Origin of the sequence: Alicyclobacillus sp. TC (genome assembly GCF_016804365.1) — a bacterium.
Classification (GTDB): Bacteria; Bacillota; Bacilli; order Alicyclobacillales; family Alicyclobacillaceae; genus Alicyclobacillus_I; species Alicyclobacillus_I tolerans.
Window position 1 is genome coordinate 2,189,495 of sequence record NZ_CP044434.1, and the last position, 230,686, is coordinate 2,420,180.

At 44.8% G+C, this 230,686-nt stretch carries 209 protein-coding genes, 7 tRNA genes, 9 pseudogenes and 1 riboswitch (2 of these 226 cut by a window edge); of the genes and pseudogenes, 45 read left to right on the top strand and 180 right to left on the bottom strand.

Annotated features, from left to right (window positions below):
* The 13 genes and pseudogenes from hisF to FY534_RS10900 form a co-directional block, all read right to left on the bottom strand.
* Nucleotides 1-133, bottom strand: the 5' end (the start) of a protein-coding gene (gene hisF / locus FY534_RS10840; RefSeq protein ID WP_072872801.1) for an imidazole glycerol phosphate synthase subunit HisF. The gene continues 635 nt to the left of window position 1, outside the view; 133 of the gene's 768 nt are visible here — the first part of the coding sequence; its start codon is at nt 131-133; the stop codon falls past the left edge of the window.
* Nucleotides 127-897, bottom strand: a complete 771-nt coding sequence (locus tag FY534_RS10845; RefSeq protein WP_203114552.1) for a 1-(5-phosphoribosyl)-5-[(5-phosphoribosylamino)methylideneamino]imidazole-4-carboxamide isomerase — start codon at nt 895-897, stop codon at nt 127-129. Before FY534_RS10845 ends, hisF begins: the two co-directional genes overlap by 7 nt.
* Nucleotides 884-1,456 (bottom strand): imidazole glycerol phosphate synthase subunit HisH, encoded by a 573-nt coding sequence (hisH, locus tag FY534_RS10850; RefSeq protein ID WP_238413516.1) that lies wholly within the window; start codon nt 1,454-1,456, stop codon nt 884-886. The genes FY534_RS10845 and hisH overlap by 14 nt, the downstream gene beginning before the upstream one ends.
* A 79-nt stretch (nt 1,457-1,535) precedes the next feature.
* Complete coding sequence (gene hisB / locus FY534_RS10855; protein WP_238413517.1) at nt 1,536-2,168, bottom strand: imidazoleglycerol-phosphate dehydratase HisB; 633 nt, start codon at nt 2,166-2,168, stop codon at nt 1,536-1,538.
* Nucleotides 2,165-3,457: a histidinol dehydrogenase gene (gene hisD, locus FY534_RS10860; protein ID WP_083573993.1), complete on the bottom strand. Its 1,293-nt coding sequence runs from the start codon at nt 3,455-3,457 to the stop codon at nt 2,165-2,167. The genes hisB and hisD overlap by 4 nt, the downstream gene beginning before the upstream one ends.
* The gene (gene hisG, locus FY534_RS10865; protein ID WP_072872797.1) at nt 3,454-4,095 is read right to left on the bottom strand and encodes an ATP phosphoribosyltransferase; all 642 of its coding nucleotides are present in this window, start codon (nt 4,093-4,095) and stop codon (nt 3,454-3,456) included. Before hisG ends, hisD begins: the two co-directional genes overlap by 4 nt.
* Nucleotides 4,089-5,159 (bottom strand): ATP phosphoribosyltransferase regulatory subunit, encoded by a 1,071-nt coding sequence (locus FY534_RS10870; RefSeq protein WP_203114553.1) that lies wholly within the window; start codon nt 5,157-5,159, stop codon nt 4,089-4,091. The genes hisG and FY534_RS10870 overlap by 7 nt, the downstream gene beginning before the upstream one ends.
* A 218-nt stretch (nt 5,160-5,377) precedes the next feature.
* Nucleotides 5,378-8,368: a molybdopterin-dependent oxidoreductase gene (locus tag FY534_RS10875; RefSeq protein ID WP_203114554.1), complete on the bottom strand. Its 2,991-nt coding sequence runs from the start codon at nt 8,366-8,368 to the stop codon at nt 5,378-5,380.
* 67 nt (nt 8,369-8,435) lie between these two features.
* The gene (locus FY534_RS10880) at nt 8,436-9,995 is read right to left on the bottom strand and encodes a 4Fe-4S dicluster domain-containing protein (RefSeq protein WP_083573991.1); all 1,560 of its coding nucleotides are present in this window, start codon (nt 9,993-9,995) and stop codon (nt 8,436-8,438) included.
* A 423-nt stretch (nt 9,996-10,418) separates the two neighbouring features.
* Nucleotides 10,419-10,922 carry a hypothetical protein gene (locus tag FY534_RS10885; RefSeq protein ID WP_203114555.1) on the bottom strand — a complete coding sequence of 168 codons (504 nt, stop codon included), beginning with the start codon at nt 10,920-10,922 and terminating at the stop codon, nt 10,419-10,421.
* Nucleotides 10,919-11,386 (bottom strand): annotated as a pseudogene (locus FY534_RS14865) (LysR substrate-binding domain-containing protein); the annotation flags it as partial. The pseudogene FY534_RS14865 and the gene FY534_RS10885, both read right to left, overlap by 4 nt.
* Nucleotides 11,387-11,397: 11 nt before the next feature.
* Nucleotides 11,398-11,844: a LysR family transcriptional regulator gene (locus tag FY534_RS14870; RefSeq protein ID WP_203114557.1), complete on the bottom strand. Its 447-nt coding sequence runs from the start codon at nt 11,842-11,844 to the stop codon at nt 11,398-11,400.
* Between the two features lie 18 nt (nt 11,845-11,862).
* Nucleotides 11,863-12,360, bottom strand: coding sequence for a hypothetical protein (locus FY534_RS10900; protein WP_238413518.1), 498 nt, complete (start codon nt 12,358-12,360; stop codon nt 11,863-11,865).
* Between the two features lie 187 nt (nt 12,361-12,547).
* Between FY534_RS10900 and FY534_RS10905 the strand changes: the two genes are divergently transcribed.
* Nucleotides 12,548-14,098, top strand: coding sequence for an NHL repeat-containing protein (locus tag FY534_RS10905; protein WP_203114559.1), 1,551 nt, complete (start codon nt 12,548-12,550; stop codon nt 14,096-14,098).
* 121 nt (nt 14,099-14,219) lie between these two features.
* Here FY534_RS10905 and FY534_RS10910 read toward each other — a convergent pair whose 3' ends face one another.
* Both FY534_RS10910 and FY534_RS10915 read right to left on the bottom strand, forming a co-directional pair.
* A complete protein-coding gene (locus tag FY534_RS10910; RefSeq protein WP_203114560.1) occupies nt 14,220-14,993 on the bottom strand; it encodes an anti-sigma factor domain-containing protein in 774 nt (257 codons plus the stop codon).
* Complete coding sequence (locus FY534_RS10915; protein ID WP_238413519.1) at nt 14,974-15,561, bottom strand: RNA polymerase sigma factor; 588 nt, start codon at nt 15,559-15,561, stop codon at nt 14,974-14,976. The genes FY534_RS10910 and FY534_RS10915 overlap by 20 nt, the downstream gene beginning before the upstream one ends.
* A gap of 264 nt (nt 15,562-15,825) precedes the next feature.
* Between FY534_RS10915 and acs the strand changes: the two genes are divergently transcribed.
* Entirely contained in the window at nt 15,826-17,781 is a 1,956-nt protein-coding gene (acs, locus tag FY534_RS10920; protein WP_203114562.1) for an acetate--CoA ligase, read from the top strand.
* Between the two features lie 124 nt (nt 17,782-17,905).
* On the opposite strand, the gene FY534_RS10925 is transcribed toward acs, so the two are convergent.
* The 15 genes from FY534_RS10925 to hisC form a co-directional block, all read right to left on the bottom strand.
* On the bottom strand, nt 17,906-19,333 hold the full coding sequence (locus FY534_RS10925; RefSeq protein ID WP_203115606.1) for an NAD-dependent succinate-semialdehyde dehydrogenase: 1,428 nt from the start codon (nt 19,331-19,333) through the stop codon (nt 17,906-17,908).
* 77 nt (nt 19,334-19,410) lie between these two features.
* A complete protein-coding gene (locus tag FY534_RS10930; RefSeq protein WP_072872787.1) occupies nt 19,411-19,821 on the bottom strand; it encodes a thioesterase family protein in 411 nt (136 codons plus the stop codon).
* A gap of 32 nt (nt 19,822-19,853) precedes the next feature.
* Nucleotides 19,854-20,639, bottom strand: coding sequence for an enoyl-CoA hydratase-related protein (locus tag FY534_RS10935; protein ID WP_203114563.1), 786 nt, complete (start codon nt 20,637-20,639; stop codon nt 19,854-19,856).
* Nucleotides 20,640-20,693: 54 nt separating this feature from the next.
* Nucleotides 20,694-21,467, bottom strand: a complete 774-nt coding sequence (locus FY534_RS10940; protein WP_072872785.1) for an enoyl-CoA hydratase-related protein — start codon at nt 21,465-21,467, stop codon at nt 20,694-20,696.
* Between the two features lie 3 nt (nt 21,468-21,470).
* The gene (locus FY534_RS10945) at nt 21,471-21,779 is read right to left on the bottom strand and encodes an EthD family reductase (RefSeq protein WP_072872784.1); all 309 of its coding nucleotides are present in this window, start codon (nt 21,777-21,779) and stop codon (nt 21,471-21,473) included.
* A gap of 87 nt (nt 21,780-21,866) precedes the next feature.
* Nucleotides 21,867-23,183: a phenylacetate--CoA ligase family protein gene (locus FY534_RS10950; RefSeq protein WP_203114564.1), complete on the bottom strand. Its 1,317-nt coding sequence runs from the start codon at nt 23,181-23,183 to the stop codon at nt 21,867-21,869.
* Nucleotides 23,184-23,219: 36 nt separating this feature from the next.
* The gene (paaD, locus tag FY534_RS10955) at nt 23,220-23,690 is read right to left on the bottom strand and encodes a 1,2-phenylacetyl-CoA epoxidase subunit PaaD (protein ID WP_203114565.1); all 471 of its coding nucleotides are present in this window, start codon (nt 23,688-23,690) and stop codon (nt 23,220-23,222) included.
* 29 nt (nt 23,691-23,719) lie between these two features.
* The gene (gene paaC / locus FY534_RS10960; RefSeq protein WP_203114566.1) at nt 23,720-24,511 is read right to left on the bottom strand and encodes a 1,2-phenylacetyl-CoA epoxidase subunit PaaC; all 792 of its coding nucleotides are present in this window, start codon (nt 24,509-24,511) and stop codon (nt 23,720-23,722) included.
* Nucleotides 24,508-24,873 (bottom strand): phenylacetic acid degradation protein, encoded by a 366-nt coding sequence (locus FY534_RS10965; RefSeq protein ID WP_203114567.1) that lies wholly within the window; start codon nt 24,871-24,873, stop codon nt 24,508-24,510. Before FY534_RS10965 ends, paaC begins: the two co-directional genes overlap by 4 nt.
* A gap of 84 nt (nt 24,874-24,957) precedes the next feature.
* Nucleotides 24,958-25,902, bottom strand: coding sequence for a 1,2-phenylacetyl-CoA epoxidase subunit PaaA (gene paaA / locus FY534_RS10970; RefSeq protein ID WP_203114568.1), 945 nt, complete (start codon nt 25,900-25,902; stop codon nt 24,958-24,960).
* A 6-nt stretch (nt 25,903-25,908) separates the two neighbouring features.
* The gene (locus FY534_RS14705; protein WP_072872778.1) at nt 25,909-26,541 is read right to left on the bottom strand and encodes a TetR/AcrR family transcriptional regulator; all 633 of its coding nucleotides are present in this window, start codon (nt 26,539-26,541) and stop codon (nt 25,909-25,911) included.
* A gap of 77 nt (nt 26,542-26,618) precedes the next feature.
* Nucleotides 26,619-27,935, bottom strand: coding sequence for a dihydrolipoamide acetyltransferase family protein (locus FY534_RS10980; RefSeq protein ID WP_238413521.1), 1,317 nt, complete (start codon nt 27,933-27,935; stop codon nt 26,619-26,621).
* Nucleotides 27,932-28,918 (bottom strand): alpha-ketoacid dehydrogenase subunit beta, encoded by a 987-nt coding sequence (locus tag FY534_RS10985; RefSeq protein WP_304503215.1) that lies wholly within the window; start codon nt 28,916-28,918, stop codon nt 27,932-27,934. The genes FY534_RS10980 and FY534_RS10985 overlap by 4 nt, the downstream gene beginning before the upstream one ends.
* Nucleotides 28,915-29,955 carry a pyruvate dehydrogenase (acetyl-transferring) E1 component subunit alpha gene (gene pdhA / locus FY534_RS10990; RefSeq protein WP_370541573.1) on the bottom strand — a complete coding sequence of 347 codons (1,041 nt, stop codon included), beginning with the start codon at nt 29,953-29,955 and terminating at the stop codon, nt 28,915-28,917. Before pdhA ends, FY534_RS10985 begins: the two co-directional genes overlap by 4 nt.
* A 147-nt stretch (nt 29,956-30,102) precedes the next feature.
* On the bottom strand, nt 30,103-31,230 hold the full coding sequence (hisC, locus tag FY534_RS10995; RefSeq protein ID WP_203114569.1) for a histidinol-phosphate transaminase: 1,128 nt from the start codon (nt 31,228-31,230) through the stop codon (nt 30,103-30,105).
* A gap of 263 nt (nt 31,231-31,493) precedes the next feature.
* On the opposite strand from hisC, the gene FY534_RS11000 reads away from it, so the two are divergent.
* Both FY534_RS11000 and FY534_RS11005 read left to right on the top strand, forming a co-directional pair.
* Nucleotides 31,494-33,290, top strand: coding sequence for a peptide ABC transporter substrate-binding protein (locus FY534_RS11000; protein ID WP_203114570.1), 1,797 nt, complete (start codon nt 31,494-31,496; stop codon nt 33,288-33,290).
* Between the two features lie 239 nt (nt 33,291-33,529).
* Nucleotides 33,530-35,302: a peptide ABC transporter substrate-binding protein gene (locus tag FY534_RS11005; protein WP_203115610.1), complete on the top strand. Its 1,773-nt coding sequence runs from the start codon at nt 33,530-33,532 to the stop codon at nt 35,300-35,302.
* Between the two features lie 132 nt (nt 35,303-35,434).
* Here FY534_RS11005 and FY534_RS11010 read toward each other — a convergent pair whose 3' ends face one another.
* The 3 genes from FY534_RS11010 to ispG all read right to left on the bottom strand — a co-directional run bounded on the left by FY534_RS11010 (nt 35,435) and on the right by ispG (nt 39,309).
* Complete coding sequence (locus FY534_RS11010) at nt 35,435-36,187, bottom strand: gamma-glutamyl-gamma-aminobutyrate hydrolase family protein (RefSeq protein ID WP_203114571.1); 753 nt, start codon at nt 36,185-36,187, stop codon at nt 35,435-35,437.
* Between the two features lie 215 nt (nt 36,188-36,402).
* Nucleotides 36,403-37,992 carry an APC family permease gene (locus tag FY534_RS11015; protein ID WP_203114572.1) on the bottom strand — a complete coding sequence of 530 codons (1,590 nt, stop codon included), beginning with the start codon at nt 37,990-37,992 and terminating at the stop codon, nt 36,403-36,405.
* A gap of 216 nt (nt 37,993-38,208) precedes the next feature.
* On the bottom strand, nt 38,209-39,309 hold the full coding sequence (gene ispG, locus FY534_RS11020; RefSeq protein ID WP_203114573.1) for a flavodoxin-dependent (E)-4-hydroxy-3-methylbut-2-enyl-diphosphate synthase: 1,101 nt from the start codon (nt 39,307-39,309) through the stop codon (nt 38,209-38,211).
* A 221-nt stretch (nt 39,310-39,530) separates the two neighbouring features.
* Here ispG and FY534_RS11025 point away from each other — a divergent pair, with 221 nt between their 5' ends.
* From FY534_RS11025 to acnA, 6 genes are all read left to right on the top strand, one after another.
* Nucleotides 39,531-40,598 (top strand): class I fructose-bisphosphate aldolase, encoded by a 1,068-nt coding sequence (locus FY534_RS11025; protein WP_203114574.1) that lies wholly within the window; start codon nt 39,531-39,533, stop codon nt 40,596-40,598.
* A 106-nt stretch (nt 40,599-40,704) separates the two neighbouring features.
* Entirely contained in the window at nt 40,705-40,911 is a 207-nt protein-coding gene (locus FY534_RS11030; protein WP_072874813.1) for a YjzC family protein, read from the top strand.
* Nucleotides 40,912-41,077: 166 nt separating this feature from the next.
* Complete coding sequence (locus tag FY534_RS11035) at nt 41,078-42,283, top strand: ornithine--oxo-acid transaminase (RefSeq protein WP_203114575.1); 1,206 nt, start codon at nt 41,078-41,080, stop codon at nt 42,281-42,283.
* The gene (locus tag FY534_RS11040; RefSeq protein ID WP_072874815.1) at nt 42,280-43,245 is read left to right on the top strand and encodes an MraY family glycosyltransferase; all 966 of its coding nucleotides are present in this window, start codon (nt 42,280-42,282) and stop codon (nt 43,243-43,245) included. Before FY534_RS11035 ends, FY534_RS11040 begins: the two co-directional genes overlap by 4 nt.
* A gap of 103 nt (nt 43,246-43,348) precedes the next feature.
* Entirely contained in the window at nt 43,349-44,515 is a 1,167-nt protein-coding gene (locus FY534_RS11045; RefSeq protein ID WP_203114576.1) for a THUMP domain-containing class I SAM-dependent RNA methyltransferase, read from the top strand.
* A 105-nt stretch (nt 44,516-44,620) separates the two neighbouring features.
* Nucleotides 44,621-47,332, top strand: coding sequence for an aconitate hydratase AcnA (gene acnA / locus FY534_RS11050; protein ID WP_203114577.1), 2,712 nt, complete (start codon nt 44,621-44,623; stop codon nt 47,330-47,332).
* A 79-nt stretch (nt 47,333-47,411) separates the two neighbouring features.
* Here acnA and FY534_RS11055 read toward each other — a convergent pair whose 3' ends face one another.
* Nucleotides 47,412-47,918, bottom strand: a complete 507-nt coding sequence (locus tag FY534_RS11055) for a hypothetical protein (RefSeq protein WP_203114578.1) — start codon at nt 47,916-47,918, stop codon at nt 47,412-47,414.
* A 168-nt stretch (nt 47,919-48,086) separates the two neighbouring features.
* On the opposite strand from FY534_RS11055, the gene FY534_RS11060 reads away from it, so the two are divergent.
* A complete protein-coding gene (locus FY534_RS11060; protein WP_203114579.1) occupies nt 48,087-49,280 on the top strand; it encodes a G1 family glutamic endopeptidase in 1,194 nt (397 codons plus the stop codon).
* A gap of 454 nt (nt 49,281-49,734) precedes the next feature.
* Here the strand turns inward: FY534_RS11060 and FY534_RS11065 are convergent, their stop codons facing one another.
* On the bottom strand, nt 49,735-50,901 hold the full coding sequence (locus FY534_RS11065) for an iron-containing alcohol dehydrogenase (protein WP_203114580.1): 1,167 nt from the start codon (nt 50,899-50,901) through the stop codon (nt 49,735-49,737).
* A gap of 299 nt (nt 50,902-51,200) precedes the next feature.
* Here FY534_RS11065 and FY534_RS11070 point away from each other — a divergent pair, with 299 nt between their 5' ends.
* A complete protein-coding gene (locus FY534_RS11070; protein WP_203114581.1) occupies nt 51,201-52,130 on the top strand; it encodes a DMT family transporter in 930 nt (309 codons plus the stop codon).
* Nucleotides 52,131-52,171: 41 nt separating this feature from the next.
* Nucleotides 52,172-53,455 carry a BaiN/RdsA family NAD(P)/FAD-dependent oxidoreductase gene (locus FY534_RS11075; protein ID WP_255567367.1) on the top strand — a complete coding sequence of 428 codons (1,284 nt, stop codon included), beginning with the start codon at nt 52,172-52,174 and terminating at the stop codon, nt 53,453-53,455.
* Here FY534_RS11075 and FY534_RS11080 read toward each other — a convergent pair.
* Entirely contained in the window at nt 53,403-54,551 is a 1,149-nt protein-coding gene (locus tag FY534_RS11080; protein WP_203114582.1) for an MFS transporter, read from the bottom strand. The two genes, FY534_RS11075 and FY534_RS11080, sit on opposite strands and share 53 nt — an antisense overlap.
* A gap of 126 nt (nt 54,552-54,677) precedes the next feature.
* A complete protein-coding gene (locus FY534_RS11085; RefSeq protein WP_072874823.1) occupies nt 54,678-54,875 on the bottom strand; it encodes a hypothetical protein in 198 nt (65 codons plus the stop codon).
* 98 nt (nt 54,876-54,973) lie between these two features.
* Between FY534_RS11085 and FY534_RS11090 the strand changes: the two genes are divergently transcribed.
* Nucleotides 54,974-55,624 (top strand): Maf family protein, encoded by a 651-nt coding sequence (locus FY534_RS11090; protein ID WP_203114583.1) that lies wholly within the window; start codon nt 54,974-54,976, stop codon nt 55,622-55,624.
* A gap of 22 nt (nt 55,625-55,646) precedes the next feature.
* Here FY534_RS11090 and FY534_RS11095 read toward each other — a convergent pair whose 3' ends face one another.
* Nucleotides 55,647-56,804 carry a trans-sulfuration enzyme family protein gene (locus tag FY534_RS11095; protein WP_203114584.1) on the bottom strand — a complete coding sequence of 386 codons (1,158 nt, stop codon included), beginning with the start codon at nt 56,802-56,804 and terminating at the stop codon, nt 55,647-55,649.
* Between the two features lie 136 nt (nt 56,805-56,940).
* Here FY534_RS11095 and FY534_RS11100 point away from each other — a divergent pair, with 136 nt between their 5' ends.
* The gene (locus FY534_RS11100) at nt 56,941-57,903 is read left to right on the top strand and encodes a DMT family transporter (protein ID WP_203114585.1); all 963 of its coding nucleotides are present in this window, start codon (nt 56,941-56,943) and stop codon (nt 57,901-57,903) included.
* Here FY534_RS11100 and FY534_RS11105 read toward each other — a convergent pair.
* Nucleotides 57,847-58,938, bottom strand: coding sequence for an HD-GYP domain-containing protein (locus FY534_RS11105; RefSeq protein WP_203114586.1), 1,092 nt, complete (start codon nt 58,936-58,938; stop codon nt 57,847-57,849). The genes FY534_RS11100 and FY534_RS11105 overlap by 57 nt on opposite strands.
* A gap of 27 nt (nt 58,939-58,965) precedes the next feature.
* Nucleotides 58,966-59,310, bottom strand: a complete 345-nt coding sequence (locus FY534_RS11110; RefSeq protein ID WP_072874860.1) for a DUF423 domain-containing protein — start codon at nt 59,308-59,310, stop codon at nt 58,966-58,968.
* Between the two features lie 221 nt (nt 59,311-59,531).
* Between FY534_RS11110 and FY534_RS11115 the strand changes: the two genes are divergently transcribed.
* Nucleotides 59,532-60,698: a glycosyltransferase family 2 protein gene (locus FY534_RS11115; RefSeq protein WP_203114587.1), complete on the top strand. Its 1,167-nt coding sequence runs from the start codon at nt 59,532-59,534 to the stop codon at nt 60,696-60,698.
* A gap of 137 nt (nt 60,699-60,835) precedes the next feature.
* Here the strand turns inward: FY534_RS11115 and FY534_RS11120 are convergent, their stop codons facing one another.
* Both FY534_RS11120 and trxB read right to left on the bottom strand, forming a co-directional pair.
* Nucleotides 60,836-61,501 (bottom strand): polyadenylate binding domain-containing protein, encoded by a 666-nt coding sequence (locus FY534_RS11120; RefSeq protein ID WP_203114588.1) that lies wholly within the window; start codon nt 61,499-61,501, stop codon nt 60,836-60,838.
* A gap of 88 nt (nt 61,502-61,589) precedes the next feature.
* Nucleotides 61,590-62,564, bottom strand: a complete 975-nt coding sequence (trxB, locus tag FY534_RS11125) for a thioredoxin-disulfide reductase (protein ID WP_203114589.1) — start codon at nt 62,562-62,564, stop codon at nt 61,590-61,592.
* Nucleotides 62,565-62,811: 247 nt separating this feature from the next.
* Here trxB and FY534_RS11130 point away from each other — a divergent pair, with 247 nt between their 5' ends.
* Nucleotides 62,812-63,405, top strand: a complete 594-nt coding sequence (locus tag FY534_RS11130; protein ID WP_203114590.1) for a hypothetical protein — start codon at nt 62,812-62,814, stop codon at nt 63,403-63,405.
* A 152-nt stretch (nt 63,406-63,557) separates the two neighbouring features.
* On the opposite strand, the gene FY534_RS11135 is transcribed toward FY534_RS11130, so the two are convergent.
* From FY534_RS11135 to FY534_RS11230, 20 genes and pseudogenes are all read right to left on the bottom strand, one after another.
* Complete coding sequence (locus FY534_RS11135; protein WP_203114591.1) at nt 63,558-64,307, bottom strand: NAD-dependent protein deacylase; 750 nt, start codon at nt 64,305-64,307, stop codon at nt 63,558-63,560.
* A gap of 35 nt (nt 64,308-64,342) precedes the next feature.
* On the bottom strand, nt 64,343-66,787 hold the full coding sequence (locus tag FY534_RS11140) for a GNAT family N-acetyltransferase (RefSeq protein ID WP_129583635.1): 2,445 nt from the start codon (nt 66,785-66,787) through the stop codon (nt 64,343-64,345).
* 46 nt (nt 66,788-66,833) lie between these two features.
* Nucleotides 66,834-68,063 (bottom strand): aminopeptidase, encoded by a 1,230-nt coding sequence (locus FY534_RS11145; protein ID WP_203114592.1) that lies wholly within the window; start codon nt 68,061-68,063, stop codon nt 66,834-66,836.
* Nucleotides 68,064-68,094: 31 nt separating this feature from the next.
* Nucleotides 68,095-70,581 (bottom strand): GGDEF domain-containing phosphodiesterase, encoded by a 2,487-nt coding sequence (locus FY534_RS11150; protein WP_203114593.1) that lies wholly within the window; start codon nt 70,579-70,581, stop codon nt 68,095-68,097.
* A gap of 185 nt (nt 70,582-70,766) precedes the next feature.
* Nucleotides 70,767-71,456 (bottom strand): bacillithiol biosynthesis deacetylase BshB2, encoded by a 690-nt coding sequence (gene bshB2 / locus FY534_RS11155; protein ID WP_072874835.1) that lies wholly within the window; start codon nt 71,454-71,456, stop codon nt 70,767-70,769.
* A gap of 57 nt (nt 71,457-71,513) precedes the next feature.
* Nucleotides 71,514-71,864: a YojF family protein gene (locus FY534_RS11160; RefSeq protein WP_072874836.1), complete on the bottom strand. Its 351-nt coding sequence runs from the start codon at nt 71,862-71,864 to the stop codon at nt 71,514-71,516.
* A gap of 190 nt (nt 71,865-72,054) precedes the next feature.
* Nucleotides 72,055-72,950: pseudogene (gene gnd, locus FY534_RS11165) on the bottom strand (phosphogluconate dehydrogenase (NAD(+)-dependent, decarboxylating)).
* Between the two features lie 148 nt (nt 72,951-73,098).
* Nucleotides 73,099-73,359 carry a hypothetical protein gene (locus FY534_RS11170; protein WP_072874838.1) on the bottom strand — a complete coding sequence of 87 codons (261 nt, stop codon included), beginning with the start codon at nt 73,357-73,359 and terminating at the stop codon, nt 73,099-73,101.
* 210 nt (nt 73,360-73,569) lie between these two features.
* Nucleotides 73,570-73,707, bottom strand: coding sequence for a hypothetical protein (locus FY534_RS11175; RefSeq protein WP_165612011.1), 138 nt, complete (start codon nt 73,705-73,707; stop codon nt 73,570-73,572).
* 191 nt (nt 73,708-73,898) lie between these two features.
* Entirely contained in the window at nt 73,899-74,744 is an 846-nt protein-coding gene (locus FY534_RS11180) for a C40 family peptidase (RefSeq protein WP_238413523.1), read from the bottom strand.
* 2 nt (nt 74,745-74,746) lie between these two features.
* A riboswitch (cyclic di-AMP (ydaO/yuaA leader) is annotated at nt 74,747-74,915 on the bottom strand.
* A 161-nt stretch (nt 74,916-75,076) separates the two neighbouring features.
* Nucleotides 75,077-76,063 (bottom strand): 2-hydroxyacid dehydrogenase, encoded by a 987-nt coding sequence (locus FY534_RS11185; RefSeq protein WP_238413524.1) that lies wholly within the window; start codon nt 76,061-76,063, stop codon nt 75,077-75,079.
* A gap of 64 nt (nt 76,064-76,127) precedes the next feature.
* Entirely contained in the window at nt 76,128-77,390 is a 1,263-nt protein-coding gene (locus FY534_RS11190; RefSeq protein WP_203114595.1) for an FAD-dependent oxidoreductase, read from the bottom strand.
* A gap of 295 nt (nt 77,391-77,685) precedes the next feature.
* Nucleotides 77,686-77,760, bottom strand: a tRNA-Gly gene (locus FY534_RS11195).
* Between the two features lie 35 nt (nt 77,761-77,795).
* Nucleotides 77,796-77,871: transfer RNA gene (locus FY534_RS11200), tRNA-Phe, on the bottom strand.
* A gap of 147 nt (nt 77,872-78,018) precedes the next feature.
* Nucleotides 78,019-79,521, bottom strand: coding sequence for a glycerol kinase GlpK (glpK, locus tag FY534_RS11205; protein WP_203114596.1), 1,503 nt, complete (start codon nt 79,519-79,521; stop codon nt 78,019-78,021).
* A gap of 275 nt (nt 79,522-79,796) precedes the next feature.
* Nucleotides 79,797-80,204, bottom strand: a complete 408-nt coding sequence (locus FY534_RS11210; RefSeq protein WP_203114597.1) for a GNAT family N-acetyltransferase — start codon at nt 80,202-80,204, stop codon at nt 79,797-79,799.
* A gap of 235 nt (nt 80,205-80,439) precedes the next feature.
* Nucleotides 80,440-80,513 (bottom strand) — tRNA-Cys (locus FY534_RS11215).
* A gap of 87 nt (nt 80,514-80,600) precedes the next feature.
* Nucleotides 80,601-80,675: transfer RNA gene (locus FY534_RS11220), tRNA-Gly, on the bottom strand.
* 35 nt (nt 80,676-80,710) lie between these two features.
* A tRNA-Phe gene (locus FY534_RS11225) sits at nt 80,711-80,786 on the bottom strand.
* A gap of 42 nt (nt 80,787-80,828) precedes the next feature.
* A tRNA-Ala gene (locus FY534_RS11230) sits at nt 80,829-80,903 on the bottom strand.
* A 221-nt stretch (nt 80,904-81,124) separates the two neighbouring features.
* Here FY534_RS11230 and FY534_RS11235 point away from each other — a divergent pair.
* Nucleotides 81,125-81,628: a PepSY domain-containing protein gene (locus FY534_RS11235; protein WP_238413525.1), complete on the top strand. Its 504-nt coding sequence runs from the start codon at nt 81,125-81,127 to the stop codon at nt 81,626-81,628.
* Nucleotides 81,629-81,904: 276 nt separating this feature from the next.
* Here the strand turns inward: FY534_RS11235 and speD are convergent, their stop codons facing one another.
* The 8 genes and pseudogenes from speD to FY534_RS11275 all read right to left on the bottom strand — a co-directional run bounded on the left by speD (nt 81,905) and on the right by FY534_RS11275 (nt 87,910).
* The gene (gene speD / locus FY534_RS11240; protein WP_072874843.1) at nt 81,905-82,291 is read right to left on the bottom strand and encodes an adenosylmethionine decarboxylase; all 387 of its coding nucleotides are present in this window, start codon (nt 82,289-82,291) and stop codon (nt 81,905-81,907) included.
* Nucleotides 82,292-82,520: 229 nt separating this feature from the next.
* Nucleotides 82,521-83,219: a rhomboid family intramembrane serine protease gene (locus FY534_RS11245; protein ID WP_072874844.1), complete on the bottom strand. Its 699-nt coding sequence runs from the start codon at nt 83,217-83,219 to the stop codon at nt 82,521-82,523.
* Nucleotides 83,216-84,376 (bottom strand): glycosyltransferase family 4 protein, encoded by a 1,161-nt coding sequence (locus FY534_RS11250; RefSeq protein WP_083574321.1) that lies wholly within the window; start codon nt 84,374-84,376, stop codon nt 83,216-83,218. Before FY534_RS11250 ends, FY534_RS11245 begins: the two co-directional genes overlap by 4 nt.
* Nucleotides 84,373-84,678, bottom strand: coding sequence for a hypothetical protein (locus tag FY534_RS11255; RefSeq protein ID WP_072874845.1), 306 nt, complete (start codon nt 84,676-84,678; stop codon nt 84,373-84,375). The genes FY534_RS11250 and FY534_RS11255 overlap by 4 nt, the downstream gene beginning before the upstream one ends.
* Before the next feature lie 89 nt (nt 84,679-84,767).
* A complete protein-coding gene (locus tag FY534_RS11260; RefSeq protein ID WP_072874846.1) occupies nt 84,768-85,976 on the bottom strand; it encodes an ABC transporter permease in 1,209 nt (402 codons plus the stop codon).
* A pseudogene (locus FY534_RS11265) lies at nt 85,963-86,654 on the bottom strand (ABC transporter ATP-binding protein). Before FY534_RS11265 ends, FY534_RS11260 begins: the two are co-directional and overlap by 14 nt.
* Entirely contained in the window at nt 86,651-87,511 is an 861-nt protein-coding gene (locus FY534_RS11270; RefSeq protein ID WP_072874848.1) for an efflux RND transporter periplasmic adaptor subunit, read from the bottom strand. Before FY534_RS11270 ends, FY534_RS11265 begins: the two are co-directional and overlap by 4 nt.
* An 87-nt stretch (nt 87,512-87,598) precedes the next feature.
* Nucleotides 87,599-87,910 (bottom strand): hypothetical protein, encoded by a 312-nt coding sequence (locus FY534_RS11275; RefSeq protein WP_072874849.1) that lies wholly within the window; start codon nt 87,908-87,910, stop codon nt 87,599-87,601.
* A gap of 88 nt (nt 87,911-87,998) precedes the next feature.
* Between FY534_RS11275 and FY534_RS11280 the strand changes: the two genes are divergently transcribed.
* The 3 genes from FY534_RS11280 (at nt 87,999) to FY534_RS11290 (ending at nt 90,040) form a co-directional block, all read left to right on the top strand.
* Nucleotides 87,999-88,355 carry a hypothetical protein gene (locus tag FY534_RS11280; protein WP_072874850.1) on the top strand — a complete coding sequence of 119 codons (357 nt, stop codon included), beginning with the start codon at nt 87,999-88,001 and terminating at the stop codon, nt 88,353-88,355.
* A gap of 63 nt (nt 88,356-88,418) precedes the next feature.
* Nucleotides 88,419-88,850 carry a CBS domain-containing protein gene (locus FY534_RS11285; protein ID WP_072874851.1) on the top strand — a complete coding sequence of 144 codons (432 nt, stop codon included), beginning with the start codon at nt 88,419-88,421 and terminating at the stop codon, nt 88,848-88,850.
* Between the two features lie 194 nt (nt 88,851-89,044).
* Complete coding sequence (locus tag FY534_RS11290; protein WP_072874852.1) at nt 89,045-90,040, top strand: fatty acid desaturase; 996 nt, start codon at nt 89,045-89,047, stop codon at nt 90,038-90,040.
* 106 nt (nt 90,041-90,146) lie between these two features.
* Here the strand turns inward: FY534_RS11290 and FY534_RS11295 are convergent, their stop codons facing one another.
* From FY534_RS11295 to FY534_RS14725, 19 genes and pseudogenes are all read right to left on the bottom strand, one after another.
* Nucleotides 90,147-90,374 (bottom strand): alpha/beta-type small acid-soluble spore protein, encoded by a 228-nt coding sequence (locus tag FY534_RS11295; RefSeq protein ID WP_072874853.1) that lies wholly within the window; start codon nt 90,372-90,374, stop codon nt 90,147-90,149.
* Between the two features lie 89 nt (nt 90,375-90,463).
* Nucleotides 90,464-91,600 (bottom strand): citrate synthase, encoded by a 1,137-nt coding sequence (locus FY534_RS11300; protein WP_072874854.1) that lies wholly within the window; start codon nt 91,598-91,600, stop codon nt 90,464-90,466.
* A 131-nt stretch (nt 91,601-91,731) separates the two neighbouring features.
* Nucleotides 91,732-92,604, bottom strand: coding sequence for a phosphosulfolactate synthase (locus FY534_RS11305; protein WP_203114598.1), 873 nt, complete (start codon nt 92,602-92,604; stop codon nt 91,732-91,734).
* 78 nt (nt 92,605-92,682) lie between these two features.
* Nucleotides 92,683-93,213, bottom strand: a complete 531-nt coding sequence (locus FY534_RS11310; protein WP_072874856.1) for a manganese efflux pump MntP — start codon at nt 93,211-93,213, stop codon at nt 92,683-92,685.
* 11 nt (nt 93,214-93,224) lie between these two features.
* On the bottom strand, nt 93,225-94,637 hold the full coding sequence (locus FY534_RS11315) for a folylpolyglutamate synthase/dihydrofolate synthase family protein (RefSeq protein WP_203114599.1): 1,413 nt from the start codon (nt 94,635-94,637) through the stop codon (nt 93,225-93,227).
* A 110-nt stretch (nt 94,638-94,747) separates the two neighbouring features.
* Nucleotides 94,748-95,353: a 3-isopropylmalate dehydratase small subunit gene (gene leuD / locus FY534_RS11320; RefSeq protein ID WP_203115613.1), complete on the bottom strand. Its 606-nt coding sequence runs from the start codon at nt 95,351-95,353 to the stop codon at nt 94,748-94,750.
* Nucleotides 95,331-96,770, bottom strand: a complete 1,440-nt coding sequence (gene leuC / locus FY534_RS11325; protein WP_072875281.1) for a 3-isopropylmalate dehydratase large subunit — start codon at nt 96,768-96,770, stop codon at nt 95,331-95,333. The genes leuD and leuC overlap by 23 nt, the downstream gene beginning before the upstream one ends.
* Before the next feature lie 47 nt (nt 96,771-96,817).
* Complete coding sequence (gene leuB, locus FY534_RS11330) at nt 96,818-97,927, bottom strand: 3-isopropylmalate dehydrogenase (protein ID WP_203114600.1); 1,110 nt, start codon at nt 97,925-97,927, stop codon at nt 96,818-96,820.
* A gap of 14 nt (nt 97,928-97,941) precedes the next feature.
* Entirely contained in the window at nt 97,942-99,501 is a 1,560-nt protein-coding gene (locus FY534_RS11335) for a 2-isopropylmalate synthase (RefSeq protein WP_203114601.1), read from the bottom strand.
* A pseudogene (gene ilvC / locus FY534_RS11340) lies at nt 99,488-100,537 on the bottom strand (ketol-acid reductoisomerase); the annotation flags it as partial. The gene FY534_RS11335 and the pseudogene ilvC, both read right to left, overlap by 14 nt.
* Before the next feature lie 30 nt (nt 100,538-100,567).
* Nucleotides 100,568-101,098, bottom strand: a pseudogene (gene ilvN, locus FY534_RS11345) (acetolactate synthase small subunit).
* Nucleotides 101,095-102,805: pseudogene (gene ilvB / locus FY534_RS11350) on the bottom strand (biosynthetic-type acetolactate synthase large subunit). Before ilvB ends, ilvN begins: the two co-directional pseudogenes overlap by 4 nt.
* Nucleotides 102,806-102,861: 56 nt before the next feature.
* A pseudogene (locus FY534_RS11355) lies at nt 102,862-103,949 on the bottom strand (dihydroxy-acid dehydratase).
* Entirely contained in the window at nt 103,855-104,532 is a 678-nt protein-coding gene (locus FY534_RS15065; RefSeq protein WP_370541530.1) for a dihydroxy-acid dehydratase domain-containing protein, read from the bottom strand. The pseudogene FY534_RS11355 and the gene FY534_RS15065 overlap by 95 nt, the downstream one beginning before the upstream one ends.
* 76 nt (nt 104,533-104,608) lie before the next feature.
* A pseudogene (gene ilvE, locus FY534_RS11360) lies at nt 104,609-105,516 on the bottom strand (branched-chain-amino-acid transaminase).
* Nucleotides 105,517-105,921: 405 nt separating this feature from the next.
* Nucleotides 105,922-106,209: an ACT domain-containing protein gene (locus tag FY534_RS14715; protein ID WP_238413527.1), complete on the bottom strand. Its 288-nt coding sequence runs from the start codon at nt 106,207-106,209 to the stop codon at nt 105,922-105,924.
* Nucleotides 106,210-106,276: 67 nt separating this feature from the next.
* A complete protein-coding gene (locus FY534_RS14720; protein WP_255567368.1) occupies nt 106,277-106,594 on the bottom strand; it encodes a hypothetical protein in 318 nt (105 codons plus the stop codon).
* A complete protein-coding gene (locus FY534_RS14875; RefSeq protein ID WP_255567369.1) occupies nt 106,591-106,785 on the bottom strand; it encodes a hypothetical protein in 195 nt (64 codons plus the stop codon). Before FY534_RS14875 ends, FY534_RS14720 begins: the two co-directional genes overlap by 4 nt.
* A gap of 26 nt (nt 106,786-106,811) precedes the next feature.
* Entirely contained in the window at nt 106,812-107,204 is a 393-nt protein-coding gene (locus tag FY534_RS14725) for a hypothetical protein (RefSeq protein WP_238413528.1), read from the bottom strand.
* A 191-nt stretch (nt 107,205-107,395) separates the two neighbouring features.
* On the opposite strand from FY534_RS14725, the gene FY534_RS11370 reads away from it, so the two are divergent.
* The 3 genes from FY534_RS11370 to FY534_RS11375 all read left to right on the top strand — a co-directional run bounded on the left by FY534_RS11370 (nt 107,396) and on the right by FY534_RS11375 (nt 109,332).
* Nucleotides 107,396-108,643, top strand: a complete 1,248-nt coding sequence (locus tag FY534_RS11370; protein ID WP_203114602.1) for an NAD(P)/FAD-dependent oxidoreductase — start codon at nt 107,396-107,398, stop codon at nt 108,641-108,643.
* A 93-nt stretch (nt 108,644-108,736) separates the two neighbouring features.
* A complete protein-coding gene (locus tag FY534_RS14730) occupies nt 108,737-108,922 on the top strand; it encodes a hypothetical protein (RefSeq protein ID WP_238413769.1) in 186 nt (61 codons plus the stop codon).
* Between the two features lie 17 nt (nt 108,923-108,939).
* Nucleotides 108,940-109,332 carry a PaaI family thioesterase gene (locus FY534_RS11375; protein ID WP_238413760.1) on the top strand — a complete coding sequence of 131 codons (393 nt, stop codon included), beginning with the start codon at nt 108,940-108,942 and terminating at the stop codon, nt 109,330-109,332.
* On the opposite strand, the gene FY534_RS11380 is transcribed toward FY534_RS11375, so the two are convergent.
* From FY534_RS11380 to FY534_RS11440, 13 genes are all read right to left on the bottom strand, one after another.
* Complete coding sequence (locus FY534_RS11380) at nt 109,225-110,034, bottom strand: carbohydrate kinase family protein (RefSeq protein ID WP_203114603.1); 810 nt, start codon at nt 110,032-110,034, stop codon at nt 109,225-109,227. The genes FY534_RS11375 and FY534_RS11380 overlap by 108 nt on opposite strands.
* Nucleotides 110,031-110,177 (bottom strand): hypothetical protein, encoded by a 147-nt coding sequence (locus FY534_RS11385; protein ID WP_203114604.1) that lies wholly within the window; start codon nt 110,175-110,177, stop codon nt 110,031-110,033. Before FY534_RS11385 ends, FY534_RS11380 begins: the two co-directional genes overlap by 4 nt.
* A gap of 34 nt (nt 110,178-110,211) precedes the next feature.
* Nucleotides 110,212-111,909, bottom strand: a complete 1,698-nt coding sequence (locus FY534_RS11390) for a glycoside hydrolase family 13 protein (protein ID WP_203114605.1) — start codon at nt 111,907-111,909, stop codon at nt 110,212-110,214.
* 59 nt (nt 111,910-111,968) lie between these two features.
* A complete protein-coding gene (locus tag FY534_RS11395; protein WP_238413529.1) occupies nt 111,969-112,796 on the bottom strand; it encodes a carbohydrate ABC transporter permease in 828 nt (275 codons plus the stop codon).
* 2 nt (nt 112,797-112,798) lie between these two features.
* Nucleotides 112,799-113,746, bottom strand: coding sequence for a carbohydrate ABC transporter permease (locus FY534_RS11400; RefSeq protein ID WP_238413530.1), 948 nt, complete (start codon nt 113,744-113,746; stop codon nt 112,799-112,801).
* A 68-nt stretch (nt 113,747-113,814) separates the two neighbouring features.
* A complete protein-coding gene (locus FY534_RS11405; RefSeq protein WP_203114606.1) occupies nt 113,815-115,161 on the bottom strand; it encodes an ABC transporter substrate-binding protein in 1,347 nt (448 codons plus the stop codon).
* A 43-nt stretch (nt 115,162-115,204) separates the two neighbouring features.
* Nucleotides 115,205-116,263, bottom strand: coding sequence for a LacI family DNA-binding transcriptional regulator (locus FY534_RS11410; RefSeq protein ID WP_203114607.1), 1,059 nt, complete (start codon nt 116,261-116,263; stop codon nt 115,205-115,207).
* A gap of 258 nt (nt 116,264-116,521) precedes the next feature.
* Entirely contained in the window at nt 116,522-118,456 is a 1,935-nt protein-coding gene (locus FY534_RS11415) for an APC family permease (protein ID WP_238413531.1), read from the bottom strand.
* Between the two features lie 108 nt (nt 118,457-118,564).
* Nucleotides 118,565-119,158, bottom strand: a complete 594-nt coding sequence (locus FY534_RS11420) for a DedA family protein (protein ID WP_238413532.1) — start codon at nt 119,156-119,158, stop codon at nt 118,565-118,567.
* A 205-nt stretch (nt 119,159-119,363) separates the two neighbouring features.
* Nucleotides 119,364-120,884, bottom strand: a complete 1,521-nt coding sequence (mctP, locus tag FY534_RS11425; RefSeq protein ID WP_203114608.1) for a monocarboxylate uptake permease MctP — start codon at nt 120,882-120,884, stop codon at nt 119,364-119,366.
* A gap of 71 nt (nt 120,885-120,955) precedes the next feature.
* Nucleotides 120,956-121,165: a DUF3311 domain-containing protein gene (locus tag FY534_RS11430; protein WP_072875023.1), complete on the bottom strand. Its 210-nt coding sequence runs from the start codon at nt 121,163-121,165 to the stop codon at nt 120,956-120,958.
* A 147-nt stretch (nt 121,166-121,312) separates the two neighbouring features.
* A complete protein-coding gene (locus tag FY534_RS11435) occupies nt 121,313-122,071 on the bottom strand; it encodes a polysaccharide deacetylase family protein (RefSeq protein WP_238413533.1) in 759 nt (252 codons plus the stop codon).
* 422 nt (nt 122,072-122,493) lie between these two features.
* Entirely contained in the window at nt 122,494-122,904 is a 411-nt protein-coding gene (locus FY534_RS11440; protein WP_072875024.1) for a glycosyl hydrolase family 18 protein, read from the bottom strand.
* A 324-nt stretch (nt 122,905-123,228) separates the two neighbouring features.
* Here FY534_RS11440 and FY534_RS11445 point away from each other — a divergent pair, with 324 nt between their 5' ends.
* The gene (locus tag FY534_RS11445; RefSeq protein WP_203114610.1) at nt 123,229-124,314 is read left to right on the top strand and encodes an ATP-binding protein; all 1,086 of its coding nucleotides are present in this window, start codon (nt 123,229-123,231) and stop codon (nt 124,312-124,314) included.
* A 138-nt stretch (nt 124,315-124,452) separates the two neighbouring features.
* The gene (locus tag FY534_RS11450) at nt 124,453-124,956 is read left to right on the top strand and encodes a hypothetical protein (protein ID WP_238413534.1); all 504 of its coding nucleotides are present in this window, start codon (nt 124,453-124,455) and stop codon (nt 124,954-124,956) included.
* Between the two features lie 419 nt (nt 124,957-125,375).
* On the opposite strand, the gene FY534_RS11455 is transcribed toward FY534_RS11450, so the two are convergent.
* Nucleotides 125,376-126,092 (bottom strand): Na-translocating system protein MpsC family protein, encoded by a 717-nt coding sequence (locus FY534_RS11455; RefSeq protein ID WP_083574349.1) that lies wholly within the window; start codon nt 126,090-126,092, stop codon nt 125,376-125,378.
* 143 nt (nt 126,093-126,235) lie between these two features.
* On the opposite strand from FY534_RS11455, the gene FY534_RS11460 reads away from it, so the two are divergent.
* Nucleotides 126,236-127,036: a Na-translocating system protein MpsC family protein gene (locus tag FY534_RS11460; RefSeq protein WP_072875027.1), complete on the top strand. Its 801-nt coding sequence runs from the start codon at nt 126,236-126,238 to the stop codon at nt 127,034-127,036.
* 49 nt (nt 127,037-127,085) lie between these two features.
* Complete coding sequence (locus FY534_RS11465; RefSeq protein ID WP_203114612.1) at nt 127,086-129,329, top strand: ATP-binding protein; 2,244 nt, start codon at nt 127,086-127,088, stop codon at nt 129,327-129,329.
* A gap of 18 nt (nt 129,330-129,347) precedes the next feature.
* On the opposite strand, the gene FY534_RS11470 is transcribed toward FY534_RS11465, so the two are convergent.
* The 11 genes from FY534_RS11470 to FY534_RS11520 form a co-directional block, all read right to left on the bottom strand.
* The gene (locus FY534_RS11470; protein WP_203114613.1) at nt 129,348-131,060 is read right to left on the bottom strand and encodes a recombinase family protein; all 1,713 of its coding nucleotides are present in this window, start codon (nt 131,058-131,060) and stop codon (nt 129,348-129,350) included.
* Nucleotides 131,061-131,273: 213 nt separating this feature from the next.
* A complete protein-coding gene (locus FY534_RS11475) occupies nt 131,274-132,062 on the bottom strand; it encodes a DODA-type extradiol aromatic ring-opening family dioxygenase (RefSeq protein ID WP_203114614.1) in 789 nt (262 codons plus the stop codon).
* A 76-nt stretch (nt 132,063-132,138) separates the two neighbouring features.
* Nucleotides 132,139-133,263, bottom strand: a complete 1,125-nt coding sequence (locus FY534_RS11480; protein ID WP_203114615.1) for a GerAB/ArcD/ProY family transporter — start codon at nt 133,261-133,263, stop codon at nt 132,139-132,141.
* Between the two features lie 15 nt (nt 133,264-133,278).
* Entirely contained in the window at nt 133,279-134,436 is a 1,158-nt protein-coding gene (locus tag FY534_RS11485; RefSeq protein WP_203114616.1) for a Ger(x)C family spore germination protein, read from the bottom strand.
* Entirely contained in the window at nt 134,433-134,702 is a 270-nt protein-coding gene (locus tag FY534_RS15070; RefSeq protein WP_203114617.1) for a spore germination protein, read from the bottom strand. Before FY534_RS15070 ends, FY534_RS11485 begins: the two co-directional genes overlap by 4 nt.
* Nucleotides 134,703-136,052 carry a spore germination protein gene (locus FY534_RS11495; protein WP_370541531.1) on the bottom strand — a complete coding sequence of 450 codons (1,350 nt, stop codon included), beginning with the start codon at nt 136,050-136,052 and terminating at the stop codon, nt 134,703-134,705.
* Between the two features lie 133 nt (nt 136,053-136,185).
* Nucleotides 136,186-137,085: a LysM peptidoglycan-binding domain-containing protein gene (locus tag FY534_RS11500; RefSeq protein WP_072875035.1), complete on the bottom strand. Its 900-nt coding sequence runs from the start codon at nt 137,083-137,085 to the stop codon at nt 136,186-136,188.
* Between the two features lie 201 nt (nt 137,086-137,286).
* Nucleotides 137,287-138,750 (bottom strand): hypothetical protein, encoded by a 1,464-nt coding sequence (locus tag FY534_RS11505; RefSeq protein WP_203114619.1) that lies wholly within the window; start codon nt 138,748-138,750, stop codon nt 137,287-137,289.
* Nucleotides 138,751-138,816: 66 nt separating this feature from the next.
* Complete coding sequence (locus FY534_RS11510; RefSeq protein ID WP_203114620.1) at nt 138,817-139,707, bottom strand: hypothetical protein; 891 nt, start codon at nt 139,705-139,707, stop codon at nt 138,817-138,819.
* 59 nt (nt 139,708-139,766) lie between these two features.
* Nucleotides 139,767-141,575: an ABC transporter ATP-binding protein gene (locus FY534_RS11515; RefSeq protein WP_203114621.1), complete on the bottom strand. Its 1,809-nt coding sequence runs from the start codon at nt 141,573-141,575 to the stop codon at nt 139,767-139,769.
* Nucleotides 141,572-143,314, bottom strand: coding sequence for an ABC transporter ATP-binding protein (locus FY534_RS11520; RefSeq protein WP_203114622.1), 1,743 nt, complete (start codon nt 143,312-143,314; stop codon nt 141,572-141,574). Before FY534_RS11520 ends, FY534_RS11515 begins: the two co-directional genes overlap by 4 nt.
* 187 nt (nt 143,315-143,501) lie before the next feature.
* Here FY534_RS11520 and FY534_RS11525 point away from each other — a divergent pair, with 187 nt between their 5' ends.
* Together FY534_RS11525 and FY534_RS11530 are read left to right on the top strand one after the other, a co-directional pair.
* Nucleotides 143,502-144,089, top strand: a complete 588-nt coding sequence (locus FY534_RS11525) for a transcription repressor NadR (protein WP_203114623.1) — start codon at nt 143,502-143,504, stop codon at nt 144,087-144,089.
* A gap of 122 nt (nt 144,090-144,211) precedes the next feature.
* The gene (locus FY534_RS11530) at nt 144,212-145,531 is read left to right on the top strand and encodes a purine-cytosine permease family protein (RefSeq protein WP_203114624.1); all 1,320 of its coding nucleotides are present in this window, start codon (nt 144,212-144,214) and stop codon (nt 145,529-145,531) included.
* Here FY534_RS11530 and FY534_RS11535 read toward each other — a convergent pair.
* From FY534_RS11535 to FY534_RS11545, 3 genes are all read right to left on the bottom strand, one after another.
* Nucleotides 145,528-147,084, bottom strand: a complete 1,557-nt coding sequence (locus FY534_RS11535) for a Na+/H+ antiporter NhaC family protein (RefSeq protein ID WP_238413535.1) — start codon at nt 147,082-147,084, stop codon at nt 145,528-145,530. The two genes, FY534_RS11530 and FY534_RS11535, sit on opposite strands and share 4 nt — an antisense overlap.
* 86 nt (nt 147,085-147,170) lie before the next feature.
* A complete protein-coding gene (locus FY534_RS14735; RefSeq protein ID WP_072875041.1) occupies nt 147,171-147,383 on the bottom strand; it encodes a DUF378 domain-containing protein in 213 nt (70 codons plus the stop codon).
* A gap of 76 nt (nt 147,384-147,459) precedes the next feature.
* Nucleotides 147,460-148,197, bottom strand: coding sequence for an HAD family hydrolase (locus FY534_RS11545; protein ID WP_203114626.1), 738 nt, complete (start codon nt 148,195-148,197; stop codon nt 147,460-147,462).
* A gap of 72 nt (nt 148,198-148,269) precedes the next feature.
* On the opposite strand from FY534_RS11545, the gene FY534_RS11550 reads away from it, so the two are divergent.
* Together FY534_RS11550 and FY534_RS11555 are read left to right on the top strand one after the other, a co-directional pair.
* Nucleotides 148,270-149,586, top strand: coding sequence for a uracil/xanthine transporter (locus FY534_RS11550; RefSeq protein WP_203114627.1), 1,317 nt, complete (start codon nt 148,270-148,272; stop codon nt 149,584-149,586).
* A 96-nt stretch (nt 149,587-149,682) separates the two neighbouring features.
* Entirely contained in the window at nt 149,683-151,236 is a 1,554-nt protein-coding gene (locus FY534_RS11555; RefSeq protein ID WP_203115601.1) for an IS1182 family transposase, read from the top strand.
* A gap of 139 nt (nt 151,237-151,375) precedes the next feature.
* On the opposite strand, the gene FY534_RS11560 is transcribed toward FY534_RS11555, so the two are convergent.
* From FY534_RS11560 to FY534_RS11585, 6 genes are all read right to left on the bottom strand, one after another.
* Complete coding sequence (locus FY534_RS11560) at nt 151,376-152,329, bottom strand: ABC transporter permease (protein WP_203114628.1); 954 nt, start codon at nt 152,327-152,329, stop codon at nt 151,376-151,378.
* Nucleotides 152,330-152,381: 52 nt separating this feature from the next.
* Nucleotides 152,382-153,272, bottom strand: coding sequence for an ABC transporter permease (locus tag FY534_RS11565; RefSeq protein ID WP_072875045.1), 891 nt, complete (start codon nt 153,270-153,272; stop codon nt 152,382-152,384).
* A gap of 94 nt (nt 153,273-153,366) precedes the next feature.
* Complete coding sequence (locus tag FY534_RS11570) at nt 153,367-155,127, bottom strand: peptide ABC transporter substrate-binding protein (protein ID WP_238413536.1); 1,761 nt, start codon at nt 155,125-155,127, stop codon at nt 153,367-153,369.
* 185 nt (nt 155,128-155,312) lie between these two features.
* A complete protein-coding gene (locus tag FY534_RS11575; RefSeq protein WP_072875046.1) occupies nt 155,313-156,278 on the bottom strand; it encodes an ABC transporter ATP-binding protein in 966 nt (321 codons plus the stop codon).
* A gap of 3 nt (nt 156,279-156,281) precedes the next feature.
* Nucleotides 156,282-157,262 carry an ABC transporter ATP-binding protein gene (locus FY534_RS11580; RefSeq protein WP_370541532.1) on the bottom strand — a complete coding sequence of 327 codons (981 nt, stop codon included), beginning with the start codon at nt 157,260-157,262 and terminating at the stop codon, nt 156,282-156,284.
* Nucleotides 157,263-157,746: 484 nt separating this feature from the next.
* Nucleotides 157,747-158,988, bottom strand: coding sequence for an MDR family MFS transporter (locus FY534_RS11585; RefSeq protein WP_203114629.1), 1,242 nt, complete (start codon nt 158,986-158,988; stop codon nt 157,747-157,749).
* 289 nt (nt 158,989-159,277) lie between these two features.
* On the opposite strand from FY534_RS11585, the gene rppA reads away from it, so the two are divergent.
* Together rppA and FY534_RS11595 are read left to right on the top strand one after the other, a co-directional pair.
* Nucleotides 159,278-159,961 (top strand): two-component system response regulator RppA, encoded by a 684-nt coding sequence (gene rppA / locus FY534_RS11590; protein ID WP_203114630.1) that lies wholly within the window; start codon nt 159,278-159,280, stop codon nt 159,959-159,961.
* A 6-nt stretch (nt 159,962-159,967) separates the two neighbouring features.
* Nucleotides 159,968-161,248 (top strand): sensor histidine kinase, encoded by a 1,281-nt coding sequence (locus FY534_RS11595; protein WP_203114631.1) that lies wholly within the window; start codon nt 159,968-159,970, stop codon nt 161,246-161,248.
* Here the strand turns inward: FY534_RS11595 and FY534_RS11600 are convergent.
* From FY534_RS11600 to FY534_RS11615, 4 genes are read right to left on the bottom strand one after another with little or no spacing between them, the layout of a single operon-like run.
* Nucleotides 161,202-162,005 carry a lipoate--protein ligase family protein gene (locus FY534_RS11600; RefSeq protein WP_203115620.1) on the bottom strand — a complete coding sequence of 268 codons (804 nt, stop codon included), beginning with the start codon at nt 162,003-162,005 and terminating at the stop codon, nt 161,202-161,204. The two genes, FY534_RS11595 and FY534_RS11600, sit on opposite strands and share 47 nt — an antisense overlap.
* Before the next feature lie 8 nt (nt 162,006-162,013).
* Nucleotides 162,014-163,513, bottom strand: coding sequence for a sensor histidine kinase (locus FY534_RS11605; RefSeq protein ID WP_203114632.1), 1,500 nt, complete (start codon nt 163,511-163,513; stop codon nt 162,014-162,016).
* Nucleotides 163,510-164,193, bottom strand: a complete 684-nt coding sequence (locus tag FY534_RS11610; RefSeq protein ID WP_072874985.1) for a response regulator transcription factor — start codon at nt 164,191-164,193, stop codon at nt 163,510-163,512. Before FY534_RS11610 ends, FY534_RS11605 begins: the two co-directional genes overlap by 4 nt.
* Nucleotide 164,194: 1 nt before the next feature.
* On the bottom strand, nt 164,195-165,124 hold the full coding sequence (locus tag FY534_RS11615) for a LysR family transcriptional regulator (RefSeq protein WP_238413537.1): 930 nt from the start codon (nt 165,122-165,124) through the stop codon (nt 164,195-164,197).
* 126 nt (nt 165,125-165,250) lie between these two features.
* Here FY534_RS11615 and FY534_RS11620 point away from each other — a divergent pair, with 126 nt between their 5' ends.
* On the top strand, nt 165,251-166,531 hold the full coding sequence (locus tag FY534_RS11620; RefSeq protein ID WP_203114634.1) for an adenylosuccinate synthase: 1,281 nt from the start codon (nt 165,251-165,253) through the stop codon (nt 166,529-166,531).
* A gap of 95 nt (nt 166,532-166,626) precedes the next feature.
* Entirely contained in the window at nt 166,627-167,493 is an 867-nt protein-coding gene (locus FY534_RS11625; RefSeq protein ID WP_072874988.1) for an SDR family oxidoreductase, read from the top strand.
* Nucleotides 167,494-167,560: 67 nt separating this feature from the next.
* Here the strand turns inward: FY534_RS11625 and FY534_RS11630 are convergent, their stop codons facing one another.
* The 5 genes from FY534_RS11630 to FY534_RS11650 all read right to left on the bottom strand — a co-directional run bounded on the left by FY534_RS11630 (nt 167,561) and on the right by FY534_RS11650 (nt 172,063).
* Nucleotides 167,561-168,760: an acyl-CoA dehydrogenase family protein gene (locus tag FY534_RS11630; protein ID WP_203114635.1), complete on the bottom strand. Its 1,200-nt coding sequence runs from the start codon at nt 168,758-168,760 to the stop codon at nt 167,561-167,563.
* 162 nt (nt 168,761-168,922) lie between these two features.
* Nucleotides 168,923-169,945 carry a type I glyceraldehyde-3-phosphate dehydrogenase gene (gene gap / locus FY534_RS11635; protein WP_072874990.1) on the bottom strand — a complete coding sequence of 341 codons (1,023 nt, stop codon included), beginning with the start codon at nt 169,943-169,945 and terminating at the stop codon, nt 168,923-168,925.
* A 14-nt stretch (nt 169,946-169,959) separates the two neighbouring features.
* On the bottom strand, nt 169,960-171,015 hold the full coding sequence (locus FY534_RS11640; protein WP_238413538.1) for a sugar-binding transcriptional regulator: 1,056 nt from the start codon (nt 171,013-171,015) through the stop codon (nt 169,960-169,962).
* 138 nt (nt 171,016-171,153) lie between these two features.
* Nucleotides 171,154-171,561, bottom strand: a complete 408-nt coding sequence (locus tag FY534_RS11645; protein WP_072874992.1) for a hypothetical protein — start codon at nt 171,559-171,561, stop codon at nt 171,154-171,156.
* Nucleotides 171,551-172,063 carry an NUDIX hydrolase gene (locus tag FY534_RS11650; RefSeq protein WP_072874993.1) on the bottom strand — a complete coding sequence of 171 codons (513 nt, stop codon included), beginning with the start codon at nt 172,061-172,063 and terminating at the stop codon, nt 171,551-171,553. The genes FY534_RS11645 and FY534_RS11650 overlap by 11 nt, the downstream gene beginning before the upstream one ends.
* A gap of 154 nt (nt 172,064-172,217) precedes the next feature.
* On the opposite strand from FY534_RS11650, the gene tmk reads away from it, so the two are divergent.
* Together tmk and FY534_RS11660 are read left to right on the top strand one after the other, a co-directional pair.
* On the top strand, nt 172,218-173,597 hold the full coding sequence (gene tmk / locus FY534_RS11655) for a dTMP kinase (protein WP_203114637.1): 1,380 nt from the start codon (nt 172,218-172,220) through the stop codon (nt 173,595-173,597).
* On the top strand, nt 173,594-175,042 hold the full coding sequence (locus FY534_RS11660; RefSeq protein ID WP_203114638.1) for a Ppx/GppA family phosphatase: 1,449 nt from the start codon (nt 173,594-173,596) through the stop codon (nt 175,040-175,042). Before tmk ends, FY534_RS11660 begins: the two co-directional genes overlap by 4 nt.
* Nucleotides 175,043-175,068: 26 nt before the next feature.
* Here FY534_RS11660 and coaA read toward each other — a convergent pair whose 3' ends face one another.
* The 8 genes from coaA to FY534_RS11700 all read right to left on the bottom strand — a co-directional run bounded on the left by coaA (nt 175,069) and on the right by FY534_RS11700 (nt 183,251).
* Nucleotides 175,069-176,022, bottom strand: coding sequence for a type I pantothenate kinase (gene coaA, locus FY534_RS11665; RefSeq protein ID WP_203114639.1), 954 nt, complete (start codon nt 176,020-176,022; stop codon nt 175,069-175,071).
* Nucleotides 176,023-176,119: 97 nt separating this feature from the next.
* A complete protein-coding gene (locus FY534_RS11670) occupies nt 176,120-177,151 on the bottom strand; it encodes a L,D-transpeptidase (RefSeq protein WP_203114640.1) in 1,032 nt (343 codons plus the stop codon).
* 58 nt (nt 177,152-177,209) lie between these two features.
* On the bottom strand, nt 177,210-178,181 hold the full coding sequence (locus FY534_RS11675; RefSeq protein WP_203114641.1) for a COX15/CtaA family protein: 972 nt from the start codon (nt 178,179-178,181) through the stop codon (nt 177,210-177,212).
* A gap of 66 nt (nt 178,182-178,247) precedes the next feature.
* Complete coding sequence (locus tag FY534_RS11680; protein WP_238413539.1) at nt 178,248-179,177, bottom strand: heme o synthase; 930 nt, start codon at nt 179,175-179,177, stop codon at nt 178,248-178,250.
* Nucleotides 179,178-179,416: 239 nt separating this feature from the next.
* On the bottom strand, nt 179,417-179,743 hold the full coding sequence (qoxD, locus tag FY534_RS11685) for a cytochrome aa3 quinol oxidase subunit IV (protein WP_072874999.1): 327 nt from the start codon (nt 179,741-179,743) through the stop codon (nt 179,417-179,419).
* Between the two features lie 3 nt (nt 179,744-179,746).
* The gene (locus tag FY534_RS11690; RefSeq protein ID WP_072875018.1) at nt 179,747-180,376 is read right to left on the bottom strand and encodes a cytochrome (ubi)quinol oxidase subunit III; all 630 of its coding nucleotides are present in this window, start codon (nt 180,374-180,376) and stop codon (nt 179,747-179,749) included.
* Between the two features lie 14 nt (nt 180,377-180,390).
* The gene (gene qoxB / locus FY534_RS11695; protein WP_203115622.1) at nt 180,391-182,325 is read right to left on the bottom strand and encodes a cytochrome aa3 quinol oxidase subunit I; all 1,935 of its coding nucleotides are present in this window, start codon (nt 182,323-182,325) and stop codon (nt 180,391-180,393) included.
* Between the two features lie 83 nt (nt 182,326-182,408).
* On the bottom strand, nt 182,409-183,251 hold the full coding sequence (locus tag FY534_RS11700; protein WP_203114642.1) for a cytochrome c oxidase subunit II: 843 nt from the start codon (nt 183,249-183,251) through the stop codon (nt 182,409-182,411).
* A gap of 561 nt (nt 183,252-183,812) precedes the next feature.
* Here FY534_RS11700 and pruA point away from each other — a divergent pair.
* Nucleotides 183,813-185,360 carry an L-glutamate gamma-semialdehyde dehydrogenase gene (pruA, locus tag FY534_RS11710; protein ID WP_203114644.1) on the top strand — a complete coding sequence of 516 codons (1,548 nt, stop codon included), beginning with the start codon at nt 183,813-183,815 and terminating at the stop codon, nt 185,358-185,360.
* A 133-nt stretch (nt 185,361-185,493) separates the two neighbouring features.
* Here the strand turns inward: pruA and FY534_RS11715 are convergent, their stop codons facing one another.
* The 11 genes and pseudogenes from FY534_RS11715 to FY534_RS11765 form a co-directional block, all read right to left on the bottom strand.
* Nucleotides 185,494-187,119, bottom strand: a complete 1,626-nt coding sequence (locus FY534_RS11715; RefSeq protein WP_072875002.1) for an EAL domain-containing protein — start codon at nt 187,117-187,119, stop codon at nt 185,494-185,496.
* 57 nt (nt 187,120-187,176) lie between these two features.
* The gene (gene galE, locus FY534_RS11720; RefSeq protein WP_072875003.1) at nt 187,177-188,175 is read right to left on the bottom strand and encodes a UDP-glucose 4-epimerase GalE; all 999 of its coding nucleotides are present in this window, start codon (nt 188,173-188,175) and stop codon (nt 187,177-187,179) included.
* Complete coding sequence (locus FY534_RS11725) at nt 188,172-189,383, bottom strand: galactokinase (protein ID WP_238413540.1); 1,212 nt, start codon at nt 189,381-189,383, stop codon at nt 188,172-188,174. Before FY534_RS11725 ends, galE begins: the two co-directional genes overlap by 4 nt.
* 19 nt (nt 189,384-189,402) lie before the next feature.
* Nucleotides 189,403-190,386, bottom strand: a complete 984-nt coding sequence (gene galT, locus FY534_RS11730; protein ID WP_203114645.1) for a galactose-1-phosphate uridylyltransferase — start codon at nt 190,384-190,386, stop codon at nt 189,403-189,405.
* A 111-nt stretch (nt 190,387-190,497) separates the two neighbouring features.
* Nucleotides 190,498-191,232 carry a TrkA C-terminal domain-containing protein gene (locus tag FY534_RS15075; RefSeq protein ID WP_370541574.1) on the bottom strand — a complete coding sequence of 245 codons (735 nt, stop codon included), beginning with the start codon at nt 191,230-191,232 and terminating at the stop codon, nt 190,498-190,500.
* A gap of 24 nt (nt 191,233-191,256) precedes the next feature.
* Nucleotides 191,257-192,377: pseudogene (locus FY534_RS15080) on the bottom strand (cation:proton antiporter); the annotation flags it as partial.
* A gap of 59 nt (nt 192,378-192,436) precedes the next feature.
* Nucleotides 192,437-193,837, bottom strand: a complete 1,401-nt coding sequence (locus FY534_RS11745) for a sensor histidine kinase (RefSeq protein ID WP_203114648.1) — start codon at nt 193,835-193,837, stop codon at nt 192,437-192,439.
* Complete coding sequence (locus tag FY534_RS11750; protein WP_072875006.1) at nt 193,834-194,523, bottom strand: response regulator transcription factor; 690 nt, start codon at nt 194,521-194,523, stop codon at nt 193,834-193,836. The genes FY534_RS11745 and FY534_RS11750 overlap by 4 nt, the downstream gene beginning before the upstream one ends.
* A gap of 2 nt (nt 194,524-194,525) precedes the next feature.
* The gene (locus FY534_RS11755; RefSeq protein WP_083574342.1) at nt 194,526-195,419 is read right to left on the bottom strand and encodes a C39 family peptidase; all 894 of its coding nucleotides are present in this window, start codon (nt 195,417-195,419) and stop codon (nt 194,526-194,528) included.
* Nucleotides 195,420-195,518: 99 nt separating this feature from the next.
* Complete coding sequence (asnB, locus tag FY534_RS11760) at nt 195,519-197,426, bottom strand: asparagine synthase (glutamine-hydrolyzing) (protein WP_255567370.1); 1,908 nt, start codon at nt 197,424-197,426, stop codon at nt 195,519-195,521.
* 140 nt (nt 197,427-197,566) lie between these two features.
* A complete protein-coding gene (locus tag FY534_RS11765) occupies nt 197,567-197,947 on the bottom strand; it encodes a hypothetical protein (protein ID WP_072875008.1) in 381 nt (126 codons plus the stop codon).
* Between the two features lie 104 nt (nt 197,948-198,051).
* Here FY534_RS11765 and pstB point away from each other — a divergent pair, with 104 nt between their 5' ends.
* Entirely contained in the window at nt 198,052-198,804 is a 753-nt protein-coding gene (gene pstB, locus FY534_RS11770; protein WP_072875009.1) for a phosphate ABC transporter ATP-binding protein PstB, read from the top strand.
* A gap of 11 nt (nt 198,805-198,815) precedes the next feature.
* Here pstB and FY534_RS11775 read toward each other — a convergent pair whose 3' ends face one another.
* The 3 genes from FY534_RS11775 to FY534_RS11785 form a co-directional block, all read right to left on the bottom strand.
* Entirely contained in the window at nt 198,816-199,655 is an 840-nt protein-coding gene (locus tag FY534_RS11775; RefSeq protein ID WP_203114650.1) for an ABC transporter permease, read from the bottom strand.
* Entirely contained in the window at nt 199,652-200,353 is a 702-nt protein-coding gene (locus tag FY534_RS11780) for a hypothetical protein (RefSeq protein WP_203114651.1), read from the bottom strand. Before FY534_RS11780 ends, FY534_RS11775 begins: the two co-directional genes overlap by 4 nt.
* Nucleotides 200,354-200,656: 303 nt before the next feature.
* A complete protein-coding gene (locus tag FY534_RS11785; RefSeq protein WP_203114652.1) occupies nt 200,657-201,409 on the bottom strand; it encodes a metal-dependent hydrolase in 753 nt (250 codons plus the stop codon).
* A gap of 173 nt (nt 201,410-201,582) precedes the next feature.
* Between FY534_RS11785 and FY534_RS11790 the strand changes: the two genes are divergently transcribed.
* Nucleotides 201,583-201,846 carry a hypothetical protein gene (locus FY534_RS11790; RefSeq protein ID WP_203114653.1) on the top strand — a complete coding sequence of 88 codons (264 nt, stop codon included), beginning with the start codon at nt 201,583-201,585 and terminating at the stop codon, nt 201,844-201,846.
* 39 nt (nt 201,847-201,885) lie between these two features.
* Entirely contained in the window at nt 201,886-202,515 is a 630-nt protein-coding gene (locus FY534_RS11795) for a hypothetical protein (protein ID WP_203114654.1), read from the top strand.
* 58 nt (nt 202,516-202,573) lie between these two features.
* Here the strand turns inward: FY534_RS11795 and FY534_RS11800 are convergent, their stop codons facing one another.
* The 6 genes from FY534_RS11800 to FY534_RS11830 form a co-directional block, all read right to left on the bottom strand.
* Nucleotides 202,574-203,239, bottom strand: a complete 666-nt coding sequence (locus FY534_RS11800) for a glycoside hydrolase domain-containing protein (RefSeq protein WP_203114655.1) — start codon at nt 203,237-203,239, stop codon at nt 202,574-202,576.
* A gap of 83 nt (nt 203,240-203,322) precedes the next feature.
* Entirely contained in the window at nt 203,323-203,547 is a 225-nt protein-coding gene (locus FY534_RS11805; RefSeq protein ID WP_203114656.1) for a hypothetical protein, read from the bottom strand.
* Complete coding sequence (locus FY534_RS15085) at nt 203,537-203,812, bottom strand: sigma-70 family RNA polymerase sigma factor (RefSeq protein WP_370541533.1); 276 nt, start codon at nt 203,810-203,812, stop codon at nt 203,537-203,539. The genes FY534_RS11805 and FY534_RS15085 overlap by 11 nt, the downstream gene beginning before the upstream one ends.
* Nucleotides 203,734-204,126 carry a nuclease-related domain-containing protein gene (locus FY534_RS11815; RefSeq protein WP_203114658.1) on the bottom strand — a complete coding sequence of 131 codons (393 nt, stop codon included), beginning with the start codon at nt 204,124-204,126 and terminating at the stop codon, nt 203,734-203,736. The genes FY534_RS15085 and FY534_RS11815 overlap by 79 nt, the downstream gene beginning before the upstream one ends.
* A gap of 289 nt (nt 204,127-204,415) precedes the next feature.
* Complete coding sequence (locus FY534_RS11825) at nt 204,416-205,744, bottom strand: MFS transporter (protein ID WP_203114660.1); 1,329 nt, start codon at nt 205,742-205,744, stop codon at nt 204,416-204,418.
* A complete protein-coding gene (locus FY534_RS11830) occupies nt 205,741-206,298 on the bottom strand; it encodes a small multi-drug export protein (protein WP_238413541.1) in 558 nt (185 codons plus the stop codon). Before FY534_RS11830 ends, FY534_RS11825 begins: the two co-directional genes overlap by 4 nt.
* A 133-nt stretch (nt 206,299-206,431) precedes the next feature.
* On the opposite strand from FY534_RS11830, the gene FY534_RS11835 reads away from it, so the two are divergent.
* Complete coding sequence (locus FY534_RS11835) at nt 206,432-206,884, top strand: GNAT family N-acetyltransferase (RefSeq protein ID WP_238413542.1); 453 nt, start codon at nt 206,432-206,434, stop codon at nt 206,882-206,884.
* A gap of 49 nt (nt 206,885-206,933) precedes the next feature.
* On the opposite strand, the gene FY534_RS11840 is transcribed toward FY534_RS11835, so the two are convergent.
* Complete coding sequence (locus FY534_RS11840; protein WP_072874567.1) at nt 206,934-207,575, bottom strand: MBL fold metallo-hydrolase; 642 nt, start codon at nt 207,573-207,575, stop codon at nt 206,934-206,936.
* A gap of 131 nt (nt 207,576-207,706) precedes the next feature.
* Between FY534_RS11840 and FY534_RS11845 the strand changes: the two genes are divergently transcribed.
* Nucleotides 207,707-208,693: an aldo/keto reductase gene (locus FY534_RS11845; protein ID WP_072874568.1), complete on the top strand. Its 987-nt coding sequence runs from the start codon at nt 207,707-207,709 to the stop codon at nt 208,691-208,693.
* Nucleotides 208,694-208,704: 11 nt separating this feature from the next.
* Here FY534_RS11845 and FY534_RS11850 read toward each other — a convergent pair whose 3' ends face one another.
* The 11 genes from FY534_RS11850 to FY534_RS11900 all read right to left on the bottom strand — a co-directional run bounded on the left by FY534_RS11850 (nt 208,705) and on the right by FY534_RS11900 (nt 221,898).
* Complete coding sequence (locus FY534_RS11850) at nt 208,705-209,679, bottom strand: aldo/keto reductase (RefSeq protein ID WP_203114662.1); 975 nt, start codon at nt 209,677-209,679, stop codon at nt 208,705-208,707.
* 125 nt (nt 209,680-209,804) lie between these two features.
* The gene (locus tag FY534_RS11855; RefSeq protein ID WP_203114663.1) at nt 209,805-210,899 is read right to left on the bottom strand and encodes a HAMP domain-containing histidine kinase; all 1,095 of its coding nucleotides are present in this window, start codon (nt 210,897-210,899) and stop codon (nt 209,805-209,807) included.
* A 6-nt stretch (nt 210,900-210,905) separates the two neighbouring features.
* Nucleotides 210,906-211,583 (bottom strand): cobalamin B12-binding domain-containing protein, encoded by a 678-nt coding sequence (locus FY534_RS11860; protein ID WP_072874571.1) that lies wholly within the window; start codon nt 211,581-211,583, stop codon nt 210,906-210,908.
* A 210-nt stretch (nt 211,584-211,793) separates the two neighbouring features.
* Nucleotides 211,794-214,004, bottom strand: a complete 2,211-nt coding sequence (locus tag FY534_RS11865; protein ID WP_203114664.1) for an alpha-galactosidase — start codon at nt 214,002-214,004, stop codon at nt 211,794-211,796.
* Between the two features lie 33 nt (nt 214,005-214,037).
* On the bottom strand, nt 214,038-214,970 hold the full coding sequence (locus tag FY534_RS11870) for a carbohydrate ABC transporter permease (protein WP_238413543.1): 933 nt from the start codon (nt 214,968-214,970) through the stop codon (nt 214,038-214,040).
* A gap of 108 nt (nt 214,971-215,078) precedes the next feature.
* Nucleotides 215,079-216,449: an ABC transporter substrate-binding protein gene (locus tag FY534_RS11875; protein WP_203114665.1), complete on the bottom strand. Its 1,371-nt coding sequence runs from the start codon at nt 216,447-216,449 to the stop codon at nt 215,079-215,081.
* Between the two features lie 100 nt (nt 216,450-216,549).
* Complete coding sequence (locus FY534_RS11880; protein WP_072874574.1) at nt 216,550-217,377, bottom strand: carbohydrate ABC transporter permease; 828 nt, start codon at nt 217,375-217,377, stop codon at nt 216,550-216,552.
* An 82-nt stretch (nt 217,378-217,459) separates the two neighbouring features.
* Nucleotides 217,460-218,461, bottom strand: coding sequence for a LacI family DNA-binding transcriptional regulator (locus tag FY534_RS11885; protein ID WP_203114666.1), 1,002 nt, complete (start codon nt 218,459-218,461; stop codon nt 217,460-217,462).
* Nucleotides 218,462-218,698: 237 nt separating this feature from the next.
* Entirely contained in the window at nt 218,699-219,649 is a 951-nt protein-coding gene (locus tag FY534_RS11890) for a cation diffusion facilitator family transporter (RefSeq protein ID WP_203114667.1), read from the bottom strand.
* A 115-nt stretch (nt 219,650-219,764) separates the two neighbouring features.
* Nucleotides 219,765-221,081 carry an RNA polymerase factor sigma-54 gene (gene rpoN, locus FY534_RS11895; protein ID WP_203114668.1) on the bottom strand — a complete coding sequence of 439 codons (1,317 nt, stop codon included), beginning with the start codon at nt 221,079-221,081 and terminating at the stop codon, nt 219,765-219,767.
* Nucleotides 221,082-221,295: 214 nt separating this feature from the next.
* Nucleotides 221,296-221,898, bottom strand: coding sequence for a transglycosylase SLT domain-containing protein (locus FY534_RS11900; protein ID WP_072874578.1), 603 nt, complete (start codon nt 221,896-221,898; stop codon nt 221,296-221,298).
* 295 nt (nt 221,899-222,193) lie between these two features.
* Between FY534_RS11900 and FY534_RS14740 the strand changes: the two genes are divergently transcribed.
* Entirely contained in the window at nt 222,194-222,415 is a 222-nt protein-coding gene (locus FY534_RS14740; protein WP_238413544.1) for a pyridoxamine 5'-phosphate oxidase family protein, read from the top strand.
* A gap of 351 nt (nt 222,416-222,766) precedes the next feature.
* Here the strand turns inward: FY534_RS14740 and FY534_RS11910 are convergent.
* The 8 genes from FY534_RS11910 to trpS all read right to left on the bottom strand — a co-directional run.
* Nucleotides 222,767-222,851, bottom strand: a tRNA-Leu gene (locus FY534_RS11910).
* A 47-nt stretch (nt 222,852-222,898) separates the two neighbouring features.
* Nucleotides 222,899-223,534: a lytic transglycosylase domain-containing protein gene (locus FY534_RS11915; RefSeq protein WP_072874580.1), complete on the bottom strand. Its 636-nt coding sequence runs from the start codon at nt 223,532-223,534 to the stop codon at nt 222,899-222,901.
* Complete coding sequence (gene coaE, locus FY534_RS11920) at nt 223,498-224,106, bottom strand: dephospho-CoA kinase (protein ID WP_203114669.1); 609 nt, start codon at nt 224,104-224,106, stop codon at nt 223,498-223,500. Before coaE ends, FY534_RS11915 begins: the two co-directional genes overlap by 37 nt.
* Nucleotides 224,103-224,969: a DNA-formamidopyrimidine glycosylase gene (gene mutM, locus FY534_RS11925; protein WP_203114670.1), complete on the bottom strand. Its 867-nt coding sequence runs from the start codon at nt 224,967-224,969 to the stop codon at nt 224,103-224,105. The genes coaE and mutM overlap by 4 nt, the downstream gene beginning before the upstream one ends.
* 159 nt (nt 224,970-225,128) lie before the next feature.
* Nucleotides 225,129-227,789: a DNA polymerase I gene (gene polA, locus FY534_RS11930; protein ID WP_203114671.1), complete on the bottom strand. Its 2,661-nt coding sequence runs from the start codon at nt 227,787-227,789 to the stop codon at nt 225,129-225,131.
* A gap of 169 nt (nt 227,790-227,958) precedes the next feature.
* Nucleotides 227,959-228,900, bottom strand: coding sequence for a malate dehydrogenase (gene mdh, locus FY534_RS11935; RefSeq protein ID WP_203114672.1), 942 nt, complete (start codon nt 228,898-228,900; stop codon nt 227,959-227,961).
* Nucleotides 228,901-229,000: 100 nt separating this feature from the next.
* Nucleotides 229,001-230,296, bottom strand: coding sequence for an NADP-dependent isocitrate dehydrogenase (icd, locus tag FY534_RS11940; protein WP_072874583.1), 1,296 nt, complete (start codon nt 230,294-230,296; stop codon nt 229,001-229,003).
* Between the two features lie 83 nt (nt 230,297-230,379).
* A protein-coding gene (gene trpS, locus FY534_RS11945) for a tryptophan--tRNA ligase (protein ID WP_072874584.1) crosses the window boundary here: on the bottom strand, nt 230,380-230,686 show its end. It continues 683 nt past the right edge of the window; only the last 307 of its 990 coding nucleotides appear in the window; its start codon lies beyond the right edge, outside the window — the gene reads right to left on this strand; its stop codon occupies nt 230,380-230,382.

The window sequence follows — 230,686 nt, forward strand, 5'->3', positions numbered from 1 at the left end:
CTCCTTCTTCAGAATAACGCTCTGCTAACGCTACTGGGTCTCCTGCATCGCGACGATTTTCTAAAAAACCTACGTGTTTCACCACACGTCCCGCATCCACATCAAAACAGGGGACAATTCGTTTGGTCAGCACGACACATCCCCCTTTTCACTTTGCCACCAAGCTGCTACTTGAGAAAGTTCTATCTGACCACTATAAAGCGCCTTTCCTACTATGACCCCAGCTAATCCGGATTTTTGCACTGCTTGCACATGGTCAAGATGGGCTACACCGCCTGAAGCTATCACGGATAAACCGGTCGCTTCAGCAATTTCCCGAGCGATTTGTAAATTGGGTCCTTGGCCGGTTCCGTCCTTACGCACATCCGTCACCACAGCAGTCCTTACCCCAGCCTGTCGTGCCCAAACAGCGACTTCTATCAGCGGTTGATTGGTTTGCTCTTCCCAACCCTGAACGGCAAGTTTTCCATCTCGTCCATCCAGTCCCACAACTACAGCTTCTGCGCCAAAACGTTCGACCGCCGTTTGCAGAAAACCCTCTTCACGAGCAGCTGTGCCCACTACACAGCGACTTGCTCCCACTTCCAGCCAAGCGGCAAGATCAGCCAAGGAACGGACGCCGCCACCTACTTGGACTTTTGCATTGCAGGTAGACGCAAGCCGACAAATGTCCCGTATAATCTCAAGATTCACCGAAGTTTGCGCAATGTGCTTCGGAGAACGAGCCGCATCGAGATCGACCACATGCAAATAACGGCAGCCAGACTGCAGATAAGTTTCGGCTGTAGCCAACGGATGGGTACTGACTTCCGCTGCACTTCCATATTCTCCCTGATAGAGCCGAACACAGCGGCCACCCAGAAAGTCGAGCGCAGGGTAAATCCTAAACTCTGACATTCGGACGTACCCCCTGTTCGGACAGTTCCACAAAGTTTTCTAGTAACTTGGCCCCCACGCGACCACTCTTTTCCGGGTGAAACTGCATTCCAAAGAGTTGTCCGCGTCCAACAATTGCAGGCACTTGTACATCTGCATAATGGGTAGCAGCAAAGACAATTTCCTCTTCAAGAGGTACTGCATAGTAAGAATGAACAAAATAGACAAAATCACCAGGGTCGATCCCGTTTAAAAGCGGATGCTTGCGTAGGACGTCCAGTGTATTCCACCCCATATGCGGCACCCGATCGACAGAAGGAAATCGAACGATTTTGCCCGGCAATAGTCCCAATCCTATGGCACCTTGATGCTCTTCTGAAGTACTGAATAAGAGTTGCATGCCCAGACAAATACCGAGAATCGGAAATCCAGAGGCAGCTAGTTTTTTTAGCGGCGACAACAACTGACGGGACCGTAACTGGAACATGGCGTCACCAAAAGCACCAACACCTGGCAAAACTAAGGCTTTGACTTGTGAGGAGGGATCAAAGTTCATCTGCCAATCGTGGAGATTCGCCAAAACTACAGTCTCAGCCCCGCCCTGGCGAGACCAGCACGTACACTCGACAAATTCCCAATACCTAAATCCAATACCGCAATCATTCGAGCACCCCTTTAGAGCTAAGCAAGCGTTGATGATGTTCGAGTGTCACAGCTTCTCGCAAGGCCGCAGCAAATGATTTAAAGAGAGCTTCTACCATATGATGATGATTGGATCCATAGAGAACCGCCATATGCAGCGCCATACGCGCTTCATTGGCGACTGACTTAAAAAATTCTTCAACCAATTCGGTAGAAAATTGACCGATTTTATCTTGACGAAATTCTGCTTGCCAAACAAAGGCGCTACGCCCAGAAAAATCGAGTACCGTGCGAGCCAACGCTTCATCCATAGGTGTATAACGTTGACCGTAACGGCGAATGCCCACCTTATCTCCTAGAGATTCGTAAAGCGCTCGCCCTAGACAAATTCCGATATCTTCTACCAAATGATGATCATCGACTTCAATGTCACCGCTCGCCTGAATGGTCAAATCACATCCACTGTGAACGGCAAACAAATGGAGCATATGACTCAAAAAAGGCACCGGTATATCCAATTGCGCCTGTCCTTGACCGTCTAAACAAAGTTCCAGTTCGACTGACGTCTCACCCGTTTGACGAACAATCTTCGCTTTTCGCACAGATGGATAGCCTGTTTCATCCTCTTTCTCAAAACGATTTACATTCACGAACGCTCACCTTCCAAGCGAATTTGTACAGCTCGCGCATGGCCGTCAAGTCCTTCGGCTTCTGCCAATCGGATAATCGATTCCGCATCACGAGCTAAAGCGGTTGAATCATATGACACATAAGTAAAACGACGCAGAAAATCATGCACAGAGAGCCCAGATGCAAAACGGGCTGTACCATGTGTCGGCAATACATGGTTGGGTCCGGCCAAATAATCGCCTACAGGTTCTGGCGTATATTCACCAAGAAACACCGCGCCCACTGTTCTTAACTCAGGCAAAATTTCGTATGGATGAGCCACATGTAATTCCACATGCTCTGGTGCCATTTGATTGGTTAACTCAATCGCTTCAGTCATTGAAGCCACTTCAACCAGCGCACCCCATGTCTGTAGAGCCTGAGCAGCAATCGATCTCCTCGGCAAAATAGCCAATTGCCGTTCCAACTCGCTTGCTACTTCATCCAACAAACGGCGATCTGTACTGATACAGACAGCACCAGCAGCTTCATCATGTTCTGCTTGAGCTAACATGTCAGCAGCTACATAGGGGGCTTTAGCCGTATGATCAGCTATTACAAATACTTCACTTGGTCCAGCGATGGAATCAATCGCAACATGTGACTGAACCTGCTGTTTGGCTGTGGCAACCCATTGATTGCCTGGACCGACAATTTTCTCAACAGCGGGTACACTGGCAGTTCCATAGGCAAATGCGGCAATCGCCTGTGCTCCGCCTATGCGATACACCTCTTGCACACCAGCAATTTCAGCTGCCGCCAATATCAGAGGATGGGGCCAGCCTGTCTCAGCTTGTGGAGGAGAGGCCAAAACAATTTCTGTTACACCTGCTACTTGAGCGGGTATAGTATTCATGAAGACCGTGGATGGATAGGCAGCTTTACCACCCGGCGCATAAACACCCACTCGACGCAACGGACGCCAAACCATCCCAAGCGTCGCTCCTGCTTGTTCAAATTGACGATTATCCGGAAGCACGTCTTCGTGGAAACGGCGAATGCGCTGAGCCGCTTCTCGCAAAGCCGTCTGAAGAGACGCAGGTGTTGCCGCTAACGCTGCTTCGCGCACAGATCGCGGTACAGAAAGAGGCTCTTCAGCGTTCATAGCTCCTTGCCATCTATCGAATTCCTGTGTGTAACGACGCAAAGCAAAGTCTCCGTCTCTTCGAATAGTTTCCAATATCTCGGATACCTTGGATTGAACAGCTGTTTCTGATGTTAATGTTCGTTGCCAAATCCATTGGTCTGAACTGTAGCGACGGATGATCATATCCAACCCTCTCCATCCGTAGTAGCTTTTTGTAAAGCAACCAACAACGGTTCCAGTTTGTCTTGTTTGAGACGAAAACTGGAGCGATTCGCAATCAGGCGTGCAGAAATTTTATGACACTCATGGAGTACTTGAAGTCCATTAGCGGCAAGCGTTGCTCCAGTTTGCACCAAGTCAAAAATAGCATCTGCCAAACCGATCACAGCTGCCAGTTCAATACTCCCTCCTAGTTCTACCAATTCTACCGACAGCCCTTCGCTGCGAAAATACGCTTCCGCCAATCGCGGATATTTCGTTGCGACACGACGAATTTGGTTCATCTTTGTTTCAGGTTTGCCAGCCAGACAAAGCGTACAGCGCGCTGTCCCCAAATTGATTAATTCATAGACATCAGATTGCTGCTCAAGCAAAATATCTTTGCCAACAATACCGAGATCGGCCACACCATATTGAACGTATGTCGGCACATCCATAGGCTTGGCCAACAGATATTGAAGCTCCCCGAGGATTGGACTGTGGGCAGGGAAAACGAGAGCGCGACTGGTGAAAAAATTTTCTGCAAGCGGCCAGCCTGACTGCTCGAGTAAAGGCAACGTATCTTCTGCTGTGCGTCCTTTGGCAAGAGCAATCGTCAACAAAGTGATTCCCCTCCCCGATTTGTTGTCGACGCAACAACGTTCAAGAGACGTTCCAATTCCAGGACAAATCCGACCGCAGGAGCGTCAGCTCCATATTGCTTCAATAACTCGTCATATCTTCCTCCGAGAGCAATCGGAGCCCCAACGCCGGGAGCAAAAGTTTCAAAAAGAATACCTGTGTAATAAGCAATATTGCGCGTCAGCGTAAAATCGAAAGTATATTCTTGTTGACGGCCAAGTTCTGTAATTTGTTTTGCAATAGATACAACTGTATTCCACACTTGATACAATTCTGTGTTCTTCTGTACAGCCTGCCCACAACGCTCCAATTGTCTTTTCAGACTTTCCGAATCATATGGATTGAGTTGACGCAGACAAGTCAGTAAGGATACAGACGGATGGTAAGTCATCATAAGCTCTTGAAAACCTACATAGTCCCCTCTGACCAGTTGCTGTAAACTTTTCGCAATCACATCTTCAGAAATTCCTGCAGCATTCAAAAACAAAACTGCTAAGCGAGCATGTGAAACTACCGTCCGCGCTCCCTGGACCGATAACTGTTGTAACGCTTCATGGCAAAGCAAAAGCAAGTCAGCATCTGCCGCTTCGCTTACTCCCATCCATTCCACTCCCACTTGTGTAGATTCCACAGCGTCCACAGCAAGTTCAGACCAGGAAGAAACACTTCCAGGTTTGCGATAAACACGTTCAGCGTAACACCAGTAAAGCGGCTGAGGATGTTGTTGCAAAACAGGAGCTGCCATACGCGCAATGGAGGGTGTCATTTCCGGGCGCAATACCGCCAACTTTCCAGGAGCCATAAGTATTTGATAAGCATCATCGACGGAAAGTGACGTTTTGGCACGCCAAAATGTATCTAGTGACTCAATCGCGGAGGCACTGACTAAAGAACATCCACGTTGTTCGAAATAGTCAACCAGTTGTATTTCCAACGCTCGTCGCTTCGAGGCATAGGAAGGATAGGCATCTCTCAAGCCAGCAGGACGATCGCCATTGTTTGAACCGGAAAAAGTTGCTGGTTCTTCAAAGAAAACTCGATTCACACTCTCACTCTCCAGCAGACAAGTACCTGCGTCATTTGCTTTAGTTCGCTAATATGATAAAGCATTTGACCGTAGTCTACTGAAAATAGATTCGGTTGTCAATGAAGCGTCGTAAATCTTGCACTGAAAAGAACCCATCTAGACATCTGGATAACAGTTTCAGGAGCAAGGGACGGCTATTCCCCTGCTCCTGAAACAAAAACTCCGCGACCATACAATTATTGGTTCACTTCACGCATTCCTGGAACGCTCTCCGGAACAACATAAGCATCTGGATGTGGCTTTAAAACACGAAGCATCCAATAGGGACGGTAGAGTCCACCTGGTCCTGGCGCAGGCCGCGTCAACTCAAGCCAACGTTGAAAAACTTCGTAGGACTTTTTAGGATCGGCTACAATTTCTCCATAGTGACGTCCATTTTCTACTTTCTCTACATGAATTCTCTGATGCCAACACATCATGCCGCTAATCGGATCGGGCTGAGGAGGGAAAATAATATTTTGATGCACACCCCCATCGGTCCACCAAACTCGTCCGGAATCAGGATCTTTACTTTTCCAGGGAATCGGACCATGAATTTGTTTCATCGTCCATTGACCCGATTGATTTTTTTCAATTTTAACCAGTGACGAACTCCATCGATCACTACCTATCTCTTCATGTAATCGCCACCTGCCCAAATGATGGGAGCAAGCAATCACGCCTGGTTTGATACCTTCTGTAACCCAAACCTTATCTACAATTGAGCCAACTTCCGTAGAAATACGCACTTCATCTCCTGTTTTTACACCCAGTCGAGCAGCATCTACAGGATGAACCCACACGGGATTGGTATGGGCAATCTCATGCAGCCACTTGGCACCATTGGTTCGAGTGTGAATCAACATGGGCAACCGGAACGTTGGCAATAAAATGTAATCTCCTTTGGCTGGATCTATGGATTGATGATGCACTTGACTGACAATATGAATCATGGATTGACGTTCTCGCTCATTTCTTGGATAAATCGGAATGGCGTATTCTGGCCATCCCCAATCTCTGAGCGTTGTGGAGAAATACTCCAATTTCCCTGAAGGCGTTGGCCAGCCTTTCACAGCTTGCTGGTCTACCAAAATACCCGCTCTCACTTTGCCTTCCTTATTCTTGAACGGTCCAGGCAAGGGAGCATGATTTGCGGAATGTGGCAATTTATCCACCCATACACCAGGCTCTTGACCCTGTAGGTTCCGTCCTTCAGAAGGTTCTGGAACAATAACGGCATCCTGCAAAACAGATTCTTCTACTGGTCTTTTGTAAACTCCGTACACATCTTTTGTAATTTCAAAAACGCCATATCGTTTCATGTAGGCTAACGGTGTCATATTTTCAGCCGCCGCTGCCTCTGGTAAACCTGGAACAGCATTTTCAAAAATCCATTGATAATATTCATTCACCGTAATTTTTTGTCCCGGACGATATGGAGACTCATGATACTTGCGAATACCCAAACTTCCATCAGGGTCGATTCTCCACGACAGTTCAATCCAAAATTCATTTTCTTCCCAAACCTCACCTGGATTAGCGTCTCTCGTATCACCTGTAAAATTACCTTTTCGTTCTTTTGAAACTCTCAAGACAGGTTGACGAAAACCTATCCATTGTGCAGCGTGCGTCTCATAACTATGCAAATCGTGCCGCTCTGTGGCCAGACCAACAGGCAGAATATAATCAGAAAATTGGGCGGTTTCAGACCAAACCGGAGATAAGGTCACATGGCAACCAACGCGATCGGGCTCTTGAAACATTTCAATCCATTGGAAGCCATCTGGAAAAGTCCAAACCGGATTCATAACTTTAGTAATATATACTTCCAAACGTTTCTTTCGTTTTTTGAGGATATGTGGAAGACAAAAACTCATTTCAAAATAAGAGAGCGGAAATTCGCGTGGCCAATGATTTTCATTCCAAACTCTAATAGGCTCTGGCATCGTATGACGTGTAGGAACAAACTTGACCCATGTGTTAGGAATCATACTTCCAGGTTCTCCAACTGCGCCCATCAAGACATTCAAAAACATCAGACTGCGAGTAATCATCCAACCTCCACGATGTCCTGCAGCCGCATTGCGCCAAATATTACTTGAAAACGCTGTTCCTGCGCGGGCAATTTCTTCAGCCACACTTCGAATTAAATCGGCTGAAACACCACATTCCTCTTCTGCCCATTCGGGAGTATAACTCGCATAAATCGATTTCAAAACGTTCACAAAGTCCCGAAATGTTTGTCCTGTAGGGACAGTATCCAAAAAGCCCCTCTGTTTCAAATCTTGCAAATACTGTCGATCCGCTAAAAATTCCCTCCAGTTTACCCATTGACGTACAAACTCTTGATTAAATCGCTCACTTTGAATCAACACATTCGCAAGAGTCAAAAGCAAGCCAGCTTCCGTACCCGGCCACGGTGACAACCAGTAATCAGCTTTCGAGGCCGTATTGGAGAGCCTGGTATCAATAACCGCGATTTTCGTTCCTTTTTGTTGAGCTTCTATAATACGCTGCGCATTTGGATTAAAATAGTGGCCGGACTCTAAATGCGCACTCATCATTAAGATAAACTTGGCGTTTGTGTAATCTGGCGAAGGCCGATCCATTCCCATCCAAAAAGCATAACCTGCACGTCCTCCTGAAGAACACACATTGGTGTGAGAGGACAACCCATCAATACCCCATGTTTTCAAAACTCTTTCTGTATACTCGTCTTCACCCGGTCTACCTACATGATAGGTAATTTCATCCCGCTTTCCGGCTAAGATACTTTTACGAATGCGAGCGGCAATGTCGTCTAAGGCTTCATCCCAAGTGGTTCGTTCCCATCGGCCTTCTCCACGCTTGCCCACACGTTTGAGTGGATACAGAATGCGTTCCGGATTGGTCATTTGACTTACCGTTGCTGGGCCTTTAGCACAATTTCTGCCACGACTAGCCGGATGCAGAGGATTGCCTTCCAATTTCTTGACTTCTCCTGTTTCTTTGTCTATATAGGCCAACAAACCGCAAGCTGCTTCACAATTGAAGCAAACGGTTGGAATGAGTTCATAGTGATGCTCCACTCTTTTCGGCCACGCTTTGGCATCTAATTCTTTCCAGTCATCCCATTTAGCTGGTTCAGGATGGGAGCGCAGATGACCAAAGCCCTTGGTCATTTCCAAATGTTTCTCCTGAATACCCAAATTCCACACCTCCAAACAAAATATGAAATAGAGAAAATAGCATCGATATGGTGTCAACTTAATGGTGTCAACTTAACGGTATGGATTGACCTGCTTGAACGTAAGCGTGTTCATAAGGAAAAAGTCCCAGCAGAGCAAAAATTGAACCTACTATTTCTAAAGTATGGTTGTGCATAAAGAAACCAAGCACAAAAGGAACGAGTCCCCCAGCTAACAACCCGGTCCAGAAAAACCATTTGTACCGACCGTAGATCATCTGATGAGCAGCTCGTTTAGCATCCTCAATGGTATGCGGAATCATCATTTCACTGCAGACCAAAGCTAAATGTACGCCAGCTGAGACGATGAGTGTCGTTTGTATGATAAATTCCATTTTTCCAGACATGGGGATAAAGAGTCCGACAATAGCAAACGACGCGGCTCCTGCCAACACTGCCTGAGACAAAAGATGTAACGGCAGGGCGGGATTTTGCCACAAATCGCGTCCTTTAGCCTGAGCAAATAAAAATGCGGTGTACATGGCTGTAAAAGCACCCAAAAGAAGTCCGGCAACAGCGACAAACATTTCTGGTTGCTGTTGATGGAAAAGGCTCAGTAAGAATTGCAGCAGAAGAACAATGCCGTACCCAGCAATGATGAAGGAACCGCGAACCAGCCAAGATTTCCATTGAGGGCGTGTAAAAATGCGGATAAAACGCCAGGGGTGTTCCAAATCGTAAATCAACAGGATACCTGTAATACCCAAAAATACAAGTCCAATTGCAGCAGCAACCATCTCTATAGTCGAATCTAATGAAACACCGCTGAGCGCAAAAATTGCCAGCATAATAAGAGCTCCTGCTGAAATTGATTTCGTCCATGTATACAGAGAGACTTCCCAATGCCATGGTGAATGGTGCGGAACATCATAAGCCAAACGAGCAGCGGCGACGCTATGTTTACCTTTTTGACGGTGCTCATCATGGACAGGATAACCGGTCCTCTCTTCAGCGTACATATTCATTGTTTCGTAGCGAGCTTTGGAAGGATTCAATGTGTAATCGCTTGCACCAACATAAAAAACTTTAGGATTAGTTCCTTTTTCGGGTTTCCTGACATCTGCTTTATGGCGTGAGATAAGCTGTAAAACTTCACTGTCGGGTTGATTGAGATCTCCAACCACAATCGCTTCCACAGGACATACTATGACACAAGCCGGTTCAAGCCCTTGGTCGATCCGATGCGCACAAAAATTGCACTTTTCTGCGCTGTGAACGTTAGGATTGATATAAATCGCATCGTATGGACAAGCAGCCATACACGCTTTGCAGCCAATACACACATCGCGATCGAAATCAACAATACCGTCATCACGTTTAAACATCGCTGTGACTGGACAAATGGGTACACAGGGAGCATCGTCGCATTGATTACAGCGAGTAATTTGAAATTCCCGGGAGACTTGAGGATAAACGCCGACTTCAACCTGTTTGACATACGTACGGTTGACACTGAGAGGCACATCATGTTCCATTTTGCAGGCTACAGAACAGGCATGGCAGCCGATGCAGGTTTCCTGATTGATAACTTTGCCCCAACGTATAGGTTTTTCTTCTTGTAAAGGAGAAGAGACCATGATTTGGCTCAACCTAAAGACCTCCTTTTGACAATCTGCATACTCAAAGCGTATCACTGTCAGGAGCCTCTAGGTTATGCGAAAATTACAACCGGGTATCGAGTTCTGCATCTTTGTCCAGCACACGATTGCCATTCACCCTGCCCGTATGCAAATCTAGCACGCGGGCTGTGCATAAGGTTTTCTGGCTTTGGAATCTCCCCCTAACCTAACAACTCCGTGAAGAATTTTTAAGCTTCCACTTCTCAACCTTCATGGGCAGCTAATTGAACGTGATCGACACCTATAAATTCGAACGACATTGGGCATCCGTCTTCCTATACTTCGTAACCGATTGACGGGCATCAGAATATCTTTAGGGTGAGTATTTCACAAATAGTTTTGTAGTTCGGTAAGCTGTCTTCATGTCAACCACACGTACTATCAGTTGAATAGCTACTGTTGCAGACGAAAACGTTCAAAATGATAGATTCGCGAATCGGTTTGGATATGAACCTCATAAAAAAATGAATAAATGATTTGTTCTTCCATATCCTCCGAAAAACATGACCAGATGTCAATTGCTTGCAGTTGCTCTCTTTTCGGCTTATATCCTTCTAAGGAAAGCAAATTCTGTTCTTTAGGAAGATCAAAATAAACTTTTCCTATTTTTAACTCCCGAATAGGAATGTGAAAATAGTATTCTTCTGTAACAAAGGGTGGAGCAATATACAAACCGTGTTCAAAAAAATGCAGTTGGACAGCTGTGTCTGATATTTTTTTGCCACCATCTTTGTATTGAAGAGCGTATCCATTAAATAACGTGGATTCTACACCCAATTCAGTAAACATACCTCGCCATTCGCGATATCCCATTGGCATTTGCAAATTAAACTCCATAAAACCTGTATTCGGCGTAACCATTCCCTCCGTCATAGATAACATAGGAATCCAGTTCATGTTTTCAACTCCCGTCCGTCTCGGTGTTTGGAAGAGGAACTTTCTTTTAATAAGAGCGATAAAAAATGGGCAACCATGTATCGCGCATAACGTTCTTGTCTTTGCACAATGTATAGTTTTCGATGAATGCGAAACTCACTGACCGGGATTTCTACCAACGTACCGTTCAAACAATCCTCACGAATCACTAGTCTTGACAGAAAAGCAATACCCAGGCCAGCAGTAATCGCAGATTTAATCGCCTGTGTACTGCCAAGTTCCATCATAAAAGATACTCGATCTAAAACTCCTGCTTTATCAAGAGCTTGCTCTGTAATTTGCCGCGTACCGGAACCTTCTTCACGACACAAAAGAGGTTCTTGTAAAACTTCTTGCAAAGTAACTTCTGATTGATGAACAAACGGGTGAAAAGGTGGACAAACTAGAACGAGATCGTCCTCCATCCATTCAGTAATTTGAAAATCGGAAGCAGATTTTACCTGCCCTCGACAATACCAATATCAATACTGTGATGGATTAAAAGCCTCAACACTTCAGCTGTATTGGCTATATGCATGCGAATTTCGGTAAGAGGATACTGTTTTTTTAATTCACCAAGAAGTTCAGGAAGCACATATTCGCCAATCGACAAGGTTGCTCCTACGCACAATCCCCCGCCTTGACTGCGCAGACGAAATATTTCTTCTTTAGCGCGCATATGACAACTCAACATATCTCTGCTAAAGGGATACAAGGCATGTCCGAGCGATGTCAGTGTCAATCCAGAAGCACTTCGCTCAAACAACAAGCCTCCATATTCTTCTTCTAACACCTGTAAATGACGACTTGCTGTAGACTGCGTCATATGCAATAAATGCGCTGCACGGGATAAGCTCCCATGCTCAACCACAGCACAAAACACTTCATGACTTTCTATGTGCATCAATCGTCTCTCCCGACCTTAAACCGATTCCCTGCTTTGCTCTCTGTGTTCTTCAATCCTTTCTTTCAACGCTATTAGACAGTCTTGATAACTTTGAGGGAGTTCTTTTGTAGAAGACAATGTCAATGATTTTTGAACGAAGAGATATAATTGTGAAAGAAGAGCTTCCGATTCGGAGGCTGGCAAAAAAAGAGTGACTTCTTGCTCCGCATGCAGTGGACTTTCTCCATAACGTAATTTTACGCAGTCAGTCCTCCAAGATATGAGTAGCTCCCACACATCCACCTGCTCATGTGGAGACGTCGGCAATTCGCGGGGAAGCAACAATTCTAACGTATCTTCACCCACAAACAGATAGAGTATCAAACAAGGCTGCCTGTCTAATTCGCCAATTCCCCACTGAATTTCTGATACAACCTGTAGAGGACGCGGCAACAGAATCGCCATTTCCGGTAAATGATCCCAGAAGGTCAACAAATCATTGGATTGCCCTAAAGCTTTCGGTATAAACTGCATCATTTTCTCCCCCATCGGCAATCAGTTGAATCGATTCGATAACTTTGTCAACGATTGTACGCCTGAAAGAAATAGAATTCACCTGGTTTATTTTTAAATAGTTTTTTCAAAATAAAAACCGCTTGCCACATTTGCTCGTATTAGACTGTGATAGACATCATTACACAGAAAGGTGAGGAATTTCTTAATGAAAAAAAATTATTGGAAAGCTGCTGCGCTTGGGGGTTCTATATTTTCTCTAGCAGTATTAAACGTACCCACCGTCTTTGCAGCCAATTCTTCCATGATGGGTGTAGGAAATATCAATCAACTCAATCAAAATTTTGTGGTTTCCTCCACTGTTGACCCAACAAATGGAGACAACAATCCCTACGCAGTTGTCGTAGATAATCGACCAGGTTCAACAACTTATGGAGAAATTTTTGTTTCTAACTTCTCCAACAAAGCAGGTACCAATGGAGCCGGTACAACGATTGAACGGATTGTAGCAGGTAAACCTGTTCCTTTTGTCACAAACGCCAATGGACCTGCTGCTATGGCCTTTTCTCCCAAAGGCCCGCTCTGGATTGCTAACTTTGGACAAAATGGAACAGACGGAAATGTACAAGTGACAAAACCAAATGGTACATCCTTTGGTCAAGGAGGCTGGATAACCAACCCAGTATTGAAAGGCCCATGGGGACAGGCCTTTGCACCTGCTTATACAACATCGAATGGAAGTACTGTGCCAGCAGCCTTTTTTGCAACCGGGGCTCAAAATGGCACAGTGGTGGCCATGTTTGGATTTTCACCACCTGATTTTCAAACAACGACTCACTTTATCGTCCTCGGCAGTGGTTTGGCGAAAAGCGGTTGGGGTGCCAACAATATTGAAGGCCCTCAGGGAATGGCCTATGATACTATGACTCATACACTCTATGTCACAGATACAGCCGATAATTCTATACGCGCTTTTCAATGGGACGGTACAGCCAGTAAGAATCAAGGGATGGGTAAATTGGTTTATCAAAACGGACTTTTGAATAAACCAGCAGGTCTGACGATTGATCCTGTGAATGGAGATTTGTTAGTGGTGAATCAAGGAAACAACGATTTGATTCAACTGCGTATCCTGCCCAACGGTAAAGCACAGCCTGTGGCAAAAGTGGTACTTGATAAAACTCCAGTGAACCCTAAAACTGGTGCAGGATCAGCATTATTTGGCATTGCCGCGAGTAAAGATGCAAGCGGAAATTTGGTAGTCTATTATACGGACGACAACAGCAACACGGTAAACGAATTGGACTATCAACCTTCGATACAAATCACAGGTAAAATGCAAATGATGATGCAAGTGAATCAGCAAACGGTTGAAACTCCTTATGTTTATCAAACGCAAGCCATGGATATGGGAAAAAGTGAATGGTATGTACCTGTTTATTACTTGCAGCAAGCTCTTCATGCCATGAATTTTTCTTCCACTTGGAACGGATCGACATTGAACATTTCTACTTCAAGTCAGATGTCATCGATGATGTCCAAAGATATTCCCAGCTCATTGGGCGATCCACTGACAAGCGCTACTCTGATGGTGAATGGTACGTATGCAGGGATTGTTCGCAAAATGGTTGAGAGCGATCCGTATACTGGAAAACCTACGACATACGTTTGTCTGTCTGACTTAACATCCGTACTGGAGAATACGGGAATATCCCTGCAATTGTCCAATGACAGTTTAAACTTATCAATGAGTCATTAAAATGACAAATCGTTAAGGGGCTTTTCCAACAGTCATTCTAAGTGACTGGAAGGAAAGCCCCTTTATTTTGACTTCACGAGTCTAATCTCACACGCAACAGCTTCATGGACACGTCTCATCTTTAGACATGTGACACTCCTAAAACTTTAGGGCCAACAGGATGAGTTGTATTTGGATTAGGTTCCAAAGTAATCCCAATTCCATCGATTTCATGAAAGGAAATAGGAAACGTTTGAACAAACGTTCCTTTCCCTTCTGCATTGACTGTCATCACACCTGCACTGCTTCGTGTACCATGATGCCAAAACCAGATGTGGTAAACTTGACTGCCTACGGTTGGTTTTAAATGGTTAACAACGACAATGACGCGCAGAGAATTCCCTTTCGGTATGAGAATGACCTCACCTTGTCCCTCCTTATCATACGACGTTGCATGCATGGATAACATCGCAGGAGTATCTTGCATTTGCTGTTGCAACTGTGTAAGTAGTTTGTGTTCATGATTGAGTTGCAGGCCCAAACCTCCGCAAAGAAAGAACAAAATAGCATAACCAAGCCCTATCCAAAAGGGTCGACGCCTTTGATAACCCGGATGAAAGGATTCAAGTCGTGAAAAAGGTTGCCCTTTTGCTTCTCGTTCTTGCTTGTAGTTTTCAACCTCCTCTATACTCTCTGCTTGAATCGAAGACATCACTCGCTCTTTAAGACTAACGGGGGGGTCTATCAACTCTAGATGGATGGATAAATGGTCAAACAGTTGTTCTATATCTTTCAATTCAGCTTGACAAGCCGTACAAGAGTGAAGATGCTCCTGCATTCGACTGTGTTCTTCAGGAGACAATTGATTCGATAAATAAGCAAGCCAATCCATGGATTCACACGTTTGCCCGCTCATCATCTATGCCTCCTTCCCAACCGCGCATGTACAATCTCAAACGCCGTAAAGTTTTATGCAATCTGGTTTTTACCGTACCAATCGGTAAATGGAGTTGTTGTGAGATTTCATTCAGTGTATATCCTTGAAAGTAAGCTAATTGAATAATGGTTCGTTCTTCGGGACGCAATTCTGACAGCGCATCTTCCATATCTTTACGAAACCAGCTCTTTTCTAATTCATGAGTCGATCCGTTCCTTAACATCTCTCGATTCGTATCCGATTCCAATGAAACGGATTTTTTCTGAACCTGCTGTGACGGGCTTCTCAGTTTGTCATAACAGATATGGCGAGTCATCGTCAGTAACCAAGTAGAAAAGCGACTAAGTTCTGGTTGATAGACAGCCTTGGTTCTCCATAATCTGAGAAAAACATCCTGAGTTATCTCACTGGCTAAATCGGGGTTACCACAGCACCTGAGAGCAAACGTATATACCAATGAACTATATTGATGATATAGTCGTTCAAACGCAGTCTTATCTCCATGTTGAAGCGACTGAAATAATAAAGCATCTTCATTCAAATCCACAGTCCCGTTCACTCCCCGATGGATAGCCCAATGCGTCTATTATACGACACGATTCAGCATTCTTTTCTGCCATCCATCAGCCGGGACGGAAATCACTGTATCCCTTGAAAACATGCATGAAATGGTTCTATGAATTATACGTTAGAAATACTGTACTGGTTTTCTGCTGAAGATTTTTTCAGAATGATCTCACCTATCAAACAAGGATTTTCATATTAACTCTACGAATTTTTGAATATATCTGAATTAAGAGGAGGGAATGGAATGGAAATACCAGTTTTTTTAGCATCTGACGAACATTATCATCCATCTGACAAATATCGTAATTCGTCTTACATACAAAACATGCAGGAATATTTGCAACTCTACCAAGAATCGATTGAACACCCCGAACAATTTTGGAATCGCATTGCAGATGAATTGCGTTTTTTGGATCGAAAAAGTACGGTATGGAGCGGAAGTATGCCCGATTTTTCCTTTTTTCCTGAAAGTCTTCTCAATGTCTGCGACAACTGTGTCGATCGTCATGCCGAAAATCCTGCATTTCGAAATAAGGTTGCACTTTTTTGGGAAGGAGAACCGGGCGACAAAGATTTTTTGACCTACGCTATGCTGCAGCAACAAGTTTCAAAATTCGCCAATGTCCTTCGCTCTCTAGGACTTCAACCCGGCGATGTTGTAAGCGTATACATGCAAAATTTGTTAGAGACTTATGTTGTCCTTCTCGCCTGTCTGCGTATAGGCGTTGTCTACAATACAGTGTTTGCAGGATTTTCAGCCGAAGCACTGCGCGAACGAATTGTCGCATCGAAGGCAAAATTGGTAATCTGCTCTAATGCCAGTTATCGACGTGGAAAAGTTCTGCCTCTTAAGGACACTGTCGATCTTGCCTTACAAGGAGTGGACAGCGTCGAGCACGTGATTGTTTTTCGCCGTATACAAAACTTAGCTACTCCAATGACCACAGGTCGAGATCTTGATTATGAAGAGTTGATGAAAGGTTCCAGTCCTGACTGCCCTGTCACACCTATGGAAGCCAATGCTCCAGGATTATTAATCTTTACCAGTGGCACAAGCGGCAAACCGAAAGGTATTGTGCACGCAGGTGGCGGTTTCTTGTTGGGAACGTATGCTTACAGCAAATATCAGTTAGACTTGCAACCACAAGATATCTACTGGAATACGGCTGACATTGGCTGGTTAACATCTCACATCTTTGTACTCGTAGGCGGCTTGGCCATGGGCGCAACGACATTGCTTTATGAAGGCGCACTGGATTATCCGTATCCTGGTCGACTCTACGAAATGATAGAACGCTATCAGGTCAACAAACTTTTTTCCGCACCTACTGCTTACCGCATGCTGATGAAACACGGTGAAGATCTTGCCAAATCCTATCAGCTTGATCACGTCCAATTGCTTGCTTCCGTAGGCGAACCTCTCAATCCGGAGGCTTGGCATTTTCTGCGGCGCGTATTTGGCCAAGGTCAAACAGTCATCAACAACACGTGGGGACAGACAGAGACAGGTGGTACGCCTCTTGCTTCGCTACCGGGTGCGGTTGCCATGCGTCCTGGATCCTGCGGTGTACCTTTCTTTGGACACCATCTGGACATTGTTGACCAAAATGGATGCTCCTTGCCGGACAATACTCCTGGTTTTTTGGTCATTCGCAGCATTTTTCCAACATTGGCGCGCGATATTTTTGGCGATCGCCATAGATACTTGCAATCTTACTTTTCACAATTGCCGGGCGCTTATTTCACTGGAGACAGCGCTATCCGTGACTCATTCGGTCACTACTGGGTACTCGGCAGAGTAGATGACGTGATTAATGTGTCAGGCCATCGAATCAGCACCATGGAAATGGAGAGCGCCTTGATTCAACATCCCGCCGTGGTGGAGGCAGCTGTAGTAGGAGAACCTGATTCACTCAAGGGCATGGTGCCTGTTGCCTTTGTGACACTCGACAAAACCTATTCAGTATCGGAAAACATCGCAGATGAATTGAAAGAAAAGATTGTACAAGACATTGGTGCTTTTGCGCGTCCATCCCAAATATTGTTTGTAGATGTCATGCCAAAAACGAGATCGGGCAAAATTATCCGCCGCATGCTGCGTGAAATTCTCCAAACCGGTGATATGAAAGGCGATGTTACAGGATTAGAAGACGTCGACGTGCTTGAAACTTTGCTCGAACAGATGCAACGCCCATTGTAAAATTCATCAACATAACAACCGGCATGCCAGCGAAATCGTGCTCAGCATGCCGGTTGGATCAGGTATCTAAACCCAAGATGAAAAATGAGCGGCCACTCTATGCTCAGAGTTACAATATACAGGTTTAATCAAGCGCAATGGAGACCATTTTGACTTCCAAAAATTCATCCATAGCATGATGTCCGCCTTCTCTTCCCAAACCACTCTCTTTAAAACCGCCAAACGGTGCCTGCGTTTGTGTAAATTCTCCATCATTGACGCCCACCATGCCATACTCCAATTTCTCCGATACACGCAAAGCGCGACTGAGATTGTTAGTATAAACATAAGCCGCCAAACCGTAGTTGGTATGATTCGCACGCTCTATCGCTTCATCTTCTGTCTGAAAGCGAAGAACGGGCAAAACAGGTCCAAACGTCTCTTGCTGGCAGACGAGCATGGTCTCATCCACATCCGTCAAAAGTGTCGGTGCCATAAAATGTCCCTGGCTATAGGTTCCTTCGGTCAAACGGTGACCGCCAACAACGGCTTTGGCTCCTTTGCTCACTGCGTCGTCCACATGCTGCATCACTTTCTCTACCGCAGCAGCATTGACGAGCGGACCAATCTCTACTCCCTTTTCGCGGCCATCTCCAACTTTAGCGGCAAGAATTCGCTCTTTCAGTTTTTCTACAAAAGCATCATGTATACTGTCTTCTACGTACAGGCGATTGGCACAGATGCACTGCTGTCCAGAAGTGCGATACTTGCTTTCAAAAACCCCATGAACCGCTTGATCGAGATTCGCATCGGCGAAGACCAGCACAGGTGCATGCCCACCTAGTTCAAGACTGACCCGTTTAACAGTGCGCGCTGCGCCAGACATCAATAATTTGCCCACACGGGTCGATCCGGTAAAGGCAATCTTGCGCACATGCTCACTTGCCAAGAAAGCTTCTCCAATGGCTGCCGGATTGCCAATGACAAGATTAGCCACACCAGCTGGAAAACCGGCTTCTTCCATTAACTCAAACAAGCGAATCGCAGAAAGAGGCGTAGATTCAGCAGGTTTAAGGATTACTGTACAACCAGCAGCAAGCGCTGGAGCCAGTTTCCGCGCCACCATATTGACAGGAAAATTCCAAGGGGTGATAGCGGCGACAACCCCCACTGGTTGACGCAGGACAAAAAGACGTTTACCTGGGACGGAACTTGGTATGGTTTCTCCATAAACTCGTTTCGCTTCTTCGGCATACCAAAGAAAATTGTCCGCAGCCCCGAGTACTTCCCCTTTAGCCTCACGCAACGGTTTACCCATCTCCGCCGAGATGCGTTCAGCCAAATCATCCCGATTGGCACGCACTAAATCGTGCAATTTAAGCAGATATTTGGCACGTTCTCTAGGTGTCAGACCAGACCACGCAGGAAACGCTGCATGTGCAGCAGCAATGGCCTGATTCGCTTCAACACCGCCACCAAACGCTACCTCACCCACCAATTCTCCGGTTGCTGGATTATGAACTTTCCAAGTGCCAGCGTCTACAGCCGCTATCCATTCACCATTGATATACATTTTGCCAATTTCCAAAGCCAATCGCTCCTTTATTCCGATTCATCATTCACCTTACCCGTCGATTTGCAAAGCCTCAGTCAATGCGATTCCGAGCAAATTCGCATTGCATCAATTCGCTCCAAAATTTTTTCGCGAGGTAAAATAGCTTGTACAACCGAACCGTATCCTACCTGAGCCAATTTGTGCTCTGCGCTAACCTTGCAGATGACTTTACTCTGACTACATTCCGTTACTTCGGCAAGAAGCCGTACACGCGTACCTACCGGAGCTGGCGCCGCATGACGGACTTCCACAGCCGCACCTATTCCTTCTTCATGGGGTTCCAGAAAAGGTAAGATAACTCGTCTTGCCACCCATTCCATATAATAGACAAGAGAAACGGTGGAGAGTGTAGCATGGACACGTTGACCGCCAAACTCAGGACACATGTCCTCCGTCACATCAAATTCAAGCGTTTCTTGATAGCCTACGTAGAGTCCAGACTTCATTTCGCTCCTCCTCTCCCCATGCGTGCGGCGCTTTATTTTCCTTGAAAATGCGGTTTGCGTTTTTCCAGAAATGCCGCAACTCCTTCAGCGTGATCGGTCGTAAGACCTGCCTTTCCCTGCCACTTGGCCTCTGCATCAAGCGCCTCAGCAAGCGGTAAAGAGAGTGCCTGATGCATGGCAGCTTTGGTCATGGCCAGAGCTGCTGTTGGTAAAGTAGCTATCTGATGGGCAAATTGAAAAGATTCCGCAGCAAAATTCTCATGGGTAAAGATACGCGCTACCATTCCCCATTGCTTAGCTTCTGCTGCAGTCAGACGTTCACCGAGAAAGGCGAGTTCCTTGGCTTTATGCAGACCAAATATTCTTGGCAAAAACCAGGTGCCTCCGGAATCCGGCATCAACCCAATTGCAGTAAAGGCTTGAATAAAGACAGCCGACTCTGCAGCCACCAACAAGTCACAAGCGAGAGCTAGATTCGCACCTGCACCTGCTGCAACGCCATTGACAGCAGCAATGACTGGCTTGGGACAAGCAGCAATGCCTTGCACTACCGGGTTGTATCCCTCACGAACGACTTGTTCAAAATTCACGGGCTGATTTCCCTGTACCGCAGCTAAATCTTGACCAGCAGAGAATCCACGTCCAACTCCTGTCAGTATGACCGCGCGAACATCATCGTGTTCTGCACACTTAGCGATGAGAAGAGCGAGTTGATGCAGCATGTCCATGGTCAGAGCGTTCAATTTCTCAGGCCGGTTTAGCGTGATGGTAGCCACGCCCTGGGATATTTCAAAAAGAACATTCTGGTGTTCAGCCATCCTTCTTCCCCCATTCTCTGAATGAAGCGTGGCGAGACGGACAGACGTTAACGGTCAACGGCCAGTAAAGCGCGGCGCACGTTTCTCGCGAAAAGCTGACATTCCTTCGCGGCTATCTTCGCTGGAAAATAGTTGATAAAACAGGTTGCGTTCCATTTCCATGCCCGCCAGCAAAGGGATATCGAGACCATGCCATACAGCTTCCTTAATGGCTCGAATCGCAAGCGGCGCCCCCTGGGCCAGACGTTTAGCAAAATCTATCGTCTCGTTCAGGCATTCCCCTTCTTGTGCCACACGATCGACAAAACCGAGTTGAAAACCTTCTTCTGCTTTGACAGAATCTCCTGTCCAAAGCAGAGAAAGCGCTTTTCCAGCGCCGATTTTACGGGCTAAGCGTTGTGTTCCGCCTGCACCAGGCATAAGGCCAAGTTTGCATTCCGGAAATCCAAACGTCGCTTTAGGATCGGCAAAAATCATGTCACAGAGCAGCGCCAGCTCAAACCCGCCACCCAAAGCATAGCCACGCACGGCTGCTAAAAGTGGTTTAGGAAACCAAGCCATCCGATCCCAATCGCGAAATTGATTTTTCAATTTCATTTCCATCAAACTGAGGTTTTCCATTTCTGAAATATCAGCGCCTGCAGCCAGTGCACGTTCCCCGCCTGTCAGTACCACAACCCGGACTTCCGGCTGTTCCGACAAGCGATCTAAGCAATCCACAATTTCTTTAATACCCGCAATGGAAAGAGGATTCAGCCCATCTTCGGTGCCGATGGACAGCAGTGCTACACCATCATGCGGGAAGGATACCTTTGTAAACGATTGCATAGTTTACACCTCGACCGTCTCGCCAATCACCATTTGAACAATTTTCCCGGCAAATCCCATCAGATCTTTGGCTGCCGCTTTTCCCTCTGGAGAGCGCATAGCAGACTGCAACTCAGCTTGACTCTTAAAATACATTTCGGCTAAAAGATAGTATTCACTTGGTTGACCCATTGCGTCACTTTCAATCCGTGTCACCTCAATCTTTTCTAACCCAGGCATTTTCATGGCAAGCGGTGCATGTATGTTTTGATAGTGATCCTCAAAAGCTTTTACATCTTCAGGTTGACGATAAATGGCAATTAATTTGGCCATGGTTTTTCCTCGCTTTCGTGGGCTTGGCCCGGTTTTCAAAATTCATAGCTTGCTAACCTATCACTGCATCATCATTCATAGATAGGTTTATGAGTGACGTTCTTCCACCAATCGTACGGCTTTCCCCTCACTGCGCGGCAATGTACCCGGAGGGCAGATTTTCACTTCGACTTTAATCCCCAGCGTATTGTAAAGCTTCTCTGCCACCTGGCGAGAGAAAGCATCTGAATTGAAGGATGCAGCCGCGGCTAATTCAACAGTGGCAGCACTCGAATCAGCCACCTCTACATGAACTTCAAGTTGCTCCAAATGGCCTTGATACACACGACGGATCTGATAATGAGCGGAAAGCTCAGGGCACTGAAGAATCACTCGCTCAATTTCTGATGGATAGACGTTGACTCCGCGTACAACCAACATATCATCGCGCCGTCCAAGCAGCCTCTCCATTCGCCTGTGTGTTCGACCGCACGAACACGGCTCACTCTTCAAACGAGTGATGTCTCCTGTTCGATAGCGAATAATGGCCATCGCTTCCTTGCTCAGAGCGGTCAGTACCAGTTCCCCATATTCACCCTCAGGAACGGGATCGCCCGTATCTGGATGACAAATTTCCGCGTAAAAATGGTCTTCTGCCAAATGCAAACCGTTCTGCTCTTCAAAACATTCTATGGCTACTCCCGGTCCCATCAATTCAGACAAACCATACACATCGCAAGCTGTCAATCCATAGATATCCTCAATCTGCTTACGCATAGACTCGGACCAAGGCTCGGCGCCAAAAATACCATAGCGAATCCCAAGACTCTTGGGTTGTATGGAGTGTTGGAGCATCACATCCGCCAATGTCATGGCATACGACGGTGTACAACAAATTCCCTGTGGACGCAAATCTTGCATCAGCGTCACTTGCCTGACAGTTTGACCGCTCGAAGCAGGCACAACGGTAGCCCCAAGATGTTCTACACCAGCATGAAAACCAAGACCGCCTGTAAAAAGCCCATAGCCATAAGCCACATGAATGGTGTCCTGCGGCGTCGCTCCAGCTGTTACGAGCGAACGCGCCAAGAGATTGGCAAAAACCTGCAAATCATGAGCCGTGTATCCCACCAGCGTAGGTTTGCCTTTGGTTCCAGAAGAAGCGTGAAAACGAGCGATTTCTTCCCGTTCAGCAGAAAAAAGTCCAAATGGATATTGTTCGCGCATGTCTGATTTTTGCAAAGTGGGTAAGTAGCGAATATCAGCAATGGAACGAATATCTTGTGGGACTAAACCGCGACTCTCCATTTTCCGACGATAAAAGGGCACTTTTTCATAAGCGCGTTGCACTAGCTGACGCAGACGTCGACTTTGCAAATCCGCTAACTCGTCCCGACTCATGCTTTCCACTTGCGGCTCAAACATGGTGACCCACTCCCCAAATAGAAATTTCGTCTTCAGTCAGAGTGTTTTAAAAACTTCAAACGGCTGCTGACAATGGTGACAGTAAGCCACCATTCGGCAAGGAGCTGGTCCAAATCGACTCGTCAATTCTGTCTCCACAGAATCGCAGTAGGGACAAACGGGTTGCGCTAAACTTGGCGGGGCAATGCCATACCGCTTCAGTGCCAGCTTTCCGCGCTCAGTTAAGCGTTCTGACGTCCAAAGGGTGTCATATACAAATTGAACATCAACAGATTCTACGCCATCCAGAGAACGAAGCTCTCTAGCGACGACATCTGCTATCACAGAAAGAGCCGGACATCCGATAAAGGTAGGCAGCAATTCAACTTTCACGCGATTCTCTTCCGTCTCCACACGATGGACGATACCAAGATCGACCAGACTGACGGCTGGCAATTCCGGATCGGCAATATTTTCTAAATGTTTCCACACAGCTTGTGAATGATTGTTACCAAGCACTGCATCCACATCCGAAGCCTCCTTTCCGGTTGGACTGGTTACCAGGACACTTCTGGAAGCCAACGAGAAACTTCTGTCATGGTACTGAGCAGCTCTTGCATATCTTCTGTATGTCGCCCCATGCGACCGCCGGATTGAGGTTCGGGCCATGCTGGACAAACCAACCGCAACGCTTCCAGCCGTTCAGCAACCTCTTTTTTCCATTCATCCCGCAATGAATGAATATCCACACCCAGTAACTCTGGTAAAACGAAGTTTGCCGATCCAAAATCAGCGAGATCGGCTAAAGCAGGGAAACTATGAGCCAAAGCGGTAGTCAGTCGGACGCGCGCTTCACCACCACTGGCTAGACGCTTCATCCAGGCTCGCGCGTGCTCAAGATGGTACTCTTCCTCACGAAGCATCTTCTTTGCACCTACAGCCAACGGTGCAAACGAGCATGATGCGAGCGCTTTCAAACGGATGGCATCCCACTCGTCATAAAGCCATACACGCAACATCGCTTCTGCAAAATCCCCTCGCACTCGTTCCAAGAATACTGCATTGCGCCAGTCTGCTGAAGGGCGTCTAAAGACAAACGCATCCACATCCGTATTTTCGAGTCGAGCAAGCCATTGATAATAAAAGCGCGCATGCCCCAATTCGTCTTGAGCAATCGAAGCAAAGGCGATATCCTCTTCAACACTCGGCGCCAAACCAAGCCACTCCGATGCCCTATGTCCAGCCGCCAATTCATCATCGGCGAGTATCAACAAAACGGTTTGCCAAGCCTCTCTCTGCTCTTTGGGTAATCGTTCAAGAGAGATTTCTGCCGTTGCAGAATCCTTCATGGTGTACGCACATCCTCTATAACTTCTTCAAGTGTCAGCGCTTTCGCTTTAAACGCTTTCCAACGCGCAGCATTATCGGCATAACCGCGAACCTCCCGATAACTGCGGTCAAATTCGCGCTTTAAAAAAGCCCCATTCTCGGAGTCTTTTACGATAAAGGCCGATCGCGGTACAACCCAGAGACTGACTGCCTTGTCACGCCGCAGAAAATTTTCTCTTGCCAGGAGCATGGCCATAGTGTCATCTGGTGCAAGTAAGCTGCCTACGTGTTGATGCGCCTCTTGATGATTGGATTGCACAAACACTTCATAGATTTGTTCGCCAGTAACGGGTGCAGACTCATTGTATGAAGTGTTGCTCATACTGTATCACTCGCTTTCATAGGCCTAAGAAAAATCTCGTAAGAATAGGCCACTTGCTTTCGGACTGCGGAAAGCTGGGACGGCTTAGCCAATCACTCGTGCCCACGCTTGTTCTTCATGTGCTTGACGGCGCAAAGCCACTCGTTCCGCTGATTTGGGACCGTTGTTCTCGCGAACCATGCGACCAAAATATTCCCAATCGGGCGCCGTGTACGTCCACTCGCCTTTCTTCTCGTCATAGGCTAGTTGATGATCTGGAATGGTCAACCCGATGGCACGAATACGCGGTACGTAACGAGAAAGAAATTTCTGACGTAACTCTTCATTCGTGCGTTCACGAATTTTGTAACGAATCATTTTGCGAACCGGATCGGACACCTCAGTTGGGCCAAAAAAGAAAAGCAGGGACGGCCACCAACGATTGAGCGCCTCCTGGAGCATATTTCTCTGCTCCTTGGTTCCTTCTGCCAATGTGAGAATAATGGACTCTCCATGTTGCATATGAAAACTTTCTTCTGCGCAGATGCGGCGCAATACACGCGTGTACGGCGCATATGAACCGTCAAGAAGAGCCGTTTGTGTAATGATGGCCGCACCATCCACCAACCAGCCAATCACTCCTGCATCCGCCCAAGTGGGGGCTTCCATATGAAAGACATTGTGAAATTTCACTTTGCCCGTAAATACGTCAGTCATCAGTGACTCCCGCGTGCCTCCAATCGGCGCTGCCAAATCTTCAGCAACACGTAAGAGCAACTGACCATGGCCCATTTCATCCTGAACTTTTGCGAGCAATGAGAGTTTACGAGCTAAAGTAGGGGCTTTGGGAACCCACTCTTTTTCCGGATAAGCCCCCATAATTTCACTGATGCCATGCATGTGAATGAGACGCAGCAAAAGCAACCGATATTCCAGGGGCATCCAATCCGTCGACTCTATTTTCTCGCCCGCATCAATGCGAGCAAGAAAATGCTCCATTTTTTGTGCATCATCCGCAACTGATTGGGCTCTATCGAGCGATGTCGACATGCCGATTCACCTCCGTCCAAGTTTATCTTCATGGTTTGCAGCAATTCCATGCAAAATCAATGCAGAGAATTGATGGGCAATTTGCTCTGGACTATGACTGCCGTTGGGACTGTACCATTGATAGACCCAGTTGGCTACGGACAAAATCAATAAGCGGGCAAACCGCGCGCCATCTGCCGAAAATTCCCCTTGACTTATACCCTGTTGAAGAATTTCATCCCACATTGCTTCATAGCTCAGACGCTTTTCCAGTATTTCTTGACGCCGTTCCTTACCCAGTGCATGCCATTCATGGAAAAAAACGCGGGCTGCTTCCAAGCGATGAGCAATGACACCAATATGCGCCGCCAAGCCAAGACGAAGTTTTTCAGCAGCCGACACATCTTTTTCAAGTACTGGAGTCAATGCGTCTATGAAAGCGTTGGCACCTTCATCTGCAATAGCAAAAAGTAAATCTTCTTTTGAATCAATGTGGGCGTATAAACTGCCTGACAGTATCCCCCGCTCTTCTGCTATTTCGCGAATCGTCGTACCGTGATACCCTTTTTCGCTAAAGAGCTTACGGGCAGCAGCTAGAATAGATTCTCTTGCCTTCTCTTTTGTACCGCTTTCACGTAGACTGTCCTTTGCCGATGTTATCGCACCTCATCTCTTCCCAAACAAGCGCTTGCTTGTTTTTATAGTATGCTGAAGCCACCAGTCTGTAAAGTATTTTTTTATCTCAAGTTCAGCAGCCAATGCTCCGGTTCCTCCAGCAGTTGCTTGACACGATTGGTGAACCGAACTGCCGTAGCCCCATCCAAAAGTCGATGATCAAATGAGAGTGACACATTCATCATCTTGCGAATGACCATCTCTCCGTCTCTTACCACTACACGCGGTTCCATGCGGTGCAAAGCAAGAATCGCCGCCTCAGGATGACGAATAATAGGAGTTGCATGTTGGCTTCCAATCCCACCCATGTTACTGATGGTAAAAGTGCCACCAGCAGTATCCCCTAATCCCAACTTGCCTGTACGAGCTTTTTCTGTGAGAGACTGAATTTGCTGAGCAATCTCGAGCACACTCAAATTCTCTACACCCTTTACCACAGGTACCAAAAGTCCCGCATCTGTATCGGTTGCAATGCCCAAATTGACATAAGACTTAAGCACAATCTCGTTTTTTTCTTCATCAATGGAACTGTTGATATAGGGGTACTCACGAATAGCCAAAGCAACTGCTTTTGCCATAAAAGCAAGCAATGTTAAACGGATTTCTTGACTTGCAGCCGCTTTTTTCGCTTTTTGCCATATATCCGATATAGCGTCCATCTCAATTTCATCGGAATGCGTTACATGTGGAATGGTACGCACAGAGTGAACCATATGCTCAGCAATCTTTTTACGAATACCCGCAAATGGAATTCGTTCTTCTCTGGGCACAGAAGTGGCTTGCTGTTGCAAATTAAGTTTAGATTTCTCCTGACCGGTTTGTTCGGACAATTGGCTCGTGTGAAGCACATCTGCTTCCGTAATGCGTCCCTCTTTCCCGGTAGGCACAACGGTCAACAAATCAACTCCCAGTTTGCGCGCCAATTTCCGCACATATGGAGTAGCTCGCACCATCGCCGTTTGGCCTGACATGGGACTGTCATTTACTGTATCTTGTGCCTGAGGAACGTCCCCCAACATTCGGTCAGCTTTCATGGAAGATACAGTTGCCTGCGGGGGAGTTTCTGCCGTTGAAGCTTTGCTTAGAGCGTTATCATCTGCCTTGGAGTGTGTACGAATTTTAACGAGCACTTCGCCCACTGATAAACTGGCTCCTTCTGGCGCCGCTAATTCTACTATCTCTCCGGCTACTGGCGAAGGCAGTTCAGCTGTTACTTTGTCCGTTTCAACCAGTACCAAAGGTTCATCCAAAGCCACTTTTTGCCCCTTTTCAACCAGCCAACGCGCAATAGTAGCTGTATGAACGCCTTCACCAATATCGGCCAGTCGGAATTCATAAATACCCGTCGTCTCGCCATTTTGAATCATTGTAGTGCTCATTCAGCCATCACCACTTCCTTCAGTCCTGCCAAAACGCGTTCTGCTGTTGGTAAATACGCGTCTTCCACAGAAAAAGGAGGCACGGGTACATCAAAACCCGCTACCCGTTTGATAGGCGCCCTTAAACACCAGACCGCCTCATCTGCCAAAAGTGCAGCAATTTCTGCACCCAGTCCAGCTGTTTGATGCGCTTCATGCACAATCACAGCACGACCAGTTTTCTCTACAGAAGAAAGAATGGTCTCCTTGTCAAGCGGCATCAAAGAACGCAAATCAATCACTTCTGCGCTCAATCCTTGCTCCTTCTCCAATTGTTCCGCCGCTCGCAACGCTACAGGTACCATAGCTCCCCAAGCAAACAGCGATACATCTCTACCTTCCGTCAAACGTTCAGCCTTCTCAAGCGACACACGATAGCTGCCTTCTGGAACATCACGTGTCCCTGCTCGGTAAAGCCGAGTTGGCTCAAGGAAAATGACCGGATCGTCCACTTCCATTGCGGATATCAACATGCCTTTAGCATCATAAGGATTGCTTGGCGCAACCACACGCAGACCTGGCGTATGCGCAAATAAACTCTCTAAACTTTCTGAATGTAATTCAGGCCCGCGAATACCAGCGCCATAAGGAGCACGAATGACAAGAGGAGCTGTAAAGCGCCCTCGAGTGCGATAACGCATTCTGGCTGCATGAGCAAAAACTTGTTCTAAACCTGGAAAAATGAAAGCTAAAAACTGAATTTCTGCTACAGGCCGAAATCCGTTTAAGGCCAACCCAATAGAAGAACCAATGATACCCGATTCGGCCAGCGGCGTATCAATGACCCGTTCAGGACCATATTTATCCTGCAGTCCGTCCGTGGCCCGGAAAACTCCGCCGTTGACACCCACATCTTCACCAAGCACTAATACGCGGTTGTCTTCTGCCAATTTGACGTCCAGTGCATCACGAATAGCTTGAACCATATTCAACATCCGAGTCACGCCAGTCCACCTCCTGCTAACAACTTTTTCTGTTCCTCCAAGTGCGCAGGCATTTTACTATAGACATGGTCAAACATCTCTATGGGCTCAGAGAACGGCATTGCCACCGCTTCTTCCCAAGCATTCACCAGTTCATTTCCCACTTTGGCAATCCATTGTTCTTCGCGATTGTCATCCCATAGACCCTTGGCCGTCAAAAGCAAACGCAGACGTTGCACAGCATCGCGCTCGCGGCGCCATTCTTCGTTCATAGCTGCCTGATCGCGATAGCGAGTTGGATCATCTGCTGTCGTGTGCGCGCCAAACCGCTGCGTGACTGCCTCAATCAGAGTAGGTCCACCACCATTGCGCGCCTTGTGAATAGCTGTCTGACAAGCGAGATACACTGCAACTGCATCATTTCCATCCACACGAATGCCATCCATACCATACGCGGACGCCCGCTTGGCAATTGTAGGAGACGCAGATTGACGAGCAAAAGGTACACTGATGGCAAAACCGTTGTTCTGGCAAAAGAATACCACTGGCAGATGAAAGACTCCGGCGAAATTAAGCGCCTCGTGAAAATCGCCTTCTGAAGTAGCACCATCACCGAAATAGCAGAAAGAGACCGTATCTTCGTCACGCAATCGAGCTGCCCAAGCTGCTCCCACACCATGCAGTAAATGGGTAGCAATCGGAACGCACGGCGGGAGAATATTCAACTCGTCCGGTACACTAAAACCGTCCATCTGTCCCATCCAGTAGCGATACACCGTCTGCATAGGCAATCCCCGAGTCATGGCTGCAGCGTGATCGCGGTAAGTAGGAAACATCCAATCTTTATTTGCCAGGCATACGGCGCTCGCCACTTGTGCAGCTTCCTGCCCTTCAAAAGGAGCGTAAGTGCCCATCTTCCCTTGGCGTTGCAGAGCGATACACTTGCGATCGAACAGACGAACGCGCAGCATCTGCTGATACATAGCTATCAATTCTTCATCAGAAACCCGAGATAAAAGTTCCTCATTCGCTTGACCATCTGGTTGGACCACACGCAAAGCGGGTAAAGCGGTCAATTCAGCGGCACTCGTAAAACCAGGATGTTGTAAGAGTTCATTTTCTGCCAACACTCACGGACCACTCCTTTCATCATTGTAAAGATAAGTTCTCAAGGTGAACTGATAAACGCTTCATCTAATCATCTTTCAAGACAATTGGAAAGTTCCATCCTGATAGAGAGAATTTATAGATTCCAGAAGAAAATCGTTTTCTTCGGGTGTGCCGATAGTGATACGTAAAGTCTGAGGATCCGCTTCCAATTGTTGACCCGCTCGTATTACGATCCCTTTACTGAGCAACGCCTGGAACCATTTCATACCATCTTCCTGTACTTTGGCCATCACAAAATTCGCTTGCGATGGATATACATCCCAACCTTTGTCAAGCAAAATCCGACTCACCCGCGCTCTCTCTCGGGCGTTCTCCAGTCGACATGCTTGAACAAAAGCTTGATCGTCTAACGCGGCAAAAGCGGCTACCTGTGCGACTCGACTCGTATTGAATGCATCTTTGACTCGCACCAAGGCTCCCGCAATATCCGGGTGCATCAAACCGTAACCTATACGCAATCCAGCAAGACCATATATTTTGGAAAAGGTTCGGAGAATAACTAGATTGGGGTGATTCTGCAATAGACGCGCGCTTTCCAGAACTTCTTCTGTCACATACTCGATATACGCTTCATCGAGTACCAGCATGATGTTCTCAGGAACCGCTTGAATAAATTCCAGAAGCTGATGATGGTCGACCACAGTCCCTGTAGGATTGTTTGGATTGCAGACAAAAACCATTTTCGTTCGTGAGCCCATACACTCCAACATTGCTGCCAAGTCATGAACACCATTTTTGAGAGGCACAGTTCGTACTGTTCCACCTTCAATACGTACGTTGGTCGGATATCGCGGGAACGTAATATCCGCCATGACCACCTCATCTTCAGGCTCAATATAAGCGCGAGTAAGGAGTCGAATCAGTTCGTCTGATCCGTTTCCAATGAGTACCTGTTCTTCCGACAGTTGCTCACGTGCTGCTATTTTTGCGCGCAATTCCGGTCCAAGCGCTTCAGGATAGAGCGAGGCACGCTGCATTTCACGCACCACAGCTTCAGTAGCTCGCGTTGAACAACCCCGCGGATTTTCATTTGAGGCTAATTTGATGATACGTGAGATCCCATAACGTCTAGCCACTTCTTCAATGGGCATTCCCGGAGCATACACCCCTAAACCGTGCAGTTGTGGCCGCATGGATACAGGATGCTGAGTTGTCAAATTCATCCCCTCCATCAGGAAACAAGCGCTTGCTTGCTTTCTTTAATGTTAACGCTTTCAAAGCAAACTTCGCAAGTCTCTTCACAAAGATAAAAATATATAAAATATTGAGAATACCAGATGAATTCAGAGACAGAATATGATAGATTAAATAACACCATTCTTTCAGAAAGAATGGCCAGCTGTCCTATACAGCAAGAAAGCTAAACGCACGGTCATCCAAGTAGCGTCTAAGCTTATAAAATTTTAGAAACCATGGGGGTCAACAAATGTCAAAACGCAAGTCACACACAGCATCTTGGTACAAAAGAAAATCCACTTACACATTGGGCGCAGCTGCCATTGGTTTGATGATGACCGTGGCTGGTTGTGGTACGGCAAGTAACACCAATTCGTCAACCGGAAGCTCTTCCAACAGTCAGCCAACACCCGGAGGTACGATTACTTTTGCGGTGGCTCCACAAACCAATCTGGATTGGTTTTTCCCTATTTCTAACGCCGCTGCGGACAGCGTGGCCAACTACCAGCTTATCTATCAAATGTATAAACCGCTCATTTGGATTGACAACAACTATAACATCAACTGGAATTCATCGATTGCCAGTAAGATAACTTACAACAAAAAAGGTACGGTATATCATGTTTTCTTAAACCCCAAATGGCACTGGTCTAACGGCCAACCTATCACTTCTAAAGATGTTCTCTTCAGTTGGAATGTGATTAAGGCAGCTAGCGCCAATAACGCACCTAACCCATGGCCGTATGTTGGAGTTGGAACTGGCGATATTCCAAACGGAGTAGCCAGTGTTGTTGCCAACAGCCCATACGAGGTAACTTTCACTTTAGATAAGCCTGCCAACCAGCATTGGTTTATTTACAACGGTTTAATTCAAATCATTCCAATGCCAGCATCTGCATGGAATAAATATCCCAACAATATCACTGAAGAAATTAAGTATTTGGGCGCCAACGCCACCAATCCTATGTTTGATTCCGTGGTAGATGGACCATTTATGATGAAGAACGCTGTGCCAAACCAATCTTGGACACTCGTTCCTAACCCCAAATACGACGGGCACAAGAGTATTATTCATAAGCTGATTTTTGCTTATGAAGCTTCCAATGCTGCTGAGTTTTCGGCACTTGAATCTGGTACTGTCAATGTCGGATACCTAGACCTAAGCCAATACGGTTCGCGCCAAGCTCTTCTTTCAAAAGGCTATACCATTACACCTGAATACAGTTTCGGATACTACAACACACAATTAAATATGTTCCCAGGCGCAAAAACAGCCCCTATTTTTGATCAACTATACATTCGCCAGGCTATTGATATGGGTATTGATCGCAACGCTATTGATCAGTCAGTCTTCCATGGTTACGGGGCACCAGCATACGGTCCAATTCCAACCGTGCCTAAAACACAATTCCTCGACCCGACCCTGACGCACAATCCTTACCCCTACAACCCGGCAGCTGGAAAAAAACTTTTAGAAGAACATGGCTGGCATGAAGTAAACGGTGTAATGACGAAAGGTAATCAAAAGCTAAAATTCACCATGCTTTATGTGAGTGGTACCACATCAGGACAGGACGAAGCCGAACTCATGGTTCAGGGCTGGGCTCAAGAAGGCATTCAAGTCACCCTTAAACCCATGCCTTTCTCCACACTTATTTCGGTCACAAGCAATCCTAAAGATCCGAATTCTTGGCAGATGGCCACGGGTTCAGGCTGGTTCTACAATGGACCTGGTTTCTACCCAACAGGCGGTCAACTTTATGCAACCAATGCACCATCCGGGTTTGGTTACAGTAATCCAGAAGAAGATGCTTTAATCGCGGCTACCCATCAACCATATAGTACAGACGCTCAAAACATGAAAGCTTTCTTTGCTTATGAAGAGTTCACGGCCAAACAATTGCCTATTATTTGGAATAACAATGTGGCTACATTAGTAGTTTCTGCGTCCAATGTTCACAATGTGCAACAATATTACAATGGCGCAACTGATTTCCCACAAATGCAATATTGGTGGGTATCGGGTCAAAGCAACAGCAGCAATTAATGTGTCTCATTTCTATCTATTTGGTGAATTTGTCATACAAATTCAAAAAAATATTTTGCGAATCATGATGAAATATACGTGATTTTGTGATAGTTTCATATACGGCATGAAAATCAGTCTACGCCTCCAATTAGGAGGCGTGCTGTTTTGCCGGGCTGCTTGAGAATTACAGCGGCTATTCAAGGGAATCATGATTTACGACACCATAAAAAGGGGCGATATGTGTGAAGAGAAAGCTAATGGCTGTTCGCAAAAGCCGTCGAGCCATGCTCGCGGTTGGCGCACTTTCTACAGGTTTACTGCTGGCTGTCTCAGGTTGTGGAACATCCCCAACCAACAGCAGTCAGGGTGCAGGTTCGAGTTCCAACCTTACACCTCAAAAAGGTGGAACCATAACGTACGCATTGCCTGCTCAAACCAACTTAAACTGGTTTTTGCCTATCACCAATGCGGCAAACGACAGTGTTTACAACACTCAGCTGGTCGATCAATTATATAAACCGATGCTCTGGATCAACAACGACTATACAATCAATTGGAATTCTTCAATTGCACAAAAAATTGTAGCGAATAGTCAGGGTACCGTTTATCACGTGTATCTAAATCCTAAATGGAAATGGTCTGACGGCCAACCTGTCACTTCCAAAGACGTTTTGTTTACTTGGAATGTGATTAAAGCGGCAAGTGCAAGTAACGCACCAAGTCCTTGGCCTTTTGTAGGTGCAGGTACGGGTGATATTCCAAATGGTGTAAAGAGCGTTGTAGCGAATGGGCCTTACGAAGTCACGTTTACTTTGAAAAAACCGGCCAACCAGCAATGGTTTGAATATAATGGCATTATTCAAATTACACCTATGCCGGCGCATGCCTGGGATAAATATCCTAACAATATGACCCAAGAGATTAAATACTTGGGAAGCAACGCAACGAACTTAATGTTTGATACTGTTGTCGATGGGCCCTTTGAACCCGTCAGCGCTACTCCAAACCAAGAATGGGTCATTAAGCCCAACCCAAACTATCCTGGTCATAAGAGCTTGGTAGATAAGATTATCTTCCAGTACGAAGCTTCTAATACTGCCGAGTTTGCCGCTTTACAATCTGGCAACATCAATGTAGGCTATATTGACCCGACTCAATTGGGCGAAAAAGGCGCTTTAACTTCTAAAGGTTACACCATTACGCCAGAATATCCGTTTGGTATTTTCTGGACAGAAATGAACATGTATCCTGGCGCAAAAAATGCACCTATCTTTAACAAATTATACGTGCGTCAAGCTTTGCAGATGGCCATTGACAATGAAAGTGCGGCCAAGGATATCTATAAAGGATACGCTCAACCGCTCTTTGGTCCAATTCCGCCTGTTCCACAGACGAAATTCCTTGATCCTAACTTGCAAAATCCGTATCCATACAACCCAACGAAAGCTAAGCAATTGCTTGAGCAACACGGTTGGAAAGAAGTTAATGGTGTTATGACCAAAAATGGCCAACAGATGAAGTTTACCATGATTTACGCTAGTGGTAGTACTTCTACTGAAGACCAGGCTGAGTTGATGAAAGAAGACTGGGCTCAAATTGGTGTAGATGTCACATTGAAACCTATGCCATTCTCCACCTTCTTGACCGTTACTGCAAACAGCAAAAACCCAACAGGATGGGATTTGGCATTTGGTACGGGTTGGGACTATAACGGCCCTGGTTTCTATCCAACTGGCGGTCAGCTGTTCAAGACGGGTGCACCTTCTGGAACAGGATTTAGCGATCCGCAAGAAGACAAGTTAATTTCCGAAACTCATCAACCATATCCTACGGAACAACAGACCATGCAGAATTTCTTCCAATATGAAGACTACACAGCGCATGTGTTACCGTTCCTTTGGAACTTGAATATTGCTTCTTTAGTGGTAACTTCATCCAACGTCCATAACGTTCTGCAGTATTTGGACGCTGCAACAGCTTTCCCACAAATGCAATACTGGTGGGTTTCCAATAGCTCCAATCAGAGCTAAGGCTACCTAACCGAAAGATTTTCTCAGTATCGTCAAAACCTCCCGGTATTCTGCTCAATGACAGAAAATCGGGAGGTTTTCATTCATATTGAGCGTTTAGTTTTAAGAAACTGGACATATCCTGTTTGAAATTTAGAACTTGGTTTTTCTCTCAGCGGCAGCATCTACAAGTAATCGGAAGAGGCCTAAAAAGACAGGATAATCACGCCACAAGTTTTCTGGATGCCACTGTACAGCAAACATCAGCGTTTCCTGATTGTCTGATTCCATGGCTTCCACCAATCCTTCCGGATCATACGCAACAGCTTGAAATCTTGGGGCTAGTTTTCGAACTGCTTGATGGTGAAAAGAGTTGACACGCAATTCGGATACCTCACCGAGAGCTGAACGAATTTGAGACCCATCTTTCAAATTAACTTGATGAGATAGAAAGTTCCGTGGAGCTCGTTGTGCGTGCTGAATATTTCCTTCCCATTCAAGACGCAAATCTTGATATAGCGTTCCTCCAAATACAGCGTTTAACATTTGCATACCCCGACATATTCCAAAAATAGGCTTGCCTTTTTGATGCATCGCTTGAATCAAGGTCATTTCTAACCTATCGCGATCGGGGGACAAGTCACCTAGCTCATGTCTCGGTTCTTCTTGATAGACTTCAGGTGCTACATCCTCTCCGCCTGTCAGTAACAGTCCATCTGACAACTCGACCAATTCTTTTACATGATCCATATCTTCTAAATAAGGAACCAAAAGTGGTAATCCACCTGCTCGTTCTACACCTCGAGCATAATCATCTGTGACTGAGGCAGCCTGAAGTGGCATACCTGGAACGCGCGATGGCTTAGTCTCCCTCATACCTGTTAAAAGAATAAACGGCTTGGCCATTGATAGTCTCTCCTTCACAAATCATTCATCAACTGTTTTGTAAATCAAAATGCAAATGATAAATATGACTGCCCTTATCACACTACACCGAAAAGAGCCGCAATGTCGAGAGGCGCTGTAACGCTTCTTCTCCATTTGCGGCCCGATCGCGTAGACAGGATTTTATGGCTGGCTTCCCCGTGTTTATCTTTCTATGCATAGCTTATTTGATGTTGTCAGCCAGGAAGTCCAGTATTCTCATCTACTGAAGCCATATACTCTTCATAGTGACTCGCTTTTTCTTGACGCATATACCAATCGGCAGATTTCACGCCAATCCAGAAGATGATAAAGCTCATGATAGCAACAACAATCGAATCCCAAGGAGCAGGAATCCAATGTTTTCCGCCAAATGTGCCAAGATAAGAACAAATGAGCATTAAGAAAATATAGGCAAGCATCCATATTCCACCAACAATATCTTTACGTGGCTTTTTATAGTGAAAATAAGACCAGAAATATACAATAATTCCGATGATGAGCAAGATGATGGCTTTGCTCAGTTTGTCCCATCCAGCCCAATACGAAATCAGGCCAGAAACTACGAAAGCAATCGGAGCAATAAGGTTGATACCACGGATTTGTGTATCTTTGCCACTCAATCCTTTGCGACGAAAAGCAATCACAGCAACGGCACCTGTCGCATAGCTGAAGCCCGTTAATGAACCCATTACCGCAATTAACGAATGCCAACTGGGAAGCGGTAAAAGTAAAGTGAACCCGAGTAAAATATTAATAAAGAGCGCGACAAAAGGTACTCGATATTTGGGATGCAATCGTGTTACAAATTTGGGGAAGAAACGGTTAACTCCCATGGAATAAGTAACTCGAGCATTCGATGCCGCATAGACAATTGCACTGCCCGTTGGAGATATAGCTGAATCCGCATATAGAATCCACGAAAGCCACGTTAAATTAATAAGCAATGCAATATTGGCAAAAGGCGATTTGAAATTAATAGATCCAAATCCATGACTCAACAATGAATGTGGCAAAGCACCAATAAAGGCAATTTGCAAAAGCAGGTACACCACAATAGAGACGAGCACAACCGTGATCACAGCGCGCGGAACATCTCTTTTGGGATTAGCCGCTTCTCCGGAGAGATCGATGGCCTGACGAAATCCAGTATACGCAAATACGATTCCTGAAGTAGCGATGGCACCAAGCGCACCTGCCAGTCCATACGGCGCAAAACCACCTGCTGCTGGACTGTTAAGGTTTCCCGGATGAAACGAAGTAGCAAGAAGGGCTACAATCGTCAAAAGCGGAACGCCTACTTTAATGGCCGTAATGGTATTATTGACTCGCGCAAACAGGCGTACACCAAAGTAATTGATAACAACAAAAACAAGCATAAGTAATATGGCAAAAGTAATCCCCAAACCGGTTAACGATTTTCCGTTATATAAAGCAGGAAAAAAATGACTGAGATACTGCATAACCGCTGAAGCCTCTGTTGGCGCATTAGCAGAATAGCTAATCCAGGTACTCCATGAAACGATAGATGAGACCAATGTTCCATTTGAATACGTTGGATAGCGAACAATACCGCCAGCTTCAGGACGCGTCGCCCCAAGCTCTGAATAAACCAACCCCACGCAAAGCATGGCAAGTCCACCAATAATCCAGGCCAAAATAGCAGCTGGACCGGCAGCTTGAGCAGCATACATGGCGCTAAACAGCCAACCGGAACCAATCACTCCTCCAATGGAAGCCGCTGTTAGGGACCAAAAACCGAGTTGTTTGCGAAAACCTGCTTCCATGAAACCCCTCCTACTCCTCATTTTCATGGCCAAGCAATGAAGTAAAAAAGGCGGTCGACAGACAAAGTCTAAACCTTTTGTCGACCTGCCTTCTTTTTTTGAGAAACCCGTCTCGACATCATTTCCGATTGAGATGTCTATGAATGTGAATTGCTAAAACATAGCGTCTCCTGTTTCTCGAAAAACAGCGTGAAAAATTTTTCCGGATTACGCTTTTCAGATCTCCCCTTCTTCGTAGATACTGCCCGTTTCTTCATATCGCTTAGCCATGATAAGTATTTCTTTCTTTAATTCGTCCAGTAATTCCTGCTCCGGAACCTTGCGGACGACTTCGCCGCGCCGGAACAATAATCCTTCTCCACGAGCGCCAGCAACACCTATATCCGCTTCACGCGCCTCTCCAGGTCCGTTGACCGCACAACCAAGTACGGAGACTTTAATGGGAGCGCGAATATTTTCAGTGAAACGTTCAATCTCACTAGCAAGTGAAATAAGATCGATATCGATACGTCCACACGTCGGACAGGAGACAATGGTGACCGCATCAGAGACTATGTGAAAAGTTTTCAAAAGCTCACGGGCAACGCGGATTTCTTCAACCGGATCGGCCGACAAAGAAACGCGCATGGTATTGCCGATCCCCATTTGTAAAAGTGTTCCTAGCCCCGCTGAACTTTTGATAGTACCGCCAAACAAAGTACCCGACTCAGTGATTCCCAAATGCAACGGATAGGGAAATGATTCTGCAGCCAAACGATAGGATTCAATGGCAAGCGGTACATCAGACGCTTTCATGGATACAATAATGTCGTAAAAATCAAGCTCTTCTAAAATACGAATGTGATGGAGTGCACTTTCTAACATTCCTTCTGCAGTTGGATAGCCATATTTCTCTAATATATGGCGTTCAAGCGAACCGGCATTTACGCCAATACGTATCGGAATTTGTCGCTCCTTACAAGCCTTGACCACTTCCTCCACTCGTTCCCGCTTGCCGATGTTGCCTGGATTAATACGTACCTTATCTACTCCACCGCGAATGGCCTCTAAAGCAAGACGATAATCAAAGTGAATATCTGCAACCAAAGGGATGTGAATTTGCTTCTTAATTTCAGGAATGGCAGCAGCCGCTTCTCGTGTGTTGACCGTTACACGAACCACCTGACAACCTGCTTCTTCCAGACGAAGAATCTCAGCAACTGTAGCTTTGACATCCGCTGTCTTCGTTGTCGTCATACTCTGTATGACGACTTGATGATTTCCGCCAATGACCAAATCACCGACACGTACGGGTCGTGTTTTCTCACGTGTATACAAAATAAATGGACTCCTCTCCGTTTTAAACAGGTTCAATCATCAGATTCGACTTACTTGTCAATTCATTCTTTATCAAGAATCAGCGGGACACTGAATGGCCGTATTTGCCAAGTGCCTACTTTCTGCTACATTAATAATCGTACAAAACAAGATTCGGGCATTCAAGACGCAAACTGCTTAAAGCGGATGCAAATGAACCCGGGCGAAGGAGTGGCTCCCCTATGATTGAAAAAATTCGCGAATATTTAGGTCAAGAAGCTGATGATTTACTGGAACATGTCAGCCAGACCATCCCAGCCAGTGATTTATATGCTCCGTCAGCAACAGCGGTTGATGACGTTTTTGCTGCATCCAACCGAAACAACCGTGTGCTAGGCAACTTACAGAGATTGCTTGACACCGGTCGTTTAGCAGGTACAGGCTATGTTTCCATCTTGCCGGTGGATCAAGGGATTGAACATTCTGCAGGTGCTTCATTTGCTAAAAATCCAGCTTACTTCAATCCGGAAAACATTGTGAAATTGGCTTTGGAAGGCGGATGCAATGGCGTTGCATCCACTCTTGGTGTTTTAGCATTGACATCTCGCAAGTACGCACACAAGATTCCTTTTATTGTAAAGATTAATCACAATGAACTGCTCACATACCCAAACAAGTTCGATCAGGTCATGTTTGCCAATGTTCAGCAGGCTTACGATATGGGGGCAGCTGGAATTGGAGCTACCATCTACTTCGGTTCTGATGAATCCACTCGCCAATTGCAAGAAGTCAGTGAGGCATTTGCACGAGCCCACGAGCTTGGAATGTTTACGATTTTATGGTGTTACTTGCGTAATCCGCAGTTTAAGCAAGGCAAAACAGACTATCATTTGGCTGCAGACTTGACAGGTCAAGCCAATCATCTCGGTGTAACCATTGAAGCTGATATTATCAAACAAAAACTTCCCGAAACCAATGGAGGATTTAAAGCTCTTAATATGGAAGGAAGTTCTTACGGAAAAACCGACGAACGCATCTACACGGAATTGACCAGCCCCCATCCCATCGACTTGACGCGCTATCAAGTAGCCAATTGTTATATGGGAAGAATTGGTCTTATTAACTCTGGCGGCGCCAGCGGCGAGAATGATTTTGCTGAAGCCGTCCGTACTGCGGTTATCAACAAACGAGCTGGTGGTATGGGACTAATATCTGGTCGCAAAGCGTTCCAACGCCCCATGCAGGAAGGTGCTGCGCTTTTGCATGCGATTCAGGATGTCTACCTCTGCAAAGAGGTTACACTCGCCTAAAATGGTACAATGGGTCAATCCTGTTGTACATGCATAGATTCGCCCAACGCCAAAGCATACTGTGAAAAGGACAGTTGCAGTTCCAATGCATGAGGAGGCGTTCCAGATGGGCGGAGAGCATAACCAGTTTGAACCCGGATGGGAAGTACCCAATGACGGCGTATATCGAGAAATTGGCGAACACCCAGACAGTGAAGGAATCCTGCATGCGCGTGAACTCCACCTGCATAAAGGCGATCGGTTTCCACGCACAACCAATGGTAACCGAAAGTGGACACGCGTCAAAAATGGTGACGTGAAACATCGCAACTGAATTCAGTATCTTGGTGCATTGACGCACTCTGAAATCTTTATCTATCCGGCACTGACTGGCACTGGCGTTGGCTGATGGCCAGCGCCAAGCTGCCAAAAGATATTGAAATCAGCAAGGGTTCAAGCTGTGACCCAAAAGGTTGACAGTGTATGGAAGGGGTATGAATATGTCTCAAAACCTATCGAGATCGCAAATCATCATGGAACAGACAGAACGGCTTGGCGCACATAATTATCATCCATTGCCCATCGTCGTAAGCAAAGCGGAAAGAATTTGGGTGGAGGATCCCGAAGGCAATCGCTATATGGACATGCTAAGCGCTTATTCCGCGCTTAATCCAGGGCATAGACATCCTCGCATCATCGCTGCTCTCAAAGAGCAGGCCGATCGCGTTACACTCACGTCACGCGCGTTTCATAGTGATAATTTGGGACTCTTTTATGAAAAACTTTGCCGGCTGACGAAGATGGACAAAGTACTCCCTATGAATACAGGTGCTGAAGCAGTAGAAACAGCTATCAAAGCGGCTAGGCGCTGGGCTTATGAGGTAAAAGGGGTAGCTGACCATCAAGCGGAAATTATTGTCTGTCAAGGTAATTTTCACGGTCGCACGGTCACCGCAATCTCGATGTCTTCAGAAAAAGAATATCAGCGTCAGTTTGGACCCCTCACACCAGGATTTAAAGTGATTCCTTACGGTGACATTCAAGCTTTACAAAACGCGATTACAGAAAATACGGCCGCTTTCTTAATAGAGCCTATTCAAGGAGAAGCTGGTATTATCCTGCCACCGGAGGGATATCTGAAACAAGCTCTGGAACTTTGCCAAGCCAATCGTGTCCTGTTTATTGCTGATGAAATTCAAACAGGATTTGGACGAACAGGTAAAATGTTTGCTTGTGACTGGGAAAATGTAAAACCTGATATGTACATTCTTGGTAAAGCGTTGGGCGGTGGAGTTTTTCCTATCTCCGCTGTAGCTGCAAAGAAAGAAATTCTGGATGTCTTCAATCCGGGTTCACACGGTTCGACATTTGGCGGAAATCCGCTTGCTTGCGCTGTCGCCATTGCAGCCATAGATGTCACTTTAGAAGAGAATTTGGCTGAACGCTCACTGGAGCTGGGCAAATATTTTTTGCATAACCTGCAACAAATCCAAAATCGACACATTGTTCAAGTGAGAGGACGGGGTTTGTTTATTGGGCTTGAACTGGATACATCTGCCCGCCCCTACTGCGAAGCACTGATGCAACGTGGGCTTCTCTGCAAAGAGACACACGAAAATGTCATTCGCTTTGCGCCGCCATTGATTATTGAAAAACCGGAATTGGATGATGCACTTACACGTATTCGTGCGGTGTTGCAACAATGAACGTCTGGTTGCCTGGCTGTATCGCTTTCATTCTCTCGTTTATCTGCACTCCTGCTGCTCGCAAATTAGCAATGCGATGGAAATTTGTTGATTTGCCCAACGATCGAAAAATTCATCAGCAACCTCTCCCGTTACTTGGCGGTGCAGCTATTTTCATGGGTATCTTGGCAGCAGGTATTCTTTATTTTATAAAGTTAAAATCTTTGGCTTCCCCTTATTTCGGTGTTATGGTCGGCGCGTTTTTATTGTTTTTGATTGGCGTCATAGACGATTTTTATAAAACTCGCGGAAAAGATTTTTCCGTAGCTGTTCGATTTATGATTCAAATTATTGCCGCCTTGATGGTACCTGCATTCGGTGGAGTTATCCGTGTGGTCAGTTCACCTTTTGATTCACCCGGCTTTATTGTAATGCCGCATCTTCTGGCTCAAATCATTACTGTTGTCTGGATTGTAGGCGTGATTAATGTCTTTAATTTTCTGGACGGTGTAGATGGGCTGGCAGCTGGCATTGCTGCAATTTCAGGCATCACTTTATTTTTTGTAGCTCTGCTTAAAACTGATCACGCATCAGCTATATTCGCCTTAGCTGTCGTAGGTGCAGCGCTTGGATTTTTGCGCCACAACTTCCACCCTGCCAAGATTATTATGGGGGATGCTGGAAGTACTGTTTTAGGTTATACACTTGGTAGTATTGCTGCTATTGGTTCCTTCAAATCCGCTACAATCGTATCCATTGTCGTCCCTGTTTTAGCTTTGGGTGTACCCATTTTTGATGCCTTACGTGTAGTGCTGATTCGCGCATGGCGCGGTCAACCCGTGTACAAGCCTGATAAATCGCACGTCCATCACAGTCTATTGCGAGCTGGTTTTTCACAACGCCAAACGGTTGCCTTGATTTATCTCCTGAGTGCGTGTTTCTCGCTAGCCTCCATGATAGTTCTCTTGCTATCGGCCCGTTGAAACGGGCCATTCTTGCGCACGTTTGTCTTGATAAAACAATGAATCACTTAACTTGACGGTAACTGCTAACTTTACATGCAGTTGGCTAAAAAGGAGATTGACTATGTTTCAATTCATCGCGACAGCAGCTTTCGGATTGGAATCCGTGGTTGCTCGCGAACTTCACAATCTTGGCTTTGAAAACACACAAACGATGAATGGGTATGTGGAATTTACAGGACCAGTTGCTGCACTTGTCTACGCAAATCTTTGGTTAAGAACAGCGGACAGAGTTTATATTAAACTTGCTGAGTTTGAAGCACGCACTTTTGAACAACTTTTCACTGGAACAAAGGAAATTCGTCTCAAAGATTGGTTAACGTCTGATGCACGCTTTCCTGTTACAGGACGTTCAGTACAGTCTCAGTTACACAGCGTACCTGCTTGTCAGAGTATTGTTAAAAAAGCACTGGTAGAAACCATGCGTGAACAATTCGGAGTTTATGAATTACCTGAAAATGGCCCACTGTTTGCTTTCACTTTTATACTGCACAAAAATCAATGTCAAATTTGGCTAGACAGCAGCGGTATTGGTCTGCATAAACGCGGTTATCGTAAACTCACGGCCACGGCCCCTCTTCGCGAAACTTTAGCAGCGGGATTAGTTTTGCTGAGTCGATGGCAAGGACATCGCCCTTTGCTCGATCCGCTCTGTGGTTCTGGAACCATTGCCATTGAAGCAGCCATGATTGGGCGAAATCAAGCGCCAGGTTTGCGTCGTAGCTTTGCCAGTGAAGAATGGCCGGCTCTCACTCCACAAATTTGGCAAATGGCCCGAGAAGAGGCGCGCGAATCCCGTCGTCAAAATGTGGAATTGAATATCACAGCCAGTGATTACAATGCCGATGTCCTTTCTTATGCGGAATATCATGCGCGTCAAGCTGGAGTAGGAGAAGATGTAAAAATTTATAAAAAAAACATTACCGATGTTCATACAAATGGCGAGTTTGGCTGCATTATTACCAATCCTCCCTACGGCGAACGCATGGGAGAACGGACAGAACTCCCGAACATCTATCGAGAACTTTCGCGCATGAAGCAAGAAAATCCAAATTGGTCTGTTTTTGTCATTACCAGCGATCGCAGTTATGAACAATACTTTCAAGCACCTATCCATAAGCGTCGCAAACTCTATAATGGACGTTTAGAAACCCAGTTTTACCAGAACATTGGACCTCTACCGCCTCGTCCAGATGATATCTGGCTACAGACAGGACCGAATGTTCTGTGATTTTTTCCTGTGATATCCCTATCGAAAAAAAGGATATCGATTTTACAAGGAACCTTTCGTCTGCGAAAATATTCTAGAACTCATAGTAGCAAAGGAGTGCTCAACATGGCAGAAAACAATCTGTTCCAAGCCCGCCAAAACCTCCAGGTTGGCAATAAGAATTATATTTATTATTCCTTGCCGGCACTGGAACAGGCTGGAGTTGGCTCCGTCTCGCGTCTTCCTTTTTCCATTAAAATTCTACTGGAAGCTGTTTTGCGACAGGCGGACGGACGAGTAATTACTGAGCAACATGTTCGGGATTTAGCCAATTGGAATGCACCGAAACCACAAAGCGCTGATGTGCCTTTTAAGCCTGCACGTATCCTCCTGCAGGATTTTACAGGAGTGCCTGCGGTGGTCGATCTAGCTGCCCTGCGTGCTGCTATGCATACTCTGGGTGGTGATCCTAAACGCATTAATCCCCTCATTCCAGTGGATTTAGTTATTGACCACTCCGTACAAGTAGATGCTTTCGGCTCTGCTGAAGCATTGCAATTTAACATCAACAAAGAATTTGAACGCAATGAAGAACGCTACAAATTTTTGCGTTGGGCACAAACCGCCTTTGACAATTTCCGCGTAGTGCCGCCTGGAACCGGTATTGTTCACCAGGTCAACCTCGAATATTTAGCGAAAGTTGTCCAACAAAAGCAAGAGGGTAACGAAATAGTTGTCTTCCCTGACTCACTCGTAGGCACTGACTCCCATACAACCATGATTAACGGCATTGGTGTTTTGGGCTGGGGGGTTGGTGGAATTGAAGCCGAAGCTTGTATGCTAGGTCAACCTCTCTATCAACTGTTACCTGAAGTTATTGGATTCAAACTAACCGGCCAGTTACCAGAAGGCGCTACAGCTACAGATTTAGCCTTGACCGTCACCCACATGTTGCGTAAAAAAGGCGTAGTAGGAAAATTTGTAGAGTTTTATGGTTCTGGACTTTCCAATATTTCATTGGCCGATCGCGCTACTGTTGCCAACATGGCACCCGAATATGGAGCAACCATGGGCTTTTTCCCAGTAGACAGTGAGACGCTCAACTATCTGCGCAATACTGGTCGTGAAGAAGAACTTGTACAGCTTGTGGAAACTTACTGCAAAGCGCAAGGCTTGTTCCGGACTGACAGTATGACTGATCCAGTATTTACAGACACATTGGAACTCGACTTGGCTACGGTTCAACCCACCATGGCTGGTCCAAAACGTCCACAAGACAGTATCAAACTTAGCGATATGAAATCGACCTTTGAAAATGGCATGCAAACTCCGGTCGATAAAGGCGGATTTGGTCTTGATGAAGCTGGCCGCAAGAAAGAAGTGACTATTCATCATCCAGACGGATCGACCTCCACCATGAAACCAGGTGCTGTGGCCATTGCAGCCATTACCAGTTGTACCAACACTTCTAACCCATATGTCATGATGGGTGCTGGTCTGTTGGCTAAAAAAGCTGTAGAAAAAGGTCTCACCCCTCCGAAATATGTGAAAACCAGCCTGGCTCCCGGTTCCAGAGTAGTAACAGATTACCTGGAAAAAGCAGGCTTACTCAACTCGTTGGCTCAAATTGGATTCGATGTGGTTGGTTATGGATGTACCACTTGTATCGGAAATAGTGGACCTTTGCCGGAAGAGATTGCAGGGCCAATCCGTGAGAATGATTTACTCGTAGCGGCTGTACTTTCTGGCAACCGCAACTTTGAAGGCCGCATCCACTCTTTAGTGCGAGCTAACTATCTGGCTTCACCGCCGCTTGTAGTAGCTTATGCTCTCGCTGGCAGTGTCGATATTGATTTGACAAGCGAACCACTTGGCACAGGCAAAGACGGTCAACCGGTGTATTTGAAAGATATCTGGCCAAGCAGCAAAGAAGTGGCTGATGCGGTCAACTTGGCAATGGACGCCAAGCTATTCCAAAGCCGCTATTCGGAAGTTTTCCAAGGCAACGAGCGTTGGAACGCACTCGACATCCCACAGGGAGAGCTCTACGCTTGGGATGAACAATCAACTTATATCCAACATCCTCCCTTCTTTGTCGGTCTTAGTAAGGAACTGCCTCCTGCTGAAAACATTAAAGAGGCTCGTGTACTCGCTTACCTTGGCGACTCTGTCACTACCGACCATATTTCGCCAGCCGGCAATATTGCTGTCAATAGCCCAGCTGGAAAATATTTGGTAGATCACAAAGTAGAGCCTTATGATTTTAACTCTTACGGATCACGGCGCGGCAATCATGAGGTAATGATGAGAGGAACGTTTGCGAATATTCGTATTCGCAATAAGATTGCCCCAGGCACTGAAGGAGGCTATACCACCTATTTCCCGAATGGCGAAGTCATGCCCATTTACGATGCAGCTATGAAATATCAGGAAAACCATTTGCCGCTGATTATTCTTGCTGGTAAAGAATACGGTACTGGTTCTTCCCGTGACTGGGCTGCTAAAGGAACATACTTATTGGGTGTGAAAGCAGTCATTGCGGAGAGTTTTGAACGCATCCACCGCAGTAACCTGGTAGGTATGGGTGTATTACCATTACAGTTTAAAAATGGTGAGAGCGCTGAAACTCATGGCCTGACAGGCCGCGAAACCTTTACGATTGAAGGCTTGGATGGTGAGTTAACTCCTCGCCAAGAACTCAAAGTGGTTGCCCACAAAGAAGACGGTTCAAGCGTATCATTCCCTGTTACACTGCGCCTTGACAGTCATGTGGAAATTGAGTACTACCGCAATGGCGGTATTCTCCAGACTGTATTACGCAACTTTATGGAAGCGTAACGACCTACACCTCTATAAGTTTGAGCAGACATGAAATAAGCCTCCCTATCCACACCAACGTGGAGAAGGAGGCTTATTTTCAAGTATTTTTATGGTGGATTTTTGCTGGAGAATACTCTGCAAGTCCGAATTGACCTTCATTCGTACGAATGAGAAAAAACTCGTGTTGCTTATCAGCAACGTACACTGCTCCGCCTGGCCAGTATACCGACCATGTGCCATTCGGTTGAATGGTGCCACTAGCAATTTTCTGGACACTTCCCGTACTGGCAAGTGCAAAGTGTCCATCTTGTAATGAAATGTCACGGGCTGGTACGTGAAAGACTTCTACCTGATGACCATACCAAGCATCATCAGACCAGATATGCAACTCTTTCCCAACTATGGCCACATGAGTTGGCGGTGGATTCTGAATTCGCTTAGGCATGTTTAAGGTCATAGGTTTACCGGCTACACTAGTAGGAAGAATATCGGCAACTTCGTTATTGCTCAATTTGATGTTTTGTTCAGGATGGTATTCGCCACAGCCTGGCAGCAGAACGGTTGCCAAAAAAACGGCTGCTGCACTCCAAGCATGTCTTCTCATTTTCCATCACTTCCATACACATAGTTGTTGGGGGATTCATTTTACTTTGCCCCAATCGACACAAAATCATCAATTTGGGAAGAGGAATTATCTTTCAAGCACTTTTCGAAGTTTCCGTAGTACAGTAAAATAAAAATCAATCAACTAGAATGAGGGAGGTGCACCAGCATGCTTGGCAAAGCCATTTTAATGTCTGCAGTTGTAGCTGTACCTGCTACAATTGCACTCCAGATGCATGCGTCTTCCAATTCTCAAAGTATAAAACATGCTCCCCTATACGCAACGGATGAAATCGGCAGCAAAAACTGGGCTGGTTATGTCGATATCGCCAAGCCTGGTCAAACCTTTCATTCTGTGACCGGCACTTGGCAGGTCCCAGCCATTGAAGGTGAAGATCAGTCTGCAGCAGCTCAGTGGATTGGGCTCGGTGGCGTGCAATCAAAAGATTTATTGCAAATGGGTACTGTGGAAACCATGGATAATGGACAGGCGGAAAATGTACTTTTTTGGGAGAAATTACCGAATGCAGCGAATGATTGGTTGACTCTTCCGGCTGGAGCAACCGTTTCTGCTTCCATTGCGCCTGTATCGGCTAATTCAAACACGTTCCTGTTAAAAGCTGTGGTATCTGATAATGGACAAACCCAAACATATACAAAGGAAGTAGAAGTATCTCCCGCCTATCAGGAAGCGATGGGTACAAGCGCGGACTGGATAAGCGAAGATCCTTCCGATGTCTCGTTGAATCTCATTCCGTTAGCACAAATGGGTACGATTCGATATACAAATGCAACCGCCAATGGGTTACCTATTCTACAATCTGATGCATCCACTGAGCCTATGGCTTTAGTTGGCACTGACGGTCAAACGGTTTTGGTTCAGCCTTCACAGCTCTACCAAGGAGATACCAGTTTTTACACTTCAGATACAGGCAACTCTGGAGCCACTACAGTGCCACAAATTACAGTCGTTCAACAAGTTCCAACAGGTCCTTTCCCATCATCTGATAGTTCAGAAGCGTGGCAGCAATGGCAACAGATGCAAAACCAATTGCAACAACAGTTACAACAAGCTTTTGGAAATCCAAACGGAAGCTGGAATTCTTTGCTTCCCTCTAACGGATCAAGCTGGATACAACTACAACAGCAATGGGTCGCACAGTTGCAACAGGCAGAGCAACAGTTGCAATCATTACTGTCCAATAACAACTGGGGTGCCTTTGGTAATTTAACGAATGCTGGAACTCACTCCAACTACTCGAGTTGGAATCCTCTACAGCTGTTGAGTCAACATGTGCATACTCATGTTGTCCATAATCAACAAGGGAACTGGCAATGGACCATCCAGTGGACCGCTTGGTAATCTAAAATCTCATTTAATAAACAGGACAAATCGATTTCACATCGGATTTTGAAGGCTAGGGCAACCTAGCCTTTTCTATTGAGTCTCTTTTCACACTGGATGGAACAGAGATCTCTTAAAAAATTTCCAGCCATCAATAGATCCACGGCAGCAAACGCCATGTGCGCTGCCTGTATGGTCCATAAGCTTCACCGATATGAGCAAACAAGATGGATTCCTCCACTTTCATCCGGCGAAGTCATCCTATCAAGGGAATAACAGCCCAGACGAACATTACAAGACCAAGATATGCCGTCCATATGGGTAAATCAAAGACTTCTAGTTGTCTGCTTGTCCATACCGACCTTACATTATCTACTATGACCGTCGCAATCATGGTCACCCACAAGAAAAAACCTGCCTCCGATTTAACAATGAGGCAGGGGCAGGGGTTAATATATCAATTTATAGCGCGTTATAGCGCAGCTTGCATAATTCTCAATACATCATTTTTGTTCAATTTGCGATACTTCCCTATTTCTCCAAAACGCACACTCTGTTCGGCCATACGCTCCAGATTTTCTGAGCCGATTTGATAATCAGCCAATCTCTGTGGCGCTTCAATCGAACGGTAAAATTCTCGAACCTTTTCAATCCCTTCAGCAGCCAATTGAGATGTACTTTTGCCCGCTGGATTGATTCCGAAAACATGGACAGCGAGATCAGCAAAACGCTCTGGTTTTTCCTGAGAAACAAAGTCCATCCAGTGTGGAAATAATATAGCAAGACCGCCACCATGAGGAATATCGTAAATGGCACTGATTTCATGTTCCATTGCGTGATTAGCCCAATCTCCTTCAATCCCCATGCTAATCATGCCGTTTAGTGCCATGGTCGAGCAGTACATTATCGTCTCTCTGGCTTCATAGTTAGTTGGTTCGTCAATGACTTTACGAGCATTTTCAATAATGGTTTTTATTACAGACTCTATAAGGCGCCTTTGCAATGGCGCATTTTCCGTGGGATGAAAATAGTGTTCATAACAATGCGCAAGCATGTCACAGATACCATAAATTGTCTGATCACGAGGTACTGTAAATGTATTTTCTGCATCACAGAATGAAAATTTCGGGAATGTATAAGGAGAACCGCCGCCGAGTTTTTCTTTGGTTTCCCAATTTGTAATAACTCCACCAGAATTCATTTCCGATCCGGTGGCTGCTAAAGTAAGAATGGTTCCAATCGGTAAGGCATCTTTAGCAACTGCCTTGCGTTGATAGATGTCATACACTTCACCATCAAACTTGACTCCCATAGCAATCGCTTTAGCGCAGTCTAAAACTGAACCCCCACCTACTGCAAGAATGAGGTGTACGCCCTCCGATTTGCAGAGATCGATGCCTTTATGAACTGTTGTCAAACGGGGATTAGGTTCGACACCAGCGAGTTCAACCCACTCAATGCTACCTTCTCTAAGCAGGTGGATAACTTTGTCGTACAGTCCAAAACGCTTGATACTTCCACCGCCGTATAGCAACAACACTTTGTTTCCATATTTACGAATTTCCTCAACAAGGTGCTGTTCCAATTGACCTTTCCCATAGTAAAGTGCTGTTGGATTTTGAAAACGAAACGGGTTCATAAAATCTCCTCCTGATTTTGCAAATGGCAAAATGGTTACCTTTTGCAAGCTAATAATTAGTTTATCATGTTTTGGTCTCCAGACCAAAACATGATTAAAGGCGGCAAATAGCTGCTTTCTTCTGTCTGTCTAAAGTTGTCCTTCACTTCATATACATGAAGATAGTCGTCTGCAAGTTTTGCATCCACTGTGAACTGGTCTCAACTCGAACAAATTGAATGGAGTTCCAGATCCAATTAAGCGTGGCTTTCAGGCCCGTGAATCCGAGGCTTACAGGCCTGAGAAAGCGAGGATACCGCGTGTCAGGAGTGATGTTTGCAGTTTTGTCAACACTCTGCTATTCGTTATCCTATGTCGTTCTGCGCCGCGGTCAGTCAGAAGCTGCCATCACTGACGCCGGTCTATTACCTGTGCTCATCGTGAGTACTCTCCTTCTGGACGGTTTTTGGCTGATTAACTATTTGACGCATCAGCAAATGCTCTTATCCGTTTTACATGCGCCTCTATCTTCCTTTCTATATTCCTTGCTCTCTGGAATCTTGGGTACATTTTTAGGAAGATATTTTCTCTATCGAGCAATTGCTGCGGTCGGTGCAACGCGAGGAATAATTGTTAAATCACTCTCTCCCATCTTCACAATGGCGATTGCCTTTCTTTGGCTGAGAGAGCAACCTGATATCGGTCAACTTGTCGGGATCGGCCTTATCGGTTTAAGCATTGGACTGCTTTTCCACGAACAAAAAATAAAGCCTTTACGCGGAATGACCTGGTCTTTTTTTACATCCGGAATGAGCCTTGCTTTCTTTGCAGCAACATTTCAAGGAATTGGCCACAGTGCACGCAAACTAGCTGTACTCCATAACTTCCCCAGTCTAACCGCAGCCGCGATGGACTGTACAGTAGCCACAATCGTCTATTTTTTGGTCAGATTGATCTACCCACCCTTGCAAAACCATTGGTCGTCCTATCCTTGGCGACAAACAGGCGCTTACTTTGCGACGGCAGGTTTTCTTTCTGCTGTTGGCATCTTATTTTTCTTTGCTGCAAGCCAAAATATTCCGATTTCTACTGTGGCGGCTATCAGTGGAGCGGAACCCTTGTTGGTGACTTTATTCTCCATTCTTTTCTTATCAAAATTGGAATCCTTCTCCGCCTACTCAGTATTTGCAGCTTGTCTGGGTACATTAGGCATTTTAACCATTGCCATAGGACCGCACCTCTTCCCGTGATACAATAATGGCTGGATAAGAACAAGGTGGAGTGAAAATGTTTGCTAACAAAAAATGAACATGCTGATGTGATTATTATAGGCGGAGGTCCTGCAGGCTTAATGGCTGCCGTAGCGGCTGCTGAAAAAGGTGCGCGAACCCTATTGCTTGAGAAGGGAGAAAAATTAGGACGCAAACTAGCTATTTCAGGCGGCGGTCGATGCAATGTAACAAACGCCAAGCCCTTACCGGAGCTAATGGAGAATATCCCTGGAAATGCCAAATTTCTTTATTCCACTTTGCATCGTTTCAATAATCAACATATCATGCAATTTTTCCAAAATCTAGGAATTGAGTTGAAAGAAGAAGATCGAGGAAGAGTTTTTCCAGTGAGTAATAGTGCATTGACCGTTGTTGCCGCTCTGGTCAACGAAGTACGCAGGCTAGATGTGGACATTCGCTTACGTACACCCGTGAAACAACTCTATCTGAGAGAAGGCAAAATTTGCGGCGTAATACTGCAAAGCGGAGAAACTTTACGATCACCAGCCGTAGTCATTGCCACTGGAGGATGCAGTGTACCTGCCACAGGCAGTACAGGAGACGCGTATCCGTGGGCAATCGAGGCTGGACACACCATTGTTGCGCCTTTTCCTACCGAAGTACCGCTGGTCTCTAACGCTCCTTGTATTCAAAATCGCAGTTTACAAGGTCTCTCTTTACAAAATGTAGAATTGACTCTTCTCCATAAACGCGGAAAAATTTTGACGGTACAGAACGGAGACATGATTTTTACGCATTTCGGCGTCAGTGGTCCTGCCGCTTTACGATGCAGTCACTATGTATCCGTCACCAAACGAAAAGATCCTGCAGATTCATTGATCCTTGCTATTAATCTGGCTCCTGTGTTCAGCAAGGAAGAAGGTCTGGCTAACTGGGTGCAGCGTCGACAGCGTTCGCCTCGCAGGCATTTGCATCATGTATTGACGGAAATGATGCCTGAAAGACTGGCCACTGCTGTTTTAGAGCGTGCCAAAGTGCAAGGTAATCGGCCCATGGCCGAGATTTCCAATGGTGAATTGGAAAAAATCGAGGAAATCATTCATTGTTTTACTCTCCCCATTCAAGGTACGTTGTCTCTTAGCAAAGCCACAGTAACTGGAGGAGGGGTCTCTGTCAAAGAGATTGACCCCAAAACTATGGCTTCCAAACTCTGCAACGGTCTCTATTTTGCTGGAGAAGTGATGGACGTACACGCCCACACAGGCGGATACAATATTACAGTAGCCTTTTCTACTGGTTGGACAGCTGGAGAGAGTGCCGCATACTACGCAACAGCAACATAATGTAAACGTAAGCTACAAAGAAAAAGGCAGCTGACAGCCAAAGAAGCGGTTGCAGCATGCGCTGCGACAATAGGCTGCCTCCCCACCAACTTCCAACAGCACTGCCAAGATTAGCACCGGCCACACGAACTCCAAACATTTGCGCATACTCGGTTTCTGCTAAAAAACGGAGAAAGGACGCATCTACAATTGGTTGCGGAATGGAACTAGCCGCCGTACGAACAAGATAAAGTCCAGAAAAGGACCAAAATCCCGATACCCACGCAGAAGCTGCAGTGGTCCCCGCTGAAAGAGCAAAAGCCATGGATAGAGTAGGAAATTCACGAACTCGACGAATTAACGGCCCTACTGTTGCAGAACCTATAGATACCATAAACATAGCCAGTGCAGAAACAATCGATATGGCTTCTGGGGAGCCACCAAAATTCTGATGTAAAACAAGCGTCATAAATTGAGACAGTAAACCAGGTGCTAGGCCAAACAGAAAGGAGAATCCACTCATCCAAATGATTCTCCGCGAAGGTTTGCGAAAAGCGCGATGAGCCTTTGCATCAGGAGCTCTCACGAACAATCGAATGACTGGAGCTATGAGCGCAATCGCTGTACCGAGTAAAAGAACATGACGAAATCCTAAAATTGGCGAAAGAAAACCAGCAAGTACGTTACCTGCGCCCATGCAAAACATGTACATGGCAACAAACCGACTGAAGATATGTGCCTTCTCTGATGAAACCGTCAGAGAAGAGAGAACTACATTCTCTGTCGACACCAAAAGTGATCCACCAATTCCCGCCAAAGCTGTGCAGACAGCATACACCCATTGTAAATTACCAAGGCCAATGCCCAAATATCCGAGAACAATAATCAGTGTTGCTAATTTCCAAACTTTCGAAGCTCCAAGCCTGTCAGCAACACCACCCAAGAGTAAAGCAACAAAAGCTCCACAAAGCGCATTAATCGAAAACAACACGCCAATACGAGCGTCTGTCAAACCTTGATGTGCATAAAAAAAAGGTAGCGCATATTGTGCCATGCCAATACCTAGACTCAACAAAGTCTCACTGCCTAGATAGAGCATCAATGGACGGGAAATCATAGTTTCTTTCTGTCCTCCTGTCCATCTTCATTATGAAAGTAGTATTGCCAGAATGAGATGGGACGGCAAGATCCATCCGCGCTAAAGTGGCGCGAAAATGGATTGCCAAGCCGTCTGCTGTCTAACTTAGTCGTTTAGGTTATGCTGTACTGACGAACCGTAGGAACCACCCAATTTTCGACTGTACTTTCCGTATTTAGGATTCCCGTGTGGTCGATGTTCTCCGCGATGTTCACCGCGCGCCATAGCTGTGCTGGCTTCTGGAGAGAGAACAGGACCTACTGCTTCATCTCCACGTCCTATGGATTTGCGTCGAGTCGTCATTGTACAGGCCTCCTTGACTAAAAATCGACAAGCAGTCTCATTGTGTGCAAAACAATGGAGAATCATGATAATTTCTTTATAAAGGAGCACGATAACTGATGAAAAATGACAGCATCAGGATTCATTGGCTACTAGGTTCTAGTTCACAACGCCGCCAAGCCATATTGGATATGCTCGGACAAACATATCACATACGTCCTAGCCATTTAGACGAATCTTTCGCAAAAGATTACCCACCAGAAAAACAAGTCAAACTGCTTGCAGAAGCTAAAGCTCACGCCGTATATCAACAACTGCAGGAAGAACACTTTCTCATCCCAACACCCAATCATCAGCCCTGGTGGATAGTGACTGCAGACACTTTGGTCGATCTCGATGGAACGGCTATCGGCAAGCCCAGCGATGCCAACGAAGCTCTGGCGACACTGATGGCTCTCAGCGGACGAAGCCATCTAGTCTGGACATGTATTGCTATTTACGATCTGAAAAACCAACTACTCGTCAGTGAAACAGACTGCGCTAAAGTAACTTTCGCAAACATTCAGCGAGAAGATTTTGTCCGTTATATTGCTACAGGTGAACCTCTCGACAAAGCGGGCGCCTATGCTGCTCAAGGCATGGGTGCACAGTTTATTGAAAAAGTGGAAGGTGATTTTTTTACCGTAATGGGTCTATCACCAAGAGTTTTGTGGTCTTTGGCTAAACGTATAGGATATCAGGCACCTTTATTTTCAACTTTCAAATCGTAGCCAGCCAAACAGCACAAACGCGTCAAGATGAAGTTATTTGAGCAGCTTCCGTCAAGGCGTTTTCTAAGTCCATCTGCAAATCCACCGCATTTTCCAGGCCTACAGAGAGACGAAGTAAGCGCTGGGTAACCCCACAAGCTTCGCGTATCTTTTCAGGAATATCCGCGTGAGTTTGCACAGCAGGATAAGTGATAAGGGTTTCCGTACCGCCAAGACTCTCAGCAAACGTAATTAATCGCACCTGTTTTAAAATAACAGGCACCATCGATTCATGTATGACTTCAAAGGAGAGCATGCCGCCAAAATCGCTTGATTGCTTTTTCTGTACAGCGTATCCAGGATGAAGTTCTAAGCCTGGATAATGTACACGCGCTATCAACGGATGTCCCGACAGATACTGAGCAAGAACAGAGGCTGTTTTAGAATGACGCTCCATACGGAGAGCTAAAGTTTTCATACCGCGCAAAAGTAACCAAGAATCGTCAGGGCCGAGCGTGGATCCGATAGAATTTTGTATGAAATAAAGATCATTACCTAATTCTTCCGTTTTCGTCACAACAAGTCCTGCCAGTACATCGTTATGTCCTCCGAGAAATTTAGTGGCGGAGTGTACAATAATATCTGCACCATATTGCATTGGCCGTTGCAAATAGGGCGTCATAAAGGTGTTGTCCACAATATAAAGAAGCTGATGAGTTTTACAAAGGTCACCCAAGGCTTGTAAATCAGCGACTTTTAAAGTGGGATTGGTAGGCGTCTCAACAAAAAGACCGCGTGTCTGCGATTGTATAGCAGCTTGCACTTCTTCCAAGTTACTCGTATCTACGTAACTTGCCTCTATCCCTACTTTACGTAAAAACTTTTCTACCAGCCGATATGTGCCTCCATACAAATCATTCGAAAAAATCAAATGGTCACCTGGCGAAAACAACTGCATGACAGCATGAACAGCAGCCATCCCAGAACTAAACGCAAACCCTCTCGCTCCACCTTCCAAATCCGCAATAGCGCGTTCTAAAATAGTGCGTGTAGGGTTGCCTGTTCGTGTATAATCAAAGCCGGTACTTTGCCCGAGCGCTGGATGCGCATATGTAGTTGCTCGATAAACAGGTGCCGAAACACTTCCTGTAATAGGATCCTGACGGTTCCCTAATTGTGCTAAAAGGGTGTCCAAATTCATGCCCGCTACTCCTTCTTTACCGCAACAGCATACGATTTCATCTGTTGCTTTTAATGAATTTCATTGAAATTGCAGGAACTATTTTTCTGCAACGCCCTGTTTGGCATCAGTTCGCTTGCTGAGGAGCGTAGTACAAATGCTTAAAAAATTTTCAAACCAGCGATTTCAGTATGGCGCACTTCTGGTTGTTGCAGTGATTGCGGTATATTTCTCATCCATTTTTATAAAAATGTCAACCGCTCCTGCCAGTGTAATTGGATTTTATCGAATGCTTATAGCTTCACTTCTCATCATACCCTTCGCTTGGCGCGAAAGAACGCTATGGTCCAAATTATCTTGGGTCGATCTCGTTTCTATCGGATGTGCCGGTGTGTTTCTTGGCTTCCATTTTGTCTTTTGGATTCTTTCTTTAAAATATACTTCCGTTTCTTCATCCACGCTTATTGTAGCATTACAGCCCGTCCTCGTAGCATGTGGAGCCTTTTTTCTCTTCGGTGAACGATTAAATCGTTGGCAACAATGCGCTTGTTTTATTGCGCTATGCGGAACGTCACTTGTGGGTTACAATGATTTACAATTGAGCCAAAACGCCTTTTTGGGAGATATTTATGCATTTCTTGGCACAATATTTGCTGCTCTTTACATGCTCGCTGGCCAAAAGGCGCGAACAAATGTCAGCGTCTGGACCTATAATGTCAGCGTATTTTCTATAGCCGCCCTGTTACTATCCTTAGATACTTTGATTCACCGTTCTCCCTGGTTCCACTATTCATTCAATAATTGGATACTCTTTTTGTTACTCGCCCTTGTCCCCACTCTGCTCGGTCACGCTCTCTTTAATTTGGTTTTAAAGAAACTTCCGGCTTCTGCTGTTTCTATGACCATTTTGGGTGAACCCCTTGGGGCTATACTACTTGCTTGGCTGCTGTTAAATCAATGGATTCACTGGCAAGAAGCAATGGGCGGCATATTGTTGCTTACTGGAGTCTATCTATTCTTGCGGAAAACATCCTTATTGAAAGATACTCTCCCTTTAACCAACTCAGGAGACGGTGGATTGGATAACATTGCTAATCACCATATGGAGACAGACGGATAAATCTATATCATACGGCTCGACAACTCGACCTGATTCACGCAAAATTCGTACCACCGGCCGCAATAGATTTTGTGGATTGTTTCTTACCACCACTCCCTCAAAAATACCGTTTAAAACAACAGGTACACCAGGTGGATAGACATTGACATGTTTAACAAAAAGTCGAATAAATTCAGGATCAAAATCTACTCCAGAGCCCGCATAAAGCATCTCCACCGCTTCATGCGGCAAAAACGCCTTGCGATAAACACGATTTGAAGTCAGCGCGTCATAGACATCCGCCACTGCCATAATTCTTCCAAACTCGTGTATCTCCATTCCTTTCAAGCGGCGCGGATATCCTTTTCCGTTCATGCGTTCATGATGTTGAAGCGCACAATGAGCAGAAAGAGAGTGAATGGATGGCTGCTGAATCAGTAGATCATAGCCAATTTGACAATGTTGCTCTACCAGCGTGCGCTCTTCATCCGTCAATCTGCCAGGCTTGTCCAGAATACTTTTATCGATGGCTAATTTCCCAATGTCATGCAACATAGCACCCACGCCCAGTTCTTTGACTCGCGATTCACTGTATCCATTCCCTACTGCGATGGCTCCGGCATAGAGTGACACGTTCATGCAATGACTGTATAAAAAATTATCACTCGTATAAAGAGACGTCAGATGCGTCAAAACGACCTGATTTTTCAGAACGTGATCGAATAATAGTCCAAATAATTCTTGAAAAGTATCACCTAATCGAATATCACGTGTATAAGTTGGATCTTCAAATGATTTTTGAATTTTCTTGAAAGTACGCTCGATTTTGTTTAAAACTTCAGCTTGCAATTCTTGAGACAAAGCGTCTGACACTTCAATATCTTCGGTTCTTGGATCTTCTATAAATACATAAGTATGCCCATAGTTCTCCAGCTTTCTGATGTAGGATGAAGTTAATTCGACATGCTTTTGAAGTAATATTTGACCGCTTTTACCGAATACAGGTTGAGCGAGCAATTCTCCAGGTACAAGTGATGAGACAGCTTTCATGCGCATGGCCGATATTCACCTCGATAGGCGCGATTAGGTGTTGAGATGTTGAAGAGCTAGGACAAACAACAATGCCCAACCTAAGAGAAAAAAGATGCCACCAACAGGTGTTACAGCTCCCCAACGTTTAACTCTTGTCCATGTTAAAAGATAAAGACTTCCTGAAAATAAAATGATACCCACCAAAAAACACACTTCTACCCAAAGTGTAAGAAGTTGTGGTTGCCAAAAGTGCAAAGAAGCAACTCCAATTATGGCAAGCGCATGATACATTTGATAAGTGACCCCAGTTTGAAATACCTGCAATTCGGACACATCACGCTTTTGCCTCAAACCATGCGCCGCAAAAGCTCCCAATGCCACAGCCAAGAAAGCCATAATTGCACCTACGGCTAAAAAAAACAGTGGGAACACCTCTTTTCAATGATTCATGATGTCATTAGACTCTCTTACAACCAGCTGATCGATGGTTTTCTATGCAAAGTTGAAAACTCCTGCCAAGCTGGGATTGAAGAATGAAAAGACTGCTTTACAATATCATTCTTCTCCTGAATATGGTAGGATGCCCTCAAAGATATAAAAGAGATGGGGTAAGCGATTTGATTGTTCACCTGATTCTGCCTACTGTGAGCTTTCTGGCAGGCATATATTTGCTTTTTACCATGGTTCGTCCCATCCCGCGCCATCCCCAGCCGCTTCCTGCTGTCATTGGCGCAAATGTAGCACCTATGCTGCGCAAAAAGTATCCGATGCGTATCTCTGTCATTATTCCAGCACGCAACGAAGAAGAAAATCTTCGAACCAACTTGCCGTTGTGGATGAGTGCTTATGAACTCGATCCAGATTTAATTGCAGAAATTATTGTGGTGGATGATTCATCTACAGATCGAACTGCTTTTATTGCAATGGCTGCTGGGGCTAAAGTTCATTCCTTGCGCCACTCACCGCGAGCCTGGTACGGTAAAACTTGGGCGCTTATTTCTGGCGCAACACGAGCTAAAGGAGATTGGTTGCTGTTTGCTGATGCTGATGTATATATTGAGCCGGGCCATTTGCTTCAATGGCTGCGCAATCTTCCACCTACGGCAGCTTATTATACCGTACAACCCTCCCATAAACATCAGGAGAGTTTTGAGCAATTGACCCTTCTTGCCAACGCTTCAACCGTCTTAATGATGAGTAAAGGAGCGTTGCCTCCTCGCCAAAGCGGTGGGTTTGGACCGTTTTCTTTAACGCCCAAAGAAGTTTACTTTCATGTGGGCAGTCATCTGCTCGTACGTTCAGAAATTTTGGAACAGTATCGATTTGCCCAAAAAATGAGCTTTTATGTCCCAGTTATCAATTTACTTGGAGGAAACACGATTTTTCAAAATATCCATAAAAACCTAAACGAATTATGGACAAGCTGGGTTAAAACCCTGGCTGCTTCTGCCTTAGCGGAAGGTAATCGATGGCGATCGTTTCTAATTGTCCTGTGGATTATGGGTCTACTCAGTTTTTGGCCCATTTGGTTAAATTCACAGCAACCCACAAAATCCCATTTTATTGCTTTTAGTATTGCCTACTTTGCAGAAGCGGCCCTTCTGCTTGCCCTATTACGCCGATCCGGTTCTTTTTCCGTAATCAGCGCTTCACTCTTTCCAATTTCATCATTACTGTTAGTCATCATGTTTTTACATTCAGTTTGGAAGATAATGATTGTCAAACAGGTGGAATGGAAAGGAAAAGTATGGAATATAAAACGGCAAGAAAATATCAAAACATAAATCATACATTGACATAATGCTATCTCCATACACGGCCTTCACCCAAGTAGGATGAAGGCCGTGTCATTGTCAATTCTCAAAAAGCCATACAGTCAATCGAGTTTGTCTAAAAACAACCGATTTATGCGTAAAGAGGTTTAGGAATAGGGGCGATACGGTTGACCCATCATAGACATGCCCATTTGTACCGCTTGACCAACACGATGACCAGCTTGTTCAGAGGTCATGTTGCCGATACCATACTGTAAATCCTGCTGAATATGCTGTTGAACAACTTGGGGAGAGGTGCCATATTCAGATAGCATGGAATGTCCGTGATTCATTTGAGGATAAGGGTGTTGAGGAGAATAATGACCTTGCGTGTAGAGGTTGGAACTCATGATAGGTCCCTGTTGACTCGACATTTGGTCTTGATAACCTACTGGAGCGGCTTGCATAACCTGATGCAGTGCAGGTTGAGAGTAACCTTGCTGATAGCCGCCAGCCATCATCATGGAACCATGTGACCCAGATTGTGCCATGGGCATTCTCTGTTGACCTAAATCCTGTTGCATATGCTGTTGTACAACATGTGCAGGAGTACCATACTCAGAGAATGTGGAATGTTCATAATGTGCTCCACCTTGTTGGCCCATTCCATATCCCATGGAAGTTGGCATCGGCTGATGGTAACTTTGTGTTTGTTGACCATAATAGCCTAAATCTTGTTGAATATGGCGCTGCACAGTTTGAGACGGAGTAGCAAACTGACTGAGTGTTTGCCCCTGCATACCATATCCACCTTGTTGATACGATTGGTTCATAAAATCCTCTCCTTTGCGGGAATATGCGAACCAAACAAAGTATGTGTTGGCGCGCACATTCCTATGCAGAGGATTTTTTTATGCTATATTACATCTTTGGAGCTTCCTGTAACTCAATGGACCAATCATGAAAAGCGCTACCTTCAAGAAATTTTTCCGCATCCATAGCCGCTTTACAACCACTTCCTGCTGCAGTAATCGCTTGCCTGTAGTGAGGATCCATAACGTCTCCACAGGCAAAAACACCTTCCACACTGGTGAGACTGGTATTTCCCCGCGTCACGATATAGCCAATGTCATTGACTTCTAACTGATTTTGCAGAAAATCCGTATTCGGTTGATGCCCTATAGCTACAAATACTCCATCCGCTTCAATAAGACGCTCTTGGCCAGATTCGTTATCCTGAACTTTGAGACCCTTCATTTTACCGTTCTCGCTCACAACTTCAATAGGAGTAACATTTAACACCCAGGCGATTTTTGGATTGTTTCTTGCTCTCTCCTGCATAATTTTTGAAGCTCGCAATTCATTGCGCCGATGGACAATCGTGACTTTTGAGGCGTGCCTTGTCAGATAAGTAGCCTCTTCCATTGCCGAATCGCCGCCACCTACCACAATAATTTCTTTATTGGCAAAAAAGCGGCCATCACAGGTAGCGCACGTGGAAACACCTCGACCAATCATATCTTGCTCGCCAGGAATATTCAGCATTTTGGCAGAAGCACCCGTAGCGAGGATAAGAGCATCCGCTGTGTGTAAACTGCCATCATCTACTTTGACAGTAAATGGACGCTTTGATAAATCCACTTCTACTGCTTTACCAAACTGAAAAGTCGCACCCATGCGTTCTGCCTGTTTGCGCATATTTTCCATTAACACCGGGCCGTCAATACCATCAGCAAATCCTGGGAAATTTTCAACTTCCGTCGTCAACGTCAATTGACCACCGGGCTCATGACCTTCCAAAACAAACGGATGTAAATTTGCCCGTGCGGTATAAATAGCCGCTGTATACCCGGCTGGTCCAGTCCCCAAAATCATCACTTCGTGGTGAGTTGTCATAGTAACCATCCTTTCACATCCATTGACTACTTACAAATTGTAACGCAAGACTTACACTATCGCTAGAATTTCTTTATTTTTGACATTCGATCAAGATAAACATTAGTTAGTGTACTTCCCTATTTAAATTTCTTTTATTAATTGCCTTTTCTTTTTCTATTCCCATATGATATGTTAGCAGATGAAAGTGTTTTCTTTCATTATCCCTATTTATTTATCAAATATCACAATCAAAGGAGGTATTATCATGTCATTTCCATCCTCACCCTTCTGGCCCATCGCCATTGGTTTCCTTGGACTTTCCATTAACTACTTTGTCCAAGGTGGCTCTACTCTCTTCAATGGCCCAAACTGGAGCAAAGATAAGGAAAAGCATGAGAAAACGTTAGGTTTATGGGGTATCTTTCTTGGTGGTTTTGCCCAATTATTAACAGGCATTTACCTTATGGTGGGCATGTCTTGGTTTCCCGTATACGCCAATGCTGCTCCGCTGTATATGGCAGCCCTCGCATTTACTATTTATGGTATCCATTGGATTGTTCTCGGTTTACGCCGTTATAAGGGAACAGACTCTGGCCCTGAAGCGTGGATGGCTATTCCTTTACTGTTCTTAAGCGTACTTGGTATAATTTCCTTCGGCGGTAATGGTGATATTCCTGCTGCTATATTGTTTGTGGGTCTGACATTAATCTATATCAGTGAAGTGTTTGCACGTTTTATGAACAGCGGATTTTGGAATAAATCAGTTGGTTTGTTTCAATTTCTCACTGGCATTTGGTTACTTTATCTGACCTACGGCGTGACCTTGAATTTTGCTAACCATGCACACTGGTGGGTATAAGATTCTTGTGTCTGTTGCACTAAGGTTGCTTTTACATTCAATCTCAAATCATAGGCAAGCATTACCTTAACAAATATCAAGAAAGAAGTAACCTCCAATTTCGCTCATCACCATGAAATTGGAGGTTTTTTATTTATCCACATAACTTGCCCTTATACCATAGCCAACAATCCGGGTAATACTTCGCCAATTTTGGCATGCAGAACGATTTCTGCCTCAGCATCCAGAGGTGTAGACTCCTCATTGAGAATATAAAGTGGACACGACGCCTGTCTGGAGAAAGGCAGACTGGCAACCGGTTCGACAAGTAAAGAAGAGCCTAGGACGAGCAATAAATCAGCCTGCTCTATCAAAAGTGCGGCTTTCGTATAGTCAGGAACCGGATCGCCAAAAAGTACAACATCGGGCCGCAATGGATAGCCGCATTCACCCTTCAAGGTTAGCGAAGTGCAATAAGGAGTCTCATCTCTTGGCAAATCAGCCATATGGTAAGCAGTATGACAAAGCGGGCAATGAGCAGTGCGCAAATGGCCATGCAGCTCTATCACATGACGATTGCCTGCTAGTTGATGAAGTCCATCCACATTCTGCGTCAACAGAACAAGACCGTGCCTGCCTCCTTCCTCAAGTGAAGCTAACGCATAATGTCCCATATGTGGTTTAGCCTGCAGAAAGTAAGAGGAGAGAAAAGTTTCTCGAAAGACAGCCCAAAAATCATCTGGATTCTGCCTCCAATAAGAAACTGACATTTTCTCCATACGATGGTTTGCCGACCACAATCCAGAGGCAGAGCGAAAATCAGGAATACCCGATTCCGTACTCATACCAGCGCCTGTTAAAACCACAAGGCGTCTAGCGTGCGCTATTCCATTGGCCATCCTCTCTGCCGTCTGCCAATCCATGGACTGTTTCCGCCTTTCATTTTCAATGAGCACGGTTATTCAAGTACCGGACCTTCCGATTCACTTGGACGGCCTAGCTCAGCATGAACTTTTCCAACCCAACCTATTTGCCCCTCATAATTTCCGATGGTGACCTGTAATCCACTGACTTCGGGTACATCTTCTACAAGTTGAGATAACCGGGAAAAAAAGTCGGTTAAATCACTAACCCAACCGTCATAGTAAGCCAATGCTGATTTACCGCGCTGTCGAGTGTGAGCATCAGCAAACCACCCAGCAACCAAACGGGCTAGTGCATCTGCATCGAGATCTGTTAAAGGCAAAAGGCGAACAGCGTAAACCCCTTGAAATGCGCCAATCCCTTCTGGGTACGTGCGTAAAAGATTCCCAAAAAGAGGATCGGATTCAACACGAATGCTGCAACGAACTCTGCATTCTTCTGGAAGCTGCTCTAAAGTAAAGCCAGCCATTTCAACCAATTCTCGAAGTTCTCTTTCTTGCAAAGTGCGATGTACATTCGAACCCAGTTGTTGACGAACATGGTTGCGTACCGTCTCACCGTCAAAATCGGCTAAATCAACAATTCGTCCAACAGGAGATCGGCGATAATTTTGATATTCTACTACCCGCGCCAACGCTCGCACAGCGCTTTCTGGGAAAGGATAAATGGGAACGCGATAGGCGGTATCAACAGGAATGTAACGTACCAGATAGTCCCCTCGAAAAAGAAAATTGGCAACTACAGGTTTGGTAAATTTCTCACCTTGACCTAGTTTTTTAGCGCGCACTTCACGCAGTGCATCAGCAATCGCTTCTGCTACCTCATCCTCTTCCGATGGTCCCACGGGTGTATAGAGAACAAGCACTGCATCTACTGAGTTGTCTTCAAGAACTACAGGCAGGACTTCGCGATAACTGTCTGCCAACGCCTCAAAGCCCAGATTAATGACCGGGTGCATCAATCGCAGGCGCTCGCGAGTCAGCATATCCGCAGTCAACACTGCACCTCCGGAAGTATTGGTCACAATAGCGACTCTATCTCCGGATGCCCAAACTGGTGTGGAAAGAAGTGCAGTGATATCAAACATTTCCTGCAGCGAATCTGCACGAATAATTCCCGCTTGACGAAATAATGCTGAGATTGTTTCATCATCGTGTACCAATGCTGGACCAATACGATGGGAAGCAAAGAGGCTGGCTGGACTGCGTCCGCTTTTTACAGCCAAGACAGGCTTATTGCGTGTCAAACGACGTGTAATGCGCGAAAATTTCTTAGGATTGCCAAACGTCTCTAAATAGAGCAAAATGATATCCGTTTCACTGTCCGTCTCCCAATACTGCAGTAAATCATTACCCGATACATCCGCTCGATTGCCAAGGGATGCAAACGAAGAGACGCCAACTCCAACTTTACTGGCATAATCTAAAATGGCTATGCCCAACGCTCCGGAATGACTGGCTATAGCCACCCGTCCCGATTTGGGCATCTCTGGTGCAAATGAAGCATTTAAGCGCACTTGTTCAGACGTATTCAAAACTCCTAGCATATTGGGTCCCATCAAACGACAGCCTGCTGAACGCAACTTATCCAAAAGGGCTTGTTCCAACTCTGCTCCAGCGGCATTCACATCAGAAAATCCCGAGGATAGAATCATGACGGCTTTCACACCTGCTGACAAGCAATCATCCACAACATCCTCTACACCTGCGGCTGGCACAGCAATGACAGCGAGATCAACAGAGTCTGGAATATCTTTGACACTTGGATAAGCACGTACACCTGCAATCGCTTTGGCTGTTGGGTGAACAGGATAGAGCACACCTGTAAATTCGGCAGTCAGTAGATTGCGAAGTATTTGATGACTCATGGATTTAGGATTGCGCGACGCACCTATTAACGCTACGGTTTTCGGTTGAAAAAAAGGATGAAGAGAAGCTGCTGTGGCCAGTTTCTCACGTACTGCTTGCAAATTACGGCTTTGTTCGTGACGCCCAAGTCTCCAAATCAAATGGACGCTGTTCCCATCTGATTCAGATACCATTTCAAAGCCACTGGCGCGAAAAACTTGCAACATTCTATAATTGTCCCGCAGGATATGAGCTTCCAGATTGCGAAAACCAGAAAGCCAGGCGGCCTCTGCCAAGTGAGCCAGCAATAAACTGCCTATGCCTCGCCCTTGAAAACCATCTTTGACAAGAAAAGCTACTTCCGCCATTTCATCATGAGTTGCTTTGTAATTGCCTAACGCAACAACCTCATCTTCATGGAGACAAATCAGCGCCAGAGCCTGTTTCCCATCCCCCATCATGCTGATGATGGTTTTGTCGTCCACTTCCTTAATCATGTGGAAAAAACGAAAATAAAGACTTTCAGGAGATGTCTTCGCGAATAGCTCTCGAATGCGTGCAACTTCTTCTTTCGTATTGCGGGCCCGCCGCAACTCAGCCACTCTTCCGTCGCGCAGTATGACGCGAGCCAATGAGAACCCCCCCTGTATTCACGCTAAGAAATTTTTTTCAAAAACCTTAAATAACCCATTCACCGTTCTGAAACAACGGAACAATCTGATTGTCTTGAGTCACCCCATCAATATTCAATTGGTTAGAACCAATCATAAAATCGACGTGGTTTAAACTATCATTGACACCCATGTCAATGAGTTCTTGTTCTGATTTACCTTTACCATTTGTAAGGCAAGTTGGATACGCCTTGCCAATAGCCAAATGACAAGATGCATTCTCATCAAACAACGTGTTGTAGAACAATTGTTGTAATTGGTAAATAGGCGAGGATATGGGCACAAGCGCAACTTCCCCCAAATAGTGTGATCCGTCATCCAACTCTATGATTTCTTTTAATGTCTCTTCACCACGACTTGCGTGATATTCCACAATTCGGCCACCTTCAAAACGCAATTGAATATTTTCTATAATGACTCCATTATGAGAGAGAGGCATTGTACTTACCACTGTACCTTCCACACCATATTTATAAGGTAGCGTATAAACCTCTTCCGTAGGAAGATTAGCAGTAAAAGTTGTGCCTTGAACATTGACACTGTCAGCCGCCTGCCAACGGTGAGTTTCCGGCAATGTAATCCACAAATCCGTTCCAGGAGCCGTATAGTGAAGTTTGGCAAAATGTTTTTCATTTAAAAACGCCGCACGTTGTTTGAGCCCATTCAGATGAGTTTGCCAGGCTAGAATTGGATCTTCCGCATTCATGCGCATCACTGTAAAGATGGTGTCCCAGAGTTTTTCAATGGCTTCATCCGTTGGCAATTCGGAATACATTTTTTTAGCCCAATCAGCCGTCGGCATAGATGCAACAAGCCAAGTGATTTCATCTTCCATAAATTTCTGATTGATATGACGAAGTTTTTCTCCGATTGCCCGCTGACGAAGAGACAGGCGTTGGGGAGGCACATCTTTAAAAACATCTGGGTTATCTGCTGCAATATGTAACGAAGCAGAGTTTTCTTCCATTACTTCATCCGCACGAGCAATGAACCAACGAGGAACATGCTGTAAATTTTCTTCACTCTCCATTTGTAGCTGAACCCGTTCTGTCAACGCATCATGCCAGTGTATAGAGACTCTTGAAGCTCCAGCAACATAAGCACGCTCCGTCAAAATTCGAACAAAGGGGGCCGTTTCAATCGGCGCGTTAATCACCAATGGCTGCCCCGATTGAATGTTTAAACCTACTCTCAACAGGACGTCCGCATATTTTTTCAATTGTTCTTGACTTGGCATGTAAATCTCTCCTTTATGTTTAAGAAGACTCTCAATCGATGTAGCCCTCTTCTAAAAGCATTCTGTTCATTCGCTCAGAAGAGACAGGCGGTGAAAAGTAAAATCCTTGCAACACATCACATCCGAGCGTTTGTAAAATTTCAAGCTGTTCTTCCGTTTCCACACCTTCTGCCACCACATTCAGGTGCAAATTGTGTGCCATCTGCACCAATGTGCTGACAATGGCCTGCTCACGCCAATCATCTTTCATGCGATGGATAAAAGATTGATCAATTTTAATACTAGATGGCATAAATTCTCGTAAGTAGCCAAACGACGAGTAACCCGTACCAAAATCGTCAATCGAAATATCCACACCAAGTTTAAGAAGATGCTTGAGTATAGAAACGAGATCGCGCTGATTTTGCATTAACACACTCTCTGTAATTTCTATGTCAAGAAGACTGGGTGGCATGTCTACCGCTGACAGCGTTTGTTGCACTTGTTCAAGCATATTGGCATGCAAAAATTGTTTGATGGATACGTTGACAGATACCTTTACATCCTGCAAACCTCTCGCACGCCACTCCATCATTTGTCGGCATGCCTCCCGCATGGCGAATACCCCTAAATTCACAATAAAACCTGTTTGTTCTGCCAAAGTGATAAATCGACTGGGCGGAATACTTTTCCCATCCCCTCGAACCCATCGCAAAAGCGCTTCCATAGCCACAATGCGCCTTGTACGCATGTCAATTTTAGGCTGATAGTAGAGAACAAATTCTTGTTGTTCAAGCGCTTTACGCATCTCTGCATCCAGTTGAATGTTATCCAACCAACTGCTGTGCGTCAGCGACTGATAGCGACGCAGACAATTGCCCCCCGCCTCTTTAGCAGCGTAAAGAGCAACATCCGCATGTTTGAGCAGTCCTTCGCTCTCCTCACCATCTCGCGGATACGCTGCCAGTCCCATGGAAAGAGTTAGATATACCGCTTTTCCCTGAACAGTCAATGGAGTTTCAAATTGTTTTAAAATACGGTTTGCTGCGGAAAAGGCTTGGGATTCGCTTTCAAACAATATACCAAATTCATCACCGCCCATGCGCGCAACCACACCATTCGAAGCCACTATACGAGAAAGTCGATCGGCTACTTCACGAATCACCGAATCTCCAAAACTGTACCCGAAGGAGTCATTCACATACTTAAAACGGTCAATATTGAGCATAAGCACAGCAAATCCCATATTCTTCACAGTTGAACGCATGGTTTCTTCCACAATCGATAAAAATCGATTGCGATTGGGAAGCTGAGTCAAGGGGCAGACATAAGCGACCCGAGCCAGATAATCATACTGCTGTCGACGCTCTGTCACATCACGAATCAAGGTGACAATAGCAGGATGGTTGTTTTCATAAAACAGTTTGCAAGTAGTCTCTCCAATAAATTCTGTACCGTCAGAACGAAGTAAAACCAGTTCATGTTTCACAAAGGAATGCGTATTTCCACTACTCACCAATTGTTGCATCTCACTTGCAAGAAAATCTCTTGCGTCGGGACTACAGTAAGAAAAAACAGATTGCGTCCGCGCTTTTTCATTGACTACTCCAAACAACTGACAAGCTGCTGGATTTAAATAATCCAATTGACCCTCATGATGGATGACAATGGGGTCAGGAATTAACTCCAGAACGGTGTAAAATTTCTTTCGCTCATTTCCTAGTTCCTGTTCCTTTAATATGTATTCTGTCATATCATAGGAAAGCCCATCCATTCGAATCAGGTTGCCGCCTTCGTCAAAAACTGGCACACCATGGGTAGCCATAAATCGAACTGAACCATTCTTGTGAAAGACACGATGAATAATTTTGCTCTTGTTTCCCTGACGTACACTGTCCACAAGTTGTTCACGTAACCAATCATCTTCAGGATGAAAAATACTACGCCACAAATCTTTAGACAAAACCAGTTCCTCAGATGTGTAACCAACAAGCCGCTCTACTCCAGATGAACAGAAAAGAATCTCATCTTTGATTAAATTGACTGACCACATTACCATTTCCAGACTTTCCAGCATGGCCGACAACCGAGAACGAATACTCCTCAATTCACGCGAAATTTGATTTTCTTGACTGACATCACGAAAAATACCAAGCACTCCGATGACTTGTCCCAATTTCCAATGTGGAATCACCGACACAGCCATATCGATGATATGCCCATCCGCATGGCGAATGGATAGCTGAAATGATTTCTTCTTGCCCTGCATAACCGTGAGTATCTCTTTTTTAATATCTTCGCGGCTTCCCGTCCATTGCAAAAATTCACTCAAATCATGACCTACTACCCAATCTTTTTGATAGCCAAAGAGCGCCAATCCAGCGGGATTGATGTCCAAAATACAGCCTTCTTCATTGAGACAACACAGACCATCCGGATGATGGACAAAAAATTGTTCAAAGAGATTCTCTTCAGACTGATGACTGTAATTAGGAACCATTAACATTTGTTTTTTGTAAAATAGATTTGCGTCCGACATGGCGCATTGACCCCCACTACCCAACTTTTCCCCTGTATACACTCTTCAAGAAATTTCGACGATTTTTTATAACTTTCCTGCAGTTTTTGATTTAAAATATAAAATAAACAAAACAAAAATGGGAACTATTGTAAAATAGACTCCCATTTCTGACATCTTTGAATGATATTCAAATTATGCTGATGTCACCAGAGTGTTTCAGGCAAACGATCTGCATCATACAACCAAAAGACTTCTTTTTTCATCATTTGATCCATGCGCTTTTTCCAGGCTTCATCTGGTTCCGTATTTTCACTCCAGCGCTTCATCATGGCTTCTGATTGTGAACGATGCGCACGAATGGCCGCCACTTTGGTTTCCAACACATCGGCTATCTCAATCTCAACATCCGGTTTTCCTAAAGTTTGCATACGATTGTGCGTAATGGCATGAGCATAGATGAGGGGACGTTCATCTTTAGGAAGCATTTTGACAGCAAGAATCGCCGCATATCCAAGCGCATCGTGATCGGGATGAACACCGTATTTGGGATAATGCGTAATCAGCAACTGCGGTTTGAAACGAATCATCTCTTGACGGATACGGTTAGCCAATTCATGAGCATCTTCAAATTCAACCGTTTTATCGCGAAGACCCATTTTTTGGATTTCTTGAATTCCTAACACTGCACAAGCTTCTTCTAATTCTCTAGCACGCACATCGGGCAGTGTTTCACGAGTTGCAAAAAATGGTTTCCCCATATTGCGTCCCATTTCACCCAAAGTGCCACACATGTAAAGTATTTGCGCACCTTCTTTGGCAAACTTTGCAATTGTACCACCACATCCAAACGTTTCATCATCAGGATGAGGCAACACAACCATTACGCGTTCCATTTTACCAACTCCTCTCTTTTCTGGACGGTCTCAGAACAGTTTCACTTTTGGCCTATCTCAGACACGAAAGGGTGTTTTGCTGATCTCCAGAGAAACAGCCAACCTGCCCTCATTGTCGTAACCTGCAAAGAGCAATTTCCCGTCAGGCGTTTCTTCCCAATCCGTCAGTCCTTCTGCATATATCCAGCCACCGTCCATTTTCATACCCGCACGATAGGGGCCAAGACCGGTAATGGAGGCACGCGAAAATTTCACTTTTACATTGCGAATATAAGCACACACGGCCATGCCGCCGCTGGGATTGTTCCCGGCGTAAGCTCCGTTGGTAGTTTCCAGATGCAAATAGACTTCTTGGCCGACGAACGACTGCAACTTTTCATCAGCGAGCACCCGTTGGATTGGTCCCATCCCGTCTCCTCCTTATGCCTTTCCATGAACTCTATCTAACTATAAGTATGTTACCTAAGAAATTCAACCTGTTCGCTGGACATCATATTCTACAAAATATACAACTGCCAAGGAATGCACCCGTGGCAGTTGATATAGAAAGCCATCTTTTCATTTATTTATCTCGATCGCGCTAGAAAGATATGGATGGTTATGCTTTTTCCACAGCATGTCCACCAAACTGATTGCGTAAAGCTGCAACCACTTTGCCGGTAAACGTATCATTTTCACGTGATCGATAACGCATCATCAAGGCCATGGCTATCACAGGTGTAGGAACTTCCAAATTCAAGGCTTCGTCAACCGTCCATTTTCCTTCTCCTGAAGAATGCATAACACCGCGAATAGAATCGAGTTGCGGATCTTCTTCAAACGCCTTCTCTGTCAGCTCCATCAACCAACCGCGAATAACAGAGCCATGCGACCAGACGTGCGCCAAAGCTCTGTAATCATACTCAAAACCACTGCGGTGCAGCACCTCAAATCCTTCTCCAATAGCTGCCATCATGCCATATTCAATTCCGTTGTGCACCATTTTACTGTAGTGTCCACTTCCGACTTTGCCCGTGTACAAATAGCCTTCGTCCACTGCCGTATCGCGAAAAAGAGGTTCAATCTGTGCAAATTTCTCTTTATCGCCGCCTATCATATAACAGGCTCCATGGCGCGCACCCGAAGTGCCCCCGAAGTTCCCACATCAAAAAAGTATATGTCTTTAGAGAATAAATTTTTCGCTCGACGCAAGGTGTCTTGGTAATGTGAATTACCTCCATCGATAACGATATCCTCAGCATCTAAATGAACAACCACTTGCTCAAGCACTTCATCGACAATTTTTCCCGCCGGCACCATAACCCATATAACGCGTGGTTGGTTGAGAGAAAGTACCAAATCGGCAATGGTTTCTTTCGTTTGACCACCAGATTGTTCAAAAGTACGTCTTGCATCCTGGCTAATATCGTAGGCTATGACTTCATGACCGTGATCCATCAAATTTAATCCGAGATTATGTCCCATTTTGCCGAGACCAATTAGACCAACTTGCACAGTGACTTCATCCTCTCTGCACTCAATTTACGCACTGACCGATTATATCAATCCATGTCACTTTTTTCCTCACTGCAAAATCAGCACGATTTTCATTTAGATTGCCAAACCGCAGGTCATACCATGCACTGCTAACTTTAGCAAGTATTCAAAGCTTTAGCGCTCCAATGGGTCGAGTTATTTTTTTCCCTCTTAAAAAGCGCCCTAGTTCATCTCTTCTAGCCAAATAACGTTGTCCACATTTTTCACACTTTAAAATTTCATTCGTATAATGACGAAAAGACCCTTTAAATGGCTTGTCCGCTTTGCCACTCGGGCGTATTTGGCGCATATATTCATGAATATGGTGCTCAACGACTGTTAGCGGAGATTTACATTCACGACATTGAGGAACTTGATAAGAAACCAAGTTGGCAAACCTCCCTACATAAAATCAATATCAAAAGACAGATGCGATATTTTTTGGCTCTTTCTCCATTAAGTCCGCTATGTAATCAACATTTTACTGACGCATGTTATCGATTCGCTTTGTTTTGACATTTTCCTGTCACAACCAACGTTTCCAAACAAAAATCGGGAGAGACAACCCTGTCTTCTCCCGCCGGCGCTAGTTTTACACTTAATACAGTGCACCGCAGGCTCCACCGCAGCCACAGCCACAACCTGCTGCTTTGACAGTCGGGACAAGCAAGAAGAACAAAACAAAGATAATGAGAAATACGACTGCCCACTGTGTGTATCCACCAAATACACCCATGATTGACAACCTCCTTCTCGGCACATTTCACAGTATGGTATGACTTGTTGCCAAAAGCCTGAAACGGTTTATGCCTAGCATAAAAGGAGTTGTCCATGCATAAATAAGGAGTGCATTCACAAACGATGCACTCCGAACCCTTTTTTCAAATCAAATACAGCCAATTTCAATCACATTTCAAGACCATTAGATTAGTATATTCTTGTAGCACCAATATAATGGGGAGCCCAATAATACTCATTGTAAAGCGAAGCGATTTGAACACCTGAAGCTGGAGTTTGTGCGCTGATGAATTCACCGTCACCTAAATAAATGCCCACATGGGAAGCTCCATATCCGTCCGTGTCAAAAAACACCAAATCGCCCGGTTGCAAGTCAGATTCAGAAATATGTACACCCTCTGCAAATTGTCCATAGCTGGTTCTATCAACATAGATACCAAAATGCGCATAGACAAACTTGACAAAACCAGAGCAATCAAAGCCACTGGGACTCATTCCACCATACACATAAGGGTAGCCGACATACTGCCTGGCGTACTGGGCAATCTCTTCTCCTAATACGGCTTCTGACAAGTTGGTCGACATGGGTCCACCACTACGAGCACTGAGATTATCCGTAGCATAAGATGAAGATGGGCCGTTTAATTGAATTTTTTCTCCTACATGCAAGATGGAATTGTTGGTGAGGTGATTCCATTGCTCAAGCTGACTGAGGCTAACACCATGCGCTTGACTGATGGACCAAAGACTCTGTCCGGGTTGAACGGTTACCACTTGTGTAGAAACTGTTGCAGGTTGCAAGTCACCAGCAACATCACTGGTCTCTACTTCCAAATGCTGACCAGGAAAAATCAGGTCTCCACTGAGATGATTTAAAGTTTTCAAGCTGGCAACAGATGTGTGATAGCGTTGAGCAATAAGGTAGAGGGAATCTCCGGGTTGAACTGTGCAAGATGTGGTGGCGGCAAAAACGACAGACGTGTTCATGGCTGCAAACGCAGCAAAAGACAGCGCAAATTTAACTGTTTTTTTCACACTTAAGCTCCCTGTGCACCTACGAGGTTAGTTGACGGGCTCGGGCCGCAGCTTGTGAGCGCCCTACCAAAAAAAGCATAGAAAAAATAGAATATTCAGCTCTTTAGGATTCGCCCCAAAAAAGAATGTCCCCCGTCCCCCGACGCCAAGAGGGTTCGGCGTTTTATGTCGACGTCTGGCGGAAGTATACCGAAATATCGCTTGGTTGGTCAATCCTTTTTACCATAAATTAGCCACCTCATGAAAATTTTTTTCTATTTAAATAGACTTGCCTTGATTGGACAAGAAGAAAGAGCCATCAAGAAGTTGGATTGATCGCTGTTGGACAGTGACTATTTACCATCCCATACTTCAGGATTAACCATGTGCGGTGGCTTTTCGCCAAGCAAGGCGCAGCGTAAATTTTCTGCTGCCAATAATGCCATTGCTTTGCGTGTTTCCACTGTCGAACTCCCGATGTGAGGTAAAGTGACAACTTGGTTCATATGTAAAAATGGATGATTTGATGGCAAGGGTTCGTTCTCATAAACATCAAGACCTGCTCCGCGAATCCAACCATTTTGTAAAGCGAAAATCAAAGCCTGTTCATCTACTACTTTCCCTCGGGCTACATTAATCAAATATGCATCTGGTTTCATTTGCTCTAACTGTGATCGACCAATCAAATGAACCGTTTCTTCAGTCAGTGGGGTCAATACAACTACAAAATCACTCGTCTGCAAAAGATGGTCTAAATGAACATAGTGCACATGCATGGTGTTCTCAATATCCGACCGGCGTCTCCGATTGTAATACAGAACGCGCATACCAAAACCCAACGCTCGGCGTGCTACAGCGGTGCCGATTCGTCCCATGCCTACAATTCCTATTATCCTTCCATACACATCTGTACCCGCCAGCAAATTCGGAACGTTAGCATGCCATTGCCCAGATTTGACGAAAGCATTTGCCTCAGGTATGCGTCTTGCTGCGGCGAGAAGTAAGCCAAAGGCTAAATCTGCTGTAGTTTCAGTCAGAACATCAGGAGTATGGGTGCCAACCACTTTCTGTTTCGCCATTTCCGATAAGTCGAAATTGTCATACCCTACAGCTATGTTGCTTACTACTCTTAAATTTGGTGCTTGATCCAATAAATTCTTGTCAATCGGAACGCGTGGATATACAAGCAGGCCATCCACATCTTGCAATCGTTCCAGCAATTCAGACAAAGGCGTAACAGCATTTTCTTTGGGGGTATAGACAACTTCAAAATCTTGCCGCAGTATGTCAATCGCTTCTACTGCTACCGTATCAGGCACGTATACTTTAGCTTTGCGCACAGCGAATTCCCCCATTTCCCGACGTTCTGCAGATAGTCTTGCTAGCTTGCTAGCCTCAACGGGATTATATTGAAGCTCCCTGCTGAATCAGTTCCTGACGAATAGCAGTGACATCATACTTCTTTGTAGCCGCGTAATAGGCAGCTGCTACTCCGGCAGCATGGCCAGTGGCAAATGCGGTACCCATGACTCGAACAGATGCAAAAGCTAATGCATCACAAGAAATAATTCGGCCGGCACACCAAAGATTTTTGAAACCACGTACGGTGAGTGAACGCAAAGGTATGTCGTAGTATGCTTGATTCTTAATGGAAAGATATTCCGCCGGTTTTCCCGGTCGATGAATCTCAATGGGCCAGCCACCCCGTGCTACTGCATCATCATGTCGAATACCGTTCACAACATCTTCACCGGAAAGTATGTAATTGCCAAGTACGTGTCTGGTTTCACGCACTCCCATAGCTGGACCTGTTTGCACTAAATAAGCGTTCTCAAATCCTGGGATATACTTGCAGAAGACGTCCATATACTCCCACGCCTGTTTTCTTGCAGAAATTTCTGCTTTGGTCAATTGAGCAGATTGCAAGGCATCCACGTCCTCATCTGCAAACATCGCCAAAACATCCCCAGACTTAGGCAGACGCAAAAGCATACCACGCTCTTTACTTAAATGACGATAACCTTCTTGCTTGGCCTTCTGAATAGCTTGCTCGAATATGGACTTGTCCAGCGAAACTGATGGATGGACTCCACCAATACGCATCACCAATGTACTTGCTTGTACCATGCCTTCCGGACTACCCTGAACAACTTCTGCTCCAGACAAGGCTGACAAGTCAGCATCACCACTTGCGTCGACAAACGCCTGCGCTGATATCCTCAATTTGCCCGCATGATCGTAGCCAATGACCGTTGATACACAGTCTCCACTGCGCTCTACTTCAATCACCTGACAATGTAGTAAGGGCGTCACACGATGTTGAAGAACGAGATCGTCCAATGCCAATTTCGTTAATTCACTATCGAGTGGAACTATAACGTTTCCAGTGCGAGGATTGCGATAGGGCTCCCGATATACGCCATATCTACGCAGCCGTTCAAGCAATTCATTTCCTACTCCACCTACGACTTGCAATAGAGGATCTTGCTGAGCAAAGAAACCACAATAGGTTAACACGGAACTATGCGTCGCGGCACCGCCAAAGTAAGGATTTTTCTCCAGAAGCAAAGTGGATGCACCCATTCGCGCTGCGCCTACCGCTGCCGCTACTCCTGCCGAGCCACCGCCCACCACGACCACATCATACGTTACATTACGGTCGTGCACTCATACTTCCCCCAATCATTTGCACTACTTCATCCTATGAATCCTATTCTTTTTTATGACCTAGTCATAATTCTAACTCAATTGTCTGCAAAATGGAAAACAGACACTAGGCATATGTGGATCATTATGGGAGAGAAATAAAAAACAGCTTCCTGAGTCCAAGAAGCTGTAGGGAGTCATAACGAGCATTATTCTTTTGGAGCGGAAGACGGGATTCCGACGCGTGGGCGACAGTCCACGCTAGTCCCCGAAGGGGGAACCCTTGGGTGAGAATCCTGCTTGCCGCGACTGCTTTTGGAGCGGAAGACGGGATTCGAACCCGCGACCCTCGCCTTGGCAAGGCGATGCTCTACCCCTGAGCCACTTCCGCACATTTCATCTCTTACGCTCTGCCTTACACGACACTGGTGGCTCGGGACGGAATCGAACCGCCGACACGAGGATTTTCAGTCCTCTGCTCTACCGACTGAGCTACCGAGCCTTTTAGAGTGACTTTACAAACATATCACAAAGCCCTTTTTAATTCAACTGCAATTTGGCTTTCACAAAGAAAGCCGCAAGCCTGTACCTTGACAAAAGTCGGTTACCTGGTTGCGGCTGATTCGTCTCTCAACCAAAATTCATCACATTATTCTTCATCACTTTCCCAATGCATGGTTCTCTTCACTGCTTTCTGCCAGCCCTTATATAAGTTCGATCGCGTTGTTTCCGCCATTTCTGGCTTGAATACTCGATCGAGATCGACCGTTTTAGTCACTTCTTCCTTTGTCCAAAATCCTACAGCTATACCTGCTAAATAAGCTGCACCAAGCGCTGTCGATTCAGTGATGCGTGGACGTTCCACAGGTACACCAAGAATATCCGCTTGAAATTGCATGAGGAGATTATTGGCTACTGCACCTCCATCAACCCGTAATGATTTCAACAAAATGCCGGAATCCGACTGCATGGCATCAATGATATCCTTTGTCTGATAAGCTAATGAATCCAATGTGGCACGCGTGAGATGCTCTTTCGTAGTACCGCGTGTCAACCCGAAAATGGCTCCTCGCGCATACATATCCCAATAAGGTGCTCCTAACCCTGCAAAAGCCGGAACGACATAAACTCCGTCGGAACTTTCCACTTTGGAGGCAAAATACTCCGAGTCTACTGCACTATCGAAAAACTTGAGACCGTCCCTGAGCCATTGAATCGCCGCACCGGCGATGAATACGCTTCCTTCCAGCGCGTAGGTGACTTTACCGTCGATTCCCCAAGCGATAGTCGTCAGCAATCCAGATTTTGAATCTACCGGTTTTTCACCTGTATTCATTAACATGAAACAGCCAGTTCCATAGGTATTTTTAACCATACCAGGCTCAAAACACGTCTGACCAAATAGTGCCGCTTGTTGATCTCCCGCAATACCTGCAATAGGTATATTGGCTCCACCAAAAGTTCGTTCATCTGTATATCCATAAACTTCACTTGACGGACGCACTGTTGGTAACATAGCTTTGGGAATATCTAGTTCTTTGAGCAATTCCTCATCCCAATCTAAAGTATGAATATTAAACAACATCGTACGGGAAGCATTGGTATAGTCTGTCATATGCACTTTACCCCGCGTCAGATTCCAAACAAGCCAACTGTCTACCGTACCAAAGAGCAGTTCACCACGAGCAGCTCTTTCTCTTGCACCTTCAACGTGATCGAGAATCCATTTAATTTTGGTCCCTGAAAAATAGGCATCCACTACCAGACCCGTTTTTTGACGGATGATCTCGGTTAATCCACGTGCTTTTAGTTCGTCACAGATAGAGGCTGTTCTGCGATCTTGCCAAACAATGGAATTATATATCGGTTTTCCTGTCCCCGAATCCCAAACAATGGTTGTTTCTCGCTGATTTGTAATACCAATAGCAGCTACTTCTTCTGGAGAGACAGCAGCCTTTTCTAGCACCTCACGAGCGACTCCACTTTGACTGCCCCAGATTTCCATAGGATCGTGCTCAACCCAACCAGCATTGGGGTAGATTTGATGAAACTCCTTCTGAGCTACGCTGTATAGATTGCCGCTTTGATCAAACAAAATCGCTCTTGAACTTGTGGTTCCTTGGTCAAACGCCAGAACATAAGATTTTTCCACAATTATTCATCCTCTCTGAATGAGGTTAGTTTTTATCAAGGCTCACTGAAGCTATATTAGTTCCTATCTACCAAAAAATAAAAAAGACAGTGGTATGTAAGCCTTTTGGCTAACACTGCCGCCGTCTCCTAAACTCACTGGCAAAAGATTAACTTGATTGGAGTGTACATGAATAGAAGATAGTTGTAAACCGCTTTCATTAGTTTTTTCGTAAAATAATGATCGACCCTATTTTTCATTTCTGCCTATCGAAAAAACTATTGAGAATGACATGGTTAAGTCAAAATGTACTTCTTCATTATTACGGCAGACAAAGTTACCCCTGCCCAATTCAGTTTTATGTCCTCCAACTTTTCAAATCCGTTTGCAATCCAGAAATTGATTACTTTGTCGCTGTAACCATTGGCGACATCCAATCTGATACATTGGCTCTTTCTCGATTTGGCATAATCCTCGAATGCTCTATAGATTTGCTTACCATATCCCATATTTTGATAGTCTTGATGAACGATTAACAGCGACAAATAGGATTCTTGCTCGATTTTATAGTCAATGATTCCAACCATTTTCCCTGTACGCTTGTCAACCACCTTGCATGAACAAAATCCCGCATTCCTCATCGACTTCAGTTCTTCAGTAACCCATTCAAATGTAACTGGATAATTTTTCGTATGTTTTTCCAAAAAAAATCATATTGGAGTTATACACTTCAACAACATTATCTACGTCAGACATTTCAATCGGACATACGTAGAAATACTCCGAATCAAATATCATCATTTTAGTCATCCCTTCAGGTTGAAGCAGCTTACAAGAAAAAAATTGCGGTGCCAACACAGACAATTGATAAAAACCACCAAAAACAAAAAACGCAATCTCTCATGCTTCGAGAAACTGCGTCACAACTGATTTTACTTTTGGAGGCGCCACCCGGATTCGAACCGGGGATAAAGGTTTTGCAGACCTCTGCCTTACCACTTGGCTATGGCGCCATATTAAATGCATCGATGTTGAATGACAAATTATCAACCCAGAAGGGGGAACCCTTGAGTAAGAATCCAGCTTGCCGCGACTGCTTTTGGAGCGGAAGACGGGATTCGAACCCGCGACCCTCGCCTTGGCAAGGCGATGCTCTACCCCTGAGCCACTTCCGCACATTTCATCTCTTACGCTCTGCCTTACACGACACTGGTGGCTCGGGACGGAATCGAACCGCCGACACGAGGATTTTCAGTCCTCTGCTCTACCGACTGAGCTACCGAGCCATTTCAACAACCATTCAACTACCGATGTGTAACATACAAGAATGGTGGAACCGATGGGACTCGAACCCACAACCCCTGCGCTGCCAGCGCAGTGCTCTCCCATTGAGCTACGGTCCCTTGCCCTTTACAAACAGCGAACGTTTTGGATTATATCGCGTTTTATTCTCTATTGCAAGCAGTGGCTGTACCTCAACTTGATTGTTCTAAACTAGCAACGCGACAATTTCATCAGAAACAGTTATCCAAATTTCTCTATAGAATCCTTTTAAGATGTATAACTTGGAATTCGTTGGACATCTTACATATAAAATGTTGCACCTCACGAAAGGGAGTAAAACATGAAAAAATGGTTGATGGCAACAAGTATGACGGCAATGCTGACGTTCGCCCCGATGTCTACAGTATTGGCTCAAAGCGCATGCCAACACAATTCTTGTAAACAACATATCCATCAAACGCTTTATCCTATTAATGCTGCCATGCAGCCAGCCGACGCTCCAGAACCGGGACGCCGTTTTGAAATTCAATCTTCTGTCCAAGTACCGCGGGACGCACTTCGTCAAGCATTCGAAGCCAGTCAAAAAGCCTATACAGAGAAGCTGCAGAAATTTGCTAAAATCTCAGCCGCACAAGCACAAAAAGTAGTTATCAGTGAACATCCCGGTATGAAAGTTGCAGAACTGCAATTACGCAACATTCGCACAAGTCTTGTCTATATGGCTATTATTGAAGACGATGAAGACAAGTATTTGGTCGTAGTCGACGCAGGAAATGGAAAAATTCTTATGGACAAACCGCTGCCAACCCACCATACAAAAGTATTCGCGGGAAGTGGCGAGTAAGGCAAGTCAATGGATTGCAAATCATTAACAACTGCCAGACTTCAGAAAACGTATGAAAGCACGGAAAAGACACTGGGTATATTCGAAAGAACCCAGTGTCTTCTTTTTCATGCAAACAATAGACATCCCACTAATCCCTTTTACTTTATTGAAGCGTTCTTCACTTGCTGAGGTTGTCATGGGCTGTCCGAATCCCAATAAAGCTCATACAAACAAACCTATTGTCATTTTCATCTGAACAATATGAACCTATTCCTAGCCAATCGACTTACTGCTTTAAGAAATGGCTCGTGTTCTTACCTCACTTAATTGAATAGGTCCTACACCGCGCGGCACCTCAATAGACTCGAGGCGTTTAGCTCCCAAAAACCGGGTGATGTAATCACACGCTACATTTGGATCAATGCGATCTCCGCAGGTGTAAACATCAATACTCGCATAACCGTGTTCTGGAAAACTGTGAATGGTCAGGTGAGATTCTGAGATGATAACCACACCACTCACACCCTGCGGAGCAAATTTATGAAAAGCGACTTCTCGCACTTCTGCTCCTGCTTCCAGTGCTGCATTAACCATCAGTCGTTCAATTGCCTGCACATCGTTCAGCTTTTCTGCGCTACAACCCCACAGTTCTGCGATGACATGACGACCCATTGTATCCATTGCAAAATCCCCCTCCATCCAAAAGTTCCATGCCTTTCGGCATACGGAACCCACCTACACCACGGGGGAAAGTTAGTCCATAGAGGTCCTAACCCTTTAAGTGCAGGCCGCACTTGTTCCGTTTTCATCCAAAATGGTTCTGGTTAAGATTACGAGGGATAGTATAAGTCTCACCCCGACAATTTGCAACACTGAAATACCTGTCAATTGCGGAATTTAGCAGAGTGTGTCAAAGACGGGCACAAACTCCTATCCAAGCAAGGCCAATGAGCACGATACAAACATAGGAAGCACCTTTCCATACCATATGCCGATTTCCGAAGTTGCGAAACAGAAAGAGCAATCCCGCCCCACAGATAAGACCTCCTAAATGAGCCAAAATGTTTATCTGGGGTTGAACGAGATCAAACAAAAGATTGACAGCTAGCAAAAACCAAATCCAATAAGTTGTACGCTTTGTAAAAAGCCCTAAATAGGACATCACAAGAATAACACCAAAGATTCCAAAAATCGCACCCGACGCACCGAGCAAAATCGTTCCTGGAGAATAGAAAAAAACGGAAATCAAATTACCCACAATACCCGCAAGAACATAAACCACAAGAAAAAAACGCCAGCGAAAAATTTGTTCCACAATACGCAAAGACCAGAGAGAAATCATATTGACAAGCAAATGCAACCATGATGCGTGAACAAAAAGACTGGAGACGAATTCGTAAATATGGCCTCGCCAAACAGCCCCCACCACCAGCGCACCTGCCCGTACATCCCCAACTGGAGTATGTCCCGTAATAGACTGCATCAGTAAAAACCAGCCCACACAACATGCCACAAGAAGTACTGTTGCAGGCGAATTCCTCCAGGCAACTCCTAGATTCGTCCTCACTTCCTTGTAACTTGGCAAGCCTACGGACAGCGTGGTCTTCATAGGCCAGTCCTCCGCCTATGAATATAAGTCACTGGACTCCATCCTAAGAACCACTCATACCCTCGCGCATATGATTCCAGCATCTTCTCTGGCCGATATCTCGGCAAAACTTCAGCCTGAAAAGCATCAACCAAACGCCGGCGTAATTGAGGATGTTCCAGACAATAATCGAGCGCTACAGCCAGCGCTTTACTGTCTCCTTCTTTTACAATATAACCTGTTTTCTCGTGTTCAATCAGTTGAAGAATACCAGCTATGTCCGATCCGATGGTCGGTACGCCCGTAGCTCCAGCCTCTAAAATAGCCGACGGTAAGCCCTCACTTTTAGAAGGTAGCACGTGCCAATCCAAAGCAGCGTAAAAATCTTTCATTGACTCCCAAAATCCGAGAAAATGTACACGCTGCTGCAAACCTAAGCTTTCAACGATTTGCTCGTATTCCTTGCGTAAGGGACCATCCCCTGCAATCACCAAATGAGCAGAAACGTTATTCATTTGTGCAAAAGCACGCAAGAGCAAGGGTATATTTTTAACCGGATCAAACCGGGCAGCAATTCCAACCAGTGGAGTATCAAGCGGTATTTGAATTTTCTTGCGTAAGATCGATCTCAATTCCGTAGAGGCGCTTGGCATGATTTGCAAATCCAGAGCATTGGGTACAAAAGCCACATCTTTAACAGGCAATAAAGGTGCAAAAGCTTCGGAAACAACAAATAAACCCATAGCCCTGCGCAAACTGTATAAATGCAACTGTGGATAAATGATTGATTTCCATCGTGATGCAAGATAGTCGAGATAAGGGTTACTATGAATGGTACTCGTGAATGGAACGCCTGTTTGTTTTGCTATTTGTGCAGCAATCACATTTAATCTTGGACCATGAGAATGTAAAATGGCCGAACGATCCGATTGCAGCATCTGACAAATGCGTTGTTTAGCATGACGTAAAGAGGAAATCTCTAAACAGGTCTGCTCTACGGCAATCTCGCTCAATTGAGTACTGAGAGGACCATTGCCCCATAATAAAAAATGATACTCCATTCGCGCTTGTTGAGCGTAACGGGCAAGCGTCAAAAGATGAGTCGCAGCACCGCCTCGCTCGTTTCCAGCAGCTAAGACATAAACACGTAACTTTGTATTGGGTGCAATCCTATTCAAGAAGGTCGATTCCCCTGTTTGGTGTAATGTTCAATATATTCTTCAACGTCATGTTTGGTAAAACGAACGGTTTCTTGATTCATAAACAAATAATCCAAGGAGGTTCCTAAAATCTCGGCTGCAAACTGTAAAATATGATTTCTCCTCACAGTTGGATCGTGCCAATAGGGTTGAAACATTTTGTCCAGATGCTGAAATTGCTCAACAGTTAACCCAGGGATGAGCGAGGTGAATGCTTCAGATGGCAACTCTAAAATGTCATAGTTTTTTCCTTCATATTCAATGTTGACACCCAATTTCATGTCGCTCAATCACTTCCTTTTCCACTAGCCATAGTTTCAGTATACAAAAAGGAACTCTATGGAACAAACATCGCGTCGTGACCTGTGACTTATTCATAACGCAAAGCATCGACTGGCAACAGACGGGACGCTTTTAAAGCTGGATACAATCCACAAACAAGACCAATAAGCGCAGAAAACAAAAATGCTCCAATAGATACTTGCCAAGATACAGCAACCGGAAAATGAAAAGCCGCCCGAACTATAATAGTCACCAACACACCAAAAACAATGCCTAATAATCCACCTGTTGCGGTAAGCATCATAGATTCAAACAAAAACTGCCATACAATGGCGGATTTTGTGGCTCCAAGAGACATACGAATACCGATTTCTTGTGTTCTTTCTGTCACGGATACAAGCATAATATTCATGACTCCTACTCCACCAACCACTAAAGCAATACCTGCAACCGCCCCAATGACAAGCGTTAAAATATTAGTGATGGTCCCTATCAATTTCTCAATGCCTTGCAAAAATCCAGCCGACGTTTCAAACGCCTCTGCGCTATGTGCATGAATATTGAGTGCTGTAACAATTCGTTGCGACAATTCTGGCACGGATACTCCTGGTTGAACGGCAATATCCATTTCTGAAGCCGTCCAATTCGGGAATATGCCTTCTAAAGTAGTATAGGGTAAATAGACCGCACCGCCTCCCAGGATGCCGTTCAATAAAGAGGGTTCTGTGGATGCTGTCACACCAATGACCTGTAAAGTTTGCCCGCCCACTACAAGCGACTGTCCGACAACATTTTCTCGTCCAAACAACTGAAGCGCAGCTTGCTGACTTAGCAACGCCACATTCTGATGGGTAAGCACATCTCCGTTTGTAAACATTCTTCCTTGGATAACAGAAAAATTAGCCAAACCGTTTAAATAATCAGGTCCACCCTCCAACATCAAATTCGCTGACTGTCTGCCTGCACTGACAGCAGCCTGCCCGTAAAGTGTTTCTGCTACTTGCAAAACTCCCTGAAATTGACGAGCAATGTCAAAATCTTCATTTGAAAATGAAAGTATTTGTCCCGGCTGAGGAATGCCTGGAACCACCAATTCACGAGGTACAATCTCAATGGTTTGCCGCAACTGGTTGTTTTCAAGGGTCGATACAACAGCATTTTGTCCGCCTTTACCAATGGCAACGATAGCGATAATCGAAGCGACGCCAATGAAAATTCCAAGCATCGTCAGCAGCGATCGAAGTAAATGTGCTCGCATGGAAAGAAACGCAGAAGTAAGAAGTTCAGTTGCGTTCATGAATATCCTCCCAAGTTCGTTCGCTGACAAACCCATCTTCTACAAATAGGTGGCGTTTCGCATATTGGGCAACACGATAATCGTGGGTAATGATAAGCAAGGTCACTCCCGACTGGTGGAGTTCTTGAAAAATCTCTAAAATTTCATGGCTGGTTGTTGAATCCAGAGCGCCAGTAGGTTCATCTGCGAGCAATAGTTCTGGACGATTGGCAAGCGCGCGGGCAATCGCCACTCTCTGTTTCTGCCCCCTGACAATTCATTGGGAAGATGATGGAGGCGTTCAGAAAGTCCCAATGTTTCGAGTAAGTCTTCTGCCCGTTTGCGTCGTTCAGCGCGTTTCATTCCTGCATACATCATGGGGAGTTCGACATTTTGGCGTGCTGTCATTCTGGGGAGTAGATGAAAATTTTGAAACACAAAACCAATTTTTCGATTGCGCAATTGAGCCAATTCGTAGCCCGTAAGTTGTGACGTATCCTGATCATGAAACCAATACTCACCACTTGTCGGTCGATCCAAACAACCAAGAATATGCATCAAAGTAGATTTACCACTCCCAGAAGGACCCACCACTGCTACAAACTCTCCTTGGCGAATGGTAAACGTAGCCTGATGCAGTATGGTTAAACTTTCCTTCCCCATTTGATATGATTTTTGCAAATTTTTAACGCGAATCATGGCTGAACTACCACCTCACCGGATTGTAGAGAAGAAGGTGGATTGTTCACGATTTTTTGTCCGTCTGACAATCCGGAAAGGACCTGGACCAATGAATTGTCCGTCTGTCCTAATGAAACGATTTTTTCTTGAACACGATGATTTTGATATACAAACACAGCATACTGAGTTCCATCTTGAACGAGCGCAGAGTATGGAATTGTCAGGACATGCTGCGCAATAACCGTGTTCCATTCTGCATGTACAGTAAATCCATAAGGAACGGTAAAGGGAGTATGTGGTTTTATATCGACTTCTACTTGAGAAGAACCATTGACATTCTCAGCAGCGTATGGAGCTACACTGATGACTGTACCTCTCCACGTCTGACCTGGATAAGCGTCCGCAGTCAATAGGACTCGCTGGCCAGCATGGACATGAACCGCATTTTCTTCTGATACTTCAATGACAATTTGTTTTTGCAGACTGGCAACTTCGATGACGGGTTCGGGCTGACCTGAAGAATCGACTCCTTGTGGATGCACAAAAAGAACTTGCCCTGTTATGCTGGCTGGCCAAGACACACCACCAGACGTAAACAGTGCCTGTCCTTTTTTGACCACTTCACCTGGATGGACATACGTATTTTCAATAGGACCTGGCAGCTGATTGAGAAAAACCAACTGACGCTGCACAGGTTTAACGGTGCCACTTTCCATAATAGCATTGGAAAGATTATGCTTACTCACTTCAGTCCACTGCAATCGCACTGGTTTCTGACGTTGCCAGAGCAACCATCCGGCTACCGTCAACAGACAAACCAGACATAAAATGACTAGCCACCAACCATAATGCCGCCAAAATCTGCGCCTTTGCACACGTACACCTCATAAACCGTCAATGGAGATAGCATTATTTTACCATAGACAAACTTTATAGAAAGATGGCTTATTGGGAAGGTGTATTCAGACTCTCCCATAGATAGAATACTCAGATTGACGAGGTGACATCATGACGGAAGTCGTTTCTGTTGCTTGAAGCGAGAAAGACTCTTGAATGGGTGATAAAAGATGAGACTCCACTGCTGATGTAGGCGCATACGTGTAAGTGGCTGGATTGCGCTTGACATGAGAATCCGATTTATGAACTTGCGGCTCTCTGGCTTGAGGGCGTAAAGATTCTTGATGATGGTTCAGTTGCATTTGCAAATACTCACACATCCGTACTGCTTCGCGCAAGCGCTGTGACAATTGGGAAATTTGTTCAAGCAAGTCCAAATTCCTTCACTCCTTCAAGCTCAGTCTATTCATAAGCATGGGACAATCCATCATAAGGTAAACCATGAGAATTCGGGAGGTTGTCTGCATGTCCACACAGGTCGTCTATCGCGTCTTTGGATGGTGTTACATCATCCTTGGCGTTTGGGGATTTATATTTCACCAATTTGGAGATTATATGCAACTGTCCAGCCAAGACAATTTTATTTTGCTTGGATTAGGCATCCTCTTCATTGGACTTGCCAGATGTCGATCTCGATATCGTCTGTCAGGTGGTACTCTGTTAGGACTGATCCTTCTTTCTTGGTCCGGCCTTCCCTACCTTTCTACCATGCCTTATTTGCATTCTCCACATCCTCTTGAACTGCTTGTGCGAATCTTGACAGGAGCTTGGACAATTTATTTGGCAATTGCGGAACTACTTGCTTGGCGCAAAATTGCTTAAAATCAACTTTGCTGGAGACGATAAAGGAGAACCACACTTTATCTTGAGGAGGGCGAATGCGCAATGAAGGTCAAACACTTCATGACATCTGATGTGCAATGTTGCCAGGAAAATGATTCCATACAGCAAGCTGCGCAAATCATGGCTAGCGAGGATTGTGGCTCCGTACCAGTTTGCAAAGACAATAAAGTGGTGGGTATGATTACCGATCGCGATATTTGCTTGCGCGCTGTAGCCAAAGGCAATCTTCAGGCTACCGTCAAAGATTGTATGTCCAATCAAGTCATCACCTGCACACCAGATACTGACGCTCATGAAGCGGCTGACATCATGGCTCAACACCAAATACGCCGACTGCCTGTTGTAGATGCTCAAGGCCGAATTTGCGGCATTTGTTCGATTGGCGACCTAGCAACCGTGGATATTCATATTAACGAAGCTGGCGACGCATTGAGCAAAATCTCCGAGTGTCGTACAGCAGCAGGCGTACACTAAACATTTCAAACCCATACACATACGCCTTCACATCACACTTTAGTGTGAACGTGAAGGCGTTTTCTATTGGGTAAATACATGTTTGAGTCAATTTTCTGTGTCATTTGCAGTGTTTTGTGAATAGATTCAGCATTACAGCGTTTTATCAAGAATCACCGAATTCGAAGACAAAAGGCTGGAAAGGATGACGAGCAATTAGCACTCAAGAACACGCGCGAAAATGGAAAAAACGAATTGAACCTTTTGAAGAAGCCAATTGGAAAACTTCTACATGGCAATTGATAAACAGCAGTATTCCCTATTTAGCATTATGGTATCTGTCTGCTAAAAGTATGCTTGATCATTGGATCTGGCTAACTCCTCTGTTGGCATTGGCTGCTTCAGGTTTTTTTATGAGAATATTTATCATTTTTCATGACTGTGGTCACTACTCATTTTTCAAGCATCCCAAAACTAACGAATGGGTTGGATTATTCACAGGATTTTTGACAGGGTTTCCTTATTACAAATGGCGATACGAACATGCTTTACATCATGCAACGAGCGGAAATTTAAACCATAGAGGAATAGGTGATATTTGGATATTGACAGTTAACGAATATCGGCAACTCTCTCCTAAGAAAAAAATGATATATCGATTGTATCGTAATCCACTTATTTTATTTGGATTAGGACCTATATATCTTTTTTGCAAAGCACGCATGAACCGAAAAGGAGCAGAACGAAAAGAACGATGGAACACGTATGGAACAACAATTTTCATTTTAACTTCTCTTCTGGTACTGGGAAGCTATTGGGGATGGCAAGTGGTACTGGTGGTACAAGGAACCATTTTTTATGGTTCTGGTATCATCGGTATTTGGTTATTTTATATTCAGCATCAATTTGATGGCAGTTATTTTGAAGAACAAAATAAGTGGAATTATTTTGACGCCGCTCTACAGGGGAGTTCATTTTACAAGCTCCCACTCATTTTACAATGGTTTACGGGTAATATTGGATTCCATCATGTACACCATCTTGGTCCCCGTATTCCCAATTATCAGTTGCAAAAAGCACACGAAAATGTTGATGCTTTTCGACAGGTTCGACATATTGGGTTGAGGCAGAGTTTAGATTCCCTATTCTATCGTTTGTGGGATGAGGAACAGAAAAAATTTATCCATTTCAGCGAAATCAGGGACGATTAGAAAGCTTTTTCTTCCCACAATAAAATATAAAAAACTCATACTTAACGGGGCTATTCCTACCGTCATCAAAGGTGACCTATAGGATAGCCCCATTGTTCAAACCCAATTATTCAACCGAGGATTCAGTCGCAGCTAGTCTTTGCTGTGCATAGGCAACTAATTTTTTGGTAATACTTCCACCAATAGAACCATTTTCATAAGACGAAACAGCTCCCCAATAACCGTCAGCTGGTGGGGTAATGCCAAGTTCTGAGGCAACCTCATATTTCAGCGATTGTAGAGCCTGGGTAGCCTGCTGAATCAGCAATGGATTCGATGAGCTATTCTGCGTCATGTGTAACGCCTCCTCAGAGAGTCTTAGATGAACTTGCAATCTTAATGTGCCCTGAGGAGAAGGTGTTAGACAAACACATATTACCGTTGTTACCGTTGTTCGATAGGGACAAATTGGGCATGAGTGAGCCCAGTATATTCTGCTCGCGGACGAATCAAGCGATTGTTTTGATATTGTTCAAGCACATGAGCCGTCCAACCCGCGATGCGACTGCAGGCAAAAATCGGTGTATAAAGATGTGTGGGTAATCCAAGCGAATAATACATGGATGCTGAGTAAAAGTCGACGTTTGGGTTGAGACCTTTTTTCTCTTTGACAACGCGCTCGACAATTTGCGACATTTCAAACCATTTCGTCTCACCCTTTAGTTCTCCTGCTTGCTTGCTCAACTGGCGCAGATGAGTCGCACGCGGATCTTCCGTACGATAAACGCGATGTCCAAAGCCCATAATTTTTTTCTTTTGCTCCAAAGCATTTTCAATCCAAGCTTCCGCTTTATTTATGTCACCGATTTCCAACAACATCTTCATGACTTGCTCATTCGCTCCACCATGCAGTGGGCCTTTGAGCGTTCCAACAGCAGACGTAATTGCTGAGTACATATCAGACAGTGTTCCCGCCGTGACACGAGCTGAAAATGTAGAAGCATTCAATTCATGGTCAGCATGCAAAATCAAAGCGATATTAAACGCTTTTTCCTCAAATTCTGTAGGTTTTTTTCCATTTAGCTGATAAAAGAAATCAGCCGCTGCGCTGAGCGTTGTATCGGGCTGAACAGGTTCGAGACCTTGACGAATCCGTTCAAATCCAGTAACAAGAGCAGGAATTTTAGCCACTAAGCGAGTTGCCTTGCGGAGATTGGCTTCCAGAGTTTCATGACCTTCGTCTGGATCGTATAGCCCAAGAAAAGATACTGCTGTACGTAATACCTCCATAGCATTGGAGTTTTTCGGTAACGATTTTAACAGTTTCAGCGTAGGTTCATCCAACTTACGCTCATTCGCTATTTCTTGAGTCAATTGCTGCAATTCAGTTTTATTGGGCAATTTACCGTGCCAAAGAAGATAAATAACTTCCTCGAAAGTCGCATGGCCTGCAATCAAATCGTGGATATCATAACCCTGGTAGACAAGCCGTCCCTCTTTACCATCCACAAAGCAAATATTGGATGTATTAGCTACAACATCTTCTAACCCGGCAACAAATGCGGTTGAATCGTTTGCCATGGATAATCCCTCCACTCCCAGATATGTTTCCTGCTTTGATCAAACATTGGTTGCAAAAACCCGTGCAACGAGATCGTCCATCCTAATTTGAGTATACTACAAATGAGGCTGACAAAAAAATTGACATGCCATCATTTTTTCTCGGGAGGCATCCATAAGCCCTGATTCAATTTGGTCTTTAACCCTTCTTGTCGCTGGGAAGGAGCGTATACGTCTATCTCATTCCCAAGCATCCATTCCTTGGGTTTTGCAGAGCATTCTCCAAGCAATCTTCTTCGGGCAGACTCAACAATCATCAGTTGCTGCGGACGCACAAGATGCATATTTAGATTCCCCAAAGCAAGTTGCGGCAATCGAGAAAGTTCTTCCGCGTCAGGCACTGGCCAAACCAAATGATGTATTCGTTCTCCAAAAGCCTCTTCCAGAATAGGTTGCCACTCTTTGTAAAAGGTAAAAGCGGATGCACGATGATCTTCTGCTAATAACTGAATGTAATCAACTCCAGCCATCAAATGAGCAGCAATCAAAGCAAGATAAGAAGGAACAGAATCTGGCGAAGAAGGAAGTACCAACTCTGTAAAAACTGTAAAATTTTTATTTTTACTTTCTTCTATTCGTGTCACCCAATGGCTGTTTTTTGCGTCAGCTAGACGAAAACTGATTTCCACCGCATCGAAACCTGCTTCATGAAGCGCGTCCAAAAATTCTCCGGATTCATTACGCAGCGCCGCATACTCAAACAAAATACCAGAAGATAGAGGCCGAATATGATACTCGTGACAAAGGGAAATTTTATTTTGCAGAATAGTAGGTGTAGTGAATACAGGGCTGCCGTAAGCAAACTTCCAAAAGTCTATATATGGATGTACATTTTGTAAACTTGCCTGCATGAAACTAAAAGGGATCCCAGTATCCATAGCGACTGTGATGCCGCGAAATCTTGGTTTTTCCGCACGTTTGGGCAACTGGGCTGTATACCAGACGTTCCAAGGCAAAGATTCCATCTACCGATTCCCTCCCATCGCCAATAGCACAGTCTATGGCATGAGGCGGATTCCGGTGTCTCAGAGAAACGCCGATTCCTAAAGGGCAAAAACACAAGCTATAACAACCAAAAGCGCTCCAGCAAACTGATGAACAGGCATACGCAAAGAACGTCCTAGCCAGCGGCCCGTCTCAAGCGCCAAAATAGTCATCAAAAGCGAGATGGCTCCAAAAGTTAAACTGGCATCAATCCAAGGAACACGCATGACACCCAGCCCAAATCCCACCGTTAAATTATCGAGAGAAAGAATGATAGCTAAAAGCCAAGTTTTCCATGTCGATCCGTTTGTCGTTTTTTCCGTTTCTTCGTTTTCTTTCTGAAAGAAGGTATATACACCGACTAAAGCCAGCAAAATAGCTCCAAACCAATGGGCACTTTGATGCAACGAGACAGACAACTGATGCCCCAGCAACAGACCTATTGCTGGCATCACAGCCTCAAAAAGGGCAAACAGCAAAGCAGTCCGCCACTGTTGTCGTCGTTGTATGCCAGCAGCACCGATTCCTACGGCGGCGGCGGCATTATTGGCTGCCAAAACAACACCAGCCAGCACCAGTTTCAAAAACACAAGAATCCTCCTTACTCTTTAGCCGTCAGTGACTTACCATCACTTTTCTGTTTAGTCGGTTGATTCCATATCGAACCCGTATCGATTTTCAAATATTGAAAAACGTCCGTTAAAAACGACTGGGTTCCCAGCAGCCAAATTTCATCGACAGAAAGATGATCCAAAGCCATTTGCCAGGCGCTTGCAAAAGAATGAGTTTCCTTCCCTATTTTGCCCATCTGTTGCCATACACCTACCCAATGGCGGGAAAATTGCAGATGCGGATTTTGAGCTCTGCAAAATATAATCCAATCTAGATACTCATGCAATTCATTGAGCAATCCTTCGCCATCTTTATCATCCGGCAAACAGACAATAGCTCCCCTCCTCTTATTCCCCAATTGACCAATGGCATCCAAATAATTCAATACTCGTCGCGCATTTTCCCTGTGGATTGCTCCATCTAACAATGTTGGTACGGAAAGGTTAGGAAGATACTGCATGCGACCAGGAAGCGCAAGATCTTCAATATGCAACTCCAGAGATGCTTCGCTAAAGGGGCGCAACATTCGCCATATTTGCCATGCGGCCTCCATAACCACTACCAGATTACTGCGAAACGCCTCCAAAACGGTCGGTCCGTAAATGGTAAAAATGGGACCCGAAGTCGTCACACGATATTCATCGATGTTATCTTTACGGCAGACAAGCTGACATTGATTCATTTGTGCCCGGATAGGCTCGGGAAGATGCAACTCAGCACGGATGGTTTCAAGAATTTGTCCGGTTTCTTGAGGTTGAGGATGTAAAACCCACCAGCGTGTATCAGACGTTAAGATACCTATTTTTTCCCATATAACATCCCGTAACTCTGGTCCCAATTGCATTTTGTGCTCTAGGAAAACAGGCGTCATCAGTGCACCCTGATGCACAATCTGATTCACATCATCATGACGCGCTCCTCGCCCCAGTTCAAAAATATTGACATCCGTTTGATGATCGCGAAAAAATTCTGCCGCAATTGCCGCAACGTATCCCACTGGACCAAAATAGTGATGAGCAGGCAATTGCAAGGTTTCGGCAGCACTGCGAATACGTTGTGCATAACGCACAAAATCTTTTTCGGAAATTTTTTGTCCGTTCAGTCGTATACGTTCGAGAAAATCGACCAAATGAGGAGAAGTAAACAGACCCACTGATAATCCCATTCGCTCCAATACAGCCGCTAATAGGATAGCGTGCGTTCCTTTTCCCTTGCTCCCAGTCACAGCAATATTACAAGTCGTTCGATCTGGAGAACCAAGTTGATCTAAAAGTGCACGCGTCCACTCCGGGTGCCGCCGATCACGATCAAACCCTTCAGGTAAATATGGTTTTGCCTGGTTGTAAGATTGATAAATCCATTCGATATACGAAGTTACCTGTTCCGCGAGATGGTCAGCCACAAACGTCTCTCCCCGACAATAGTTTCCCTCGCCATCATAATACAAAAAACCGTGCAATCCCCAATCAAATTGAGGTTGCACGGCAATCCCATTTCAAACTATTGATTTTTTCAATAGACCCGTTGATAGGCAACTCGATGATACAGTTCATAACGATCAATTTTTTGCTGATGGCGCAAGGTCACGCCAACATCGTCCAACCCTTCCATGAGCATCATTTTCGCATGAGCCGCAAGTGTGAAGGAAAAGGATTTGCCATCTGGTAAACGAATGACTTCTCCCGGCAAATCGACTTCCAATTCTCTCAGTACACCTTGACGGACAGGCTCCAGACCGTCCCAAGCTTCTTCACTAAGAACGACCGGAAGAACGCCATTTTTAAAGCAGTTGTTGTAAAAAATATCTGCAAAAGAACGAGCCAATATAGCCCGAAAACCGTAATCACGCAATGCCCAAACAGCGTGTTCTCGTGAACTTCCACAACCAAAATTGTCACCAGCAAGCAAAATACTCGCTCCCTGGGATTCAGGATGATTGAGAACAAACTCGGGACGCGGCTGACCCTTTTCATCGTAACGCCAATCATAAAAGAGAACATCACCAAAACCGCTCTTCTCAATGCGTTTTAAAAACTGTTTTGGAATGATCTGATCGGTATCGACGTTTGCGTTTGGCAGTACAGCAACCTTACCTCTATGCTGGTTGAATGCTTCCAACACGATTCAACTCCTTTCCTTGCATCCATTCGCGAACATCTACAAATTCCCCGGCAATAGCGGCAGCGGCTGCCATCGCGGGAGAAACAAGATGCGTACGCGCCTGGCGACCTTGACGACCTTCAAAATTTCGATTGGACGTGGAGGCACAGCGTTCACCGGCAGGAACGAGATCGGGATTCATACCCAAGCACATACTGCAGCCTGGCTCCCGCCATTCAAAGCCTGCCGCTTGAAAGATTTTATCCAGGCCCTCCTCTTCCGCCTGCTGTTTGACTTGTTTCGAACCCGGTACTACTAAGGCACGCACATGGGACGCTACACGCCTGCCTTCAACCAATGCTGCAGCCAGACGCAAATCTTCAATTCTGCCATTAGTACAAGAACCGATAAATACATGCTGAACGGGTACACCGAGCATACTCATTCCCGGAGAAAGTCCCATGTAAGCGTAGGCATTCTGCAAATCTTGTTGAGAAAACGCAGAATTTGGCGCTGCTACTTCAGGTAATAGGCTGTGCACCGAGCCGCCCATAGATGGATTTGTTCCCCACGTGACTTGCGGCTCTAATAAACTGACATCCATTTGTACAACTTTGTTGTACACAGCACCTTCATCACTTGACAATTCACGCCACAGTCGCAAACATTCCTCCCATTCTGCACCACGCGGGGCGTGCGGACGATTTTGCAGATAAGCAAAAGTCACTTCATCTGGCGCAATCAATCCTGCACGTGCCCCAGCTTCAATACTCATATTGCAGAGTGTCATGCGTCCCTCCATGGACAAGCCACGTACAAAATCACCTGCAAACTCAATGGCGTAACCTGTGCCAAAACCAACCCCATACTTGGCAATCAAGGCGAGAATCACATCTTTTGCAAAAACTCCCGGTTGCAGTCGCCCTGTTAACTCTACCTTCAATGTTTTTGGCCGCGCTTGCCAAAGACATTGTGTTGCCAAAACATGTTCCACCTCACTGGTTCCGATGCCAAAAGCGATGGCACCAAATGCACCATGAGTAGAAGTATGACTATCACCGCAAACAATCGTCTTGCCTGGTAGAGTGAGCCCTAGCTCCGGACCAATAACGTGAACAATCCCCTGATGGGGAGAATCGAGATCGGCCAAGCGAATACCAAAATCCCGACAGTTCTCAGCCAGCGTCTCCAACTGTTTTTTGGCTATCAAATCTACAACATGATGCGGATTGTCCGTTGGAACATTGTGATCCATCGTGGCGTAGGTCAAATCTGGACGCCGCACACGCCGACCCGCTTCCCGCAAGCCAGCAAAGGCTTGTGGTGAAGTCACTTCATGAACGAGATGCAAGTCAATGTAGAGAAGAGTTTGTCCATTCTCTAATTCTGTAACCACGTGCTGATCCCAAACTTTATCAAACAGCGTTTTGGGCATATATTCCTTCCTCCTCACTCTGCAAAACATGTGAAGTTTTCTCCCATCTAGTGCGCGGATTTCATAGTCTGACATCCGACCTGATCTTCCAAAGCAGCCAATACTCGTTCAGTCATTTCCGTCGTCGACAACGCCTGATGATGGCGACCAGCAAGATCTGCCGTTCTATATCCTTGCGAAATCACTGATAATACAGACTTTTCTAAAACGCTTGCTGCTTCATGCTGAGAAAAACTATGTTCGAGCAGCATGGACAAAGAAAGTAATGTGGCCAATGGGTTTGCTCGATTCTGTCCAGCAATATCTGGAGCGCTTCCGTGAACAGGCTCGTATAACCCTGGACCCCTCGAGGAAAGCGACGCAGAGGGAAGCATGCCGAGCGAACCCGTGATAACCGCTGCTTCATCGCTGAGAATGTCGCCAAATAAATTTTCCGTAACCACCACATCAAAAAATGTTGGCTTTTGCACCATCATCATAGCGGCGGAGTCCACCAATTGATGATGAACCTGGACTTGCGGATAATCTAAAGCCACTCGCTGAACGACTTCCCGCCATACTCGACTGCTCTCCAAAACATTCGCTTTATCCACTGAGGTCAGATGACCGCGACGTTTCGTCGCCAAATCAAATGCCACTCGAACAATGCGTTCAATCTCATCCTCTGTGTAATGAAGTGTATCGACCACTTCCAAACCGTTGGCTGTCTGGCGACGCTCTTTGGGTTCTCCAAAGTAAAGTCCACCCGTCAACTCGCGCACGATGATAAAATGACTGCCTTCCACCACTTCACGTTTGAGCGGAGAAGCATCCATTAATTCTGGGAAGACACGGATAGGCCGCAAGTTAGCAAAAACCTGCAATATCTTGCGCAGCCCTAAAAGACCCGCTTCCGGGCGAAGATCTCCAGGTAAATTATCCCATTTTGGTCCACCAACAGCACCGAGCAGCACCGCATCACTTGCTTGGCAGATTTCCACTGTACGCTGTGGCAAGGGATGTCCGAACCGGTCAATAGCTGCACCACCAATATCCGCTTCTTCTACTTCTGTTGAAAAAGAAAAAAGAGATTCGATTTTTTTCAGAACTGTTAACGCGGCACTTGTCACCTCACGGCCAATGCCATCCCCTGGCAATACGGCAAGTCGATACTGCATGCTTGCGTCCCTCCTTATCTCTCCGCAGCTAGAGCTAATACATTTTGTTCAAGCTGTGATTTCAGATGAATACGATTGATAGCGTCAAGAAACGCCTTGGCTGAAGCAGCCAGCACATCATTGTCCAATCCCCTGCCTGCACCTGCCTGATTGCCTAACTGCACTTTTACATAAACTTCAGCCAACGCATCCTGACCACCCGTCGTCGATTGTATGCGATAGTCGAGCAAACACATGTTTTCTCGTGCCGATCCGGCTACAATTCTTTCAACAGTGTTGAAGATAGCTTCCACTGTTCCATTACCAGTGGCAACTTCTCTGACACTTTCTCCATTGGATAAACGCACACCCAGAGCAGTCGTGGTTTTATCTTCCATATACGTAACGTGCAGAAAATCCAAATGATATTGCTGAATCATTTCCTGCTGGCCACTCTCTAAAAGCAAAGCGAGGATATCGTCGTCCGTCACTTCTTTTTTATGATCAGTTAAAGATTTGAATGCGTTGAACAGTGCGTTAAACTGTTCCTCCTCAAGAAGAATGCCCAGTTCCATACATTTTTCTCGAAAAGCATGGCGACCCGAATGTTTTCCCAACACCATTTTGTTTGACCCATAGCCAACCATCTCTGGACGAATAATTTCGTAAGTCAACGTATTCTTCAGGACTCCATCTTGATGAATGCCTGATTCATGAGCGAATGCGTTGCCGCCAACTACTGCCTTGTTGGGAGGAACCGAGATACCTGTCAGTTTGCTGACCAGTTTAGAAGTCAGGGCTGTCTGTGCCAGTTCGATGTTTGTCTCTACTTCATACCAGTCCCGTCGAATGACCAAGGCTGTGAGAATTTCTTCTAAAGCAGCATTACCGGCGCGTTCACCAATTCCGTTGATGGTACCCTCAATCTGTTCGACTCCGGAAGCAATGGCCGCCAGGGAGTTAGCAACCGCTAAACCGAGATCGTCATGACAGTGTGCGGAAAATTTGACACAATGAGCATTGGGAACATTCTCTCTGAGGTACTGAAACATAGCTACATATTCGGCTGGTGTGCTGTAGCCCACTGTGTCTGGGAGATTGATAACTTTCGCACCAGCATCAATCACCGCTGTGATAATCCGGGCTAGAAAGGTCCATTCACTGCGTGTAGCGTCCTCGGCCGACCACTCTACCACAGGGAATTTGGCAGCAGCATAACGAACAGAGCTTACTGCCGCTTCAACCACTTGATCGGGTGTCATACGAAGCTTATGTTCCATATGAATAGGGGAAGTAGCAAGAAAAATGTGTAAACGCGGTTCAACAGCCTCTTTTAGTGCTTCCCAGGCAGCGTCAATGTCGCTGACATGGGCTCTGGCCAGTCCACAGACGGAAACATTGCGAACGCGCTTGGCAATTTCCTGCACAGCGAGAAAATCGCCTTGTGAAGAAGCCGGAAAACCGGCTTCCATCACATCTACTCCATAACGCTCCAACTGTAACGCGATTTCCAGTTTTTCATGACGATGCAGGTTCACACCAGCCGACTGTTCACCATCTCGCAATGTCGTATCAAACACTTCAAGCTTTCGCATGAACGGCCACCCCCTGCTGTTTAGCACGCTGTTCTGGTGACTGAATGAAAGGCATCATTTCTCGTAAACGGCGCCCAACCACTTCAATGGGTTGTTCACGCTCACGTCTGCGCAGCGCGTTGAAAACAGGGCGATTAGATTGGTTTTCCAAAATCCATCCTTTAGCAAAAACACCTTGCTGAATTTCACGGAGAATTTTTTTCATTTCCGCCTTAACAGCATCATTGACAAGTCGTGGTCCAGCGTTAAAGTCTCCCCATTCTGCTGTATCGGAAATGGAGTAACGCATGTAAGCTAAACCACCCTCATACATCAAGTCGACAATCAGTTTTAACTCGTGAAGACATTCGAAATAGGCAACTTCTGGTTGATAGCCGGCTTCTGTGAGCGTATCAAAACCTGCCTTGACCAGCGCAGAAAGTCCTCCACACAGCACAGCCTGTTCGCCAAACAAATCAGTTTCTGTTTCTTCCTGAAAACTGGTGGTGAGTACCGCCGCTCGCCCGGCTCCAATGGCTTTGGCATAAGCCAACGCCAAAGGCCAAGCCTGACCTGTCGCATCTTGTTCGACGGCAGCCAGAGCAGGTACGCCTCCACCCGCAGCAAAAACGCGTCGTACCAGATGGCCTGGACCTTTAGGAGCCACCATAAACACATCCACGCCTACTGGAGGAACGACTTGAGAAAAATGAATGTTAAAGCCGTGAGCAAAAGCGAGCGCCGCGCCAGGTCGCAAATGCGGCAAAATTTCCTGACGGTAGACTTCTGGCTGACGCTCATCAGGTAAAAGCAACATCACCACATCTGCCTGCTCCACTGCACTGGCTACATCAAATACAGCAAATCCATCCTCTTCAGCCTGTTGAAACGAAGCTCCCCGGCGAACCCCCACAATTGTATGCACCCCACTATCGCGCAAATTTTGTGCATGAGCGTGCCCTTGAGAACCATAACCAATCACTGCAACCGTCTTATCCTCCAACGCCTGCAGTGAGATATCATGATCGTAATAAATGGTAGCCATTATCCATTCCTCCCAAGAATTTAGGTTTGTTTCGCTATATTTCTAAAGGTTGAGAGCATTGGAGCGCATCAGACGAGCAATTTCTTGGGTCGTCTGACTATCGCGAGTCAAAGCCGTCACACCCGTACGTGCCAATTGCAAAATCCCATAAGGGCGAAGAAGCGCAATCAGGGCATCTACTTTCTCAGGTTACCAACCGCTTCAATCATCACCGTGTCCCTACCTACATCTAAAATTCGCGCACGGAATGGATCGATCAGCGTGATAAGCGTCGAGCGACTATTCAATGGACTATTGACTTGAAGAAGCACCAATTCTCTGGCCACTATAGGTTCTTCTGTCAAATCGCTTACTTTCAACACATCAATTTGTTTGTGTAGTTGCTTCATGACCTGCTCCACAGTTACTTCATCCGTTTCAGAAAGCACAATGGTCATGCGAGATTGATTTTCTAACTCAGTGGAACCAACTGTAATATTTCTGGATATTAAAACCTTTTCGTAAAAAAAGGGCTGTGACACGGTGTAAAACACCCGCCCGATTGTTGACAAGAACGGAAAGAATACGATTCACAGCGGCACCACCCCTACCATCTCGTGCAGTCCTTTGCCAGGAGCAATCATGGGATAGACGTTTTCCAACGCTGCTACACGACAATCCACAAGCACCGGGCCAGGTTCCTCAACTGCTGCAAGGAGTACCTGGATAACTCTGACGCTTTTTCTACACGATAAGCGGGTATACATACGCATCAGCAAGTTTGACGTAATCAGGCTGAGAGACCAGAAGCGATTCAGAATAGCGCTCATTGTAAAAAAGTTCTTGCCACTGACGAACCATGCCGAGTGAGCCGTTGTTGACAATCATCATTTTGATTTGGCAATTTTGCTTCTACACGACAGAGAGTTCCTGTAGTGTCATTTGAAATCCGCATCGCCCAGTACGGCTAGAACCGTTTTGTCTGGTTTGCCAAACTGCGCGCCAATCGGTGCAGGCAATCCAAAACCATGGTTTCCTAATCCACCGAGGCACCCAGCATCCGGATTTTGGAAGGTGTAAAATGAGCCGCCACATCTGATGTTGACCAACATCTGTTACAACAATAGCGTCCCATCCGTCAACTTGTTAAAGTTGCTGCAAGACAGCCTGAGTTGATTATATCCGCTCTGGCACATACAAAACGGGAATTCACGTTTATTCCCATAAACACGTTCTTTCCACTGAGCAAAGTCTTTCACTTCCTGTCCATACGCAATAATCCATCAAAGCTCGCTTGGCATCTGCCACCACCGGAATATGTGTACGAATGTTTTTTCCGATCTCGGCTGGATCAATGTCGATATGCACAATCGTGGCATTGGGTGCAAAATGCCGTACATTTCCGGTTAATCGATCGTCAAATCGAGAGCCAATATTGATAAGAAAATCAGTTTCATAGAGCGCTTGGTTGGCTGCGTAAGACCCATGCATACCTGCCATGCCAAGAAACTGTGGATGAGTGCCAGGAAACGCCCCAAGACCGAGCAATGTACTGACGACCGGCAATTGGTACACTTCAGCAATTGCAACAATTCGCGATGGCTTTGGCATGCAGAACACCTGCACCGACCAGCAATAAGGGACGCTCTGCTTCAGCCAAGCCTTCTATAATACGCTTGAGTTGCAATAGATTAGGTTCCAGATTCGGTTGATAGCCCGGTAAGCTGAGCGGTCCACCATCATCCAAACGTCCCAGCGAGACAGCAACATTTTGGGTATATCAATCAAAACGGGTCCAGGCCGGCCGGTGGAAGCAATATGAAACGATTCCCGAATGACTTGCGAGAGTTCATCGACATGTCGAACTTGATAATTGTGTTTCGTAATAGGAGTAGATATGCCAATAATCGATGTTTCCTGAAAAGCGTCTGTGCCAATGACTTCGGTAGAAACTTGACCGGTGATGGCTACGATGGGCAGGGAGTCCATCATGGCATCTGCCAGACCTGTCACTAGATTGGTTGCTCCCGGTCCTGACGTAGCAATGACCACGCCGGGCCGGCCAGTCACACGCGCGTAACCTTCAGCCATATGAATGGCTCCCTGTTCATGGCGTGTCAGCACATGACGAATGCCGCATTGATAGAGAGCATCGTAAAGTGGTAAAACGGCGCCACCTGGATAACCAAACATTAAATCGACGTTTTCCCTGCGCAGAGACTCGACGAGAATTTGTGCACCCGACATCATACAACTTGACGCCACTTTGGCTGAACTGCCGTCCACAGCGAATTTGTCCATGTTCTCCCCCTCCTATCTGGTCGATGATTTTGCTTGAGAGTTGACAAGATGACTGCTTAGCTGCTGCTTGATAAAACTGCACCTGTATTGGATGATGTAACCAATTGAGCATATCTTCGTAAATAGCCAGATAATTCACGCTGTGGAGAAGCAACTGGCTGTTGATATCTACGCTCTAATTCATCTTCTGTGACAAGCAGGGTAATGCTGCGATTGACAATGTCAATACGAATTCGATCTCCTTCCTGTACATAGGCAATCGGTCCTCCGAGTGCCGCTTCCGGTGAGATATGGCCAACACAAATACCTCTCGTAGCACCAGAAAATCTACCATCCGTCACCAAGGCTACCTCTCGGCCAAGACCACGTCCGACAATCGCGGATGTGGGTGAAAGCATCTCAGGCATCCCGGGTCCTCCTTTGGGTCCTTCATAGCGAATGACCACAACATGGCCTGGCTGCACCTCGCCTCGCTCAATACCAGAGCTTGCTTCTTCCTGAGAGTGATAAAATAGCCTCACCCTCAAACACCTGAATATCGGGATCGACCGCACCCACTTTTAGAACGCTGCCATCTGGAGCAAGATTGCCATAAAGTATAGAGAGACCGCTACCGGACTATAAGGATTCTCTATACTACCGAATCACTTCAGGACGCCGAATCGTTGCGTTCTTCACTTGTTCACCCAGCGTTTGACCGCTGACAGTAATCCGCTCTGGATGAATCGCTCCGGGAATTTGGCAAAGTTCGCGGATGATGGCTGACACTCCACCAGCTTCATGACATCTTGCATACTGAAATCGGAAGCTGGGGAAATTTTGGCAAGATAAGGAACTCGCTGGGCAATTTGATTAATCCGGGCTAGAGGGTAATTAATCCCAGCTTCATGAGCAATAGCCATTAAATGAAGTACGGTGTTGGTGAACCACCCATAGCCATATCGAGGGCAAAAGCATCATCAATCGCTTCTGGCGTAACGATGTCGCGTGGCCGGATATCTTCTCGAACCATCCGCAGCAAGTGTTCGGCAGCTTCACGAAACAAGTTTTTACGTTCTTCTGCCGTGGCTACCAACGTCCCATTTCCAGGAAGCGCCAAACCGAGCATTTCCATAATGCAGTTCATGGAATTGGCGGTAAACATTCCTGAGCAAGAACCACAGGTAGGGCAAGCATTTCTTCCAAATCTTGCAATTCGGCCAAACTGATACGCCTGCCTGATAGCCGCCAACTCCTTCAAAAACTGACGTTAATGAGAGCGGTTTTCCCGTCAACCTTGATTTTCCCGCCTCCATAGGACCGCCAGAAACAAACACACAGGGAACGTTTGTACGAACAGCAGCCATAAGCATTCCTGGTGTAATTTTGTCGCAGTTGGGCAAGAAAAAGACTCCATCAAACCAATGCGCCTGAATCATGGTTTCTGCCGAATCAGCAATCAATTCACGACTTGGCAAGGAATAGCGCATGCCAACATGTCCCATGGCAATCCCATCGTCAACACCAATCGTATTGAATTCGAAGGGCACTCCTCCCGCCTCGCGTATAGCTTCTTTCACCAGTTGTCCAATCTCAGCTAAATGCCTGTGGCCAGGAATGATATCAACATAGGAATTACAGACTCCAATAAACGGTTTAGGCAAGTCGGTTGGCCTAACTCCGGTAGCATAGAGCAAGCTGCGATGCGGGGCACGATCCGGTCCTTTTTTGATGTTGTCACTGCGCATCTTGTTCTTTGCACCTCCTATGGCATTGTTTCAAATAAATCGACAACTCCTGTCCATCTTTGGTCAACCATCTTACTCAAAAGTTAAGCTCCTCAGAAACAGCATGAGGAGCATAAACCGCATAGCCGTCTGTTTTCGTACGTTCTTGAAAAACTCGATGCAATTGACGAGTCACCTCACCCGGTAGACCACTCCAATGACTCTGCGTCCACTTTGATGACAGGGACCATCTCTGCCGCCGTTCCCGTCAGGAAAATTTCGTCCGCCACATACACATCATGGCGCGTAAATGGTTCTTCACGTGTTTCAATATGCAGTTCTTGCGCGATTTCCAAGACGGCTTGGCGTGTGATACCTTCCAAAGCTCCTAAGTACGTAGGCGGTGTGTAAACCACTCCGTCTCGAACCAGGAAGACATTCTCACCCGAACCTTCCACAACATAGCCCTCACTGTTCAAGACAAGCGCTTCATTTACGCCAGCAGCATGCGCTTCTAGCTTTACCAATATATTGTTCAGATAATTGAGACTTTTGACCTTTGGACTGAGCACGTCGGAACGATTGCGTCTCGTAGCAGCACAGATAACCTCAATTCCCCGTGTATAAAGTTCAGGGGCAAACATGTTCAATTGTTCAGCAATGACGATGACTTCTGCAGTTGGGCATTTTTTGGGATCCAGTCCCAAATCACCCATGCCTCTGGTGACTACCAGCCTGATGTAAGCGTCATTCAACAAATTCCGGCGCACAGTTTCGGCGACTATTTCCATCATTTCATCCAAAGAATAAGGAATTTCTAGGAGAATGGACTTGGCCGATGCATAGAGACGCAACAAATGCTCACGAAGGCGAAAAAGGTTACCCGAATATGCTCGAATACCTTCAAATATTCCATCGCCGTAGAGTAAAACCGTGATCGAACACTGATACAGTGGCCGAATCTCTGTCAACAAACTGTCCATTACGAAATATCCACTGCTCCATAAAATCTCTCCTCCCGAAATTCCCTTTGCCAATTTGTATAGAGTCCGTAGAAAGTGAGCATTCTCGAAACCTTAATTTTGAATTTTCAATCTTCTTTGCTTTGATGCGCTCAGAAGAGGTGTAGAAGGATTCGGAATTCTCGTTCAAATAAAGGCTTGTTGGTCATTTTAGTATGGGATTTTTACACTGTCAACGCGACGAATGTGCCATTTTAGCCATGTAAACGTTTTTCTCCGAAAATTTAGAAAGCGTTTACTTTCAGATGGTTATTGAAGTTTTCAGATTTTATAAATTATTTTGTCATCGAAAAACGGCCCCTTTTACAGGGAGCCGTCTTAAGCCTTAGTTGCTTATTTTTCATTCACGGATGAATACCATGCACTGCCGATATTCAATACAGCCATCTTACTCACTCAATGCTTCCAGCGGCATGACACAAGCCACTTTCTGTACTTGCTGAACTTGCGCTAGCGCATCGCAAAGTTCATCCATACGATGGGCGGGAATACTATGCGTAACGACCACAATCTCCGCCTGCCCTTGCTCCACTCGTTTTTGCAGAACGGTTTCCATACTGATGCCAGCGTCGCCAAAAAGCTGAGCAATGCGTGCAAAGACTCCAGGTTTGTCAGATACAGAAAAACGAACATAGTGCTGGTAGAGCATCTCATCAGGAACCACACGTTTTTGCAAATAGAGACGATTTTCGGGCGATCCGGCTACACCAAGGCGAATATTGCGCAGTAACGAGATAATATCCCTACGACCGCACTAGCAGTGGCATGGAACCAGCCCCCCGCCCAAAAAACATCAAATCTCCAGCTGCGTCCCCACGCACAAAAAGCGCATTGTAACTATTGCTGACATGAGCCAGCGGATGAGCAAGCGGAATAAGTGTCGGTCGCACACGCAAGGACAGCCGTCCGTTGCGATCGGTTCCACTCGCCAATAATTTGACTACACACCCCAATTCGCGCGCATACTGGACATCACGCGCGGTGATATGGCGTATCCCTTCGACTTGAACATCAGCCAGTTCCACACGGGCATGAAATGCAATGGAGGCCAAAATCGTCAATTTCCGAGCAGCATCCAAACATCAATGTCACTGGAGGGATCCGCCTCAGCATATCCGAGTGCTTGCGCCTCGGCTAAGGCATCTGCAAATTCTGCTCCTGTTTCGCTCATTTGAGTCAATATAAAATTTGTTGTGCCATTAATAATGCCTTTTAAATCCGTCACTTCATTGGCCGTCAAATTCTCTTGCAAAGGTCCTACGAGCGGTATGGCGCCACCTACTGCAGCTTCATACAGAACTTCAACGCCAACATCATTGCAACTTTAAGAATTTCGGCACCATATAGCGCAATTAAATCTTTATTGGCTGTCACCACATGTTTCCCACGACGCAAGGCCTCGAGGATATAGGTACGTGCTGGCTCAATTCCACCTATCGTCTCCACAATCACCTGAATTTCTGGGTCATCCAAAATATCATAAGCTTGATTAGTCAATTTACTACGGTCAATTTCGGGCGAGCGCGTTTTTTCTAAATCTCTTACCAAAATTCTTTTGACGTAAGGTCGGAAGCCTGTCAAATGTTGAATTTTCTCAGCACGGCGATGCGCCAGGAGCACAGTTCCTTGTCCTACGGTTCCACACCCTAATACTCCTAGAGCAATTGTCAATTTTCTCTTCTCCTTCTTTCTCTACCAGTGAGATTTAGCTAGTTATACAATGCGAACTTCAAGCTGTCAAGGAAAAATCTAAACACTTGAACAAGACCTTATTCCTGTGCAGACGAACTCGTATAAGCTGTCAGGCTTCGTGGAAATTTAAAACTGTATGTCGTGGCAACAGACTGGGAGGAAACTAAATCATGGACCTCACAACTGGCAAAACGTTATGGACAATGACTTATAGCAACCCGCCAACTTATCCTGAATTGTCTCAAGATGAGGAATGCGATGTTGCTGTTTTGGGCGCTGGTGAAGCAGGCGCTATCTGCTCGTGGTATTTAAGCAAAGCAGGATTTCATTGTATGGTTGTGGACAAACGACAAGTGGGACGGGGGTCCACCCAGGCCAATACCGGTCTCGTACAATTTATGAACGACATGCCACTCCATAAGCTAATAGAAATTCATGGCCGAGAAAAAGCTGTACGTTTTTATCGACTCTGCCAACAAGCTGTATCTGATTTAAGCGATCTTGTTTTGCAGATTCCATACCCAACAGAATATGCAGCTAAAGATAGTCTTTATTTTGCTTCTTCATCCAAAGATGTTAAATGTTTGGAAGAGGAATATCGTTGCTTGATCGCAGAAAAATTTCCTGTTGAATTTTTATCCCGGGTCGAAATTGAAACCCGTTTCCCTTTCAGTAAACCTGCTGCTCTTTGGACAGGTGGAGATGCACAAATCAATCCTTATCGATTGACGCACAGCATTTTTCAACATTTAGAAAGTCGAGGGACACGTATCTTTGAAAACACCGAAATCGTCAACCTGAAAATAGAACGCGGTTCCCCAGTTCTATATAGCTCACAAGGTCACCGCATTCGCTGTAAATATGTTATTTTCGCAAGTGGCTATGAGACCGAAGAGCGTTGGCAAACATCAGGTACCAAACTGCAAACCACATATACCATTGCAACAGAACCTGCAACGGATTTTTCTGGATGGTTGAATCGATGCTTGATTTGGGAAACGAAACGCCCTTATCTATACCTGCGCACCACTGCAGACAACCGTATCCTTGTTGGTGGGCTTGATGAAAATACCATTCGCAATCCAGAGCGGGACAAAGTTTTGTTAGAAAAAGTCACACAGTTAAAGAGCAATCTAGGACAACTCTTCCCTGAGTACACGCAAATAGGTGTTGCTTGTCAGTGGTCTGGTGTTTTTGCTACCAGTAAAGACGGCATGCCTTTTATTGGTCGCCACCCTCAACTCCAGAACTGTTTTTATGCGCTGGGATACGGTGGTAATGGCACAGTTTACTATACGATGGCAGGCAAAATCCTGACTCAATTGCTGATGGATGGATCTCACCCCGACGAAGATTTGTTTGATGCGCGACGGTTTCAGCTCCTCTACCAATTGGCTGAAAAAATAGGACTACATTGATAACGCTTTTTGAAATCGCGCGGAGATATAGTATGCTTTTCCCATCGGCATACAGTGGGCTATATCTAGCCTGAAGCAGGGAGAGGATGGAGATTGGGCAATCAATACTGTTTTGTCTGCGGCGCAGACAATCCGCGCGGACTCCATGTCCACTTTGAAAAACGTGATCGGGCGAACTCTTTTGCCACTTTTTACGTAGATAAAGAAATGGCTGGTTGGCCAAGCGTTCAACACGGGGGATTACGAGTACTTTACTCGATGAAGCCTGTGCATATGTAGCCACTTTTCTCGGCAAAGTGACGGTTACGGCTGAATTAAACATATCGTTCAAAGCCCCGGTTCGGGTGGGAGAAACACTTTACATAGAAGCCACGCCAACCAGGGAAAGCCGGAAACTGATTTTGGTGCATGCCACCATTCATAATGCAGAAGGTGAACTTAAAGCAACGGCTGATGCCAAAATGATGGTTCTTTCTAAAGACCAGTTAGAAGAATTAGGGTTATCAGAGAATATTTTGAATGAAGTGAGTACCCCGCGCAAAGCCAATAAATGCGCGGGAGACACGCTTCACCCTTTTCTTTTAGCCAAGCTCTTCAATTTGTTCTCTTGTCGGCATAATGGAGAGACTTCCGGAGCGAGCGGCAATATAAGCTCCAGCCCGATTGGCAAACCGCACGGCATGTTCTAACTGCTCATGATGTGCAGTCAGCAGTGATGCTTTCGCATCAATTACCGTCAATAATTCAGCCCAAAATGCGCCCAAAAATGTATCTCCCGCACCTGTGCTATCCTCTACTCGTACTGGAATTGTTGGAACATGGCGGCGCCATCCATCCCGATGTACAATCCACGCGCCCTTGGAACCGCCGGTGATGAGCAGCCACGTTGGTCCGCAATGAGCAAGCTCTTCCATAGCCTCGTCTATCTGAGATTTCCCTGTCAGTAAACATGCCTCTTCTTCCGCAACTTTTACAACATCCGCCCATTGTAATCCCAAGCGCATAGCTTCTATACCCATTTTTTTATCTTTCCATAGAGCAGGGCGCCAATTTGGATCGTAAGAGAGTACAGCTCCTTGATTTTTAGCCAAAGACAACAGTTCTAGAAGAGCCTCACGAGCTGGTGAAGCACACAGAGTCAGTGAGCCGTAATGAAGGACACGACAGGAAGAAGCGTATTGCTCCATGATGTGAGTTGTATGCCAGGCAGTATCCGAACCCGGATTGCGCAAAAAAGAAAATGAGCGTTCTCCCTGACTGTCTAGAGAGACAAAAGCCAGTGTTGTCCATACTTGAGGTAATATACTCATCGCTCGGGTATCAATGGAAAGCTTATTGATCAGTTGCAAAAGAGAGTGTCCAAACGGATCATCCCCTACCGCACCAATCAAAGCAGTAGAAACCCCAATTTGGAGGCCGCTGCAAGCACATTCGCGGGTGCCCCACCCGCATTGCCCACCCAAAGCGGCGACATATCATCCTTTTGCATGTGAAAGTCAATCAGAACCTCACCAATCGCAACGAGATCGAACAAAGCATATCCTCCTATTTGTGTTGCCTGCTTGCTATCACAAGTTTGGTTGCAATGCCAATACCAACGCCTCATAGGGGCGGAGTGATATGCGGTCAATCGATAGATGAGTGGACTGAATCGGATAGTTACCCAGTTTCAGTTCAGCAATTTGGTAGCTCGCTAGTTCTTTTGGCTTTTCCCAAACTGTGTCGCGACCATAGAAATTACACAATACAAGCCAGACATTTTCGTTCATCGTTCGCGTATACGCATAGATATCTGGATGTTCTTCAGAGATGAGTTGATACCTTCCATACACTACCAATGGGTTTTGTTTACGCAACTGAATGAGCTGCTGATAATAGTGGAAAATGGAATTTGGATTGGCCAGTTCAGCTTCCACATTAATTTCGCGATAATTGGGATTTACCTGAATCCAAGGCTTTGCGGTACTAAAACCTGCATTTTCACCAGCATTCCATTGCATAGGTGTTCGCGCATTATCTCGCCCCTTTTGGTGAATAGCCTGTAAAAGCCGCTCTGGATCTTCACCGCTTTCTATAACACGTTCTCTCCATAAATTATGGATTTCAACATCTCGATAATCTTCAATGGAAGAAAAAGCGACATTGGTCATGCCGATTTCCTCACCCTGGTAAATGTAGGGTGTTCCCTGCTGCAAATGAAGAAACGTTGCCAACATTTTAGCGGATTCCACACGGTATTTTTTGTCATCCCCAAAACGTGACACGGAACGGGGCTGATCGTGATTGTTCAGATACAGACTGTTCCACGCCTTGCCATAAAGCTCATACTGCCAACGGCTCATCACTTCTTTCAAATCCGAGAGCTTCCAAGGCACTACATCCCACTTACCGCCTTGCCCGGCATCCAAATCGGTATGTTCAAACTGAAAAACCATGTTTAGCTCATGGCGGTCTTCTCCTGCATAAAGAATAGCGTCATGAGGTGTGACAGCTCCCGTTTCACCAACTGTCATAATGTCATAATGACTTAGAACTTCACGGTTCATCTCCTGAATGAATTCATGAACACGGGGACCATTGGCAAAAAATTCTCCACCCCATGCATAACCTTGCGAATTGGGATTTGGAGCATCCGGCAAACCTGGCACTTTTGAAATATGGTTGATAACGTCCATACGGAAACCGTCAATACCTTTGTCCAGCCAGAAACGCATCATTTCATAAACAGCTTTGCGTAACTGATCATTTTCCCAGTTTAAATCGGGCTGCTTGCGACTGAATAAGTGGAGATAATACTCTCCCGTAGTTTCATCAAATTGCCATGCCGATCCCGAAAAATAAGAAAGCCAATTGTTAGGCTCTCGACCGTTCTTGCCAGGACGCCAAATGTAAAAATCTCTGTATGGGTTATCTTTGGATTTGCGTGATTCAACAAACCAAGCGTGTTCATCTGATGTATGATTGACAACTAAATCCATAACCAGTCGCATGCCTCGCTTGTGTATTTCAGCCAGCATCCGTTCAAAATCCTGTAGGGTCCCAAACTCCTTCATGATTTCATAGTAATTAGAAATATCATAACCATTATCGTCATTAGGTGATGCGTAAATGGGGCAAATCCAAATAACATCCACACCCAGTTCCTGAAGATAATCCAATTTCTCAGTAATACCGTTCAAATCACCGATTCCATCACCGTTAGAGTCTTTAAAACTACGTGGATAAATTTGATAAACAACAGCTTCTTTCCACCATTGATGTTGCAAAATGAGAACCTCCCAGCTTTAACATGACATTTTATTTTTCTAAACCTTGCCTAAACCTCTTATCCTTTAACAGCACCAGCAGTCAATCCAGATACAATCCACTTTCGGAAGATAATGACCAAGATTACAATAGGTAATATGGAGACGACCGATCCAGCAAAGATGGTTCCGTAAGGTTCGCTGTATTGACCGCTAAAAAGGGCGATTCCGACTGGAATCGTACGCATCGTATCGGATGAATTGAAAACGAGCGCCATAAAGAATTCGGTCCAGGAGGCAACGAAAGTGAAAACGGCGGCAGCAAATAGTCCTGGACGTGTGAGCGGCAAAAAGATTCGATAAAACGTTTGAAAAACACTTGCACCATCCATTTTGGCTGCTTCAAATAGTGCACCGGGGACTTCCAAGAAATAATTGCGCAAAATCCAGACAGCAAAAGGCATATTGAAAGCACTGTAAGGAATAATCAGCGCTTGATAGCTATTTAGCCAATTCACATCACGTAAAAGAACATAAAGAGGAGCAATGACAGCAATTTCAGGAAAAACAGAAATAATGAGCAAGGCGATTAATACGGTCTTTTTTCCAGGAATGGGCAAACGAGCAACAGCAAAACCAGCCATACTGGCAAGAGCCAGAACAATAAATGTAGAACAAATGGCAACAATAACACTATTTCGAATGTATATGCCAAAATTATCTTGTTGAAAAGCCGTAGCATAGTGAATAAATGTCCAGTGATGCGGAAACAGGGTTGGCGGATAAGCGCTAATTTCCAAGTCGGGTTTGACAGAAGTGACCAACATCCAATAAAAAGGGAGCAGAATAGCTACCAGAAATAAAATCAGCACCACATAACCAACGATAACTTGACGCTTCGTTTTCACGTTCAGGCTCCCTCCTCAACCAACGAGCGAAATGCTGATAAAAAGAGCAGACAAATCACCAACACCATCACCACTGTGCTGACAGCCACTGAAGAACCTAGTCCAAAGTGAAGATTGGTGAAAAGTGCTTGGTCAGCCAGCATAGCCAGGGATTGTGTTGCTCTGCCAGGTCCACCGCCTGTCAATACATAGGGCAAATCGAAGACACCAAACGCTTGCAGTACGCGAAACATAGCTGCTAATGCTATAGAGCCGCGCAAAAGCGGAAAAGTTATTTTCCAAAAAACTTGCCAACGATTGGCTCCGTCCATATAAGCAGCTTCATAATATTCTTTAGAAATCATTTGTAACCCGCCAAGTAAAATAATGACTACAAAAGGTGTCGTTTTCCATATATCTGCAACCATCATCGAGATAATAGCTGTTACAGAATGCCCAGTCCAAGTGACGGGAGAAGAAAGGATGTGCAAACTAATCAGCACATAATTCAAAACTCCATACACTCCATTGTAGATATAGGACCACATTTCTGCTGAAATTACCGTAATCAGCGACCAGGGAATCAACATGACGACAAGCGAGACACTTTTCAACTGTTCCACATTATGGATAGCCAGCGCGATGAGCATACCGAGGACCAATTCTACAAAAACGGTTACTAAAGCGTAATAGATTGTAAACCAAACACTATGCCAGTAAATTCCAGAATGAATCAAGATATTGTAATTCTTAAATCCTTGCAGATGAATTTGAAATCCGTTATCTGTAATGGCAACATGGCTGAAACTCATGACCACGGAATACAAGATGGGAAACAACGTCACAAGGAGAATGACTAAAAGAGCAGGAGCCATCATGCGAATTCCAGAATTGCGATCACTGCGCAAAAAATATTTTCTTCCTGCTCGCCATTTTTGGTCGTTTCCCATGACCTGCTCACTTTGTGCCAAACTTATCCCCCATTTCACGTGAATAGAATAGCAGAAGGGCCGTTGCCGGCCCTTGACTACTAAACTTATTACAGACCGCTATTGGCACCTTGTGCCTGTTGAATTTGCTGTTGCGCCTTTTTCAACGCTGCACTTACGGATTCATTTCCAGCCAAAGCAGCATTGACATTTTGATAGATTGCCTGTGACACTTGTGGATAATTCGGTGATTGACTAGGACGAGCAATATATTTGGTTTTAGGAATCAGATTGAAAATCGGACTGACCGCCTTGACGGAAGGATTATTGGCGACCGCAGCATTGGTTGGGATTTCAGAAAACTGTTTAGCCAAAATGGTCTGTGCTTGCGTTCCTGTCATGAAATTGATAAACGCCAAGTCAGCTTTCAGATTTTTTGAATGTGGATTGACATACAAATCCCAACCGCCAATTGTACTGTAACCACCACCTGGCTGGAAGGATGGCAATACAGTTACGCCCACTTTACCAGCCACGCGCGAATTTTTAGGATTGTTAGAATCATCCCACGCGTACGACCAGTTGCGCAAAAAGGCTGCGTTGCCCTGATCAAACACATCTTCTGCTTGTGGTTCTTGCATTTGTACAACAGAAGCTGGTGTTACACCGCTGGTAATTAATCCGCGCATAAAAGACAGCGCTTTTGTTGCTTGCGGAGAATCAATGACTGGCTGTCCCTTTGAATTCAAAACCTTGCCGCCCGCATCAGTCAAATACTCCATGAAATCGCAAGTCAAACCTTCATAAGACGCACCTTGCCAAACAAATCCGTATTTAACGAGACCTCTTTTCTGCAGTGTTTCTGCTTCAGACTTCAATTGCTGCCATGTCTGAGGAACAGGCAATCCAGCTTTTTGTAAGAGATCTTTTCGATAGTATAAAAATCCTGAATCAGCGAAAAATGGCGCAGCATAAACTTTACCTTGATAGGTAGCGCCATTGACCAAACCAGGAGAGAATCGGCTCCAAAACGAGGAAGGTAGACTATCTGAAAGTGGTAATGCCAACTGATTAGCCGCAAATTGAGCAGGCCAAATCACATCTCCCATAAAGACATCCGGAGTGGATGAACCACCGCCAATCGCTGTAGCCAACGAAGAGCGGTTAGTATCTGTGTCGCTGCTTTGATCTTGCAGGACCACTTTAATTTTGGGATATTTCTTCTCAAACGCGTTAATCAAAGTCTGGCGTAAACCTGAGTGCGTAATCGGTGGCGCAGCCCAGACAATCGTACCGCTTGCATCAGAAAAATTGACTGTTTTACCAGTAGCAGCCGTGTTCGATGTTGTGCTGGAGCTAGTGTTTGCCGCACTATTGTTGGTTCCGCATCCAGCTACAAGACCCCCTGCCATCACGAGTGTAACCGCATACGCAGCACCTTTGGAGAATTTCTTCATCTTTCAGTTCCTCCTTTTGATCTGACCCTCTTTGGATACTTTTTCAAAAACATTTCTCAAGTTGCTCTTCTGACGTGGATGAATTTAAACATTTGACAGTTTCGCGCTCAACGATTCGATGCGGCATGTAATAAGTTCCTTGACGCGGCAGTTCAGACGGTTGTTCAATTCTTTGCAGCAGCGCTCGCACAACCTGTTCGCCAATTTCTTCAAACGGCTGCATAACGGTGGTCAAAGAGGGTATCACCATACGTGCAATCTGCAAATCGTCAAATCCAATAACCGACATGTCGTCCGGGACAGACAACCCGTGATCGTGCAAACAACGCATTGCTCCAATGGCCATTTCGTCACTGGCCGTGCAGATGGCTGTCAACTGATTGATCGGCTGACGCTTGAGCAATTCCTGCATCGCTGCATATCCACCGTCAAAACGATAATTCCCTGAAGTGACAAACGATTCGCTGTAGCCGATACCAAAATGCAATATTGCCCTGCGATAGCCTTCCAAGCGCAGCAAACCAGTCCGATCATCTTCAGATTCTCCTGTAATCATGCCGATCCGCTGATGCCCCCGTGCAACAAGATAAGCCACTACATCAAAAACGGCTCTTACATCATCCACTTTGAATGCTGGTAACGGCGTTCGACCCGTTGCTTCCGTTAAAGCAAGGGCAACAGGAATTCCAATCCTATCAAACAAAGCATCGTAGTCTTGATCGACCAGCTTGCTGGTGAAAATGATGCCGCTTACTTGATGTCGACGCAGAAAGGTAAACCCTTCTAGAGCTCTGTGACGTGAATGTTGCGAGTCAAAAAGCAGGATTTTCATATTGTTCTCACTGCATGCCTTTTCGATTCCGCGGTAGAGTTCAGTGAAGAAAAGATCGTTGATACCCGGAATGACTAAACCAATCGTATCTGTGCGTGATACACTGAGCCCTCGCGCCATAGCGTTTGGGTGAAAATCCAGCGCTTTGATGGCAGCCTGAACTCTTTGTTTCGTTTCCGGATCGACCAATTCTGGTTTATTAAGCACGCGAGAAACAGTAGCTGCAGAGACACCTGCCTTAGATGCCACATCACGAATCGTTACTTTCACAAAGCTCAGCTCTCTTCCATAAGCAACCAAGGTTCATCAGCATAAAAGCAAATGCGTGAGCAAACAAAAACTGTTATGATACATTTTCATAAATCGGTTTCATGAAAATGTATTCATAGATTAAATCAGATAGACCCTTAAAGCAAGACTATAAATTTCCAATCCATTTGGATTTACTATGTGCTTTGCACAAAAAAATATGCGCTGAGTTTTTACCTCAACGCATATCCAAAATACGAATGTACAGCGTATTATTTTTTATGTTTTTTCAGATTCAATTTCACTCTCATTCAGATGATAAGGAACTGTGGTAATGATGACATCTTTGTTCCACAAAAACCATGTACGTAACAACAATGAAGACTGGTTATGAAGAATTTGCGCCCAGTGACGTTTAGGCAAAAACTGTGAGAGGATGATGTGAATGTGATCGGGTCTTCCACCTTCTCGACTTTCAACAAATTTTATAAACCGCTGTACGGGTTGAATCAGAGAACGATACTCACTTTTTAAGGTCACCAGTCGACAAGGATTTCCCCATTCTTCCCATCGTTTTTCTATTCTTGCAATCGATTCATCATCAAAACCTACATAGACTGCAATAACATCTGAATTAAGCGATAGAGCAAAAGACAGCGAATTGAGTGTTACACGATGTAATCCGGAAAGCAGCAGAATCGTTACCACATGGTGGCGAATTGGTCGCTCTTCTTTTAGATTTATGCGCAACTCGTCTGCCAACAAAGTATAGTGTTTACGGATTTTAGTGGCCATGAACATCAACAACGGAAGAACTACCAAAACAATCCAAGCGCCACCAGTGAATTTTGTAACTGCAAAAACGATGGCTACGACCGCCGAAAGCACGGCGCCAAAACTATTGATAAAACTTTTCAGTCTCCACATCTTGCCTCGCACTCTTAGCCAACGTTTTACCAGACCAATCTGCGCCACCGTAAAAGCAACAAAAACACCAATCGCATAAAGAGGAATCAGCGAATTGGTTTGAGCACGGAAACCTTCAATTAATAACGCTGAAAGCGCAGCTAATACCAACATCCCGTTGGAGTACCCTAAACGATCACCACGAACAAGCAGAGAACGAGGCAGAAAACCATCTCCTGCCATTAAAGCTGTCAATTGAGGAAACCCTGTAAATGTGGAATTGGCCGCCAAAATTAGAACCAAAAATGTTGCCCAGATAATAATTTGATACAAGATACTGTGTCCAAAATATGAACCAAGCAATTGAGACAACATTGTATTATTGGGATTTACAGAAATTCCCTGGAAATAAAGAAGGCACGAAAACCCGATTAAAGTAATACCCGTAATCGTGCCCAACGCTATATAAGCTTTAATAGCTCCCCGTGTACGAGGCTCACGGAAAATTGGAACTGAATTAGAAATGGTTTCAATACCCGTCAATGATGAACACGCAGATGAAAAAGCTTTAAGCAGCAAGAGCAAAGTTAATCCCTTTGGAAAGACTCCGAATGGTGGTGTATATTTAGAAACCAGACCGTGAGGGCCTCCTTCTATAAAACCGTAGCCGATTAAAAACACCATACAGAGCATGAAGAACAGTGTTGGCCAAGCAAACACAGAGGCTGACTCACTAACCCCGCGCAAATTGACCAGTAAAATAATAATAATACATGCAATGGATAAACCAACAACATGCGGGGCTAATATTGGATAAGCGGAAGCAATCTGTTGGATACCAGACGAAATAGATACCGCAACAGTGAGTATGTAGTCAATCATCAATGAACTAGAAGCGAGTAGACGTACCCAAGGAGCACGAAAATTGTCTTTAGCTATCGCATACGCCCCTCCACCATTGGGATATGCGCTAACGCCCATAATATAAGAAATAATCAGTGCGGTCAGAAGTATAACAGTTGCTAAGGTAATCGGTACAATCAACCATTTTACGTCAACACCTAATTGCGCAATCTCTGTGATGCCTGCCTCTGGGCCATATGCTACAGAAGAATATAAATCTGCTGCTAAAACAGGTAGGGCGATAAACCAAAAAAGCTTGGTATGATTGTTATTCAGTTCTCTTGAGCGCATAGGTCGTCCTACAAGAAACCGCTTAACAGAGTTAAAATTAGCCACGGCAAACCAGAGCGCAAGAAGAGACAACACAATAAGTAAAGGATCTAAAAAAGGAAGAGTTTTATGCAATGCCAGTTGCCTCCTTCATGCATGCTCAAACAACGAACGTTGCAACACAGATAATAACATTAAATAGCGCCTCAGTTAGAAAAAATTTAGTTTTTTCTCCTTCCTGTATTATTTTCTTTTTCGGAAATGCAAAAAATACGCACCTAGCAAGAGAATAATCATGAGCAGCAACAGATACGGGAGTCCGCGCTGCATAAGAAACACATGATAATGATTCCACGCTACTCCAATATAGCGACCCGAAAGTAAAAAAAACGCAACCCAGATGAGTGCACTCAAAGCGTTGACAAGTGAAAATTTCCAAATGGGCATAGCGTCTATTCCAGCTAAATACGGTACCAATACTCTGACTCCGGCAATAAACTTGCCCATCAAAACAATCCATATTCGCCACTTGGCAAATTGATTTTCAGCTTTATTCAAACGTTTTTCGTTGATTCCAACATATTTTCCATACCGAACAAGCAAAGGTCGCCCCAGCATTCTCCCTAATGAATAAGCTACCGTAGAACCTACCACATTGCCCAAAAAAGCTGCCAACAATAATGGAAAGAAAGAAAACTGACCATGTATCCATTCTACACCAGAGACTACAAGCGTCGTTTCAGCCGGAAACGGAATACCCACCATTTCTAAAAATAGAATTAAAAAAACACCCATATATCCAAAATGGACAATCCATTCATGAACCGAAAGAGACAATCAAAAATTCCCCTCTCCATGAAATCAGCAAACTCATATATGTTTTATCCTAGCATTGATTGGTCTAAAATCCCATTAACTTCAGTATATCATTCCATACCTTAATAAAACGTGATCGTTGAAATAAGAATAAGCCTGCAACACCCCAGAGCACGGAGTATGCAGGCTGCATCACAAGTAAACGTATGGTCTTGTATAGTTACAATCAATTTTGAAGAGTGGTTAATTCAAGCTCGTAATCTGTAGGATCGGTCATATCTGTTCCGAATTTTACTCCTACCGCTTTCAATATGAGCGTCAAAACAACTGAAAGAATCAAATTGACTATACCTGCAGTTAACCCAGCGTAAGACGCTATAGCCAAATGACCTAAGTGTACAGTGTAAATTGAAGATTTAAACTGATTTTCAACGGCCATGCCAGTACCATAAATCATACCTACGGCCCAACCAATAAACAACGCATATCGGTTAAACCATCGTGTGTATAGCCCAAGTACAATGGCTGGAACAGTTTGAAGAATCCAAATACCACCAAGCAACTGCAAATTAATCGCGTACTGTGTTGGAATGCCTATAACGAAATAAAGCGCTCCTAATTTGACAAGCAAAGAGAATATTTTAGCTACCCTCGCCTCATGTTCTGGTGTCGCTTGACGAACAAAGAATTCTTTGTAGATATTTCTTGTAAAGAGATTGGAAGCTGCAATAGACATGATGGCTGCGGGTACAAGAGCACCAATGGCAATTGCAGCAAAACCTACTCCAGCAAACCAAGAAGGAAATTCTTTCAAAAATAAAAGAGGCACCGCATTACTTGTAACTTTTGTATGGATTCCTGCTGCCAAAGCCATATATCCTAGCAAGGCAAGAACACCTAACATAAATGAATAAATAGGAAGAAATGCCATATTTCGTTTAACCGCTACACGACTGCTGGCTGACAATGTCCCTGTTACAGCATGCGGATAAAGAAAGAGGGCTACTGCAGAGCCAAACGCCAAGGTCGCATAAGGCAAGAATAATTTAGGACTGATGACTACTGCGCCTTTCGGTTTATGTGTAGCAAGCGCAGCGGCTGCAGCATGAAAAATATGCGAAAAACCGCCCAATTTCATGGGAATGACGATGGCTGCAACAAGAATGACCACGTAAATCAAAATATCTTTTACAAAGGCAATCATGGCCGGAGCTCGAAGACCGCTTGTGTACGTATAGAGAGCTAGAATGATAAATGCAATAATAAGCGGCCAATCTCCTGCCAGACCCATCGCCGCTAATACCGCTTTCATACCGACCAGCTGCAGGGCAATATACGGCAACGTCGCAAGAATGCCTGTGACGGCAATCGCCAAAGCAAGTAGACGAGACTGATATCTTCCTTGCACGAAATCAGAGGCTGTGACGTATCCATGTTTCTTAGCTACTGACCAAAGACGCGGCATAAATAGAAAAGCTAAGGGATATACAACTATTGTATAAGGAACTGCATAAAAACCTAGTGCTCCTGAGCCATACATAAGAGCTGGTACGGCAATGAAAGTATAGGCTGTATATAAATCACCACCAAGCAAAAACCAGGTTACAAACGTCCCAAATCGTCTACCGCCCAAACCCCATTCATCTAAATGAGATAGATTTCCTTTTCTCCACCGGGAAGCAACAAAACCTAATACGGTGATAAAGATAAACAACAGAACAAATACAATTACAGCTGCTGCATGCAAGTATTTTCCACCTCTCCCCCACAAACCTACAATGATAGCGCCTTCATGATTTCATTTAAAATGGCATTCGATTAGTCCTTCGTAAGAAAATAAACCACACCTGTAATCAGAGCAGAAATGATGACCCACAGAAACTGATAGGCATAGAAGAACGGAACCCCAAACCAAACAGGATGATATGATGCATAAAAAGGCGGATACAGAGTACCAATGAAGGGTATTAACAGTAGCCAAAGCCATACACGACCACGTTTACGTTTGGGTTCTTGCTGCGCATTCATACATTGTCCTCCTTTCTGTTTTATAAGGTAAGTTGCTCAAAAAATATGAGCTAAAATTAAGAGAATTATCGCACAACAAAAAAGGTATCGTCAATTCAATCCTATCCATCACAAACATCCTATATTATCCAAAATAATATCTTTTCATTATTTCTGATCTCCTTTTTCTTTATCTGTATATAACTGAGATAAGGTTACGACTTTGTAGTTTTCATTATGTAGTCCATAGAGTACGATACGTAAGGCACGAATGGTTGAAGTGCGATTACCTCCTTGATCATGAAAAAGCAATATATCGCCTGGACGAATCTGTTCGAGTATTCTTTGAGCCATTTTTTCAGGAGAAGGATTTTGCCAGTCAGAAGAATCAATGCTCCATAGCACTGTACGATAACCCATTTGTTGGGCTATGGAACACACTTTCGCATTTGAGCGACCTCTGGTCGGTCGAAACCACTTTAATTTTCCTGCCTGAGGTATTACCTGATGCATGGCTTTTTCCGTCAACGACAATTCCTGGCTTATTTGATTCTCAGTTCTTCCTGTCAAAAGAATATGATGATAAGTATGATTACCAAACTCATTTCCAGCTTGCCATTCCGAAACCACCAGCTTTTGATAAGGAATGATTCTTTCTCCAATTAAAAAAAATGTTGCATGTGCCTGATATTGTTTCAGAAGTTTTAATATCTGCGGAGTATAGGTCAAACTAGGTCCGTCATCAAAAGTAATCGCCACTTCTTTCGAGGTCATGTTAACTTTACGGAGAATAGAACATTTAGCAAATACCGTTGGAATCGGGGGTATGCATACAAAGAAGAATATGCCTACGAGTATAGAACACACACTTTTTTTCAAATATTTTTTTAATGATTTTAAACATTTTGGGAAATTTCCAAGCAGCACCATGAATGCCTCCACACATCAATTTATGGTTATTGTGAGTTATCGAAAGCAACGCCATACGAAGAAATTTTTGAACGACCCATCCATGAAAAAAGAACTTGGACAGTGAATCACTGTCGAAGTTCTTCAATCACGTTTTTAACTAAAAAGCATGCCTGCTTTGATCGAACTATTTCTCATGAGATTTTTGAATTTTTCATTAGTATGCACCAGCTGCATATCCTGCTGCAGGTACAAGCAAGAAGAACAGTACAAAGATGATTAAGAAGACAACTGCCCAACGAGTATATCCACCAAAACATCCGTACATAAAACATCCCCCTCTCCATCAAACTACCCTATCCTACGATGGACAACCTTTATATCGTCAGGGATAGCAGCCTTAAAGAAGAGGGAAAAGCTGTAGAATATTGGGGATATTTTCAGAAGACTTTACGAATATTAAAAACATCTGACATTAGGTAAATCCCTTGAGGAAATGAATTTCCTAATACCCACCAAGAAAGGCCCCTCAACTGGTACTCATCAATTAGAGAAAATTTTGCAGAGATACTTAGCGCATCATCAAACCAAACCTGGTGACTTTGTGAACCATTCGTATATTCAAAATTAGGAGAAGCGGAAACAGGATCAAACCGTATAGGTGATTTTTCATTGATAGCAAGATTTTGAGCACTATTGTTTGATAAGCTAGCCGCTCTGAGACCTTTGCGCCAAGGAATGGGCCAATCATATCCATAAAGTGTAACTCCCATTAATATTTTTTCTGAAGCAATCACTGAAGTGGCGTAGTCTAAAACATTTTTCACTTGATGGATGGGGGCTACCGCCATCGGAGGTCCACATACCTACATACATACACATCCATACATGTTAAATGGACTCAATATCCAAATATTGCATTACAATCTTGACCAATTAAAATTGAATGTGATAGAATGCGCATAGGTCAAAGGTAGTCAATGTGCCTGTGACTTTTTGAGTGATTTGTTGTCTTTTTCTTCTTCCAATTTAAAATTTTTTATCAACTAAAGTAAGCAATATGGCGGGCGGGCAAATGAGCGAATGTGATAACTTACGCAAGTCGCGCATGGCATTGTTACCGTTTACCAGACGATTCGTGTACGATTACAAACCGAATCGAGGGCTGTCTACATATGGCAAACGAAAACATTGTCCATGAAGCAACAGAAAGAAAGAAAACTTCTAATTTGGACGAGCCATCTTTTACTTTTAGTCAAGAAGTTTTCTTGTCACTAGTTCAGCATTTGCCAATAGGAATTGTTTGCTTCGAATATGAGTCAGTTGCCCTGTATAATCCAGTTGCTGAACAACTCTTCAGTACACTTGGTTATACTCCTAAAAAACTATGGAATCTAGAGGAATTCTTAAAATCTGTTCTGGACATCCGAGAGCCTCTTCGCTATGCTCATCTGTACACGAAACGTTTACATTTGACGAATGGTGAATTATTCATTTTAGAATTCACCATTGTTAGCACTCCAGAACCATCCGTCACTTTTTTAATTCTTAAAGATGTTACGGATTTATTTACGTATAGGGAGTCCATTGAAGAAATGGACAGACTGTTGGTAGTTGGTGAATTAGCCGCCGGTTTGGCACACGAAATTCGCAATCCATTAGCCAGTTTGCGCGGTTTTACACAAATGATTCAGCGTTCCAAAGATCCGGACAGTAATCTATCCTATACACAAATCATGCTTAACGAGCTCGATCGTATTAATGGTCTGGTTGAGGAATTATTACAATTAGCCAAACCAAGAAGCCAACCTTTTTTTCAACGCAATCTAATTGAAATTTTAAATTCAGTAGTGATACTTTTGAATCCGCAAGCTATTGTCAAAAGTTGCGCCATTCACCTTTCTGTAGAAAACTGGGATTGGCAGCAAAATGTGTTATGTCAGCCCAACAAACTTAAACAAGCCTTTATTAATTTAATTAAGAATGCTGTAGAAGCTTCAGAGCCAGGTCGGATTATTGATGTTATTGTAAAAAGAACCCATAAATTTGTGGATATATTCATCATTGACGATGGACCAGGAATTGACGATTCCATTCTCCATCATCTTGGAAAAAAATTTATCACTACCAAAGAAAGTGGTACTGGACTTGGTTTAATGCTCAGTCAAAGTATTATTGCAGACCATATGGGTCAACTTGAAATTTTAAAAAATGAAAAACGTGGTACTGAAGTAAGAATTCGTTTACCTGTTTGCCAATGAATCATTCAAAAGATTGAGTAGGGTGGCAATGTTCTAGACACCAATTTTAACGAGTGCGCTAGACGTGAGCCTGAACAGTTTTGCAGAATTTCTGCATCTGTTCAGGCTCATTTTTTATTTGGAGGGAATATTGACATAATGAACGAACTAACATCCAAACAAAATAACTTGCAACTAGATTGGAATGATTTAGATAAAATTAACTTGCTGAGTGTATTAAGTTCATTACCAGAAAGTGTAGTTCCTACCATACGAGATGCGCTAGCTTCCATTCATGGTTTTGCATATATTCTCATTAAAGATTGTGAACCATACGAGTTCCACCTTACACAAATTGTGAAAATCAGTTTGCATTTGAATGATTTTCTGGAGAGTATTATCGTATGGAACAATCAATTACAACATTCTAATGATGTAGATATATCCTCTTCTATCCAAAATCTTCTCTTAGTTATTAATCAGATCCAGAATTGCTTAAATCAAATCCACACCCATATTATACTTATCCCAGACGAAATCCGGGCCCAATTTTCATTAGCCTTTCTTGTAATGTTGACGGAAAACTATCGATGTAAAACCATTCTGGAACATTTAGCTGAACTTAGTAACGAGCTAAAATTTCCATCCACTCCTTCCCGCTAAATTATTTAAATAAGTGTTTTGTAGAATTATAAAGCCTTATAGGACAAGAAGGTTGAAGGCATGAAAAAGCACTTCACCCCAATCTTCGAGAAGATTTCAAGTAACGAAACCAGAAATTTCCGAGGCGGGAAGTCCCATATGTATCTTCTCCAACCATCGCCTGCCTCTGTTTTTTGGGGCCTTGGAACTCCAACCTTATGCTTCGAAGTTAAGAAGCCTTCCCAAAAAAGCACGAGATCTATCCATCGTGAAGTCATTCTACTTGCACTTCTGATGGCTTCGCTTGAAGGAATAGCCAAGGTAAAGACACATATGCTTATCAACGCGATCGCGATATACGCATCAGCACTAGCCGTAAACCAGATGGAACAACACAAGAAGACTGCGTAAGCTAAAACAAGTTCATCTATGAGAAGAGCTTATCCTTTCACAGTATTGAGGACAAAACAGACAAGGCTTCTATCTGTTTGCAAGTTCCAATCAATAAAAATATCTTGGACGCTTTCTTGAAATATCTCATGGAAGTGTCCATCACGATGAAAATATTTCTTTTCCAGTTCCGCCTTTGTGGTTCGCAATGGAGTTGCATAACCTTTTTGAATCATAGCTTTTTCCAATGGTATAAGAATGCCGTCGCGCTCAACAACGATTAAATGAGCGTTGATTTTAACGGATAGAATCTTTGCAGGAGTTCTCTCCGTTAGTGCACTTAAACGAGCTACCTCTTGATGCAATTTTTCCTTACCCAAGAAATTCACATTTTCAATGGGCAATTGAAATAAGACAATTACAATTCCTGTTCCATTTTCATAACTCCAGTCATGATAGACCTCCAACACATCGCTTTGAAAAAGTACACGCAGTACACCTTTCATCTCTGAAATTAGAGACTGCAAGATTTTCATGCGAGATTCTGCGGCAATGTCCATCTGTCCTTGATCTAACAATACCTCTTCTAGTGAAGAAATAAAATTTGTAACCTGTATCACCAGAACCTGATGTTCTAAAAAAGCCTGACAATGACTGGGTCCTCGTCCAAACATTTCTCTGTGTAAACGACTAAAATAACTGGCTACTTGTTTTAAGGACTCATCCACACCCAGAAGACAACACCTCACACTAAACAATTCATTCATAAATATTTTCTCGATATGGGGTGCTGTCTATTCTGTACAAAATTTATATTTTCATGTTTCCTAACACGGATAATTATTTTCAAATTTGAGCATGCTGAATCGCGTTATGAATAAAATTGAATGACATGATGGGGAGAGGAACAGTGAACCAACCAACCAATACAACCGAATCATTCAATCAGAATGATTTCCATCAAACGATTAGTAATCGTATGAGCAAACTTTTCCGAGAACATTTTGGAAAAGGGCCCGAGTCTGTTTTTGTATCGAGCGGATACAAATTTATTTCCATTTATTTAAGAAATTTTTTATCACCTATGGAAAAAGTATTGCTCGAAAATGATCAAGATTTTACTTTAGCTGAATTAAGGCAACAGGTGATGCAAGCTTTACTTCCAGAGATTAAAGCCTACATTGAAATGCTATCTGGTATTAAAATAGAAGAATTATATTATGACTGGAACTTTCATAATCGTTCAGGATTAATTTTTGCAGTGACTGACAACCCTTTATCGAATATTGCAAACCTTGAACAAGAATTTGAAGGAAAGAAATTACTAGAAGATGAAATTATTCGCATCAGCCAAAACGCCCAAAAAGTTCCTGAAGAAGTATTTTCTTTTCTATTTCATCCAAAAATTCTTGTGATTATTCGTAAAGGTATTCTTGTTCGAATTGAAAAAGAACTTATCCGTGTAGGTCATGGCCCTTTACTAAAAAGGGTGAAAGCTAATCTTGAAAAAAGTTATCTGCATAATACCAGTTCATTTGAAGGGATTTTAAAACAACGTGTACTTGAAGTATTTGTGGATTGGAATTTTGATATTGATAAAAGTATTATTGTGTATATACTCAATCCAAAACGATTGCAAGGACAAGGAGATAAACCCATGGTAGAAAGAGCGGATGCCAATACTTTTGAGCAGGAAGATGAGAATCCATAAGAGAATAGTTTAATGAGGACTATTTTTAATTTAGAAGAGGACGGTTTATGTGCGACAACGTCCAGAACACTTCATTCCAGGAGAACATCATTTACCTGAGTACTCTCCTGTGGTTCATACACCTGTTGGATATTGGGAATATAACCACACTTCACAAACATTTTTTTGTTCTGCGCAAATGTTGCGAATGATGAATTTGCACGAAGCAGAAAATATTATTTCTATGAAAAATCTTCTTCAAACGATTTTAACGGAAGATCATCATCTATGGCTATCCATTTCCAAATCTCATGCAAATAATTACCAAAACTTTACCTTTCGAAATCTAAATTCTTCAGGAATCATGAATTGGCTTCATTGTTCATACGAAACTCTAGTTGTCGATGGAAAAGTTTTAACTATAGGGTCTATTCAAGAATTAACAACATTGCGTGAGGATTTAGATAAAAGTATAGCCATCGCAGATAGGTATTCTTCCGTGCCATGGGATTTACTGCAAAAAGCTTCGAATGCAGCTTTATGGCAATGGGATATCCAGAAAAATATGATTGTCTGGAATATCCATGAAAATGGAACTTTAGTTGCTGAAAATATTCATTCTATGCACCAATTTCTACAATATGTGCATCCTGATGACAGAGCTTGGGTAACACGCATTCTCATCAACTCTTTGACAAATGGTCAATGTGACTTGGAATTTCGTATGCAGATGGATAAAGAACCAACATTATTCGTCCGTCTGATTGCTGAAGCTTTATATGCTTCTGATAGAAAAGCTCATTATCTCTCCGGTTTTCTTATCAATCAAACAAATTATAAATTGCAGGAACTGAAGCTACAAAAAAAAGAACTCATGATGCAACGGGTAGAACAATGTGCTGCATTAGGATATTGGGAACGCTACCCAAATAATGATACAATTTATTTTTCTCCTGAACTTTATGAAATATGGGATTTACCGAAAGAACAGCCTGTGACTTTAGATCTTTTGGTAGAACGTATTCATCCAGACGATCGATGGACTTGGAAAGAAAATATTGATCAATCATACCTGGGCAATCCATACTTTATAGAATATCGAATTATACGCCCAAATGGCGAAACACGTTTTGTTCAATCCTACGGAGAACCCATATATCACGCAGGAAAAGTTACGGAAGTCTATGGTATTTTGCAAGATACGACCCATTTGCGCAACACAGAATGGACATTGCGGCAAAACCAAGAACGCTTGGAAATGGCGGAAGAACTTGCTCAAATGGGCAGTTGGGAGTATGACCCCTTTACAGATGAATTCCGTGCTTCCACTGGTTTTTATCGTATCTTTGAAATGCCGCCATGCTATATATTGACTCTCAATAGAGTGCAGGAGTTTCTGGGAGACATTCATTCTGAGCTTTTTGAAAAAATTAGAGAAAATTTACTGTCTCAACGGATGTGTGAACTAGAATTTGATATTCAACAAAACCGTAAAAATCGCAAACGAATTCGTATGAAGAGTAAAGCCATTGTAAAAGACGATATAGTGGTAAAATATTTCGGTATGTTACAAGATGAAACCGATCAATTGGAAGCAGAAGAGGCATTGCGCGAATCTCAGGAATTGTTGCAAGTATCGGAGAAACTATCTGCTGTTGGTCAATTGGCGGCCGGAGTCGCTCACGAAATTCGCAATCCTTTGACTGCCTTGCACGGCTTTCTTCAACTTCTGCACAGTCAAGCAGAAAATGGAGAAAATGAATTCTACATTCATGTTATGGAATCTGAATTGAACCGAATACGCTCCATCTTGGATGAGTTGTTGATGCTCGCCAAACCCCATCCTGTTCAACATACAGAAATTAAGCTGGATGAATTGGTTCAAAGCGTGGTATCACTCATGGAACCTGAAGCGCGTTTACACAGTATTCACTTTGATATCCTGAGCGATTCCAGTGTCCCATTTATTTATGGCGCCTCCGATCAAATCAAACAGGTATTGATCAATCTAATTAAGAACGCTATTGAATCCATGAGTTCTGGTGGCGTTTTAACCATACGCATCCAACGAAAGCTAAAATACGTGGAAATTTTGTTAGTAGATCAAGGAATAGGCATACCCCAAGAAATTTTAGACAAGATAGGTCAACCGTTTTTTACTACCAAAGAGAGCGGCACAGGACTCGGTTTAATGGTAAGCCAGAACATTATCCATTCGCATGGCGGCAAATTGGATATTCAGAGTGAACCTGGAGTAGGTACGGCTGTTAGAGTGTATTTACCATTACCTGCAGATGAATATAACTCACCGTAAGAAGTACTGTGCTTGTGATCAAGGATGATTCACTAAAAAATAGCGATACTGTATAGAAAGTGTGCTTTGAGAAACCTGAATCTCTTGTATCATTTTTTGCAGAATAGCCCTGGTTGTCTCAGGAGCTGGCGACGGAGTATGAAGCAGTTCTTCTACTACATGAAAAAGCGTTTGCTGCGCATCAAGAGGGGCACTGCCTCCTTGATGCTCGTTTTTGGATTCGGCTAGTAGAGTTTCCTCAATATTCCTTAAATGCTGTAGTTGTTGCTTTAATTTTTGATTGAGGGGCAAAAAGACTTCTTCTGATAATCCATCCTGTGAATAGGCCATAAAAAGTTCTTGCGACTGTTTAATGACCCTATCCATCTGTTTTTGAATTGCCAATCTCTTTTTGGAGACGCTGATACAACTTTGTTTTACATTGGGAAGTTCATGCGAAGACAGTAACCGTTTCAACTGCTGGAGTACAGCGTTTTGCACCATCTTTTCTATTTCATCTGCTGGCAGATAGGATTGTTTACAGAAGAAAACACCTTTTTCCGCTTGGGATCGACATCGATAATAACGTTTCCCTCGACCGTTTTTCTTTACAATCATTCGACTGCCACAAGAACAGCGGAGCAATCCATTTGATAAAAGATGAACTTGACCGGATCGGCCTGGATATTTTCTTCTTTGCTCCATGAGCGTATGAACTTGAGAAAAAATTTCTCGACTGATAATGGGTGGATGAGCCGATGGACAAACCGCTTGAGAGTTCTTATCTTTACTCCAAACTGTTATTCTACGGCGTTTTAACCAGTTGTGGCTACTAGGCGCAAGTAAGCGTTTCTCTCTCCGACCATAGACTACATCACCAGTATATGCAGGATTTTCCAATATACGGGATATTGTCCTGGCCGTCCAATCGGCGTTTCTTTTGGTTTTCCATAATCGTTTGTTTAAAATCTCAGCGATTTTGCGTGTTCCATATCCTTGCAGATAAAGTGAGAAAATTTCCCGAATCACGGGCGCAAACGTTTCGTCAATTTCCAAACGCTGTGTTTGCGGATTGAGAAGATACCCGTCTGGCGGCTGTCCATTCCAACGTCCAGATTTCGCTTTCTGCATAGCTCCCATACGCACTCGTATAGAAATTTTCTCCGATTCAGCTTGGGCCAATGCACTATGGATGGTAAAGATAAATTCGGCGTTATCTTTTTGGCTATCAAAATTCTCTTCAAGTGAAAGAACACGTACCCCAACAGCAAGCAAAGTGCGCAAAAGCAGGAGCGCATCCACCGTGTCACGCGCCAAACGAGAAATTCCTTTAAAAAGTACCACCTGGAAACAACCTGCCCTAGCATCAGCAAGCAATTTCTGAGCTTGTAAACGATTCACCAAGCTAGTACCAGACACTGCCTCATCCACATAAATCCATTCATCCGGAGTTTCCCAATATTCTCCCAGTTCCTGACCGCGTCTTCTGGCCATCTCCCGACAGACTGAAATTTGGTGTTCGAGCGAGTCACCCGAAAGTTGCGATTCATCGGATACGCGAGCGTAAATGGCGCAGCGAGTCAACCGCAACTCCCCTTCATAGAAAGGCTCATCATGCGATGAGAGCACTGACTGTTCCACCGCTTGATCCAAACGCAAATATTCCAGTAAGATCAGCAAACAATCATTCCATACTTTGTCTTCCGACTCGCCACCTTCAAATTTCTCCTCAATAATCCACTTCTTCGGCACCTACATCACCTAATGCATGTTTATGCCAGGGAGAGATGTCCACTTGCCTACTTATCGATCACGCCAATCTACTACGAGAAAAAAACCATATTTATCCTCTTCGTCATCATCAATGTCGTCCCATTCCACAAATCCCACTTCTCTTGGTTCTTTTTTCTCTTGCATGCCTACACACTCCATAGTTCTCTTTTTTATATGTTTCTCACTCAAGCATCAGTGAATTGGATGAAAAGCAAACACTGTATTGCTCATCACCTCAAACAACCAACTGCGGTGAAGTGTTTCTACCTTAACTTTCTCTCCTGCCGCCCCCATCACATAAAATAGTGGGACAAAGTGTTCGCGGGCCATAGAGGGTACAGCAACTTCCGCATAAGGCGCAATCTTCTCATAAGCAAATAACTTTTCCAAATCCCAAGCCTGCAAAGTTTCTTCTAGCCAATTCTCAAAACTGTACACAGCCTTCTTGATTTCTGGCCGATCACGATAAGGTAAAATTTGAAAGTTGTGTACAGTTACCCCACTTCCAATCACAAGTATATTTTCCTTCGCCAAAGCTTCTAACTGTCGACCTACAGCAAAGAGAGCCTGCGGAGATTGATTGGGCTGAACCGATAAAGCAACAATCGGAATATCTGCGTGCGGATACAATCGATGGAGAATGGTCCATACACCGTGATCGAGCCCACGTTTCTCATCCACCACATAAGGAATACCAGCCGATTGTAGACGTTGCTGAATCTGTTTGGCCAATGCTGGATGACCTTGGGCAGGATACTCAACCTGATAAAGTTCAGGCGGAAAACCTGCAAAATCGTAAATCATGGAATATTGCTCTACCTCACTGACAGTCAGAATTTTAGATTCCCAATGTGCAGAAAAAATGACAATAGCTTTCGGACGTGGTAGAGTTTTCCCAAGTTTATCAAGGAATTTGCCGTACTCACTGTCTTCAATGGCTACCATGGGTGAACCGTGGGCAATGAACATGGGTGATATCATCGAATACTCCCCTATCGTTACTTAGATATTTTCAGTATATCACTCAACCGTTCATTTCCTATTTTAGGATAACTGATTAACCCACATCTCCACTCGATGATGAAGTTAAAATCAGGCCTTTACCCAATGCTTTGCGTAAATGATACGTACTCAAAATCAATATAGGCTGCCCTATAAGATAGAACCAGCTCAATGGAAACAACACTTGATTAACTAAATTATCCCAAGCCTGTTGATTCGGAACGACTTGAAAAACTGAAATTACCGCAACTGTCACTCCTACAACTAACCAGGCTCGAATATGAACTGACAAATTGAGAGATTTCATTATCGTTTCGGAAAGCCCCCATAAATGGTTACTGAAAAATACTACTTCAAAAAACGTTACCAGACTGACAAAGACAATACCGAATCGTTCAACCAATAGACCCTGCAACTGAGCCAACTGCAATACAAATTCTGTAGGATGGGTCAGTGATTGTATTCCTGAATAGCCAATCACTACTACTGAAGTTACATAGATCAAAATAAGCGTACCTGTTGCAAAAGCCATACTGAGCAAAGGAATACTAAATGATTCTCGGCGATGTTGAATAACGTAAGGGTTGAGTATCAAATAGAGGCTGAATCCTAGAAATATAGGAAATAGATGTTCGGCTCCAAACAAAGATTGCTGCAGATTTACAGGATGATAAAATATTCCTGTCCAATGCGCGTGAATCAGTGAATTGATACAGGAAAAACAGAGAATGCCTAAAATAATTGGAAATATCAGCGAGGCGGAACTTGCCAATGTCTCTAATCCATAGAGAGCACCTATCATAGCAACAATTCCCATGCTACTGACAATGACAAAACGGGGAGTATTCGGTAATATGGATTTTAAAATCAGTGAGAAGGAGAAAAGACTCAGAGAGACAAACAGAATATAGCCAGGAATGTAACTGAGCGTAAAAAAACGTCCTAACCATTTTCCAAATATCATTTCCCCGATTTGCCCACCAGATATGGGATAGAATGTTTTGTTTATCCAACCATGCAAAACGGCCGAAAGAATACCAAACATACAAACCCCGAGTATCGCCCATTGCCCATCTATGCCTGAAAAACTCACTGCATATCTTGGAAAAACCCAAAACAGAAGCGGTAGAAAACTAGTAGAGAGAAGACAGATTGCCTGAATATGAGTCAATTTTAGCAACGGTTTCCCACCCTTCTACATCAGAACTCCTTTGCTGCTTATCCATGCTTGAACATCGATTTCCACGGACGCTTTTTGAAAGATGCGGTTCCAATTGCTCCGTACTTGTTGCTCTTGTTCAGGATGTTTTTGAAGATAGATTTCTCCATATCCCAAAACATCTGCCCCATGTTTTTGCAACAGCTTTAAGGTTTGCAAAATCTGCATTCGTTCATACTGCTCGACTGTATTTTGAAGCGCCATGACATTGGCTGGGGGCATATTCGCTAAACTCACATGACCCCGTTTTCCCAAAATGCCGTGAATATAAATACGTGCATAGAGATTCATTTTCGAGTTGCGCCTAAAACATCGCATTTGGCTTTCCCCGTACACTGAAGACAAGGACACGATTTTTTGATGATAGGGAATATCTAAATTCATATTTTTGACTGTTCCAAGCAAAAAATTTACTGATAACGTTTGTTTTTTGGAGAGAGTAAATACTTTCCCATCTGGTGGATAGACCGTAATTCCTTCAGCCAGAAGTCTGTTAACTTTGCCAGTCTGGTCTTTCCATGGACGAATGAGAGGTAAAGAAGAAGCATATCCTGGCAGTGTTTGATCACGCCAAAACTCCCAAAGCGTTCGACTGATATAGTAGCCATTTTGGTGAAAAATCCCACCAAACCGCTTACTGAGATCATCCGATGCCGAAATTTTATCCAGTTTTGCGCTTAAGACATCTGCAGCCTGGAATGGACTGCTAACCATATAAGCCATTCGATTCGTACGTGGTTCACGGATTAAATCTTCTAAAATATCCTGCTGCATCTCTCGTCTTAGTTTACTATTGAGCACTATAGTCTGAATTTGACTCAAATCAAGATTGCGATTTATTTTTAATTGTATAGAGCGGAGAATTTCTCCTAATGTATAGCCTTCCGCTGATTCTTCAGCATGATTTTTTCCGTTTTCTGACGAACCTCCTCCTTCACCTAAAGAGCCTGAAAAGACCGGATATTGAATGGTGACGCGAAATTTTTTTGGATTGCCATCCTGTGATTGATCAATAGCCATACCAATCGCCAGGGCCTTGGTGTTCATTGCTTGATAATCCCAGCAACCAGGAATAAACAATAACATGCATACCATAAAGCCGGTAAGCAGATATTTGTTCACCATATTGTTCATATTCTTCTATCCTCTGACTTTTTCAAAACATGGGGATTCTTTTCCAGTAAAGGATGTGGAGCAGGATCGGTATAATCGGAACTTCGAGTAGATTCCTTATTGTTAAGGTGTTCCGCTCGCTTGTCGAGCATGGCCAGCGGAAAGCGGAATATTCCATCCAGGAAAAAATCTTTCCAATGTTCCCCATTTATAGGAACCATATATTTACTTCCAAATGATTTTAAAGAATACATGTGGTACATCATTAACATACTCATCAACAACAATCAATACACTCCGAATAAACTTGCTCCAATAATATTCGCCCAACTAAGTATGCGGGTGACCGTAGTAAATTCATAATTGGGAATTACGAATGTAGCAATCGCCGTGAGAGCAATCACTACAATTAAAATATTGCTGACCAATCCTGCCTCTACAGCCGCTTGACCTAAAACCAGACCACCCACAATACCAATGGTCTGCCCCATAACTTTTGGCATACGAAGTGCTGCTTCGCGAATAATCTCTATCGAAAATTGCATCGTGATGACTTCCAGGGAAGCATTCAGCGGTACAGTTTCTCGTGAACCTGCTATCTGCATGACTAGAATATGTGGCATCAATTCCGGATTAAAATCTGTCAGCGAGATATAGGCACCTGGCAAATAGATGGCAAGAAGAAAGGAAACTATACGTAACCAACGAGTTAGCGTTGCTTCGATATAATTATGTTGATCATCTTCCATAGTCTGAAAATTATCAAAAATGTTCCCAGGCACAATCAATCCTGTTGGATCACCATCAACTAAAATCAAAATTTTACCTTGCCCAATTTCTTTCGTAGCATTGTCCAATCGAGAGTTAGCGCGAGTCAGTGGAAAAATGGTCCAGCGATTATCCACAATTCTTTGCTCAAGTGTTGCGCTGCCTGTCAATTTATCCACATGTACTGCTTCAATACGTTTAGTCACCGTCTCTAGCAAGGTCATGTTGACCACGTCATGCTCATAGATAAGCGCGACACGTGTACGGCTGCGATACCCAACAACTATTTCTCGAATTGTGAGCGCATCACTTTGTAGTACGTGGCGGAGTAAACCGAGGTTAATGTTTAAATCTTCTACAAATGCAACTTGTGCTCCACGTGAGCTAGATTCCAAAAGCGGCAAATTAGGTCTGCGCTGTTCAACCGAACCTGCACCAACAGACACCGCTCGATTGAGACCATCGACCAGGAGAACAGCTTCACCGAGTGTCAGTCGTTCACGGATTTCCCACAAATTTTCCATAATCGTAATATTGGTACTCGTTAAAACATGGCGAGCCAGATAAGAAGGTAGAACTTTCATACTCAAATGTTTGGGAAAATCATGACTTTTTATTCTTTCTAAAAGTTCCTCAATAACTTGCTTATCCGTGATGGTAGCAAAGAAGGCAACAGCGACTTCACGTCCATTGATGTCTGAACTGCTGATCCGAAAATCTATACTTCGTCCTGCCGTTTGTCGGAGATATTTTACAGTATGATTTAAGTCTCCCGTAATTTTTGGCGCATCACGCCAATCTGGCACTTTCGGTTTGTAGCGACTTGGGTATCGATCTTTGGCGTCACTGCGATTAAAGATTCCAAACAAATCCATCACTCTTTCATGTATTTTACCTGTTTCACCTTCTTTTCCCCAATAAAAATTACATTTATACAGTTGACAAGAAACCGCACACTGAACATCTTATCATGTCTACCCTTTTTAGAGGTTTGTGTGGTAGTCAAATGCTGGCTAGTGGAGGTCCACCGACCCATCCCCACTCATACGTCATGAGCATTAGAAAATCTACTTCCCGCCCGAGTGTGCGATAATCAAACGCCCCCATCCATGGTGCATTCGGTTCATCCGATGTCTTTGGTCCCATGGCTATGGAAAGTGAATAATTACGTGCCCTGACTGCATCCCCGAGCTGCTGAATAAATTGATTATAAAGCGGGCGATCCGTTGGCCGCATATGTTCAAAGTCTACATTAACGCCACGAAAACCACGCTCCCCAAGCTCGGACAAAATATGATCGATTACTTTTTGACGCATCGAACGGTTTGCCAGGATGGTATGAGCTAATTCCGTATTAAAAGTGTTGCCATCAAAATTAGTAACCGTCATAAGCGGAGCAATTTCATAACGTTTGGCCGCTTGACGAGCAACCGCGTCGTTAAGCGGCTTGAGCGTACCGTCTGCTTTCACCTGGTAGGAAAACATACTGACATAAGTAATGTCTGAGACCGTTTGCAACATTTCAGCATCGGAAGGCTGTCCACTAGGCGTCATATAGGCATTCACTTCAATCGTTTTCTTGCTGGTCAACAATTCTGGTACATAGAGAGTCCGTCCAGCCACCAGTTCTTTTCCGGCTGTTGCTGGACTGATACCGAGCCAACGCGAGAGACCCTGTTCGGGTATTTGCAATTTTTCACTGATAGATTTTAACGTATCACCTGGCTGAACCGTGTAGGGACGGACAGTCGTCGGCTTGCCAGGTACCAACAAGTGCAGTCCGGGTACTAATAACTCTTGATTGTCCAGCTCATTCAGACGCAGCAATTCACGCACCGTTGTTCCATAAATCGCAGCAATTGAACGCAGCGTATCGCCGCGCATGACAGTATGAATACGCAATGTTTATCCCCCGCTTGCCGGTCTAAGCGATCCGTATAGTGGACCTGAGGCCATAGGAATGGATTCATAACCTCAACCAATCGCATTCCCACATTTCCTGTTCTCCCCATGCTATGCGAGAATAGGCGATTGTGCCTGTAAAAAAATCTACCCGGCAAGGCTTGTCCGCATGGTTCCACTCCATAACCAGACCCAATTTGTTTATGAAGGGTTGACCCGCTTAAAAATATCTGCCAACCGTCCCTCATAGACAAGGGTATAATCAGCATCATTCTCCAAATAAACGGTCAGGGCATAATTGGGTGGCATGAGAATATAGCGAAACTGATATTCATCGAGTAAAGCCGGAGCATCACTGGCTAAATTTTGCAAGTCCATATAATTAGCAAAAGTATGGTTTTCGAGAAAAATATCGGTTCGTCCATCGACAAAAGTGGGGATATGTTCATAAATGAGAAACCCTCCCCAGTCGTACGCGTTGAGTAAACTGGTTTGGACATGGTGTTTTTGTAAATAGGCAGCCGCACCAAACGGAAAAGCATTTCTGGAGAGATGTTGACGAAAGGTTCCTTTGACGGTTGGCAATGCATAACCAAGCCAGACCAACGCCAGGATTGAGACCATACCCGAAAGCATACGCCATAAAAAAGAACGGTTGGCGTCGCTCAGTGAAAATCGCTGAGGAATCATTTGAGCCAAAAGTACAGCAGAGGATATAGAAAAATAAGGTAGAAAACGCTGATAGACCAAGGTGAGTGCAAAAGTCACTGCCGTATAAATAAAAAACTTCCATAACACCCCTCGACGTTGATAGGCGAGTAGCGTAAGAAGAATGAGAAAATAAGGCAATACGCCCCATTTATACAGGGATTGATGAAAATCCGGTGAATGCCATTCCATAATGCTGCGCACCATGAGGGCATTACCGCCAAGCAGTGCGTACGCATATTCGTGCCAATGATTCGGATTCAACAATCCTATTGCCGCCGATGTGATGGCAAAGAAAGCTAGCTGAAGCCGATCTCGTTGAGAAAATGAAGATTGAACAAGCGCCCCCCATGAGGGCAGAAACGATAGAGCCAGTTCAAAAAGTATCATCAACGGTCCTAATGGTGCAGAAGCGTGTGAGTTTGCCCAAATGAGCATGAGAGGTAAACTGAGCCAAATGTAGCGACGATGACCTCGTCGATAGCTCTCCAGTATCCACAAAAAAACAGCAAATAAGGCGTAGGAAAAAATTTGTGGGCGAATAACCCAAAATGGCCAGCCTACGAGAACAGCAAGAATTGCCAGTAAAGCAGCTACGACTGCATTTCCGCCCGCCAGCCGTCGAGCCAGCACATAAACAAAACCAAGCGTCACACATTGTATAACAACAATTAAAAACCATATTCCCGCAAATTGAAAATGTAAGGACAGCCAAGCAAGTATCACCTCAAACAGCCATTCCTGAGTTACCCATGGCTTACCACGCATAGACCAGGAAAAAACATCGTGCCGCGGAATATGGTGGTGCTGAAGAATATACATGCCTGTAGCCATGTGCCATGGTGTATCGGGATCGGTCAACGGTGCCATGGCGTTACAGGCAAAAAGTACAGTCCAAACTACAAGTAGAGCAGTAGACGGACTCAGCAGCTTGTGTTTGAGGCGATTCGCTTGCATGACTCCTCCTTCTATAAGAGTTCATCCGAGCAGGCAGATTCACTCATAGCTTTCTCTACTGCTTGATTAAGCACCCAATTGATGGCGCACCAGTAAATCGACATAGTAACAGGTCACGGCAACAACAGAAAAAGGCGTCAATAAAATATTGACCACAGAATCCAGTGTAGAAGATAGCCAAATAGGCATCTGACCTCCACCCAAAAAACTGATGAGGAGCGGGATAATTCCATTCAGAAGAACAATCAGCAGCAAAAAGAAAAGCGTTCGAAAAAAGAAACGCTTGGTTAATCCCCAAGATTGTCCTACTGCCATCAGTCCAGCTATCGGCTGTGCGAGAGTGACCGTCAAAGAAAGACTAAAGCGCACAGCAAAATAAATCGCAATGACGAAGAGTAGTATAAAGAGCAAAAGATAGACCCAATGTAATCCAGAGGCTAGCGAAACAACTGCCGTAGGTACACCAAGCAAAAGCGAAACAGCCATGGAACCACCAATGACCAAAATCGCTAGCATCATTACTGTACCAATATAAGGAAACCAGCGACGGACTGCATAGCTAGAACCATCATTTAAAGAAGGCGCCTCTCCTTTGCTCGTCAAATACATCACAAGAAAAATCAGCATGCCATTGACAAAAGGTTTAGCGACCACCAAATAGATCAACGAAACGGCGAGCAGCCAAATATAGCCATGAACTGCAGCAGACAATGCTGGCGAACTCGCCGCCTGTCCCTCTGGGGTGTTTTGCAGTTGTGAAAAAGCTTGGGTCATTTGTTGCAAAGCTTTAGGATTAGCGTAACGAGCTGATACATAGATGTTTAATAAACTGTAGGGTACAAGAATGGCAATGGTGGCACCAAATAAATAGCCCGGATATTTGCGAAATATTTTCCATGCTTCACCATAAATAGCCCAAAATCCAAGCGGTTTTTGTAAACTTCTAGATCCATTCAAACGGACAGACCTCCCGACCCAATTCTTCCGTCCATGATAGCATAGGCTAAGTAAATGCCCTAGTGCAACACGGCGATTGAGTGACTTTTTGGAACAGCAGCAGTTTCTATTGAGCTTTGCTCCGTCAACAATGCGTATAGTCCACCTGCTGCTACCAATTCTTCATGCGTACCCGATTCGACAAGACGTCCTTTTTCAAGTACCAAAATACGATGAGCATGACGAATGGTGGACAGACGATGGGCAATGACAAGTGTCGTGCGTTGCTTTGCAACTTCCATCAGTCCATGTTGAACCAGTTCTTCTGTCTGACTATCCAGATTGGCTGTAGCTTCATCCAAAATTAAAATACGCGGATTCAAAGCAACAATACGCGCGAAAGAGAGCAACTGTCGCTCGCCCATTGACAAATTCGCACCCTTACCTACAAGCGGCGTATCGTATCCTTCCGGCATCCGTTCAATAAGACGATGCGCTCCGACTCGCTCGGCTGCTGCAACCACCTCTTCACGTGAAATGTCTTTACGGAAAAGTCGGATATTGTCTAGTACCGTTCCAGCAAATAGATTGACTTCTTGCTGCACGATCCCGATAATAGCGTGCAAATCAGCTTGGGTATAGTGACGCACGTCTCTCCCATCAATGGTGATACGTCCTTCCTGCGGTTCATAAAACCTTGTCAACAAACTCATGATTGAACTCTTACCCGCCCCCGTTGGACCAACAACGCCAATAAATTGACCGGGATCGACCGTAAAAGAAATATCATGCAGCACGGGCAATTCCGGATGATAGCCAAATGTCACATGCTCAAACTGAATTTTCCCGGCCACCGCGTGCCAGTCAGCTAAAGGGGTTGCTTCAGTAAGATCAACAATCTCTGGCTGCAACGCAAAAATACGGCCAATACGGTCAGCAGCTACCATGGCCGATTGCAAAGTATTCCATTGTTGAGTCATTGAGTTGATGGGTTGAAAAAATTGTCGAATGTAAGAGATGAATGCATATAGTGTTCCAAACAAAATCGCATGGTGCAACACCGCACCACCGCCAAACCAAACTACAGCAGCGACAGCGACATTGCCTACAAGTTCTAATACCCGGTTAAAGAACACGGAAGTCCGATACTCGCGAACGTTTGCTTGTCGATGCAGTGTGTTGAGCCGCTCGAAATTTTCTGCCTGCCTTGATTCCTGATGAAAAATTTGAATGATACGCATACCCGCCAAGTTCTCGGCTAAAAAAGCCACAATATTGGAGAGACGAGTGCGGGTAGCCTGGTAGGCTTGACGCAATCGATTTCGAAAAGCAAAAGATATGGCAAACAACACTGGCAATATGATCATGGAAAAAGCAGCGATTCGCACGTTTAGCTCAAACATGGCAATGATAATCATGACAATGGAGAGTCCGTCGCGCATCATGGAGAGTGCAAAATTCGTAAAAAATTGACTTACAGTTTCCGTATCACTACTCACGTTGGTCACCAAACGACCAATGGCGTTGGTATCAAAAAAACGCATAGACTGACGCTCAATATGACGGAATAATTGCAGACGAATTTCACGTATAATACTCTGCCCTGTATATTGAAGGAGAAGAATCTGTGAAAAATTTGCCACCACGCCAAGAACCACAATCCCAACATAAATAGCTGTGATATGATAAAGTCCCTGCCAATTAGGCTGCGAAACAGCAATATCTTTATCAATAGCCACTTTGACCAGATAAGGTTGCATCACACTAGTTGCATTAAAAATAATGACAAGCAGCAGAACCAGCAAAAAATGACCCAGATAAGGTTTGGCAAACGGCAACAAACGCAATAAACTCCCCATACCGCTCGTATTCGCCTTTTTCTTGCTCATCCTACCGCCTCCTCTTCCTCCTGCAGTCTGTACATTTGCGCATAGATACCATCCGCTGCAAGAAGCGACTCGTGTGTACCTTGTTCTACTACCCGCCCCTCATCCAGCACAAGAATGTGATCAGCATGGCGTACAGCCGAGAGTCTGTGAGCAATGATGATGTTGGTTTGCCCTCTCCTGCGCTCGGTAAGTTCGGCTAGAATACTTTTTTCCGTATGCATGTCTACCGCTGAGAGAGCGTCATCCAGAATGAGCACCGGAGCACGTTTGAGCAGAGCACGAGCAATCGCTGTCCGCTGTTTTTGACCGCCAGAAAGAGTGACACCGCGTTCTCCAATGACCGTTTCAAATCCTTTAGGAAAATCCATAACATCTTCATAAATTGCTGCCGCACGCGCGGCAGCATGCACTTCCTCATCAGATGCTTCACTATCACCAAAGCGAATGTTGTCCGCTATCGTGGTTGAAAAGAGAAATCCGTCTTGAGGTACATAGGAAATGGCTTCACGCAAAGCTTCCAAGGAAAGTTGGCGTACATCAACACCGTCTAGAAAGACCGTGCCCGACGGCGGATCGAAAATACGCGGAATCAGGTTAACCAGTGTTGTTTTGCCCGATCCGGTACGTCCAACAATGCCGAGTGTGCGTCCAGCGGGCAGATGAAAATCAATTTCGTAGAGCGTGGGTTCATCGGCATCAGCATACTGAAAGGCTGGCAAATGGACGTGAATCTCCCCGCGAACCTCTTCTAACGCTTGCGGTTCTGGAGGTGACTGAATTTCTGGTTTCTCACCCAACAAAATGGAAAGGCGCAATAGCGACGCGGAAGCGCGTTGAAAATTGTTAATCACAAAACCGATTTGTTGCAAAGGTTGAATCAACATGGTTAGATACAGCGTGAAAGCAACAAAAGAACCGAGTGGAATTTGCCGGGTCAAGGCCAACCAGCCTCCATACAGCAATGCAATGGCAAACGCAATAGACCCCATTAAAGGAATCATGGACTGAAACGTTGCTGAACGTGTGAACATTGTCATTTGCCGACGTACAATCTCTTCTACACGTTTGCGAAATCGTTCTTCTTCTATCTCTTCATTTCCAGTTGCTTTAATGAGACGAATGGCTGCCAAACTTTCTTCAGTGAGTTCTGCCATATCGGAAAGTCCTTCCTGGACATGGCGAGAAGCGATGCGCACCTTGGGTCCAAACCAGACAATAAAGAGCGGCACAAAAACAAGTGGAATGAGGGAAAGGAGTGTCAATTTGACTGAAACCGTGCGAAACGTCATATAGAGTGTGGCGATCAATAAAAAGACTGCATTCGTAAGAATATTCAGGCCGCCGGACAATGCTTCGCGAACTTGGCGCACGTCTGTCATAGCATGATTGAGCAGGTCACCAATACTGCGATGTCGAAAATATGTAGTCGAAAGCAATTCCCAGTGCAAAAAGAGACGTTTTCGCAACAGATATTCAAACTGGCGTCCGAGCGCCCCGTTCCAAAGCTGTCCAATTCCATATAGAATCACGTAAGCTATGCCAACCAGCGCCAGCAAAATCGCATAGTGGAGAAGAAGCCGGTTGGTCATTTTACCTGCCTGTAAAGCGTCAGTAAATTGTCCAAGCAAATTAGGGAATTGAACTGTGATAAACTCCGATATTATGATGGAGAGCAACGATAAGCTGTAGGAGCCTTTATGTTCAAGCAGAAACTGCCAGAGCAGCTTCCTTGGATTCATAACAATCGACCTTTCTCGCTTAGGGTGCCGTAAATGCAGCCACAAGCCCAATGCTTTCGGTTTATATCATAAACTTCCACAAAATATAAAAACACGTTCTCATATCTTTACGAATCATAGATTAAACTTTTCGTCTGACGAAAATATTCTTAATTCATTGTAGTCGAAAACAGAGGTGTCAACAAGCGTGAAAAAAGAGAAAAAAAACTATCATACAGCGGCTCGCGAAGCTCGCCAGGAACAAATACTCGATTGGCTCAGCCAACTCGAAAAACCTCTCTCCGGCCAAGAACTAGCCAATCGTCTGGATGTTACGCGCCAGGTGATTGTCCATGATATTGCTCTGCTGAAATCGTCTGGCTATCCTATTTTATCCACAGCACGCGGATACATGCTTATGAAAGAAGAACTGTCCAGTAAACATGTCCTTCTTCTGGAAGTCTTCCATCGTCCAGATCAAACTGCTTCTGAGCTCTACATTTTGGTCGATCACGGTGTGGCTGTACTTGACGTGCAAGTGGCTCATCCTCTTTATGGAACACTGAGCGGTACACTCGATTTGCAATCCCGTAAAGATGTCGAACATTTTCTTCAACAAGCTAAAAATACACAAGCTGTTTTTCTTTCTTCTCTTACGGACGGTTGGCATTTTCACACAGTACATGTACCATCCAAAAAAAGGCTTCAAGAAGCGATATCCGCTTTGGCTGACCAGGGCATTGAAGCTCATCTTGCCAATGGCTTGAATAAACGCTCTCCTTTAATGCGTTCGTAAACCTAATATTTCCCTTTTTGAAAAATTAGTGAGAATCAAAAAATCACTTTACAAAACCCTCTTTTCATGTGTATATACATGTGTAATTATTTTTTGGACGATTTTTTTGGGGGGAATTGTCATTGGCTGTTCGTCAACATACAGTTCGTTATCAACGTCAATTACAGATTGAACCTTATGGCGTGGAAGTTATACCTCAAGAGGAACGACAGAAAAACAGTTGGAGCCAGTTGACACTTTGGTTTGGCTGTAATTTAACGATTGCCGATTTTGCGCTCGGTTTTCTACCCGTTTCTCTTGGTCTGCCGTTGTGGGCTACATTGGCAGCTTTGCTTCTTGGAAACGTGGTTGGGTCCTTGCTTGTAGGTGCCCTGGCGAGTATGGGGCCTAAATATGGTTTGCCCCAACTTGTGATTGGACGTTTCTCGTTTGGAATTAAAGGAGAATATTTGCCAGCCGCTTTTAATTTTCTTTCCACTGTAGGATGGTTTGCAGTCAACAATATATTGGGTACCTTCGGATTACAAACCCTTCTGCCCGGTATACCTTTTTTCATTCTTTCTTTAGGTCTTGTGGTCATACAAGGTGTGGTGGCCATTCTCGGCCACCACTTCATCCATATTTATGAGCGCATAATGAGCATCGTTTTAGGTGTTCTATTTTTGGTTGTTTCTGTGCGGCTTGTTCAACATAGTTCTGTTTTTTTCAGCTATCATCCGCATCCTTCCAACGTATGGCCATTGTTTGCCATCATGGCGGCAGCTACCTTTTCATACGTAGGAAGTTGGGCGCCTTACGCCTCGGACTACAGTCGATATCTCAAAAACGACACATCTTCTGCAAGGATTGTCAGTTTTGCCGCCATAGGCAATTTTCTCTCCAGTTTTTGGTTGGAGTTGGTGGGTCTGGGTGTTGCTTTGCTGGCTAAAAACAGCAGCAACAGTATTGCTGCATTGCACAGTGTCATGGGTTCTTTTGGAGACTTGGCGGTCATTGCCATTATTCTTGGCGGCACAGCTGCTGATGCACTCAATCTTTATTCCAACGCCCTATCTGCTTTAGCTATAGATATTCGTTTGCCAAGAAGCGTCATGACCGTCATTACCTGTTTGCTCGGGCTAATTCTTTCCTGGATTGGCGCTGGTAGTTTTGAAAATAATTACGAAAACTTCCTGCTGCTGTTGGGCTATTGGATTACGCCTTGGGTTGGCGTACTACTGGCTGATTTCTGGAAAAATCAATTTCAAACTCGGACGGTGACATCTCTCCGCCTGTCCCGTTTACTTGCATTTATCATCGGTATTTTAGTTTCTATTCCATTTATGTCAAGCAGTCTCTATGAAGGACCGATTGCCAAAGCTTTGGGTGGAACCGATTTGACGTTTATTGTTGGATTTTTAGTTGCATTTACTCTCACTTGGTTTTTACCTAAAGAAAGCTAAGCAATATTAGGCATCAACCAACCAACAGCAGCGTAGAGCACTGTAGAAATACCAGCCAACCAAACGGCTACCTTTGTTTTGTAATTGGCGTAATCCATGACCGGCAACTTGGTGACAGTTGACATGGCTACTGTGTTGTCGCTGAGCGGTGAAGCAAAGCCGCCAAATGTTCCACTGGCAAATACTGCTCCAGCAATCAGCGGCAGGTGGCCAACACCATGTTGAGCAATTGCAAAACCAAGCGGCATCAACATAGCCCAAGCGCCAAACGAGGAACCAATAAAATACGAAATGACACAACCTATAACAAAAAGTGCCGGAACCAACAATGCAACAGGTACAAAATGGGATATTTCCCTCTGCGTGTATTGCGCAAAACCGAGATCGGACGAAATGGCGGAAACACCCCAAACAAAGATAAGCAGAACGTTGACAGACATCATTTCATTACCGCCAGACATAAATCCAAACATGATGCGATCTATGCCTAGCCCTTTAATTAGATAATAAATAGAACTTACTACCAAGGTCACAACTAGGGCTTCCAGCATTGCCAACGAGGCATTGGCATGTAAAAAGGCATTAAAGATATTGGTGGCTTGCGCTCGACCACTCCACCATGTAAAGAAGAAAGTCAAGGCAAGAAGAAGTACAAGTGGCAAAACCAGATTGAGAGCATCTGGCTTAATTTCATCGGAAGCTAGTTCCAAGGCGTCTGGAAAGGCACGAGATTTCCCGGATTGACTAGCTTCTCCCAGTTCCCCAACTTGCCCTACCTCTGCATGTGCAGCACGCGACGCACGGTGAGCCATTTGCATCTGTTGCTCCGTTAAACGCCAGCGCAAATGGCGATGAATAGGTTTGTGATTGTGAGGTGTGTCCCCATCCGCTGTTGCTGGTTTTGGCTTTCGAAACGAAACAAATAGTCCATAAAGGAGGGCAATCCAAGAGAAGAAATTAAACGGTAAAGATTCGAGCAGGAGTTGAAACGGTCGCAATCCTCCTGCTGAAGCATGATGCAACGAAGTTGAAAGCAGGCCAATCATATAGCCAACAAAAACTGTACCTATTGGAATGACTGCAATAAACGGTGTTGCGGTCAAATCAATCATAAAAGCAGAGCGCATTACTGAAACACCTAATTTTTTCATCACGCCGCGCATGACAGGAGCTATGGCGACAATACGAAAATCTGGCGCCATGAAGGTAAAAAATGCGGTCAACCAAGTAATTCCGTATCCACCTCGAGCTGTATGGATACGTTTTCCCATCCAATTAGCGAATCCCTGTACACCACCTGTGACACGCACCAAACCGACAAAACTGCCAAATCCGAATAAAAACAGCAAGAGATTGGCATTGTTTGGCACAACCACTTGTTGAACAATCGTACCAATTGCACCTTTGAGCCCTCCTACAAAGGTGGGATGAAGCATGTAGGAACCCACCAGAAGGCCAACAATAAGTCCGGGAATAACTTGCCGACTGATGAGCGCAATAGGGATGACAATCAAAAAGGGTATCAGCGAAAAGATTGTCGCATACAAATGCATAAAAATTCCTCCTGCGTTCAATGTTCCGTTTCATTACGTAACATTTCACACAAGAGAAATCTCATACAGTTTTTTAAGAAAATATTTTATTTTTTTCGTACAACCTGGACACCAAACAATCTCGGCAGCAGATAGATTCCTGCAACACCCACGAGTACGTAAACAACGCGACTAAATAGATTCCCATAATCAGCAAATACAGAATTCCCAACCGCTTGAACCAAATCAAATTGAAAAAGTCCTACCAACAACCAATTGATGGCTCCAATGACCACCAGCCACCATGCGGCTCTTTCCACATCAGCCACCTCCCTTTGTCCTCTACATATGCCTGTCTGTGCCCACTTAGACCAAGCAATGTCGAAGCGTGTCTGGTCATCTGACCTCTTGCAGCTTTTGAATGGTTTGCCAAACCTCTTTTGCAGTTGTGAGCATAGGTTCTCCAGCATTCAAGCCGTCCGATAGTCGAATGCCTTCTGACTTTGGCACATACCAAATCGCCTGCAAGCCGGCCTTTCTTGCCCCTATCACGTCTCCCCCATAGTTATCTCCAATCATCAACAAGCGTTCGACAGGTGAACCCAAACGAAGACTGACTTGTCGATAGATAAGTGGATCTGGTTTTGCTGGCCCAATTTCTTCTGAGACAAAGACAGCTTCTGGATGAAAGTAGGATTCTAAGCCAGCTAGTTTTAATTTTCTTCTCACGACATCGGACGATCCGTTGGAGAGGATGGCCAGCGGAAATTCTTTACTCACTTGAGCCAGAAGCTCTTCTGCTTCGGGTAAAGGACGTGTATACTCATCAAGGGCCTTATCTAGTAAACGTTGAAATTGTTCGACTTCCTCAGCCTTCGGTTGTTTTGCAAAGGCATGCCAAGTTCTAAGAAAACGCTCACGTCGGAGTTGATCAATCGTTATCCGACGTGCATCAAACTCCTTCCATAATAACTCATGGTGACGAAAAAATTCTTCCATCCAATGATCTGGGATTTGGTGACCATAGAGTTGTCGAAGGACTTCTGGCAAACCTGCTGTGTACTGTAGTGATGTATCAATCAGAGTATGATCGAGATCAAACAAAACTGTATGAAATAATGGATTGACTGTCATCAATGATTGCTCCTTCCCATAGCACGTTGGATAAGGTTGTATTTTAAATATGCATAGAAAGCAGGGAATTTTTTGCGCTCACCAGCTTCCAATTACGTTACCACAAGCTTGGCAAGCATTCAGTGGCTTGGCTTTATGTTTGCGAATACTGTTGTTATTCCTCTATCTGTGGGAGCAGCATTTCATCTCACACATGGTGCCATCAGCGGGATGTTGGCTCGTAGTTTCATGTTTACGGGTCTTGCATGTCTTTTACAAGCCTGGATAGGTCACAAGTTACCTATTATGGAAGGTCAAAGTGGACTTTGGTGGGGAATTGTCCTTAATTTAGCCAATCTAGGGGCTGCTTCTGGGCTATCGCTTGCTGAAATCGGCGGAAGTCTGGAAGTGGGCATGATACTAGGTGGATTACTGATTATCCTGCTTGGAGTCCTGGGAGCCTATCGGTATTTAAATCAGTTATTTCGTCCCATTGTGATGGCGGTACTACTGATTCTGCTCTCGGCTCAATTAATCGATGTATTCTTTCGCGGCATGCTTGGTTTAGACAGCGGCCCTGTAATCCAACCAGATATTTTACTTTTTTCCATGATTCTAATGTTCTTTGTTGCTGGAATGAGTTTATTTGCACGTGGTTTTGTGGCCAACATCAGTATTCTCTTTGGGCTAGTCGTGGGCTGGCTTGCTTACGTCATTTTGTTTGGGGAAAACAAAGAGTCTATTGCCCCTAGTTTTGGCCATATAGGTCAATGGTTTGCTCTTGGCAACCCACACTTTCAAATCAGTTTAGTAATTGCTGGAGTCGTTACCGCGTTGCTCAATACTACAAACACCATTGCAACGCTGCGTGCTTCAGAAGGCTTGTTTAGGCAAGAAGCAACCAAGCAACAAATGAGAAGATCATTTATTCTAACAGGATTATATACGATGCTTTCCGGCCCACTCGCACTCATTCCGTATGCGCCTTACACTTCTGCAATAGGTTTTTTGCGAGCAACACGTGTACTAGACCGCAAACCGTTTATCATAGCTGCCCTCCTCTTTATGATCATAGGCGTATTCCCTGCTCTTGCTGGTTTCCTTTCAACCTTACCCATTGCTGTTGGTGATGCTGTTCTCTTTGTTGCATATCTTCAAATTTTTGGTGCTGCCCTAATAAATGTCCAAGGTTTCACTTTTAATGCTATGAACACATTTCGACTGGCCTTTCCAACTCTGTTGGGGCTTGCTATCATGACCTTGCCAAGCCATAGTTTTTCTAGCCTGCCCATGATGCTCCAGGTACTACTCTCTAATGGTATGCTGTTAGGTATTCTTATAGCTGTTGTCACTGAAAATTGTATCCCTTGGAAAACAGAAAAACAGGGGCTGTCCCAAAAGTCATCGTAGATGACTGAGGGATAGCCCCTTTGGTGTAAACAAAAAGAAATCGCCTTTTGGTAAAATGGAAGTGTGAGCAACCAAAACACCAAAGGAGCGATTTCTTTGTTTATTGAGTATAACATGGATCAGCAATACCTCCCAATGGATTTGGAGTTAGACATTCCCCCTGGTCACATCTCTCGGGTGGTAAACACAGCCGTTAACCGCCTAGATGACACCATTTTTAAAACGGCTTACCCTGGCGGCGGTCGGGATAGTTACCATCCCAAAATGATGACCAAAATTGTGATTTATGCCTATACACAACGTATATATTCCTCTCGCCAAATCGCCAAAGCTGTTCGAGAGAACGTACCGTTCATGTGGTTAGCTGGAAGACAAACACCGGACTTCCGGACGATTAACAGATTCAGAACGGAACGCATGAAGGACGTTTTGGAGAAAATCTTCACCGGCGTACTAGAACTACTGGTTGAAGAGGGATACGTCAAGCTGGAGAACTACTTTGTTGACGGCACGAAGATTGAAGCCAACGCGAATCGATACACATTTGTCTGGGGAAAGGCTGTTGCCAAGCATAAAGCTCGACTTCAGGAGAACGTGAAAACACTCTTTTCCAACATAGAGGAATTGGAACGACAAGAGGAGCTTGAGCATAGTGGTGATGACTTACTTGAGTTGGGTGAGTCCTCGCAGTTGACCAGTGAAAAGCTGGAGCAGGCTGTACAAAATCTAGAAGCTCGACTACAAGAAAGACCGAAGGACAAGCCGCTTCGGCGAAGTGTACGCCAAATTCGTCGGGATCTTCTGCCTCGCCTACAGAAGTACGAATCGCAAGAACAGACACTTGGTGACCGGAATAGCTTCAGTAAAACTGACCCGGATGCTACGTTTATGAGAATGAAAGAAGACCATATGAAAAATGGACAATTAAAGCCAGGTTACAATGTTCAAATAGGTACGGAAAACCAGTTTATTTTGGGGTATACCCTACACCAGCGTCCAACGGATACAAGATGCCTGATCCCACATCTAAAACAGGTAAAAGACCGTCTAGGCAAACTTCCAAGAACAATTATTGCAGATGCAGGATACGGTGGCGAAGAGAATTACGCGTATCTCGAAAAAGAAGAACTTGATGGCGTTGTAAAGTACAACACATTTCACAAAGAGCAGTCTAAGACGTGGAAGAATGACCCAAGCCGAGTTGAGAATTGGCACTACGATGCTGAGCAGGATGTATGGACGTGTTTGAATGGACGAAAGCTGACATTTTGGGGGCAAAGCAACAGAAACACTGATAATGGATACCAGACACAGCTACGAACATACCGAAGCGAGAACTGTGAAGGGTGTTTACTTCGGGAACGTTGTACAAAGTCCGCTGGTAATAGGGAAATTCGAGTGAGCCTGCAGTATCTGCTCTACAAGCAGCAAGCAGCCGAACGACTTAAGAGTCCAGAAGGAAGGGACTTAGCCATACGGCGAATGACTGAAGTGGAGAGCGTATTTGGACAGATAAAGAACAACCGTGGATTCAGACGATTCCTACTCCGAAACCTGCCCAAGGTTACCATGGAAGTTGGGTGGATTTCACTTGCCCACAATTTGTTGAAGAAAGCCGCGATTGACGAAATGAGGCACAGGGTTGGATGAGGAGATCTCATCCTTTTCTAAACCTCCAATGAAAAATCCCCAACCACAAACGAAGGGGCTGCCCGTCAGCGGTTTTCAACCGCTTTTGGGACAGCCCCATAGAAATCATAGGGATTTCTTGGTGATTTCTTGATTCAGCTTATTGATACTGAATTCTAGGATCAATCACTGCGTAGAGAACATCTGACAATAGATTGCCCAAAATGGTTACTACTCCGAGAAAGAACGTAACACCCATGATGATAGGATAGTCACGGGACATGATAGCGTTCCAGTACAAGAGACCCATTCCCGGATAGTTGAAAATTTCTTCTACAAACAAAGCACCACTTAACAGAGCAGGCAGTGAGAGACCTAACAGCGTAATCAACGGAATGATGGAATTACGCAGTGCATGAATGAAAAGCACACGAAACTCGCGAGCGCCCTTCATACGGGCAGTACGAACATAATCTTGAAGTAACGCTTCACGCATAGACGACCGCATAAAACGAGCCCAACCGGCAACAGAAACCAGGAACAGCGAAGCAACTGGAAGAACTAAGTGATGCAGAAAATCCGCGAAACTTGGATTCGTAGCTTGAGGATTTACGATGCCTCCAGAGGGAAACCAAGGTAAATCGATGGCAAAAAAGATAATCAACAGAATAGCCAGCCAGAAAGATGGCATAGAATAAAAGAAGTAGTTGATGACGGTAACTACTTGATCAAAAATTGTATCTTGGAAATATGCCTGTACGGCGCCAAGAAATACTGCGAATATGTGAGCAAACATGACAGAGACGACGACAATCACCAAAGTATGAGGAATCGCTTGCAAAACTAGCGTAACAACAGGCTTATCGTAAACATAGGAGTATCCAAAGTTGCCATGCAAAATATTCCACAACCAAATCAGAAACTGTTGCCACAATGGCTTGTTTAAGCCTAACTGTTTTGTAAGTGCCGCTGCGCGAGCCACCGTATAACGGTTACCCAACAAAATACGCACTGGATTACCAGGAACAATGTGTATCATAATGAACGAAATCAGAGAGATGCCTATTAAAGTGGGGATCAGCTCTAAAATTCGCCGCAATATATATTTGAGCATCCATTATCCTCCTCGTTTCATTTTTTCCGAACGGTAGAGACGGGAAACGCGCTTAACGTTGACGCGTTTCCACTGCACCGCGAAGACCGTCACCAATAAGATTGATGGAGACTTGAGAAATTAGAATACATAGTCCTGGCGGGTAAATCATCCACCACGCGTTCTGGAACATATAGTTCAACGAGTCGGACAGCATACTACCCCAATTTGGTGCCGGGGGTGGCAATCCAAGACCCAGAAAACTCAAACCTGCCATAGCTAAAATGGAATCAGCAATACTCAATGTTGCAGCCACTAAAATCGTACCAATAAAATTCGGTAGCATATATCGGAACATCACGCGCCCAACCCGCGCACCAAGTGCTTTGGCAGCTTCCACATAGACCATGTTTTTGAGCGCCAATACTTCCCCGCGCGCTAGTCGGCTAACGCCAAGCCATGAGGTGGAGGCAAGCACGAGAATCATGATCCAAATGTTAGGTTGAAAAACAACGTTTAAGAATAGCAATATAAAAATGGATGGTATTGCCAAAATCACATCCACTATACGCATCATGAGTGAGTCGACCCAACCACCAGCCAGTCCGCTAACCATTCCGTAAAACGTACCAAAAATCATCGTAACGATAGCTGCTGCGAAACCAACTTCTAATGATGACTGCCCGCCTACCATAAGTTGGGCCAAAATATTGTGGCCAAGACTATCCGTTCCAAGTGGAAAACGGGCGGATGGTCCCTGCACTGTGTAAAGCAAGTGAGTGGCAATCGCACTTTTGCGATAAACCAATGGACCCACAAAAGAGAATAGAACAAGGAACAACAGTAAAAATACTCCTAGTTTGGTGGTACCTGACCTCCAAAAGCGTTTCATAAAACCAGGGCGTTCATAGACGACTTGTTCTTGCTGTAACTCTTCTTCTTGAAAAATCGTTGAGTTGAGCATAGGACCTCCTTTCGCTTGTTATCTGCTGCGGGCGGTGATGACCTGCCGCCCGCAAGCCTACAAGCCGCACTATTTTGCTAGTGCGAGATTCTTGTTATTTAGAGGACACCCACCAATAATTCATTTGCGGATAACCCGTTACTGGATTAGAGTATGTGTTTACATCGTGTACGTTTGCAGCAGTAACCGTCAAGCTAGCAGGGTTATCTGTGAAAATGACTGGCAGTTGTTGTGCAACATAATTTTCATAATTAAAGAGAGCCTGAATAGATTGTTGCTGCGTCGGATACGGCTGGTGTGTCGCTTTAATCAAGGTATCCATTTCTGGATTGCTATAGCCTCCGCTGTTCAATCCTCCACCGGTTCCAAAAATTTCGCCACCTGTCGGATAAGAACCACCATAAATGATACCTTGACCTGCAGCCAAATCCCACTGATTCGCATCTTTTGGATTAGAGATTACACTTTCCAGTGTGGAGAACGGCATAGATTTAAGCGTTACATCAATACCTTCCTTCGCCCAATCTTCTTTTAAGAGTTCAACTTGGTCATCCGTCGAAGTTGTACCACCAGAATAAATCATCAGAAATTTCATCTGTTGTCCATTCTTCGTCATGATGCCATTCACTTCGTGCCAGCCATGCTCTTCAAGCAATTTTTTACCCGCTTCAATATTGAATGGATATAGAGGTTTTAACAATTCCGGCGATGTGAACGCTGTGTCAGGTTGAGGAGGCAACGGCCCATATTGAGATTCAGCGAAACCTTTATAGATATACTGATTCATGGACTGTTGGTCTTCACCCATCATCAAAGCTTCACGCACATACAAATGTTTAAAGATACTGGCTGATTTCGATCCCGAGTTCATATTAGGCATCTCATCAAAGAAGGAAAGGCTGTAGGAAGGCGTGATTTTATCACCCATCGAAGTCAATGCAGATTTAGCTCCCAATTGACTTTGATCAATGTAACCGACATTAACCGTTCCTGTTTTAAGTGCTGCAAATTCCGCTGCATTTGAACCTTCATACGTAAAAATCAATTTATCAACCAGAGACTTGTGGCCAGAATACGCTGTGTTAGGCACCAAGGTCCACGATTGATTGGAAACTGCATTTTGTAACTTAAATGGACCATCGACAACTGTATCAAAATTCGGATTCGTGCCGTTCTGACCCAAATACTTAATTTCTTGCGTCATATTGTTTGGATATTTGTTAAGGACTTTAGCCGGAAGTGGTACCAACTGCGACAACCCGTTATAAATAAACCACTGCTGGTTAGCTGGCTGTTTTAAGGTCACTGTAAATTCATAAGGACCATTGGCCACAACACTTTGTACTCCATTCGGTATATCGCCAACCCCTGCATTCACATAGGGCCAAGGAGCTGGTGCATTGGGAGCTGAGATAGCCTTGATAACATTCCAGCTAAATAGAACATCACTGGAGGTCACAGGTTGACCATTTGACCATTTCCATTTCGGATTTAAATAGACGTGATAGACGGTTCCTTTGTTGTTGTATTGGATTTTATCCGCAACTGAAGAACTATAATTGATTTTATAGTTGGAACCAATCCATATCAGTGGTTTATACAACATGTCAATCATTTGAAAATTATACAAACTATCATAGCTTGAATTCACTAAAGGAAAATACCAGTTTAAGTCGGTCTGCGGCGGAAGCGCAACTGTAATCGTTCCGCCTTTTTGCGGCGTCAATTGCGACGTCGATGACGTGCTGTTGGATGAGTTGGACGTGTTATTCGTAGATGTACCGCATCCTGTCACGAGCAATGCTGTGCCAGCTGCCATTGCAACGACTGCAGAAACAGATTTTTTCAACTTCAAATTGGAAACCCCCTTTTTTCTGCTATGCATCTGAACGCGAGTCTCACAACGCCCAAGTAAAAGCGTGCAGGTGACTGAAAGTACGCCGTGTTCATGCACTCATCCCATCGTCGTTGCATTCCATAGTTGCCGGCATGAGCCACGTCCTACGCATCCCCCCTTTCTCGGCATGGACTCCATTACCATTAAACCAAATGGCAGGCAACCATATGATTATGCTTTGCTTCACGCCACTCAGGAACTTTTTCGCGACAAACGTCCTGTGCAAGCGGGCAACGCGTATGAAAGACACAACCCTTTGGAGGGTTAGCTGGGCTTGGTAAATCTCCTTGCAGGATAATACGCTCTCGTTTCACACGCGGATTTGGAATCGGCACAGCCGACAAGAGCGCGCGCGTGTATGGATGAAGCGGATCGGCAAACAAATCGTTGGAGGATGCAAGCTCCATCATACGCCCGAGATACATAACCAGAATTCGATTACTGATGTGTTTCACTACGGATAAATCATGCGCCACAAAGATATAGGTGAGATTAAAATCCTGCTGCAAATCTTCCAATAAGTTAATAACCTGCGATTGAACGGATACATCAAGGGCAGCAACCGGTTCATCAAGAATCATCAGCTTTGGATTCAGAACCAAGGCACGAGCAATACCGATACGTTGGCGCTGTCCGCCGGAAAATTCATGCGGGAATCGACTGGAATAAGACGGATCCAGTCCAACACGCTCTAACATTGACTGCACACGTTGTTTGCGCGCCGTTGAGTTGTGCAAATGGTGTATTTCCATAGGTTCAGACAATGTCTGCCCAATCGTGTAGCGAGGATTGAGTGACGCATATGGATCTTGAAATACAATTTGCATCTCACGACGCATATCGCGCATCTGAGATTTACTCAGCTTCATGATATCTTTACCTTGAAAGTGAATCTGTCCGCTGGTTGGCTCTACAAGACGGAGCAAACTCCGACCCATGGTTGATTTACCGCAACCGGACTCACCAACAACACCAAGCGTCTCACCCGCATACACTGTAAGATCTATACCGTCAACAGCGCGAACATAACCGGCAGTGCGACGGATAAAACCCTTACGGATGGGGAAGTGCTTTTTTAGATTTTTAACTTCGAGTAACACTTCGCTCATCGTTTACGCCTCCTTCGCTTCATTCAGCCAGCATCGCGACAAGTGTTCCGCATTATCCACCTGAAAAAATCCGGGTTGTTGAGCGCGGCAGCGATCACTTGCATGCATGCAGCGTGGCGAAAAACGACAACCTTTAGGCATACGCGTAATCGGCGGTACATTTCCTTCAATCGGTTGCAAACGTTGTTTTTGCTCTGCATCAATTTTCGGAATCGCATTAAGCAATCCACGCGTATAAGGATGTTGTGGATTGAAAAAGATATCATCAACACTGCCTTGCTCAACAATCTGACCCGCATACATAACAGCAACGCGATCGCACATCTCAGCCACCACACCCAAGTCGTGCGTAATGAGGAGGATGGATGTTCCTAAATCCTTAGAAATCCCCTTCATGAGTTCAAGAATTTGCGCCTGAATAGTCACGTCAAGCGCTGTAGTTGGTTCGTCAGCAATCAATAATTTAGGATTACACGCCATAGCAATGGCAATCATGATACGCTGACGCATACCGCCAGAAAGTTGGTGTGGATATTCGTCCATGATATCTTCCGGTCTGGGAATTCCAACTTTTTTTAGCATTTCCAATGATTGTTGAAAAGCTTCGCGTGGTGAGATATCCTTATGAAGCAACAAGGTTTCGGAAATTTGAGCGCCGATTTTATAAACCGGGTTCAATGATGTCATGGGTTCCTGAAAAATCATGCTGATCTCGTTACCACGAATATCACGCATATCTCTCTCCGGCAACTCCAGCAAATTCTTGCCTTGGTATTCAATTTTGCCAGTAACCCGAGCGGATTGTGTGAGCAGGCGAACAAGCGCTAAAGATGTCACACTTTTTCCGCAACCAGATTCACCGACGAGCCCCAGCGTCTCTCCTGGCTCAATTTTAAAGGAAACGTCGCGCACAGCGTGGAAGTAATTTCCTTCCATGTTGAACTCGACGTTCAACGACTCCACATTTAATACGCTATTAGCCAATGCGCTACTCACTCCTGTGCTACAATCTGTGATTGCAGAAAAATCAGGAAGCCTTTGTTATGGCAAAGACAACCTGTTTTCAGATTGCAAGAACTTTGCCACCTAACCCTGCTCCATTCCGCAATCTTGAATATCAAATCTTTTCTTATTTTCAAAGGCTGGCGAAAGCACCTGTTTCCCAACAATCTATTACACTTCCAATCCGGAAGCTGCTTGTCGAATTGACTCTACTTTCGCAACCATTTCTTCTTGAATGGGGACATTGTATATTGTGTTAACTATATTGTAAAGAAGATGTCATGCTTTCTGAACAGTGAATTTTTACCTGAAAACAAGAAAAAACTTTGATTTTATAAGGTTTTTAAGGATTTTTCGGGTCTTCAGTTGTATCTAAGAATCCTCTTAAAATTATTATGGAGGCGCTTTCATTTGTTAAATTGTAAAAATTCAAGAATATTTGCGCAATTAATCGAGGCTTACTTTGTTAAGAAACCTCACGTCTTTCAGCAATTCGCCCCGGTCTGTTGACAACATGAAAGAGTAAAAATAAAAAAATGGGCAGTACAAGGAGTAGCAAACTTACATGCAAAACTCCATTTATTCCATCGCGATCGTACAAATAGCCTCCATAAAATGGACCGATCATTCGACCAAAGGTTGCGCCGCTACTGACCAACCCTTGCAGAAACCCAAGTTTTCGAGGCGGTGAAAGTTGGGCAATGGCGGCTGGAACAGATGGCCAGACAAACATTTCACCAAATGTTGTCAACAACATGGCGAGCAAAAAAGCGATGTAATTATGACTGAGGGCAAGAAGCAAGAAGGTGAGGATATACCCTATCACCCCTCCCACCATGTGAACGGTAAGCGATGGAACACGGCGAACCACAAAGCTAACCACAGGTTGACCAAGGAAAATGAGGGCTCCGTTGATAGTCCAAAGGATACTGTAAGCTGACAACGGATAACCCAAGGCCTGCATGTCGACTGAAATCGTCGATTGCCACTGGACATACACAGACCAAGCCACTATAAAACCGGCCAGCAAGATGCCAATCGCCCCCCAGGGAATGGAGGCTGTCTCCAAACGACTGGCTACATTCTCAATACTTTCATGACCATGAACAGAGCGATGCTGGTAGACCTTCTGGAAAGGACGTCGAAACACTGTTAAGGTAAGGATGACAAAGAGAAGATAACTCAAAAAAATACCGTAAAATACTGTATCAAATGAGTGAGCTGCTATAAAACCGCCAATCGCCGTTCCTATAGCCACGCCCACGTTATTGCTGACATACAAGAAATTAAACGCTTTACGCCCTGCTTCCGGCCAGGCGTGACCAGCCAATGCATTGAGCACTGGAAATGGAACGGCACAGAGCACTCCAAAAACGGCCATAACTCCAACATAAACAGCAAAATGTTGATGAAAAACAGGCAATAAAATGGATATGGCTGCCAAAAATGATGAGCCAGCCAATGTTAACACAGGCCCAAAGCGATCATAGCACCATCCTCCGAGCAGAGAGCCTATAAAACCTGCTCCGGAATAGACCATTAACACAAACCCAGCAACCGCCATGGATTGATGAAGCTTTACATGGATATAGATAGAATTCACTGGCCAGAGCAGTGACAGTCCACCCACATTGATGAAACAGGCCAAGGCAAGCAACCATAAAACGAGCGGCACATTGCCCAAAGCCCGTTTTTTCCATCTATCCATCTTGTTGCACTCTCCTTCACCTGTTCCGTTCACAATTCTCTGCAGAGGCTTGTTGGTCCCGCGAAATTATATCACCTAAGGCTTTAGAAAACGAGATAGAAAAAGAATAAAAAACTTCCTCGCCACTTTGTGAATGGTCAGAAGTCTATACGAAACTTTTCCATACGATGCAACAATTCACCTCGCTTCACATTGAATTTCTCTTGAAAAATTAGTTTAAGAAAAGTTTGATGTACAATGAGATTCAAACATCAAAAGCTCAAAAATATAGTCACAACGGGGTGGTCATATGCGCATCTTGTTGGTGGAAGACGAACGGCGTTTATCTGCCGCTATTGTCCAATTACTCAAAGAAAATCAATATGCCGTGGACGCTGCCTTTGACGGAGAAAGCGGTCTAGATTTAGCTATGACCAATTCTTACGATGCTATAATTCTTGATATTATGTTGCCGCGCATGAGCGGACTAGAGATTTTACAGACATTGCGTAAAGAAAAGCTAAATGTTCCCATTTTGCTTCTAACAGCTAAAGATACGGTGGAAGACCGCGTCACAGGTCTTGATGCCGGCGCAGATGATTACCTGGTCAAGCCGTTTGCGAACAAAGAATTGCTGGCTCGCGTGCGGGCTTTGACGCGCCGTACAGGCAATTTGCAAGGGACGGAAAATTTGCAAGTTGGGGCCTTCACGCTCGACTTTGCCACACGGGAAGTGCAAAAGAATGGACAAACCATCAATTTGACCAGCAAAGAATTTCAACTGATGGAACTTTTTTTACGCAACCAGGGGAAGGTACTTTCCAAGGAGATTATTCTCGATCGCGTTTGGGGACCTGATGCTGAGGTGATTGGCAACGCGGTTGAAAATTACGTCCATTTTTTGAGAAAGAAGATTGATGACGCAAACACACCGTCCTATATCAGCACCGTAAGGGGTGTGGGTTACATTTTCCAGGTGGAGAGAGGTCGCTGAATCGTAGTGTTCCAACAAGTTCGAATGCGCATTGCGCTACTCGCTTTAACTTTGGTGCTCATTATCTATACGATTTCTTCCATTGCTGTTTATGCTATCGTCCATCTTTATGTCATCCATGGCATCGATCAACATTTACACACAATTGCCGAACGCGTAGCAAACGAATACGATGCCACAGGTAATGTAGAAATTACAGGAAATCTTTTGCCACATGGCACTTATCTATTCTTCGCTGCAAGCGGAACTCTATTTGTCAAAACGACTTCCAGCCTACAATCGGTGTTGGTGAATTTGATTCACAACGCCCCGCCTGGAGAACATTATGTCGATTTGACGGCTGATGGAATTCACTATCGAGTATTTTATGTGTTGTCAAATTTAGGTAAACAAGGCGCAGATATTTTAATGGTAGCTCAGGACGATCGCGTTGAACTTTCTGTGCTGAACAACTTGAAAACCGTCATCTTCCTTGTAGGTTTGGCAGGTATGTTGATTTCTACACTGGCTGGCTTCTTTCTTGCCAATCGTGTTTTGCGCCCCATTCGCGCCGCATGGCAAAGGCAGTTAGAATTTGTAGCTGATGCTTCTCACGAGATGCGCACCCCTCTGGCGGTCATTCAATCCAATTTGAATATTGCTATGGGACACACAGACGAATCGATTCTCGATAATTTGGAATGGCTGAACAACGCCCATAGTGAAACCCGCCGTCTATCCAAACTCGTTACCGATTTGTTGACACTCGCCCGTTCCGATTCAGAAAAATTGCCGTTACAAATTCAAACCTTGTCAATTGAAGAAGTCTTTGACAAAGTAACCGATTTATACAGCAGCATTGTAGAAATGAACGGTATCCGATATCGCTCTGAAATCGCCGCCAGTGCCGCCCATCAATATTTTTCCGGAGATGCGGATCGCATTCAGCAATTGCTCCTTATTTTGCTTGACAATGCACGAAAATTTACGCCTGCTGGCGGTGAAATAGCATTGATTGCTGAACGCTCGCGAAATCATTTGCTGATTCAAATCAAGGATACAGGACGCGGCATTGCTCCTGAAGACTTGCCGCGCGTCTTTGACCGTTTTTTTACAGGCGATGCATCCCGTACACGAGAGACCAGTAACGAGACGGGAGTCAGTGGCACTGGACTTGGTCTTTCCATTGCCAAATGGATTGTCGAGGCGCATAAAGGGAAGATTTCAATCTCCAGCGAAGGATTGGGCTTGGGAACAACCGTTACAATTGAACTCCCGATTGCTTCGCCTCGTTCATCTTCAGAATAAATTGCTGGCAACTTTCCAAAAGTGAACACTTAGCCACAGCCATTACTTCTTCCCGCTCCTGGGAATGGACAGTTTCCCAGACTTCATGGAGCGAAACTGCTGTCTCTGGCAAAGCGCGAAAGGATTGATGGGACAGTTCGTAAAAACGATTGATATTGGCAATTGCTCTTGGAACTTCAATATAAACACTAATACAAGCATGCGCTACAATGTATCCTGGCTTATGGGTGGATATACCGGCTAATCCACCTTTCCAAGTCTGCGCAGTTCCCACCAATTTCCTTCCACCCAGCAATACATTATAGTGACCATCGCAATAACTGCCCGGCAAGTCACCAATTTCCCCTCGGCCGCCAAGTTCATTCAACCAATCGAGCAACGGCTGGCAGAGCAATCGATAATAGGCGTCGGTTGTAGCTCCAGGATGAGCTACTCTAGGAAAAAGCAAGGATAGATTGAGTATGCCTCGTCCATGAGGAACTGCAGTCCCGCCAGTCGAACGCACAAAAACGGGACAACCTTCCACAGCAAGTTGTTCCCTTGCCCATTGACCTGCTTGGGTTGCTACATCTCGTCGGCTCACCACCAAACCATCTGGCGCACTATGCTGCCATATCCGTAGCAAAGGCGGTCTTTCAGAGCGAGCAATGGAAGCTGCCAGCTGATCATCCAATAAAATATTGTCGTTTGGATCGTCCAACTCCAACGTATCTGCAACGACATTTTCCGGCCAAAGCAAAACATCCTTAGCTTTCATCAAAATATTTATTCCTCCATGGGCGAATTTGATAGGTTCCCAGATTTTAAGCGAAATTTGTTACTTTGTGATGTGCCTTTCTCCAACAAAAGCGGAAAAAGCAAATGAACCGTTGTGCCTTCCCCTAAACGGCTATTAATGTAAATTTGGCCCTGATATATTTCAACTAATTGACGAGCAATAGACAGTCCCAGTCCTGCACCGCCACTGTTCCGATCTCGGCCTTCCTTCGCGCGATAGAACCGTTCAAAGACATGCGGCAAATCATCTGCAGGAATGCCTTCACCAGAATCCTGGACGGAAACCCGCAAGCGGCTCGCCTCGCGATTGGCAGCCAGCACAATTTGTCCCCCGCTTTTTGTATGGCGCATTGCGTTGTCCACCAGGATCACAAGAATTTGCCGAAGATCGTTGCGATCCATACGAATAGCTAATCCTGCTTGAATATGAATTTGTTCAAAAACACGCAAATCTGGCCGCAAAAGACGCGCATCGTCTGCCATCTGCTGCAGAAGAGACGTTATATCCTCAGTATTCATCATGGACTCAACCGGTTCTTGATGGTTCTCTAATCGCGAGAGCAAAAGCAATCGATCAACCAAGTTTTGCAATCTATCTACTTCCGTGACTATATGATGAACCGCCGGTTCCCAAACACTTTCATTGGTATGGCCCCAACGTCTGAGAATATTGGCATGACCAGCCACAATAGCCAAAGGGGTCCGCAATTCATGGGAAGCATCCGCAATAAAGCGACGCTGTTCTTCCACACCTCTTTCAACTTTATCCAGCAAATGATTGATGGAAGTAGCTACAGAAACAATTTCCTGAGGACCTTCAGGTACAGGAACACGGTTGGAACGCAACCACTCCACTGTGCGTATACCGTCAATCAACTGCACAAGCGACCTTAGTCCTCGCTGCAAGAGGGTGTATAGACCCGCAGCAAAAATGAGTAAACTGACTGCATCAATCCAAAAGAGCGTATGCATCACTGAACTCACTTTACTGTATATCTGCTCCGTTGGACCGACTACCACCACACTCCCTACTTCTTGAGTAGGATATACAATGGGACGAGCTAACGCCATCATCGATTTCAACTGTCCATTTTCTACATAAGTGATATCCGGCAAACGAACAATGCTCTTCTTCAGCGACAATCGACTCGCTAACAATGCCTGCGAAAGCTTACTCTCCACTTGATTCCATACATTATCGGGAAAATCATTCGTTTCATCCAGAGAAGTGATTTGGCCTTGACTGTTAAAAAACGCAATGGCTGATCGAGTAAAAAGAGCATAATCCTCCCAATTATTATTCATCAAAGTATCGCTGGGATTAAGTTCAGCCGCATGCCATACGTTGTTGACCTCAAGCGTCAATTCCCGCTCGTAGTCGGAAAAATTAGACTGACGGACAAACACGGAAAAGGTGATGGTAAACACCAGCATAACCAGCGCAAACCAGAGTATTGTCAACCACAACAAGCGGGATCGAAGACTCATGGGGTATCACTCCGAAGCATATAACCAAGTCCTCTTACCGTACGTATGTATAGCTTATCCGGATCGAGTTTTTGCCGAACATATCCTATATAGACATCCACCACATTGGTATCGACAGGCGTTTCAAACCCCCACACCTGTTTCAGCAATTCACTGCGGCTAATCACAGCGCCGCGGCGTTCCCATAAAAATAGCAACAAATCTAACTCTCTCGCAGTCAATTCAACCAATTGGCCATCTTTATACACTTTGCGCCGCAACGGATCGATCACCACATCTGCAAACTGGATATTTCCCGTTGGCTCGCTAGCCAAAAACTTCTCTTTACGGCGTGTCAGGGCACGAATACGAGCAATTAACTCTTCAATGGCAAACGGCTTGATCAGATAATCATCTGCGCCCGAATCCAACCCCTGTACTCGATCTTCCACCGCCCCCCGAGCTGTCAGAAAAATGACTGGTACATCGCTTTTTTCACGAATTTTTCGGCACACTTCCAGTCCGTTGATATCCGGCAACATACGATCGAGCAAAATCAAATCCACAGAATGTTCCTCAAAAATACGCAATCCTGCCGCACCCGTTGTAGCTACATACAAATGGTATCCTTGCAGTTCTAACTCAATTCGCAAGAACTCCACCAAACCTGTTTCATCTTCAACTAAGAGAATCTTTTGCATCTCAATCCACCTCGTGTAGCGACTGCTGACTGTAGATATTGGGCCAAAAAACAGCCGAAAGACTTGGCAGTTGAGCAGCAAACTGCTCCGCCGCTGCCATAAGCGTACCTTGACGTCGACGAATCACTGTGATAGTACGGGATGTCAGCAAAACTCTCGATACAAGAAGAGCTGTCAATCTTCCCGTCTCCATATCATCCTGTACACTCGATTTTGGCAACACAGAAACCCATTCCCCATACTGTAACACGCGATTGATGCTTTCCAAACTGTCCGTTTCCATATTGGCGTCAATGTTTACGCCGTACTCCAAAGCGAGATCGGCAATAATCTTACGCAAACCTGAGCCTTGGCGCATGAGGACAAAGGGATAGGCGCAAACTTCTGCCAGTGTTACTTCTCTTCCAGCAAGTGGATGATGGTGAGCAGCGACAAAAAGCAGTGGGTCACGCCATAGCTCCACCCCGGTTAATTGTGAGTCTGTTGCATCCCAGGAAGTTACAATGCCTAGGTCGATCTCGTTTTGCAAAAGCGCTTCAATGGTACGCCGAGAGCTACCGGTGGTCACTTGAAAACGGACTCCTGGGTGAAGATGTTGGTAGTGCGCGAGCAGCGGTGGCAAAAGATATATGGAAGGAGTCAACCCCGCCCCCAACCGTATCGTTCCAATTTCCGGATTGCCAAAGGCATTCATTTCTTCCCGCAAACGCTCCTCTGTTTGCAAAATACGTTTGGCATACTGATAGGCCAATTCTCCCGCATGATTCATAACCAACCTGCGGCCAATTCGGTCAAAAAGCCGCACACCCAATCTGTGTTCCAATTGCTGCAATTGCCGTGTCAATGTTGGCTGTGTAGTATTCAGAACTTGTGCGGCCTGGACGAGAGTTTCGTTCTCGACTATTTGCACCAGCGCCTGATATAGTTCCAACCTTTTCACCCATCTCAAATTCATTTGAATTCCGTATAAGAATTATACAATAAATCAATTTTACACATAGATACTTTTTACATACACTGAAATTTGTGATGGCTTGCAAAACGAGGGGGAACCGGCATGTTTCACGCAGTAGTTGGAGCTCAGTACGGAGATGAAGGTAAAGGAAAAATGGTTGACTATTTTGCTGTCAATGCCGATGTGGTCGTCCGCTACCAAGGTGGAGGCAACGCGGGGCATACCATTGTCAATGAACACGGTAAGTTTGCCCTGCATTTAGTACCATCCGGAATTTTTAATCCGGAAACTTTTTGTATTTTAGGAACTGGGGTAGTCATTCATCCAGCTCATTTGGTGCGTGAGCTTCGTCAACTAGAAGATCGTGACATTTCCACCAAACGACTTATTGTTTCTGAAAGAGCCCATCTCGTGCTGCCCTATCATGTTTGGCAAGACGCTTACGAAGAAGAGAAACGCAGTCGCAAAGTAGGAACCACTTTACAGGGAATTGGTCCTGCTTATCAAGATAAAGTAGGTCGTTATGGAATTCAGATTGGCGAAATGATTCATTTGGACAGTTTCCGTACTCGTCTGGAAGCGGCTTGGGCAGCCAAAATCGAGCGTATGCCGGCTCTTGCTGATTATGGAAGTTTTGAATCTATGTGGGCGGAATTGGTAGATGCTCGTGAAGTTCTCTTACCCCACATTGCTGATACCTTGCCATTTTTAATGGAGGCAGAACAGTCTCAAAAGCACATCTTGCTGGAGGGACAATTAGGCATTATGCGCGATCTCGATTGGGGCGTATATCCTTACGTTACCTCATCATCGCCCATTACTGGTGGAGTATTTGCTGGGGCGGGTATCCCTGCCACAGCAATTTCACGCGTCACAGGTATTACCAAAGCTTATACTACTGCTGTGGGTGAAGGTCCATTCCCTACACAATTAGATAATGAAATTGGACAATTTTTACAACATAAAGGAGAGGAATTTGGAGCTACCACTGGTCGGGCTCGCAAATGTGGTTGGCTTGATTTACCTGCATTGCGCATGGGAGCATGGCTGAACGGCTATACAGAATTGGCGCTGATGAAACTGGATGTGCTGGCTGGTCTTGAAAAAATTGGCGTCTGTGTCGCTTATCGTCGGAACGGACACACTTACTCTATGCCTATGCCTGCTTATCAATTGGAAGATGCAGAGCCGATTTACGAATTCTACGAAGGTTTTTCTGAAGACATCTCGAATTGCCGAGTTTACGAAGAATTACCTAAAACAGCCCGACAGTTCATCAAGGCTTTGGAAGCCGATTTGCAAATTCCCATTCGTTATATATCCGTAGGACCCAATCGAGATCAAACCATTATTCGTAACGAAGTGGTCTCTTTAGGAAAATAGAAAACACATATTGGAGAATGGGGAGTAAAGCTTGGCAAAAAGGTTATCCTGTTAGAAGATTCTTGCGGATTGATTTTCTAACGAGGAGATGAACCATGAGCCAGCCCGTATTTCCGACATCTTTCCCATTACAACATCAAAATCAGCAACCGGGACTGGAAACCCTCATGCAACCACGTCCCGTTTTTCACAACCCATCTTATCGAGGTTCTGAAAAATTAGCTGGCAAGCGAGCATTGATTACTGGCGGGGACAGTGGTATAGGCCGAGCGGTAGCGACAGCGTTTGCAGCAGAAGGTGCACATGTATCCATTGTGTACTTATCTGAACACGAAGATGCTAACGAGACAGCTGATTGGATTAAAAAATCGGGTCAAAAGGCGCTTTTGTTTCCTGGCGATATTCGACAAGAAACATTTTGCCAAAAAGTCGTTTCCGATACCGTTCAGGCGCTGGGCGGATTGGATATTCTGATTAATCATGCAGCCGAGCAACATCCTCAAGCTTCTCTTCTTGACATTACGCAGGAACAACTGTTGTCGACCTTTCAGACCAATCTCTTTTCCATGTTTTTCTTAACACGAGCAGCATTGCCGCACCTGCAAAAAGGTGCGGCCATTATCAACACAACGTCTGTGACAGCTTACGAAGGACATGAACAACTGATAGATTACTCTGCCAGCAAGGGCGCTATTGTCAGTTTCACACGTTCCTTAGCCAAATCTCTTGCCAAGCAGGGCATTCGAGTCAACGCTGTAGCCCCTGGTCCTATTTGGACACCACTCATTCCGTCTACTTTCAGTGCAGAAGAAGTCAGCCAATTTGGTAGTCAAACACCGCTGGGACGAGCAGGACAACCTTGTGAACTGGCACCCGCTTATGTGTATTTGGCAAGCGAGGACAGTTCGTATATGACGGGTCAGGTGTTGCACGTCAATGGCGGTACTGCTGTTTCTTCTTAAAAATCACTTTTACGATGATACTCCTATAAAACCAGCTCATGACCGGGTATGCTGAAGAAGTACCCGGTCAATCTTGCAGTTCTAAACGCGCTACCGCACGGCGATGCACTTCATCCGGACCATCCGCCAGACGAAGCGTGCGCGCGTTTGACCACATTTTAGCCAGCGGAAAATCATCGCTAACACCCGCTCCACCATGAACCTGAATTGCCCGATCGATGACTTTTAAAGCCACATTGGGAGCGACAACTTTAATCATGGCAATCTCTTTTTGAGCCGCCTTGTTTCCAACGGTATCCATTTTATAGGCGGCATTCAAAACAAGCCACCTCGCTTGCTCAATCTCCATACGAGAATCAGCAATCCATGACTGGATAACTCCCTGTTGAGCAAGTGGTTTGCCAAAGGCGACACGCTGTTTAGCTCGCTCACACATAAGTTCAAGTGCACGTTCTGCAGCCCCAATCAAACGCATGCAATGATGAATTCTCCCAGGACCAAGACGCCCTTGAGCAATAGCGAATCCTTTCCCCTCTCCCCAGATGATATGGTCTGCTTGTACTCTCACATTGTGATAAGTAACCTCAGCATGACCATGCGGTGCATCGTCGTAACCGAATACAGGCAGCATTCGTTCCACTCGGACACCTTCGGTATCAAACGGAATTAAAATCATCGACTGTTGTTCGTAGCGAGTCGCATCTGGATTCGTTTTCCCCATCAGAATGGCTACTTTACAGCGAGGATCGCCCGCCCCACTCGACCACCACTTGTGAGCGTTGATAATATAGTGGTTTCCATCTCGCACAATACTGGCAGAAATATTGGTGGCATCGGAAGAAGCTACTTCTGGTTCTGTCATAGCGAAACAAGAACGAATTTCACCCGCCAAAAGTGGTTTTAACCATTTTTCCTTTTGTTCTGGACTCCCATAACGCGCCAAAACTTCCATGTTACCCGTATCTGGTGCATTACAATTGAATACTTCCGGAGCAATTTCAGAACGTCCCATCATCTCGCAAAGTGGTGCATATTCCAGGTTAGTCAACCCTGCGCCGTATTCTTCATCTGGCATAAATAGATTCCAGAGTCCTGCCGATTTGGCTTGTTGTTTCATAGTTTCCATAATTGGAGGTATGGAGAAACGGTTTTCCGCGGCTGCCAATTGCTCGGCATAAATCTTCTCTCCAGGATAAACTACTTCTTCCATAAATTCTTTAAGTCTCTTCATCCAAGTAAGCGTTTTCTCTGAATAACTGAAATCCAATCTATGCTCCCTCCCAATCACCGCAAAAGAAAAAGCGCGGATAACTTGACTTTACTCCGCGCCAATCAGGGGTGCAACTTGTCAATTCAATGATACGGACTGCGTATGGATGATTTACAGGCGAAAGTCAAAGCACTGCCTGCAAATTATCTGGACGGCCATTTAGGCTCTTGCAGTTACCGCCAATTTGTTACCTACATAGGCTGCCAAATCAACAACTCGATTGGAGTATCCCCACTCGTTGTCATACCATGCAACAACCTTCACCATACGATCGATGGCAAAAGTCGAAAGGGCATCCACAGAGGCAGAATGCGCATCACCATTAAAATCGCGAGAAACCAATGGTTCTTCTGTATATTGAAGAATTCCTTTCAAGGAAGACTCTGCAGCTTGTTTTAACGCAGCATTCACATCTTCTACAGAAACATCACGGCGCACATCAGCAACCAGATCAACCACTGAAACATTTGGCGTTGGTACACGCATAGCCATACCGTTCAATTTACCTTTCAAATGCGGCAACACCAGTCCCACAGCTTTAGCTGCACCAGTTGATGTAGGAATGATGTTGAGCGCTGCAGCACGCGCGCGGCGCATATCTTTATGCGGCAAATCGAGAATCTGTTGATCGTTTGTGTAAGAATGAACAGTGGTCATCAGTCCGCGTTCAATCCCAAATACATCGTCAATAACCTTTGCAACTGGAGCCAAGCAGTTGGTCGTGCAAGAAGCGTTAGAAATAACATGATGCACATCCGGATTGTACATATGCTCGTTGACACCCATAACGATAGTGATATCTTCATTTTTAGCCGGTGCAGAAATAATGACTTTTTTTGCACCACCTTTTGTTATATGCACTTGCGCTTTTTCTTTATCTGTAAAACGCCCCGTAGACTCAATCACCAAATCGACACCGACTTTGGCCCAAGGAATTTCACCTGGATCGCGCTCAGCAAACACTTTGACAGCCCGACCGTTGACTAAAATACTGTCTTTGTCTGCCTTTACTTCAGCATCTAATTTACCGTGGACTGAGTCATATTTAAGCAGCATAGCCAAAGTTTCAGCGTCCGTTAAATCATTGACCGCTACAATTTCAATATCTTGACGTTTCATAGCTGCGCGAAATACGTTGCGACCAATACGTCCAAATCCATTAATGCCAACTTTGAGTGCCATCTTTATTCTCCCCTTTATTTATCTTGATAGTAATCTTGAGATTGCACAATGAGACGCGCTGCGCCTTCATCAGTAATCAATACGTCGATTCTGTAAGCCTTCGCAGCTGCGGCAACAGCTCTCGCCTTACTGCTTCCGCCAGCAACAGCCATGACTACGCGGGCATTTTGCAAATCATCAAGACGAAGTCCAATTGTGGGCATGGAATACACCACATCGCCCTGCTGATTAAAGTAGTAACCAAACGCTTCTGCTACAGCTTGCTGATTTTCCAAGCACGCCACTTCTTCATCAGGTACTTGACGACGTTTTGCCATTTTAACGGCTTCACCAATTCCATGAACGACAAGCGTGGCTTTGCGAATTTCCGGCAGTCTCTGCTGAACGTATGGGTCGTTCAACAATTGTTCCATTGTCTCTTCATTGAGTCTGTCTGGCACATGCAACATCATGGACTCACCGCCCAGCTTTTCAGCCAGCGTGGAAGCAATTGTATTGGCTTGAAACTCTACCTTTTCACCTAATCCACCGCGCGCAGGCACAACTTTTACAGGATAAGAAACCGCACGAGCAGGCATTCGTCGGGCTATGGCCGCCATGGTAGTGCCGCCTGTGATACCAACGACCTCGTCTGGCTGCAGAAGACTCCGTAATAACTCTGCGGCTCGATAGCCGAGGTTGTCTTTGACCCAACTGTTTTGGTCGCTGTCATCTTCCACAACCACCACCTGAGGAATTCCCAGTACTCGGGAAACGCGCTCAGCCAGCTCTTTTCTGCCATCCATGCGAACAGCAAATTCTGCAACGCGATCGAGCACAGCTTCTCCATCTTCTGTCAAAGAGACTCCTGCAGAGCTAGCTGTCAAAAGCCCTTGTACACGTAGAAAATCCAGCTCTGCGCGAAGCACACGCTCAGTTGTACCCATTTCCACAGCTAAAGCACGGCGCCCAATAGGTTGCAGGGCAAGAATGCGTTCCAAAATGCGAATACGTTTTTGCAATTCGTCCGATAGCTCAGGTACGAGTCGACGAACGGCACTCCAGATGGAAACATCTTCTATTGAGTTCAAGCTCATCTGCCACCAATGGGACTAATTTAGTCCCGTGTAGTCATTTTTCGTCCCAACCACCACGAAAGATAGCCTTCTTAATATGATACCTTTGTAGTCAGTGTATTCTTTTTTACCGTATTTTGCAATGGGCAATCCTTACCCATCCTGATGATTTGCAGAAGTTTTGCATTTTTCTTGCCAAATGGCCCAAGCTAATCGTATGACAAGCAGCAAGGAGAATGAGGCTACTTCTGGAAAAATTGCACTATCCTGTAGTGAAAGTATCATTTTCCTCGCTAAAACTGTTAGGATAAAATCTGTTAAATGAGTTGGTGACAGCGTTCGAATCAACTCAAGGATTTCGTAAACAAGCAACAGAGAAAAAATATCTTCAGTTAGACTTCGAAAATGAGTTAAAACAATTTCAGGATGATTCAGCAATTCGCCCCAACGTATGATAAAACCAACGATGCCAATCAGTAATGCTGCAAACAAAATTCCTACAATGGCGAAACGAATATACATCAATAAATGGCGAATAGTGCGTAACATTTTAGAACGCACTCGGTATGCCTCCCTCCTGTATGCCTGATAATTCTTCATGGATACAGTCGAGCGGCAAACATTGTCCAGCTTGTATATTGGATGCTATTTGCTGTAGAATCCCACTTTTCCACCAACAGTCTGGATTTTCCTCTAATTCTTCTTGCCAATCGGACAATGTGATCCAACGGGCCTCCAAAATTTCCTTCCCGTCCACCTTTAAACGCAAAGAGGCTGGCATATCCTCTACTCGGGCCAGAAAAACCAAGCGCAGTTTTCGTTCGTGGAATTTACGCCAATACGAATAGAGGCCAAGAAATCCTGTCAAACTACAATTCTTTACGCCTGTTTCTTCTTGTAATTCACGCATAGCCGCTTCCAACAACGGTTCACCCGGATGAGGTTGACCGGTGGGGATATTCCAGCATCCCTTCTTTTTGCCGCGCCCTTCACGTACACAAAGGATCTCTCCGCCGGAGAGCAAAACTGTACTGACGGAGAGCGTGATTTTGGCGATTTTCATAAAGATCATCCTCTTGTGCGACATCAAGTCTTCATTTTACTACAACCTTTGAAAGAAAATGGAGTCCTTGATTCGCAAAAACTCTTGAGTCGTCGCACCCTACTCTGGCAAAATGTAGAGCGTAGAAGAGACCAAAATAGAGGGGAGCCAACCCATGAACTACCCCGGCAAATTAATTATCGTGGAGGGTACTGACGGATCGGGCAAAAGCACTCAAATTGCCTTACTCAAAACATGGCTTAAGCATCAAGGCTATCCGGTGGTTTTTACAGAATGGAACTCATCTGCCCTCGTCAAAAGCTGGACCAAAAAAGCGAAACAACAAAAACAGTTATCGCCCGCCACGTTTCACTTAATACATGGAGCAGACTTTTATGAACGATATGAACGTTTCATATTGCCACTTTTGCGAGCGGGCTTCATAGTTTTGGCGGATCGCTATATTTATACTGCGTTTGCCAGAGATGCCGCACGCGGCTGCAATCGTGCCTGGGTGCACAATACATACCGTGATGTCGTACGCCCTGCGCTTTCGCTTTACTTCCAAACTCCTCTAAACGTGGCAGTAGACCGAATTCTCGTAGGCCGGACGGAACTCAAATATCATGAAGCTGGACTCGATTTAGGTATTTCGGACGACCCGGTGGAAAGCTTTAAAATCTTTCAAGGTCTTGTCAAACAGGAATATGATCGCATGGCGGATGAAGAGCACTTGCACGTTATTGACGCTACCTTGCCGATTGACGTACAGCAACGTGAGATACGGCGTCTAACGGAATCTGTGCTAAAAAACTACGAAGGTTTATCTGCACTGCAATTAAATACAGGTAAATCTGCTCATTTTTGCAACGAAGCGATAAACCTGCAACAAGCTTTCGCCTTCCAAAATCATAAACTGCCCGGCAAACTGATTGTGATTGAAGGTTCAGACTACTCTCATCATTATCAGTATAGCCAAAAACTAAAGGAATTTTTGGAAATTCAAGGATATGCTGTTTATTCCGCTGGTATCAAACGCTCCAAACTGATGCGACAGGCTATTGACGAAGCGAAAGAAGAACAGATGGTAGGACCTCGCACCATGGCGTTGTTCTATGCAACAGATTTTTTCTCCGAGCTGGAACACGGTATCTTGCCTGCTTTACGAGCTGGTATGGTTGTCGTGGCTGACCGTTACATTTTCACCTTGATGGCGCGTCAACTCGTACGCGGTGAAGATAGTGAGTGGTTACACCAACTCTATCAAGCGGCTCCCAAGCCGGACTTGGCTCTTTACCTAGATTCTGATGCAACGACTTTAGCTTGCCGATGCCTGCAACAATATGGTCAGCTATTCTATTGGGAGGCGGGTATGGATTTAGCTATCTCACCTGATGCCCTCGATTCTTTGTTGCATTATCAGAACGGATTACTCGCCCATTATAGAAAAATGGCCAATCTATACGGTATGCAAATGCTGCCCGCCTTCGAAAAAAATACGGAAGAAAAAATTCAAAAGTTAGCCTTGAAACTGTTGGCAGGTGATGAGGCATGAGTCGAATCGGTATTATCGATCTCGGTTCAAACTCAGCCCGCTTGATGATTTATGAAATTGAAAAAAGCGGAGCCTACTGGCCCATTTTTGAGATGAAACAAAATATTCGCCTAGCCGAAGCCATGAACGATGGAATCATTCAGGAAACAGGAATCCAGCGAGCGATTTCCTGTACAAGACTTTTTTATCGCGCGGGTCAATTACACAATGTGGACGAATGGTTAGCAGTCGCTACAGCAGCTATTCGCCAAAGTCGTAATCAGTCTGAAATTTTGCATCGTTTACGAGTGGAAGCGGGAATTGCTTATCAAGTTATCGAAGGCGCGGACGAAGGGAGATACGGCTATATAGGCGCAGTCAATACACTGCCTATACAGAACGCCTTGCTCTTTGATATCGGTGGAGCGAGCACAGAGTTGATGCTGGTAGAAAGCAGGAAATTAAAAGGCGTGGTGTCCCTGCCGCATGGAGCATTAAATCTCATGAAACGTTTTGAGAATATATCAGAAACTGAGACAGCCAGACTCGTCTATCATTTCATGCAGGAAGCGTTGAACGAGGTCTCATTTTTGTCTTTTGCACAAAATATGCCTCTGGTAGGGATGGGCGGAACAGCTCGAGCATTGGCCAAACTGGAATTAGCCCGTCTGAACAAACCAAGCGCTCGCATTCACGGTTTTACCATGGACCAGGAGGCTGTCCAACAATGGTTTGAAGAACTGTCCAGCTTACCGCTTGCCAAGCGAAAAAAAATAAAAAACCTTTCCAAGAGCCGAGCAGATATTATTGTACCTGGATTAGCAATCATGAGCGCTCTTATGAAGAAAACCAGTAGCCCGTCTCTGATGGTGAGTCGGGCGGGATTACGTGAAGGTATATTTTATGAACGATATCTACGCTATACTGGCAGCGCTGTGGTCCATGACGTGTTGAGTCATAGCCTCTTTAATTTTCAGCGGAAATTTGTCGTCAACCCTACTGTGTCCGATCTCGTCGCGGATGCTGCATTGCGCCTGTTTGACGCACTCGTTGAAAAGTCGCTTGTCGATGCAGCGGATCGAACCTTATTTTACACAACCGTTCAAGTAGAAAGCGCTGGATGCTACATTCATACTGAACGCTGGATGCATCATTCCGCATACTTGGCCCAATGGTCGCAACTGTATGGTCTTGGTTACCATGAAACGGAGGATATGGTGCAACTTCTGTCCGGGAAAGCCAATAAGCGTTTAAAACGACTTTCATTATTACTGCGACTCGCCAAGCTGCTGACCTTACAACTTGGCATGAACGCAGAGGAAATTGAGATCGTCATGAATCAAGACAGTCTGATGATTGGCCGAATACCCGACATGAACCATCAAGTAGAAAAATCGGCAGATGCATCTTTAGTAGATGAATTTTTGCTGACTTTTCAAATTCCCCTTATCTTTTTGGATGCCTGACATTTTTTATACGGCATCTCTGATTTTCATAATTTTCGTAGCCGCGCCAGTTGAACCGCATGGTGCGGCCCTTTCGTTAAAATTAACTGGGCACGGGCACGGGTGGGAAGAATATTTTCACGCAAATTAACTGCATTCACTGTATCCCAAATCTGAGAGGCTGTAGATATTGCTTCCTCTTCGGAAAGCAGTGAATACCTCTGGAAATAAGATTCTCTCTTACGGAAAGCCGTCTCCCGGAGCTTCTGAAAACGCTCGATATACCACTGCTTTATCTGATGTTCTTCCGCATCTACATAAATGGTAAAGTCAAAGAAATCTGAAACAAATAGCTGCGGCTTAGTTGTTGTTGTACCCCCTGTTTGCAGGACATTCAAGCCTTCCACAATCACGATATCCGGATGCTCAACGACTTTATACTCTCCTGGAACAATATCATAGGTTAGATGTGAGTATACAGGTGCACTAACGGCTGGTTTGCCGGACTTGACGTCTGCCAAGAAACGAATCAAACTGCGAACATCATAACTTTCCGGAAAGCCTTTGCGATTCATAAGACCACGTTCTTCAAGAACATGATTAGGGTAGAGAAATCCATCTGTAGTGACCAGATCCACCCGCGGGTGACTCGGCCATCTCTCTAGCAGAGCTTGAATGATACGCGCCGTCGTACTTTTACCCACTGCTACGCTTCCCGCAATACCTATGATATAGGGTACTTTCTCCTCCAAATGGCCAAGAAAGCGACTGGATGCTAAATAGAGGTTTCGTGTAGCGTCCACATAAAGGTTGAGCAATCGTGACAGAGGCAAGTAAATTTCATCAACTTCACTTAAAGATACTTGTTCATTAATCCCATGCAATTTAACCAAATCTTCTTCTGTCAATGGCATGGGAGTGGAGGCGCGTAATTGCGCCCATTCATCTCTGGTGAATGTGATGTATCGGGAAAAGTGTGCAGTTCTATTTTTTTGCACCAAGAAAGTTGACCCCTTTTATGGCTCATCATCCCTAAGCCATGTTTTCTCTATTTATGATGTTATGAATGGATAAATTCTTGCCAACCCCGGTCAGATATCATGCTTCAATCGTCACAGGCGTTCCTATATGTACCATACTGTAAAGCTTTTTAGCTATATTCACTGGCAATTCCACACAACCCGCACTCTGTGGGAATCCATAGGAGGGCCTCGGGAATCCATGAATAGCAATATTACCATCAAAGCTCATGACCCACTTCACTCCCGGATCATCATAGTGTGTCCCATTGGGATTGACACCCTTCATATTGACGACAGGCGACTTAAAGCGTATATAGAAATGTCCAAGCGGCGTTGCATTGTCAACGCCGGTATTACAGAGAGTTTTAAAGATAGCTTGTTGTCCCTGATAAACGGTTAAAGTTTCCGGTGTTCCTTCTCTAACTACTATACTAAGAGGAGTAGCAGTTACAAAAGGACGAACTACCTGAGCCACAGGCAAAAATTGACCAGTGGTAGAAACAATACTATGCTTGCCGCCATGCAATAACATAACAACTCGCTCCGTGGCAGGCAAGGGCTGATTCGGTATAAACTCAGCCGTAGTGCTGTTCTTCCATTCCACATTTCCAGCAATCGCTGGTTGAAAGCCGAGATCATGCTGGAGACTCTGAGGATTTTTCACTGGCGCACTGAAGTGAAACCAAAAGGGACCATCTTGCGAGACTTCAAGCTGCCAAATTCCAGGATCTGTTGTAACATGGAGCGGTTTTGGGGTCCAGCCAGCAATTGTAACTGAGTGTTGCAAGTGCTGGCCTTCTCTATCAACGGCAGAAAGCAATGTCAACTGATTAAATTGATGCTGTTGCATGGATGCCTTCAACCAAAGAGTATCTTGTGGAACCGCTAAAGATTCCTGATAGGTTTTTCCGTCTATTCGCCACTTCAAACTTTGAACTCGATGATTAAAATGTAACGAGATTCCTTTAAGCACATTAAATTGCGTAATTTGAGGAAGAACTTGCAAATTTTCTCGTGTTCTCGGCGCCATCAGCATTCCACCGCCGAAATAGGTGGCAAGCGCGACCCATATTGCTACAACACAGCTAAAAATGGATCGACTTTTCATACCAGCCAGCCACCTCACTAGATTTTAGAGATTAGATGGAAGCAAAAACATTTCAGCTTTACAGGGTTGTCGACACACTTTTTTTCCTTGGTCGATCTGGCACTGTCAAAAGCGCTAGCAAGCATAGGGACGAAAAAAGAAATGCTACAAGTGTTACATGAATGAGAAACGATGAAACATTATGATAGGTTACAATTAAAATTCCGGATAAAGCTTGCAAAAGAACCAGGATCACTGTTCCCCAAGCGGCTCGGTAAAGATCGGAGCGTAGATTTCGTAGGGCAGCGGCGCTTCGCAATATAAACAGACTAAAGACAAGCAAACCTAAAGCAAAAAGCCTGTGAATACAGTCCATCCAAAATGCGTAGTGTGGTGCGTAGATGCTTTCTGTAGGAAACGGCCAACCATGAAAAAACGGGGCAGCTCCACTACTTGAGATGTAAGCTCCGAAATACATTTCAACATAAATATAAATCAGCGACCACCAGACTAGCGATCGGATTCGGCTACCCGTTGCCGAATAGTCTGGACGTAAACGACCGCCTTGGAGAATTTCTTGTAATGGTACACGTCGCAATTGAAATAATAAAATACACAATAAAAGAACGGAAGCAAAAGCAATTAATGAGATGCCAAAATGAAAAGCTAAAAACCAAGCGGGATCGCCAAAAATCACCCCAAGCGCTCCCAGCGCGCCTTGGACAAAAACTGAAGCAATGGCTAAGACAATCAGCCAAACAACTTCACGCAATTTACGATACTGAATCAGGGCGAAAACGGATGTAGCAAGTAGAAGTAAAGTTGCAATAGGTACCAAAGCTCGATGGCCAAACTCTATCAACTTATGAATGCCCATATGCTGTGGGATTAACACGCCTTCACATAGCGGCCATGAATTTCCACAAGCAAATCCCGAACCTGTCTCTGTATCAATAAATCCAACCGTATTGACAGCAAGAAGAAAAATAACTGTTAAAATGGCCAATAGAATAGTGACAAATTGTATACTCCGTTTATCTTGATTTGCCATACGCTGGCCTCCATATAAGATAGACTAGCCAGACACTGGAGTGTGCCTGGCCATCCTATGATTCAATTAACGCATATTGAGCATCATCATCACAAAAACAACTGGCAAATAAATGAGTGAACAGAGAAAAGTCCGTTTAGCCCAAACCATGCTTGCGTCTGGTTCAAAATAAGATCGTAAGACAAAACCGAGAAAAATAATCCCAACTACCCCAGCCACAGCCGCATATACCAAGCCTACCTGTCCCGTCCAGGCAAGAAGTACTGACGCGATAATCAACAGAACAGCATAGACAACACTTTGAATCTTGGTTTTACGTGCTCCTTTGACTACAGGCATCATTGGAATACCTGCTTTGGTGTAATCCTCGTTTTTATAAAGCGCAAGCGCCCAAAAATGAGGAGGTGTCCAGAGAAAAATAATAGCAAACATGATAATCGCAGCAAGTCCAAGATGTCCTGTTACACCAGCCCAGCCAACGAGTGGCGGAAAAGCCCCCGCTCCGCCGCCTATCACAATATTTTGCGGCGTGCGACGTTTGAGCCACATGGTATAAATCACGGCGTAATAGAAAGCACCACCAAGAGCCAGTCCGGCTGTCAATGGATTCACAGCTAGATTGAGATAGACAAAAGAGCCAGCGATTAAAAGAAGGCCAAGAATGAGCACATGATGGGCTGGCACCCTCCCTAACGGAATGGGCCGCTTGGAAGTGCGTTGCATAACAGCATCAATATCGCGATCGAACCACATATTAATTGAGGCTGAGCCGCCCGTAGCTAGCGCTAATCCCAGCAAAGTATTGATAAACAGCGACCAGCGTGGAAAGCCGTGATGGGCGACAATCATTGCTGTAGCTGCAGTGAAAAGAAGCATAATTTGGATTTTAGGTTTTGTAGTAGCAATGTAGGCTTGTACCACATCCACCCATCTGTATGTCAACGATACATGCCGATCTAACTGCGACTTCGGGCTTTCCCGCTCGACCATCGACATTTCCGGTCCCTTCCTCTCCTCAGAAAAGAACTGCAGACACTGCAGTTGAATTGGACAGACAACAAAAGCAAGCATTCATCTTCAATAACTTATAAAGTTCAGTAAACAAGCATTCTGAACGACAGTATAAGATTTTTCTATCTTGGAAAACAAAGTACAAATGATAGGATTCCAAAACTCACGAAGCTAACTTTGCTTTTGCAAACGGCGACTCGGCCTCACCGAGCCGCCGCAACACGTTATGCAACATAACTTTTGAATGCCATGATCCAGATGGAACCTGCTACAACTGTAAACGCGATGAACATGGCAAAGAATATGAGAAATTGTTGATAGTTGGGTCCAAACGCTTCAGTCAAGTGCATGAACATAAACAACTGAATGACCGCCTGGAATACTGCCAGGATCACAATCGCTGAGATAATGGCGCTTGACGGAAGATGCGAGTCAAGCACAAACCAAATCGCCGCAAAAGTGAGTACCAGTGATAACACATAGCCAATAATGTGCTTCCACGGAAACTTTTCTTCGTGATGATGCGAACGGGTCGGCGTGTTGGATGACATGGCTTACAACACCTTTCCCATAAAGTAGACTACTGTGAAGATGAAAATCCAAGCGACGTCAAGAAAGTGCCAATATAGGCCAGAGATAAATATCTTGCGCGTCGTTACAGGGTTTAGACCACGGCGAGCCACCTGAATGATAATCGAGGTGAGCCAGAGAATACCGAGTGAAACGTGACAACCGTGCGTACCTACCAGAATGAAAAAGCTGGAGAGGAACGCGCTTTTGGAAATCGTTGCTCCCATATGCACGTACTTGAGAAACTCGGATACCTCAAAGCCAATAAAACCAAGACCAAGTAACACAGTGACAATCAACCAACCTATGACGGCGTTCTTCCAGCCTCGACGCATGGAATAAGTAGCCAGACCGCAGGTGAAAGAACTGGTCAACAGCAGGAACGTCTCAGAAAGAAATGTCGGATAGTCATAAAGTTGTTGCGATGTAAATCCGCCTGCCGTATTCCGGAAGAGCAGGATGTACATTGTGAACAAACAAGAGAACAGAACCAAGTCGGAACCAAGGAAGACCCAAAAGCCAAATATTCTTAGGCTTCCGTCCTCAGTAGAGTACTCCATCGGCTTGGACGTGTCGATGTGATGGTCATGTTCCAGGTTCAAATGACCTTCCATCTGATAGGACACCCTTACAACCTCCCCGCCTCGGCTTCGGTGCGTTCGATCACGTCCACCGGAATATAATGATCGGTATTGACCTCAAACGACCTTTGCCCCATACAGATGAGTACAATCAGCAATCCTAAGATAGCCGGAACCCACCACTCAAAGACAAACCCAAAACCAGCAAGTCCAAAAGCTGCCGACATTATAAACGGACGTCCAGAGTTGTTGGGCATATGAATCGGTTTGAACGCCGGTTTGGTTTTTTCTTCTTCTTTCTCGATATACTTCACGTACCACCAGTGATCGCGATCTTTGATGGTTGGGATTACAGCAAAGTTATATTCTGGAGCTGGTGAAGTGGTTGACCACTCAAGGGTACGTCCATCCCATGGGTCGCCTGTCAAGTCACGTTCACCCCAACGAATGCTCCAATAGATGTTGTATACCATGAGCACGAAGCCAATGGCCATTCCGTAAGCACCAATCGTTTCAATCAAGTTGTAAGGCATCCAGCCTAGACCAGCCGGATAAGTATACATACGTCGAGTCATGCCCATCAATCCAACAACAAACATGGGCAGGAAACAGACGTTGAAAGAAATGATCCAAGTCCAGAATGCCCAGCGACCTGTACGATTGTCCAACTTGAAGCCGAACATCTTTGGCCACCAGTAGTACATGCCAGCAAAACATCCAAAGACCGTACCACCAATGAGCACGTAGTGGAAGTGAGCAACCAGGAAGTAGCTGTTATGGTACTGATAATCCGCAGGAGCCACTGCCAGCATGACACCCGTTAAACCACCAACCAAGAAGTTAGGGATAAAAGCAAGTGTCCAAAGCATTGGCAATTCAAAACGGATTCGTCCACGCCACATGGTAAACAACCAGTTGAACACTTTGACACCAGTCGGAATAGCAATCAACATGGTTGAAACCCCAAAGAAGTCATTGACACCAACACCAGCACCCATGGTGAAGAAGTGGTGAACCCAAACAACGAAAGACAGAATCGAAATGGCAAGCAGTGACACGACCATAGCACTATAGCCAAAGAGACGCTTGCGTGCAAAAGTTGCTACCACTTCGGAGAAAACGCCAAATAACGGCAAGATAACGATGTAAACCTCAGGGTGACCCCATATCCAGAACAAGTTAATGTATTGCATGGGCATTCCGCCGGCACTGATGGTAAAGAAGTGAGCGCCAAACAGACGGTCAATGAGCAAGAGCGCCAAGGCTACTGTCAATACCGGGAAAGCGAAGATAATAATGAAAGATGTGATGAGCACAGACCAAGTGAACATGGGCATGCGCATCAAAGTCATACCAGGCGCGCGCATCTTCAATATCGTTGTCAAGAAGTTTACGCCTGTAGCAATCGTACCGATACCTGTTATTTGTAAAGCAATCAGATAGTAGTTTTCTCCAGGACCCGGATCGAAATGAGCACCAGCAAGCGGTGTGTACGATGTCCAGCCTGCATCCGGTGATCCACCAACGACAAACGATATGTTGAAAAGCAAAGCCGCAAAAAAGAACAACCAAAAAGAAATAGCGTTTAGATAAGGGAAAGCTACGTCACGAGCGCCAATCTGTAAGGGAACAGCAACGTTGAACAATCCAATCACAAACGGCATAGCCATAAAGAGAATCATGACTGTACCATGTGTGGTGAAAATCTGGTCGTAGTGCTCTGCACTGAGAAAATGCTCATTCGGGAATGCCAATTGCGAACGCATGAGTATGGCGTCCGAACCACCGCGAAAGAGCATAAGAATGGCGGCAATAATGTACATGATGCCGATTTTCTTATGATCGACCGTGGTTAGATACTCTTTCCACAACCACTTCCACTTTTTAAAGTAGGTGAGTACAAATAAAATGGCCAAGGATGCAAGAATAATCGCGCCATCTGCACCTAACTCTAAAACGTTGTGAGGGAAGAAGTTGAGGATCCACTGTTTCACAGCAGGACTCACTTTTCCGTCTCCTCCTTTTTCCCGGAGAAATTGTTACTCATTCAAGTAGATTTCTCAAATTAATTGTCTGCTTGAGCGAAAAGCTGTTGATCGGATGGATAAGACGAAAAACTTTCCGGTTTTGCCAGACCGGCTGTCATCAGCAATTTACGGCTTGCAGCTTCCGAAAGCGCCGGATCTGTTGTTTTTACCTGTTGTACCCAAGCATCAAACTGACTGGTCGGTTTAGCATAGACATTAAACTGCATATGAACAAATCCTTTGCCTGAAAACTGACCACTGCGCCCCAGATAGGTGCCTGGATGACTGGCTTCCAGCCATAACTTCAAATCCTTACCTGGCATACTAAACTCCATACCGCCTAACTGTGGAACCCAGAAGGTATTCATAGGCCCTACTGAGGTTAATTGAAAGTTAACCGGAGTGTTGGCAGGAATTTCAACATAATTGACTGTTTCAATCCCCTGCTGAGGATATTGGAATATCCACTTCCAACGCGCCGAAATCACATCAATCGTAATTGGTGCGTTTTTCGACTTGGGAGGGTTCTCCAATTCTCCCGTCACCACGACAGTCGGTATGGCAATAGCAGCAACCAGCACAATCGGAACGATGGTCCAAATTGTCTCCAGCTTACGATTGCCTTCCCATTCAGGATGGTAGGGCGCAGGATTGTCGCTTTTGTCACGAAATCTTGCTAGAACATAGATAAAAAGCACTGCCACAATGATGACGACAATAATCATTACAACGAATGACCAGAGAATGAGATGATACTCACTCTTGGCGACCGGTCCTGCCGGAGACATGACAGCGTACTTGGAACTGCATCCGGTAGCTAACAGCATGACTGCGGCCGCCATGGTGAGTACGCTTGCCAAGCGCTTTTTGGGCGGTAACATTGACACTTCCAACTCCTCTCTCAGCCCGTTTGTTCGTCCGGTGCCGCCGTGCCGGCGCGCGCACAGCGGCAGAGCCTGCACGGCCCGTGAACGTACAGCCGAAGGCTCTCGCATTAGATGATACCATTCGACACCCTTTGCTACCGAAGAATTTTGCGAGTTTCAAAGAAACGACACAGCAGCGTTAACAATTTCACCACAACTCGTTCCGTAAAAATTCACAGTTTTGTTTCTTCACTTCTTGACAAGAAACAATCCCCTGAGTTTTGATGACTTTACTGTGAGCCAAAATCATAACTTCGCTATGACGTTTCTCATAACTATCGATAGCGTGCCCGCTTTGCAAAGTTTTTATGCAAAAAATCTTCGGCGCACAAGAAAAATTCTGCAATTTTCATCTTTTCCCTTCCTTCTGTCACCAGAGATGAAGTCAAGACAATTTTCATGTTAGGATAGATGGGTACAGCATGGCGCGATTTGAAGTGGCAGCAATCGTATCTCCCCAGTTCTGCAGCCACTCCAATTTTCATGCGCTAAATTTTGTGTGCTGGAGGTACGCCAATGACTTTAACAACTTTTCACAACGAACCATTCACCGATTTCAGCCAACCCGCTCATAAAGCGGCAATGGAAGCTGCACTCGCCAAGGTGCGCAGCCAATTCGGACAAACCTATCCACTTTGGATTGGCGGTGAACAAATTCAAACTCAGAATTCCTTGGCATCCATCAACCCCGCTTTAAAAAGTGAAGTAGTAGGAACGGTCTGCCAAGCGGATCGGCAACATATTGAACAGGCATTGCAGATTGCTGGTAAGCGTTTTGAGGACTGGCGCTACACCAGTGCCGAATTGCGTGCTGGCTATCTATTCAAAGCTGCAGCCGAAATTAGACGCAACAAATTTGAATGGGCCGCATGGCAAGTGTATGAGGCAGGAAAAAACTGGGGAGAGGCTGACGCTGACGTCGCCGAAGCGATTGACTTTTTGGAGTACTACGGAAGAGAGATGTTACGCCTTGCAGAACCGACTCCACTGACTCCACTTGCAGGTGAGTTTAACCGTCAGTATTACATTCCGCTCGGCGTTGGTGTCATTATTCCACCTTGGAATTTCCCGCTGGCGATTTTGGTAGGCATGACCACATCTGCAATTGTCACCGGCAATACCGTTCTGCTTAAACCTTCTCCCAATACGTCTGTCATTGCTGCACGATTTGTTGAATTGATGCATCGCATTGGTTTGCCATCCGGTGTAATCAACTTTGTACCTGGCCCTCCGGAGGAAATTGGCGATTTTATGGTGGAACATCCACAAACTCGTTTTATCTCCTTCACCGGATCAAAAACTGTCGGCCTACGGATAGCAGAACGGGCGGCTAAAACAGCACAAGGACAACGCTGGATTAAGCGAGTGATTGCAGAAATGGGCGGCAAGGATGGCATTGTCGTCGACAAGAATGCAGATTTGGAAGACGCAGCTGTGCAGATTGTCGCTTCAGCCTTCGGATTCCAGGGGCAGAAATGTTCGGCCGCATCTCGGGCCATTTTGCACAAAGACATCTACGATGCCGTTACTGAGCGAGTCATTGAACTGACTCGAGCTTTAAAAATGGGACCTCCTGCGGAAAACTTCTACACAGGCCCTGTTATTGATCAAAAGTCTTTCGATAAAATCATGAGCTATATCGAAATTGGTAAACAGGAAGCTACCCTAGCTGTTGGCGGAGAGCGCGGTTTGGAAGAAGGATTCTACATTCAACCCACTGTGTTCACAAACGCTAAACGCGGGGCGCGCATTATGTGCGAGGAAATCTTTGGACCTGTACTCGCCATTTATCGCGCAGAAAATTTTGAAGAGGCCATTGATACTTTCAACGATACGGAATATGGCTTGACGGGCGCCGTCTATTCTTATGACCGCAGCCATTTAGAATACGCCCAAAATCGTATGCATTGCGGCAATCTTTATTTCAATCGTAAATGCACTGGGGCATTGGTAGGCGTTCATCCGTTCGGTGGCTTTAATATGTCGGGTACCGATTCAAAAGCTGGCGGCCCTGATTACCTATTGCAATTTATGCAGGCAAAAGCTGTTTCGGAAAAATTCTAATCGCACAAGCGATGGAGGAGCTGACTCCTGGGCAGTAGAAACTGTCAGGAACCAGCTCCTCACTTTTTAATAAGATAGATTTTAGATGGAATACCGTCTTTCGCTGAAAAGATTCGCTCTATCTCTTTATACTTCAGGCTGACACCATGGGCCAATCTTCAGGTCGATGAATTGCGTATCCCTGCAGGTAATCAATACCCATTCGCTCGGTTTCGGCCAAAAGCAATTCTGTCTCCACAGCTTCCGCCACAATCGACTTACCCATCAAACGAGCCATTTTACAAATACTTTCTACTACTGCTCGGTCGATCTCGCTATTAAATATCTCCCGCACATAAGATCCGTCAATTTTCACAAAATCTACTTGCAAAGCTTTTAGATGCGCAAATGAGGCAAATCCACTTCCGAAATCATCCAAAGCAAAGCGACAACCGAGAGCGCGAATTTTCTTCACAAATTGTTCAGCTTGCAGCAGGTTTTGCACTGCCGCAGTCTCCGTCAGTTCAAAACAGATACGTTCTGCTCGAATACCACTCTCTTCAAGCTGTAAAGATACAAAATGTAAAAATTCTTCGTCACTGATGCTCTGAGCTGAAAGATTGATGGCATAACAAGTGCCATCATCTTCAATTTCACAGAGACGGCGAAAAGTTTCCCGCACTACCCAACGATCAAGTTGCGGCATAAGTCGATAACGTTCCGCCGCAGGAATAAAAGCTCCCGGCATCTCCAGTCGGCCATCTGCCAGTCTTAAACGTAAAAGCACTTCACAATAAGGTTGCACACCTTGGCGATGAAGCGAGCGCTGCAGCAACAATTCAAAATGGTTTTCGTCGACTGAATCACAAAGGCGAACCGCCCAGTCTAAATCCAGTTTCCGTCGCTCATACTCCTGATTGCCCGGCACATACACTTCCATCCGATTGCGACCCTTATCCTTTGCAGCATAGCAAGCAGTATCCGCCGCACTCAGCAGGTCAGGATAGCTTGCAGAGTCTGCATCGACGGCTACCAATCCCATGGAAACGCCAATTCGGAAGCGGCGATTTTCGTACTGAAAGTGAAAATGGCTGAGAGCGTCAATCCATCTTTGCAGACGTTGCTTGGCTTCATCCATACTGCAGTTAGAGAGACAGACGCCAAACTCGTCTCCGCCCAGGCGAGCCAATATCTCTCCAGGCTGCATCAGCGCCGTAAAACGCTGCGCCACCTCGCAGAGTAGTTCGTCACCTGCCGTATGTCCAACCGTGTCATTGACAATCTTGAATTGATCGAGATCGAGATAAGCTAATACATGTTGCGTGTGCTGAAGTCGGGCATCCGCTATGATTTGATTGATTTTTTTCTCAAACGCTGTCCGGTTGGGAAGGCGTGTGAGCGGATCGACAAGTGCCTGTTCCTCTAAGAGACGTTGAAAGTTGGACTCGTCCAATGTCTTTTCAGCTGAATTAGAAAGTACAAAGAGTGCGGCCTGCACCTGACCATCCGGTGAAAACACAGGTATAGCTCTGGCGTTCCAGACCTCTGTCTCTCCCAGTTCACGCTCCAGCCTAAGTTCGATTTCTTGCCTTTTCCGACTCGTCAAAATCTCCTCCACGGGCAACTGTCTGAGCAAAGAAGGATAATTCATCAAGGCATCGGCGGCGTGATTGAGAAACACCCAGTCACCTTCAGTGTCACAAATGGCAACAGCCGAATCGATGATTTCTAATATGGCTTTTTCAAGCCCAGTCATAGGCTGGATGAGATGGGAAGACATGCATTCTGCTCCTTTTGAACTTAACAAATGACCGTCAGGACACATCGTTCAAAATAACTATTCTTGTTCATACCCATGCGGATGCTGGCTATGCCAGTTCCAAGCTGAGCGAATGATATCGCTCAATTCGGGATACTCCTGTTTCCAACCGAGTGTCAATTTGGCGCGTTCTGGAGACGCCACAAGCACTGCCGGATCGCCCCAACGCCTGTCTGATTCCACAATCGGAATTGGCTTGCCCACCACGCGTTCTGCCATTTCAATGACTTCTCGCACAGAAAAACCAAGGCCATTCCCCAAATTGAAAACTTGGCTTCCTGAATTTTCTACAAGCCATTCCAGGGCCAGACGATGGGCACTGGCCAAATCCATGACATGAATGTAATCGCGTACGCACGAACCATCCGGTGTAGGATAATCGCAGCCATAAATGTGAATGGCCTCACGCTGTCCAAGCGCCGTTTGCAGCACAAGCGGAATAAGATGAGACTCAGGCCGATGATCTTCACCAATCGGATACTTGGTGTGCGCGCCTGCAGCATTAAAATAACGCAGCGAAATTGACTTGATTGCGTACGCTTCATTAGCCCACCGAAGCATTTTTTCAATAGCGAGCTTAGTTTCACCATAGGGATTCGTTGGCAAGGTTCGCGCACCCTCTGGAATCGGGAGCGTTGACGGATCGCCATAGACTGCTGCTGTTGAAGAAAATACGATACGCTTGACGCCGCTTGTCACCATGGCAGAGAGCAGACGTTCTGTACCGCTGACGTTATTTCGATAGTATAGCAAGGGTTCCTTGGTGCTTTGTCCCACTAGTGAAAAGGCGGCGAAATGAACCACGGATTCAATGCCTTTTTCCCGCATAATTTGAGTCAGCGCTTCCTCGTCAAAGAGACTCAACTGATAAAACTCGACAGTAGGAAAAGGTTCCAACGCTTGACGATGACCTTGCGAAAGATTGTCAATCACCGTCACTTCATGACCGTGATCGACCAATTCCGCGACTGTATGGCTGCCTATGTACCCAGCTCCGCCCGTTACCAAAATTCTCATTTTCCCTCTACCTCCCCAGTCAATTCACGGACTCCTTCACCCAGTCCCGTGATATAAAAGGACGGAGCATAACCTATGGTGATCTCATACTGACGCGCTACATGCTCCTGGAAAACATCCAAATGATGACGTTCCACAAGTGATACGGTCGATCCGCCAAACCCGCCTCCAGTCATTCGGCTACCCAAACAGCCTTCGACCTGCCACGCTGATTCTGCGAGTGTATCCAGTTCAGGTCCGGTAACTTCATAGTCCTTGCAAAGCGAACGATGTGAAGCGTTCATCCACTCGCCAAACTCGCGCAATCTACCTTGTCGCAAAAGCTTTGGCGCTTCTTTGGCACGGTGGTTCTCAAATACAACATGACGAACACGACGTTTCAATACCGGATCGACCAGCACTGCATCCATTTGCGGCCATTGTTCTGGTGTCAAGTCGGCTAGATATGAACAGGAAAATCCGGCGTCTTGCAAAAGACTTAATGCAGTTTCGCACTCACTGCGCCGCTCGTTGTATTTGGATTCAACCAGACTGTGTGGTTTGTTGCTGTTGGTCAAAACCATGACAACATCTCCCAGTTCTACAGGCACCTGCTCATAAGAAAGCGATTGGCAGTGCAGAGAGAGCGCATGTTGCTCCATACCCAAAGCGACACTAAACTGATCCATAATCCCACAGTTGACGCCGACAAACTGATTTTCAGCCCGTTGGGCGTAAAGAGCGAGCGTCTCTTTGCTGATACTCCAATGATGAAGGGAAGCCATGGCAAACGCGGTCACCACCTCGACAGAAGCAGAAGACGACAATCCAGCGCCAGCAGGCAAATTTCCCGCAAAGAAAATATCTGCTCCATTCGCTATGTACCCTTCCTGACGAAGAACCCAGATAACTCCAGCTGGATAGTTAGCAAATCCTGCATTTTCTCGATATTCAAGATTTTCTGGAGAAAATTCAACCACGGTGTCAGGAAAACTCGTGGAAGCAAAGCGCCATTGACCATCTTTTCGCGGTCGGACTATTGCACTTGTTCCAAGTTGAAGGGCAGCGGGAAGTACATACCCTCCATTGTAATCCGTATGCTCACCTATTAAATTGACTCTGCCAGGGGCGAAAAACACTCGAACATCTTCTGCAGGACCGGGAGAAAATTGAAAAAATGCTGGAAAAACTCCTGTTTCTTCTATAAAAGCCATTGCAGAGTCGGCCATTTCAAAATCTCTCCTACCATTAAAATTGATCTGCTCGTCGACGTTGTGCTTTCTGTATCGCTTCTCTCAATTCCACTGCTGTCATCTCTACAGACGCAGGATTGGCTGCAGCTCCGGCACCTGTTTCAGAAGAGGAAAGAAACTTAATCTTATCTCGCGTGCGTAAGGGTGGGTAAAATTCAATATGAAAATGGTAATAAAGTGAAGTATCAGGGCGATGTACAGGCGTTTGATGAAGTACCATCATATAGGGAAATTCTCTCTCAAAGAGTTCATCCATTCCCGCCGTGAGTGCACTCAAAATTTCTGCTAATGAACGAATTTCTTCTCCAGTAAAAGAGCGGATGTCTGGAATATGCACTTTGGGAGCAATCCATGCGCCATAAGGAAAATCAGTAAAATAGGGTATGAAAGAAACGAAATGACGGTTTTCCACTAACATTCTCGCTCCGTCTTCCATCTCTGCTTGAGTAATATCACAAAGCAAACAATGTCCGGTAACCTGATGATGCTGATGCGCAGACTCTAACTCTGTCCGAATTTTGATGGGAATAAACGGATAGGCGTAAATTTGCCCATGCGGATGCTGAATGGTGGCCCCCACTTCACGGCCTCGGTTTTCAAAAATGAGGATATACTGATGCTGCTCGTCACTCGCCAAAGCCGCATAACGTTGCTGCCAAAGGCTGACTACCTTTTCCATTTGGTTTAAACTGAGATTGGCAAGCGAGGCCTGATGATTGGAAGAATATAAAACCACCTCGCATTTTCCATAGGCTGGTCGAGTACGATAGAGCGATTGTGAAGGTTGACCAGGTGTCTCAGGATGCGGTGAAAGAACTGGAAAATCATTATCGTAGGCAAATACTTCGTATTCATCAGGTACTTTTCCTGAGCCTGGGCAGAAAGGACACTGGCCACTCGGCATATCTGGACGAACCTGGCGGTTGGCTGCAACCATGGTCCAATCCCTCAGTAACGGATTGTAACGCAATTCAGACATAGAACCACCCCTCTCTCTAACAGTCACAGTCTACCACGTTCCTTTTCACTTTTGCATAGTAAAATACAGACTTCACTGTTTTTAGCAATCCAATCAAAGTTCCTGATTGACTTACTCTTTCAACCACGGTCGGCTGATGTTCTTATCTCTCCCGGAATAGCTCACACCTGCCATGACATGAAACGCTTCAATGTCTTCACGGCTGCCGACCACAATCAAAATGTCACCTACATGCAATTCTGTTTCACCATGCGCTACAATCTGCTCACCATCGCGGACAATCGATAGAATCAGCAGTCGACCCGGCAAATTGATTTTCATTAAACGTTGTTGATGCAGCACGCGATTTTGCAACGGAATTTCCTGAATTTGCAGAGATGCTGGTGCTTTAAGAAACTGCGTAGAAATCGGATAGTGTACCAGCTGATCGACGAGCGAAACGGCGGCAAATTGCGGCTGTACAACCACAAATTCCGTCTCATCGCGATTTTCTTGGTAAAGTGCCATATCACGGACCAGGCATATAACAGGTTGAATACCTGCTTTAGCAGCTTCTTTGGCAAATGTAAGATTGAGTTGGTCGATTTCGGTATAAAGAACCATACCGGAAATATAACCCGCCTCTTCTCCGATATTCTTTTTAGCGATTTCCTCCAAAGTGACTTCGTTCTCTAATCCAACATGCGGCTGGATCCATCTTACATCCTCACCTCGTTCCCGAGCTTGTTCCACCAAAAGTTGAGCCCCCGCAGATTCACCAATAATCCATAGCGATTTTTTCGTCTCTTGCACATGCTTTGGCAGTAATTTTCCAAAGGCTATGGGTGAGATGACGGATGTCAACATAGCTACCAGGATGATAGCCGTATCCACTCCCTGACTGATTGCGCCAATTTTCAGCCCTACAGCGGCGGCTGCCACTGTAACGCTCATTTGTGTCGTTAAAAGAGCACTACCCGCTAAAGTTTCCGGCCATGGATAGCGCAATCTCAGGAGAATCGCCGGCAATCCTTTAAAGAGATAAGTGGCTACGAACAAAATTGGCAGTAAAAGCAACGCTTTAGGGTCATGCAGCAAAGAACGGAAATTAAAATCCACGCCAACCATAATGAAAAAAATCGGGATCAAAAATCCAAAGCCAATAGCGTCCAGCTTGCTTCGCACATCTGACCGCTCGCGAGGGTTCACCAGTCCTACCAACATGCCTGCCAAAAAGGTGCCAAGAATGACTTGAACGCCGAGTGTTTCAGAGAGAACAATAAAAATCATCATCAACGATAACGAAGCGCGAATTCCGAGTTGAGCTGTGCCATGTGCTAAATTCCGGAATGCGGCTATACCTGAAAAGCGGCGGAATAAGCGATAAAGTAAAAGAAGAATGAGAATAAGCACAAATACCAACAGAACACTTGGCGAAAGCCCACCCTTGTATAACGAGACAGCCACAGAGATAAGCAACATGGTTACAAAATCAGCCATTACGGCAGCGGCCATAATACGGCCCCCAAAGGATGGCTGGTTAACCCATATTCCTTCAGCACAGGTACAACCACTGTCAACGATGTGGTTGTAATAATTAAAGACAGCAGCAATGGACTGCGAATCATATGTAAAAAATACAGACGTTCTGACAGAAGGTAGGAAAGTCCCAGTGTGATGACAGATGTCAGGACGGCAAAAACAGGAGCAGAAGTCAGCCAGCCTGACAGGGAGCGTTTATAGGTTTCGTTTGTAGGACGCAGGGCTGCAAAATCAATCTCCAGCCCGGATACAAACATGAGGTAAGCTAAACCGAAAAATTGCAAAAATTGCAACCATTCACTTTGCTGAATTAAATGAAACCCACTATTGCCAACAATGACTCCAGCAATAATCTCGCCTACCACAATGGGAATGCGGATGGCTTTCATACGTGAGACGAGCAACGGCACTGAAACTGCCAGCAAAGAAACAATCAATAGAGAATAGACACTAAAATTTGATGGCCCCATCCAAAATGTCCCCTTTCATCGGGGGAGTATGTGGATGGTACCATGCAATGAAAAGGTCGTCAACCTTCTACTTTGCTCCGCAATTGTTTGGGCAAAGTCATTGTAAATTGAGCGCCTCGAGAAGGATGATTAGCAGCAAGTAACGTCCCGCCGTGAGCTTGCACAAATTCTCGAGCTATTGCCAACCCCAGTCCCATCCCACCTGATTCGCGCGATCTCGATTCATCCCCTCGATAAAATCGATCAAAAATGTGCGGCAAATCAACGCTTGGGATGCCAGGTCCATCATCCGTAACTATGCAAACGATATTCTGCGGTGTTTCCAGCACTTGAACATCCACAGCCCCGCCAGGCGGACAATGTCTCAAAGCGTTGCCAAGAAGATTGACAAACACCTGGGTAATCCGGCTGGCATCCATATAAGTTACAAGTTCATTCGCAGAAGTCGTCAGGCGTAATCGAACCTGTTCTTCCGCAGCTTCATACAAAAAATTATCCATAATTCTGCGCAAGATGGCAACGAGATCGGCCTCTGTACAATTTAATTTGAGAACTCCACCGTCTGCAAGATTCAGCTGATGCAAATCATCGACGAGTCGAGACAAGCGCATCACTTCATCCAATATAGGCAGAAGAGTCTGATCAGAAGGCTGAATCACTCCTTGCTGAATCAGTTCCAACTGACCTTCCATGACGGTCAGTGGTGTACGCAATTCATGAGCCACATCTGCAACCAAGCGTTTGCGAGCCGCTTCCAGCTGCTCCAACTTTTCCGCCATATAATTTAATTGTTCGGCTACATGACCAATTTCATCATGACTGGCAATGACAACCCGTACACCACTCTCGCCTCGACCTATGCGGGCGATTCCCTGAACCAACGATTGCAGCGGTTTTGTCAATCGACTAGCAAACACAAAGCCTAGCAAGAGAGCAAAAACTGCAGCAGCCAGTCCACCACCGAGGGTTGCCATATCCATGAGGCGCAAGACTCTCATTTGTACATCCTGAAGACTGTCCGCACCCGCATCCACGACGCGAACTTGACCAACTGGCTTATTGCCCACCCAAATGTCAGCCACCATACCATTGGCGTCAATAAGCTCCGCATCGTCGCTGTCCATGTGCTCAGAATGGTCTCCCTCACGAACCACAGACGTAATGGATTTACCTTCAGGTGTGTATACAGCTACTTTTTCTACATAATTATTAGGATGGGCAATATCGGATTGCATGAGCACACCTTCTGCAAACTGCCCGACACCATCCCAACTATTACCATGCGAAGTGTAATAATAAGCAAGAGAGCGAGCCCATTGCTCGGCTTCTCCATGTTCGGCTGCACGCACATATTCGCTGAAGAGAGGGATAATAAAGACATGTGAGATCAGATAGAATACAGTCGCCATAAAGAGAACGAGGATTCCAAGCAAACCGGATATTTTCGATCGCAGTTTCACGCCTTCGCTTCCCCAAAACGATATCCTATACCGTATACTGTTTGAATATAGACGGGCTGTGCAGGAGAGTCCTCCAACTTCTGGCGTACATGACTGATATGAGTGTCCACTGTCCGTTCATAATTCAGATATTCTTCTCCCATTGCGGCTTTCAACAGTTGTAAACGCGTATATACAACTCCTGGTTTTTCTGCAAGTGTGAGAAGAATCTTAAACTCCGTGGGTGTTAGTTGTACTTCCTGATTCCCCTTCCATACTTGATACTTGGCAACATCAATACGAATATCTCCGCGTTCCAGAACACGCTCTTCCTCAAATTCGCCGCCCATACGACGCAAGATAGATTTAATGCGAGCTGACAATTCACGCAATGAAAACGGCTTGGCCAAGTAGTCATCAGCCCCAACTTCGAGTCCAACGACTTTGTCAGCTTCTTCTGATTTGGCTGTCACCATAATAATCCCAATGTTTGAGCTTTTTCTCAGCTCACGACATACTTCTAACCCACTCATTCCTGGAAGCATCCAGTCGAGTACGACTAGATCAGGCGAACTCTGTTCAATCTTATGTAACGCTTCTGTGCCACTGTATGCTGCTTCTACCAGGAATCCTTCGCCTTCCAAAAAAGAACGCATGACATCCACTACTTTAGGTTCATCATCGACAATCAAGAGTCGATAGGACATCTTTACACCCCGTCTCTGCTCAGCAGGCTTTTGACGCTCTGCGGTGTATATGTGACAGCCTGATGCCCCAATTGATCCCAGGCTTCGAGAAAAGCTTCTTTGTTTACAGCCTGGTCTTTCTCCCCATTTAATGGATTGTTAATATAAAGTGTATCCCCTTTATATCCTACCAGCAAAACGGCGTGTTCTTCAAAAGTAGCATGAACAGGGCCCTCAGGACTCTGCCAAGTTACCCAGTCGTCTGTCGGCTGAAAAGTGGCCGTGGTCCAGAGGACAACTGGTCGACCTGACGCAACCGTCGCCAAATCATCACGAAACGGTTTACCCGTCAGGTTCAGCGCACGTCCCGGCAATATTTGATTTAAAAACTTCGTTACAGGACCGTTATAAATCCCGTAACCATCTGTATCCGTATAGACATCTCCCACAAAGCCGACATTAGGATTTCCCCAATATACAGGCTGGCCTTCTGCATTCGTGCGCAAAGGTGTAGGATCAACTGGCATATGAGCAGCCAGCCACATTTTGCTTGTTGGATGACCCGCAGCTGACAAAAGCATAGACAAACTTGTCATTTCGCAACCATCAGGAAGCTGCGGCAATTGGGATATTGCAGGTACATTCAATAAGGCAGAAGCCGGCAATGGCTCTGCATATAATTTTTGCAAAGCTTCACTCATCGTTGGCAATCTCGGTTTTGTCTTTTTTGAAATTAATTTTGGCTGTTTAGTTTTGACAACACTGGGAACCGTGGAATGCGCTAACGGTGCACCGAAAACCGTCCAAGCTGCCCCAAATACCACTGCAGCAACTCCTGTAAGCACGCCAATGCGCCACCGAGCCGATTTTCTGCTGCGTATTCGTCTGGCCATGACTTGGTTTCGGCTGCTACGCATGTCTGGAGACTCCCTTCCACTTGATGCAGAAATAAAATGCTAACCGCATTCCATTCTACAAGTTTAGACAGTCCTTGACCAGTCAAGCAATTTCCTTTATTACCAGCCAACCGTCAAAGACTGCTGCGCTCCAACCATTGAATAATCGCTGCTCACACTCTTTGGCTGAAGGAAATGATTGAGCCAAGCTGCCATCGTCACAAGCGTCCACAACTCGCGCCATAAATGACGTTCACCTTCTTGATGGCGACGGAATAAAGATTCCACCTCATTCTTAGAAAGCCAATCCATCAATGGACTCTCCACAATCCACTCTAGCGCCGTTTCCCCCATACTGCCCGCCAACCAAGTGGAAACAGGAACAGGAAAACCTAGCTTAGGGCGCGAAACGACGTTTTCTGGCAACAGATCACGAACGGCCTTGCGCAAAATAGCTTTGGTTGTGCGGCCCTGAATGCGCATGGATTCAGGTATAGCTGAAGCCGCTTCCAATACCTGATTATCCAAAAAAGGAACTCGCAATTCGATAGAATGCGCCATTGTCATTTTGTCCGCTTTCATCAAAATATCGCCCGGCAACCAAGTATGCATATCAATTAACTGCATGCGTGTAATTTCAGGTAAATCGGCAAACGCTTGATAAACCGGATCGGTCACATGAAAAGATGAGTGCGTCCGGAAAAATTGTTCCATAAGCATAGACTTTGCTTCTTCAGAAAAAATTTTGGCATTGCCGACAAATCGTCTTTCCAAAGGCAAACTTCCACGTTCAAGAAACCCTCGACCCTTGAGTCCCGCCGGCAGTCTTCCAGCAACGCCGCCAATAGCTCGTAATACCCAGGAAGGAAACCGCGAAAACATTTTGAGCGATCGCGGTTCATGATAGATTGGATAACCCGCAAATAATTCGTCAGCCCCCTCACCAGAGAGCACAACTTTAACATCTTCTGCAGCCAATTTCGCTACAAAGTAAAGAGCACAGGCGCTTACGTCTGCTATCGGCTCATCCAGCGCCTCGAGAATCTCTGGCAATCTTTCCGCAAATTGCGCTGCAGAAACAGAAATTTCACGATGCTCTGTACCCAATGCTCGAGCTGTATCTCTGGCAGACGCTAACTCGTTATACCAGCCACTCGCATCGTTAAATCCTACGGAGAAAGTTTTTACCTCTGTATCGTATTTTTTCATCAAAGCCACAATTGAACTGGAATCAACGCCACTGGACAGAAACGCTCCATAAGGTACATCAGCCTGAAGATGTAAACGAACAGAATCTTCGAGTGATTGTCGAACGCGATCAACATGCTCACTTTCTGTCCAATCTTCTCTTTCCAAAAAACGAGGTGTAAAATATCGGGTCATATCAATATTTCCTTGCCGATAACGCAAATAATGACCCGGAGGAAGCTTTTGTACATCTGCCAATATGGTTTGTGGATCTGGAACATATTGAAATGTTAAATAGTCCCATAAGGCCTGATGGTTTAATTGGCGGTTGATTTGCCCTGAAGCCAGTAAAGAACGCATTTCAGAAGCAAAAAGTAGGCCGTTTGGACTGTGCGTATAATATAGAGGCTTGATCCCAAACCGATCCCGCGCCAAAACCATTTCTCTTTTACGAACATCCCAAATGGCAAAAGCAAACATGCCACGCAGAAGATGAACCATTTCCACGCCATGTTCTTCATATAAATGAACCAATACCTCTGTATCTGATTCAGTCTTCAATTGATGTCCACGATGGATTAAATCTTTGCGCAAATTCTTATGATTGTATATTTCACCATTAAAAACTACCCAAACCGATTGATCTTCATTAGTCATAGGTTGATGACCATGCGCTAAATCGACAATCGACAAACGGCGAAAACCAAGACCTGCTTCTTTATCCAAATAAATTCCTTCCTCATCCGGACCTCGATGTACCATAGATCTTGTCATAGCAAGCAACATATCTTGTTGCGCATGTTTTCCAGATCGTTCAACTGTTCCACATATACCACACATGCTGGATGCCCCGCTTCCCGAGCCAACTGCAAGGCCGTACAATCTAAATGGCGACCTTGGACAGACGCACTTGTTTTCTCTATCATTCCCTGTTTTTTCTTGATTCATCCGCAGTATATCGTCTGTCCAATCTCGGGAAGTTAAAATGGTTTTTTCAGTATATGGAGATCTTGTGGAGACAGTTTGGCACTTTTATAATTGGTAAACAAACTCCACGAAAAAACACAGGCTGCAATCAACGCCCCAGCAGCGTAAACGTATTGCATATTATCCTGATAGATTTGACCGCATAAAACCCCATCTATAGAAGCGAGCAGACAGCAAACAATCACTGGCCAGCGCCATTTCAAGGAAAGCAGGGAACCTAGCAGCAGCCAAAAAGCAAGCAATACACCTCCCCCGCCATCTCCAGTAAGCTGAGGAATTTGGTTAAAAACTCCTACCCAGGCAATCCACCAAGATTGCACGCCAACCAATAAGGCAAACAAAATGAGCAAAATCCGGCCTATCCATCTTTTCACTGCCTATCCCTCCTACTTTTTTCAACTGATTATTCTATCTTGTCCTTTTTCAAACTATGTGACAGACTTGCAAATATGCTAGTTTCGCTGTAGGGGGATTCAGTTTGGCAAAGTCGCTTCATGTACAAAATATTAACGCTTGGTTCAGTGACCAATTGGTGCTCAAACATATTCATATGGATCTGTCAGCCAACCAAATCACTGCCATCATTGGACCTTCCGGGTGTGGTAAATCAACCTTTATTCGCTGTCTCAACCGAATGCATGAAACCGTCCCCGGTGCACGCGTAACTGGTGATATTTTTTTAGAAGAAAGCTCTATTTATCAAATGCCGGCTACAGAAGTACGAAGGCGCATAGGTATGGTCTTTCGTGAACCCAATCCCTTTCCTACACTTTCTATTTTTGATAATCTCACTTTGGCGTTGCGCCTAGGCGGCATGCGTAACCATCGCCAATTACGAGAGCGAGCTGAAAGAAGTTTGCGCGTCGCTGGCTTATGGGATGAAGTCAAAGACAAACTCAATCAAAATGCACTTGTCCTCAGTCTGGGTCAGCAACAAAGACTTTGCATTGCTAGAGCGTTAGCTTTGGAGCCCGATGTACTGCTGCTTGACGAGCCAGCCTCTGCACTCGATCCGGTCTCAACCTTACAAATTGAAGAGTTAATGGAACAAATCAAAAAAGACCTCACCATCGTGATTGTCACGCATAATTTGCAACAAGCGGCGCGGATTGCCGATACTACAGCCTTTTTTCTAGACGGAGAACTGGTTGAATGGGGAGACACTTCACTACTTTTCACCAAACCATCGGATAGAAGAACGGAAGATTATATTGCTGGACGATTTGGCTGATGAATGTTTCATCATTCATGGTCAACATTCAGAAAAAAGCGAGAATGCATGGTAGACATCTTACGAAACTTCCAAAGCCAAACTCGAACGAAAATCTGCGTCAAAAGATGAATAGTTAAAAACAAGCTGGCCACAAACCATATCCCCAATCGTTCCTGCTGTTGCAAATGAGGTAAAAGTAATTGACTATACCATATTCCCAACTTTGGACCAGCTTTTTGGAAAAATGGGGTAATGAATAACCAAAGACCGAGATCGGCCAAAGACTGAAGATAAACAATACCTGCAGCACCCAACATCCAATTTTTAGTCGACGGCAAAAGTAGATGCCATACAATTTGCATGCGGCGAATTCCCAGGGCCAACGCTCCCTCACGCTCACTCTCCGGCACCCTCGCCAAACTTGCCATCCAAAGCTGACTGAGATGTGGAATCAAATATAGCCATCCTGCCAAGAATAAGGCGACAACCAAATGTCCTTGAGTTCTTTGGAAAATGATCACACCCAACACATAACTAAAAAGGACCCCCGGCAATCCTGCCCAAATTTGTAACACGTATTGAAGCCAAACAGACGTGGAGACTGCGCGATATTCTTTGTAATAAACTGCTAAGAAAAAGGCAAACGGTATTGAAAAACACAAACTGCCAAAAAGCAACCCCATATACTCCATTACCATAAAAAAATCTGGCCAGGCTCGTCCACCGAGCCAAACGAGTGATGTCCCTGCTTGCACATAAACCAAAAGTATGATTCCAACAAACAGGACTGCCAGCAGCCAGACCATACCGCTAGACACGATTGCCGCCCTGCGATTGCGCTTACGACGCAATCTTTCTGCTTCCATCATATCTGCTTCCTCTCAATCAACTTCATTAAAAGACTTCTGCGGATGAGCCAATGTGAAAGACTCTGAGTCAAGGCAATGATGATGAAAAAACTAAGTAAAGGCAGCCCTGCTATGCGCATGAGTGATGATAACTTGCCATGCGAAAACAGTGCATCCGCCACTATCCGAACGCCTGCATTCACATCCATAAACCAAGTAGAAGGAAAATGGGCAAAAAAAAGCATCCAAAGTGCGACGGTTTCACAAAATGCTCGCCCAATTCCTATCAGCAGAGCACTGTAGAAAATGGGACGCAACAAAGGAAAATAGACATGACGGGCTAGCTCCCATTCGCTTAAACCAAGACCGAGTCCCGCTTCACGAGTCAGGTTAGAAATCTGAAAATATCCTTCACAGAGTATTGAGATGAGCAAGGGTATCAGCAAAACGATTAACAACAGAATTCCCGCCAAGAAAAGTATCTCGTCCATATTTGACTGACGATTTGAAGTGTAAGAATGAAATAAAATGCTGCCCAAACAAAGACCAACAATCCACACGGGTAGACCACGCAGGACATCACTCAAAAAAATCATGATTCTCTGACGATTACCCACTGCCAGAAAACAAATCGCATAAGAGATTCCAGTCGCAAAAATGAGGGCTATGAACGTTGCTATGACAGCCATCAGCAACGAGCGCAATTCAGCCATTAGCACACGATGCCCTCCTTTAACCGTTTATTATTCTATTGCACCAACGACGTCCCGTACGCCGTTAGGATAATCAACTACTTGTATGGTTATTTTTGCATCCTTGGACCTTTCGTCAATTAATCTAAAAACATCATCCACACTTTGCAACATAACCTGGTTATCCGAACTTCAATGAATTAATCTTGAGAAGATGGTCAGTTCATCCTTAATGATTGAAACTCTTTCAAGATATGCTGATGATACAACTTTTCCTATTCAAGCGGAATTAGATCCGTCAGAGACCGAACACATTGCCCCATGGAACGCTTAGAACAACGCCAGAGCGAGGAAGCCAAACACAGTCAATCCGCCAATCATATGGTCCCATGCACTTCCCGTAGTGAGGATTCGTATCCCCAATCGCTTCGACCAAGGCCAAAACAGCGGTACGCCTCCCGCTATGGCATCCGCAATCAGATGCAGGATGTAGCCAATCATAAGACCAAGAACCGCTACATGTACGTCAGAAAAAATGGTATGGACGTGCCAAAACCCGTACCCGAGCATAAAAACAGCGATAAGGCTGTGCGTGAAGGTACGATGTTTGGAGAACATAGCGCCTACACACCAAAGAGCGATAGGGATGGTCGCCTGCCAAGATAGATGATGTTTCCAGGCGAGATACGCGAGGAGTACCGCAATGAGTCCCAATCCCAAACGTCTGGAAAGATTGCGAGAAGTCCGAAAGGCAAGCGTCAATACGATAACCATTCCCCAAGCGTCGAGAGAGGTTTCTCTGTGAAGCAAAAACACAATGCCAACCAACAAGGCATAGACGGGCAAGGCCATGAAGCGCTCCAAATCGCGAGAAGCGAGCGCATTCGGTTCATCGAGATCAGGCAAAAGTGAGCCGATGACAAACGCTGCAACAAGAATGGCTTGCAAGATGAGCATGTGCGGGATCGTCCGCCCACTGTGGCTTAGAAGGCGGCGCATGGGTTCCCAGGATTCGTGGAGTAGAAAAGGTGTGGCCACGACAGCACCCACTGCGCCAATTCCCATATGACTGCGCCCCAACATAAAAAATACACCCCTTTGTGGAGAAGTACACTTTCTACAAGGAGCGTACCATGTTTGTGGATTAGAAAAACGTCAAAAAAACATCAATTTTGATGGATGGAAATTGCTCCTGTCACAAAATGTGTATCGGGTACGTCTATACAGGTGAACAATCGAGACTAGGGGTGGTTTTTGTGCAAAAACGAATCTGGGGACTGACGGCGTCTATGCTTGCATTGACGTGTTTGACCGTGACCGGGTGTGGGATCACTCATCATCCTTCTTCTACAGGAAGCCCGAATACATCGCAACATAGTACATCTCCAAGGAATACCCAAAATCAAGTTGCAAATATAGTTGTGCCTCATTCTCATATGCAAGTTTTCACTAACCAGTCGGTTCAAATTCGTGGCGTGGTATTGAATCAATCACATCAAGGTATACCTAACATCCAATAAAGCGTGGTGGGACTTCCTGACCATTCATCTGGATACATGGTGAAAACGAATGCTCAAGGTGAGTTTGATCTAACAGCTAAGTGGAGTAAACCTGGGCATTATTTGGTGAATGTTAGTGACGGGAAACATTCTGCGCATTTCACAGTTGTAGTTCAACCCAATTCAACTAATTCGGGTGCTCTTTCTAGTCCCGAACAGACATCATCAACAACCCAAATTGTTCATTCTAATACTAATATTCAGACACAGACTTTCAATAATAGTATTCAAGCAACTGATGCTATCCAGCAAATGATCCCAAATTATGGTCATCTTCAAAATCCTTTAGTCAATTTAGGATATGGAATAAAATCTCAGTTTATCGGCGGTGCCGGTAACTATGTATATTTATGGAACGAGGGACAATGGACCATTCAAGGACAATTTTTATCAACCAATCAAAACGGGAAAAAGATTATGCAGTCTATTGCTGAATATTTGCACTCACATATGATGCCCATTCCAGAGAAAATTGGCGCAATTCTTGTGAGTGACAATTCCAATCAATATCATCCGTCTGATAGTACACTCAAAACGACTATAGTTTGGCAAAAAGGAAACAAAATATATTCATTCAAGTATGTCGGTGATCCAGTTTCTGCATTGCGTATCGTTGTTCATGCGTATTAATAAAATGTAATTGGAAATAGGGAGACTCAGGTTATCAACCTGGTCTCCTATCCAATCTTCAAGAAAGTTTAATAAAAACTGCATTACCTCCAAGTTGGTCTGTTTGTATGGAATCATTGTCAACAATTCCATCATAATCATATTCGCAACTAGTCTGGAGTATCTGCCATCCCCTTACTTGCCCATTATCAACAGTAGGCCAATTACTAGATGAGCAGCATCTCCAATAATGTGAAGTTGTTAAATCGTAGTACAACTGTAAGCCGTCCATTTGAGCATAAGGTTCATCATCTCCCACATATACTCCCCCTTCATAACCAGCTGCTTGGCAAGTGCTATTAAAAGAATTAGCATAGTCGATGATGTCCTGAATCGTCGTATTAGCAGTTGCTCCCTCCAAATCACACCATAATGTCATTCCTGCTGCGCCAGAAAATCCATTCGCTACATCTATACACTGTTGAGCGTGTGCAGCACCAACAGAACTAGGATCAGAATCAAACATGCCAGAGTAATATCCTCTGTACAATCCAACATAAAACCCTTGGTTTAATAGTTGTTGAACATGGTTCTGTATTTCACTTGTAGTACCTGAAGCTACATCAGCTAGTGCAATTAAATATGGGGAATTATCCCACATTGTTGCAATCTGTGATGAGTCTAGAATGGACGCGGTATCAAAACCTGTTGTTCCGGGAGCAGTTACTGTAATCACTTGTGTCATTTTTTACCCTCCGTTTCATGTTCCCCACCCGGCCGGAGTGGTGAGGGGCTTTCGTTTTGCCCCTCTACTCTTTAAAAGCACCTCTACTCCCCATTTTGAGCATGCTCTTCAAAAATTTTTTTCAGAACCTCTTCCAACATTCCTGTACAAACTTGCGATTGAGCTTCCCCTCTCCACCATCTCGGCACAGATGACACTTGCTGACCGATCTCTTCTCGGAAATATCGACCTAACAGAAAGACATCTACTTCCTTGTTTTGTCTGACTTGTTCCAAAAGATTGTGTACCTTCTGTGTTCTATCCCTCATTTTGTATCTGCTCCTTTAATTTCCGAATCGCTTGACGGTGTATGTGGCTAATCGTTGTTTGGGAAATCCCTATTTGTCTGGATAATTCCCGTTGATTTTTTCCTTCCCAGTACAATCCATACAGAATGGTTTTTTCTCGCTCGGATAAGCCAGAAAACCATTCCATCTCACGGTTTGAATGATCAGCTAACAAATCAGGGATGGTTGGATAAACTCTTCTCCTTCTACATTCGCGGCATTGAGAATGAGGTCTTCTCGGCTCCATCTCTTGTATTGGTTTTCTGTGCCTACAATTTGTCCACCACGGTTTTTTGTTTCGATCACGAATACACCAAATTTGGAAACCACAATGTGATCGATTTGTGATGTGCGACCATCTTTCTTGCGAAGCAGCACATTGTCCAAGGTGTGATAGGTTGTAGACGGAAGTTTGACCAGCAATCCATCGACTTTCAATTCGCCCATTTTTCCCTTGAATTTTGCGGCAAACAACCGAAGTCCTACGAATAGAATAAAGATTATTGCCAATAAAATACCCAAATCTCCGCTCATTTGATGCATGACGGTCGATGTGTTCATGTTGATCCCCGCTTCAACCTACATGTTTTTGTTTTTCACTATACACACGAAACATTTCCAGCTTCTTTTCCAACCACACACGCACTTCTGGTTTTTGTAGCGCTTCTCCTACTAACATCCGGTCTTGTCGAATGATATAACGGGGTTGAAGAGTACAAATAGGGGATAGAGCGTGTCCGAAAAGTAAAGGACAGCTCAATTTGTCTCCTGAAATCAAGCATCTGGTCATACAGCATGATGTATATTGTGCACACACTCGCCTTCATTGAAAATAACCATCCTTTTGTATTCAAGAATGGCTTGCCGATTTAGGCGAGGCTGTTGTTGACATGTTATCGTATGGGCGCATGAAACGCTGAAAGAGAAAAACATACGCCAATTGTAAGAACGAAGCGATTAAAAACGGCCAAAAGAAAGAAACGCGATCGAGCAACCAGCCACCCACAGCAGGACCAAAAGATGCCGCAAGGCTCCAACTTAAATTATTCAGACTACTGGCAAAACCTCGTCTTTTGTCACGAACAAGACTAACGGATAGTGCTTGGCGCGCTCCCATGGAACCGCGATTGACAATGGAACGTACCACATATAATAGCGCAGCCCAAGAAAAAGTTGGAACAAAGGGCAAGGCGACCAGCAGGGCTACTCCTAATAAACGCGGCCAGACAATCGACTGTACTAATCCAAAACGTTGCGTCAATCGACCTATTCCAATGGAAGAAAGTCCTGTTAACACGAAAGTAAGCGCGTAAACTGGACCAATGGCCGAAGGGCCAACCCCAAATTTCACGTCAAACCAGTACGGGAGTAGCGGCGCTACGAGTCCTACACCCACTGAATTGACGAGATTGATAACAGCCAACAATAAAAGGGCACGATTTTCTCGATGTCGAATTTCTTTTTCGCTTTCTGCTGCAGACATGACCACTTCTTTTTGTCCCTGTATAACTGAATCGTTTGACGCAGATTGCTTTTCCAAGCTTTTTTCTTTCCGGAATGGAAGTTCTTCCGGTACAGGAGCATCCTCTCGCAATGTCGCAATTTGCAACAAGTTGATAGCCGCTATCACGGCGTTTAAGACAAATAAAAGCAAAAAACGGTGCGAACCCGATGTGCCCGGAAGCATTCTCGGCAGAAAACCTGCAAGCAAAGAACCAATTCCCATGCCCCAAAACTGCAACGCCGCATTCCAACTAAAAATGGAACCTCTCTGACGACCAGGGATATACTTGGCAAGCCAGGCTTGCTCAGCTGGCGCAAATGGGCCTGACGCTCCGTTGGCCCCACGACCAAAACCAAATAAAACCGCAGATAAAATCAGCACCCCTATAGACGGAGCCAATGTAAGCCACAACGTAGCTGCCAACAGACCTATTTCATAAAAAACCAAAAATAATTTGCGCCCTACACGATCACTGGTTATCCCAACCAATAAACTGAGAGCACTATTAGCAAGTCCTCCCCCCATGAGAAGTAGACCTATTTCGGTTGCATCCCAACCACGCGCATGTAAATAGAGTGTGAAATCAACTGCCAGTGCTCCTTGACCAACACTGCGCAAAAATCTTGTCTCCATCAAACGTCTAGCAATAGGATGAATGTTTATCTTCTCTTTCATCGGTGATTCATTCCAAACGAAAAAGGATGAAATATATGCAAAATAAAGTCGCCTCCATATGTAATCAGTAATGCTGAACCAATAACACCTATGGAAATGCTTACAAATGTGGGCACAGGCCGCCAATGCATACCATAAGCCAAAGTAACACAGGCATACGCACCAATAAACGGAGATAGAACTACAAGAAACCATACGCCGTAATGTCCATATTTACGTGACCAACGTTTGGTCTTCAATAGTTTCTTTCGAAGCCAACGCCACTTCTGCAATAATTGATGAAAAAAAAGCATCAAAAACGGCAGAGGGATAAAATTGGCCAAAATGCTGATGATCGCTCCTGAAAGTGGATGAAATCCCATAGGTAGGCTGGCTACTGCCGCAGGTTGAGCTTCGAGCAAGATGGATAACCCTATTAAACTCAACCCCAGGAGAGCTTTCCTTTCAAAGACGCCAATCAGAAAAGCGCCGACAAAGCACGTAACGCTGATGACAGAACTGATAAATAAGAGTTTTTTAAACGTCCTGCCCTGAACTGGCGGCAACATGCCCATGCTTTCCGCGTCCAGCACCTCCGCACACAAGACTGATAGAAACATTGTATACTTGATGCCAAGATGACAGCAAATACCTGCGCTAGCAAGCAAGAACTACAAGTAAGGCTGGATGGAGAAAGGTTGTGCGCACTTGGACGTTCAAATTTTTGAGGTGACGAGTGAAAGCCAAAAACAACAAGCTCTGCAAATCAGGAAAATAGTTTTTGTGGAAGAACAGCATGTTCCGGAATCTCTTGAATTAGACGAGTACGACACACATTCCGAAACATCCCACTGGTTGCTGACCGTGAACAAGCAACCAATAGGTACCGCGCGTTTTCGCCCTTATCAACTACAAACCATCAAAATCGAACGCGTAGCGATCTTGCAAGAAGCCAGAGGACAAGGATACGGCGAAGCCCTAATGCGGGCTATGGAAGCACAAGCAAGAAAACGCGGCTTTATCAAAGCTCGCCTGAATGCCCAAATACAAGCGCTCGCTTTCTATGAAAAACTAAATTATTTACCCATAGGCGAGCGTTTTGAAGAAGCTGGTATCTTGCACCAAACCATGGAGAAAGATATTAGCCACTTCGTTCTATGAGCATCAGCAAGGCCTCGCACACAATACGAGGCCTTTCATATTGCTGAGTTTACTGCAAGCGTAACAAAAAAGGATTGCTTTCTCGCTCCATTTCCATAGTGGTAGCCCCCATATGACCTGGATATAGTTTGAATTCGTCTCGCAATACAAGCAATTTGCGTAAAGACGTCTGCATATCCAAAGGGTTGGCAAAATCCAAATCTGTCCGACCAATGCTGCCTGCAAACAAAGTATCTCCTGTAAATACCAACTCTTTCCCAATAAACAATACTGAGCCTGGCGAATGTCCCGGCGTCTCCATCACAGTAAAAGTCTCACCAGCAAAATCAAGTTGGTCGCCTTCCTTAAAATATCCATCTGGAGCTGCCAAGGACGGTATTTCATGCCCATAAACACGCTTAGCCGTTTGGGGCAAAGCCTTCCATACCGTGTCTGCATCAGCCCGGTGAATATAAACTGGCACTGAGTAACGAGATCGAACCACATCTACACCGGATACATGATCAATATGCCCATGTGTGCAGTAGACTGCCTGTAAAGTAAGCTTCTGCTCATCCAGAAAATCAAAAACAGGCTGTAAATCGAGATCGCCAGGATCTATAAGAACAGCTGGTCGATGTTCTTGAAGAGGATTGAAATAAACATAGCAATTGGCCTGAAAAGGAGATACCACAAATCGGCGGATTTCCATATCGTTCTCTCCTTGATTGAGATTTTTGAGCGAAATCATACCAAAACGGGATGTCTTGTATAGCATTGTGTACAATGGAACTTGGATTAACTTTTTCCAAAAATGACTTATGCAGCAAAGGAGACTGTTTTATGTCCAGAATCTTACCCTTACAAAAACGAGGTTTAGCAGCGACGCCTTTGATCTACGGTTGCATGGGACTTGGTGGTGCAGATTGGAGCGGACGTACACCGCTCAGCCAAGCAGACATCAAAGAAGCCCATGAAGCTGTGGACGCTGCCCTCTCAATTGGTATTCATTTTTTCGATCACGCTAACATCTATAAGTCCGGCAATGCAGAAAAAGCGTTCTCTTATGTGCTGAAAGAAAGACCCAGTTTGCGTTCGGAAATTCTATTGCAATCCAAATGCGGTATTCGTTTTGCAGATGAACAAGCCTCTTTTACTCGCTTTGATTTTTCTAAAGAATACATCCTTCACTGCGTAGACGGTATTTTACAACGACTTGGTGTGGATTACTTAGACATTCTTCTCCTCCATCGACCTGATCCGCTTGTTGAACCGGAGGAAGTAGCTGCTGCCTTCGATATTTTACAACAGGCTGGGAAAGTGCGTTGGTTTGGAGTATCCAATATGAGCGGCAGCCAAATTGAATTTCTCAAGACAGCCGTAGTACAGCCTATTGTTGTGAACCAATTAGAAATGAGTTTGTTGCACCATGATTTTGTCAATGTAGGAATCAATATTAATCGCCAACCTGCAATAGGCGATATTTTTCCTGAAGGTACTATAGAATATTGTCGGACTCACAATATTCAAATTCAGGCATGGGGACCGTTGGCTCAAGGTGCCTATACAGGCGCACAAAACCTTGCTGAGGCTCCTCCTGTCGTACAAAAAACTGCAGCCAAGTTAAGCGAATACGCTGAAAAAAAACACACCACAGTGGAGTCCATCCTAATTGCATGGTTGCTTCGCCATCCTGCAGGAATTCAGGCTGTAATTGGTACTCGAAACAAAGAACGTATTCTTGCCTGCAAAGATGCTGCAAATATCGAACTAAGTCGGGAAGAATGGTATGACCTTTGGATTACCGCCCGTGGCGAACCCATGCCCTAAGGCACATCCCTTTATCCAAGCGGACGATATACAGCAAATGGCGGCGCGTATACAAACGACTTGCTCATTTCATCGAGCGTTTGCAGCGTGTCCGCCGAAAGTTCCAATTCAGCAGCCTGTAAGTTTTGCTCCAATTGCTCTACTTTAGTGGCGCCCACAATAACTGTAGAAACAGCAGGCTGATGCAACAGCCAGGCTAAAGAAAGCGTCGTCGCTGTAGCACCGAGTTTTTCTGCAAGCTGAGCCACCTGATTTCCTAGTTCTATGCGACTGTCATCAAGCTTCTTAGCAAAATTCGGATCTTTCTCTGCTCGTGAACCTTGAGGTGTACTGTCTTTAGTGTATTTGCCTGTCAGAATACCTCCAGCCAGCGGAAAATAAGGTATAATTCCAACGCCTTCTGAGACACACATGGGTATGAGTTCTTGTTCAATGGTTCTATCTGCCAATGAATAGCAAGGTTGTACAGAAATAAACTTAGCCCAGTGGTGACGTTCACTCAAGCTCAAGGACTTCATTAATTCCCAAGCCTGAAAATTAGAAGCTCCTATATAACGCACTTTCCCAGAAGAAATAAAATCATCTAAAGCAGCTAACGTCTCTTCCAGTGGCGTATGGGGATCAAAAGTATGCACCTGATACAGATCAACATAGTCTGTCTGTAATCTTCGTAAACTTCCTTCTAACTCAGTCGTTAAGTGAATGCGCGTAGCACCACGTCGATTGGCTCCTTCTCCACGCGGCATACCACCTTTTGTAGCCAGTATGGCTGCAGAACGCCGACCGATCAGCGCATCGCCAATTATTGATTCTGACTGTGTGTTGGTATATACGTTTGCCGTATCAATCATGTTCAGTCCAGCGTCAAGCGCCTGATGAATGATACGAATGGAGCTTGCCTTATCTGCACGACCTCCAAATGCATTGGTACCCAGGCCAATGACAGACACTTCAAGACCGCTTTTACCCAAATGACGATATTTCATTCTATATCCTCCTTACTGTCATCCAATCTACCGGATGCTCCAAACATGATGCACAACCCATAGGCCACTCTCAGATTTCATTGTAACGTATTTTTATAAGCTAACCTATTTTAAGCGTATATATATTACGATGATGATTTTAATAAAGACAAAGAGAGGCAGAGTGTTGTTCCATTCTGTTCTCGTTTAGTCACTTTCAGTTTCCCACCGCTTTCCTCAACCCATTTACGCACTAAATCTAAATGCAAAAAAGCCAAGGGTTGCTGATCGAGAGAAGTAGGATGAAACATTTGTTCCAATACCCATTCATCGACCATCCATCCGTTATGATAAATCGTCAATTGTAAAATTTTTTCATGTTTCCGTACATCAAAATGAATATATCGCAATTGGTCTCTGCCAAGCCCTAACACTGACTGCATAGAATGATAAATAAGAGTTCGCAAAATTTGCGCAAGTTGATGGGCATTAAACCACAGTTCACTATTTTCTAACCACGCGTCCAATTGAACTGAGATGTTTTCTTTTGCAATGACTTCATCAAATTCGTGCAAAATCGACTGAAGAAGCCGAACAAAGTCCAGTTTGTGCTGTTCTCCAGAAATTAGCGAATAATCGGCTTGTAATTGAGAAATCAGTAACTCTGCCACACTGAGTTCATGCAACAGTTTTTCGTTTAATTGATCATCTGTCTGTTGTTTTTCTTCCTGAAGATTCTGTTCTTCTAATAAATTTTCCAAACGCAATAATGATTGCTTAAGAGGGTTGATCAATTGGCCTATCTTTTTCTGTACCCAAAGCCAATTTGGATGAGAAAGAGCTGAATCTGACAACCATTGGGCAGTTTCCAACGACTGAAGTATAGGAAAGGGAACAGCTTCAAGTTTTTTTCGAATATTTTCAAGCTGCCGTGTCAATTCGTCCGTTTCGCTTTGCATAGTATGACAAAGAATCGTCGCTTTCCCAGGTGAGTCCCAAATAACCTCCAATTTATTAAGCTCAATCTGATTTTTTTTGGTCATCAGATTAACTTCCAACTGCATGATAGGCCTATCCGGGCGAATAAAAGACCCTACTTTCGACAGACTTCCTTCATCCACTATATTTAAAAAATTGTTTGGCGTAGCAAATTTATTTTGACCAGCTGGCGAAGCATAGAGGATATGAAACTCCGGATCGATCACAAAATAACTGATAAATTCCCCAGCATCGATCCACAATTCTGCTCACCCCAAACGAGGACGCAAAGACGAATTCGCGTCATTCTCTAACCAGTGCTGAACTTCTTTCAGGTTGTGAAATAGTAGACAATGCGAAAACCTGGAAACATCATCCGCGATTTGCTGTATCAGACGTCCACCTACAATGATTTTAAACTTCTCAAGAGTTTTCAAAGAATGAAACGCTTCAACCGCCTTGACGACAGACGGAAGATGGTAGGACATGGATGCTGAAATACCAATAATAGATGGCTGAAATTGCTTGGCATACTCGATTGTTTCAGCTAAGGGAATTTGCGTTCCTAAAAACACGGTCTCGTAACCGGCTTCTTGAAACAATAAACGAACCATCTTGAGCCCCAAATAATGACTCTCTCCCTCAACACAAAAAAACATGGCCCGTTGATTTCTGACAGTTTGATGCGCGTAACGATTATCCGCTAAATGATAGTAAGCATATTGGGATAAAATATAATCACAAATACCAGTCGCCAGATGTTCATCCGCCACTGTAATTTCGTTTTCCATCCATAACTGGCCAATCCATCTCATGGTTTGGGTTAGATAATCATATACACCCAAACTATCACCTATATCGTTTGCGTATCTTCGCAAAAGAGTCCATGCCGTGACCCGGTTTCCCTCAAGCAGTGCTTTGGAGAGTTGTTCCACATCCCCATTCACGGCATCACTCACCTTACTTCCATAATATTCTCTGTCTATATCTTAAAAAATTTATTTTCATCCCATCTATAAGAATACTTCTAAAAAGAATCTATGTATAGAAAATATATAAACTTCTCATGAAGATGAGAGAATTGAATTGAATTTATCGTTCATCAAAAATTGGCCTCTATCGCGAGATAGGGCCAATGGATAGGGTTTGCTTTTCGTTTAGGCGTTCAGCTTGGACAACTTCCACATACAAGATTGAAAATCAGTTGTGAAATAAGGAATGGCTATCCCCGCGTACATTAATTCATCGCCGCCATAAATATCACTTTCATAAGACATCCCTTGCACAAGTTCCACACGATATTGAGCTTCAGCATCCAGGCCTTTAAGACGCAACCGATGTATAGCATGATTGGCCTGTTGAAGCTTCGTAACACAAGAAACAACCGCCTGTTGTCTGTTCTGGGATACAAACATCCAAGCATAAAAATCGCCCTCAAATGGATTAGCTAAAGCAAAGTAACGACCAAATTGAACCGTTTCTCGAATTTGCTTATAGGTTTCAACCTGTTCTGCTACGATATTTTTTTCTTCATTTGTTAACTTTGTAATGTCCAATTCGTAACCAAAATTCCCTCCCATGGCAACAATCCCGCGTGTGGCAAGCGGTGTTGTTCGCTGCACCTGATGATTGGGTACAGCAGAAACATGGGCCCCCATGGTGATAGGGGGATAAACCAGAGCAGTACCGTATTGAATATAAAGACGTTCAATAGCGTCTGTATTATCACTCGTCCATGTCTGAGGCATATAGTAAAGCATGCCAGGATCGAATCGTCCTCCACCCCCGGAACAACTCTCAAAGAGCACTTCAGGAAAACGTGTTGTCAAAGTTTCCATGACTGCATAGAGACCAAGCATATAGCGATGCGCCGTCTCTCGTTGTCGTTCAACTGGCAAACAGGCCGATCCGATTTCTGTCATATGGCGATTCATATCCCATTTTACATACTGAATGGGCGCAGACGACAGTATTTCACTCACTGAATGGACGATAAAATCACAAACATCTTTTCGTGAAAAATCCAGAACATATTGATGACGACCTGTAGAAGAACGACGACCAGGCACATGCAAGCACCAATCAGGATGTTCTCTAAACAACTGACTTTCTGGCGATACCATCTCCGGCTCAAACCAAAGGCCAAACTTCATACCCTTTTCGGCAATAGATTCGGCCAATCCATCTAATCCATGCGGGAGTTTTTTCAAATTCACTCGCCAATCGCCCAGAGACGTTTTGTCATTATCCCTTTGACCAAACCAACCATCGTCCAGCACAAATAGTTCAATGCCCAACTGACCTGCTTCTTTAGCAAGTTGTAAAAGTTTTTCTTCATCAAAAGCAAAATACGTAGCTTCCCAATTATTAATAAGAATAGGTCTCGGTTGATGGCGATGAAGGCCACGACAAAGTCTCTCTCGATAGGCGTTGTGAAATATCTCCGTCATTCCATCTAAACCTTCAGCAGAATAGACCAGTACCGCTTCTGGTGTTTGAAAAATTTCACCAGGCTCTAATAACCATGAAAAATCTGCTGGATTGATTCCTATTTGAAGACGTGTCTGCTGCAAGGAATCTTGTTCAGCGAGTGCCAGAAAATTACCACTGTATACTAGATTAACCGCCATTACTTCACCATGTGTATCCCTAGCATCAGAAGCCATTAACGCTAAAAATGGATTTTGATGATGACTACTCGCTCCACGACGACTTTCTACCGCTTGCAATCCAGGGACCACGGGTCGACGAACCAAATGACGCTCTCTTCCCCAGGCACCAGAAAGTTGCATCATATCCCAGGAAGAACACGGTAAATCAAGACTCATACTCAATGCTCGAGTCAGCTGAATAGGTTGTTGGCCAGCATTATACAATCGGGCCGATCGCGTAATCACCCCGATTTGTGAGAACACGGTATAAAGTAACGTAACCTGTAACTCCTGAACCGGATCGAACAAATCGATTTCCAGCGTCAAAGCTTCATGCGGAGATTCTGTATAGATCATAGGAAGCCCAGCCAATGCAGGTTTACCTTCCAGAATTCGATGGTTCCTGTATCGCAAATCAACAACGGATGTGCCATCCGCAAAAATAGCCTCTAATGCGGGAACGCGAAAATCTCCATGACCATAAACAGGATACTCTTGAGGAAGTGTGTCCAGAGAAAAAGCAGGATTTTCAGGATTACAATTGGGCGAAAAAGGACGATCTATCATCTTCAGTAAATGTGCAGTTGAAGAGGAACGCAATTTCCTTCCCCAATAGAGATGTGCTAAGTACCCTTCCTCTGTAACCTTCATGACATAACTGGTGTGTTTGTTTTGAAGATGGAACAATTGCTCTTCAGGATCAAACAAAATTTGCATTTCTCACATCTCTCTTCTTTGGGAAAGTCGTGGTTAGCTTAAATCGTAAGTTGTACGGTTGCGGAAATAGGCAAACTGCAACAAAGTGACTAGCAAAATGACAACAAATAAAATTACGGATAAAGCAGAAGCAAATCCCATATGAAAGAACTGAAATCCTTCCTGGAAAATATAGAAATTATACACATTGGTTGCTTGACCCGGTCCTCCCTGAGTCATTACATAGACTGTATCAAATACTTGAAACGATCCAATCACTGAAGTAATGAGCACAAAAAGTAATGTGGGTCGCAAGAGCGGCAATGTTATCGTGAAAAATTTACGAATCGGTGAGGCTCCATCCAACTCGGCTGCCTCGTAAAGGTAGGCTGGGATACCTTGCAAGCCAGCTAGAAAAAAGAGCATATTGTAACCGGTCCACTGCCATATGTTTACCATTGCAACTGCAGGTAAAGCCCAGTGTTGTGTCCCAAGCCAATCAATTTGCGGTAGATGCAACACCTGTAACAGTGAGTCAAGCATGCCCGTGGGCTGCAAAATCCATTGCCAAACCACACCTACTGCTACCGGCATAGCCAACCAAGGTATGACAAACAAAGCCCGAAAAATGGCCATCCCAGGCAATCTACGATTGAGAAGTAACGCCAAAATGATGGCTAACACCGTTTGAAGTGGAATATTCAGCAAAACATAGTAAACCGTGATCAGCATAGAGTGAAGTGCCGTTGGATCGTGAAAAACTTTCGTGTAGTTACTCAGGCCAGCAAAAGAAGGAGACGAAAGCAAATTCCAATGCAATAAACTAATTACTAGCACTGCTATAGCCGGAATTAACATAAACAATAAAACGCCAACAAAACTGGGGAAAACAAAGAGATAGGGTGTAATACCTTGCGATGTTAGTTTCGATTTTTTGATTTTTTCTCTAGGCATCCGAGTAGACAACATCTTGGTATCAAAACTCACGGTTTACACCTCGCTTTCTGAAGCCTATCGTCTTCCGTCCATCGGACAAAAGAGAGAATTTTGAGGAAGGGAGGCACAGCAAAGCACCTCCCTCTGCCTGTTCCAGATTCATTGACCAGAAAGTGCCGCATCTGCATTTTGAACAGCAACTTGCGCCGCCTTTTGGGCCGATATTTGATTTAACCAGAGCAAATTGAACTCATTGTCTATAGCTGTGCTCGCTTGCGACCAATTGGTTGTAATGGGGAAGCTAATCGTCTGACCATGAGACTCATTCAAGAATGGTGTAACGTTGACACCGCGCTTCGCCCATGACTCTGCAAACAGCGGAGCGAGTGACGGAATTCCAGGCCATACATAGCCGCCTGAAGCCAAAATTTTCTCCGACTGTTTGCTAGCCAGCCATTTGACTAGCTCCCACGCTGCATGTGGATGTTTGGTATGCGCATAAATCGCATCCGACAAACCATTCATGACTGAAACCCGACCATCTGGTCCGACTGGCAAGGGTGCTATACCCACAGGGAAGTTAGCTCCTTTGACCACAGGAGTTAAATCCCAGTCACCATCTGTATACATGGCTACTTTGCCTTCATCGAACAGTTGAATGGCGTTTGAACCAACATTCGGCTGGGTGACATCAGAGCCGCCTGGGGACACATGGTATTTGTAAATCATATCCACTAAATTTTGCAGTGCTGCTACAGATTGTGGACTATTGAGAAGCATCTTGTGACCAAAAGGATGGTCAATAATTTTCCCGCCATTTTCGGCAATAAAATTGTAGTAGAATACCTGGTTGTTGTTTCCTGAGAAAAATCCATATTGCTTGATATCATTCGGATTGAAACCCGGTTGTCCAGGATGTTTGCCATTTGCATCTACAGTCAATTCTTCAGCAGTTTGTAAAAGCGTCCCGCCATTCTGCGGGTTCCATGTCAAATGATTAGGAGCTGGTATACCCGCTTTCTTGAAGAGATTTTTGTTATAGAAAATAGCGATAGTATCCCAATCCTTGGGTAATCCATAAATCCCACCTTGATATTCATATTGCTTGAGCAGATTGGGATAGTAGATGGATAGATTGAGATGATCCTTCTCAATAAAAGGCTTAAGATTTAACAACTGGCCATTTTGTACGAACGTAGGAAAGTAGGTTACATGATCCCAAAAAACGTCTGGAGCATCCCCTGCTGCCATTTCGGTTTGAAGCTTCTGCCAATATTGAGCCCACGGATACTGTTCAATGGTTACTTGAATATTTGGATGTAACTTTTCAAACACATCAATCGATTTCTGATATCCAACTTCTTCATTTGGATCCCATAACATGTAAGTCAGATGAACTACTTTACCATCCGAACTGCCTCCACCTGAAGAGGTATTACTCGACTGCGGGCTACCACAAGCAGTTACTGCGCAGGTCAAGGATAAGACAGAAGCACCAGTAATCCATTTCCAAGTTTTATTTTTTTTCATATATTTACCCCCTAAATTTTAAATTAATGAAAATTTCATACAAACCAGAGCAAACGCCAAGCCTCGCCCCCTCTCCAGCCTATCGATCAGACTGAGTGCTTTATTTCAATCCTGTCAATTGAATAGAGCGAATAATTTGTTTTTGGAACAGGATAAACAGGATAATCAGAGGCAAGAGCGCGATTGTAGCTGCAGCCATCAATTCGTTCCACTCTGCGCCATACTGCAATTGGAAGGACGCAATTCCCAGACTGACCACCTTATATTGATCCGTATTGGTGACAATCAATGGCCATAAAAAGTTGTTCCAGGAAGTTACAAAAGTGATAATCGCTAACGTCGCAAGGATGGGCCGACTGAGGGGAAGAATGATTTGCAGGAAAATTCTAACCACACCCGCGCCATCAATTCGTGCGGCTTCCTCAATATCTCCCGGTATACCAAGAAAAAATTGCCGAAGAAGAAATATCCCTACTGGCGTACTCAATACAGTTGGGGCAATCAAAGCCGCGTAAGAATTAATCCAACCTAAATCTTTCATTAAAATGAAAAGCGGAATCAGAGTCACAATATTAGGAACCATCAATGTGCTCAAATAAATCATGAACAATACGTTGCGTCCCATAAACCGCATGCGGGCAAAAGCATAGGCTGCGAGTGATCCAAAAATGAGTTGCCCCAAGACAATGACCACGGACACAAACAACGTATTCAGCAAATAACGTCCAAACGGAACTGACGTCCAAACTTCTAGATAATTTTTAAAATCAACATGAGAAGGAAATAAATGGCCTGCATAAACCTCGTTAGCCGGTTTGAGGGAAGTTAAAATAGAAATGAGATACGGGAAAATGGAGATACACGCCCCCACGCAAAGTACTGCATAAATCAAAGCATTGACCCACCAAGCAGAACGGGCATGTGACATTGGTTCTACGCCTCCTTATGGTTTGGTTAGAACTGCTTTATCTGTCGCTGTATGGATACTTCTCAATTCCTCAAGCCTCTTTTCAAGATGGTTCTAAAGATGAACCACAACTCTCACGAATCACCAATTCTGAAGGTAGAGTAATTTGGAATGGCCCCTCATTTTCATGGACAGATCCAAGCAAAATCTGCACTGCCAATTTCCCCATACGTTCAGCCGGAATACGAATGGTCGTTAATGCCGGATTCATGTACGCTGCCATATCAATATCGTCGCAGCCGACAATCGCTATGTCTCCAGGAACAGAGAGCTTGGCTTCACGCAAGGCGTGAATGACGCCAACTGCCATAGGATCACTGGCTACAAAAAACGCGGATGGCAAATCATCTGACTGTAGAGCTTGCTTGGCTAATTCATACCCGCCATTAATGGACCAAGGTCCAATAAAAACCCAATCTTCCCGAAACAGCCCCTGCTCTCTCATATAGTTTTCAAAAGCGACATGTCGTTCATCTCGTCTTGAAAGCCGACTCCCACCGATAAAACCAATGCGCGTATGACCTAACTTCATGAGATGTCTGAGAACCAAATGTGTAATACGCTCAAAATCCGTTACAACTGAAAAAAATCTCTCTGGATTGGGCGAAGAATCGATAAAAATCAAATTCTTTGCCTGATTTTCCAAAGCGGTATAAAATGGATCGGGTTCACCAATAACCATCACCCAATCAAATTCCCCTAAATCACTTCTTCCTTCATTCAGATTTCTCCATCCTAATAAAAGCGAAGCTTCAATCCCCTGCCTGTTACACTCCGTCTCAATCCCGCGGCGAATACTCAAAAAGTATGGGTCCTGATTCTCAAGTTCCTCGTTACCAAAAGGAATAATGCCGATTTTCTTAACAGTTGCCGTATCTTTTTCCCGGCGTCGACGTTTGGCAACATAATGCAATTCTTCTGCAGCACGAAAGACTCGAAGACGTGTGCTTTCCGGAACAGCCAATGTTCTGTCTCCGTTTAAAACACGTGAAACGGTAGCAATGGAGACGGATGCCTTCTCAGCTACATCTTTTATGGTCGGCATCTTATCACTCTCTTTTTTAGTAAAATTATTTCAATTAATGCTCATATTTTATCTTGGAGATTAGTCTATGATTCCGTTTTCAATTTGTCAATAGTTCTTTTTTACCCAAAAAACTTGTCATTTTTATAAAAATCGAATAAAAAACTAGAAAAATATCAAGAATATATTCTATTTATTTTACTAAAATTTTTGGGCTGTTTTTCTAAAAACGTTGGAGAAATGAAAAAAACAGTGTTTTCATGAATGATTGTGGGTCTCAATGGCTGCACAGAATTCGGAGTCTGTATGAGGATGGTTTGAGTCTTCGATTTGAATGGTGGCATGGCCAATACCGACATGAGCCAGCCGATGTTCTATGGCTCGCAGGATGATTTGACTTTCCTGTATACTCATATGGCCATCAAGTATAATATGACAGGAAAGTGCATTTTTCCCATTGGTAATGCTCCACATATGGATATCATGAACCCCTTGAACTCCCTGTACTGACTTAATCTCATTGACAACTTTCTCAAATTGAATTCCTTTTGGTGTCCCTTCCATGAGAATCCCAACTGCTTGCTTGACAATTCTCCATGCTCCCAAAGCAATCAAAACAGCAATGAGCACACTTAACAACGGATCGACCAGATACCAGCGTGTGAATAAAATAATTAGACCACCTATAATCACACCTGCTGATGCAGCAGCATCGCCAAGCATATGCAAAACGGCGCTCTTGACATTGATATCTTCTTCATGACGCATTCCTAATCCTAAATATAGATTGATACAAAGTCCCACACCAGCACTGACAAACATCCAGCCCGGCGATACTGATTGCGGATGCTGAAAACGTTGATAAGCTTCCCAAAGTATCCAGAGCGTTACCAGAATGAGCAACAATCCATTGAGAAAGGCCGCCAGTATCCCCGCTCGATAATAGCCAAATGTCATCTCTTGATTAGCAGGTTTCTCTGATTGTTTCATAGCAAACCATGACAATCCAATCGCTGCAATATCCGTCAGAACATGGCCTGCATCAGAAAAGAGCGCAAGACTGTGCGATAACCAACCACCCGCAATTTCGGCTGCAAAAATAAATAAAGTCAGAAAAAAAGCAAGTTGCATTTTTCCCGCAGGAGCGTGACTATGAAAAATATCCGCATGGTCATGGGAATGGTTGTGACTGTGATCATGATGGCTCATGCATGTTCTCCTTTTTTGATCCAATGGACGCATTTTAACCTTCAATTTCCCAATCCTATTTTACATATTATAGCCTAGCCATACCCTCTGTTACTGAAAAGATTGTTTTCAGAATTTAGAAAAAACCTCCGAATCCCTTTCGCTTGCGCAAAGAAGAATTGGGTATGCCAAGCTGATCACGATATTTAGCAACCGTACGCCGGGACAATTGAACCCCTGGCTGTACACTGAGTTTTTGAGCGATTTCCGCATCAGAGAACGGACGTTCAGGGGGCTCCCGTTCTATCCAGTTTTTCAAATGTTGTTGAATCGCTTGCGCTGATAAGTCTTCTTCTGGATGCAGACGATGACTGAAAAAAAACTTCATTGCATAGGTCCCGCGTGGTGTCTGCAAAAATTTACCTCGCACTGCACGACTGACCGTAGATGGATGTAAGTCAAGACGAAGTGCAACATCACGCATGGACAAAGGCTCCAGACAATCAGAATTGGACTGCAAATAATGGTTTTGCACTTCCAATACAATGTTTACAATTCTGCGAATCGTTCTCTGTCTTTGTAAGACGCATTGTTGCAACCACATCAACGCACGGTACTGTTGCTGCACATAATCCCTAACGCTCTCTTCTGCATGGTGAAGAATCTGGCTATACTCGTCAGACACACGTATCATCGGCAAGATTCGCTCTTCGATATCCATTTCCCAGCCAAAGTCTGTCATCCATACACGCACATCCGGCAGAAGGGTATCTCGCTGAACTACCGTATAACCACTAGCCGGGCGAGGATTCAATGAACGCAACTGTACCATGAGTTGTTCGAAATGAGCGTCATCTATGCCTAATATCTTCTTAACTTGGCGATAACGCCCGGCAGCAAGATCGGGTAAATGCTGTATCAATAAGAGCAAGGGTTGACTGATTTGAGGAGAATACTGACCAACTTGTAACGAAAGACATTCTTGCAAATTGCGCGCACCAATTCCTGGTGGATCGCACGATTGCACAGTTCCTAATACACGTTCTACAGTTTGCACAGTTTGACCTAAACCATTTGCAACTTCTGTTAATGGTACACGCAAATATCCTGACTCATCCAACGAACCAATGAGGTATTCAGCAATTCGCATCTCTTCGGACGTATGGAGCAAACAGCGTACTTGTTGGGTGACATGTTCAACCAGTGAGGGCTGGTAAGGTCGTGCAGCTAACCAATCATCCATTTGCACACCGCTACGCCCCCCCGCTGAACGGACGAAGTTTTGAGGTTCCACCACCTCAAGACAGGGATTTTGGCTAACAGCGTCCAACAAGTAATCCCGCAATTCATATATATTGCAACTTAAAATCTGGATGGATTGCGTCATCTGAGGTGTAAGCGCCAGTCTTTGCGACAGTTCTTGACTCATACCCAGACTTATTTCGAGATTCATTCGCTCCCCTCCCAGACTATACCTGAACAACGCGATCGCACCTTTTTCACTCTATTGTAGGTGAGTCGACAGAAAGTGTCGATAAACTCGAGAATTATAACAATCGCCCTATCCCCAAAGGGATAGAGCGATAAAATTTTCCTGAATGGCTTGCGCCACAATTCCCGCTGTTCAATCATTGAAATTCCGTATAGCACCCAACTGGTTGCAGGTCTCAACGGCTCTCAGTGAAGTTAAATTCTCCATTGACTTTATTAACCTGGATATTCGGTATGGAACGCCACTTGATATAGCTGCTGCCTTTATAGACAAAGCCTTTTACCTTTCGTCCATCAATGGAGAATTTACCGTTACCGAGATATTTGTAGGGAATACCCCACTTTGCGAGAATCGTCCATAGCATATACGTTGAATTGCCTACTTCAACTGCCATAAACGGCTGACCATCGACTCGTACATTGATTCGAGGAAAATGGGCCGACTGCTCTACTTCTAATACACTATGTTCTGCAATTCCTAAAAATTGTTTGTACGATCCGCTGTCAAAAGAAGTCCATGCACTCCAATTGAACCCACCATCACTAATAAAGTATGCCATTCGTGCATTATCCAATGGATGAAAAAGTAGATCTGGTTGGGCTCCACGATTGGAATCACTGATTTGCCAAAGCCCGAAACACGAATGATCCGGATTGACTGCTGTAGAATTGAATGATGATTCACTGTCGGCAATCGCTACCGCTGTCACCAGAGAACTGCCTCGAAATCCCGCTTCATAAGCGTAGTGCGCGACTTGATGTGCTGATAAATACGCCATTGATTCGTCCTTTCTGATTAAAATTTTTCCTCTTGCCAAAAAAGATTGTATCGTATATATCAACTTTGGCAAAGTGCCGAGAAATTACAACTTTACATTTTACCAATCCGTTTTGTGACTCAGAATCATCTACAAGCCTTATCCTTCCGTCCTGATATATCATGCATCCAGAGAAAATGGCTGTTATGGAAGGAAACAAGAACGGATTAGAAATGATAAACTACATTTAATATCAACAATTTGGCAGCTATCAGAAACACTCAATGATAGCTGTGCGGAAAACGGGTGAATAGGCTTGTTTGGATCAAATGGAGAAAAAGAGCTGCAAAAAAGATACAAATCGGAAAGTCGGGCACAAGCTTTTTATGACAATCAAACGCTTGAACATCTTAATCCAGAAATGATTCGATTCATTGCCAAACAACAGATGATGTTTGTCTCTACAGCTGATTCGCAAGGAAATTGCGATGCGTCGTTTCGGGCTGGAGAACCTGGTTTTGTCGTGTGCGTCAAATAGCGCACACGTATATACACTGCTCCAAGCACATCCCTCTTCTCAAAAAACTGGACAAAGAAATTCATTGGGGTACAGACAACGCAGAATATAAAGGTGGCGACTATTTTAAGGCTAAATTAACCAAACAAACCAAACACTCAAATCAGACATTGTAGTGGTTCACTCTCCATGCACTCACGCTCCCTGTTCTGGACGTGTGGGGGACTTGGTCAAATTGGTTCACACTTTTGTGACGTATGCCTCCATACGTTCACGCTAAATTCCTGCCATAATATCAGACAGAAATGAAAACAGGGTTCTTGAGCTCAAAAGCTCAAAAACCCTGATGCACTGCGGTATTCCAGACTTTTTTGGTGTCGAGAGCGGGACTTGAACCCGCACGGGTTACCCCACACGCCCCTCAAACGTGCGCGTCTGCCAATTCCGCCATCCCGACGTGTATCAAAGAGAACGAATCCCATTATAACAGTTTTCAATTCAGTGTCAACCTTTTTGCCATTCAGGAAAAGATCCATAAATATGCTGATAAAGACGATAATTGTAAAACACGCGATCGACAAAATGACGCGTCTCACCTACAGGAATATTTAAGATAGTATTCAGTTGGCCATTCCATACTCCTTGCTCTAGCCAGGTTTCCACTCGACGAGGACCCGCATTGTATGCAGCAACTGCCGCCACAAGATTACCGTGAAAGCGTTGAATAAGATAAGCTACATACCAACTCCCAATGGCAATATTGACACTTGGATTGGCCAAACTATGACTCGAATCTGCGGTATTCCTCAGCAACGCCATATTCTGTTGATTCATTTTCTGTAACGCCCAAGAAGCAGTGCTTGGCAACAGTTGCATCAATCCAACTGCCCCTACATCCGATACATCGTTTTTATTAAATTTACTTTCCACCCGAATAATGGACGCTACCAAAAGCGGATCAACCGATACAGCGCGAGCAGATTGTTGAATCGTTGTCTGATAAGAGATGGGATACATCCATCTCCAAAAAGTGTTTGAAGAAATGATGGCGAAGACTGAAATGAGCAGGAGTAAGGAAACCAGGAAGCGACGGCGGACAAAAATTATTCTTGGCATGCGTTTTGTTGAATTGTACGCCATATGGATTGCACCTGCTCTCTTGTATGTTCCAGAGTTAACGAATTGTCAATTAAATAGTCGGCAAGTTTTCGCTTGGAATCGAGCGGCATTTGGGAAGCTATACGAGCCTTCGCTTCCTCTTCAGACAGTTGATTGCGCTTCATCAGACGTTCTAACTGAATATCGTAGGGCACATATACGAGGACAGTTTCATCCACGAGTTGGTGTGTATCCCCTTCAAATAGAAGCGGCACATCCCATATCACAGGTTGACCTGGATATTGCTTAAGATAGTCTTCTGTCTCCTCTTTCATGCCTATACGAATTTTTGGATGCGTAATTGCATTGAGACGATGGCGATAATCTGGATGATGAAAAATCAACTCAGCCAGTTGAGGTCTATTCAGTTCGCCATCTTCTGTTAAAATTTCACGCCCAAAAAAATCGACTATTTCTTTCCATCCACTACTGCCTGGACTGACCACTTTGCGTGCCCAAATATCTGCGTCAACCACATATGCCCCAAGTTCTCTGAACATAGCCGAAACTGTACTTTTTCCTGAAGCAATACCGCCTGTCAATCCAATAATCACGCTTCTTTTCTCCTTTGGACAGATTGAGAATCCGACTGAACACGCGGTATCTTTTGACACTTTGGACAAAAATGAGTACCTCGACCGGCTAAACGAATTTTGACAATTTCCCGACCGCAATGTTGACAGGGTTGCCCTTCTCGTTGGTACACTTGCAATTGGATTTGAAACCCGCCGTGGCGACCATATCCATCAGCATAAGAACGTATCGTAGACCCACCCGCCTCGATAGCCATTTGAAGTATTTCGCGAACACTCACCAACAAACGTTGCCAATCTTTCTTCTTTAATTGCCAACAAGACGCCGCCGGATGAATACCTGCCAAAAAAAGCGCCTCGTCCGCATAAATATTCCCTATACCCGCAATAACGTCTTGCTGCAACAGTAACGCTTTAACTGACAGTTTCCTGCGTCCTGCGATTTGCAGAAAGTAAGAAGCATTCAGCGATTCATCAAATGGCTCTGGACCGAGCGTTTGTAATCCTATCGGATAATTTTCAGGCCGATCCGTCAAATGCATGGTGCCAAATTGCCGAACATCCCGATAACGTAATTCTGTGCCATCTGTGAAGTGAAAAACCACATGCGTATGCGGTTGTTCTTCTTCTGAAATCGCTAATCTATATTGGCCTTCCATACGCAAATGAGAGATAAGTTCAAAAGGAGGGATTGAAAAAATCAGATATTTTCCTCGGCGACGAACACCTTGTATGGTCAAACCCTGAAGTTGTGCACAAAATTCTTGGATTGATGGATAGCATATGATCCTTGGCAAACGCACTTCTACACAGCCTATGGTCTTTCCAACCACCAACTGCTGCAAATTACGGCAAACATGCTCTACTTCAGGCAATTCAGGCAACTGTCGAATCCTCCCCTTACTACTTGCCATTGACATTCTAACGCACAAAGTTTACAAACAAATGACAAGCATAACAGGGTGTCCACACCCCATGCCTAAAGGCAGGGGCTTCTCAGAACACACATAAAATAAGTTTTCCAACCAACATTTTCATATCTTTTATTTGGCATCATACCAAGAGCCCCCTACATGAACGTCCACTTTTAATGGAACCGTAAGCAATATAGAGGTTTCCATCTGTTCTTTCACTAGTTGACTCAACAAGACTACTTCGCTTTGAGGACATTCAAAAATCAGTTCATCGTGCACTTGAAGCAGCATACGTGCATGCAAATTCGATATTTTTAAAGCATGATCCATACGCACCATGGCCAGCTTGATAATATCCGCAGCCGTTCCCTGAATCGGCGTATTCATTGCTGTACGTTCAGCGAAGGAACGTATGGTGTAATTTTTATGGTGAATATCGGGAAGATAGCGACGACGATTGAGTAACGTTGTGACATAACCTCGTTTCCTAGCCTCTTCAACAGTTTCTTGCATGTAAGTGTAGATTTGCGGAAATTTTGAAAAATAATTTTCAATAAATCGATTGGCCTCTTTACGTGAAATGTTCAAATTTTGGGCCAAGCCAAAATCACTAATTCCATAGACAATACCAAAATTCACCGCTTTTGCCTGACGGCGCATGAGTGGCGTCACTTGATCTGGAGAAACCTCAAATACGTCAGCAGCTGTACGTGTATGAATATCCATGTCTTGGCGAAAAGCTTCGATTAACGCCTCATCTCCAGAGAGATGAGCCAAAACGCGCAGTTCAATTTGAGAATAGTCAGCCGAGAGAATCTTCCAGTCTGGATAAGTAGGAAGAAATGCCTTGCGCAAACGGCGTCCCTCTTCCATACGAATAGGTATATTTTGTAAATTAGGATCAGAACTTGATAAACGACCCGTAGCGGTAAGCGCCTGATGAAAACGGGTATGAATTCGACCCGTATCCTTATGAATGACTTTCAAAAGACCCTCTACATAGGTTGATTTGAGTTTGCTAAGTTGACGATAGTCAAGGATATTTTGAACAATTTCATGCGTTGGCGCCAAACGTTCCAAAACATCAGCCGCTGTGGAGTAACCTGTTTTCGTCTTTTTCTCTGCTGGTAAGCCGAGTTTATCAAATAAAATCTCCCCCAGTTGCTTGGGAGATTGAATATTAAATTCCGTTCCCGCCATCTGATAAATAGTCTTTGTCAATGCTTGCAAACTTTGATCCAGTTCTTTGCCTATTTCTTTCAAAAGCTTTTCATCCACCCGAAATCCACAAACTTCCATGCCTGCGAGCACAAACGCGAGTGGCATCTCTACATTCCGATACAAATCATCCATTTCTTGAGCAGATAAGGCTTCCAGTAACCCATTGAGCATTTCGACCAACGAATGCGCTCTGCGTCCCAACCAAAGAAGTTCATTTTCTACAGGCACATTCTTTGGAAATGATAGCGATAATTCTCGCTCTGCCAATTGCTCAAGGGTCAATTCTCCCTCTGATGGGTTTAGAAGATAGCCAGCTAACATAACATCCTGAAAATTATGATCCGGATACAGTGTAATACCGTGAGCATCTAACAGTACAGCCATTTCTTTGACATTAAAAGTAACCTTTTCTTCCGGACCATTGAAAAACTCCTGCAGATCGCTCATATCGAGTTCTTTCTCAAATGACACGAAAGTTGCAGACTTGGAGGAAGCCAGCATGACCCCGCTAATCTCCGAAGAAACACTTGTTTTATCAGAAAAGTGAAAGAGGATTCCTAACGGATCGGCTAATTGATTCAAAAAATCGGACCACTCGCTACGCGTCTCGATATGACGAATCTGTTGAATGGTCCAGTTGTCTGAGACTTCACTCGTTTCGACATGATTTTTGTCGGGATTCGTGGATGTTGTCATTTCCCCGGAAATTTTGTCGATTAAAGAGCGAAACCCATAGGAATGAAACGCTTTTTTTAGCCGTTGCACGTCGTAACCTGGATACTCCAGTTTAGAGAGAGGAACGTCCAAGGGCACATGACGATGAATCGTAGCAAGTCGTTTGGAAAGCAGAGCCTGTTCTGCATGCTCAGTTAATCGTTCACGCAATTTGTTTCCCGAGACTTCTTCCTTATTGAGAAGAACATTTTCTACCGTTTCATAAGTTTGTAATAACTTGATGGCGGTTTTTTCTCCAACACCCGGAACTCCAGGAATATGATCGGACGGATCACCCATCAATCCTTTCAAATCAACGATTTGCTTAGGTGATAGTTGAAATCGATTATAAACGGCATCTTCGTCATACTCATCCATATCTGTAACCCCTTTTTTGGTTAAGGCAGCCCTTACTGTAGGAGTCACCAGTTGCAAGAGATCTTTATCACCCGAAACAATCAAAGTCGGCAAACCTTCCTCTTCCGCTTGCCGAGATAATGTGCCAATAATATCATCTGCTTCGTATTGATCGATTTCAAAATAGGGTATTGAAAATGCCTCAAGCAACTCTCTTATATATGGGAATTGTTGCACCAAATCATCGGGAGTTTTTTCTCTTGTGCCTTTATAATCTGTATACCACTCATGACGGAATGTTTGTTTGCCTTTATCAAAAGCGACAGCCATATGTGTCGGTTTTTTTTGTTCCAGTAATCGCAACAGCATCATGGCGAATCCGTAAACTGCCTGTGAGGGTCGTCCCTGTGGATCCGTTAAAGGAGGCAGCGCAAAAAAAGCTCGATATGCAATACTGTTTCCATCAACAATTACCAAAAGAGGGTTTCGTTCAACCATATATGCACCTCTACTTCCTATCTTCGCCTTGCGAAGACAAGCTTCACTCGCTAGTCATTGTAGCATAGCTAGCTCCAGGTCATTCCTACCTTTAGATAAAAAAGCAACAGGCAGTGCCATTCAGGCCTACCTGTTGTGATGATGAACAGCTTTGTTTAAACCAGTTTGCCTACATATTGTCTACAACACTGATGACACGACGCACTGAATTAGCCGAACGCTGTACAGCGTCACGTTCTTCTTGCGTAAGTTCCACTTCTATAATTTTCTCAACACCGTTGCCACCAAGAATCGTGGGCACACTGAGAAACATATTCTCTTGCCCATACTCACCTTCGAGAAGCACAATAGAATGAAGAATGCGACGCTTATCTTTTAAAATGGATTCCGCCATTTCAGTCAACGACGCACCAGGAGCGTAGTAGGCACTTGCATTGCCCATTAGAGCCCCAATTTCTCCTCCGCCTTTCGCTGTACGTTCAACGATGGCATCAATGCGCTCTTTGGAAAGCAATTGTGTGAGTGGCACTCCGCCTACTGTGGAATAACGAACCAATGGAACCATATCATCACCATGGACACCTACAACAAATCCCCGCACATCTTCCACAGACACACCAAGTTCCATGGCAACGAATGTGTTAAAACGTGCCGTATCCAAGACGCCCGCCTGACCAATGACTCGATTTTTAGGGAATTTGGACGTTTTATAGGCCACATAGGTCATGGCATCGACAGGATTGGATAGCACCATCAAAATGCAATCAGGTGAATACTTCACCACTTGCTCTGTCACCGATTTGACAATTCCGGCATTGGTGGAAACCAAATCATCACGGCTCATACCAGGTCGGCGCGGCAGTCCAGCTGTAATGATGACCAAGTCGGAATCTTTGGTATCCTCATAGTTTGCCGTACCTATTACCGTTACGTCCGATCCGATAACAGGCATAGCTTCTTGCATATCTAAAGCTTTACCTTTAGTTGGGTTTTCCATCTGTGGGATGTCCAAGAGCACTACATCGGCTAATTCTTTGGAGGCAATCATGAAAGCTGTTGTAGCACCTGTTAGTCCTGCCCCAATCACAGATACCTTTTTGCGCTTCATCATAGTCATAGCCCACCTTTCTCTTCTGACTATCTATTCTTCGCAAACCAGATTGATGTTTACGTCAATAAGAAAAGGACGCGCCAAGCGGCACGTCAATGTCTTATAGATTCGCAATGACTGCGTCGGCAAACCCAGAAGTTTTTACTTCAGTAGCGCCTTCCATCAGTCTGGCAAAGTCATAAGTTACGACTTTCGATTCAATGGTCTTTTCCAACGCCTGAATAATGGAGTCCGCTACTTCCTGCCACCCCATATATTCAAACATCATCACACCAGACAAGATCACAGAACCCGGATTGACTTTATCCAGATTGGCATACTTTGGCGCTGTACCATGTGTCGCCTCAAATACTGCGTGTCCGGACTCATAATTGATATTCGCTCCCGGTGCTATGCCAATGCCACCTACTTGTGCTGCTAAGGCATCAGAAATGTAATCACCATTTAAATTCAGTGTAGCAATGACGTCATACTCCGCTGGACGCAATAAAATTTGTTGCAAGAATGCATCTGCGATGACATCTTTAACAATAATTTTGCCTAACTTGAGCGCTTCATCCTGAGCCTTGTCAGCCGCGGCCTGTCCATCTTTTTCTTTAATGCGATCATACATAGCCCATGTAAACGTTTGGTCTGCAAACTCACGCTCGGCAAGTTCGTAACCCCAAGTTTTGAAGGCTCCCTCTGTGAACTTCATTATATTTCCCTTGTGAACCAATGTGACGCTCTTGCGTTTATGTTGTAACGCATATTGAATCGCTGAACGTACCAAACGTTCTGTACCCTCTTTGGAAACTGGTTTGATGCCTATGCCGGACGTTTCTGGGAAGCGTATCTTCTTCACGCCCATCTCCTGACGCAAGAACTGTATGACCTTTTTCACTTCAGGAGTACCTTCTTGCCATTCTACACCAGCGTATATATCTTCCGAGTTTTCACGGAAAATAACCATATCTACCAAGTCTGGACGTTTAACCGGAGAGGGAACGCCTTTGAAATAGCGAACTGGACGCTGGCATACGTATAAATCAAGTTCTTGACGCAACGCTACGTTTAACGAGCGAATGCCTCCCCCTACGGGTGTGGTCAGTGGTCCCTTGATGGAGACAATATACTCCGAAAGAGCCTTCAATGTATCTTCTGGCAACCATTCCTGAAACTGATTGAACGCCTTCTCGCCAGCATAAACTTCAAACCACGCAATTTTCCGCTGGCCACCATACGCTTTTTGAACAGCGGCATCAAAAACACGCTGCGATGCGCGCCAGATATCCGGACCTGTGCCGTCGCCTTCAATAAAAGGAATAATAGGATGATGAGGAACATGAAGCTGCCCGTTTTGAAGAGTAATTGGTTCTCCTTCTGTCGGGCCTGAAAACGCTTTGAATTGCGCCATGAGGGTGCCTCCTTATGTATCAGGTTCCACGCCACATCTTAGCATAATTGCTAACGAAAAACCAAAAACCAAAGAATGATCTTTTACGCTCTGCGCGGCAGAAACCCAATTTGTTCTTTGACCTGCTCCAGTGTCACAGAAGCCAGTTTCTCAGCTTTTTCAGCCCCATCTGCAAGTGTCTTTTCTAAATCTGGAGATTCGAGCCATTCGTGATAGCGTTGCTGAATGGGTTCAAACACGGATACAACCGCATCAGCGATAGCTTGTTTAAAAGGCCCATACCCTTGACCTGCAAACTCTTCCTCTACTTCTTGCAGACTCTTTCCCGTACAAAGCGCGTAAATCGTCATCAAATTGGATACTGCTGGTTTTTCTTCTTCATTGTATCGG

Coding starts and splice junctions, on each gene's coding strand:
- FY534_RS10910 (WP_203114560.1), bottom strand. CDS start 14,993: ATGAGCGGGCAAACGTGTGAATCCATGGATTGGCTTGCTTATTTATCG.
- gap (WP_072874990.1), bottom strand. CDS start 169,945: ATGGCACTCAAAGTTGGCATTAATGGATTTGGACGTATTGGTCGCAAC.
- FY534_RS11440 (WP_072875024.1), bottom strand. CDS start 122,904: ATGGCGGTAGCCCCCATCCATCAAGTGAAAAATGTTTTAGACTACGCC.
- FY534_RS11575 (WP_072875046.1), bottom strand. CDS start 156,278: ATGAGCGAAGTGTTACTCGAAGTTAAAAATCTAAAAAAGCACTTCCCC.
- FY534_RS11725 (WP_238413540.1), bottom strand. CDS start 189,383: ATGGCCGACTCTGCAATGGCTTTTATAGAAGAAACAGGAGTTTTTCCA.
- acnA (WP_203114577.1), top strand. CDS start 44,621: ATGGCAGAAAACAATCTGTTCCAAGCCCGCCAAAACCTCCAGGTTGGC.
- FY534_RS11335 (WP_203114601.1), bottom strand. CDS start 99,501: ATGCGAAAGCTTGAAGTGTTTGATACGACATTGCGAGATGGTGAACAG.
- FY534_RS11095 (WP_203114584.1), bottom strand. CDS start 56,804: ATGAATTTGGACACCCTTTTAGCACAATTAGGGAACCGTCAGGATCCT.
- leuB (WP_203114600.1), bottom strand. CDS start 97,927: ATGCAGTATCGACTTGCCGTATTGCCAGGGGATGGCATTGGCCGTGAG.
- rpoN (WP_203114668.1), bottom strand. CDS start 221,081: ATGAATCTCGAAATAAGTCTGGGTATGAGTCAAGAACTGTCGCAAAGA.
- FY534_RS11775 (WP_203114650.1), bottom strand. CDS start 199,655: ATGATGGAAGCAGAAAGATTGCGTCGTAAGCGCAATCGCAGGGCGGCA.
- icd (WP_072874583.1), bottom strand. CDS start 230,296: ATGGCGCAATTCAAAGCGTTTTCAGGCCCGACAGAAGGAGAACCAATT.
- hisC (WP_203114569.1), bottom strand. CDS start 31,230: ATGAATTTGACAACTCAGCATCCTGTATCCATGCGGCCACAACTGCAC.
- FY534_RS11885 (WP_203114666.1), bottom strand. CDS start 218,461: ATGCCGACCATAAAAGATGTAGCTGAGAAGGCATCCGTCTCCATTGCT.
- FY534_RS11700 (WP_203114642.1), bottom strand. CDS start 183,251: ATGTTACCGCCCAAAAAGCGCTTGGCAAGCGTACTCACCATGGCGGCC.
- FY534_RS11135 (WP_203114591.1), bottom strand. CDS start 64,307: ATGGATTGGCAGACGGCAGAGAGGATGGCCAATGGAATAGCGCACGCT.
- FY534_RS11680 (WP_238413539.1), bottom strand. CDS start 179,177: ATGTCGATGGTCGAGCGGGAAAGCCCGAAGTCGCAGTTAGATCGGCAT.
- FY534_RS11030 (WP_072874813.1), top strand. CDS start 40,705: ATGGGCGGAGAGCATAACCAGTTTGAACCCGGATGGGAAGTACCCAAT.
- rppA (WP_203114630.1), top strand. CDS start 159,278: ATGCGCATCTTGTTGGTGGAAGACGAACGGCGTTTATCTGCCGCTATT.
- FY534_RS11610 (WP_072874985.1), bottom strand. CDS start 164,193: ATGCAAAAGATTCTCTTAGTTGAAGATGAAACAGGTTTGGTGGAGTTC.
- FY534_RS11160 (WP_072874836.1), bottom strand. CDS start 71,864: ATGGGACCAATCCAACGGGTGCTCGCTGATGAAAAGTTGCAGTCGTTC.
- FY534_RS11105 (WP_203114586.1), bottom strand. CDS start 58,938: ATGCGCATGAAAGCTGTCTCATCACTTGTACCTGGAGAATTGCTCGCT.
- FY534_RS11605 (WP_203114632.1), bottom strand. CDS start 163,513: ATGAGTCTTCGATCCCGCTTGTTGTGGTTGACAATACTCTGGTTTGCG.
- FY534_RS15075 (WP_370541574.1), bottom strand. CDS start 191,232: ATGTTGACATCCGTCATCTCACCCATAGCCTTTGGAAAATTACTGCCA.
- bshB2 (WP_072874835.1), bottom strand. CDS start 71,456: ATGGAACGCGTAATGGTTGTGTTGCCTCATCCTGATGATGAAACGTTT.
- FY534_RS11670 (WP_203114640.1), bottom strand. CDS start 177,151: ATGAAAAGTCGATCCATTTTTAGCTGTGTTGTAGCAATATGGGTCGCG.
- FY534_RS10845 (WP_203114552.1), bottom strand. CDS start 897: ATGTCAGAGTTTAGGATTTACCCTGCGCTCGACTTTCTGGGTGGCCGC.
- FY534_RS11865 (WP_203114664.1), bottom strand. CDS start 214,004: ATGCAAATTTTGTTTGATCCTGAAGAGCAATTGTTCCATCTTCAAAAC.
- FY534_RS11875 (WP_203114665.1), bottom strand. CDS start 216,449: ATGAAAAAAAATAAAACTTGGAAATGGATTACTGGTGCTTCTGTCTTA.
- FY534_RS11845 (WP_072874568.1), top strand. CDS start 207,707: ATGTCCAGAATCTTACCCTTACAAAAACGAGGTTTAGCAGCGACGCCT.
- FY534_RS11475 (WP_203114614.1), bottom strand. CDS start 132,062: ATGATATCACCCATGTTCATTGCCCACGGTTCACCCATGGTAGCCATT.
- FY534_RS11090 (WP_203114583.1), top strand. CDS start 54,974: ATGAAAAATGACAGCATCAGGATTCATTGGCTACTAGGTTCTAGTTCA.
- FY534_RS10935 (WP_203114563.1), bottom strand. CDS start 20,639: ATGGCTGAACACCAGAATGTTCTTTTTGAAATATCCCAGGGCGTGGCT.
- FY534_RS11450 (WP_238413534.1), top strand. CDS start 124,453: ATGAACGAACTAACATCCAAACAAAATAACTTGCAACTAGATTGGAAT.
- FY534_RS11260 (WP_072874846.1), bottom strand. CDS start 85,976: ATGAACGCAACTGAACTTCTTACTTCTGCGTTTCTTTCCATGCGAGCA.
- FY534_RS11805 (WP_203114656.1), bottom strand. CDS start 203,547: ATGAGGGATAGAACACAGAAGGTACACAATCTTTTGGAACAAGTCAGA.
- FY534_RS11235 (WP_238413525.1), top strand. CDS start 81,125: ATGAAAAAATGGTTGATGGCAACAAGTATGACGGCAATGCTGACGTTC.
- FY534_RS10950 (WP_203114564.1), bottom strand. CDS start 23,183: ATGTTTGAGCCGCAAGTGGAAAGCATGAGTCGGGACGAGTTAGCGGAT.
- FY534_RS11045 (WP_203114576.1), top strand. CDS start 43,349: ATGTTTCAATTCATCGCGACAGCAGCTTTCGGATTGGAATCCGTGGTT.
- FY534_RS11010 (WP_203114571.1), bottom strand. CDS start 36,187: ATGGCCAAGCCGTTTATTCTTTTAACAGGTATGAGGGAGACTAAGCCA.
- FY534_RS10905 (WP_203114559.1), top strand. CDS start 12,548: ATGAAAAAAAATTATTGGAAAGCTGCTGCGCTTGGGGGTTCTATATTT.
- paaA (WP_203114568.1), bottom strand. CDS start 25,902: ATGTCGACATCGCTCGATAGAGCCCAATCAGTTGCGGATGATGCACAA.
- FY534_RS11405 (WP_203114606.1), bottom strand. CDS start 115,161: ATGAAGAAATTCTCCAAAGGTGCTGCGTATGCGGTTACACTCGTGATG.
- FY534_RS10980 (WP_238413521.1), bottom strand. CDS start 27,935: ATGAGCACTACAATGATTCAAAATGGCGAGACGACGGGTATTTATGAA.
- FY534_RS11585 (WP_203114629.1), bottom strand. CDS start 158,988: ATGGATAGATGGAAAAAACGGGCTTTGGGCAATGTGCCGCTCGTTTTA.
- FY534_RS11305 (WP_203114598.1), bottom strand. CDS start 92,604: ATGGAATCTTTGCCTTGGAACGTCTGGTATACAGCCCAGTTGCCCAAA.
- FY534_RS11825 (WP_203114660.1), bottom strand. CDS start 205,744: ATGAAAGAGAAGATAAACATTCATCCTATTGCTAGACGTTTGATGGAG.
- leuC (WP_072875281.1), bottom strand. CDS start 96,770: ATGCCCAAAACGCTGTTTGATAAAGTTTGGGATCAGCACGTGGTTACA.
- mdh (WP_203114672.1), bottom strand. CDS start 228,900: ATGATGAAGCGCAAAAAGGTATCTGTGATTGGGGCAGGACTAACAGGT.
- hisD (WP_083573993.1), bottom strand. CDS start 3,457: ATGATCATCCGTCGCTACAGTTCAGACCAATGGATTTGGCAACGAACA.
- FY534_RS11750 (WP_072875006.1), bottom strand. CDS start 194,523: ATGTCCTATCGACTCTTGATTGTCGATGATGAACCTAAAGTAGTGGAT.
- FY534_RS11715 (WP_072875002.1), bottom strand. CDS start 187,119: ATGTCTTCCCATCTCATCCAGCCTATGACTGGGCTTGAAAAAGCCATA.
- FY534_RS10965 (WP_203114567.1), bottom strand. CDS start 24,873: ATGAGCAACACTTCATACAATGAGTCTGCACCCGTTACTGGCGAACAA.
- tmk (WP_203114637.1), top strand. CDS start 172,218: ATGAACTACCCCGGCAAATTAATTATCGTGGAGGGTACTGACGGATCG.
- FY534_RS11515 (WP_203114621.1), bottom strand. CDS start 141,575: ATGAGCAAGAAAAAGGCGAATACGAGCGGTATGGGGAGTTTATTGCGT.
- FY534_RS11005 (WP_203115610.1), top strand. CDS start 33,530: ATGGCTGTTCGCAAAAGCCGTCGAGCCATGCTCGCGGTTGGCGCACTT.
- FY534_RS11000 (WP_203114570.1), top strand. CDS start 31,494: ATGTCAAAACGCAAGTCACACACAGCATCTTGGTACAAAAGAAAATCC.
- asnB (WP_255567370.1), bottom strand. CDS start 197,426: ATGTGTGGTATATGTGGAACAGTTGAACGATCTGGAAAACATGCGCAA.
- FY534_RS11060 (WP_203114579.1), top strand. CDS start 48,087: ATGCTTGGCAAAGCCATTTTAATGTCTGCAGTTGTAGCTGTACCTGCT.
- FY534_RS10930 (WP_072872787.1), bottom strand. CDS start 19,821: ATGAAGTCTGGACTCTACGTAGGCTATCAAGAAACGCTTGAATTTGAT.
- FY534_RS11300 (WP_072874854.1), bottom strand. CDS start 91,600: ATGGCAAACGATTCAACCGCATTTGTTGCCGGGTTAGAAGATGTTGTA.
- FY534_RS11620 (WP_203114634.1), top strand. CDS start 165,251: ATGTTTCACGCAGTAGTTGGAGCTCAGTACGGAGATGAAGGTAAAGGA.
- FY534_RS11785 (WP_203114652.1), bottom strand. CDS start 201,409: ATGTTGGGGCGCAGTCATATGGGAATTGGCGCAGTGGGTGCTGTCGTG.
- FY534_RS11110 (WP_072874860.1), bottom strand. CDS start 59,310: ATGGCTTTCTTGGCTGTGGCATTGGGAGCTTTTGCGGCGCATGGTTTG.
- FY534_RS11150 (WP_203114593.1), bottom strand. CDS start 70,581: ATGTCGGACGCAAATCTATTTTACAAAAAACAAATGTTAATGGTTCCT.
- polA (WP_203114671.1), bottom strand. CDS start 227,789: ATGGTTGAACGAAACCCTCTTTTGGTAATTGTTGATGGAAACAGTATT.
- acs (WP_203114562.1), top strand. CDS start 15,826: ATGGAAATACCAGTTTTTTTAGCATCTGACGAACATTATCATCCATCT.
- FY534_RS10925 (WP_203115606.1), bottom strand. CDS start 19,333: ATGTATATCAATGGTGAATGGATAGCGGCTGTAGACGCTGGCACTTGG.
- FY534_RS14870 (WP_203114557.1), bottom strand. CDS start 11,844: ATGCACATAGAAAGTCATGAAGTGTTTTGTGCTGTGGTTGAGCATGGG.
- FY534_RS11080 (WP_203114582.1), bottom strand. CDS start 54,551: ATGATTTCCCGTCCATTGATGCTCTATCTAGGCAGTGAGACTTTGTTG.
- FY534_RS11625 (WP_072874988.1), top strand. CDS start 166,627: ATGAGCCAGCCCGTATTTCCGACATCTTTCCCATTACAACATCAAAAT.
- FY534_RS11295 (WP_072874853.1), bottom strand. CDS start 90,374: ATGACGCAGAATAGCTCATCGAATCCATTGCTGATTCAGCAGGCTACC.
- FY534_RS11370 (WP_203114602.1), top strand. CDS start 107,396: ATGGACCTCACAACTGGCAAAACGTTATGGACAATGACTTATAGCAAC.
- FY534_RS11145 (WP_203114592.1), bottom strand. CDS start 68,063: ATGCCAAGTCAAGAACAATTGAAAAAATATGCGGACGTCCTGTTGAGA.
- FY534_RS11915 (WP_072874580.1), bottom strand. CDS start 223,534: ATGGCGTACAATTCAACAAAACGCATGCCAAGAATAATTTTTGTCCGC.
- FY534_RS11175 (WP_165612011.1), bottom strand. CDS start 73,707: ATGGGTGTATTTGGTGGATACACACAGTGGGCAGTCGTATTTCTCATT.
- FY534_RS11100 (WP_203114585.1), top strand. CDS start 56,941: ATGCTTAAAAAATTTTCAAACCAGCGATTTCAGTATGGCGCACTTCTG.
- FY534_RS11085 (WP_072874823.1), bottom strand. CDS start 54,875: ATGACGACTCGACGCAAATCCATAGGACGTGGAGATGAAGCAGTAGGT.
- FY534_RS11120 (WP_203114588.1), bottom strand. CDS start 61,501: ATGAACCAATCGTATCAACAAGGTGGATATGGTATGCAGGGGCAAACA.
- FY534_RS10885 (WP_203114555.1), bottom strand. CDS start 10,922: ATGAACTGGATTCCTATGTTATCTATGACGGAGGGAATGGTTACGCCG.
- FY534_RS11900 (WP_072874578.1), bottom strand. CDS start 221,898: ATGGCGTATTTATCAGCACATCAAGTCGCGCACTACGCTTATGAAGCG.
- FY534_RS11690 (WP_072875018.1), bottom strand. CDS start 180,376: ATGGAAGGTCATTTGAACCTGGAACATGACCATCACATCGACACGTCC.
- FY534_RS11520 (WP_203114622.1), bottom strand. CDS start 143,314: ATGAATCCAAGGAAGCTGCTCTGGCAGTTTCTGCTTGAACATAAAGGC.
- FY534_RS11660 (WP_203114638.1), top strand. CDS start 173,594: ATGAGTCGAATCGGTATTATCGATCTCGGTTCAAACTCAGCCCGCTTG.
- FY534_RS11755 (WP_083574342.1), bottom strand. CDS start 195,419: ATGCGTAGCAGCCGAAACCAAGTCATGGCCAGACGAATACGCAGCAGA.
- FY534_RS11545 (WP_203114626.1), bottom strand. CDS start 148,197: ATGACAGTCAATCCATTATTTCATACAGTTTTGTTTGATCTCGATCAT.
- FY534_RS11535 (WP_238413535.1), bottom strand. CDS start 147,084: ATGCATTTGTATGCGACAATCTTTTCGCTGATACCCTTTTTGATTGTC.
- FY534_RS11890 (WP_203114667.1), bottom strand. CDS start 219,649: ATGAGCCATCATGATCACAGTCACAACCATTCCCATGACCATGCGGAT.
- FY534_RS10940 (WP_072872785.1), bottom strand. CDS start 21,467: ATGCAATCGTTTACAAAGGTATCCTTCCCGCATGATGGTGTAGCACTG.
- FY534_RS11130 (WP_203114590.1), top strand. CDS start 62,812: ATGTCATTTCCATCCTCACCCTTCTGGCCCATCGCCATTGGTTTCCTT.
- FY534_RS11650 (WP_072874993.1), bottom strand. CDS start 172,063: ATGAAAATCGCCAAAATCACGCTCTCCGTCAGTACAGTTTTGCTCTCC.
- FY534_RS11430 (WP_072875023.1), bottom strand. CDS start 121,165: ATGAATGCGCAGCAAGAACCCAAACGTAAACGTGGTCGTGTATGGCTT.
- FY534_RS15085 (WP_370541533.1), bottom strand. CDS start 203,812: ATGGAGCCGAGAAGACCTCATTCTCAATGCCGCGAATGTAGAAGGAGA.
- FY534_RS11850 (WP_203114662.1), bottom strand. CDS start 209,679: ATGAAATATCGTCATTTGGGTAAAAGCGGTCTTGAAGTGTCTGTCATT.
- FY534_RS11600 (WP_203115620.1), bottom strand. CDS start 162,005: ATGAAAGCTAAGGATGTTTTGCTTTGGCCGGAAAATGTCGTTGCAGAT.
- FY534_RS11675 (WP_203114641.1), bottom strand. CDS start 178,181: ATGGCAAATCAAGATAAACGGAGTATACAATTTGTCACTATTCTATTG.
- FY534_RS15065 (WP_370541530.1), bottom strand. CDS start 104,532: ATGCGCAGTGACAACATCAAAAAAGGACCGGATCGTGCCCCGCATCGC.
- FY534_RS11445 (WP_203114610.1), top strand. CDS start 123,229: ATGGCAAACGAAAACATTGTCCATGAAGCAACAGAAAGAAAGAAAACT.
- galE (WP_072875003.1), bottom strand. CDS start 188,175: ATGAGAATTTTGGTAACGGGCGGAGCTGGGTACATAGGCAGCCATACA.
- FY534_RS11840 (WP_072874567.1), bottom strand. CDS start 207,575: ATGGAAATCCGCCGATTTGTGGTATCTCCTTTTCAGGCCAATTGCTAT.
- FY534_RS11800 (WP_203114655.1), bottom strand. CDS start 203,239: ATGACACAAGTGATTACAGTAACTGCTCCCGGAACAACAGGTTTTGAT.
- speD (WP_072874843.1), bottom strand. CDS start 82,291: ATGGATACAATGGGTCGTCATGTCATCGCAGAACTGTGGGGTTGTAGC.
- FY534_RS11025 (WP_203114574.1), top strand. CDS start 39,531: ATGATTGAAAAAATTCGCGAATATTTAGGTCAAGAAGCTGATGATTTA.
- galT (WP_203114645.1), bottom strand. CDS start 190,386: ATGTCTGAATTGCGTTACAATCCGTTACTGAGGGATTGGACCATGGTT.
- FY534_RS11035 (WP_203114575.1), top strand. CDS start 41,078: ATGTCTCAAAACCTATCGAGATCGCAAATCATCATGGAACAGACAGAA.
- FY534_RS11065 (WP_203114580.1), bottom strand. CDS start 50,901: ATGAACCCGTTTCGTTTTCAAAATCCAACAGCACTTTACTATGGGAAA.
- FY534_RS11280 (WP_072874850.1), top strand. CDS start 87,999: ATGTCCACACAGGTCGTCTATCGCGTCTTTGGATGGTGTTACATCATC.
- FY534_RS11560 (WP_203114628.1), bottom strand. CDS start 152,329: ATGCTCAAATATATATTGCGGCGAATTTTAGAGCTGATCCCCACTTTA.
- FY534_RS11505 (WP_203114619.1), bottom strand. CDS start 138,750: ATGCAAGCGAATCGCCTCAAACACAAGCTGCTGAGTCCGTCTACTGCT.
- FY534_RS11255 (WP_072874845.1), bottom strand. CDS start 84,678: ATGAAATTGGGTGTCAACATTGAATATGAAGGAAAAAACTATGACATT.
- FY534_RS11455 (WP_083574349.1), bottom strand. CDS start 126,092: ATGAATGAATTGTTTAGTGTGAGGTGTTGTCTTCTGGGTGTGGATGAG.
- FY534_RS11485 (WP_203114616.1), bottom strand. CDS start 134,436: ATGAACAATATGGTGAACAAATATCTGCTTACCGGCTTTATGGTATGC.
- FY534_RS11285 (WP_072874851.1), top strand. CDS start 88,419: ATGAAGGTCAAACACTTCATGACATCTGATGTGCAATGTTGCCAGGAA.
- trxB (WP_203114589.1), bottom strand. CDS start 62,564: ATGACAACTCACCACGAAGTGATGATTTTGGGGACTGGACCAGCCGGG.
- FY534_RS11040 (WP_072874815.1), top strand. CDS start 42,280: ATGAACGTCTGGTTGCCTGGCTGTATCGCTTTCATTCTCTCGTTTATC.
- FY534_RS11815 (WP_203114658.1), bottom strand. CDS start 204,126: ATGAACACATCGACCGTCATGCATCAAATGAGCGGAGATTTGGGTATT.
- paaC (WP_203114566.1), bottom strand. CDS start 24,511: ATGAAGGATTCTGCAACGGCAGAAATCTCTCTTGAACGATTACCCAAA.
- FY534_RS11015 (WP_203114572.1), bottom strand. CDS start 37,992: ATGGAAGCAGGTTTTCGCAAACAACTCGGTTTTTGGTCCCTAACAGCG.
- pruA (WP_203114644.1), top strand. CDS start 183,813: ATGACTTTAACAACTTTTCACAACGAACCATTCACCGATTTCAGCCAA.
- FY534_RS11565 (WP_072875045.1), bottom strand. CDS start 153,272: ATGCTCAACTCAACGATTTTTCAAGAAGAAGAGTTACAGCAAGAACAA.
- FY534_RS11245 (WP_072874844.1), bottom strand. CDS start 83,219: ATGAAGACCACGCTGTCCGTAGGCTTGCCAAGTTACAAGGAAGTGAGG.
- FY534_RS10945 (WP_072872784.1), bottom strand. CDS start 21,779: ATGGCCAAATTAATTGCCATTTATCGTCAACCTGAAGATGTAAAAGCT.
- FY534_RS11830 (WP_238413541.1), bottom strand. CDS start 206,298: ATGGGCATGTTGCCGCCAGTTCAGGGCAGGACGTTTAAAAAACTCTTA.
- qoxD (WP_072874999.1), bottom strand. CDS start 179,743: ATGTCATCCAACACGCCGACCCGTTCGCATCATCACGAAGAAAAGTTT.
- FY534_RS11880 (WP_072874574.1), bottom strand. CDS start 217,377: ATGTCACATGCCCGTTCTGCTTGGTGGGTCAATGCTTTGATTTATGCA.
- FY534_RS11055 (WP_203114578.1), bottom strand. CDS start 47,918: ATGAGAAGACATGCTTGGAGTGCAGCAGCCGTTTTTTTGGCAACCGTT.
- FY534_RS10900 (WP_238413518.1), bottom strand. CDS start 12,360: ATGCAGTTTATACCGAAAGCTTTAGGGCAATCCAATGATTTGTTGACC.